The organism is Enterobacter huaxiensis, assembly GCF_003594935.2.
In the GTDB taxonomy this organism is placed as follows: Bacteria; Pseudomonadota; Gammaproteobacteria; order Enterobacterales; family Enterobacteriaceae; genus Enterobacter; species Enterobacter huaxiensis.
Window position 1 is genome coordinate 2,975,834 of record NZ_CP043342.1, and the last position, 230,686, is coordinate 3,206,519.

A 230,686-nucleotide genomic window follows, 5' to 3' on the forward strand; every position below is an offset into this window, starting at 1 on the left:
TATCTTTATGTTCCTGCATCATCTCAACCGCTTTCGGCAGCTGCTCGCGGAAGGTGTCTGCCGGGATTTCCATCGCGTTCTCGAAGTGCCCCACTTCGTATTCGTAGTGGTTACGCATGTCGATGAACACCGCATCAGGGTCGTCAAGCATGGCGTTCACTTCGGCGGCTTTGAGGTATTCCCCCACGTCGCCCGCATTAAAGCTCGGATCGTCAATCCCGTCGGCCACGATGCGCTCGCGCACCTTCATGCGCAGCACCCAGAATGATTTCCCGTCATCGTCGAGGGCGATATTCAGGCGCACATCGTTAAGTGCCGGATCGAAACCGTAGAGAAAATCGCGAAATGCGCTGACGTTGCTTTCCGGGACGCTAATCTGGGCATTAATGCCCTCACGCGCGAGATACACGCGGCCAAAGACATTCAGGGCTGTGAAGGCCTGGTAAAGCGCATCACGGGTCGCCTGCGGATCGTTAATCGTGAAGTATTTATAGAATGAGATTGTCGTGCGCGGTTCGGTTTCAGCTAACATACGCGCTTTCAACATCTCATTCGATACGCGGTTGTGTAACACTGGCATGGTGTACAAGTCCTGCAATCAAGTGAGAGAAACAAAAAACGGTCGGCATCATATAGCAAACAAAGCTAATTTACATCCACACATTTTACGCTACATTTCACACTGCCTGATTTAGCAGGCTTAACATTTGCTGTATTCGTGCACGTTTCGATGACAGACATTTTGGCTACGACTCAAAAAATGAGACAATAGCCATTCAGGACGTTAGAACACAGGACAGACATGACCCAGTTACCGAAATTTACTGCCGCCCTCTTGCACCCCCGCTATTGGTTAACCTGGACAGGTGTTGGTTTTTTGTGGCTTCTCGTACAGCTCCCCTATCCTGTTTTGTTCCGCCTGGGAAAAGCCCTGGGGCGTATCGCTCTGCAGTTAATGAAACGCCGCGCTAAGATTGCTTACCGCAATCTTGAGCTCTGCTTTCCTCATATGAGCGAGCCAGAACGTCGCGATATGGTGGTAAAGAATTTCGAATCCGTTGGCATGGGGCTGATTGAGACGGGGATGGCATGGTTCTGGTCAAATAAGCGCATGACGCGCTGGACGGAAGTGGCGGGAACGGGCATGGAGCCTGTCCACACGCTTCAGGCGAATAAGACCGGCGTACTGCTGATTGGCATCCATTTCCTCACGCTTGAAATCGGCGCGCGTATGTTCGGCATGCAGGCACCGGGCATTGGTGTCTATCGCCCGAATGATAACCCGGTGATTGATTTGCTGCAGACCTGGGGCCGCATGCGCTCCAATAAGAGCATGATCGATCGAAAAGATTTAAAGGGCATGATCCGCGCCCTGAAATCAGGCGAAGTCATTTGGTATGCCCCGGACCACGATTACGGCCGACAGGCCAGCGTATTTGTGCCTTTCTTTGCGGTTGACGAGGCGGCAACCACCTCGGGCACCTGGATGCTGGCACGGATGTCCAAAGCCGCCATCGTGCCTTTTGTTCCGCGCCGCAAACCGGACGGTTCGGGCTATCAGCTGATTATGCTCGAACCCGAAATGACGCCACCGCTCGATGACGCAGAAACCACCGCGCGCTGGATGAACGGGGTTGTCGAGAAATGCATTATGCTCGCACCAGAACAGTACATGTGGCTGCACCGTCGCTTTAAAACCCGGCCTGAAGGCGTCCCTTCTCGCTACTGATCCTCATGCGGCCCGGCGGGCCGCATGCTGTTTTAGCTTTAAAAGCTCCCCCTCATTGCGGCAATCATAACCCAGGCGCATAATTAGCAGGCTTATTACCTCACGAATTCTGGTGCCCTGCGCCACATGATGCGGAATGTTATGTCACCCTCAGATGCCCCCATAAACTGGAAGCGTAACCTCGCGGTTGCCTGGCTCGGCTGTTTTCTCACCGGCGCCGCTTTTAGCCTGGTTATGCCTTTTCTGCCCCTCTACATTGAACAGCTGGGGGTCACGGGCCACAGTGAACTGAATATGTGGTCCGGGCTGGTGTTCAGTATCACCTTTCTTTTTTCTGCCATTGCATCGCCGTTCTGGGGTGGGCTCGCCGATCGGAAAGGTCGCAAAATCATGCTGCTGCGATCGGCGCTCGGGATGTCCATCATCATGCTGCTCATGGGGATGGCGCAAAACGTCTGGCAATTCCTGATCCTGCGCGCGCTGCTCGGGCTGCTGGGCGGCTTTATTCCCAATGCTAATGCGCTGATTGCCACGCAGATGCCGCGTCATAAAAGCGGCTGGGCGCTGGGTACCCTCTCAACGGGCGGCGTCAGCGGCGCCCTGCTGGGGCCGCTGGCGGGTGGGCTGCTGGCCGACAGCTACGGCCTGCGTCCGGTCTTTTTCATCACCGCCAGCGTGCTGTTCCTCTGTTTCATCGTGACGCTTATCTGCATCCGGGAGAACTTCACGCCTGTGGCAAAAAAAGAGATGCTGCACGCCAGAGAGGTGCTTGCCTCGTTGAAAAACCCCAGGCTGGTGCTGAGCCTGTTCGTCACCACCATGATTATTCAGGTCGCGACCGGTTCCATTGCCCCCATCCTGACGCTGTACGTGCGCGAGCTGGCCGAAAACGTCAGCAATATTGCCTTCATCAGCGGGCTTATTGCGTCCGTTCCCGGCGTGGCCGCGTTGCTGAGCGCGCCCCGGCTCGGAAAGCTGGGCGATCGGGTTGGCCCGGAGAAGATCCTGATCTTTGCACTTGCGGTCTCGGTCCTGCTGTTGATTCCGATGTCGATGGTGCAAACGCCGTGGCAGCTGGGCCTGCTGCGCTTTTTGCTGGGAGCTGCGGACGGCGCACTGCTTCCGGCGGTGCAAACGCTGCTGGTGTACAACTCCACCAACCAGATTGCCGGGCGTATCTTCAGCTACAACCAGTCGTTCCGCGATATTGGCAACGTGACGGGGCCGCTCGTCGGAGCAGGTATTTCCGCCAGCTTTGGTTTCCGCGCGGTCTTTATCGTCACCGCTGGCGTGGTCCTGTTTAACGCCATCTACTCCTGGGTGAGTTTATCCCGAACATTACGCACCGCGACGGATAAGACGAACGCCTGACGGCTTATTTCCGCATTCATACTTGCAATACCGGAGAATCAGCTATTCTTTCCCTGAATACCTTATCGAAAAACAGGGAGACACCGATGACCATGTACGCCACGCTGGAAGAAGCGATTAATGCCGCTCGCGAAGAGTTCCTCGCCGATAATCCGGGCATTGAGGAAGAAGATGCTGACGTGCAGCAGCTCAATATCCAAAAGTATGTCCTGCAGGACGGGGATATTATGTGGCAGGCCGAATTCTTTGCCGACGACGGTGAAGACGGGGAGTGTCTGCCGATATTGAGCGGTGAAGGTGCGCAGGCCGTCTTCGACGGCGATTATGATGAAATTGAGCTACGTCAGGAATGGCAGGAAGAGAATACCCTGCACGAGTGGGATGAGGGGGAATTTCAGCTTGAACCGCCGCTGGATACGGAAGAAGGCCAGACCGCAGCGGACGAGTGGGACGAGCGTTAAGCCCCCCTACTCGTAAGGGCCGTGACTGGCGTCGACAGGCAGTAAAAGCGTGTCGAAGATCAGCGAGAATGGCAGGTCGAGCACGGTCAGGTAGCGCCACGCAGAATCACGGACGTCCCACTTCACGCCGGGATAGTACTGATTTCCGTGGCCCTGCCCGGGAATAGTGCGGCTGATGATGCTGCCGCAGCCGCTCAGTAAACATGCCATCATTACAATGATGATTATTCTCATGAGTAACCTCAAAAAAATACCGGCCTTTCAGCCGGTATTTTAGTTGGCGGGTCGCGCTGCGCTTACCCGCCCTACGTCGATTGCAGACTACATGCTTATTTCGCCTTAAGCGCCAGCGGATTAAGCGTAATATCTTTATAGTAATTCACCCACGAAGAGTATTTCTCCGGCGCAGACCACACGCGGTAGTGAAGTCGTGACAGGGTTACCGGGTCGCTCAACAGAACCAGACGACGGTCGCGGTTCAGTTTTTCCGGCGTCTCGTTCAGCGCCTGCTCAACGTGACGATCGCGAGCAATCTCCAGAACCTGGCTTGCGCGGTGACGTGCGGTTGCCATCGCCGTTGCCAGAGCGTTGAATGACGGGTTGAACACCGCGTGCATAAAGCCATCATCCAGCGAGCGCTCGCGGTTCTGCTGTAAATACCTGTCGGTATCGACCAGCACCTGAGGCGGGGAATACTCTTCCGGGATCAGGAACAGCTTCCAGCGTTTTGTGCGCAGCCCCACCGTTGAACGACTTGAGATGACGGACACAAACGGCGACAGGATAAGCGAGAACACAATCGGCGCCAGCCAGAACAGGAACCGCAGATCCAGCCACGCCATGCCGGCAGCCCACACCAGGCCCAGCAGCAGCTGAGAGCCGTGACGCATGAAGGCTTCACTCCACGGGGTAGAGTCATCATCGCGCTGCGGCGAGTTCCAGACCACTTCCCAGCCCAGGAATGCGCTCACCACAAACACGGTGTGGAACAGCATACGCACCGGTGCCAGCAGCACGGAGAACAGCACTTCCAGCAGCAGAGAAAGCGTTACGCGCCAGAAGCCACCAAACTCTTTCGACCCTTTGCACCAGATCAGGATGATGCTGAGCAGCTTCGGCAGGAACAGCAGCACCATGGTGGACGCAAACAGCGCAATCGCCAGCTCCGGACGCCACTGCGGCCACACCGGGAACAGCTGGCGCGGCTGCAGGAAGTATTGCGGCTCCGTCAGAGCGTGGACAACCTGCAAGGCCGTCGACAGCGCCAGGAACATAAACCACAGCGGTGCGGAAAGATAGGACATCACGCCCGTCAGGAACACCGCACGGTGAACCGGGTGCATCCCTTTTACCAGGAACAGACGGAAGTTCATCAGGTTACCGTGGCACCAGCGGCGGTCACGCTTGAGTTCATCCAGCAGGTTCGGCGGCAGTTCTTCGTATGAGCCCGGCAGGTCGTAGGCGATCCAGACGCCCCACCCTGCACGACGCATCAGTGCGGCTTCCACAAAGTCATGGGATAAAATTGACCCGGCAAACGAGCCTTCACCCGGCAGCGGCGCAAGCGCACAGTGCTCAATAAACGGCTTCACGCGGATAATGGCGTTGTGGCCCCAATAGTGGGATTCACCCAGTTGCCAGAAGTGCAGGCCGGCGGTAAACAGCGGGCCATAAACGCGGGTCGCAAACTGCTGGCAGCGCGCGTACAGCGTGTCCATGCCGGAGGCTTTTGGCGAAGACTGAATGATACCGGCGTTCGGGTTGGCTTCCATCAGGCGGACCAGGCCGCTCAGACAGTCACCGCTCATGACCGAGTCGGCATCCAGCACCACCATGTAACTGTACTGATTACCCCAGCGACGGCAGAAATCATCGATGTTGCCGCTTTTACGCTTCACGCGGCGGCGACGGCGGCGGTAGAAGATTTGCCCTTCGCCCTGCACTTCGGCAATCAGCTCCATCCAGGCTTTTTGCTCGGCAACGCAGATATCCGGGTTATAGCTGTCGCTCAGGATATAGACGTCAAAATGCGCGGCGTTACCGGTAGCCTTAACGGACTCCCAGGTTGCGCGCAGCCCCGCAAATACGCGGTCAACGTCTTCGTTACAGATAGGCATAATCAACGCGGTACGGTGCTCAGGATTGAGGGGTTCATCCCCGACCGTCGACGCAGAAATGCTGTATTTGTCACGCCCCATCAGCAGCTGCAGGAAGCCCATCAGCGCCGTCCAGAAACCGGCGGATACCCAGCAGAACAGCACCGCAAACAGCAGAAGGATGCCGCTCTGAAGAATATACGGCAGCAGCTGCATGAAGGAGACCCAGATATCCTGGCCAAACATGTCTGCCGGGTTGATCAGCGCCCACCCCTGGTACGGCAGAATGGTTTTCATGTACCAGGTTGCAACTACGGTTTGAGCCAGCGTCAGCAGCAGCAGAGTGTAGCGACGGATCGTTCCCACGGTACGCCATTTCTGCTCGGAGGCCTGCTCTTCTTTCGTCAGGCGGGAGAGATAGCGCGGCGTAACGTCACGTCCGCGCAGGCGGTCCCAGAAGCGACCCACCGGGTTGGTGCGCCAGGGATCCGGGAACATGGAGGAGCGCGTCGCTTTAGGCATGGCCTGAAGCTGGGTGCGTCCTTCATCATCTTTGATCAGCTGCCCTTGTGCCAGCGAGTCTGGCCATGCCTGCTCCAGACGCGCCTTTACTGACCCCAGCGGCGTATCATCATCACGCGTAAACTGATGATGTTCACCATCCAGCGCGGTTTGCACCGCGCGGATGTCGCTCTTAGGCAGTGCCGCTTTCTCAATGTCCGTCAGCGGCATGGCATCAATGTATTCAGTTGTATTATTCATTGGCAGGTAGCTGATAGCTCCAGGTTTCACTCAGCGGCTGATCGTCGCTAACCAGCGCAGCGCGCATTTCAGTGGTCTGTTTCGGATCTTTCACTTTCACGCGCAGGGTTAAACGCCACCCTTTGGTTACCGGGTTGTAGCGCACGGCGTTCTCAACGATTTCACCGTTGTCACCGATGCTGGCCTGCGCGGTAACAGCCGTATCCGGGGCCAGTTTTTTCATGTCCTGGCCTGCGAAGTCCACCACAAAGGCGACGGTACCGTCCGGCTGACGGATCAAGTTAGACTGCTTCACGTCACCGGTAGAACGACGCGTCTGCATCACGTACGCATTGTCCGGCGCGTGCAGTTTGTCTTCGTCACGGCTGAAGGTGATAGCGTATTTGAAGTTCATCTCTTTACCGGCTTCCGGAAGCTGGTCCGGCGTCCAGTAGGCGACGATGTTGTCGTTGGTTTCATCGTTGGTCGGGATTTCAACCAGCTCAACCTTACCTTTGCCCCAGTCACCTTTTGGCGTTACCCAGGCGCTTGGGCGCTGGTCATAACGATCGTCAAGATCCTCAAAGCGAGAGAACTGACGGCCGCGCTGCAGCAGACCAAAGCCCTGCGGGTTTTCCATCGCGAAGCTGCTGACGGCCAGATGTTTCGGGTTGTTCAGCGGACGCCAGATCCACTCACCGTTACCGGCATGGATAGAGAGGCCGTTGGAATCATGCAGTTCCGGACGATAGTTGGTTGCCGGAGACGGCTGGTTAGGCCCGAACAGGAACATACTGGTCAGCGGCGCGACGCCGAGCTTGCCCACTTTATCGCGCAAGTAAACTTTAGACTGCACGTCAACGACCGTGTCACGTCCTGGCATAATCACGAAGCGATATGCGCCTGTTGCGCGAGGGGAATCCAGCAGGGCATAAATGGTCAGACGTTTATCGGTTGGTTTTGGACGTTCAATCCAGAACTCACGGAAACGCGGGAATTCTTCACCTGATGGCAGCGCGGTATCAATAGCCAGACCGCGCGCGGAAAGCCCGTACACCTGCCCTGCGCCAATCACGCGGAAATAGCTGGCGCCAAGCATGCTGACGATTTCGTCGTTTTTATCTTTGCTGTTAATAGGGTAAAGCACCTTGAAGCCTGCGAAGCCCAGGTCTTTAACGGTGTCTTTATCGTGCTGCACATCGCCAAAATTGAAATAATCAGGGCTGTACTTAATTTTCCGTACCGCGGTTGCCGTCACTTCGTTGATGGCAACAGGCGTGTCGAAGTACATACCCTGATGATAAAACTCAAGCTTGAACGGGGTTTTAATATTGTTCCAGTACGCTTTGTCGTGATTGAACTGGATCTGCTGATAGTCCGCGTACTTCATGTCACGGAAAACGGAGGGCAGGTTACTTTTCGGCGCTTCGTAGCTCTTTCCAGCCATCGACTTTGCCTGTTTTGCGACGTCATCGATGGTAAAGGACCATGCCGATGAGGTATACAGGGACAACAAGACTGCCGCACCCAACCAACGCATTTTCAACATCTGTGGTTTATGTTTCATAATAAGTAAGCACTTCCCCCTTTGTGTGCTTAATTCGATCCGATCCATTTTAATGGAAACTCAGGCAATCCGACAACATTATCACTGCTTTGTTCAGCTCGCTGGCTCATGGATTAAGCAAATGAAAGAACCCGCTTTTCACTTTGCGTGCTTATCCTGGAGACAGGGTGTCGGTCTTGGTGTAGGGTTGGCTTCGAATGTAACCATTATGCGTCTTAGGGATAAGGCGATTAGTCTGAGAATGTACTGAGTTATATGAGCACAACACCCGTACAACGTGAATATTTCCTCGACTCGATCCGGGCATGGCTGATGCTGTTGGGGATCCCCTTTCACATTTCATTGATTTACTCCAGCCACACCTGGCACGTTAACAGCCTTGAACCCTCCTGGTGGCTTACGCTATTTAATGACTTCATCCACGCCTTTCGTATGCAGGTGTTTTTCGTCATTTCCGGCTATTTCTCTTATATGCTGTTTTTACGCTATCCCATGAAGCGCTGGTGGAAAGTGCGCGTGGAGCGCGTTGGTATCCCAATGCTGACCGCAATCCCGCTGTTGACCCTGCCGCAGTTCATCATGCTGCAGTACGTAAAAGGCAAAGCGGAGGACTGGCCGAATCTGTCGGCGTATGAGAAATACAATACGCTGGTCTGGGAGCTGGTTTCACACCTCTGGTTCCTGCTGGTGCTGGTCGTGCTTACAACGGTCAGCCTGCTGATTTTCAGCCGATTGCGCCGTCATTTGAGTACGGCCTCCGACGCCTTCTTCGCCAACGTTACCCTTGGCAAACTGTCGCTGCTCTTTTTGATCCTGGGGGTTGCCTATGGGGCCATCAGACGCACTCTGTTTATCGTCTACCCTCCGATTCTGAGCGATGGGCTGTTTAATTTCGTGGTGATGCAATCCCTGTTTTACATCCCGTTCTTCCTGATCGGCGCGCTGGCGTTTGTCTATCCCCAGCTAAAATCGCTGTTTACCACCCCATCCCCCTGGTGTGCTGGCGGTGCAGCTCTGGCTTTTGCGGCTTACCTTTTAAACCAGCGCTACGGCAGCGGTGATGGGTGGATGTACGAGACGGAGAGCGTGATAACCATGCTTCTTGGGCTGTGGATGGTAAACGTGGTGTTCGCGTTAGGCCATCGCCTGCTGAACTTTAAATCCAGCCGCGTAACCTACTTCGTTAACGCATCGCTGTTCATTTATCTGGTGCATCACCCGTTGACGCTTTTCTTCGGGGCCTACATCACGCCGCACATTGCCTCCAACACGCTGGGGTTCTTTACCGGGCTGGTGTTCGTGATTGGCATCGCTATCCTGCTCTACGAGATCCACCTGCGGATACCGCTGCTGCGTTTTCTCTTCTCGGGAAAACCCCAAACGAAAGCCTCATAACAAACGCGGCGCACAGTATGCGCCGCGTTGCTTATGTCTCCAGATCCTGACCGCGCTGGGTCAGAAGCCGTTGATAAAGGTGAGCGGTTTCCTCGTCGTAACAGACAAAGGTGACTTTTTCCGGCATCGGCTTAAGGGAGAGATAGTGGTAAACGGTGTTCACGGCAATCGTCGCTGCCGCCGCCTTTGGATAACCGTACACGCCGGTGCTGATGGCCGGGAATGCCATGGTCTTATAGCCATTGTCGGCCGCGAGCCGCAGACAGTTGCGGTAAGCCTCTTCCAGAATGCTCGCCTCATGCCTGTCGCCACCGTGCCACACCGGCCCGACGGCATGGATTACGGCCCTTGCGGGAAGGTCGCCAGCCAGCGTGATCACAGCATGCCCCGGCGGGCACTCCCCCTGCTGCTGGCGCACCACCTTACAGGCTTCAAGAAGCTGGGGCCCGGCAGCCCGATGAATGGCACCGTCAACCCCGCCTCCCCCCATTAATGATGGATTTGCTGCATTGACAATCACATCGACGTGCATCGTCGTGATATCGCCATGAATAACGTCGATTTGCGGTCTCATAAACACCCTCTGCAACCCGCCTTTTTCTTAAGTGTATCGCAGAGGGATGAAGGAGAAAAAACTATCGTGTAAAAGAGGGTTAACGATAATCAACCTGAACAACAGCAAGCGTCTTTTCAGGGTTGAGGTACTTCATGCTGATATTCGTCAGGCTGGGGAAAGCGTTATGGCCATTAAGTGCATCCTCATAACTGACCCTGTGCGTCTGCATACGGTTGTTATCGGGGCATGACACGGACAGCTGCCCCTGTTGAGGCGAAATTTCACAAGGATCGGCCACGATAGCGCCGCGAAAATGGATGACACCCCCATCTACAACGGTTGCAGCAAAAGCCGGGGTGATAAAACCAGAGGCAATCAGGCCTAAACCTGAAATGAGTAGAGCGGTATATTTGGTCACAAGATGCACTCCTCAATAATAAATCATCCTTGAGGGGTAAATGCGCTCCATTATGACAACGCAGTTGCAGGCAACTGAACAGCACGCGTCGTTCAGCACCTGTTAACATCATAGTTACATCCTTCCATTCCCGCCACACGCGCAAATCATTGATTTTATGAATGATTAAAGCGACGACTCAGAAGGCGACCACTGCTGCGATAAATGAAGCGATTTTCCATCAGAGACGGTGACAATAATTTTCACCGTATCCCCTGTGCCTATATTTAAACTCAGCCGCATCAAATCAATCGTCTGATTAGCGGGTATAGAAAGGGTATTTTGCTGTCGCGAAGTGCTTTGACCGCCCTGCCCTTGCCGAACAGACAAAATCTTAACCTGGCAATCACAAGGTTCCGACAGGGTAACCTGAGGAATAATGGTGGTCATATCGCCCTGCTGCGATGTTTTAAACGTAATCTGACTGGAAAGCGCGGCGAGGAGTATTAGCGTATTCATGATGAACTCCCGAAAAAAAACAGGGCATTTGCCCTGTTTTTTTGTAGCACAGATTTGGAATTAGTACTGATGCGCAGTCGCGTTGTTGCCGAAGCCGACCTGGTGAACAGTCACAGTTGACCCGGACGCTGTCTGGTCCACTGCCGCGCCGTTGCCGCCGCCGAACTGTTTTACATTGATTGTGGAGTCTTTGCTGTTCCACTGGTCGATGGTGGCGCTGTTACCGAAGCCTTTCTGCAGCAGATCGATGGTGCTGTCGTCAGAGCCCTGGCCCACGTCAGCGCCGTTGCCGCCACCGTGCTGGGTGATAGTCAGATCAGAGTTTTTTGCACTAGTCTGCAAGGCAACGGCTGAGTTGCCGCCACCGTACTGGTAAATGCTCAGCGTTGAGTTAGGGCCGCTATTACCGCCACCCCAGCCGCCACCGCCGCCGCCAAATTGAGGTACCGCACCTGCGAAAGCACTGCCAGAAACTACGATTGCTGCGATTGCTGCCACTTTGAAAAGTTTCATGGTAAACCCCCATCGGATTGATTAAGTCGCCACAAAGCGCTAGCGTTGAATAACGCGAATAGCCATTTGTGACTGTCTCTGTACTACAACTGCTGTTTTCTGCGTACCATACTGCGTAATATTCGCTCTGTTACCCGACCCTTTCTGGATAATCACAGCGGTATTACCAAAAGCCTCCTGCTTAATACTCGCATCGTTTCCGCTGCCAGCCTGATCGATATAAGCAAGATTGTAAGTCCCTGACTGGTCAACTTTCGCTCTATTGCCTCCACCATCCTGTGAGACAACGGACAGTAATTTCGACCCGCCCTGACGAACGTCAGTATTATTACCCGAGCCCTGCTGTCCAATAATGGCTGCCTGATTATATGAAGACTTGCTTAATTCATTAACCGCAAAGTTATATTCAGAACCTGCTAAATCTGAATTCCCTGCGATTACAAATCCAGGCGCACCCAGTAATGTAAACACCATAAATAACGTTCTGTTTTTCATGTTGTCACCCTGGACCTGGCTATACACGTAAATTAACGTTCTTCTCTGTGTTAACGCGTCTCGTTTTTTGTTAACGTCGCGTTACGGTGAAGAGTATGTCTGCCGAAACAATTTAAATATCTCACCCGCGCGGCTTATTTTTATTAATGGGTTCACCTCAAAGTATTAAATCGGTAAAAAATACGTTGGGATCAGCGTGGGTTAGTAAAGATAAAAAAGTCTGTACCTACAGAGGTTGTACAAGCCGGAAGGGGTTTGTCCAGCCTTGCCCGCGCGGGCGTTACAATCCGCCGGCGTGATTTTTTGAACACCACGTGACACGGAGCGTGTTTTCTTAAGAAGGATCCAACTCATGAGAAAGGGCTTAGTTTTTTTACATGACTCATACCTTTTACCGAACGGTAAAACATTTAATATAGATATCTAATTCAATAACCTATAATAATTTGTATGATTTTTAAAATCTGTGCATCGTTATTACTCTGTACAACTTTTCTATTAAATAAAAACTAATTAACCACCGCAAATACACAATTAAATATCGATTTTTACATCTTGTTACACGATTAACACTTGCTTTAAAGTTCGTAATAGCTAGATTGAAAACAGTAGTAAGTTACTTTGTTTTATTTCCCTCCTCCTCTGGAGGAATGGTTGGATTCTACACACAGCAGTGCCACATCTGTCAGTACTTCTGGTGTCCCTTACCTATTAACAAGGGGCAGCTGCCAGGTGCCATAAATAAAGTGGGGTTTCATCATGTTTAATGAAGTCCATAGTTTACATGGTCATACATTATTGTTGATCACCAAACCTTCTTTACAAGCGACAGCATTATTGCAGCACTTAAAACAATCGCTCTCATTGAACGGAAAATTGCATAACATTCAACGTTCTTTTGATGACATTGTGCCTGGCAGTATCATTCTTCTCGATATGATGGAAGCTGATAAGAAGCTTATCCATTACTGGCAGGATACTTTAAGCAGGAAAAACAATAATATCCGCGTGTTATTATTGAACACCCCTGATGAGTATCCTTTTAGAGATATCGAAAGCTGGCCGCATATCAATGGCGTGTTCTACGTCACTGAAGAAGAAAATCGCGTAGTGGAAGGGCTTCAGGGGATATTGCGAGGGGAATGTTATTTCTCGCAAAAGCTTGCCAGCTACCTCATTACGCACTCCGGTAATTATCGCTATAACAGTTCAGAGTCTGCACTGCTGACGCATCGTGAGAAAGAGATCCTGAACAAGCTGCGCATTGGTGCTTCAAATATTGAAATCGCCCGTTCGTTATTTATCAGCGAAAATACGGTTAAGACTCACCTTTATAATCTTTTCAAGAAGATAGCTGTTAAAAACCGAACTCAGGCAGTTTCATGGGCCAACGATAACCTCAGGCGTTAATCACATGAAGCGCACGTTGAGTTGGATTGCCGCAGCAGGCTTCCTGCTTGCTGCCGGGAACCTCCAAGCTATAGAGGTTGAAGTTCCCGGATTGTTAACCGACCACACGGTCACATCTATCGGACACGATTTCTACCGTGCCTTCAGCGATAAATGGGAAAGTGACTACACCGGTAATATAACAATCAACGAACGGCCCAGTGCACGATGGGGAAGCTGGATAAAAATAACCGCCAACCAGGATGTTATTTACCAGACTTTTTTATTCCCAACGAAAAGAGACTTCGATCAGAACGTCGATTTCGCGCTGGCACAATCAGAAGAGGCTATTAATCGTCTGCAGCTAGATAAAGCGCTATTGAGCACGGGCGATTTAGCAAAAGATGAGTTCTAGCAACGATATTTATTTCGGAGGCTGTAATGCGTCTCGCACACACGGTAATTTCGTTAATGCTCATTGCGCCGCTAAGCTGGGCCGGGAATATGACCTTCCAGTTCCGCAACCCTAACTTTGGCGGCAACCCGAACAACGGGGCATTCATGCTTAACGAAGCCCAGGCACAAAACTCTTACAAAGACCCCAGCTATAAAGACGACTTCGGTATCGAAACCCCGTCAGCGCTGGATAACTTTACGCAGGCCATCCAGTCGCAAATATTAGGTGGCTTATTAACCAATATTAATACCGGTAAACCCGGCCGCATGGTGACGAACGATTTTATCGTTGATATCGCCAATAAAGATGGGCAGCTTCAGCTGAACGTGACAGACCGTAAAACCGGGAAAACATCGACAATCCAGGTTTCGGGTTTGCAGTCTGACTCAACTGATTTTTAAACAACCACGAAATAAGGACAATCATCATGCAGCGCTTTTTGATCATTGTTGCAGTGTGCTTATTGAGCGGTTGTTTAACTGCTCCGCCTAAAGAAGCCGCTAAGCCAACATTAATGCCTCGGGCACAAAGCTATCGCGATTTAACCCATCTGCCGGTACCAACCGGTAAGATATTCGTCTCTGTTTATAACATTCAGGATGAAACCGGGCAGTTTAAACCGTACCCGGCAAGTAACTTCTCCACGGCCGTGCCGCAGAGTGCCACCGCCATGCTGGTTACGGCGCTGAAGGATTCACGCTGGTTTATCCCTCTGGAACGACAAGGGCTACAAAATCTGCTGAATGAACGAAAAATTATTCGCGCCGCGCAGGAAAACGGAACCGTTGGCGTGAATAACCGTATGCCGCTTCAGTCACTCACCGCAGCCAATATCATGGTGGAAGGCTCGATTATCGGCTACGAAAGTAACGTGAAATCAGGGGGAGCTGGAGCACGCTACTTTGGCATCGGGGCAGACACGCAGTATCAACTCGACCAGATTGCCGTCAACCTGCGCGTGGTTAACGTGAGCACGGGTGAGATCTTATCTTCCGTGAACACCAGTAAAACCATCCTCTCTTATGAGGTGCAGGCCGGGGTATTCCGCTTCATTGACTACCAGCGTTTGCTGGAGGGAGAGATCGGGTATACCTCTAACGAGCCGGTGATGCTGTGTCTGATGTCGGCCATTGAAACCGGGGTTATCTTCCTGATTAACGATGGTATCGATCGCGGACTGTGGGATTTGCAGAATAAAAATGAAGTGAAAAATGAGGTTCTGGTGAAATACCGTGAGATGTCGGTTCCTCCGGAATCCTGATCGGAAGCGCGTAAAAAAGGCGAGATCATCATCTCGCCTTTTTTTATTCACTCACCGCGGTGACGTTTTGCGCCCTGCCCCGCCGGGCTGCCAGCCACAGGCCGCTGTTCTTCATGGCATAGCCAAACAGCAGCCCCAGCGCCAGCGACGGCACCACCAGCTTCCAGTCGCCCTGTCCGGCAAAGGTTGCACAGGCGCCGATAAAGGTTCCGGGAACGAACGACAGCAGCAGATGCTTCGCCTGCACACACATCAGGAAAGCCACAATCCCGGTCATGACATAGCCGAGGATCTCCAGATGCGGCGCCAGCGCGCTGCCTTTCATAATCACCAGCGCCCAGATAACACCGCTCATCATGGTGCAGCCAGAGATAAACAACCCTTTTACGCCACCCTGCGGGCAGGCAAAATAGGCCGTGCAGCCGAGGAACCCGGCCCAGCTCAGCAATCCGAGAGACACCGCCACCCATCCCCAGAGTCCTGAGAGAATGCCCGTTGTAAGTGCAATGCAAAGTAAGATGTTCATGGTGCGCATCTTAGCAGATGCGCACCAGAGAAATGCGATCGGAAGCACATTACGTGCAAGTTGAAATGTATGCTTGCAGAAATTTTGTGATTTACATCACTCTTCGTTCTCTTCTTCCAGCTCGTCCCACATCGCGGCAATCGCGTCTCGCGTCAGCGGCGCCAGCGTTCTCCAGAATGGTGAGGTTGCGTGGGCTTCGACTTTGCCAAGGAACGTCCCGACCCACGGCAACAAATAGGTTTCGAACAGGGTTTGGATGGCTTCGTTTTCATCATCGCCCGCGTTATCTTCAATCCACGACGCCGCCAGCAGCAGCGTACCGATGTGATCGGCCGGGGTGTCGGTCAGCGGCATACCGCGCTCTGAGAGAAACGCGCGCACTTCCGCTTCCGTTGTCCCTTCCTGCCACGCTGAGCGATACGGTGAGACGCGGCACTCGTCGCCCACAAAAAGCGCGTTGTAATCCGTGGAGATCTGCTGCATATCACAGCTTTTCTGCAACCGTTCCAGCAGTTCATCCTGTTCCAGCGGCCAGTTCTGCGCCAGCTTTCCTTCTCGGATCAGGGTAAAAAGCGGAACCAGCAGCGGGTCCTGCGGCTGGCGATAGTAAAGCGTACCCAGCACGCGGCAGAGGATGGAGAACTCATTCATTTTTTTATTCCATTACACAATTAAAGATCGGCAAATTCGTCAATCGGCGCCATGCCGCGCGACTCGAGGAAATCGAGCATCCGGCGCGGCGTCACGTTCAGGATCCGCTCTTCCGGGAAATCCACGTCGTTAAGCACCTTCAGGCACTCGCTGAAATCACCCAGCGTAAACGCGGTATGTGAATCAGAACCGAGCGCCACCATTCCACCCGCATCACGCACGGCGGCAGCGACTTCGCGACAGTTGGCTTCACTGCCCTTTCGCGAATGCACGAAGGAAGAATTATTTATTTCCAGCGCCACGCGGTGTTTCGCCGCCGCCCGAGCGACAGCCTGAATATCAATCGGATACTTAGGATTACCCGGATGGCTAATAATATGCACATTGCCGCTGGCAATGGTGGCAATCATCGCCGCCGTGTTGGTTTCTTTATCCTGCGGCGCGAAGACCGGTTCGTGGAAACCGGCGAGGATCAGGTCTAACGAGGTCAGCATCGGACCGGTGCAGTCGATTTCACCGTCGGTATTTTTGATGTTCGCTTCGATGCCCCGAAGTATCCCGACGCCGTCCACAAGGCGTGGCCAGATACGCATGTTCACAAAATGCCAGTAGTGCGGCGCATCCGCCATATCCGGGCCATGATCGGTAATCGCAAACAGCGTGATGCCTTTACGCTTTGCCTGGGCGATATAATCATGGAGGTTACTGTACGCGTGGGTACTGGCGACGGTGTGCATATGCAGGTCAACGGGATACATCTTTTTCTCCTCTGCGTTTTTTCCAAAGGATAGCAGTTATCGGCATCGAATATTAGCAAAAACCCGGCAATCGCCGGGTTTCTCTCAGTAGCCTCGCTGTCTGTTGACCTGCCCGGTGACCGCGTTACCCTTTTCCATCTCGCTGATAGTATTAGAGATGTAGGCTACCGCCTCTGCCGGACGCGTCACGGCGGCCACGTGCGGCGTCATCGCCACGCGCGGGTGTGCCCACAGCGGGCTTTCCGCTGGCAGCGGCTCGCGGCTATACACATCCAGCATCGCGCCTTTTAGCTTTCCGCTGTCGAGGGCCTTCAGCAAATCACCCTCTACCAGATGCACGCCGCGCGCGAGATTCATTAAATAGCTCCCGTCGGCCAGCTGATTCAGGAGCGTAGTGTTAATGATGCCCACCGTTTCTGCCGTGTTTGGCAACAGGTTAATCAGCACGCGGGTGCCTTTCAGGAATGCCGGGAGTTCATCGGTTCCGGCAAAACTCTCGACGCCGGGGTAGTCCTTGCGGCTGCGGCTCCAGCAGCGCAGCGGGAATCCCCACGGCGCAAGCGCTTCAGCCACTTTTGAGCCCAGCACGCCCGCACCGAGAATGCCAATAGTAAACTCGTCGCGCTGATAGTCCGGAAGCGGCTCCCAGCGGGATTGCTGTTTAAAGGCCTGATAATCATCAAAGCGGCGGAACCAGTGCAGCACCTGGCTCACGGCGTATTCCTGCATCTGCTGGCCCATTCCCGTATCTTCAAGGCGGAACAGCGGGATCTCTTCAGGCAACATTTCAGGGTGGGCTTTCAGTTTACTCAGAATTGAATCAACGCCCGCCCCCAGGGCGAAAACCGCTTTCAGCCTGCGCCCCTGAAGCATTTCAACCGGCGGATGCCAGACCAGCGCATAGTCTGCATGTTCGTTATCGCCGCGCTTCCACTCGCGTACGCGTGCGCCGGGCAGCGCTGCCGAAAGCGCGTCAATCCAGTAAGCGGTATCAAACGTAGGGTGATAGAAGATAATATCCATAGTCATTCCTGCCTTTTATTGCGCCGTTTTGTTTTCATTTTCAAGTGGATTGCCAGCATAACAAATTTATTGGGAAACCGCGTTGCTGATAAAAGAGGCGCTTTGTGCACATTTAGGAATCAGGTTGCCTGAAGTTTGTCTAAACGCGCTAAATTACTGAAAAAGTGAGTTGACGGCGGTTCGGGTTTTCCTTACATTAGCGCCCGTCCCGGCAACAACGGGATGACAATATGGTGAGGTGTCCGAGTGGCTGAAGGAGCACGCCTGGAAAGTGTGTATACGGCAACGTATCGGGGGTTCGAATCCCCCCCTCACCGCCATATTTGAAGAAGAGCCCGCATGAAAATGCGGGCTTTTTTTTCGCATATTGCATTTATGCAGGGTGGGATTCGAACTTTGAGACTTCCTGCGCTCTTTATGTCGGGTGGCGCTGCGCTTACCCGACCTACAAAGAATTATTCTTCTACCATCCGCGCATACTCTTCGATAAGAAAATCAACCAGCGTCCTGACCGACGGCAGAAGACCGCGCCGCGAAGGATAAACCGCGTGAATCACTTCCCGTCGGGGTTCCCACGCGTCCAGCACCCGTACCAGTTCCCCTGACGCAAGCTGATCCTTCACCATCAAAATCGGCAACTGCACAACGCCTACGCCCGCTATCGCCGCTTCCCGCAGTGCCAGCATGTCGGTGGTAATAAAGCGCGGTGCGTAGTGGATCTCCGCTTTCGCCCCCTCTGGACCACTGAGTTCCCATTTATGCACCTGCTTCCCGGCCCCCATGCTCAAACCGGGCCATTCACTGAGTTCAGAAGGCATGCGAGGTTTACCCATACGTTCAACTAGCTGCGGCCCCGCCACCAGGCAGTGTCCCCTGTCAGCCAGCACTCTTAACACCAGATCGCTGTCGTCAAAGGGCCGCGGGCGCACGCGGATCGCCACATCAACCCCTTCACCGACCAAATCAACGCGTCGGTTAGTGGCCTCAAGCTGAAGGTTAATCCCCGGGTAGCGCGCCATAAACCTCGCCAGCATCGGCCCCACGTGAACGTGCAGCAGCGTCACCGGGCAGGTGATCCTCACGATGCCGCGCGGCTCGGCCTGCAGTGCCGCCACGGCCTCCTCCGCGGCTTCCGCTTCCACCAGCATCGCTTTACAGTGCTGATAGAACGTCTGCCCCACCTCCGTCACCGTGAACTGCCTCGTGGTCCGGTGTATTAACCGCACGCCAAGCCGCTCTTCCAGCTGTGCAATACGTCGGCTCAGCTTGGACTTGGGCTGATCGAGCGCCCTCCCCGCCGCCGCAAAGCCACCGTGCTCGACCACCTTCACAAACCACACGAAGTCATTGAGATCCTGCATAAACCCTCATCGTTCCATATTCAGAACAGTGAATGTCATTTTCACTGTCTACCGGAATATTAACCCTGAATATAAGCTAATTACATCAACAGAACATCAGGAGTTAATCATGAAAAACGTAACAGGTGTTTATACCGCCCCCCGCCAGCACTGGGTCGGAGACGGCTTCCCGGTGCGTTCGATGTTTTCTTATCAGACACAAGGCGAATCCCTCAGCCCTTTCCTGCTGCTGGACTACGCGGGCCCGCACGCCTTCCCGACGGACGGTGCGAAACGCGGCGTCGGGCAACATCCGCATCGCGGTTTTGAAACGGTCACCATCGTCTACGCCGGCGAGGTGGAGCATCGTGACTCAACGGGCAAAGGCGGCGTGATTGGCCCCGGCGACGTGCAGTGGATGACGGCTGGCGCGGGCATTCTTCACGAAGAGTTCCACTCCCGCGCGTTCTCCGAGAAAGGGGGCGAGCTGAAAATGATGCAGCTGTGGGTCAACCTGCCCGCCAAAGACAAAATGGCCGCACCCGGCTACCAGAGCATTACAAAAGGGGACATCCCGACGGTAGCACTGCCGGACAACGGAGGAACGCTGCGGGTTATTGCGGGTCGCTACGACGACGCAACCGGCCCTGCTCACACCTTCTCGCCGCTGAACGTCTGGGACATGACGCTGAACCAGGGAAGCCATCTCACGCTCAATCAGCCCGACGGCTGGAGCACGGCGCTGGTTGTGCTGGAAGGCAACATCACGGTGAACGGGACGGCTAAGGCGGGAGAAGCACAGATGGTCGTGCTGAGCCAGGCAGGCAGCAAACTGCATCTGGAGGCCAGCAGCGATGCCAAAGTGCTGCTGATGGCCGGCGAGCCGCTGAATGAACCCATCGTGGGCTATGGCCCATTTGTGATGAACAGTAAAAGCGAAATCAACGAAGCCATTCGTGATTTCAACTCCGGCCGCTTCGGCCAGATCTGAGCATAGTAAAGGAGAAGAAGATGTCTACACCTGCGAATTTTAACGGCGCGCGTCCGGTCATTGATGTAAACGATGCGGTGATGCTGCTTATTGACCACCAGAGCGGGCTGTTCCAGACCGTCGGTGATATGCCAATGCCGGAACTGCGGGCTCGCGCTGCGGCGCTGGCCAAAATCGCTACCCTGGCAAAGATCCCGGTGATTACCACCGCGTCCGTTCCGCAAGGGCCAAACGGACCGCTGATCCCCGAGATCCACGCGAATGCGCCCCACGCGCAGTATGTTGCCCGTAAAGGCGAAATCAACGCCTGGGATAATCCGGAATTCGTTGCGGCGGTTAAGGCTACCGGACGGAAAACGCTGATTATTGCAGGCACTATCACCAGCGTTTGCATGGCGTTTCCCTCGATTAGTGCGGTAGCTGATGGCTACAAAGTGTTTGCAGTAATCGATGCCTCCGGCACCTACAGCAAAATGGCGCAGGAGGTCACCCTGGCACGCGTGGTGCAGGCCGGCGTGGTACCGATGGACACCGCGGCCGTCGCCTCTGAAATTCAGCGGACATGGAACCGTGAGGACGCGGCTGAGTGGGCTGAGGTGTACACCCACATCTTCCCTGCTTATCAGCTGCTGATCGAAAGCTACGGCAAAGCGCAGGAGGTGGTAAAAAACAGCGAAGCGCTCGATTCACAGCGTTAATCATGCATTGTGCGGCATTAGCTGATTAAGGCTTAACCGAACAGGCACGAATGCTGAAAATCTGCTTGACCGTTTTAGCGCAACTCCCTATAGTAGCGCCCCGTTGCCCCCCAAGCGGTCAGGCAGCAAAAAAAACGGTGAGGTGTCCGAGTGGCTGAAGGAGCACGCCTGGAAAGTGTGTATACGGCAACGTATCGAGGGTTCGAACCCCTCTCTCACCGCCACATTATAAAGAAGAGCTCGCATGAAAATGCGGGCTTTTTTTTTGCTATATGCCACTCGATGTGGCCTGAGCCCCTCACCCCAACCCTCTCCCCAAGGGAGAGGGAATAAAATGCACAAAAAACAAAGCCCGGTTTCCCGGGCCTTGGACGCAACATCACATTTAGTAGTACGCTTGCAGCGTGCGCTGGCAGAGCGCCGAACGCACGCAGTCGTCTTTGGTGAAGCGGACTACCCCAATCATCTCATCTTCCTCAAAACGTGACATCGCGTCGCTCAACCCGGATTTGACGCCGGACGGCAGGTCACACTGGGTAATATCGCCGTTAACGATAACCGTCACGTTCTCCCCGAGGCGCGTTAAAAACATCTTCATTTGCGCAGCGGTCACGTTCTGAGCCTCGTCAAGAATGACGACCGCATTTTCAAATGTACGTCCGCGCATATAGGCGAACGGCGCGATTTCCACCTTGCCAATCTCTGGCCGCAGGCAGTACTGCATAAAGGATGCACCCAGTCGCTTCACCAGCACGTCATAGACGGGCCGGAAGTACGGGGCAAACTTCTCCGAAATGTCTCCGGGCAAGAAGCCGAGATCTTCATCAGCTTGCAGTACCGGACGGGTGACGATAATTCTCTCCACGTCCTTATGGATCAGCGCCTCTGCTGCTTTAGCTGCGCTGATCCAGGTTTTCCCGCAGCCGGCTTCACCGGTCGCAAAGATTAGCTGTTTACTCTCGATAGCATTCAGGTAGTGCGCCTGAGCTTCATTGCGGGCCACAATTGGAGATGCATCACGGCTGTCCCGCGCCATGCCAATTGATTCAACGCCACTCATCTGCACAAGCGAGGTGACCGATTCTTCTTCACGCTGTTTATGGCTGCGTGAATCCCGTCTCAGCACACGTTTTGCTTCGCGACGAGCTTTGATCACTGCTTTTTGTCTTCCCATGGATAGCACCTTGAGTTGTTGGTATTCATCACACGCGCCGGCTTCGGCACGATTATGCGCACGAACATCAGAGGGTTGGCTTCCTTGTAAGCCATTGCTTGCTTTTCCGGATGACGATACAGAACAGCTACGCGCACCGTTTTGCACGTCGGTAGAATGCGATTCTTGAGGAGAGGGGGTGGATTTTGTGGTGAGGAAATCGCTGCCGGAGTCAGAGCCTCCGCGCCGGGTGCTGCGGTTGTTATGTTTACCATGTCCAGTACAGGACGCAACCATTCGCGATCTCCATAGTGATTCAGCATCACTGCCGGGTACTACCGCTGTCTTATCTTAAGTACATCAGGAGTTATCATAAATGCAACATTTATTTTACCTGAATGCAACTTTTAAGACTGCACCTGCAGTGGATTCAGTCTTCTATAGAAATATTACAGAAATATAACAACAAGATAGTCATATGAAAAAATAATGTCCCCGCGACCTCTCGCAGGGACAATTATCAGGCCTCAATAAGACCTTGAGCGAGGTACGCGTTGTGTTCGCGCACGCCCGGCAGGGCAAAGAAATAGCCGCCGCCGATGGGCTTAATATACTCTTCCAGCGCCTCACCGTTTAAGCGTTTCTGCACGGTCAGAAAACCCTTCTCCAGATCGTGCTGATAGCAAACAAACAGCAGCCCCATATCCAGCTGGCCCGAGTTAGTCACGCCCAGCGAGTAGCTGTAGCCCCGGCGCATCATCAGGCTCGACTGCGTCTCTTTGGTACGCGGGTTTGCGAGACGGATATGGCTATCCAGCGCGATGGTGTCGCCATCGGGATCGCGCGCGTAGTCAGGCTCATCGTGCTCGTGCAGCATGCCGAGCGGCGCCCCGCTCTGCTTGTCGCGACCAAATATGGTCTGCTGCTCTTTGAGCGGCGTGCGGTCCCAGAACTCCACGTGGAACTGAATAATGCGTATTGCCTGGTAGCTGCCGCCGACGGCCCATGTCGGCTCGCCCTGATTGGCCGTTACCCACACCACGTCTTTCATCAGCGCCGCGTCGCTGCTGTCCGGGTTAGCCGTGCCGTCCTTAAAGCCCAGCAGGTTAACGGGCGTCTCCTTCCCTTTGCTGCGGGCAGCGTGGTCAGAGATGAACCCTTCCCGCTTCCAGCGCACGCTCAGCAGATCCGGCGTGTGCTTAATGATATCGCGCAGCGCGTGGATCACCGTGTCCTGGGTATTGGCGCAAATTTGCAGGAGCAGGTCGCCGTGACACAGCGTCGCGTCCAGGGAATCATTCGGAAAACGCGTCATTTTCTGCAGCGCCTTTGGCTTCTGTTTTTCCAGACCGTAGCGTGCGTCAAACAACGACTCACCGAGCGACACGGTAATGGTCAGGTTATCCGGGGCGATAAACGCCCCGAGAATACCGGAGTCCATCGGCGGCAGGCGCGGGTTCGGGGTTTCCGGCGCCGGACCGCCTGCGGTCAGAAACGCGATGCGCTTCGTCAGCAGGCGGAACAGGCGCTCGAGATCGGCTTTATCACTCGCCAGCGAATCAAAGGCCACCAGCATCATGGAGGCCTGCTGCGGCGTCAGGATGCCCGACTGGTGCTCCCCATAAAACGGCTGCGTCTCCATGCGGGCATCCGGCGACAGCGTGCCGGGGGCGCTCTGCGGTTTTGCCGCATGCGCTACCGGGCAACCTCCCGCAAGGGCAAGTGCGCCCCCCAGCGCTCCTACCCCTTTTAACAGCCGACGTCGCGAAGGCTCCGCCACGTCGTATTCGTCATGCTTGTTCATCGTGCTTAGTCCAGACCCAGAACGCCGCGCAGCTGAGCCAGATCTTCCGCCAGCGTGGTAATCGGGCCTTTCAGCGCGTTACGGTCAGCGTCGGTCAGTTTGTCGTAGGTTTCATATCCGTCTTTGGTACGGTACTTCGCCAGAATGGTGTCGACTTTCTTGAAGTTGGCATCCACTTTGGCCAGCAGCTCGCCGTTCTCTTTCTGCAGCTGAGGGCGCAGCAGGTCGACAATTTTCTGCGCGCCGTCAACGTTCGCCTGGAAGTCCCACAGGTCGGTGTGGCTGTAACGGTCTTCTTCACCGCTGATTTTGCTCGCGGCCACTTCTTCAATCAGGCCGGCCGCACCGCCCACCACTTTTGACGGCGGGAAGGCCAATTCGCTGATGCGCTTTTGCAGGTCCAGCACGTCGGCGTTCAGCTGCTCAGCGTATTTCTCCATCCCTTTGGTGGAGTTGTCGCCAAACAGGGCTTTTTCCAGACGGTGGAAACCGGTGAATTTCGGATCGGCGGCCTTCTGCTCGTAGTCATCTTCACGGGCATCAATGCTGCCGTCCAGGTCAGAGAACAGCTCGGCAATCGGCTCAATACGCTCGTAGTGCTGACGGGTTGGCGCGTACAGGGATTTCGCTTTTTCGATATCCCCCGCTTTCACCGCATCGGTGAAGGCTTTGGTACCCGCCACCAGGTCTGCCGTCTCTTTCGTGACGTAGGCTTTATAGGCGGTGATGGCCTCGCCCAGGCTCAGCAGCGCTTCACCCTTCGCGGCATCCTTCGTGGCTTCGCCCTTAACGATCAGCTTGCCTTTTGGGTTGGTCAGCAGGCCGCAGGTCATGTCATATTCACCGGGCTGCAGGTTGGCCGTCATCTTCTGGCTGAAGCCAGGGGCGATGTTTTCACGCTCTTCCACCACCATCACGCCTTTCAGAATTTCCCACTCCAGCGCCTTTTGACTGTGGTTCTGAATGATAAACTGGGTTTTACCGCTGTTAACCGTAATGGTCATCGGCTCACACTGTTTATCATTGACGGTGACTTTCACCTGCGGGATATCCGCAGCCTGCGCGGCAAAAGCAGACGCAATCAGCGCTGCCACGCCAGCCTGTAACGCACTACGACGAAATTGAATTGCCATGAGCCTTCCCTTTTAAAAGTATGTTGTAACTACACTGAACGCTTCAGGGCGCAGTACGCGACGGCTGAGCGCTGGGGCGCGATGGCATAAAGAACAGCACCAGCGCCGGAATAAGATAAATAAAGTACATCGCCACTTCGCTGACGCTCGGCGTTTCCTGATAGCCGAAGATGCCTTCGAGCAGGGTACCGGTCAGTGAGTGGGTGGAGAGAACGTTGCTGAGGTCAAAGGCTACGTCCTGGAAGTGGTTCCACAGGCCCGCCTCGTGGAAGGCGCGGATTGCGCCCGCCGCCAGCCCTGCCGCCACCAGCAGAATAAACAGGCTGGTCCACCTGAAGAACGCGCCCAGGTTAAGACGAATGCCGCCCCAGTAGAGAAGGAAGCCTAGCACCACGGCGGTTGCCAGCCCGAGCATCGCGCCCACCGGCGGCCAGATGCCCACGTCCTGCTGGAACGCGGCCAGCAGGAAGAAGACCGACTCCAGCCCCTCGCGCGCCACGGCGAAAAAGACCATCAGGATCAGCGCCCAGCCGTGGTTGTTGCCTTTTTGCAGAGCGTTATCGACAGCCTGCTCCAGCTGCACCTTCACGTTGCGGGAGACTTTACGCATCCAGAACACCATCCAGGTCAGGATCACTACCGCAATCACAGCAACAATGCCTTCAAACAGCTCTTGTTCTTTCTGCGGGAATTCCCCGGTGGTTTCATTGATAAGAATGCCTAAGCCCAGACAGAGCGCCGCGGCGAGGAAAACCCCGACCCACATCACGCCTATCCAGCGTCCACGCTGGGTTCGCTTCAGATAGCTGGCAATAAGGCTGACAATCAGGGCCGCTTCAAGGCCTTCACGTAACATAATGAGAAATGGAACAAACATGCCGACACCTTAAATGTTTAACGCGGTCAACTGATGCAAAGAAAGGTAAATTCTTGTGATAGTGATTATCATTACGGCAGAGAGAAAAACAAGCGAAATGTGCGGTGTTTTGATGACGAGATGTAAACGCATCGCCGGTTAATAGTTACTACCGTAACGGTTAAGTTTATAAGTTATAACGAAAATGCCCATTTACGGTTAAACGACGCTGTGGCTAAATACCTGCCTCAAACACCAACTGAAAACAAACCATGTATAACATTGTCCATTTCCTGCTGGCGCTGGTGATTATTCTTGCGCTCGCCTGGCTGGTGAGCTTCGACCGCCGAAAAATTCGCATTCGCTTTATTCTCCAGCTGATTGTTATTGAGATTGCGCTGGCGTTCTTTTTCCTGCACGCGGAAAGCGGCCTGTTCATTATTAAATACGTGTCGGGTTTCTTTGAGTCGCTGCTTAAATTTGCCGCCGAAGGGACGAACTTTGTCTTTGGCGGAATGGGGGAAAAAGGGCTGGCGTTCATATTCCTCGGCGTGCTCTGCCCCATTGTGTTTATTTCCGCGCTGATTGGTATTCTTCAGCACTGGCGTATTCTGCCGATCTTTATTCGGGTGATCGGCACGCTGCTGTCAAAACTGAACGGCATGGGCAAGCTGGAATCCTTTAACGCCGTCAGCTCGCTGATCCTCGGACAGTCTGAAAACTTCATTGCGTACAAAGGCGTGCTGGGCGATCTCTCGTCTCGTCGCCTGTTCACGATGGCTGCGACGGCCATGTCCACCGTTTCCCTGTCGATTGTCGGGGCCTATATGACGATGCTGGACGCCAAATTCGTCGTCGCGGCGCTGATCCTGAACATGTTTAGCACGTTCATTATTCTCTCCGTCATCAACCCGACGCGCCCGGAAGCGGAGCCGGATATCAGGCTCGAAAAACTGCACGAGTCCCAGAGCTTCTTTGAAATGCTGGGCGAATATATTCTGGCCGGCTTTAAGGTGGCGATGATTATTCTGGCAATGCTGATTGGCTTTATCGCCCTTATTAGCGCCGTGAACGCCCTTTTCTCCAGCGTATTTGGCATGAGCTTCCAGCAGATCCTCGGCTATGTGTTTTATCCGCTGGCGTGGCTGGTGGGAATTCCGCTGAGCGATGCCTTAAATGCCGGCAGTATTATGGCAACCAAGCTGGTGGCAAATGAATTTGTGGCCATGATTGAGCTGCAAAAAATTGCCCATCAGATGACGCCGCGCGGGCTGGGGATTTTATCCATCTTCCTGGTGTCGTTCGCTAACTTTGCCTCCATCGGTATCGTAGCCGGGGCGATAAAGGGCCTGAACGAGCAGCAGGGTAACGTGGTTTCGCGGTTTGGTCTGCGTCTGGTGTACGGCGCGACGCTGGTGAGCCTGCTGTCGGCGAGCTTTGCGGGGTTGGTGCTGTAAGTTTTGTGCCGTTTGTGCCCGGCGGCGCTTCGCTTGCACGGGCCTACGATATAACAACGGCGGGTTATCCCGCCGTTTTCATTAAAACTGCACGCACACCGGCTGATCGACCCGCATCACCGACTCCTGTGCGAAGCGCGATTTATAAATCCCACGCAACGCTTCGATATTCTTCTCGCTCTGCGCATCTTTTCCGTGGATCAGCATCAATGCTTTGCTGGGTTCACGCGCCACTTTCCCATCGTTCCCCAGCCACTGCCCGCGCGCGTCAAACACCGTTAAGCCATCGCGGAAGCGCGGCGTCACGTCCTGGTCAACAAACTGCTGCCACTCGCTGCCGCTGATCTGCGCCCCGGCTGGTCGGTTTAAACCGAAATAGAGCGTGGTTTGCTGCATCTGGTTATCCGCTTTGCAGGTTTCCACCGCCGCGCGTTGTGATGGTGCGTTACAGCCCGCCAGCATCAATAATGCCACGGCCATCAACCCTGTTTTGATTGTCATTGTTCGCTATCCTCATTGTTATAAGTGCAGCGATATCAACGTAAATCTTGAAAATTTGCAAGAAAAAGCCGGGTGGCGCTTGCGCTTACCCGGCCTACAGTAGAGGACGTGTGATTACTCAGGCTGCAGCTTAGACGGCGGCGCTGAGTGATAGTGCGCGTCCGCTTCAGCAAAGCGTTTCTGCATCGCGGCAGACGGGGCCTTGCCCAGCAGGCTGAATACCACAATCCCGATGCTGCCGAAGATGAAGCCCGGAATGATTTCGTACAGGCCCAGCCACGCGAACTGTTTCCAGACGATGACGGTCACCGCGCCGATGATCATCCCCGCCAGCGCGCCGTTGCGGGTCATGCGCGACCACAGCACGGAGAACAACACCACGGGACCAAACGCGGCACCGAAGCCTGCCCACGCGTAGCTTACCAGCCCCAGCACGCGGTTTTCAGGGTTTGCCGCCAGCGCAATGGACACCAGCGCCACCACCAGCACCATGAAACGACCTACCCACACCAGCTCTTTCTGGCTCGCGCCTTTACGCAGGAAGGCCTTATACAGGTCTTCCGTGATGGCGCTGGAGCAGACCAGCAGCTGGCAGCTCAGGGTGGACATGACGGCAGCAAGAATGGCGGAGAGCAGAATCCCGGCAATCCACGGGTTAAAGAGGATCTGCGCCAGCTCGATGAACACGCGCTCGGCGTTCTGGTTCACCGCGCCCGCCTGCGCCGGGTTATTGTTGAAGTAGGCGATGCCGAAGAAGCCGACCGCACACGCCCCCGCCAGACACAGGATCATCCACGTCATACTGATGCGACGCGCATGCACGATGGTGTGGTGAGAGTCGGCAGCCATAAAGCGCGCCAGAATGTGCGGCTGACCGAAGTAGCCCAGGCCCCAGCCCATCAGGGAGACGATGGCAACGAAGTTCAGCCCTTTCAGCATGTCGACGTTTTCAATGCTCTTCTGCTTGATCACTTCCAGCGAATCCGCAAAGCCGCCAACGGTGAAAATCACAATCACCGGCGTCAGGATCAGGGCGAAGATCATCAGGCTCGCCTGTACGGTATCCGTCCAGCTTACGGCCAGGAACCCGCCTACGAAGGTATAGAGGATGGTTGCCGCCGCACCGGCCCACAGCGCCGTTTCATAGCTCATGCCGAAGGTGCTTTCGAACAGGCGCGCGCCGGCCACGATGCCGGAGGCACAGTAGATGGTGAAGAACAGCAGAATCACCACCGCGGAGATAATGCGCAGGATGCGGCTGTTATCTTCAAAGCGGCCGGTGAAGTAGTCGGGCAGCGTCAGGGCGTTGTTGTTGGCTTCGGTGTGCACGCGCAGACGACCGGCGACCAGCTTCCAGTTAACCCATGCGCCAACGGTCAGGCCAATGGCGATCCAGCTTTCTGAGATACCTGAGATGAAAATCGCGCCCGGCAGGCCCATCAGCAGCCAGCCGCTCATGTCGGATGCGCCCGCAGAGAGCGCGGTGACCATCGGGCCCAGGCTGCGGCCACCCAAAATGTAGTCGTCAAAGTTTTTTGTCGATCGCCAGGCGAGAAAGCCTATCAGGATCATACCAAAAATATAAACGAGAAATGTCACCAGCATCGGTGTGCTAATTGCCATTTAAAGACTCCAATAATAATGATCGACAACCTTCCCGGCTGCCTGTTATTACATCACCGGAACGGGGTGATATTCATGTATGTTTCTGTTGGCCGCGCGTATCCTGCCGTAAGCCGTCACCGCGCACAAACGATTTAACACTGCATTTACATCAAATTCATCCCTGGTTTTATACGTCTTTCCTATAGGTTGCACTCGCTCACGCTTTTGCGGGTTGCACCTTTTAAAAGTGTTAAGTCCCGCATAAAAACAGGCTTCACATGCAGAAGGTCGCGCCTTTTTCCAGCTAACCGTCCATTAACAATCCATTCATTTTGCAGCTTGCAAACCAGGTCACATTTAACACGGTTGCACAAAGTTGCAACATGGTGGATATTTCACGCTATCGATAGAAAACAATGAAAGAACAACAGGAGCTTTGGCATGGGTATGACCACCATGGGGGTTAAGCTGGATGACGCCACGCGCGAACGGATTAAGTCCGCAGCCACCCGAATTGACCGCACACCGCACTGGCTCATTAAGCAGGCCATTTTTAACTATCTGGAGAGGCTAGAAAGCGAAGAGGGTCTGCCAGAGCTGCCTGCCCTGCTGGCGGGTGCCGCCAATGAAAGCGAAGAGGCCGCCGCCGCTGTCGAAGAGAACCATCAGCCGTTCCTGGAGTTCGCCGAGCAGATCCTGCCGCAGTCCGTCAGCCGCGCCGCCATTACCGCTGCCTACCGCCGTGCCGAAACCGACGCCGTGCCGATGCTGCTGGAGCAGGCGCGCCTGCCGGAAGCCATTGCTACACAGGCGCACAGCCTGGCGTATCAGCTTGCCGACAAGCTGCGTAACCAGAAAACTGCAACCGGCCGCGCCGGGATGGTTCAGGGGCTGCTGCAGGAGTTCTCCCTCTCCTCACAGGAAGGCGTGGCGCTGATGTGCCTGGCGGAAGCGCTGCTGCGTATTCCCGACAAAGCCACCCGCGACGCGCTGATCCGCGATAAGATCAGCAACGGCAACTGGCATTCCCACATCGGCCGCAGCCCGTCGCTGTTCGTTAACGCCGCTACCTGGGGCCTGCTGTTTACCGGCAGGCTGGTCTCCACCCACAACGAAGCCAACCTCTCCCGCTCCCTGAACCGCATCATCGGCAAGAGCGGCGAGCCGCTGATCCGCAAAGGCGTGGACATGGCGATGCGCCTGATGGGCGAGCAGTTCGTCACCGGGGAAACCATTGCCGAAGCGCTGGCGAACGCCCGCAAGCTGGAAGACAAAGGCTTCCGCTACTCCTACGACATGCTGGGCGAAGCGGCGCTGACCGCCGCCGACGCGCAGGCCTACATGGTCTCTTACCAGCAGGCGATCCACGCCATCGGTAAAGCCTCCAACGGCCGCGGCATTTATGAAGGCCCGGGCATCTCCATTAAGCTCTCCGCCCTGCACCCGCGCTACAGCCGCGCGCAGTACGACCGGGTGATGGAAGAGCTCTACCCGCGCCTGAAGTCCCTGACCCTGCTGGCGCGCCAGTACGACATCGGCATCAACATCGATGCTGAAGAGGCAGACCGTCTGGAGATATCCCTCGATCTGCTGGAAAAACTGTGCTTCGAGCCGGAGCTGGCGGGCTGGAACGGAATTGGCTTCGTTATTCAGGCCTACCAGAAGCGCTGTCCGTTCGTGATTGATTACCTGATTGACCTCGCAAGCCGCAGCCGCCGTCGCCTGATGATCCGTCTGGTGAAGGGCGCCTACTGGGACAGCGAGATCAAACGCGCCCAGATGGAAGGGCTGGAAGGCTATCCGGTCTACACCCGCAAGGTTTACACCGACGTATCCTACCTCGCCTGTGCGAAAAAGCTGCTCGGCGTGCCGAACCTGATCTACCCGCAGTTCGCTACCCACAACGCCCATACGCTGGCGGCGATTTACAGCCTGGCCGGGCAGAACTACTATCCGGGCCAGTACGAATTCCAGTGCCTGCACGGCATGGGCGAACCGCTGTACGAACAGGTCACCGGTAAAGTGGCCGACGGCAAGCTGAACCGTCCGTGCCGTATCTATGCTCCGGTCGGTACTCACGAAACCCTGCTGGCGTACCTGGTGCGTCGTCTGCTGGAAAACGGCGCGAATACCTCCTTCGTTAACCGCATTGCCGACACCACGCTGCCGCTGGACGAGCTGGTGGCCGATCCGGTGCAGGCCGTTGAGAAGATGGCGGCGCAGGAAGGTCAACTCGGCCTGCCGCATCCGAAAATTGCCCTGCCGCGCGAGCTGTACGGCGCAGGCCGCGTCAACTCTGCGGGTCTGGATCTCGTCAACGAACACCGCCTGGCATCCCTCTCTTCTGCCCTGCTTAACAGCGCATTGCAGAAATGGCAGGCCAAACCGATCCTCGAACACGCCGTTCAAGACGGAGAAATGCAGCCGGTGATCAACCCGGCAGAGCCAAAAGATATCGTCGGCTACGTGCGTGAAGCCACGGAAGCCGAAGTTGACCTGGCGCTGGATAACGCGGTGAATAACGCGCCTATCTGGTTCGCGACCCCGCCGCAGGAGCGCGCCGCCATTCTGGAACGCGCGGCGGTGCTGATGGAAGATCAGATGCAGCAGCTCATCGGCATTCTGGTGCGCGAAGCGGGTAAAACCTTCAGCAACGCCATCGCCGAAGTGCGCGAGGCCGTTGACTTCCTGCACTACTACGCGGGCCAGGTTCGCGATGATTTCGACAACGAAACGCACCGTCCGCTCGGCCCGGTCGTCTGTATCAGCCCGTGGAACTTCCCGCTGGCGATCTTCAGCGGCCAGATTGCCGCCGCGCTTGCCGCAGGCAACAGCGTGCTGGCAAAACCGGCAGAGCAAACCCCGCTGATAGCCGCACAGGGGATTAACATCCTGCTGGAAGCCGGCGTGCCTGCGGGGGTGATTCAGCTGCTGCCGGGCCGCGGTGAAACGGTGGGGGCAAAACTGACCTCCGACAACCGCGTGCGCGGCGTGATGTTTACCGGCTCCACCGAAGTGGCCTCTCTGCTGCAGCGCAATATCGCTACCCGTCTGGATGCACAGGGTCGCCCTACCCCGCTCATCGCGGAAACCGGCGGCATGAACGCCATGATCGTTGACTCCTCCGCGCTCACCGAGCAGGTGGTGATTGACGTGCTGGCCTCGGCGTTCGACAGCGCCGGTCAGCGCTGCTCCGCCCTGCGCGTGCTGTGCCTGCAGGACGACGTGGCTGACCACACCCTGAAAATGCTGCGCGGCGCCATGGGCGAATGCCGCATGGGCAACCCGGGCCGTCTCACCACCGACATCGGGCCGGTGATCGACGCGGAAGCCAAAGCGAATATTGAAAACCACATTCAGACCATGCGCGCCAAGGGCCGTCCGGTGTTCCAGGCGGTGCGTGAGAACAGCGAAGACGCCCGCGAATGGCAGTCCGGCACCTTTGTACCGCCAACGCTGATTGAGCTGGCGAGCTTTGACGAGCTGAAAAAAGAGGTCTTCGGCCCGGTGCTGCACGTGGTGCGCTATAACCGTAATAACCTGAACGAGCTGATTGAGCAGATCAACGCCTCCGGCTACGGCCTGACGCTCGGCGTGCATACCCGCATCGACGAAACCATTGCACACGTGACCGGTAGCGCCAAAGTGGGCAACCTGTACGTCAACCGCAACATGGTCGGCGCCGTGGTTGGCGTGCAGCCGTTCGGCGGCGAAGGCCTCTCCGGCACCGGTCCGAAGGCGGGCGGCCCGCTCTACCTGTACCGCCTGCTGGCGAACCGTCCGGAGAACGCCCTGGGCGTCACGCTGGCGCGTCAGGATGCGGAATATTCGGTGGATGCGCAGCTGAAAGCCCTGCTAACGCAGCCGCTGGAGGCGCTCATCGCGTGGGCCGACAAACGCCCGGAACTGCGTACCCTTGCTCAGCAGTACGGCGAACTGGCGCAGGCCGGTACGCAGCGCCTGCTGCCGGGTCCAACCGGCGAGCGCAACACCTGGACGCTGATGCCGCGCGAACGCGTGCTGTGCCTGGCGGACAACGAGCAGGACGCGCTGGTTCAGCTGGCTGCCGCAGCCGCAACGGGCTGTGAGGTCCTGTGGCCGGAAGACGGTCTGCATCGCGATCTGGCGAAACAGCTGCCGAAAGCGGTCTCTGCCCGCATTCACTTTGCGAAAACGGATGCCCTGATGGCGCAGCCGTTCGATGCGGTGATCTACCACGGTGATTCCGACCAGCTGCGCGAACTGTGCGAGCAGGTGGCGGCCCGCAGCGGCCCGATCGTTTCTGTGCAGGGCTTTGCGCGCGGAGAAACCAACCTGCTGCTGGAGCGTCTGTACGTGGAGCGCTCGCTCAGCGTCAACACCGCGGCGGCAGGCGGTAACGCCAGCCTGATGACAATCGGCTAATCGTGTAAAATCTCCCCGGTGGCGCTACGCTTACCGGGGCTACAAAACAACCGTAGGCCGGATAAGCGCAGCGCATCCGGCTTTTTTACATGGAGGGGATGATGAAACGATATTTGATCGCAGGCGCAGCACTGCTCCTGAGCGCCAGCGCGCTGGCCGACGAGTGCGACAACGCCAACACCCAGCTTGAGCTGAATACCTGCAGCGCGCAGCAGTACCAGACAGCGGATAAAAAGCTTAACCAGACGTATCAGGCCACCATCAAACGCGCGGCGGCACCTCAGCGCGATCTGCTGAAAAAGGCGCAGCAGGCGTGGATTACCCTGCGCGATGCGGACTGTGCGTTTATTGGTTCCGGTACGGAAGGCGGCAGCGTTCAGCCGATGATTGTGAACCAGTGCCTGGCGGAAAAAACCGTGGAGCGCGAAGCGTTTCTGGCCTCGCTGATGCAGTGCGAAGAGGGTGATTTAAGCTGCCCTCTCCCGCCTGGCTGAGGAGAATAATGTCTGCACAGACGGCCCTCTCCCTTAAGGGAGAGGGCTGGAGTGAGGGGGAACTAGCGCACGCGGATCCCTTCAATTATCATCCGCTGCACGTTTTCCAGCGTACTCTGGAAAAAATCCTCGTCCTGCAATGTTTTACCGGTCACCGCTTCAACCTGGGCCGCAAAGTCAGCGTAATGCTGCGTTGAGGCCCAAATCATGAAGATCAGATGATGCGGGTCGACGGGCGCCAGTTTTCCGCTGGCGACCCATTCCGCAATAATGGCAGATTTATCCTCCACCAGCTGTTTCAGATCTCCCGTCAGCTCGGCTTTCAGCAGCGGCGCGCCCTGCAGCATTTCCAGACAGAAAAGACGGGACGCATGCGGATAGTCGCGGGAGACCTCCAGCTTGAGGCGGATGTACTCTTTAATCGCCACCAGCGGCGTGAACTCCTGGCGAAACGCCTTCAGCGGGGCCAGCCAGATATCGAGGATCTGCTGCATGACCGCCACATAGAGCGCCTCTTTCGACGGGTAGTAGTAGAGCAGATTAGTTTTGGACACCCCGGCCTGCTCTGCCACCTGCTCAACACGCGTGCCGTGAATGCCAAACTGGGAAAAAGTCTCCAGCGCGGCGCTGAGGATCGCCTGCTTTTTGGCACTCACCGCCTGCGAACGTTTACCTGGTGTTTTCACTGCGCCTTGTGTCATTCCCGCTCTCCTTATTGGTTTGCCATAGCATAGCAAAAGCCCCGCTTTCTCTCGACATTTTGGGGGACGGGGGCTGTGCAAAGTCGAAAAAGGAAAGCGGTTGTGGGAGGTCAGGTGCGAACGTTGCTAGCCCTTAATTATTGCTGAGCCTGCGGCCCTTTAAACGGTCCGCTTCGTGCCAGGAGTAGACGTTGCCAGATTTGTACCGCTATTCCCGATAGCACGGCTCCGGTGCTACACTCCTTGCAAGTCTCATCTCTCGAACGAATACTTTTATGAACTCTGGTGATTTCAAACGCCCAAAACTGGAACTGCCGAACGGCGCAGACAAACTGCTACTGCACTCGTGCTGCGCTCCCTGTTCCGGTGAGGTAATGGAGGCGATCCAGGCCTCGGGAATCGACTACACCATCTTCTTCTACAACCCGAATATTCATCCGCAGAAAGAGTATCTGATTCGTAAGGATGAAAATATTCGTTTTGCCGAACAGCACGGTGTACCGTTTATCGACGCGGATTACGACACGGATAACTGGTTTGAGCGTGCTAAAGGCATGGAATGGGAGCCCGAACGCGGCATTCGCTGCACCATGTGTTTTGACATGCGCTTTGAGCGGACGGCGCTGTACGCTGCTGAAAATGGCTTCAACGCGATCAGCAGCTCGCTGGGCATTTCGCGCTGGAAGAATATGCAGCAAATCAACGACTGCGGACAGAGAGCCGCCGCGCACTATCCAGGCATGGTGTACTGGGACTATAACTGGCGTAAGCAGGGCGGTTCGTCGCGTATGATTGAAATCAGCAAGCGCGAGCAGTTCTACCAGCAGGAATACTGCGGCTGTGTTTATTCACTGCGTGACAGCAACCTGCACCGCAAATCCCAGGGCCGTCCTCTCATTCAGCTCGGTAAGCTCTACTACGGCAAAGAAGACGAGCAGGCCTGATTTTATGTTACGCCCTCTGCGGCGTAACAGCCTTCCACTGCTTTCCTTAAATAATGCCTGCGCCAACCGGCAAGGAGCAGAAGTTCATATGACCAAGCAACCCCATATGCCCGGTCATCTACACTAGGGTTATCTTGACGTCAGATATTCTTATTTTTATGCCCATGCTTCTGATATTTCAGTTGAACGGGTAACAATGGCGTGTTGAGGCAGGATTTTGTCAAGTAAAAACAAATTGGTGTCATGATCTGGATCGGCGCAACAATCACCCGCAACCACCAGTCGGTAATCCAGGTCAAAAGCTTGCCCGACTGTAGAAAGCACCACGCCACTGGTGGTCACGCCGGTAAGGATTAGAGTTTCAATGCCTTGGGCGCGAAGAATCATCTCAAGTTCGGTAAATGAGAAAGCGCCGACTCTGCGTTTAACAATGACGGCCTCATTCTCTGCGGGAGCGACTTCAGGATGAATAGCCGTGCTCTCATTGTCAGCCATAAACATTCCATTCTCTTTAATCGAAGAGAAGATAGTGTTGTTTTTGCTGACCTCTGGATACCCTTTGCGGAATCCGACACTGATATAAATGACCGGTACGGCTGCTGTGCGCGCAGCGGTTATCAGTGATGCGGTATTGCGGATAACGTTTCCAGCGATTTCTTGCGGGAGGAAATTGTTAAGGATGATCGTCTGAAAATCCATAACCAGCAGAGCGCTGTTTTCACTGATATTACTGAGTTGATTTGACATAAAATTTCCGTAATTTGTAGATGAAGGCTAATGAAGTGAGTCAGCGCGTTGCTGACTGGCGATGTATTTTAAAGTTCCAGGCAGCACCGGCTAGCAGGATGCAGCTGGTTGCCAGAAAGACGGCTCGCATCCCGATATGCCCGCCGACAAAGCCGCCAATCAGCGGCCCGATGAACTGGCCGGCGAACTGCGCGGCGACGGAATAGCCAAGGATGCTGCCCACCATGCTTTCTGGTACGCGGTGACGTATGACTGCCGCAATACAAGGTAACAAGCCGCCAAGCGCCAGCCCCATGAGGAAACGTAGGGCAATCAGTTGCCACCCGGAGGTGACAAAAGCCTGCGGGATGAGCAACAAACCGGCCGTAGTCAGCGCCAGCGTGATAATGCGTAAATGTCCTATTCTGTCTGCCAGTTTTCCAAGCCAGGAAGCTGAGATGATGCTGCCCAGGGCCGCGGCTGCCATCGCATATCCCGCCACTTTCGTTATCTGAGAAGCGTCGCTGACGAGAGTACGCACATAGACCGTGATAATGGGTTCTATTGACATATTGGCCAGCATCAGCAGCAGACCGGTACAAAGCATACAGACAATCACAGAGCGGGCAGGCAATTGGGGCCAGCTCACCCGCGTTTTTACCGCAGCATCCTCGGGCTTTTGTACCGCTTCGCGGATGAGAGTCAGGGTCATAATAAAGGCCAGAAAAATCAGTGCGCCTGCACAGAAAAATGTGGACCGAATACCAATCAGCCCCGGTAGCCATCCCCCGGCAAGGGGGCCGACAAGATTGCCAGCCATGACACCGGATGAAACGATTCCCAGCGCCCATGCGGCACGTTCTCTGGGAGCCTGTACAGCGATAAGAATTGTTGCCCCGGATGAGTAGCCTCCAGCCAGCCCAACTAGCAACCGCAGACCGACAAGTTGCCAGATATTCGTCACCAGCCCCATAAGCGAAACCGTAATAGCCATGCCAAGGCTGGCTCTCACGAGCATCGACTTACGTCCATATCTGTCACCAAGTCGTCCCCAGACGGGGGCAATCAACCCGGCAGTAATAAACGTTGCGCTGAATGCCACACCAGACCATTGAACAACCGCTGCATGCCCGTGAACACCAAGCTCCTCGACATATAAAGGCAGAAACGGCAGCATCAGGGTCATTGCAAACACGGTTGAGAACGAGCCAATGAAGCAAACGATCAGGTTTCGCTGCCAAAAGCTGTTATAAAATTGGGTCATAAAAACACCCTTTCTTGGTATACCATTTTGGTATACCATATCGATTATGCATTTTACTGTCAATTCGCAGGAGAACATTGCCGTCATGAGCCAGGCATCTGAGGTTGAAAACCACTTAAGAAAATTGATACTCAGCATGGAGCTGGGTCCGGGAGAACGACTGACCGAGCGCTGGGCTGAAGCAACGTTTAACGCCTCCCGGACGCCTGTTCGAGCCGCATTACAGAAGCTGGAGTCAGAGGGGCTGGTATGTCGTGACGGGTTACGCTGGCTGGTGGCACCGATCGATGTCGCTGAAGTTGAACAGCTGTGTATTTACCGGGAAATACTGGAAGTGGCGGCATTAAAACTGTCAGCCAGCCAAATGACGGAAGAACAACTCAACGGTCTGGAAATCCTGCTTAAAGAGAAGACTGCTGTTGCGTCTGACGGGATGCTGGACGATGCCGGAACACGATTCCATCTGCATCTGGCCCGCCTTTGTCAGAATGCGTTTATCATCGAAGGGATAAGTGATGCACTGCTACGGCTTTCACGGGCAAGATGGCTTGATAAAGCGCCGTCGAACCCCGCCTGGGAAGAGCATCGCGAAATATTTGCTGCGCTTCGCTCGCAGGACATTGAGAAAGCAGCAGAGTTACTCGCCGCTCATCTTAGGGAAAGCCGAATCCGCCTTCTCGACGCGATCAATTCAAGCAAACGTAGCCTGAGGGCGAGAGGGATTGTTATATCCTGACCATATGGCGAGTTTCACGACAGAATAACAAAGGTCGGCTTCTCGCTCTCAGCGGACCTTCAGCTCAGTTACCTAGTCCGCTTAGTGCGAGAAGCTGACGTTAGCAACAATATATAGCGCCAGTTTTCATGTACACTTTAGAGGAATTTTACCTTTTATCATCAAAGAGAATGACATGTCAGTTTCCGCTCGTAATCAGCTGCACGGCAAAGTTTCTGCGATACACTCCGGTTCCGTGAATGATGAAATTGAAGTCTCACTCACAGCGGGAGGAAAACTGGTTTCCGTTGTAACCAGTAGCAGTAGAATAAGGCTGGCTCTGGAGCAGGGTAAAGAGGTTATGGCATTGATCAAAGCCCCTTGGATTATCCTTGCTTCCGAAGATGATGGAATGCTCTTTTCCGCTCGTAATCAGTTTCCTGGTGTCATCACTTCGCTGGAAAAGGGGGCGGTAAACGCAACTGTTCATCTTCAGACCGACGAAGGTACAACTCTAACTGCTGTCATTACAAACGAAAGCGTGACGGAGATGGATCTCAGCGAAGGAAAAAGGATTGTTGCACTTATTAAAGCATCATCTGTGCTGCTTGCAGTAAAACAGCCAGACGCAATAGCGTAAATATTTTATGAACAGGACGCCATCAGACTCGAGGGGCATCCTGAGATACTAAAAGCAGGCCAGTTTCATCCTGAAGCGGTGCGTCTCTTTTTGCAGTTTCATGCTCCTATCGGTAAATATCCCTGCCACTCTGGAAGATCGCGACGCCCTGTATCGCAGGGTGTCAGATGAATAAACAACCCTCCAACCTTTTCAAGCAACAGGCAATCGTCAACCTCTTTTAAATTATCCTTATGTTGCTGATCGACACCGCAGAGTAGCGTTAGTAATGCTTTCTCCTTAGCCTGCCGTGCATTTTCGGCGACGAACAGATCATATTCGTGCAGTTCTGCAAGCGTATCCGGCCTGTAACCACCCGCATTGACGAAAAATAATCTCTTCGTAGTCCGTGGAGGCTTCGGGGAAAGCGTGACAGAATATCCGTCGGCCCACGTGATACGGCTATAGCCGTCTATATGAATTTTATCTCTATCGCCAAACCATGCCTCACGCAGTGCAGGCCAGGCATCATTGGGCTCACGGGCCGCCACAAACTGGATGTCGTGTACTTCAATATTGGATTTACCGGCATTCCCGCCAACATAAAACATATACAAATTCATACAACCCTCTGAAGTTATCTCAATCGCTATATATTTAACTATATAGCGATTTGAGCCACAACTGTGCAAAAGGCATAGATGACAATAAGTTTACGATTATTGTATGCAAAGCCACCGGGAGTTTACGTAGCATGTTTAATGAATAATCGCCCACATTTGGATAACAATATCCTGCGTAATTAATCTTCCCCATCAAAACAGGTCGACCATGAACCCCCTGCCTGACTTATCGCTTTGTTCAACCTTGAATCAACGGAGCGCTCGCGGAGGTTGTCATTGCGGGAATTTTTCGGGAAAATTCGTTATGTAAAACAATATATAACGAGAGGGTGTTCATGATTAAAAAACGAATGCAGGTTGCGCTGGGGGCGGTTGCGTTGCTGCAAATGTCGTCCATGGCGCTGGCTAAGGATATCAGGGTGACTTATGCTGGCTCCATGGGCAAGGTCATGGATGAGGGGTTAGGCCCGGCCTTTTCCAGAGCAAATAACAACGGCTATCAGGGGCAGGGTCAGGGTGCATACGGGATGGCACGTCTGCTGGCAAGCCACAAAATTGAGGCCGATGTATTCGTCTCCATCACCCCGGGACCGATGCAGATCCTCAAAAATGCCGGGCTGATAGATGAGGCGGTACCGGTCGCCAGCACCAGCATGGTGGTCGCTTACAGCCCTAAGGGGAAACATGCGGCGCAGTTTGAACAGGCCAGCAGAAAGAAAGACGGCTCGTGGCTGACTCTGCTGGCGCAGAAAGAGGTCTCATTCGGCCGCACCGATCCTTATGTCGATCCAAAAGGCCAGAATATTGTCTTCAGCCTAATGCTGGCTGAAAAGTATTACAACATGCCGGGTATCACAGATAAGATTTTAGGCTCGCTGCAGAACCCACAGCAGACTCATCAGGAAGGAGGTCTGCTGGCCCGTCTGGAAAGCGGTCAGGTGGACGCAGCAGCAGGATACGAGAGTGAAGTTCGCTCAGCCCATTTGCCGTATGTCGCGCTGCCGGATGAAATAAACCTCAGCAACCCGGCGATGACGAAACAGTGGTATGACACTGTCAGTTTCACCATTAAAGACAGCAAAGGCCAGGATCAGATCCTGCACACTCAACCAATGGTGTTCTATGCGGCGGTGTTGAAAAACGCGCCGAATGGTGTGGAACAGGGACAAAAGTTCGTATCGTTCATGCAAAGCATCGAGGGGCAGAAATTGTTCAAAGCGTTTGGCTACGCTGAACCTAAAGGAGACAACTTATACGCCCGCTAAGAAAACCGGGCTGGGTGGCGGGGTGGTTATCTCTGCCCGCTATCCTGCTGTTAAGCATCCCCTTTATCACGCTGATTGGCGTAACACCCTGGCATCATCTGCAGCTGGCCTGGCGCGACGACAGCGCCATTGTCGTCTCAATGGGACTTGGGGTGCTGGCGCTCGGAATTATCATTCTTATCGGCATGCCGGTGGCATGGTGGCTGTCACAAGCAACGGGTCGAAAACGATTGATCTGTGAACTGCTGGTGATGATCCCTCTGCTGACGCCACCGCTGGCAATGGGGATTTTGCTGGTTTCGGCTTTCGGGCCTTACGGCGTGTTTGGCCGCTGGCTTTCACTGTTGGGAGCTACGCTGGTAAATAATCCGGCGGCGTTTGTGCTGGCTCAGGTTTACGGTGCCCTGCCTTATTTTATCGTGGTGGCGCGTTCGGCGTTTGCAACTGTTCCCAAAAATATTCTTGAAGCTGGGCAAACGTTGGGAGCCTCCCCCTGGAATCGCTTTCGCTTTCTCACATTACCTCTGGCATTGCCTGGGCTGGCTTCTGCCGTGACGCTCGCCTGGGTTCGCGCGGTAGGCGAGTTCGGGATCGTGATGATCTTTGCGTATTTCCCGCAGGGTATGCCGGTAAAGCTGTATACCAATCTGCAAAATGACGGGGTGGACGCGGTATATACCTTACTGTGGATGCTGCTGTTAGTGACGCTTCCCCTGCCTATGGTCTGCTTTGCTCTTGGCAAACGAATGGCAAGGAAATGAACCCCCCTTAGAGCGTCCGCTTGTCGCTCTCAGCGGCCCATCAGCTCAGTTCGCTCATCCGCTTCGTGCCAGGAGCGGACATGACTAATGTGGGACAGAGAGACGAGTCCAAGAAGTTAGCAAAACATCCTGCTCTTCAGATAAGTGATTGCATATAATTAGATGATTTTTCGGGTGAACTGCTGTTCAGTAATGCTACTACCCCATTGATCGCCTTCCCATTCTTTCGACAATTCAAATCCGAATGATTCGTACAATCGTCTTGCTGCGCTAAGCTTATTAAACGTCCATAATTGTATAGAAGTGAACTTCTGCTCATCACAAAATCTCATAGCCTCAGCAATGAGTTTTCTGCCTATTCCACTGCCACGACACCCATCGTCAAGGATAAACCAGCGCAAATGCGCTTCGTTGTTTCCCAGATCCTCACCGTCGATTGCAACTGAGCCCACCAGGCGTTCATTCACCATTGCCAGCCAAATCTGATTACATGGCTTATTCAGTCGGGCAGAGAAATCAGCAAGACCTGCAGCAACCTTCGCTTCAAAAAAACTACCGAAACTATGCTCTCTGGCGTAATAGGCGCCATGCATTTCAGTAATGCGGCCAATCATTCCGGCATGATAGCCCGACACTATTTTGAAGCTGTTTTCCACATTTCCAGCGGTATTTTCGCGACAAGCTTTCAACGCGCTGGCATATGAAGAAAGGCTTTTAGATACAGCCTTCTGGGTAAACGAATCAAGCTTATTGAGTGCCGCTGCTACTCGTTGGTCAGCGTAAGTATTGATATTCTGCACTGTCTCACGGCCCTTCACTGTGAGACTTACTAGCTTCGTCCTCGCATCTTCAGTGGAAGGGTTTTCTTCAAGTTCACCGGCCTCGACGAGTTTTGCGAGCATGCGACTGACGCTGGATTTCTCGAGGCCCAAAATCTGCACCAGTTGAGCGGCGGTCATTGACCCATGACCTTCAATTTCGAGCATAGAGTGAACTGCTGAGGGAGGATAATCAGTTGCGGCTAGATTTTGGTTCATGAAACCCAGTTCTCGCACCATTAAACGTGATGCCTCACGTATATTTTTTATATTCATTAATTCTGAAGTCATTAACATTACCCCGCAAAATAGTTGTACTATACAACCATTAATCTTGAGGATCTGTCAATGTCTTACTAAGGTCAGCTTTTTGCTCAGAGCGGACCTCCGCCCCCTCCTCGCCCGTCCGCCACTTCCCGGGGCGGCTCGAATTCGTCGCTATTGCGCGATCATATCCATAAGCAATCAACCATCAAAAACTGCACGTCACCTTCAAACTCCCCGTAGCGACGTTTTGCGTTGAAAAACAGGACTATCACCCGCATCCCTCGTCAGCTCATTTTTGGTGATGTATAGAGCGGACTGGGGCTTGCCATCGTTAAAGCAGTGGCGCAGCAGCGTAAACCTGATTACTTCCGCAGGCGCTGGCCTGATGGTGACGGTTGACTTGCCGAACCGCACGTTTGGCTAAACCGGAACAGGGTGTTCGATCGCAAATGCCGCAGATTGCTTCAAAAAAATTACCGTATTTGTTATATTGTTGTTTATTGCTTACTCACTCTGCGGTGCCAAAAAGAACAAGATTCACCGCAACCCAGGATACAAAAATGTTAGATTACCGCTTCCCGACAGCTTTGCAGATGGTTCTCAGCGTAGCAATGGCGGAGCAATTGGGTGAACGTTCGACGAGTGCGATTCTGGCCTACGGCCTGGAAGCAAACCCGAGCTTCATCCGCAAACTGATGGTTCCTCTCACGCGTGACGGTATTATCGTCTCCACGCTTGGCCGTAACGGCTCTATTCACCTTGGACGCCCGGCGGAAGAAATCACCCTGCGCGATATCTACCTTTCCGTCATCGAAGATAAAAAGCTGTGGGCATCACGCCCTGACGTACCGGCCCGCTGCGTGGTCAGCGCCAACGCATGCTGGTACTTCAAGTCTATCTCCGAGGAAGCGGAGCAGGCTTCGTTACAGGTACTGGCGCGCCACACCGTGGCGAGCGCGCTGGAAGAAGTGAAAAAAGCCGATACCAGCGGCTGCGATCCGGTGCCTGAACTTATCGCCAAGTATAAAGAAGCCCTTTAACTTTCCTTGAGTGCAAAAAAAACCGCCTTGCTATGGAGGCGGTTTTTTATTATCTGCAACATCCCTACGCGGGCAGAACGTCCCTTTCCGCTTTTTTGCCGCGCGTCACGAACTTACGCAGCGTCACGTAGAACACCGGCGTCAGGAACAGACCAAACAGCGTCACCCCCAGCATCCCGGAGAAGACCGTGATCCCGGTAACGCCGCGCACTTCTGCGCCCGCGCCGTGGCCGAGGATCAGCGGAATGGTCCCGGCAATAAAGGCGATGGAGGTCATCACAATCGGGCGTAAACGCAGGCGGCACGCCTCCAGCGCGGCTTCCATAATGCCTTTGCCCTGAATTTCCAGCTCGCGGGCAAATTCCACGATGAGAATCGCGTTTTTACACGCCAGCCCCATCAGCACCACCAGCCCTACCTGCACGAACACGTTGTTATCGCCACCGGTCAGCCAGACGCCAAACAGCGCGGAGAGCATGGTCATCGGCACGATGAGGATCACCGCCAGCGGCAGCGTCCAGCTTTCATACAGCGCCGCCAGCACCAGGAATGCCAGCAGCACCGCAACCGGGAAGACGATCAGCGCCGTGTTGCCCTGCGTGGCCTGCTGGAAGCTCAGGTCCGTCCATTCAATGTTCATCCCGTTCGGCAGGATCTGCCTGGACATTCCGTCCAGCTGCGCCATCGCCTGCGAGGACGAGAGCACGCGCGGGTCGGCATCGCCAATCAGATCCGCCGCCGGGTAACCGTTGTAGCGAATCACCGGGTCCGGGCCGTAGGTGGTCGTGATATTCACCATACTGCCAATCGGCACCATTTCACCCTGGCTATTACGGGTGCGTAAATTCGCAATATCTTCCACGCTGTCGCGGAACTGCCCGTCGGCCTGCGCCATTACGCGCCAGGTGCGCCCAAACTGGTTGAAGTCATTCACGTACGACGAGCCCAGATAGGTTTGCAGCGTACCGAAAAGATCGGTCAGCGACACGCCCTGCGCTTTCGCCTTGTCGCGGTCAACCTGCACGTCCAGCTGCGGAACGTTAGCCTGGTAGGTTGAGATCGGGAAGTGCATTCCCGGCGTCTGCATAATCGCACCGGACATGGTGTTTACCGCGTTTTGCAGCGCGCCATAGCCCAGACCGCCGCGATCCTGAATGTACAGGGAATACCCCGACCCCTGACCCAGCCCTAAAATCGGCGGCGGCAGGATGGAGAAGCCAAAGCCCTGCTGGATTTGCGCAATTTTCGCGTTGATCTCCGCGTTAATTTCCGCCGCAGTATGTTTACGCTGGTCGAACGGCTTCAGGCCGAAGAAGACCGTCCCCGTATTCGGCGTGTTGGTGAACTGCAGCGCGTTCAGCCCCGGGAACGCGACCGCGTAGTCCACGCCTTCGGTATTCATCCCGATTTCGCTCATTTTGCGGATCACCGCATCGGTCCGCGCCAGCGACGAGCCTTCCGGCATCTTCACGCCGCCAATCAGGTACAGCTTATCCTGCGTTGGAATAAACCCGCCGGGTACCGCTTTAAACATCACGCCTGCGGCACAGAGCAGCAGCAGATAAACGACAAACACCGCCCCGCGTCGGCCGAGCGTTTTGCCCACCAGCCCCTGATAGCCGTTCGAGCTGCGGTGGAAAAAGCGGTTAAACGGACGGAAAATCCAGCCGAACAGACGATCGATAAGCCGGGTCGGGAAATCTTTCGGCGCGCCGTGCGGTTTTAACAGCAGTGCCGCCAGCGCCGGGGAGAGCGTCAGCGAGTTAATTGCGGAGATGACCGTGGAAATCGCAATCGTCACCGCAAACTGCTTGTAGAACTGCCCGGTAACGCCCGAGAGAAACGCCATCGGCACAAACACCGCGCACAGCACCAGCGCGATGGCGATAATCGGCCCGGACACTTCGCGCATCGCCTGATGCGCCGCCGCGAGCGGAGCAAGCCCCTCTTCGATGTTTCGCTCGACGTTTTCCACCACCACGATGGCGTCGTCCACCACGATACCGATGGCCAGCACCAGCCCGAACAAGCTCAGGGTATTCAGCGAGAAGCCCAGCAGGTAGAGAATGCTGAAGGTCCCCACTACCGACACCGGCACCGCGATCAGCGGAATGATTGACGCGCGCCAGGTTTGCAGAAACAGGATCACCACCAGCACTACCAGCACCACCGCTTCCAGCAGCGTTTGCACGACCGCACGAATGGAGTCACGCACGAAAACGGTCGGATCGTAAGGTGCCGCCCACTTCATATCTTCCGGGAAACGGGTCGACAGTTCGTCCATTTTCGCGCGCACCGCGTTAGACAGATCGATGGCGTTCGCCCCCGGAGACTGGAAGATACCAATCCCGACCGCGTCTTTGTTGTTCAACTGGGAACGCAGCGCATAGCTGCCGGACCCCATTTCGATACGCGCCACGTCGCGCAGGCGCACGACCGTACCGTCCTGCGTCGTTTTCAGGACAATATTGCCGAACTCTTCTTCGGTATGCAGACGGCCCTGGGCGTTAATGGAGATCAGGAAATCGCTCTCTTTCGGCAGCGGCTCGGCGCCAAGCTGCCCGGCGGATACCTGCACGTTCTGCTCCTGCATCGCCGTGACCACATCCGAAGCGGTCAGCCCGCGGGCCGCCACCTTGTTGGGATCCAGCCATACGCGCATCGCGTATTCACCCGAGCCGAAAATCTGGATCTGGCCGACGCCGGGCAGGCGCGCCAGCTCGTCCTTCACCTTCAGCGTGGCGTAGTTACGCATATACAGGGAGTCGTACTTACCGTTGGGCGAAAACAGATGCACCACCAGCGTCAGCGTCGGGGACTGTTTCTGGGTGGTAATACCCAAACGCCGCACGTCTTCCGGCAGGCGCGCTTCGGCCTGCGCGACGCGGTTTTGCACCTGCACCTGCGCCTGATCCGGGTCGGTTCCCGGACGGAAGGTGACGGTGGTCACGAGCACGCCGTCGGAGCCCGCGACGGACTTCATGTACATCATGTTCTCAACGCCGTTGATCGCCTCTTCCAGCGGCGTCGCCACGGTCTCGGCAATCACTTTCGGGTTGGCCCCCGGGTACTCCGCGCGCACCTGCACGCTTGGCGGCACGACGTCAGGATATTCGCTCACCGGCAGCAGCGGGATGGCGATTAACCCTGTGATAAAAATCAGAATCGACAGCACCGCGGCAAAAATCGGCCTGTCGATAAAAAAGCGGGAAAAGTCCATGGGTCGAATTCTCAGGTAGGGGATCAGTTGAGGGCGGCGCTGGCGGTCATGGCAACGGTTTTCGCGTTAACCGGCATTCCCGGTACAAACACTTTTTGTAAACCGTCGACGATCACTTTATCGCCAGGGTTCAGCCCCTGCCGCACGATGCGTAGACCGTCTGCCAGACGTCCCGGCGTGATATCGCGACGCTGTGCTTTGCCCTCTTTATCAACCACGTAAACATACTTGCGATCCTGATCGGTCAGCACCGCCTTGTCGTCGACAAGCGTAGCTTTGAATTCCGCGCTGCCCGGCAGGCGTACGCGGGCAAAGAGTCCCGGCGTGAACTGACGCTGCGCGTTATCCAGCAGCGCGCGCATGCGGATGGTGCCGGTACTCGGCGTTAGCTGATTATCCAGAAAATCCACTTTGCCCTGATGGGGATACCCCTCCTCGCCCGTCAGGCCAATCTCAACCGGTAGCGCCGTGTGATTGCTGGACGCCCCCTGCCCGCTGCGGGCCAGACTTTGATAGTGAAGGTAGGTCGACTCATCCACGTCAAAGTAGACATAAACCGTCTTCTGCGAGACCAGCGTGGTGAGGACGCTGGCGCTGTCACCGGCGGTGACAAGATTACCGCTGGTGATCAACGCGCGGCTGGCGCGGCCATCGATAGGCGCGGTGACTTTGGTGAAATCGAGGTTAAGTTGCGCGGCATCAACCGCCGCCTGTGCCGCGCGAATGTCGGCCTGCGCCTGGGTGGCGGCCGAACGACGCTGCTCCCACTCTTCGCGAGATACCACGTTGGTATTGACTAATTTATCGGTACGGTTCGCTTCACTACGCGCCAGGCTGGCCTGCGTTTTGGCTCTCGCCAGCGTGGCCTGCGCCTGTTCCAGTGCGGCGCGATAGGTTCTGTCATCGATAGTGAACAGCACCTCGCCCTTTTTCACTTCCTGGCCGTCGGTGTAATTCACTTTATCAATGTACCCGGAAACGCGCGGGCGTAGCTGAACGCTCTCCACCGCTTCGATCCGGCCGTTAAAGCTATCCCACTGGCTGATGGATTTCACGACCACGTTAGCTGCACTGACAGCGGGCGCTTGTGGCGCAGCGTTTTGCGCGACGCTGTCATCGCACCCGACGAGCAGCACGGAGGCGAACATCGCCCCCAGCGCGCTCAGATGAAAGTTACCCCAGGTTTTTTGCAGGCTCATTATTTTTATTCCGGTAATTGTAGCCGCCGGGCAAGACGCAGCGGGAGGCGCTGCGCCACGTCCTTTGTCCGGTGGCTGGCTTAGGGCCATTTGTGTCGTTCATCGCCACAAAACTGTAACAGTTGCGAATACACTATTCCCGGCGATTGTAGGAAGGCGCTTATTTAAGTGCAAGAATAATTGTTGCACTTTATGTGCTATTTGAGTCGATGTTAAAACACCCGTTTCGCTCAGGGGTTTAAATGCAACAATAAAACTTGCAATTAACGGAAAAACGCGCCACCTTTAAATGCAATAGTTAAAGATACCTTTATACAGACAGCGTGGGAATAACCAGATGAACACTGGCGCATTTATTCATGATTTACTCGACTGGATCGACAATAACCTGGATAGCCGTCTGGATATTGAGTCGGTTGCCAGGCGTTCCGGCTACTCAAAATGGCATCTCCAGCGTCTGTTTAAGGAACATACTGGCTATCCCCTCGCTGGGTACATTCGCGCGCAAAAGCTGCAAAAATCGGTTGAGCGCTTAACCCGCAGCGACGAGCCGATTTTGAACGTGGCGATCGCGCTGGGCTTTGACTCCCAGCAGTCCTTCAACCGCAGCTTTAAGCGTCAGTATGGTCAGGCGCCTGGGGCATGGCGGCGGAGCATGGGTGGCCCGGAAACGCAGCAGCTACGACAGTAATGCATATGTTACTGCAACGTCGATCTGTAGCCGCAACACGGTGTATAAATACAGTTCAGCGAGGTGCACGATGGCTGTTGCAAAGCAGAATGCAGATGGATGAAACGCAGGCTGAATAACAGGACGCTCTCCTAACAGAGAACTGTATTAGCATAGCCGACTCTGCGCCCGTAAGCCTGCTTCATATCGCGCATTATGCTGCCTCCGCCGTTTCTCTGACGTTGCCGCTTGCAGCGGTAATTTTGTTCCTGGTGCGGTCCGCTTTGTGCCAGGAGCGGAATTTTTAAGACAGCATTCAATCTTTCAGCGAGCTCAATTCTTCAGAGAGCCACTGTCTTAAAATGCTTATTTTAAATGAATCCTGATCATCCGAACGGTAGACCAAATCGTATCCCCGCTCAGCCTTAAGTTTGTACTGTGGAAAAGGAATAACCAGCCTTCCAGCAGCTACATCATCTGCAATCAGAACGCTGCGTCCCAGAGCAATACCTTCGCCACGTATAGCAGCCTCAATCGCCATGCTGCCAAGAGTCCATAAAGGTCCCTGCTGGCAGCGATAATTTTTCTCTCCGGCCATCTCAAACCATCTCTTCCAGTTCGCCAGCATTCTGTACTCATGAAGAAGAACGCAGTTTAAAAGTCCGTTAATCTCTGTCAGACCATTATGTTTCAAAAGAAAATCTGGGCTACAGACAGGGGTGACGGTTTCATCGAACATACGTTCAGACGAAAGATCTCGATAATTGCCAGCGCCGTAACGAATTGCAGCATCAACCTGACCGTCATTAAGATCCACATTAGTGTCAGTAACATCCAGCTCAATATCAAATTCAGGATATTTCTGCCTGAACCGGCTGAGACGCGGTGCTAACCACTTACTGGCAAATGAAACCGTTGTACTTATACGTAAACTCTTTATCAGGTTTCTTCCACGCAGACGCTCAGATTCGCGCATCAAATCACCCAAAAGACGGGTAACCACATGGTGAAACTCAACCCCATGCTCCGTCAGAATTATCTGCCGCGTCAGCCTGAAAAATAGCTTTAACCCCAGATGCTCTTCGAGCTTTCGGATTTGCCGGCTTATCGCGCCATGCGTAACGTGCAACTCCGCTGCCGCCAGCGTCATGCTTGAGAGGCGGGCAGTGGCTTCAAAAGCGCGCAGAGTCTGCAATGGGGGGAGGCGGTCGAATATCATACGCGTGATAATAATTCACGCGTATTGTGAGAACAAATGATTTGTCAGGCCAGAGTCCGAAAATCAAAATTAACATAAAGAGCATCACTACTTTCATAGGGATACTGGAGGAATAATGGAAAGTTTGTTTGTTTACGGGACGCTCGGTCCTGGCCGGCCTAATGCTCATATTCTTGAAAATATCGGGGGAACCTGGCAGGAGGGCCACGTTGGGGGTTCTTTATTAGAGAAGGGCTGGGGTGCAGAGATGGGTTATCCGGGAATTGTGCTGGATGACTCTGGTAACCGTGTACAGGGGTTTCTTTTCACGTCCGAGATTTTACACAATCACTGGCACATACTCGATGAGTTCGAAGGTTCTGAATATGAACGGGTTCCGGTAGAGGTAACCCTATTTACCGGTCAGACAGCGCAGTCATGTATCTACAGGTTAAAGCATAAATAATGTGGCCCCCGGCGGGCGGATTACACAATGGCCATCAGTGCATATTAAATAAATCGGCTACAGCCAGGGTTTATTTCAGGATCGATGCTAATCCTGAGCGGTATAAGTATTGTTGGCGGCTGGTCCTGGTTCAGGTCGAGATATTTAACTGGGTCAGTTAACAAATAAACATGACTGTCGCCTGTTACAGGTAATATGACGATGTCAGCGATCCCGGTCAGCACCGGGATCGCTGCGGCATTACCTCACCGCCCCTGCACCGCCATCGCGCACCGTTGCCTGCTTTGTGTGCATTTCTTTTGACCATTTAGTCCACTTTGTTTACACCCAATTCATCAACCCCTCATTAACACGTTAATAACAAAGCAATTTTAAAAACTGGCATCCCCTTTGCAAATCCCTTTTCACGAGGCTGAACAGGATATGCAGGATGCAGCGCCACGTCTGACTTTCACCCACACAGAGATGAAGAGAGGTTCGTGATGAAAATTGGCGTATTTGTACCCATCGGCAACAACGGCTGGCTTATCTCGACCGCGGCACCGCAATACATGCCGACCTTTGAGCTGAACAAAGCCATCGTGCAGAAAGCGGAGCACTACCATTTCGACTTTGCGCTCTCGATGATCAAGCTGCGCGGCTTCGGCGGGAAAACCGAATTCTGGGACCATAACCTGGAGTCCTTTACCCTGATGGCCGGGCTGGCGGCGGTAACGTCCCGCATTCAGATCTACGCCACCGCGGCTACCCTCACCCTGCCTCCGGCGATCGTGGCGCGCATGGCCTCGACTATCGACTCCATCTCCGGCGGACGCTTTGGCGTTAACCTGGTCACCGGCTGGCAAAAACCCGAGTACGAGCAGATGGGGCTCTGGCCGGGGGACGATTACTTCTCTCGTCGCTACGACTACCTGACCGAATACGTGCAGGTCCTGCGCGACCTGTGGGGGACCGGCAAAAGCGACTTTAAAGGCGACTTCTTCACCATGAACGACTGCCGCGTCAGCCCGCAGCCTTCGGTCCCCATGAAGGTGATCTGCGCCGGGCAGAGCGACGCGGGAATGGAGTTCTCGGCTAAATACGCCGACTTCAACTTCTGCTTCGGTAAAGGCGTTAACACCCCTGCCGCCTTCGCCCCGACCGCCGCGCGGATGAAAGAGGCCGCGGAGAAAACCGGGCGCGACGTGGGCTCCTACGTGCTGTTTATGGTGATTGCCGACGAAACCGACGAGGCCGCGCGCGCCAAATGGGAACGTTACAAGGAGGGAGCAGACGACGAAGCGCTGAGCTGGCTCACCGAGCAGAGCCAGAAGGATACCCGCTCCGGCTCTGACACCAACGTCCGCCAGATGGCCGACCCGACCTCCGCCGTCAACATCAACATGGGCACGCTGGTGGGCTCGTACGCCAGCGTCGCCAGGATGCTTGACGACGTGGCCAGCGTACCGGGCGCGGAAGGCGTCCTGCTGACCTTTGATGATTTCCTCACCGGCGTGGAAACCTTCGGCGAGCGCATTCAGCCGCTGATGCAGTGCCGCGCGCACATTCCTGCCGTTACGAAGGAGGTGGCGTAATGACGACCCTTAACGCCCGCCCGGAAGCCATCACCTTTGCGCCTCAGCAGAGCGCGCTGATCGTGGTGGATATGCAAAACGCCTACGCCAGCAAGGGCGGCTATCTGGATCTGGCCGGGTTCGACGTCTCCGCCACCCGGCCGGTGATTGAGAACATCAAAACCGCCGTCGCCGCCGCCCGCGCCGCGGGCATGCTGATTATCTGGTTCCAGAACGGCTGGGACGATCGGTACGTTGAGGCCGGCGGCCCCGGCTCCCCCAACTTCCACAAGTCAAACGCCCTGAAAACCATGCGTAAACGGCCCGAACTGCAGGGCACGCTGCTGGCGAAAGGCGGCTGGGACTATCAGCTGGTGGATGAACTGGTACCGCAGGCGGGCGATATCGTCCTGCCCAAACCGCGCTACAGCGGCTTTTTCAACACCCCGCTCGACAGCCTGCTGCGCAGCCGCGGTATTCGCCACCTGGTGTTCACCGGCATCGCCACTAACGTCTGCGTGGAATCCACCCTGCGGGACGGTTTTTTCCTGGAATATTTCGGCGTGGTGCTGGAAGACGCTACCCATCAGGCGGGGCCGGATTTCGCGCAGAAAGCCGCCCTGTTCAATATCGAAACCTTCTTTGGCTGGGTGAGTAACGTTGCCGACTTCTGCGACGCCCTGAATCCGCCTTTAGCCCGTATCGCCTGAGGAGAGCCGCTATGCCGAAATCCGTGATTATTCCGCCGGGCACCAGTACCCCGATTGCCCCGTTTGTGCCCGGTACGCTTGCCGACGGCGTGGTGTATGTCTCCGGCACGCTGCCGTTTGATAAAGACAACAACGTGGTGTTTATCAACGACCCAAAGGCGCAAACCCGCCACGTGCTGGAGACGATCAAAACCGTGATCGAAACCGCGGGTGGCACGATGGAGGACGTGACCTTCAACAGCATCTTTATCACCGACTGGAAAAACTACGCCGCGATTAACGAGATCTACGCCGAGTTTTTCCCCGGCGATAAGCCCGCGCGGTTCTGCATTCAGTGCGGGCTGGTGAAGCCCGAGGCGCTGGTCGAGATCGCCACCGTTGCGCACATCGCGAAGTGAGGCTGCCATGAAGCTTTCCGTCTCACCGCCGCCGTACGAGGGCGCGCCCGTCGTGGTGCTGATTGCCGGGCTCGGGGGAGCGGGCAGCTACTGGCTGCCACAGCTGGCCGTACTTGAGCAGGAGTACCAGGTGGTGTGCTATGACCAGCGGGGAACAGGAAATAACCCCGATGCGCTGCCGGAAGCGTACAGCCTGGCGCATATGGCCGACGAGCTGTCGCAGGCGCTGGCCGCCGCCGGGATCGCCCGCTACTGCGTGGTCGGCCACGCGCTGGGGGCGCTCATTGGCCTGCAGCTGGCGATCGACAAACCCGACGCGGTTTCTGCGCTGGTGTGCATTAACGGCTGGCTCACCCTGAATGCCCATACCCGCCGCTGCTTTGACGTTCGCGAACGTCTGCTACATGCAGGCGGCGCGCAGGCCTGGGTCGAGGCGCAGCCGCTGTTTCTCTACCCGGCAGACTGGATGGCCGCCCGCGCGCCGCGCATGGAGGCCGAAGAGGCGCTGGCACTCGCGCATTTTCAGGGCAAAACCACGCTGCTGCGCAGGCTGGCCGCGCTGAAGAAAGCCGACTTCAGACGCCTTGCCGCGCGCATCCGCTGCCCGGTGCAGACAATCTGTTCCGCCGACGATCTGCTTGTCCCTGCCGTCTGTTCCACCGAGCTGCAGGCGGCGATCCCGCACAGCCAGAACGTCGTGATGCGCCAGGGCGGGCATGCCTGCAACGTCACCGAGCCGGACACCTTTAACACCCTGCTGCTGAACGGGCTTGCCGGCCTGCTGCACAGCCCCGAACCCGTTTTATAAGGAGCTTTAATGAGCGAAGCCATTACGCCCGCCGCGCTGGAAACGCTGTTCACCGGCGCCCGCACCCACAACGGCTGGCAGGATATTCCTGTCAGCGACGAAACGCTGCACGAGATCTACGACCTGATGAAATGGGGCCCAACGTCCGCCAACTGCTCCCCGGCGCGCATTGTGTTTGTGCGAAGCGCGGAGGGAAAAGAGAAGCTGCGCCCGTCGCTCTCCAGCGGCAACCTGGCGAAAACGCTCACCGCACCGGTCACGGCAATTGTCGCCTGGGACGGTGAATTCTACGAGCGCCTGCCCGAGCTGTTCCCGCACGGCGATGCAAAGAGCTGGTTCACCTCCAGCCCGGCGCATGCGGAAGAGACCGCCTTTCGTAACAGCTCGATGCAGGCCGCGTACCTGATTTTCGCCTGTCGCGCCCTGGGGCTGGATACCGGCCCGATGTCCGGCTTTGACCGGCAAAAAGTCGACGAGGCGTTTTTCACCGGCACAACGCTTAAAAGCAACCTGCTGATCAATATCGGCTACGGCGATACCAGCAAACTTTACGGGCGCCTGCCGCGTCTGACCTTCGACGATGCCTGCGGGCTGGCGTAAGGAGCCACCATGACGACACCGGATAAACACACCTTTCGCGACGCCATGGCCTGCGTCGGCGCGGCGGTCAATATCATCACCACCGACGGCCCGGCCGGGATGGCAGGGTTTACCGCCAGCGCGGTCTGCAGCGTCACCGACTCACCGCCCACCCTGCTGGTGTGCCTGAACCGCGGGGCGTCGGTCTGGCCGACGTTCGATGAAAACCGCACGCTGTGCGTGAATACCCTGAGCGCCGGACAGGAGCCTTTATCAAACCTGTTTGGCGGGAAAACGCCGATGGAGGAACGCTTTGCCGCCGCCCGCTGGCGGACGGGCGATACGGGCTGCCCGCGGCTGGAGGAGGCGCTGGCGTCGTTCGACTGCCGCATCAGCCAGGTCGTCAGCGTCGGTACCCACGACATTCTGTTTTGCGACATTGTTTCGATTATCCGCCACCCCGCGCCGCAAGGGCTGGTGTGGTTTGACCGCGGCTACCACGCGCTTATGCGACCCGCCTGTTAACCCGCCTTAAGGAGACAGACCATGTTCGGATTTCCCCACTGGCAGTTGAAATCGACCTCCACAGACGCAGGCGTGGTCGCGCCGGATGAACGCCTCCCGCTCGGGCAGACGATGGTGATGGGCGTCCAGCACGCGGTCGCCATGTTTGGCGCCACGGTGCTGATGCCGATGCTGATGGGGCTCGACCCCAACCTCTCTATTTTGATGTCGGGTATCGGCACCCTGCTGTTCTTTTTTGTGACCGGCGGGCGCGTGCCCAGCTATCTCGGCTCCAGCGCCGCCTTTGTAGGCGTGGTGATCGCGACAACCGGATTTAACGGTCAGGGGATCAACCCCAACCTGAGCGTGGCTCTCGGCGGGATTATCGCCTGCGGTCTGGTGTACACCCTGATTGGTCTGGTGGTGATGAAAATCGGGACCCGCTGGATAGAGCGGATGATGCCGCCCGTCGTAACCGGAGCGGTGGTGATGGCGATTGGCCTGAACCTTGCGCCGATTGCCGTTCGAAGCGTCTCCGGCTCGCCGTTTGACAGCTGGATGGCGGTGATCACGGTGCTCTGCATTGGCGTGGTGGCGGTCTTTACGCGCGGCATGATCCAGCGGCTGCTGATCCTGGTCGGTTTGATAGTGGCCTGCCTGGTCTACGCCCTGCTGGCCAACGTTTTTGGCCTGGGCAAACCGGTTGATTTTACCCTGCTGCATCAGGCCGCCTGGTTCGGACTGCCGCAGGTGACCTCCCCCACGTTTAGCGGGCAGGCGATGATGCTCATTGCGCCGGTGGCGGTGATTCTGGTGGCGGAAAACCTGGGCCACCTGAAGGCGGTCGCGGGCATGACCGGGCGCAATATGGACCCGTACATGGGGCGCGCGTTCGTGGGTGACGGCCTGGCGACCATGCTCTCCGGCTCCGTGGGCGGCAGCGGCGTGACAACCTATGCCGAAAACATCGGCGTGATGGCGGTGACTAAAGTCTACTCCACGCTGGTCTTCGTCGCAGCGGCGGTGATGGCGATGCTGCTTGGGTTCTCGCCGAAATTTGGCGCGCTGATCCACACCATTCCGTCACCGGTCATCGGCGGGGCATCCATTGTGGTGTTTGGGCTGATTGCCGTCGCCGGGGCGCGTATCTGGGTGCAGCATCACGTTGACCTCAGCCAGAACGGCAACCTGATTATGGTGGCCGTGACGCTGGTGCTGGGCGCGGGGGATTTTGCCCTGACGCTGGGCGGGTTTACGATTGGCGGGATTGGCACGGCGACCTTCGGTGCCATACTGCTCAACGCCCTGCTAAGCCGCCGGAAAGGGGATGAAGCGCAAGCGGAAGCCATCACCCCCTGAACCTGAAATAGCCGGGTGACGCTACGCTTACCCGGCCTACATGCCAATTGTAGGCCCGTGCAAGCGAAGCGCCGCCGGGCAAAACGGGCAGCCTGCGCGTTGTTAGCTATCTGCCCCTTGTTCAGTGCCCATCCCGGCAATCGACTTACGTCGTTTTTTTAACTTTAACTCACTCACCAGCACCCCGGCGACAATAAACGCCGCGCCCAGCAGGGCCAGCAGCGGCAAACGTTCCCCGGCGAGCCGCCCGAAAATCCCCGCCCAGACCGGTTCGCCGGTGTAGATAACCGTCGCCCGGGTTGGCGACACGCTGCGCTGCGCCCAGTTCATGGTGATCTGAATAATGGCGCTGAAAATCCCCAGCCCAAGCGCGACCACCACCAGCCCGGTGGACATGGGCGGCACAGATTCTCCGGCCGGAATCATCGTCGCAAAGGCCACCAGCGAGGCCGTCGCCAGCTGCACGACCGTGACGCGCTTGACGTCCACCTTCCCCGCCCAGGCGCTAATCAGAATAATTTCAGCCGCAATGGCGATGGCCCCCACCAGGGTGATTATCTCACCCGGTCCCAGCGCCAGCAGGTTATTTTCCGGCCCGGCCAGCAGGATCAGGCCAATAAAGGCCAGCACAATGCCGATGCAGGACATCAGACCGGGCATCCTTCCCAGACACAGCCACTGCAAAAGCGGCACCAGCGGCACGTACATGGCGGTAATAAACGCGGATTTACTGCTGGGGATAGTTTGTAAGCCCCACGTCTGCAGGCTGTAGCCCATCGCAATAGCAACGCCAATCGCTACCCCAGCCTTCAGCTCTTTGAGCGTTAACCCGCGCAGGGTTTTCAGGGAGATGAGCGCGACGGCAATCGCCGCCGTCGCGAAGCGCAGGCCGACAAAGAAGAAAGGATCGCTCAGGGTGACCGCATACTGGACGGCAAGAAAGGTCCCACCCCAGAACATGGTGATCAGAATGAGGATCGCTTCCTGCGGTTTGACGGAGAATTTAAAACGGGAGAGAGACATGAGACACCAGCACCAGGTAACAATCCGCTAGTGTGCGATGCCTTTGGTTACAGTTCAATGTTGCACAAATAAAAAAACCGCCGGGAAACCCGGCGGCAGGGGATGATTTCAACCCTCACGCTGAAATCAGGTACTACAACCCGGCGCTAGGACTTATTGCTGCCATGGCTGTTTTTACCCCCTTTTTTACCAGCCTCTGATGCGCGCTGAGGGTCATTTTTAAAGTTCCCCCCGCTAGACTGGCCACCTTTACGACCTGCTTCTGATGCTCTTTCACGGTCTTCAGCGAAATTACCTGAACCACCACGATGGTTTGCCATCTCTAACCTCCAGAGTGTGAAACATTAGACATCATATTGCATTCAGTAAAAGAGGTTTCTTTCACCTCGCGGCTCAAGGGTAGTGCCTTTATCTGTGCCGCGTAAAACTAAGCTTAGTGGAGCGCGGCTATCCGGCAAGCGACAGGTAATATCCTGCAACATCATCTCAGCCTTTTGCATGAGGTGACGCGGCGGCGAACCATAAGCCTTTCTTATCATTCCAGAAATGTGCGCCCAAAAAGTTGTTTCATTTTACTTCAGCGCCTTTTTGTAGCCATATTGTTATAAATCAAAGAAATGCCGTTCATTTTTGCAGTCTGGCCATGATGTCATATCTTTAAATGAAGGCAGCGATCCGCTGTCAAAAACACAAACGAGGAGTGATGCAAAATGGCAAAAGTTCTGGTGCTCTATTATTCCATGTATGGACACATTGAAACCATGGCTCACGCAGTTGCAGAAGGCGCAAACCGGGTGGATGGCGTTGAGGTTGTGGTGAAGCGCGTACCGGAAACCATGAATGCCGAGGCGTTCTTAAAAGCGGGCGGTAAAACGCAAAACGCGCCGCAGGCTACCCCGCAGGAACTGGCCGACTATGATGCCATCATCTTCGGCACCCCTACCCGCTTTGGCAACATGTCAGGGCAGATGCGCACCTTCCTCGATCAGACGGGCGGACTCTGGGCATCGGGCGCCTTGTACGGCAAGCTCGCCAGCGTGTTCAGCTCCACCGGCACCGGCGGCGGCCAGGAGCAGACGATTACCTCAACCTGGACTACCCTTGCTCATCATGGGATGGTGATTGTGCCAATTGGCTACGGCGCGCAGGAACTGTTTGATGTTTCTCAGGTGCGCGGCGGGACACCGTACGGCGCAACCACCATTGCCGGTGGCGATGGTTCACGCCAGCCAAGTGAAGAAGAACTGGCTATCGCCCGCTATCAGGGCGAGCACGTCGCGGGTCTGGCTAAAAAACTGGCCGGCTAACCCCCAACAGGAGGACAACTATGCCAACTCAAGAATCCAAAGCTCACCGCGTGGGCGAATGGGCAAGTTTACGCAATACCTCGCCGGAAATTGCCGAGGCTATCTTTGAAGTCGCGAAATATGACGAAAAGCTGGCAGAGCAGATTTGGGAAGAAGGCAGCGATGAGGTGCTGATCCGCGCCTTTGAAAAAACGGATAAAGACTCGCTCTTCTGGGGTGAGCAAACCATCGAACGTAAAAACGTCTAAACGTTGCCCCCCGCCGAAGCGGGGGGTACTTTTCTACTTCGCCGCGTCGTTCATTACCGCATTGAATTTATCGATTGGGCAGAAGCCGTTAGCATCAATCGGACATCCCTTCAGCTCCAGCGTCACGCGCTGTGCCGGAGAAGCCAGCGACAGCACGCTGGCGTTACGCAGCTGCTCCGAGCTCTGGTAAACGTATTCAATCTTCATCAGCTCGCGGCTGGCGTTTTTATCATGCCAGCGCTGGAAGACGATCTTGCCGCCAATCGGGGTGCGCTCCTGCTGGTCATGCAGCTGGTAAGGTTTGAAATCGAGCGCGGTGAGCAGCGAGGCGATGTTAGAGTCATGCCCGGCCAGCAGCGTGATTTTTGGCGCTTTCGCCTGCTCGGTCACCAGCGCTTTGTCGATATACTTCACCAGCGGTTTGGCGACGTTTTGCGCCACGTCGGTGGAGGTGAACAGCGAGTCCTGATAGCCGTTTTTCAGCTTCGACAGCACGCGCCACTGCTGATCGGTTTTGATTTCACCCCAGGCCACCTGGTCCGCCGGGAAGCCTTCGTAATACTGCAGGGTAAAGGCATCCACCAGCGAGTTACCCACCTTCAGCGGCCCGGATACGCCAGGCTCTTTTTCATAGTCAGCGCTGAAGGTGTCTTTCGCCTCCGTCAGGGAGCAGACTTTTTTCTCCTTACATGACGGGGACTCGGCGTAATTCGTCAGCTGTTCCAGCAGCCTGTAGCTCTCGTCCAGCTGCATTTTCTGCCGTTCTGCCTCCATCGCCTTCAGCGCTTTATCGCGGAATTCCGGCGAATTGTCGGTGATCACCGGGTTGAAGGTGGGGTCCATGGTGCCCATTTTTTCCTGGTGATGGACGGGAATATCGCACCCCGGGAACGCGCCGGTGATAAAGAACTGCGCGGTGGCGACGGTACGCTGCAGGCTATTGGCGTAGGCGTAGACGCTGTCCGCTGGCGGGCATTCGCCGGTGGTCACCATTCCCTGCTGCGCCAGCCACTCGCGCATATAGTGGCCCATATAGACCTCCAGCACGCCGCCTTTGGTCGTGAGCTGACCACCCGGCACCTCCCACTCCGGCCACTGCTTCGGCGTGGACTGCTCCAGCACGCTGCCGTTGTTGGCGAGCGGCGCGCGCAGGTTATGTCGGCTCATGATCAAGACCTGTTCCAGCTGATACCCGTCCGGGGTATCCTGCGCCTGTGCGCCAAACGTCAGTGAAAGGCTGCCGGCCACTGCAACAGCAAGTAGTGCTTTTCTCATCCCTTTATCCTCATGCGTTTTTTTGATGTCGCAATGAGTGTGACAGATTCGTGACAGTTTTCCGGGAAGCATTTCTCAAACTGATGATTAACTCGCTTACGGATGGCGTAAAACAGTTTTATAATTAAACCATACCCCCGCCGGAGACCGTATTGTGAAACGCACCCGCCTTGAAGAGAGCACCTGCCCCGTCGCCCGTTCGCTGGATATCGTGGGGGACTGGTGGTCATTGCTCATTGTTCGCGACGCGCTGCGCGGCATTAAACGCTTCGGCGAGTTTCAAAAAAGCCTCGGTATCGCCAAAAACATGCTGACCACGCGCCTGAAGCTGCTGGTGGATGAAGGCATCCTCACGCTCCGGCCTGCGTCCGACGGCAGCGCATGGCAGGAGTATGTCCTGACCGACAAAGGCCGCGCCCTGCAAACGGTGCTGGTCGCCCTGTCGCAGTGGGGCAATGAATTTTTGTTTGCCGACAGCGAATGCGGCACCGTGCTGGTTGATACCCAACAGCGCAAACCCCTGCGTAAACTGGCGCTTATCGCCGACGATGGCCGCCAGCTTTCGCCAGAAGAGATCGTGCCTAAGCTCCCCTCCTGATCGCCCCCCGCCCGGCAAAAGCAAAAAATTGCGCACAATATGGTTGCATTATAAAACCAAATGGCAGAGAGTAAATTCAGTTTCATGTTGAAACCAAATCACTCCTTTGCCTTGAGGTAACGCACGATGACTACGCAACTGACTACCGCCCTGATCACGGGCGCCTCTTCCGGAATCGGTGCCGTTTATGCCGATCGCCTTGCCGCGCGCGGCGTTAATCTGGTGCTGGTCGCCCGTCGTGAGGAAAGGCTACGGGCGCTGGCCGCCGATCTCCGCGCACGCTATGGCGTATCGGTAGAGATTCTGGTCGCCGATCTTACCGATGAAGCCGGGATCCGCGCCGTCGAACAGGAGCTGCGCAGCAATAGCGCCATTGATACGCTCATCAACAACGCCGGTACCGCGCAGATGGCCCCGTTCCTCGCGGGGGATGTTGCGCAGCATCAGGCCATTAACACCCTGAACACCACGGCGCTGATGCGGTTGACCTTCGCCATCCTGCCGCGCCTGGCGCAGAACAACCGCGGCACGCTGATCAATATCGCGTCGGTGCTTGCCCTGCACGTGCGGGCGGGCAGCGCGCTCTACAGCGCCACCAAAGCATGGGTATTGAGCTTTACCCGTGGATTACAGGAAGAGTTTGCCGACAGCAAGGTGCGCATTCAGGCCGTGCTGCCCGCCGCCACGGCGACCGAAATCTGGGGGCATTCTGGCGTGACGGTGAACGATCTGCCGGAAGGATCGGTGATGACCACCGACGATATGGTCGACGCGTCCCTGGCGGGTCTGGATCAGGGCGAGCTCATCACCATCCCGCCGATGCACGACGCCAGCCTGTGGGATCGCTACGAAGCGGCGCGCCTTGAGCTGTTTGGCAGCGCGCGCACCGGTATTCCGGCACCGCGCTACGTAAAACGGTAGCCTAACGCTCCAGCTGGTCGCCATATTCGCTCACCCAGGCGGCCAGCGGGGAGAGCGCACCCTGAAGGGTTAGCCCCAGGCCGGTTATCTGATACTCCACGCGCGGCGGGATCTCCGGATAGACCGTTCGCGTCACCAGCCCGCGCTGTTCAAACAGGCGAAGCTGTTTGGTCAACTCTTTTTGGGTGATGGGCGCGGCCGCCCTCAGCAGCTCGCCAAACCGCACGGGCGTATTGAGGATAATCAGGCGATAGAGGATCGGGATCGCCCATTTACCGGAAATCAGGTTCACAAACTGCGTCATGGGGCAGGTGTAAACCTCGGAATTTTTTTCGCATGACACGTCCAGCATTTCTGCCATAGCACACCTCTTGCCGCGTTAGTATCTATTTGGTACCTGGTTTCCTTTCGATACTAACGTTTCTATAGTGCTTTCTCCAGTGACATTTCAGGAGAACAACATGGGTCGTTTAACAGAGAAATATACGCTGATTACCGGCGGCACCAGCGGCATCGGCCTCGCTACCGCGCAGGCGTTTATAGCCGAAGGCGCGCGCGTTGCCGTTACCGGGCGTAATCCGAATACCCTTGCCGAAGCACAGCGCATTCTGGGCGATAAGGCCTGGGCGATCCCGACCGATGCGGGAGATATCACGTCGCAAAAAGCGCTGGCGGAAACTCTCGCCGCCCGCTGGCCGCGCCTGGACGCGGTGTTTCTCAACGCGGGCGACGTGACGCACGCGCCGCTGGAAGCCTGGCAGGAGGATGCCTGGAACCGCCTGATGGACATCAACCTGAAGGGACCGTTCTTTTTAATTCAGGCGCTGCTGCCGCTGCTGAATAACCCGTCGTCGGTGATCCTCTGTGGCTCCGTGAGCGCCCGCATCGGCCTGCCCACCAGCAGCGTGTATGCCGCGAGCAAGGCCGCCCTGCTGTCGCTGGCGCGCACGCTGTCGGCGGAGCTGCTGCCGCGCGGGATCCGCGTCAACGGCCTGAGCCCCGGTCCGGTGGAAACTCCGGCGTTTACGAAAACGGGATTAAGCGACGAGGCGCTTAAGGCGATGATGGCAGAGGTCATCAAGCTGGTGCCGCTCGGCAGAATGGGTTCGACGACGGAGCTGGCAAAAGCCGCGCTCTATCTGGCGTCCGACGAGTCGAGCTACACGGTAGGAACGGAGCTGCTGGTCGACGGCGGCATGGGAAGTCTGTAGTTCAAAAGGCGCTGATGCCGGTGACGATGCCGACATACAGCGCCGCCCATACGCAGGCTGAAAGCAGGCTGACGGCGTAGACCTTTGCTGCGTTCAGCCTGAGCATCCCCGCCGCCAGCGGCACGACGTAACGCAACACCGCCAGAAAGCGCGACGTAAACAGCACGAGTACGCCGTTTCTTTGCAGCTGATGCTGTACCCGTAAGAACTTATCGGCGTGCTTCGACGTGAAACGCGTGACCAGCCGGGTGTGCCCCATCAGCTGGCCGATATGGTAATTCAGCACCGAACCCGCCGTTGCCCCCATCACCACGGCAAGCCACGCCAGCGCAGGATGCATGCTCGTCTGGCTGACGGTAATGCCCGCCAGCAGCATCACCGAGGCGGGAGGCAGCACGGATGAGACAAGCACCGTGGATTTACTCAGCGCCATCACGAATAACAGCGCGAAAAGATGTGCCGGATAGAGGGCAAAATGATTCAGCAGATTATCAAGCCACGCCATTTTCCTCTCCTCCACTGATTATTTAATCCTTCATTAGAAATGAATCACCTTAAATAAACCCTCAACGCTTTATTAATAAGATTCTTCTAAACCGTTCTTAAACATTATTTAATTTTCTGAGCGGCAATATAAAATAAGCGTATTATCCCTCTCGTTTTACAACGATCTCGTTATGGCGAGGCTCCTGTACAAATACACGTTATCGCTCTGGTGGGTTCGAGAGAACCGGCACAGGGTAAAACAGGCACTGTCGAATCAAGGCTTTGTCAGTATAACTTCCCTTACGGGATACGGTGTACAGTGCTGAACCCAGGACGTGGGGATCTCCTCTTCGACATGCCCTGTCTTGCTCGCCCCTGAGAGATTTTATTATTCAAAGGGAATTCACTATGTCTTACGCTATTCACAACCAAAATCTGGCATTCAATGACAGCGCGATCGCGCAATATATGAATACCGACTTTATCGTCCTTGATATTTCATTATGCGTGGCCCTCGCGCGTGAGCAGTTTTTTGAAAAATTAAAAGACGACGATATTCCGTCGCATATTTTTATTGAAGACAATGGCCGTCTCGCGGGCATGATTGCCGTGCGCAAACTCTTGCAGACCACCGATACGCTGCAGTCCGTTAAGGCGCTGATGATTTCGGAATTTATTCAGGTTAAACCCGAAGATGAACGTGCGGACGTGGCAGGCGTGCTGGCGCACGCCGGGGCGGATGTGGTTCCCGTGGTCACGCACGGCAAGCTGGTCGGCTGCCTGACCGAGCGCGAAATCGCCCATCTGCTGGAAGATGACGTCACCGAAGATGCCCAGCTTCAGGGGGCGACGCTACCGCTGGAAAAGCCGTATCTGGAAACCAGCCCGTATAGCCTGTGGAAGAAACGCTCCGTCTGGCTGCTGCTGCTGTTTGTCGCGGAGGCTTACACCAGCTCGGTGATCCAGCATTTCGAAGAGGCGCTGGAGTCCGCCATTGCGCTGGCGTTCTTTATTCCGCTGCTGATTGGCACGGGCGGCAACAGCGGGACGCAGATCACCTCCACGCTGGTGCGCGCGATGGCGCTCGGGGAAGTCCACCTGCGCGACGTCGGGCGCGTGCTGCGCAAAGAGATGACCACCTCGCTGATGATTGCAGCCACGCTCGGAATTGCCGGGTGTATTCGCGCCTGGATGATGGGTATCGGGCTGGAAATCACGCTTATCGTCAGCCTGACGCTGGTGTGCATTACGCTGTGGAGTGCGATTGTGTCGTCCGTGATCCCGATGGTACTCAAGCGCTGCCGGATCGACCCTGCCGTGGTGTCCGCACCCTTTATCGCCACGCTGATTGACGGGACCGGGCTGATTATCTACTTCAAAATTGCCCAGTACACCCTGGGGCTGGAGTAGGCCTGCAAGCACCTCATTCACGTGATTGAGGTGCTCACTTCGCTACGCATCGCCGAGCTGATGCGCGATCTCACGCAGCTGCTGGGCAAGCGCCTGCAGGTTTTTCCCCTTCTCCCCTTTTGGCCCGGTGGACTGACGCACCACCAGACGGGCAGGTAAAATCGAGGACATGCGCTGGGCATTCTCTTCACCGCTGTCGAGAATACGGCGCACCGCCTCTTTACCCTGCAGATCTAAGTCCAGCGATACCGTCGTCAGCGCCGGGTAGAAGAACGAGCTTTCATAGGTGTCATCGTAGCCAATCACCGACTTCTCGCCCGGAATTGAAATCTGCTGCTGATGGAACGCGCTCAGCACGCCGAGCGCCATCTGGTCGTTAGCCACCAGCACGGCGGTAAACTGAGCCGTTTCCCGCAGCATTTGCAACGCTCCCGAATAACCGCTTTGCGCATCCCAGTTGCCGCGAATGATCGATGCCGGCTCCAGGCCGTAGCCCTTCAGGGTCTCGATCCAGCTTTTCAGCCTCAGCTGCGCCGACACGGAAGACGCCGGCCCCGCCAACAGGGCAATGTCGCGATGCCCCAGTTCGTAAAGATATTTGACGCTGGCGCGTGTACCGTCCGCCGGGTTAAACGAAACGTTAAACACGGAACTGTACGGGTCCACGTCGAGGAACAGGCAGACAATGTCATCGTTGTCGGTAGCTATTTTCTGCGCCGCTTCAGCCTCCAGCGGCACGTTGATGATCACTTTGCTCACCAGCTGGGATTTTAGCTCGTTGATAGAATCCTGGATGCTGTGGTTGACGTTCTCATCAATCATTGAGATCAGTACCTGGTAGCCTTCCACATTGGCATAGCGTTTCACCGCCGCCGCAACCTGCGAAGGCGCGTGCAGCGCCAGCGAAATCGTCACTAGCCCAACGGTCTGGCTCTGCTTGCCGACCAGCTGCTGAGCCAGTCGGTTGGGTACATACCGCAATAACTCTATGGATTTCTCCACCTTGCTGCGCGTGGCGTCGGATACATTGGCGGATTTATTCAGTACCCTGGACACGGTCTGATAGGAGACGCCCGCATGGCGTGCCACGTCCTCTAACGTTGCGCTTTTCGACTTCATGGTCCGGTTCCTTATGTTGTTATGCGCTGATTGTAACAGGGGTGCTGAAAAAAAACGCTTATCACCCTCTCGCCGCGGACATAACGCCATCAAAAAGTATGACGCTCACAATGCCATAATTTGTGTCAGATCTCATCACTCGTAACAAAATTGTCTATTTTATTTGCAGTTAATCACACATTTCGGATCGTGCAATTGCCAGTTAACGGGTTTAGGCATTTTATGACAGCGGATTTGTGAACGTATTACAAAACAATAAGAGGGTTACAATGAACACGACGATCCGCTCTGTATCCGTTGCGTTGGCTGCCGTGCTGGCATCTCCTTCGCTGTTTGCAGCGTCTTCAGTACCGATTGATTTTCATGGATATCTTCGCTCCGGCGTGGGCGTCTCACGGGATGGTGGGATGGAGGAGTGGCAAAAGAACAAAATTGGCCGTCTGGGTAACGAGGCCGACACCTACGGCGAGCTGGAGCTAGGCTCGGAGGTATACAAAAAGAACGACGTCAGTTTCTATCTCGACAGCATGGTGAGCATGGTCTCAGACGGCTCCAACGACAATGAAACCACCTTAGACGACGATGCCCAGTTCGGCCTGCGCCAGCTTAACCTGCAGATCAAGGGGCTGATCCCCGGGGATCCCAATGCGGTGATTTGGGGCGGTAAGCGCTACTACCAGCGCCATGACCTGCACATCATTGATACCAAATACTGGAATATTTCCGGCTCCGGTGCGGGTATCGAGAACTACACGCTTGGCCCGGGCGCAGTCTCCGTTGCGTGGATCCGCGGCGATGCCAACGACGTGGACTACCGCGTGGATGGCGACAGCGACGTTAATATCAACTACATCGACCTTCGCTATGCGGGCTGGAAGCCGTGGGCGGGCGCGTGGACGGAAGTGGGTATTGACTACGCCATGCCAAACCCGACCAACAAGCAGAAAGAGTACGGCGGGCTGTACGAAGCCGATAACGGCGTGATGGTCACCGGTGAGATCAGCCAGGATATGTTTGGCGGCTATAACAAGCTGGTGCTGCAGTACGCCAATAAAGGTCTGGCCCAGAACATGGTGTCTCAGGGTGGCGGCTGGTACGACATGTGGAACTACGTCAACGACGCCACCGGCTACCGCGTGATTAACACCGGCTTAATTCCGATTACCGACAAGTTCTCCTTCAACCACGTGTTGACCTGGGGCTCGGCGGACGACACCACGCAGTACACGGACAAATCACGCCTGGTGTCGCTGGTGGGCCGCGCGCAGTATCAGTTCACCGAATACGTGCGCTTGATTGGTGAAGTCGGCGGTTTCTACCAGCAAGATACCTACACCGACGGCTCTAAGTACAAGCAGAGCGGCGAGAAGTACACCATCGCGCTGGGGCTGGCAGACGGTCCTGATTTTATGTCGCGTCCTGAACTGCGCGTCTTTGCCTCTTACCTGAATGATTCCGAAAAAGGGCAATCCTTCGAAGATGGCACCGCGAATAATACCTGGAACTTTGGCGTGCAGGTCGAGGCCTGGTGGTAAGCTTTCATTCATAATTTGCGTTAATCGTTATTGTATCTCCAACCACTGGCAGTCTATTTTACTGCTTTGGGATAGCCATTCCTTTGGCTATCCCTTTTTTATATTTACTGATTGAAATGTTCGTCTAATAATTTCCGTAATGTATCAGACTGCCTGCCGAATATAGCGTGCACCTGCTGGCCGATAATAATCACCCCCAGCGCCCCCTCATTCTGTAACGCCTGTGAATCGACCTTATTTAAATCTTTTACCGTCACGCGCAGGCGGGTAATACAGGCTTCGACGTGCTCGATATTATCGTCGCCGCCAAATGCCGGAATTAAACGCTGGGTAATTTGACTGTCCATAATACGCCTCTCTGTTATGCAGATAAAAAAATGCCCGCTCGTAGAGCAGGCGTTTTGTGCCTTGTTACCGGGACGGTGCGGTCTGATGCCCTCACCCCACCCCTCTCCCACAGGGAGAGGGAGAAAATCAACTACGCTTTGCGCTTAAGCACCCGACAGTCCCACGCCAGCAGCACGGTATCGCCCGCCGCGGCGGCGTCGGTCATGCAGTCGGTATACCCCTGCGGCAGCGTGATGAGCTGCTGCTGGGCCGTGTAGTTCTGCACAAACACCCAGGCGGTTTCGCCATCCGTGCGCGCCGTCGCGACCACGCCCGGAGGGAAATCCCCTTCGACTGCGCGCGGCAGCGCCAGCTCGTCGATAATCCCGGCGAAGAAATCGCGCTGGAACGGCAGGTCGTTGCGCGACGCCACGTGCCACGCCTTGCCTTTGCCGAAGCGGTTGACCGTCACCGCAGGGCGACCGGCGTAGAAATCATCCCGGTAGGTTGCCAGCGCCTGCGCGGATTCAGTATGGATCAGCTCGCACAGATGCCTGACCTGATACGGCCCCTGCAGGCCCGCCGCATTGCCCGCCAGCCCCTGAACCAGGTTTCGCTCCCCCTCGCCCAGGCAGTCAATCTCTTCCGCCCAGATGCCCACAAGCTTGCGCAGCGGGCCCGGGAAACCGCCGAGGTGGCAGAGGTCGGTCTCATCAACTACCCCGCTCCAGTAGGTCGTCACCAGATGCCCGCCCGCGGCCACAAAGTCTTCCGCCCGCTCGGCGAAACCTTCGCGCACCATGTAGAGCATGGGAGCAATCACCAGCGCGTAGCGGCTCAGATCGCCGTCAGCGTCGATGACGTCGACCGCGATGCCCTTTTCCCAGAACGGACGATAGTGTTCGTTGACGGTTTTTTCGTACTCCAGCCCCATGTTGCGCGGGCCTTCGGCATCGTCCAGCGCCCAGCGGTTTTGCTGATCGAAGATAATGGCCACGCGCGCGTCGGTGCGGCACCCCACCACATCAGGCACACGCGCCAGCATCTCCCCCAGACGCGTCACTTCGCGCCCGACGCGGGTATCAAGATGCCCCACGTGATCGATAATCGCACCGTGGAATTTCTCCACCGACCCGCGACTCTTACGCCACTGGAAGTACTGCACAGAATCCGCACCGTGCGCCACCGCCTGAATAGAGGAGAGAATATGCATCCCCGGCTTTTTCAGCTTGCTGGTCGGCTGCCAGTTGGTGGTGCTCGGCGTAGACTCCATTAGCACAAAGGGTTTGCCGCCCTTCAGGCTGCGCATCATGTCGTGGTACATGGCGGTATAGCAGGCCAGCTGCGTTTCGTCTTTCTCCTTGTGCCACATCGGGTAGCTGTCCCATGAGATGAAGTCGATCGCTTTCGCCAGCTGCCAGTAGTCGTAATCGTAGAAATACTCCATGAAGTTGGTCGTCACCGGCAGTTCGGCATTGGCGGCCTTCAGCGGCGCCACCTCATGCCGGCAAAAATCGGTGACCTGCGCGGTATTGAAGCGGCGCCAGTCGAGATTCAGGCCGTGAATCGACACTTCCCCCTGCGGCGCGGGGGATTCAATCTGCGACCAGTCGGTGTAGGTGTGGCTCCAGAAGGTGCTCCACCACGCATGGTTCAGCGCGTCGAGGGTTTTGTAGCGCGCCTTAAGCCAGTCGCGGAAGCGTTCCTGGCACAGGCTGCAGTGGCATTCGCCGCCGTACTCATTGGAGATATGCCAGCCCAGCACCGCCGGATGATGCGAATAGCGCGCCGCCAGCAGGCTATTAATTTTCATCGTCTTTTCGCGATAGACCGGAGACGACATGCAGTGGTTATGGCGCCCGCCGTGCAGCGCGGGGACGCGGTTGCGCCCGACGCGCAGCACTTGCGGATATTTTTGCGACATCCATGCCGGACGCGCGCCGCTCGGCGTAGCGAGAAATATATGAATGCCCGCTGCATAGAGTTTTTCAATAATGCTGTCCAGCCAGGCAAAATCATATTCCCCTTCCTGCGGCTCCAGTTTCGCCCAGCTAAATATCCCCACCGACATGACATTACATTTCGCCTGCTGCATCATGGCGATATCTTTTTCAATAATACCGGGGTAATTCTCCCATTGCTCCGGGTTATAGTCGGCGCCATGCAATAACGCCGCGACCTTTGGACTTAAAGGCGCAAATTTATTCATATTAAAAACGTCCTGAATGGAGATAAAAACTAGTTAAATACCGTTATTGACGGCAGCACTTTACCCTGACAATCAAATAACGCCTGATTCTCGCGGGCATTACCCTCTTTCCACTCGTCATGGATATATTTCATGCCGGTTTTGGTGGCCCACGTGGTGCCCGGAACGGCTATCCAGGTCGGCTCCCAATAAAAGATGCCCTTGCCGCGACGGTCAGGCACATCAATAACGGACTGCATTAAATCGTGAATATAATCGTACTGACCCTGAACGGTGCCGGGATAGCCGCCGTCCTTTTCTTCTTTGGCCTGGAAGCTGTTCTCGGCGTTATCGCAGTTCTCCAGCGTATAGCCATAGGCCGCTTCCACCACAATCACGTCTTTGTTGTAGCGCCTGCTGATGTCATCCATGTTGGTCTTCAGCGCGCTAATCGGGCCGTTCCAGTAGGTGTACATCGACAGGCCGATGATATCGAAAGGCACGTCGCGCTTCGTGATTTCATCAAACCACCAGCGGAAGGTGTCATTTTTGGTGCCTTCGGCCAGATGAAGCATAATTTTTACCTGCTCGCCGTCGGTCAGGTTCTCTTTTAACCCGCCAATCGCGGCGTTAAGCAGCCCGGCCAGGCGGTCAAATTCGCCGCCGCCCTGCCCCCAGCTTTTCCCTTCCGGCCAGAGCAAACCGCCGTTAATTTCGTTGCCTATCTGCACCATGTCCGGCAATACGCCCTCTTTCTTAAAACGGGCAATCGTGTCGCGGGTGTAGTCATGAATGGCCGTTTTCAGCTGCGGGTAGTCCATCTTCTCCCAGGCTTTTGGCTTGAACTGTTTGCCCGGATCGGTCCAGAAATCGCTGTAGTGGAAGTCGAGCAGCAGCTTCAGGCCCTGCGCCTTCACGCGCTTCGCCAGCGCAACCGTGTTTTCGAGGCTGTTACTGCCGCCGCCGTAGGTATTGCCGCTCGCATCCTGCGGGTCTACCCACAGGCGCAGGCGCACGGTGTTCACGCCGTTAGCTTTGAGGATAGCAATAGCGTCCTGCTGCTGGCCGTTCTGGTTATAGAATTTCGCGCCGTGTTGTTCTGCTTCCAGCAGTGTCGAAATATCCGCGCCCTTGATAAAGTCCGCGGGCATGGCGTTAAAAGGACGCGTTTTCACCGCCTCCGCAGCAAATGCGCTCGCGGCAAGGCCACATGAGAGGCAAACGGCAAGTAAAGCAGGTTTGAGTCTTTTCATGATTATCCTTTGGTACTTCCGGAGGTCAGGCCGGAGACGAAGTATTTTTGTAATGCCAGATAGAGGATCGCTACCGGCACCGCAATCAACACCGCGCCTGCCGCGTAGGTGGTGTAGCTGGCACCCATTTTTTGCGCCACCAGGTTATAGAGCCCGATGGGTAAGGTGTATTTGTCCGGGGTGCGCAAAATAGTGCTGGAGAGGATGAAATCCCCCAGCGGCCCGGTGAAGGAGAACAGCGCCACCACCGCCACAATCGGCTTCGAAAGCGGCATGATAATTTCGATGAAAATCCGGAAATTACTGGCCCCGTCCATGCGCGCGGATTCATCCAGATCTTTCGGGATAGCGTCGAGGTAGCCTTTCATCAGGTAGGTATTCATCGGGATCATGCCGCCTACGTAGATCAGCACCAGCGCCAGATGGCTGTTGATGAGGCCCAAAAGCTGCGACAGCACGAAGATGGCAATCAGCGCCGAGAACTGGGGGATCATCTGCAGGAGCAGGAACAGCATCAGCCCGTTCTGGCGTCCCTTAAAGCGAAAGCGCGAAAAGGCATAGGCGGTAAAGCTGACGCTAATTAAGGTCAACACCATGGTCAGGAAGCTGATTTTCATCGAGTTCCAGTACCAAGTCATGTAGTTCACCTGGCCGTTAAACAGGTCGGCGTAGTGCTGCACCGAAAAGTTCTCAGGAATAATTGAGGAGCTGAGCAGGCTATTACCCGCGTTAAACGAGGCGCCGACCGTCCACACCAGCGGGTAAATGATAATCGTCGACACCAGCACGATAACCAGCCACGAGAGCGAGAGGCGTACCCACTTCTCACGTTTAATACTTTGTGATTGAGCCATTGTTACGTCCCTTACGCCATGTCGTCGTTTTTGAAAGATTTGGTGGCGCGGAACTGCCACAGCGCCAGGCCGACGACAAAGATCGACAGCAGGATAGTGATGGTCGCCGCAATCGCGTACTGCGACGACGACATGGTGAGCTTGTAGATCCACGACACCAGGATATCTGTCCCACCCGCATTGGACCCCACCACCGCCGGCCCGCCGTTGTTGAACAGGTAGATGATGTTGAAGTTATTGAAGTTGAAGGTGTATTGGGTAATCAGTATCGGCGCAATGGAATAAAGTACCAGCGGCAGCGTGATGGTGCGCAGCCTGGTCGCGCTGCTGGCCCCGTCCATCTTGGCGGCTTCGTACAAATCGTCAGGGATCGCCTGCAGCACGCCGGTGGTCATGGCGAAAACAAACGGGAAGCCGAGCCAGGTCTGCATCAGGATCAGCGCCGTTTTGGTCCAGAACGGATCGGTCATCCAGGCTTTTGGCGCAATGCCGAAGAAGGCCAGAATGGCGTTGTTAATCACACCGAAGGAGTCATTGAACATTCCGGCAAACACCAGAATGGTGACAAAGCCCGGCACCGCCCACGGCAGAATGAAGATGGTGCGGATAAGCGGCTTAAAGCGCAGATCTTTCTGGTTCACCAGGATAGCCAGCAGCACGCCCACGGTGCACTGCAGCGTGGTGGCGAGCAGCGTCCAGACCACCGTCCACTGCAGGACGTCAAAGAAGGTTGAGCGCCAGATGGAGAGTGTGAAAATATTGATGAAGTTCTTAAACCCAACCCAGTCCACCAGCTTAGCCGGCGGCGTGTGGTAAAGATTGTAGTTAGTAAAGGCGATGGCAAAACCAAAGAGGATCGGGAAAACCACCACAAACACCAGCAGAATAAAGCCCGGCGTGATCATCAGATACGGAAAGCCGTCGCTCAGCAGCATCTGATACTGTTTACGCACGCTGTTTAGCCCCAGCCCTTCATCGCGTTTTCGACCGTTAACCCAGGCATCGCGCATCGACAGGTAATACACCATTACGCCAAATGCGGCGATCAGTACGCTAATGATCCCTTCTGCCAGCAGGAAGATGGAGTTATCCCGCGGCACTTCCTCCCCCAGCGTCACCAGCCCCCACAGCCCTTCGCGCAGGAAATCGGCAAAAACGCCGATAAAACTGGCCAGCAGCACCAGGAAGATAACGCCCTTCAGCCACTGGCGATGATAGAACTGGCCGAAGCCGGGGATGACCGCCAGCAGCAGGCCGGTCCAGGCGTGACGCCCGGCCCCGTGCGATCTGGCAAAATTTTCCGGGATGATACTCACAGACAACTCCTTTCAATAAAACGGGAGAGTGACCTCCCGTTCTGCGACGTCAGAAAATTACTGGTTGCTGGCCTGCATGGCTTCGATTTGCATCTGGACCTGTTTCTCTGCGCTGTCCAGCGCGGCTTTGGGATCCTGTTTGCCGGTCAGGCTCAGCTCCAGCGCGGCGTTGGCCGGTCCCCAGACTTCGCCCATTTCAGGGATGCCCGGCATGGCGGTGGCTCGCGCGGCCTGCACCGCAACGGCGCTCGCCTTCTCATCGTTCTTGATAACCGGGTCGTCGATCATTGCGGTCAGCGGCGGGATCTCCCGCGTGGCCACGTAGCGGGTTTTCACGTACTGCGGCTGGTTGATGAATTCAATAAATTTCTGCGCCAGCGCTTTGTCCTTGCTCCAGGTGGAAACAACGTAGCCTTTCACGCCGAGGAAGGAGCTCATTGGCTTGCCGTCCGGCAGCGTGGGCAGCGGCGCCACGCCGTAGTTGATGCCTGCCGCTTCATACGGCTGGAACGCCCACGGGCCGTTGATGACGGCTGCCGCTTTCTTCTCGGTAAACAGGGAGTCGATAGCGTTCAAGCCGTTGTCACCGACTATCCCGGCCGGGAAAATATCGTCAGCGTAGAATTTTTTCAGGTACGTCACGGCTTCTACCGCGCCCGGCTTGTTCAGGCCGACGTCGCTGGCGTTATAGCCGCCTTTGCCGTTTTGACCGAAGATGTAGCCTCCCATCGGGGAGATCGCGCCCCAGCTGTAATAAATCTGATCGAACTTGGCGAGCAGGCCGTACTGGTTTTTTGCGCGCTGCTGTTTAGAAAAGTCATACCAGTCCTGCAGCGAGCTGAGCGGCTTGTCGATGAGATCTTTGTTGTAGATCAGCACCAGCGTCTCAACCGCTTTCGGCACGCCGTAGAGGGCGTTATCCATTTTGAAGGCGTTAATCGAGGCCGGGGTGTACTGTTCGGTCTGCTTAGCCTCCAGATTCAGGGGGGTCAATAACCCTTGCACGACGGCGCCGCCCAGCTGATCGTTAGGAATGACCAGCACGTCCGGGCCAATGCCTGCCGGGCCGTCCAGGCGCAGTTTTTCCAGCTGCTGTGCGTAAGGGGTTTCCTGCACGTTGACCTTAACGTCGTACTGTTTTTCAAAGTCCGCGACCGCATCTTTAATACCGGACGACTTCTTGATGTCTTCCCAGACGTTAAGCTGCGCGGTGGCGTGAGCCTGTACCGCGAGCGTAGTGAGGATCAGAGCAGCGAGTATGTTCTTTTTCATTATCAACCTCATGTGAAGGTATAACAATTTTATGGTTGTTATTGCATCTGACGCCCTACAAACCCCGCTATACATCCTGATAAAACTGGCGCTGTACGTCTGACATCAAATACCTTTGGTTTGTTATACGCTACCCTTCACATCATGATAACTCTACATAAAACTGTAAGTTGTGTGATCGTCATAACATTAATGGAATATCTGTATAGGGTGCATGAATGCTGGAAGTTATAGTCAGGGCAGACAAATTGCACCGTCCGGCCACGTTGAACATAATTGTTATACGTAAAACATATTCGGCGGTTTACCTGGGGAACACAGATGTCGAACATACAATTGAGGAATGTCACCAAGCGCTTTGGCGACACCGTCACGCTCCACAACGTTAATCTTGATATTGAGGACGGTGAGTTTGCCGTATTCGTCGGGCCTTCCGGCTGCGGCAAATCCACTATGCTGCGCATGATTGCCGGGCTGGAGGAGATAAGCGAGGGTGAAGTGCTGATCGGTAACGAGGTGATGAACGACATCGCCCCTTCCCATCGGGGTGTGGCGATGGTCTTTCAATCCTACGCGCTCTATCCGCATATGACGGTGGCCGAAAACATGGGCTACGGGCTGAAGGTGAATAAAGTGCCGAAAGATCAGATCCGCCATCAGGTCGAGATGGTCGCCAAAACGCTGCAGCTTTCTCACCTGCTGGACCGCAAACCCAAACAGCTCTCCGGCGGCCAGCGTCAGCGCGTCGCGATTGGCCGCGCCATCGTGCGTAATCCGCGCGTCTTTATGTTCGATGAGCCGCTTTCCAACCTGGATGCCGAGCTGCGCGTGGAGATGCGCCTGCACCTCGCCCGTCTGCACCAGGAGCTGAAAACCACCATGGTGTATGTCACCCACGATCAGATTGAGGCCATGACGCTGGCCGATAAAATTGTGGTGATGAACTACGGCAAAGTGGAGCAGATGGGCGCGCCGATGGATCTCTACTACAAGCCTGTGAACAGGTTCGTGGCCGGTTTTATCGGCTCGCCGAAGATGAACTTCATGCCGGCCACGGTTGAAGCATGGCAGCCGGACGCGTTGACGGTGAGATTGTCGCAGCAGAAATCACTGACGCTCGCCGTGACCACCACGCCGCTGCAGCCGGGCAGTCAGGTCACGCTGGGCATCCGTCCGGAACATTTAACCACTGACCTTCGCCTGGGCACGCCGCTGGAGTTTCACTGCGAAGTGGTTGAACGACTCGGGAACAACACCTACCTGTTTGGCCAGTGCTACGGCCACGACAACGTCAAGATCTTGCTGCCGGGCGACGTTAAGTTCGCCCCGTGGCAGAAGATAGACGTGGCCTTCGACGATCGCCACTGCATGGTCTTTGACGAGCAGGATGTCCGGGTGAGCGCGGATATCGAAGATGCGGTGCGTTCGGTGGCTTAACGCGCGCCACCGTCAGCCAGCTTTCTCACCGCCAGCCCAAACGCCTCAATCGCCAGGGCAACATCGTCAGCCATCACCGATTCTGCCGGATGGTGGCTGACGCCTCCTTTGCAGCGCACAAACAGCATGCCGACCGGCCAGCGTTCTGCCAGCGCGATGGTGTCATGTCCGGCACCGCTCGGCAGCGATAACGAACGCCCCTGCACCGACGTAACGGCGTCCCCCAGCAGATGTTGCAGGCGCGCTTCGCACGGCGTGGCGGCGATCCGGTAAAACTCCTCGGCGCCGAAGCTCAGGCCGCGACGAGCGGCGATGGTTTGCGCCTGCGCCAGCAGTTCAGCAAGCAGCGCGTCAAGCGGGGCATCCTGCGGACCGCGAATATCCAGCGAGAGCGCAACCTCGCCCGGGATCACGTTGACCGCACCGGGCAGGCAGCGCAGTTCACCGACCGTCGCCACCTGATTACCGCCCCGCTGTCGGGTGGTGTTTTCGATCAGCACCATCCACTCGGCGGCGGCGGCCAGGGCGTCCTTGCGGTGATTCATCGGCACGGTGCCCGCGTGTCCGGCCTCCCCGGTAAAGCGGCAGCTGAGGCGGCGCGCGCCGTTAATGGCTTCCACTACGCCCAGCGCCAGCCCTGCCTGCTCCAGACACGGCCCCTGTTCGATGTGCAGTTCAAGACAGGCGCTGAAATCGTCCTGATGGCGTGCCGCGAGCGCCACGCGGGCGGGATCGAGCCCCGCCTGCACCATCGCCTGCGCCACGCTGACGCCGTGGGCATCGCACGTCTCCAGCCAGCCCTGCGGCCAGGTGCCCGTAATGCCCCGGCTGCCTAACAGGGTGATCCCAAAACGGGTCCCCTCTTCGTCGCCAAACCCGACAACTTCGATAGCCTGGGCCAGATGCAGCCCCTGCTGGTGGAGGCTGTCCACCACCTCAATGGCGGTGAGCACGCCGAGCATGCCGTCGTAGCGCCCCGCGTTACGCACGGTATCCAGATGCGAACCGAGCAGTACCGCCTGCGCCCCCTCCTGCGCGCCCTCATAGCGTCCACAGATATTGCCCACGCCGTCCTGCCAGACGGTCATTCCCGCCTGCCGCATCCACTCCCCGACCTGCTGGTTGGCCTGCAGATGCTGCGGTGAGAGATAGACCCTTGTCAGCGCATCCGGGGTTTCGCTGATGGCGGCCAGCGCGTCGGCGCGCACCATCACCCGTTCTGCCGCCGGGCTCATTGCGGCGTCTCGCGGCGATAGTGTTCCCACGCGGCCTGCATGGCGGCACCCTGCGTGGTCGTGAACTTCAGGTAGTTCAGCACTGACTCCAGCGCGCTCAGGGTGGTCATCACGCAGTCTTTGCGCGCGTTGTAGCCCATGGTGCCAATGCGCCACACTTTGCCGTGCAGCGGGCCAAACGAGGTGCCGATTTCAATCCCGAAATCCTCCAGCATCAGTTTGCGCACCTGGTCGCCGTTGACGCCCTGCGGGATCGCCACGCCCAGCACGTTGTTCATCTTGTGTTTCAGGTCGCCGAAGGTCTCCAGCCCCATCGCCTGAATGCCCTTCAGCAGCGCATCGCCGTGCAGCTTATGACGCGCGATGCCGTTATCCAGCCCTTCCTGCAGGATCAGCCGCGCGCATTCGCGGGCGCCAAACAGCGCGGTCGTGGCTTCGGTGTGGTGGTTCAGCCGCTCGGGGCCCCAGTAGTCCATCACCATGCCGAGATCGAAGTAGTTGGAGTAGATCATCTCCTCGTCGCCGTCGCGGTGGGCGTCGGTGCGAATGCCTTCCTCAACGCATTTGCGGCGGCGGATCGCCTCCTCCATGCGCGCGCTCAGGGTGATCGGCGACGTGCCCGACGGGCCGCCGAGGCACTTCTGCATCCCGGCCGACACCGCATCCAGCCCCCAGGCGTCGGTCTCCAGTGCGTTACCGCCGAGCGAGGCCGTGGCATCGGTATAAAACAGCACGTCGTAGCGGCGGCAGATGGCGCCAAGCTCGGCGAGCGGCTGCAGCATGGTGGTGGAGGTGTCGCCCTGCACGGTCAGCAGCAGGCGCGGACGAATACGCTTAATGGCATCCTCCACCTGATCCGGGGTAAACACCTCGCCCCACGGCACCTCGATGGTGTGCACCTCCGCGCGGCAGCGGCGGGCAATTTCGCACAGCAGATGACCAAAGCGGCCAAAGACCGGCACCAGCACCTTATCTCCCGGGCGAATGGCGGAGACCAGAACCGCTTCAATTCCCGCGCGGGAGGTGCCGTCCACCAGCATCGTCCAGCGGTTCTCGGTGCGGAACACCCCGCGATAGAGCGCCATCACCTCGTTCATGTAGTGGGTCATGGCCGGATCGTACTGGCCGATCAGCTGGCTCGACATGGCGCGCAGCACGCGCGGGTCGGCGTTGATCGGGCCCGGCCCCATCAGCAGGCGAGGGGGCGGGTTGATTTGCGAAAAGCGTGCGATATCCATTGTTAAGTCCTTATCAGTTAAGGCCGCGCACGGAGGAGATGAACTGCTTCAGTTCCGTGGTCTGCGGGTTGGCGAACAGCGTTTTGCTGTCGCCCTGCTCCCAGACTTTCCCCTGGTGCATAAACACCACGCGGTCGCCCACTTCGCGGGCAAAATTCATTTCATGGGTCACGAGGATCAGCGTCATCCCCTCGGCCGCCAGCTGCTCCAGCACCCTGAGCACTTCGCCCACCAGCTCCGGGTCGAGCGCGGAGGTGATCTCGTCACAGAGTAAAACTTTAGGCGACATGGCCAGCGCCCGGGCAATGGCCACGCGCTGCTGCTGGCCGCCGGAGAGGCTCGACGGGTAGTAATCCAGACGGTCACCGAGGCCGACTTTTTCCAGCATGCGCTGCGCAAGCTCGCGGCATTCGGCGGCGCTTTTCTTCAGCACCCGACGCGGGGCGAGCATCACGTTTTCCAGCGCCGTCATGTGCGGGAACAGGTTGAAGCTCTGGAACACCATCCCGACCGAGCGGCTGATTTCACGCGCCTGGGAGTCCCGGTCGGTAATGGTCATGCCGCCCAGCTTGATGCTGCCGTCTTGATACCCTTCCAGCCCGTTGATGCAGCGCAGCAGCGTGCTTTTGCCCGACCCGCTGCGCCCGATAATGGAGATCACCTGGCCCATGTCGATATCCAGATCGACGCCCTTGAGCACGTGGTTATCGCCGTAGTACTTCTGCACCTGATTAATGGTGATGAGAGGCATTGAATTTCGTCTCCAGATAGCGGCTGTAGCGCGACAGCGGATAACACAGAATAAAGTAGCCGAGCGCCACCAGCGCAAAGACCTTAAACGGCTGATACGTCACGTTGGTCAGCATGGTCCCGGCCTTGGTCAGCTCGATAAAGCCGATAATCGACGCCAGCGCGGTGCCCTTGATCACCTGCACCGCAAAGCCGACCGTCGGGGCGATGCCGATGCGCAGCGCCTGCGGGGCGACCACGCGAAACAGGGTCTGGCCAAAGGTCAGCCCCAGGCAGCGCGAGGCTTCCCACTGCCCTTTCGGCAGCGCGCGAATGCTGCCGTACCAGATATCGAGCAGAAACGCGCTGGTGTAGAAGGTGAGCGCCAGCGAGGCGGCGGTCCACGGCGAAACGTCGATGCCGAACAGCGCCACGCCGAAGAAGGCCAGGAACAGCTGCATCAGCAGCGGCGTGCCCTGGAACAGCTCAATGTAGCCGCGGATAATGCGCTTCACCGTGCGTGCGCCCGTCAGGCGCAGCAGCAGGAGCGGCAGCGTCACCGCCGCCCCGCCGACAAACGCTACCAGCGACAGCAGCACCGTCCAGCGTCCGGCCAGCAGCAGGTTGCGAATAATGTCCCAGTCGGTAAAGGTGGTCATCATGCCTGCACCCCCAGCCATTTGCGTCCTGCCGCCATCATCAGCTGGCGCAGGGTCATCGACAGCGCTAAGTAAATGCCGGTTATCACCAGATAGACCTCAAAGCTCAAAAAGGTTCTGGACTGGATCAGGTTGGCGGCGAAGGTCAGCTCTTCATACGAGACTTGCGACACCACCGACGAGCCGAGCATCACGATGATGCACTGGCTCACCAGCGCCGGGTAAATGCGCTGCAGCGCGGGCGGCAGCACCACGCGGACAAAGGTCTGCAGACGGGTCAACCCCAGCACGCGTCCGGCTTCCCACTGCCCTTTCGGCGTGACCTGAATGCCCGCGCGGATAATCTCGGTGCTGTACGCGCCGAGGTTCACAATCATGGCCAGCAGCGCCGCTTCCCCCGCCGTCATCTTCAGCCCCAGGTTCGGCAGGCCGAAGACGATGAAAAACAGCTGCACCACAAACGGCGTGTTGCGGACGATCTCCACGTAGGCGCCCCAGATCCGGCTAAACCAGGTTGTGCGGCCGCTGCGGATCGCCGCCCCGACAATCCCTGTTGCCAGCCCGCCGACGGTCGCCATCACCGTCAGCTGAAGGGTGACCCACAGCCCCGCCAGCAGCTCCGGCCAGTACGGCCAGAGCGCTGCAAAATCGAGTTGTTCCGCCATAGCCTTAAGCGCCGATGCTTGCCGGCAGCGGGGCCTTCAGCCATTGCTCAGACAGGCCGTTCAGGGTTCCGTCCTTGATGCCCTGCTCAATCAGAGCGTCCACTTTCGCCTTCAGGGCCGGTTCGTTTTTCTTCAGGCCAATAAAGCACGGCGAATCTTTTAGCATAAAGCTCGGCACCGGGGCTTTATCCGCGTTCTGGCGCGAAATGGCCGCCACCACCAGGTTGCCGGTTGCTACGTACTGCACCTGCCCGGAGAGGTAGGCGGAGAGCGTGGTGTTGTTGTCTTCGTAGCGCTTCACGGCCGCATCTTTCGGCGCCAGGCCGGTCAGCACCATGTCTTCCACCGCCCCGCGCGTCACGCCGATGGTTTTTCCGCTCAGCGCGGCGGCGTCCTTCAGCTCGGCGCCTTTCGGGCCAAACACGCCGAGGAAGAACGGCGCATAGGCGCGGCTGAAGTCGATCACCTTCTCGCGCTCCGGGTTTTTACCGAGGCTGGAAATAACCAGATCCACCTTGTCGGTTTGCAGGTACGGCACGCGGTTGGCGCTGGTCACCGGCACCAGCTGTAGCCTGAGCTTCATCTGTTTGGCCAGATAGCGCGCCATGTCGATGTCATAGCCCTGCGGCTGCAGATCGGTCCCCACCGAGCCAAACGGCGGGAAGTCCTGCGGCACGGCAATGCGAATCGTGCCGCGCTTCTCAATATCCTGAAGCTGGTCAGCCTTTGCCGGCAGCTGTGTGAAGAGGCATGCGGCCCCGACCAGTGCAATCAACAGTTTTTTCATGGTGCTTCCCCGTAACGTTAGCATGAAACAAAAGATTCGTTTAAATGGATTTTGCAACTAATGTGCCAGATAAGGCGAAGCGGGAAATATTGTTGTGAGGCCTGATAAAAAGCGGACGGGGCGAAAACATTCTCCATTTTCACCCCGCCCTATCGCACCATTTTAATGCAAAAGCACCAGCCTGATGCCCCATTATCGCTGTTCGAGTTCGTCCAGCTGCTGGTAGAGGGAGGCAATCTCGTGAATGCGCGGACGGCCTTTATCGAGAATTTCATGCAGGAAGGCGTTAGCCAGCAGGTTAATCAGGCTGTTGACCGAGGAATAGCTGTCATACGCGGAGACGCTGTCCAGCGGGGCGCAGAGCTGCCAGTTCGCCAGCGGAAACAGGCTGTGCGCCTGCGGCTCGCACATCAGCAGCACCGGAATGCCGCTGCTCTGAAGCTGCTGCATCAGCGGGCGGATAATGCGCGGGCGGCGGCGAAAGGCCATCATGACCACCAGATCGTCCGGCGTTAAATCCACCAGTTCTTCGCCCAGGCTCTGCCCGGGCTGCGGCAGGACCAGCACCTGACCGCGCGCCTGGAGCAGCTGCTGGCGCAGGTGCAGCGCCGCCGGATAGGCGTTACGCATGCCGATAATGACGATGCGCCGCGCCTTCACCATGCAGGCCATGGCGTCGGCAAACTGCTGCGCGTCGAGGGCATTGACCCACTGGGTCAGGTTCACCATCTCCTGCTTATAGTGGCGCGCCAGCAGCGTATTGCCCTGCACCGCGTCGCGGTTATCGGTGAGCGGCATCCCGCTCTGGCGCAGGGTGCGCAGCTCGTCGCGCATGTCCTTATATTTCTCATATCCCAGACGCTTAAACAGACGGCTGACCGTGGCTTTCGACACCCCGCTCAGCTGCGCCAGCTCGGCGCTGTTGTAGCTAATCAGATCGTCAAAATGGTCGAAAATAAAATCCGCCACCCGCTGCTCCTGCGGCGACAGCGACGGGTACTGTGCTTTCAGACGTTCATCTAACTGTTCCATAGCGCCTCTGTAACTTTTGTTTCATTACATTGTACCTTTTATTCTGCGTATTCATTATACGTGCCAGTTTACTGAAACTTTTCTTTCAGAACTGGAACAGCTTTTGCAGCACCTTGTGACTTTCAGGGTTACGAGGACGCTTCATGCAAAGTAATGTCTCCACGCACGGCATGGCCGTTGCGCCCCACCATCTTGCCAGCCAGAGCGCGCTGGCGGTGCTGCGCGAAGGCGGCAGCGCGATAGAGGCGATGGTCGCCGCGGCGGCCACCATTGCCGTGGTTTATCCGCACATGAACGGGCTGGGCGGCGATGGCTTCTGGCTCATCGTGCCGCCGGAAGGCGAACCTGTCGCCATTGATGCCAGCGGCGCGGCGGGATCGCGCGCAACGCTCGCCGCCTACGACGGTCTGGCGCATATCCCCCACCGCGGCCCCCGCGCGGCGCTGACCGTCGCCGGCACGGTGAGCGGCTGGGACGAGGCGCTGAAGGTCTCGCGCGAGATGACCGGCAAGGCGCTGCCGCTGGCTCGCCTGCTGGCCGACGCCATTGACTATGCGCAGAACGGCACGCCGGTCACGGCCTCTCAGGCCCACGCCACGGCCAGTAAATTCGACGAGCTGAAGGATATCCCCGGCTTCGCGGAAACCTGGCTGGTAGACGGCAAGCCGCCGCAGGTCGGCAGCCGCTTTTATCAGCCGGCCATGGCCGCGACGTTGACGCGCCTGGTGGAAGACGGTCTGGATAGCTTTTACCGAGGCCCGCTGGCGGACGTGCTGGCGCGCGGCATGGAGACGCTGGGCCTGCCCGTGACGCTGGCCGATCTTAACGCACACGCTGCCCGACGCACCGCGCCGCTGAAGCTGCAGCATCAGCAGGGGGAGATCTTTAACCACGCCCCGCCGACGCAGGGGCTGGTCTCGCTGGCGATACTCGGCATCACCGACCGCCTGAACATGGCGAAGGCCGACGACGCGCAAACCATTCACCGCATCGTTGAAGCCACCAAGCTGGCCTTTGGCCTGCGCGATGCCCACATCACCGACCCGCGCGAGCTGAAAACCGATATTCAGGGTCTGCTGGACCCCGCCGCCCTTCAGGCGCTTGCCGACAGGGTTGACGATAGCCGCGCCGCGCCGTGGGGCACCGGAAAAGGCCCCGGCGACACGGTGTGGATGGGTGTAATGGACAGCAGCGGGCTCGCCGTGTCGTTTATCCAGAGTCTTTATCACGAGTTCGGCAGCGGCGTGGTGCTGCCCGACACCGGCATCGTCTGGCAGAACCGGGGCGCATCGTTCAGCCTCGATCCGAATCATCTTCTGGCCCTCGCGCCGGGCAAGCAGCCCTTCCATACCCTGAACCCGGCGGCGGCGCGTCTTAATGACGGGCGCGTAATGGTCTACGGATCGATGGGCGGCGACGGCCAGCCGCAAACCCAGGCTGCGCTCTTTACCCGCTACGCGATTCAGGGCGTGCCATTACAGGAAAGCATTTCCCGCCCGCGCTGGCTGCTCGGTCGCACCTGGGGACAAACCTCTGACACGCTAAAACTTGAAGGTCGCTTTAGCGCTGAGACGGTCTCACGGCTTCAGGCGCTCGGACATGAGGTGGAAATATTCCCTGACTTCAGCGAAGCGATGGGCCACGCGGGCGCGATTGTCCGCCACCCCAACGGGGTGTTCGAAGGGGCATTTGACCCGCGCAGCAACGGCGCGGCCGCCGGATTCTGAGGAGAGAATAATGAACAACGTACAACCCGACTGGCAGGCGTATCTTGCGCAGATGGAGACCGTGCTCGGCGTGACGCTGGACGACGCCCGCCGCGCCGAGCTGCAGCTGCAGTTCAGCCGCATTGCCGCCCTGGCCGCGCCGCTGATGGCGCTGCCGCTCGACGACCGTCTGGAGATCGCAGGAGTGTATAAAGCATGAGGCTACACGAGATGAGTATCAGCGCGATCCAGCATGCGCTGAGCGCAGGCGAGCTGAGCGCTTGCGAGATTGCCCGCCAGACGCTGGAGGCGATTGCGCGGGTTAACCCGCAGATCGGCGCCTGGACCGCCGTGACGGAAGAACGCATGCTCGCCGAGGCCGGGAACATCGACACCCTGCGCCGCGAGAAGCGCCCCCTGCCGCCGCTGGCGGGCGTGCCCTACGCGGTAAAAAACCTGTTCGACGTTGCCGGTCACACCACCCTCGCCGGGGCAGAGCTGTTCAGCCAGCGACCCGCCGCGGCCGCCGACAGCTTCGCGGTGCGCCAGCTGCGCAGCGCGGGCGGGCTGCTGACCGGGATGGTGAATATGGACGCCTACGCCTACGGCTTCACAACCGAAAACAGCCACTACGGCACGACGCGTAACCCGCACGATCTGGCGCGCATTGCGGGCGGGTCATCCGGCGGTTCAGCGGCCGCCGTGGCCGCCGGGCTGGTGCACTTTTCGCTAGGCACCGACACCAACGGCTCGATTCGCGTTCCGGCCTCCCTCTGCGGCATCTATGGCCTGAAGCCCACCTTTGGCCGCCTGTCGCGATCCGGCAGCCATCCGTTTGTCGCGAGCCTGGATCATATCGGCCCCTTTGCCCGCCGCGTGTGCGACCTGGCGTCCGTGTACGACGCGCTGCAGGGGCGGGACGGCAGCGACGGTTTTCAGGCAGAGAGCTCGCGCGAGCAGACGCGCCCCCTGCTTGAGCGCGGGCTTGACGGCCTGCGCTGCGCGGTGCTCGGCGGCTACTTCACCACCTGGTGCGACGCGGATGCCAGAGACGCCGTGGCGCGGGTGGCGAAGGCGCTCGACGTGCAGGATGAGCTGCAGTTTCCGGACGCCGAGCTGGCGCGCTCCGCGGCGTTTATCATCAGTGCCGCCGAAGGGGGAAACCAGTACCTGCCCGCGCTTCGCCGCGAGCCCGAGCGTTTTGAGCCGCATTCCCGCGAAAGGCTGCTGGCCGGGGCGATGATCCCCTCCGCCTGGTACATTCAGGCCCAGCGGTTTCGCGCGCACGCCCGGCAGGCGTTTAAAACCCTGTTCGCGCAGGCCGACGTGCTGATCGCCCCGGCAACGCCGCGCAGCGCGACGCTTGCGGGTGAGCAGACCATGGAGATTAACGGCCAGCCGCTCCCCGTCCGCGCCAGCATGGGGATGCTGACCCAGCCGATATCATTTTTGGGCTTGCCCGTGACCACCGTTCCGCTGCGCACCGCCCAGGGCGCGCCGATTGGCCTGCAGCTAATTGCCGCGCCGTTTAACGAGCAGGCGTGCCTGCGCGTTGCGCGCGTGCTGGAAGAGAGTGGAATTACCGATGCCCGCCCGGCGGAGGTGGCCGCATGATGAATCATGATGACATTAACCTGCCGTGGGTGGTTGCCGAGGTGACCGCCGCGTTTTACCGCTATGAAGACGCGCTGGTCAGCAACAACGTTGCGGTGCTGGACGAGCTGTTCTGGCACGACAAAAACACGGTGCGTCTGGGGGCGGGTGAAAACCTGTACGGGATTGATGAAATCCGCGCCTTTCGCGCGGCGCGCCCGTCCGCCGGTTTACAGCGGACGCTGCGCCACACCGTCATCACCACCTTCGGTAAGGATTACGCGGTGTGCAGCACCGAGTTTACCCGCGAGGGGACGGAACGCATTGGCCGCCAGCAGCAGACGTGGGTGCGGTTTGCCTGCGGCTGGCGGATCGTGGCGGCGCAGGTGAGTTTGATGGTGTAGCGTTGAAAAACCTGCCCGGTGGCGCTGCGCTTACCGGGCCTACGATGTCCCGTATACCCTGTGGGTCCTGTAGCCCGGGTAAGGCGCAGCCGCCACCCGGCAAAACGTCGCACTCTTACTTCTGAAACGGATGTACCTCCCGCCAGTGGTCGGCAATCTGCTGGCGGGTACAGACCCACACCCGCTCATGTTGCTGAATATAATCCAGGAACCGCTGCAGCGCGCGAAAACGCCCAGGCCGCCCCAGCAGGCGGCAGTGCATGCCGATGGACATCATCTTCGGCGCGCGTTCCCCCTCTTCGTACAGCACGTCAAAACTGTCCTTCAGATAGGTGTAAAACTGCTCGGCGGTGTTAAACCCCTGCGCGGTCGCGAAGCGCATGTCGTTCGCATCCAGCGTATAGGGCACAACCAGGTGCGGCTTTTGGGTGCCGTCGCCGCAGGCCACTTCCGTCCAGAAGGGCAGATCGTCGCCGTAGTAGTCGCTGTCGTAGTCGAAGCCGCCGTGCTCCACCACCAGCTGGCGGGTATTAGGACTGTCGCGCCCGGTGTACCAGCCCGTAGGGGGCTTGCCGAACAGGTCGGTCAGCACGTGCACCGCCTTGTGCAGGTGTTCGCGCTCCTGTTGGATATCCATGTGCTGATAGTGGATCCAGCGCCAGCCGTGGCTGACCACGTCGTAATCCGCGCCCTTGATTGCCTCGACGATCTCCGGATGCCGCGCCAGCGCCATCGCCACGCCAAAGACCGTCAGCGGCAGGCCGCGCTTTTGAAATTCATTGTGGATCCGCCAGAACCCGGCGCGGCTGCCGTATTCGTAGAGGGAGTCCATCGACATGTGTTTATCCGGGTAGCTGGCCGCGCCGATGATGTCCGACAGGAACTGCTCGGAGCCGGCATCGCCGTGCAGAACGTGGTTTTCCGCCCCTTCCTCATAGTTGAGCACAAACTGCACGGCGATACGCGCCTGATTTGGCCACCGCGCGTGCGGCGGGTTGCCCGCGTAGCCGCGCAGATCCCGCGGGTAATTCTGTTCAAAAAGCCCCATTGCCACCCCCAAAAATTAAAATGGATTCAGTGCCTGAAACTGTCCGCTTAACGCTTTTTTCTCCGGGAAGGCCAGATCCCCGTGCTTGCTGGTCGACAGCCCCAGCGCCACCAGCGATTCCACCATCTTCACCGCCGCGCTGACGCCGTCGATGACCGGCACGCGCAGCTCGCGGGTCAGCTCCTGCGCCAGCGTCGCCATGCCGCCGCAGCCGAGCACAATGGCGCCGCAGCCGTCCTCTTTCAGCGCCTGTATACAGCGCGCGCGCACCTTCTCCTGCGCCAGGCCGCTGCCGTCTTCCAGCGCCAGCACCGGCAGATCGATAGCGTGCAGCGCCGCGCAGCGATCGTGAAAGCCATACTGGTGCAGCAGATGACGGGCAATAATCAGCGTGCGCGGCAGCGTGGTAACCACCGAAAAGCGCGTCGCCACCAGCGTGGCCATATGCATGGCGGCTTCCGCAATGCCCACCACCGGCCCCTGCGCCAGCTCGCGCGCCGCCAGCAGACCCGGATCGCCAAAGCAGGCGATGACGTGACCGTCCACGCCCTGCTCTCTGCCGAGTTTGACCTGTTCGAGAACCCCCACGGCGGCGATGGCCTCGTCAAAGTGGCCCTCGATAGACGGCACGCCCGCGCTCGGGCAGACCGCGAGGATCTCCGTCCCCGGCGCCGCCACCGCGCGGGCCGCCGCGCCGATGGTTTCCGTCATCGCGAGGCTGGTGTTGGGGTTGATTACTTGTATTCGGACAGAGGACATTACGACTCCTTGTGGCCGGCAAACAGCCGGGCAAAATCAGGCAGGCACTCGCCCGCCCGCTCGAAGCAGAGGCTGGCGACGATATGTTCAAAATGATGCATGAGGGCATCGCTTAGCGGCTGGATCGCCTTCTGGCGCAGCAGATCCACAAGCTGTTCGTGATCGTTGCAGCGGCAGCCCTGACGCCACGGCGCGCCCCAGGTGGCAATCACCAGCGAGGAGCGCTGGCTCAGGCCGGTCACCATCTCCGTCAGCACCTGGTTGCCGGAGATAGCCTGCAGCTGAATGTGAAAATTGGCGGAGTGGCGAATGGCCGCCGGGCCGTCATACGCCTCGTGCGCCTGCTGCTCCTGGCGAATAATGGCCTCCAGCGCGGCAAGATGCGGCGGCTGGCAGTGCGCCAGCACGTCCGGCAGGTTGGCAACCTCCAGCAGCGCGCGGGTGCGGAAGATGTGCTGCGCCTCTTCCACCGTCGGGCTGGCGACGTGTGCACCACGCTTGGGCGTTAAGGTGACCATTTGCACAGCGGCGAGTCGCTGCAGCACCTTACGGATGCCCGTGCGGCTCACGCCAAACACCTCTGCCAGCGCCTCTTCCGGCAGTTTGCTCCCCGGCAGCAGCTGATGTTCAACAATTGCGGTCATCAGCGCCTGAAAGATCGATTCATCTTTGTCATGCAGGTCTGGCGCGGTCTGCAGGGCGTTTATGTTGTTCATTCACCACTCCGTTTTTACTTTTCGTTATCGAATCGTATACATAAAAATAAAATATTGCATACAAGATTTATTATTTTGGCCTGGATCCTGCAACACCGTCTGTACTCCCACTCAACGGGTTTTCATTAACAGGAGCAGGATTCATGCCAAACAGTCATAACGCGCACCAGGGTACGGCCGCTGATTCCGGAGCGGTTTATAGCCCACGTCTTTGCAATGAGGATCTGGCGCCGACGCGTGACCAGAACTGGAGCTGGTACAACATCTTTTCGTTCTGGATGTCGGACGTCCACAGCATGGGAGGCTACGTTGTCGCCGCGAGCTTCTTCACGCTCGGGCTGGCAAGCTGGCAGGTATTACTTTGCCTGCTGGTGGGGATTTGCATCGTGCAGCTGTGCGCCAACCTGGTGGCAAAGCCGAGCCAGATGGCGGGCGTGCCCTACGCGGTAATCTGCCGTCAGGCGTTTGGCGTCTTCGGCGCCAATATTCCGGCAATGATCCGCGGGCTGATCGCCTTTGCGTGGTACGGCATTCAGACCTGGCTGGCCGCCAACGCCCTGATGCTGGTGGCGCTGAAGTTTTGGCCTTCTCTCGCAGGCCTTACCACCGGCGCGTTTCTGGGCCTGTCGCCGCTGGGCTGGATCTGCTTTGCCATCATGTGGGTACTTCAGGCCATGGTTTTCTGGCACGGCATGAGCGCCATCAAGCGGTTTATTGATATCGCCGGTCCGGCGGTATACGTGGTCATGCTGTCCCTCGCAGGCTGGATTGTATACAAGACCGGTTTTGACGGCATTTCCTTTACCCTTGCCAGCAAATCCCTGAGCGCGGGCGAGCAGACCTGGCAGATGATCACCGCGACCGCGCTGGTGGTCTCCTACTTCTCGGGCCCGCTGCTCAACTTTGGCGACTTCTCCCGCTACGGCAAAAGCATGGGCGAGATCCGCCGCGGCAACCGCTGGGGGCTGCCGTTCAACTTCCTGCTGTTCTCCATCGTCACCGTGGTGATTGTCTCCGGCACCCAGTCGCTGTTTGGCCGCATGATCACTGACCCGATTGAGACCGTCAGCCGCGTGGGCAACGATCTGGCCGTGGCGATTGGCCTGCTGACGATGATCACCGCCACCATCGGGATCAACATCGTGGCGAACTTCGTCTCCCCGGCGTTTGATTTCTCTAACTGCTCGCCGCAGAAGATCAGCTTCCGCACCGGGGGGATGATTGCCGCCGTCGGCTCGATCCTGCTCACCCCGTGGAACCTGTTCAACTCGCCGGAGCTTATCCACTACACCCTGGACGTGCTCGGGGCGTTTATCGGCCCGCTGTTCGGCATTCTGATTGCCGACTTCTACCTGATTAAGCGCGGCAAGGTGTCGGTCGACGATCTGTTCGACGACACGCCAAAAGGCAAATACTGGTACCGCAACGGCTTTAATCCCAAAGCCATTGGCGCGCTGATCCCGTCCGTGGCCGTGGGCCTGGTGATTAGCTTTATCCCGGCCCTGCACGAGGTGGCGAACTTCAGCTGGTTCATCGGCGTCTTCCTCGGCGGCGTGACCTACCGCTGGCTGGCGCGGGAAGAGCGCGAGACGGCGGGCGCAGCGTCGTTCAGCCCACGCGTGGCAGCGCAAAAAGAGTAACCCCCTCCTTCCGGCCGCAGCGTATCTGCGGCCCGTTCATTCTGGCACCGTTCTTGCTGCGCCTTATCACACCCGCTATGTAAACACTAAGGCAGGAACCATGATGGATTACCAGACAGCGATCCGCGGTGCATTTTTTGATATTGCCCAGGTCTGCGACAGCGCTGACGCGATTGCCCAACACGCGCGCTACCTTGAGGACGGGCTGCTGTTTATACAGAGCGGGAAAATTCTGGCGCACATGGCGTGGCAGGAGGGCGAGCGGTATCTTGACCCTCATAAAGGCTACACCGACCTGCGCGGCAGGCTGCTGCTGCCCGGTTTTGTCGACGCCCACGTCCATTATCCGCAAACGGAGATGATCGGCGCCTTTGGCGAGCAGCTGCTGGAGTGGCTGACCACCTATACCTTCCCGGTGGAGAGCCAGTTTGCCGATGAAGCCTACGCGAAAGAGATCGCCGAATTTTTCATTCAGCAGCTGGTGAGCAACGGTACCACCACCGCGCTGGTGTTTTGCACGCTGCATCCGGAATCGGTCGAGGCGCTGTTTACCGAGGCCCTGCGCCTCAACATGCGCCTTATCGCCGGTAAGGTAATGATGGACAGACACGCGCCGGACTACCTGAGCGAAGACGCAAGGCAGAGCTACCGGCAGACGCGGGCGCTGATCCAGCGCTGGCATCACCGGGGACGCCTGGGCTATGCCATTACCCCGCGCTTTGCCCCGACGTCATCTCCCGAGCTGCTCGCCGCGGTCAGCCTGCTCAGAGAGGAGTTCCCGGATACCTGGCTGCAGACCCACCTGAGCGAAAACCCCAACGAAGTGGCCTGGGTGAGCGACCTCTGGCCGGAGCACGAGCGCTATCTGGACGTGTATCACCACTACGGCCTGACCGGCGAGCGCAGCGTGTTTGCCCACACGATTCATCTTCACCACAGCGAGTGGCAGTGCCTGCATGACACCGGTTCGGCGGTGGCGTTTTGCCCCACCTCTAACCTGTTCCTCGGCAGCGGGCTGTTTCGCCTGCCCGCCTGCTGGCAGCACAAGGTGCGGATGGGCATCGGCACCGACGTTGGCGCGGGCACCACCTTCAGCATGCTGCGCACCCTGGGGGAAGCCTACAAGGTCGGCCAGCTCCAGAGCTACCGCCTGCGCGCCAGCGAGGCCTTTTACCACGCCACGCTGGGCGGCGCGCACGCCCTCAGGCTGGACGATAAGATTGGCAGCTTCGCGCCCGGCAAAGAGGCGGATTTCGTGGTTATCGACCCTGACGTAACGCCGCTGCAGCGCCTGCGCAACCGCCGCTGCAAGGATATCTACGAGCAGCTTTTTGTGCTGATGACTCTGGGCGACGAGCGCAACATCAGCGAGACCTGGGTCAACGGCGAGCGGGTATGGTCAACTGCCCCGGTAGGTTGACCATCCGCCGGGCGCAATCACAAACGGCAGGTGGAAATGCTCGCCTCCCGTTTCTCCCGTCACAAAATCAATTTGCGCGCAGGGGTAGAGCGTGTCGCGTCCGGTTTCGCTAAACCACGCGCCGATCTCCGCCACCAGCCGATAGCGGCCTTTTGGCAGAAAAGGGACAAATTCGGTGATGCGACCATTTACGTTGGTCACGCCCGTCGCCATGATTTCGCCCTCCCGTTCGAGATGAACCCTCACGCCCGCTGCGGGTTTGCCCGTCGAGATATCCAGAATATGGGTGCTGAGTGTGCTCATTCGCTAATGACTCCTTCCAGCCGTAGCAGCGTAATTTCCCGCAGCTGTTCCAGCGCGGCACGGATTTCCTGCACGTCGCTGTTCTCCAGCCGCGCGTGCAGCACCTGTAAAATGTCCTCGCCGCTGCGGCCCTTCGCGCGGATCAGAAAGACGCGTCCGAAGCGGGCCTCGTAGCGGGCATTGCCCTCGCGCAGCGCCTGCGCAAGGTCTGCATTGCCTTCATCTACCGCGCACTGCTCCTGACGCGACAGCGCCGCCTCCGCCTGCGGGCCCGCGGGCTTTTCCCCGATGCGCGGATGGGCGCTCAATGCTTGCGCTAATGCCGCGTCGTCCCAGGCTAGCGTCAACGCATTTGCCGTGCTGAACAATTCGTCCCGGCTGGCGTACGGCCGCCCGCGAGCCAGCGCCTCGGCCCAGCCGGGGATCGCCACGCAGGGGTGAATCAGCGCTAGCGCCTTTTCGTGGGGAAGATGATTGAACTCGTGCAGTGCGCTCATAGCGTCTCCTTTATTATCTTCATCCGGGTTCTTGCACAAACCACGCCACTCTGAGCGCAGGCGTGAAACAGTCGATTCCATATAGCTCAACTGGAAATTTTTGATTCAAAAAAAGGCACGCTCACCGCGCTTGCGCACCTTAGCAGTGCAAAGTCACCCCTCACAACGCCGTTTTCGCCACTCTGCAGCCTGGTACGCAAATTGCTGAATGCCTTTACACCCTGCAAAAGGAGAGAAGCATGAGAGCAATCGTCATTGGCGCGGGTATTGGCGGCCTGAGCGCCGCCGTCGCGCTGAAGAAAGCGGGTATCGACTGTACCGTATTTGAAGCCGTAAAGGAGATCAGGCCCGTCGGGGCGGCCATCTCCATCTGGCCTAACGGCGTAAAGTGCATGCAGCACCTCGGCATGGGCGACATCATCGAGACCTACGGTGGGCCGATGCGTTTTATGGCCTACAAGGATTGCCGGCGCGGCGAAACCCTGACCCGCTTTAGCCTTGCCCCGCTGGTTGAACGTACCGGAGGGCGTCCCTGCCCCGTCTCGCGCGCTGAACTCCAGCGCGAAATGCTGGACTTCTGGGGTCGCGACAGGGTGCAGTTCGGCAAGCGCGTCGAACGCGTAAGTGAAGACGACGCGGGCGTGAGCGTGACCTTCACCGACGGCACCACGGCAGCCGGCGATTTTCTGATTGCCGCCGACGGTAGCCACTCTGCGGTTCGCCCGTACGTGCTGGGCTATACGCCGGAGCGCCGCTACGCCGGGTACGTGAACTGGAACGGGCTGGTGAAGATTGACGAAGAGATTGCCCCGGCGCACCAGTGGACCACCTTCGTTGGCGAAGGCAAACGCGTGTCGCTGATGCCCGTCTCCGGCGGCCGTTTCTATTTCTTTTTTGACGTGCCGCTGCCCGCGGGCCTGGCGGAGGATCGCACTACCCTGCGCGCCGATCTCACGGGCTACTTCCGCGGCTGGGCGCCGCCGGTGCAGAAGCTTATCGCAGCGCTGGATCCTGAGACCACCAACCGCATTGAGATCCACGACATCGAGCCGTTCGACAGCCTGGTGCGCGGCAGCGTCGCGCTGCTCGGTGATGCTGCGCACAGCACCACGCCGGATATCGGCCAGGGCGGCTGTGCGGCGATGGAAGACGCCGTGGTGCTGGGAGAGTGCCTGCGTGAAAACCACAGCATTACGCTGGCGCTGCGGCAGTACGAAGCGCTGCGCTGCGACCGGGTGCGCGACCTGGTGCTGAAGGCGCGTAAACGCTGCGACGTCACCCACGGGAAAGACATGGCGTTGACGCAGGCCTGGTATCAGGAGCTCAAAGAGGAGACCGGCGAGCGCATCATCAACGGTCTGTGCGAGACCATTCAGGGCGGCCCGTTAGGCTGAACGCAAGAGGGACAACGATGAAAAGAGAACCGACTCCACCCGCCCACTGCACGTTTGAGCCAGAGGACTGGCTGCGCCTGGCGAAATGCTGGCATCCGGTCGCGCGGGCCTGCGACATCGGCCCGGCGCCGGTCAAAGCGACCCTGCTGGATGAACAGCTGGTGATTTACCGGATCCACGACCAGGTCGTGGTTGCCCGTGACGTCTGCCCGCACCGCGGCGTGCCGCTGACGCTCGGCTTTCACGACGAGCACGGCATTATCTGCCCCTATCATGGCTTACGCTTTGGGGAGGACGGGCGCTGCAACCGTATTCCGTCCAGCCCCGACCAGCCCGTTCCGGCGAAGCTGAACCTGATTAACTATGCCGTGGAGGAGCGCTTCGGCCTGATCTGGACCTGCCTGGCCTTTGACCCGGACAATCCTGCGCCGCTGCCCACCATGCCGCACTGGGATGACGCAGGCTTTCAGCAGATCAACTGCCCGGCGTTTGAGGTGAATGGCTTCGCCGGGCGACAGGTGGAGGGGTTTCTGGACGTGGCGCACTTTGCGTGGATCCATACCGATACCTTTGCCGATCCCAATAATCAGCTTGTGCCCGCCTATCAGCCGCAGGAGACGCCGTTCGGCTTCGTGGCGGATTACTGGAGCTCCGTGAGCAACTATCCCGCCGGTTCACCCGTGCAGGTGCCAGAAGGGTTCCAGTGGCTGCGCCATTTTGAAATGCATCTGCCGTTTACCGCCACTCTGACGATTCATTTTCCGGGAGAGTCGAGACTGGTGATCATGAACGCCGCGTCGCCCGTGTCATCGCGCGTGACCCGCATGTTCGCCCCTATTGCGCGCAACCTTGACCTGCATATTCCGGTGGAAGACGTGCATGCCTTTAACCTGCGCATCTTCGAAGAAGATCGCCTGATGGTGGAAACCCAGCGCCCGGAAAGCCTGCCGCTGGACCTGACGCTGGAAGCCCATATTCCCGCTGACAAAAGCTCAATTGCCTACCGTCGGGGACTGAAAAAAATGGGCTTTGGCGAATTTTTCCTCGTATGACGGAGGCCGATATGCTGAGCGTAATTGTTGACGGGCTGTGGCGCGAGGGCGACAAAAGCCTCGCCGTCAGGCTGGTGGCTGAAGACGGCGAAGCGCTGCCGCCGTGGCAGCCCGGCGCGCACATTGATGTCCACCTGCCCTGCGGCGTGGTGCGCCAGTATTCCCTGACCGGGTTATGTCAGGATGAGAGCTATCTTATCTGCGTGGGTCGGGAAACGGCCTCGCGCGGCGGTTCGCGCTACGTTCACGAGACGCTGCGCCCCGGACAGACGCTGGCCATCTCTGCCCCGCGCAATCTGTTTCCGCTTGGTCAGGCTGAGCGGGTTTTGCTCCTGGCGGCGGGCATTGGCATTACGCCGCTGTATGCGATGGCCCTGCAGCTGAAGGCGGCTGGAACGCCGTTTACGCTGCACTATTACGTCAGAAACCGCGAAAGCGCGGCATTTGCGCGCGAACTCTCGCAGTGCGGTGAGTGCATCATTCATACCGCCAGCCCGCGCACAGCGCTCGCAGAACATATCCCCGTGCCTGAGGCGGGTTTGCGCGCCTGGGTGTGCGGACCAGCAGGGTTTATGGAAAAAGTGCGTGAGGTGGCCACGGCCAGGGGATGGGATGACGCCCATCTTCACAGCGAGGCGTTTCAGCCCGCGCCCCCTGCCACAGGCGGCATCGCGGGCGAGATCTTTACGGTCAAACTGGCCTCCACCGGCGAGCGCTGGCCGGTGCCTGCGGATAAGTCCATCGCCCAGGTGCTGCAGGAAAACGGCGTGGACGTACCGCTGTCCTGCGAGATGGGAATTTGCGGCGCGTGCCTGACGCCGGTGATTGACGGCGTGGCCGATCACCGGGATAGCGTGCAGTCGGAGGAAGAGAAATGCGCGGCTAAGCAGCAGGTAGCGCTGTGCTGTTCGCGGAGCCATACGGGGGAGCTGGTGATTGCGTTGTAAAACGAAAAAACCCTGCGATATTGCTATCGCAGGGTTTTCGAATTTGGCGGAAGCGTAGAGATTCGAACTCTAGAACCCTTTCGGGTCGCCGGTTTTCAAGACCGGTGCCTTCAACCGCTCGGCCACGCTTCCAGAGTGAGGCGCACTATAAACACCTATTAGCGCCTTGTAAAGCAGGAATTTTTCGATTTCTACGCGTCTGCGCAAAACTCATTCAGCCAGGGTGTAAAACGCAAGGCCTGTTCCTCCGCAGCCAGCGTGCGTATGGCAGCCTTTAACGATAATGAAACCTTCTACTTCTGTTATTTCTCCTACACTTTAAAGGTTCTACCGGTACGGTGAACGTGAAAAAGCCGGATTATTCAGGGCGATGAGGGTTCGAGCCTTTCAGCCTGCGATCATTTTGCCTGTAACTGAGGAGTTTGCGGTATGGCATTCGTAAAAACGAAAGACGGCGTCAACATTTTCTACAAAGACTGGGGTCCGAAAGAGGCGCAACCCATTGTTTTCCACCACGGCTGGCCTTTGAGTGCCGATGACTGGGATAACCAGATGCTCTTCTTCCTCGCAGAAGGCTATCGCGTTATCGCTATCGACCGTCGCGGTCATGGGCGTTCGGACCAGGTGAGTGAAGGCCACGATATGGATCATTATGCCTCCGATGCGTCGGCCGTAGTTGAAAGCCTGGACCTGCGCAACGCCGTGCACGTCGGCCACTCCACCGGCGGCGGCCAGGTCGCCCGCTATGTTGCGCAGTACGGACAGCCGCAGGGGCGCGTCGCCAAAGCGGTGCTCGTCAGCGCCGTGCCGCCGCTGATGGTAAAAACGGACGCTAACCCCGGCGGGACGCCCATCGAAGTCTTCGACGGCTTCCGCAAGGCGCTGGCGGCTAACCGCGCCCAGTTTTACCTCGACGTCGCCAGCGGTCCGTTTTACGGCTTTAATCGGGATGGGGCCGACGTTTCACAGGGCACCATTCAGAACTGGTGGCGCCAGGGAATGATCGGAAGCGCAAAGGGGCACTATGAGGGTATTAAGGCGTTTTCAGAGACCGACCAGACCGATGATTTAAAAGCCATCACGGTTCCCGTACTGGTGCTGCAGGGCGACGACGATCAGGTCGTGCCGTATAAAAATGCGTCCCTTTTGCAGGACAAGCTGCTGGCGAACAGCGTACTGAAAATTTATCCGGGCTTCCCGCACGGGATGCATACCACCCATGCGGATACCATCAACGCGGACATTCTGGCCTTTATTCGCTCTTAAATGTCACCTTTCTTCCGGTGACGCAGCGTTTACCCCGTCTACGTAGGCCCGTGCAAGCGTAGCGCCGCCGGGCGACATTCACACTGTAAGTCGGATGGGTCAATCCAAAAGAAAAACCCCAGGTTAACGAGTAACCTGGGGTTTATATTTGGCGGAAGCGTAGAGATTCGAACTCTAGAACCCTTTCGGGTCGCCGGTTTTCAAGACCGGTGCCTTCAACCGCTCGGCCACGCTTCCTAAGTGAGGCGAACTATAAACACCTCACTGCGTGCTGTAAAGTCTGATTGCATTCGTTCGCTTTAAAAATAGCCAAAATGCGTTTAGTCGGTTGAATAGACAACATATTGGCCATTTTCTCAGCATAAAATAGAGCGTTCAGCCTCAGTGCTTTTTGATGTACATATCTTTGGTGTAGTAGTAGCCGAGCTTATCAGGCGTGAATCCCCCCACCCACGGCTTCACCAGGTGCGTGCGAACATAGTGATAAACCGGAATGGCGGGCACATCGCGCCCGAGCAGATCTTCCGCCTGCTGGTAGAACTTACCGCGCTCTTCCGGAGTTTTCGCTTTGGCAGCCTCCACCAGCGCCTTGTCGTAGTCCGGGTTGCTGTACTGGCTGGTGTTTTCGCTGTCGCCGGTGCGGAAGTTATTCAGGAAGGTTGCCGCGTCGTCGTAATCGGCGATCCAGGCGTAGCGCACCGCGTCAAAGTTGTGGGTATGCATGGTATCCAGCATCGTTTTCCACTCCTGATTTTGCAGCTTCGCCTCCACGCCGAGGTTTTTCTTCCACATGGAGCTGGCGGCGATGGCGATACGCTGGTGTGATTCGGAGGTGTTATAGAGCAGGTTGAAGCTGAGCGGATGGTCGGCGTTAAATCCGGCCTCGGCCAGCAGCTTTTTCGCCTCGGCAATGCGTTTGTCCATCGGCCAGCTGGCGTAGTCCGGGTTCTGTAGCTTCACGCCGCCGATGTCCGGCTGGCTTATCAGCCACGCCGGACGCTGCCCCTGCCCTAAGACTTTCTCAGCGATGATGTCCTTATCCAGCGCCATGTTCAGCGCCTTGCGCACGCGGACGTCGTTAAACGGCGGTCGGGTGGTGTTGAACTCATAGTAGTAAGTCGCAAGCTGCGGGGAGACATCCAGCTCGCTGCCGAGAGTTTTCTTGAGCTGGGCAAACTGGTTGATCGGCACCGTGTAAACAATGTCGATTTCGCCCGCCTTATAGCGATTCACGTCCGACGCTTCGGACGTAACGGGCAGATAGGTGACCTTGTTGATAACGGTATGTTCGTTATCCCAGTAGCGCGGGTTGCGCTCCGCCACAATGCGCTCGTTAACTACCCACTGCGACAGCTTATACGCGCCGCTGCTGACAAAATGCTCCGGCTTGGTCCACTTATCACCAAAACGACCGATCAGGACTTTATCTACCGGCACCAGCGACGGGTGCGCCAGCATCGCCAGGAAGGCCGCGTTCGGCTGCGTGAGCGTGACTTCCAGCGTGGTGTCGTTGACGGCTTTAACGCCGAGCGTATCGGGGGCTTTTTTGCCCTGGGCAATATCCGCGCCATTCACAATATGCATATTGCCGGGATAGCTGGCGTACGGAGACGCCGTTTTAGGGTCGACCAGACGCTGCCAGCTCCAGACGATATCCTCGGCGGTAATCGCGGTGCCGTCGCTCCAGGCGATCCCCGGACGCAGATGGAACGTCCAGACGGTGTTGTCTTTGTTCTCCCATTTCTCCGCCAGGCGTGGCTGAATGTCGCCCTGCGGAGAGACGCTCACCAGCCCCTCGAATAAATCGCTGATAATATTGAATTCGACATCGCTTTCAACTTTATGCGGATCGAGCGATGACGGTTCGCTGCCGTTATTCCTGACCAGCTCCTGTTTATCTGCCAGCGTTGTTCCTGCCGGCACGTTAGCCGCCCAGCCTGCCGTGCTGGCGCACAGAATGGCTGCGGTTAACAAAGAGAGTGTAAAGTTAGTGCGTGTTTGTGGTTTCATTTCCTTCGCCTTATTGTCTGTTTTATGACGATCCGGAAATAACTCTTAGCGCTCGAAGTGAAATAAGGCAATATTTTTCAGTAACCTATAAGAGGTTGATCTGAATAAAATTCTCAAACCGCTGTTCATACTGAAGGAAGTCAGTTTTGCAGAAGAAACAACCAGCATCGGCGCTAACGTGCTGAGTAAAGATGGGTAAAACCACTTTGAGACTGGCGCGCCGTTTCCTATTCTTGCCGTTAATTACATCTGTCATAAGAGAGTGACTCATGGATCGTATAATTACATCTTCACGCGACCGCGCATCGCTACTCAGCACCCATAAGGTGCTGCGCAATACCTATTTTATGCTCAGCCTGACGCTGGCGTTTTCAGCAATTACCGCAACCGCCAGCACCGTGCTGATGCTGCCGTCTCCGGGGCTTATCCTGACGCTGGTCGGTATGTACGGGCTGATGTTCCTGACCTACAAAACGGCTGACAAACCGGTCGGTATTTTGTCCGCGTTCGCCTTCACCGGCTTCCTGGGCTATATCCTGGGGCCAATGCTGAACGCCTATCTGTCTGCCGGAATGGGTGACCTTATCGGGATGGCGCTGGGCGGCACCGCGCTGGTGTTCTTCTGCTGCTCGGCCTACGTGCTGACCACCCGCAAGGATATGTCCTTCCTCGGCGGCATGCTGATGGCCGGTATCGTGGTGGTGCTGGTGGGTATGGTGGCAAACATCTTCCTGCAGCTGCCTGCCCTGCACCTGGCAATCAGCGCCGTGTTTATTCTGATTTCTTCAGGCGCTATCCTGTTTGAAACCAGCAACATCATTCGCGGCGGTGAAACCAACTACATCCGCGCGACGGTAAGCCTGTATGTGTCGCTGTACAACATCTTCGTCAGCCTGCTGAGCATCCTGGGCTTCGCAAGCCGCGATTAATCAGCACGGATACGAAAAAGGAGAATGCCTCGGGCATTCTCCTTTTTTTATGCCTTAATCACCCCGGCAAATATAGGTGGGGTAACGCCGGTCCTGAATCAGCCACACCGAGGGCGAAAGCTCAGAGATGGTGATGTAATAGCGTGCAGATGAACTGGCGAAGCTCCCCCACTGCGCATCGGGCGTGTTGTCATTGTGTCGACGCCAGGTTTTGGTGTAGCTCAGGACGATAACCTTATCGTCGTCCCGGCGTTCCCACGTAAAGTCCACGTCGCGGTCGACGATCAGGTTCCGGCCTTCCGCCCTTGCTGCCCCCTTATACGTGGTCAGTCCGGTCCCGTTACGATGAAAATAGAACTGGGCAACGGTATTAACCTTCACTTCATTTGGCTTTCCTTCATTGCGCGTAAAATTAAACTCGGTGCTGCAGGCCAGCGCATCGCGTTTGTAGGCTCCACCCGTATAGATAAAGAGCGCAACCGCCCCTCCGACAATCGCCCCACCCAAACCGAACAGAAGTTTAATTTTCATTCTTCCGCCCCGCTTTTGTAGCGAATCGTTTTACACAGGCTGTTTTCACTGACCGGGCAGGCGCCAATGAACACCTCATCGGCGGCGGCAAGCGAAAAACGGGCGCTGAAATAGTAAATGTTGTACTCCTCACGCTCGCACGCCACGTTGTTTTGCTTAAGCAGCTCGGCCATTCTCGATAGCACCAGCGGTCGGCCATGATCGTTCACCAGCCAGAGGCGGCACCCGGCTATTTTTTCCTTAACGGGCTTTAGCGTCGCGGGCACGGTTATCTCAAGCTGTCGGCTAAAATAGAGGCTAACCCCAATAGCCGACGTGGTTAATACGCCCAAAACCAGCCACCACTTTTTGGATAAACGCTTGTACCCTGACGGCTGTTCGACTAATGGCTTAAGCGCTGGCTGCGGAACGTCCGGGGCAGCACTCTCCACGGGCTGAAAAATGACGTCGGCGTTAAAGCGGAACCCAAACCGGGGCACGGTCACGATAAACTCGTGGCTGTCACCCAGCGCGTGGAAGCTTTTGCGTAATTCGCTTACCGCTTTATTGAGATTATTTCCCGACGGCGTAAAGCCATACTCCTGCCACACCCGGGTAATCAACTCCTCACGGCTCAGGTCTCGCCCTTTATGGCGAATAAACTCCTGTAAAAGGCGTACGGCTGGCGCCGAAAGCGTTAATACAGACTCGGGTTGCCCGACAAGACTTATTGCGTGTGCCTCAGGATCAAATAACAACGAATTATTGCATATAAAAAACATCATTTGTTCTCGGCTGTTACCGCATGCTTTTTAATCCCTGATACATCGACAAGAAAACCCCACCCTGAACTGATTGTTTTTTCATCAGAAGGAATTTTCTCCCCATCCCGGGTCGCGGTATTTTCGCTTAACTATACAACCTTAAAGCCAGGAAAGCAGGATAAAAAACTGTATATAACGAGTTAATTAATACAAATTTTCACAAACCGCTGTTCTGGTTAAAGTTTCCCTGCCCTGAAGCAATGTGAAAGCAGAGGGTGTCCTGGTGTTAATGCGCCGAGAGTGAACTCAGAGCAGGCGGACCGAAAGTGAAACAAAAAAATAATGTGAATAAGAGAACTGCCTTTTATATCGCCGCGCTGTCGTTGTCATTTTTCTCAGAAATGACAATGGCCAATATGAGCGTATATCCCATGGAACTTAACGTTGACAGTTCCGGTGCGGCACAAATAAAAGTCGCCTCTAAAACGGATGATATTCAGTTCATTCGGGTGAGGCAAAAGAAAATTCTTAATCCGGGAACGCCTCAGGAAAAAGAGATCGACGTTGCCTCGTGGAAAGAAGGCGGCGTGGTGGTCACGCCCGAAAAATTCGCCCTCTCAGCAGGCGCAATGCGCGTGGTTCGCCTGGTATCGCTTACGCCACCGGCGAAGGAGACAACCTGGCGGGTCTATTTTGAAGGCGTAAAACAGCCGGACAGTATTATTGCCGGGCGTTCAGAAGAATCCGGTGCGACGGCAACATTAGGGGTCAACGTAATTTGGGGCGCGCTCGTGCACCTCGCTCCGGAAAAAAGCGTGGTTTCACTCTCAATCGACCCTGCTCGCGGGATGATTAAAAACAGCGGCACGCTGCGGGTGCCCCTCAGGGAGATCGGTATTTGTCAGACAGATGAAACCTGTAAATGGGTGAAAGAAGACGCCACGATTTACCCGGATACCGAGCGGAAATTAAAAACGCTCGCACAGGTTCGTGGCCAGAAATATAAATTCCGCTACTTCAACTGGGTGAAAAAAACCGCTGAAGAAGCAGACTTACCCGTCGTGCAATAACACGACATCACTGTAAAAAAACCACGTGTGGTTTGTTTAAAGAGCCAAGGTGCTCATTTGTAAATATGGAGATATCAATGCGTAAATTAATTAAGCCTCTGATGATTGCTGCCGCGATGACCACGTCCGTTAGCGTTCTGGCGATCCAAAAAGATATTACCGTCAACGCCAGCGTTGATTCGCAGCTCGATCTGACCCAGGCCGATAATACGCCGCTGCCTGCCAGCATCGATATGCAGTATCTGCCGGGCCGCGGGCTGGAAAGCTACCGTGTGAATACCAAGGTATGGTCAAACTCGGCCACCAGCAACGTCAAAGTGCGTCTGGTCAGCGCCGCGCAGCTGAGCAATACGGAAGGCGATCAGGCCGTACCGATGACCGTGAAGCTGGGTGATAAAACCCTGACCACCGCCGATGTCGAATTTACCGGAACCGAGCTGTTCCCGGGCAGCATTGAGAATGGTTCTGCGGTACTGCCGCTGACCATCTCCCAGACCACGAAAGGCATTCTGAAAACTGGCCAGTACAGCGGCGTTGTCAGCCTGATGCTGACTCAGGCGACCACCGCGGAAGGCGGTGCATAACCCCCAGCACCTAAAGGAATAACGTCAGAGGGTACTCACCCTCTGACGTCAGGATGATGTCGAGGCTTGTTCATGGCGTTTCACAGAAATACTCTCCTCCTTGTTGCTTTGTTACCCGCATCTATCCAACTCGCCTGCGCTGAGATGGCCGTTCCGGCAGGGTTCGAAGACCTCGCGAAAACGCAGCGTCTGTGGACAGAAGTCAGCCTGTACGGCGAGTCGCTTGGCCTGTTTGAAACGGATATCAATCTTGAAACGGTGAGCTTTGTCGCGCCGGAAACCGTGGTCGCGGCCATCAAACGCCAGTTTAATGACGCCCCCGCCCTGATTGCCACCGTCTCTGCCGCTCTGGCCGTTCCGCTGGCCCGCAACGGCAACCTGGCGTGCAGCAGCAACGGCTCGGCACCGGGATGTGATTATATTGATACCCCGCGTGCGGCCATTATTTACGACGAAAACAACGCCCGTATAAGCCTGTTTTTGGACAAAAAATTTCTCCCTAAACCGACAGCGGAAAACCAGTGGTATCAGCCGACGCAGGGCACCGAAAACGCCCTGATTCATCAGCAAAATATCAACTTTGTTGCCGACCGGGATTACCAGTCTGCCACCGTTCAAGGCAACGGCGCGCTGGCCGTCACCGAGGATGGCTATCTGAATCTGGACTGGACCTGGCTTGGCCAGCGTTCACGCCACCAGCAGCAGCAGGAAATGACCGTGAATAACGCCTGGTTTCGCCAGGATTTCCTGCATCAATATTATGTGCAGTTGGGGGCGATGGATACCCGCGACCTGTTCAGCAATGCCGGGGGAAACATTATGCTCAGCCAGCTTCCGCTGGGCAAAATTCGCGGCCTGCGTACGGGCTCAACGCGGGCATGGATCAATCCGGTTCAGCAGTCGAAGGGTACCCCCATCACCGTGCTGCTCTCCCACGACGCGCGTATCGACGCACGACGGGGCAACGAGCTGCTGGCCAGCTTTTATCTGAACGCCGGGGCGCAAAATCTGGATACCCGCTCGTTCCCGGACGGAAGCTACACCGTGACGCTGTCCGTCTATGAAAACAACCGGCTGACGCGCACCGAGCAGGTGCCCTTTACCCGAACGGGCATTACGCCCTTCGACCGCGTCGAGTGGTTCGTACAGGCGGGCGAAACGGACAATAACGATTCAGGCGAACAGCGTCGCGCGGTGGCGCAGGCGGGCGTGCGCGTGTCCGTCACGTCGACGCTGGCACTGACCAGCGGTGCAACGGTGAAGAACAACCAGCGCTTTGTTGAAAACGCCCTCGACTGGAGCCGCGGCTTCAATGCCGGCCCCATCGACGGCGTATTGAGCACCCGGTTCAGCTACCTCTACGGCAGCGAAGGCCAGCGCGGCAATATTCAACAGGTCAGCTACAGCGACGGTTTTTCCCTGAGCGTCTATCGCAACGCGCTATCGGCGGACAACTGCAACACCCGGAGCGCGGGATTCGACGCGGTAAACGGCTGCTATCGTAGCCTCTCGGTGATGTTTTCGGTCCCCGTCGGTGCCTGGTACGCCAGCCTGGGGTATTCGGATAACCGCAACGAAGGGCGTTACGTCCCCCGCCGGGAGCTGGCGAACAATGACGATCGCCACGACGCAGGCCTGCCGTGGGAGTCAGTCTACATGACCCGCTCGCGCACGCAGGCCTGGCAGGGCGGCCTGAGCAACGCGTTCAGCGCGCGCGGCCTGAATATCAACAGCAGCATCAACCTGTTTATGCGTCAGGATGATGCCCGCGAAGGCAAGGATAAGGGCGGCTACCTGAGCGTGAGCCTGTCGATGGCGCACAGCCGTCAGGGCGACGCCTCAGGCTATACCTCTCTCGGCGCGACCTGGCAGCACCAGCAGCGCGAAAAAAATCAGCTGAGCTACAACGTGGCGCACAACTGGTATGAAGACGCGCGCGGCGAGAATGAGTATGGCCTGAGCGCCTCGGGCATCAACAGCGATTCGCTCAATACCTCGGCCTATACGCGCCAGGGCGGGCGATACGGCAACGGAAGCCTGACGGTGAGCGACGCCTGGGATCGTCAGGAGCAGCGACATACCCTGAGCAGCAGCGGCAACTACAGCTCTACCCTTGCCCTGTCGCGTTCGGGCCTGTGGCTGGGCCGCTGGAGTGACGGACGCCCTGCGTCTGCCGTCGCGGTGAACGTCGCTACGCCCGAAGATTCACAGGATCCCCGCGTCGCCGTGTCGCTGGACAACGGCGGCAGCGCGGACGTTCCGGCGAACAGCCGGGCCCTCTTCGCGGTGCCGGGCTATCAGCAGACCACGCTGACGGTTAACGAATCGCTGGACGTTTCTCAGGGGGTCAGCAGCGAAATCACCCGGGGCTCAGGCAGCAGAACGCTGTTTATGGTGCCGGGCAAAATGCTGCGTCGGGATGTTCAAACTACCGCAAGCTATACCTGGCTCGGCCAGCTGACCGACGAGCGTCATTCGCCGTTTATCGGCGGCGTGCCGCTGAACGTGAACGGCTGGAGCGACCTGGGCAACGGCGGGTTTAGCGCCCACAGCGACGCCCTGCTGCATAACCTCTACCTGGTGCGCCAGCAGCAGTTTTATCAGTGCGAGCTAAATGTGAAAAGCCTGCGCGACGTGGTGCGTTACGTCGGGTCGATCCCCTGCCGGGAACTCACCTTCTCTGCCCTGCCGGATGCGGTCCAGCAGCAGGCGCAGCTGATGCTTGCCGGACGCTCGCTGCCGACGGGCCCAACCGCAATGAACGCAGAGAACCTCACCAAAGGGAAATGATGTGAAAAAGTGCCTCTTTATTTTACTGGTCTTTATCCTGTGGGCGGGCCAGACGCTGGCGGGCGCCCCTGCCGGAAGAAACACCAGCGCAGGGATTAGCTACGATCGTTCGGCGCCACCGGCACGCTTTGATATCTGGGTACATGAGCCGAGCGGCTACGACACCGCCGATCCGCAAAAGTGGGGGAGAAATACCCTGACCTGCTTATCCCGCACCGACCCTACGAACGGTGCCTGCATGACTGCCCCGGTCTGGTTTTCGGCGAACCCGGCTGCGCCTTATCCCATTACGCTTCGCTTTACGCATGCGCTCACTAAAAAAACCGTGGATATCAAGGTGTACGCCGAGCACCACATGTTCATCAACAGTAAAGTCTTTACCTTCGCCAGCTTTGTGACGGGCGGGACGGGCGATCTCGCCGCCTGGAACAGAGAACCCTACTTTGATTATTACATCGTGAAAAGCGAGCTGGACAAGCTCGCCCTGCCCGGCATCTGGACCGCCACGCTAAAGCAGAACCTGCGTGAGTGGGGAAGCGCCGACTGCGGCGGGAACTTTAATGACGTGAATGTCGGATGCCCGGGCTATCTCAGCATCGCCAGCTGGCAGGCGACGGTACGCATTGAGGTAGTCGATCCGGGCAATCAGCAGATTTATCTGCCGGCATTTCCGCACTCGACGCCCATTGTAAACCTCAACCTGACCAATTTCCCGGGGCGTCCCCGCGGGAGCGAGATCCAGGGTGAAAGCACGCTGGACATGTGCCTGTATGACGGCAACAACAGCACCAGCACCCGCGCCTACCTGCGGTTTGAGGACGACGGCCTCACCGCAGCAGGGCGAACCGAGGGGGAATTTTCAATCCGGCGTCGCGGTGGAAGCCAGACAGACGCGCGGGATCGTCTTGACTATCAGGTGCTGGTGACCAATCCGATCACCGGCGCAACAGAAACCGCCGCAAACGGCAAAACGCTGGTGTGGCAAGGCACGAACGACCCGCAATATTTGCGCCAGGTTGTGCTGCCCGGCGGTCGTGAAAGCGTCCTTTGCATCCCTGCGCCGATCGTCCTGAAGACGCCTGCGTTTGCCGCCAGCGGCAAAAATGCGGGCGACTACACCGGCACGCTGCGCGTTATCTATACCCCCAGCACGTTATAACGAGGTCACCGTGAGTTACGCCATTCTCGACAATAACCGATTTTATGCCGAAGGACTGCGCTACGCGCTGCTGCGCCGCGGCGTTCAGCGTCAGGTTCAGTGCGACACCGTACAGTGGCAGCCGGCCCTGCTCGCCAGACGCGTCCTCGCTATTCGCTGTCGTTTTTCCGTTGCGGCAACGCACCAGGCGTTGATTACTATCTTGCTCAGGCTGGAAGCCGCCCGCTGGCAGGGCTGTCTTTATCTGGTCTGTAATGAAAAAGGCTGGGCGCTGGCCACGCACCTGCGCAAACGCTTCGGCACGCTGCTGATTTACATCATTGATGACCGGATCGCCGTTGCGGATGCGGCGTATTTGCTGGCAAAAGAGCCTCGCCGCCTCCGCAGCCTTGACTGCTGCCTGACGGGTATCGAATTCAACGTGCTGGATTTAATGCTCACCGGGCTCCCGGTGCGCCATATTGCCATTGCGACGCAGATGTCCGAAAAGCAGGTTTCAACGCACAAGTGCAACGCCCTGAAGAAGCTTAATGCCAACAACCTGCTGCAGCTGCTTCTGTAAGGCCGCGGTTTATCCCGACGGGCCTTATTTGCTACACTGTCCCCGATTTTTTTCACATGACAGAAGACTATGTTCATTTTTGCAGGTCAGGAAATTGAGACGGATAGCGACGGTTATCTGAAGGATACTACGCTGTGGAGCGAACCGCTGGCGGAGAAAATAGCGGAAAACGAAGGCATCATCCTTTCCCCTGAACACTGGGAAGTGGTGCGTTTTGTGCGTGAATTCTACCTCGAATTCAATACCTCCCCGGCCATCCGCATGCTGGTGAAAGCGATGGCAAACGCATTTGGCGAAGAGAAAGGCAACAGCCGCTATCTGTACCGTCTCTTCCCAAAAGGTCCGGCAAAACAGGCGACCAAAATCGCCGGGCTGCCAAAGCCGGTGAAGTGTATTTAGTATCGAATACCGAAGTTAGCGTATTCCTTGCCGGGTTGATGAGGTTCCGTTAAGACCTTATCAACCCGCGCGCTGCGCGGCCCTCCCGCTTTCAGCCACGCCACCAGCTTCTCAACCTGTTGCGCCTCCCCGCACGCTAATACCTCGACGCTGCCATCATCCATGTTCCGCGCGTATCCCGTAAGCCCCAGCTGAAGGGCTTCGCGCTGCGTGCTGTAGCGGAAGCCGACTCCCTGTACGAGCCCGTGAACCCAACATATCACACAGTAGCCTTTCTCTTTTTCCATAGTCCCCTCTCTGTCTGGACGCTTAACTCAGTTTAGCCCTCAACTGCGCCGTTGAATAGATTGCGGAGTGGCAGTGAAGAACGCTCTAAACCTGCCGATAACAGTCTTTATTATCAAAAAGGATTTACTGTGTCTGATAAGGCCGATGCGATAACCGTCAGAAGTATCATGGATCAATTCATCAAGAGTGAGAGCGTCAAGTCTCGCTTAAAAATGATCCGCGAGCGTGACAGAAATGATTGGGAAAAGTGGTTACAGGTTGAACTTGAATACTTTATTAGTCAAACCGATGGGATTTATGTTGACCGAGAAATAGAGGCCTTTCCCGACAACCGAAAATTGCGTGAGAGATATAACATGTATATCGATCTTGCGATCAGGAAGAAACGAACGCGTTTAAACGCCTATATTTTTCTTGAGTTGAAGTGTACACGTAACGTACAGACTCTCATTAATGGATTTGAAAGCGATATCCATAAAATCAATGCCATCAAAAAGTGTAGCGTAGATGCACGATCGTTCTGGTGTGTGGGATTTCATCTCAACTGCTCCGAGCGCAGCTTAACGAAGATTAAAAATTACGTCGCCGAATGGGATTATGGCTATCACGAAGTGATTAAACTGTGCGACTGTGGCGATGATTTAGCATGTGGTTGCACGAATAACACCATTGGCTTTGCCGTTATATAACGCCGAATCAGGGGAGTGGTTTTTGCCATCGCCCCTCTCCTAATTTGTCTGGCGCATTGCATTTCCTCAGCGAACTCGGGAAAATGGCGGCCATTTCATTGGAATCGACAGAATAGCAAATTATGAGTGTACGTTTAGTGTTAGCCAAAGGGCGCGAGAAGTCATTGCTGCGCCGTCATCCCTGGGTCTTTTCCGGCGCGGTTGCCCGCATGGAAGGCAAAGCCAGCCTCGGTGAAACCATCGACATCGTTGACCACCAGGGGAAATGGTTAGCGCGCGGCGCATACTCGCCAGCGTCCCAGATCCGCGCGCGCGTCTGGACGTTTGATAAAGATGAAAGCGTAGACATCGATTTCTTCGTCCGCCGCCTGCAGCAGGCTCAGCAATGGCGCGAGTGGCTCGCAAAACGTGACGGGCTGGACAGCTACCGCCTGATTGCCGGTGAATCCGACGGTATGCCGGGCGTAACGATTGACCGCTTCGGCAACTTCCTGGTGCTGCAGCTGTTGAGCGCCGGGGCCGAATACCAGCGTGCCGCCCTGCTCAGTGCCTTACAGACTCAGTTCCCGGAATGCGCCATTTACGACCGCAGCGACGTGGCCGTGCGTAAAAAAGAGGGTCTGGAGCTGACGCAAGGCCCGGTCACCGGCGAACTGCCGCCGGCCCTGCTGCCGATTGAAGAGCACGGGATGAAGCTGCTGGTGGATATCCAGGGCGGCCATAAAACCGGTTACTATCTCGACCAGCGCGACAGCCGCCTGGCGACGCGTCAGTACGTTGCGGACAAGCGCGTGCTGAACTGCTTCTCCTATACAGGTGGATTTGCGGTGTCTGCGCTGATGGGCGGATGTGCCCAGGTAGTGAGCGTGGATACCTCGCAGGAAGCGCTGGATGTAGCAAAACAGAACGTTGAGCTCAACAAGCTGGACCTGAGCAAAGCAGAGTTTGTCCGTGACGACGTGTTTAAGCTGCTGCGTAAATACCGCGACCAGGGTGAGAAATTCGATGTAATCGTCATGGACCCGCCGAAGTTCGTGGAGAACAAAAGCCAGCTGATGGGCGCGTGCCGTGGGTATAAAGACATCAACATGCTGGCGATCCAGCTGCTGAACCCGGGCGGCGTGCTGCTCACCTTCTCCTGCTCAGGCCTGATGACCACCGATTTATTCCAAAAAATCATTGCAGATGCCGCAATAGATGCGGGTCGTGATGTACAATTTATAGAGCAGTTCCGTCAGGCGGCCGACCATCCAGTGATCGCTACCTACCCGGAAGGGCTGTATCTGAAAGGGTTTGCCTGTCGCGTCATGTAACTTGAAAAGAGAAATATTGCCCGCACATAGAGTGTAAGTAATGTTTCCCGGGAGGTGACAATGATTGCCAGCAAATTTGGTATCGGCCAGCAGGTCCGCCACACCTTGCTTGGGTATTTGGGTGTGGTCGTGGATATCGACCCGGAGTATTCCCTTGATGAACCGTCAGCAGACGAACTGGCGGTTGACGCAGAGCTTCGCGCCGCGCCCTGGTACCATGTGGTGATGGAAGGTGACGATGGACAGCCGGTTCACACCTATCTTGCCGAAGCGCAGCTGAGTAGTGAGCTGCAGGATGAACATCCGGAACAACCCACTATGGACGAGCTTGCTCAGACCATCCGCAAACAGCTACAGGCTCCTCGCCTGAGGAATTAAGCGTGTAAAAAAAGCCCGATAATCGGGCTTTTTTTTCGTCATTTCGCCAGACCCAGCCGCGGGATATCGATCGCAGGACAGCGATCCATAACAACGTTTAATCCTGCATCGCGCGCCAGCACGGCGGCCTGCTCGTTGATAACGCCCAGCTGCATCCAGAGCGTTTTCGCCCCAATGGCAATCGCGTCCTGCGCGACGCCCCACGCAGCCTCAGAGTTACGGAAGACATCGACCATATCGATTTTTTCCGGCACCTCAGCCAGCGTGGCATATCCCTGCTGGCCCAGCAACGTTTTCCCTGCCACCTTGGGCGACACTGGGATCACGTGGTAGCCCTGATCGAGAAGGTATTTCATGACCCGGTAGCTTGGGCGATCGGGTTTATCGCTCGCGCCGACCAGCGCAATGGTGCGCGTGGACGTTAAAATCTCGGCAATATCATTCTCTTTCATGGTCTTCCTCCTGACTTTTTTAAAAGTGTACGCCAAAGCACGCGTCTCAACCATTCATCCCATACAGATGTATGAGGGCAAAACGGCAGAATATGTCTATATGTTAGTAAACGTGATTATCGAAAAATTTAGATACATTATTACGACGAAAGTATTTTCAACAGGAGCGCCCTATGAAAGCCGGCATTGCCTCTGCTGTGATTGCGTTAGTGATGCCGGTTTGCGTCTATGCAACTACGCTCCGGCTCTCTACCGACATCGATCTGCTGGTGCTGGACGGGAAAAAAGTCTCCAGTTCGTTGCTGCGCGGGGCAGACAGCATTGAACTCGATAACGGTCCCCATCAGCTTGTATTTCGGGTGGAGAAAACCATTCGTCTCGCCAGCCATGAACAGCGTATGTACATCTCTCCCCCGCTGGTCGTCAGCTTTAATACTCAGCGAATCAGCCAGGTGAATTTTAACCTGCCGCGGCTCGAAACCGAAAAAGAGTCCGTAGCGTTTGATGCCTCCCCGCATATTGAGCTGCTGGATGGTGATTCCATGCCGATCCCGGTGAAGCTGGATATCCTTGCCTTAACCATAACGCCGAAAGGGACAGATTATGAAGCCGATACGGAAATCTATAACAAAGCCAGTAAGCGAGCCTCTTTACCGCAGTTCGCCACCATGATGGCGGACGACAGTACGCTCCTGTCCGGGGTATCGGAGCTTGATGTCATTCCGCCCCAGTCACAAACGCTGACCGAGCAGCGCCTGAAATTCTGGTTCCAGCAGGCCGACCCCGATACGCGGGCTCGCTTTCTGCAATGGGCGAAGCAGCAACCTTCGTCGTAACCCACATTTTTTTGTCCTTTCTCTTGCAGCATCAGGCCGTTCCCGTCATCGTGTAGCCAGGTAACCTCACGGACAAGATTATGGAACTGACAACACGCACGCTTCCTGCACGCAAACACATTGCGCTGGTCGCGCACGATCACTGTAAACAAATGCTCCTGAACTGGGTGCGCCGCCACCAGCCGCTGCTGCAGAATCATACCCTTTCTGCCACGGGTACAACCGGCAACCTGATCCACCGTGAAACCGGTCTGGACGTGAACGCCATGCTGAGCGGCCCAATGGGGGGCGATCAGCAGGTGGGCGCGAAGATTTCGGAAGGGAAAATTGATGTGCTGATTTTCTTCTGGGATCCGCTGAACGCCGTACCGCACGACCCGGACGTTAAGGCGCTGCTGCGTCTTGCCACTGTCTGGAATATTCCCGTGGCGACAAACCTTTCGACGGCGGATTTCATCATTGAGTCCCCGCAGTTTAGCTCGCCGGTTGAGATCCTTATCCCGGACTATCAGCGTTATCTTTCCGAGAGACTGAAGTAGCTTTTTCGCCGGGTGGCGGCTACGCCTTACCCGGCCTGTAAAAACGCGCCTGACATCGTTATGGCTTTCTCGCCACCGGCACACCAATACTCTTCAGGATATCGACAAACGTGGACGGCTCGTCTCTATTGAACAGCAGCCACACGCGATGACGCGCGCGGGTTAACGCCACATACAGCAATCGCCGCTCCTCGGCATCAGGGAAGTCTTCCGGCACGGGCAGCAAGGCCTGTTCCATAACCGACTCCCGGGCCGGAGCAGGGAAACCGTCGCTCCCCTCTTTTAGCCCCAACACTATCACGTAGTCCGCCTGCTGCCCTTTACTGGCATGGATGGTCATAAACTCAAGCTTCAGCTTCGGCCAGCGGGTCGCCGCCTTTTCCAGCGCGGCGGGTTTAAGATAGTGGTAACGTGCCAATACCAGAATACGTTCGTCTGATTTTGCATAACCGCTCAGCTTATCCAGCAGCGGCTCAAGCTGATCGTCTGCCAGCAGCGTAACGGCTTTTTTATCCCCCTGAGTCAGGCTGTTGAGCGGTTTTGCCAGCTGGTGCGGGTTTTGCTGAATAAAGCAGTTGGCAATTTCACCAATCCGCGAGTTGAAGCGATAGGTCGTATCCAGATCGCTACGATCGCCTTCGCCAAAGTAGTGGTGGAACGCGGTCGTCAGTTCGAGCTGTGCCCCGCTGAAGCGGTAAATCGCCTGCCAGTCATCGCCCACGGCAAACAGCGAGGTATGTTTGTTCTGCGACCGTAACGCCGACAGCAACGCGGCGCGCTGCGGCGAGATATCCTGGAACTCATCAACAAGAATGTGCTTCCACGGACTCACAAAGCGCCCTTTTTCCAGAATGATAATGGCCTGGTGGATGAGCCCGGAGAAATCGACGGCATTCTCCTCCTTCAGCGCCGTTTTCCAGGCTTTAAGCATCGGCGCCATCAGTTTGACCCGTTTTGAAAACAGGGCGCGGATCTCCTCCGGTGCGCTTTCAATCATTTCCGCCTGGCTGCCGCCGTGCATGCGCATCAGGCTTACCCAGCGGTCGAGACGAGATCCCAGCCGACGCGCCAGTTTTTCATCCTGCCAGAAGCTGCCTTCCGGCACCGCCCAGTCCAACTCCTCCTCCAGCCACTGACGCCACCCTTTTGCTTGCGCCTTCTTCTCGCTGCACTGCTGCTGCCACGTCTTCACAAACAGCGCCTGACGGGCCGGGGTATCATTCTCGAGCCTGCTGATTGCCGGGACCTTTTTACTACCCTGCTGGATAATATGCAGGGCAAGAGCATGGAAGGTGCGAGCCGTAATGTCCTGCGTATGCAGCCGTTCCTGAATTCGCTCGTCCATCTCCTGTGCGGCCTTCCGGCCAAACGCCAGCAGCAAAATCTGGTCAGCCACGGCTTCACCGGTGGTCAGAAGCCATCCCGCACGCGCCACCAGCACCGATGTTTTACCGCTTCCGGCCCCCGCCAGCACCAGCAGAGACGGTTCACCGTTGACCACAGCGCGCGCCTGGGCTGGGTTGAGGGGTGAGGATTCAACCGTGTTGAAAAAATCAGCGTACCGCACGAGCATCGCATCGGTCCACGCCTGGTTATGGGCCAGCCGGCTTTTATCCACATCGCCAAGCCACGCCTGGCACGCCCGCCATGCGTCACGACAGTTTTCAAACTCATCCAGTCGCGCTACCGGTAACGGTAAGGCCGTAAGGGCCTGTCTGATTTTTTGCTGCAATTCTGTCGTTTGCTGGCGCGTCAGCCATTTTTGTTGCGCACTGCTCTGGGCAATATCGTCTAACACCTGCTGCAACACCTGGGCTGCAATTACGCTCATATCATGGCTCCACTGCAGCCAGAGCGTGTTCAGATGATGGTGAAAGCGCTGTGTTTCTGCCCACTCCGTACCGTGAAGACGGACGACTTTATCGGCAGGCAGCACGAACTCCAGCTCGCCCCACACCAGGCCGCGTCTGCAGTGAATAGCAAGAAGCTGATTAAACGGAATGAGATATTCGTGGCGTTCGCCGGAGACTTTCACGCCAGCATTGAGGAGGACAACCTTGTCATAAGGGTGTTGCGCCAGGCGTTTGCCCATTGAAGTTGCTTTCAGTTCCATATCCAGCCGGATCCACGAGGAGATAATTTGTCTGATAGTTTAACTGCCAGTTTTAAGGTGCTCCAGCCTAAAAAAACGTTACAATCATTCAGCGTTAATCATATCGAAAGGAAATGAGGGTTTATGCGTACCGTTCTGAATGTTTTAAATTTTGTCCTTGGCGGTTTTGCCACCACCCTTTCCTGGCTTTTTGCCACGCTGGTGAGCATCGTGCTCATCTTCACGTTACCGCTGACGCGCTCCTGCTGGGAAATTACCAAACTGTCGTTCGTTCCTTATGGTAATGAAGCCGTCCACGTTGACGAGCTGAATCCGACTGGCAAAAACGCGCTGATGAATACCGGCGGCACGGTATTAAACATTCTGTGGCTGATTTTCTTTGGCTGGTGGCTCTGCCTGATGCACATCTTCGCCGGTATCGCCCAGTGCATCACTATCATTGGTATTCCGGTTGGGATCGCCAACTTTAAAATTGCCGTTATCGCGCTGTGGCCGGTTGGGCGCAGAGTCGTCCCGGTTGAAGTAGCGCAAGCTGCGCGCGAAGCCAACGCTCGCCGTCGTTTTCAGTAAATAAGGACTGGCCGCGCTTATGCTAAGCCCACTGCTTCGCCGCTACACCTGGAACAGTAACTGGCTTTATAACGTCAGGATATTTATTGCCCTCTGCGGCACCGTCGCCCTGCCGTGGTGGCTGAGCGACGTGAAGCTCACCATACCACTGACGCTTGGCGTGGTCGCTGGCGCACTTGCGGATCTAGACGATCGTCTTGCCGGGCGCTTGCGTAACCTCGTCATCACCCTGGTCTGTTTCTTTATTGCTTCTGCATCCGTAGAGCTGCTGTTTCCCTGGCCGTGGCTGTTTGCGCTGGGGCTGACGATTTCCACCAGCGGCTTTATTCTCCTCGGTGGGCTTGGGCAACGCTATGCCACCATCGCGTTTGGCGCCCTGCTGATTGCCATCTATACCATGCTTGGGGTCTCTTTATACGACCAGTGGTATCAGCAGCCCGTTCTGCTGCTGCTGGGGGCGATCTGGTATAACCTTCTGACCTTAACCGGGCATCTGATTTTTCCGGTCCGCGCGCTGCAGGACAACCTTGCGCGTAGCTACGAACAGCTTGCCCATTATCTGGAGCTGAAGTCACGCCTGTTTGACCCGGACATTGAAGAGGAAAGCCAGGCGCCGCTTTACGATCTGGCGCTGGCAAACGGCCAGCTGGTGGCCACGCTAAACCAGACAAAAGCGTCTCTCCTGACCCGCCTGCGTGGCGATCGCGGCCAGCGCGGTACCCGAAGAACGCTTCATTACTATTTTGTTGCTCAGGATATACACGAGCGCGCCAGCTCGTCGCACGTGCAATACGGCGCCCTGCGCGAGAAGTTCCGCTACAGCGACGTGATGTTCCGTTTCCAGCGCCTGCTGTCGATGCAGTCTCAGGCCTGCCAGCAGCTCGCGCGTTCGATACTGCTGCGCACGCCATATCAGCATGACCCGCGTTTTGAGCGCGCCTTCAGCCACCTCGATGCCGCCCTCGATCGCGTGCAGGCAAGTGGAACGTCCCCGGAACAGATTAAGGCACTGGGTTTTTTACTCAATAACCTGCGCGCCATTGATGCCCAGCTGGCCACCATTGAGTCTGAGCAGGCGATGGCGCTGCCGGGTAATGATGTTGAAAACCAGCTTGCGGACGACAGTGTGAATGGTTTCAGCGATATGTGGCTGCGCCTGAGCCGTAACTTTACGCCGGAGTCAGCCCTCTTTCGCCATGCGGTGAGGATGTCGCTGGTCCTGTGCGTGGGCTACGCCTTTATTCAAATTACGGGCTTACACCATGGCTACTGGATCCTGTTGACCAGCCTGTTCGTTTGTCAGCCCAACTATAACGCTACTCGCCACCGCCTCGCGCTGCGTATTGTCGGCACGCTGGTGGGCGTTGCTATCGGGCTGCCGGTTCTCTATTTTGTGCCCTCTATTGAAGGACAGCTGATCCTCATCGTGATCACCGGCGTTTTATTCTTTGCGTTTCGTAACGTGCAGTACGCGCACGCCACGATGTTTATTACCCTGCTGGTATTGCTGTGCTTTAACCTGCTGGGCGAAGGGTTTGAAGTCGCCCTTCCCCGCGTGATCGATACGCTAATCGGCTGTGCTATCGCCTGGGCTGCGGTGAGTTTTATCTGGCCCGACTGGCGTTTCCGCAATTTACCGCGCGTACTCGACAGGGCAATGAATGCAAACTGTCGCTATCTGGACGCGATCCTTGAGCAGTACCACCAGGGCCGCGATAACCGTCTCGCCTATCGAATCGCGCGCCGCGATGCGCATAACAGCGACGCTGAGCTGGCATCGGTGGTTTCGAATATGTCCACAGAGCCGCGTGCGACAGCGCAAATCCGGGAAACGGCTTTCCGTCTGTTGTGCCTTAACCATACCTTCACCAGCTATATCTCAACGTTGGGGGCCCATCGAGAGAAGCTCACGAACCCGGGGATCCTGAACCTGCTGGATGACGCGGTTTGCTACGTCGATGATGCGCTACACCATCTGCCAGCCGATGAGCCCCGCGTTCAGCAGGCACTGGATGAACTCGCGCAGCGTATTGCGCATCTTGACCCAGGCACCGACAGCAAAGCTCCGCTGGTTTTGCAGCAAATAGGCCTGCTTATCGCCCTGCTGCCGGAAATTTGCCGGTTACAACAGCAAATTGCTACCTTGAGGAATGATGCTCCGGTATCGCAGGTAGCGCATTAAACCACTCTGTCAGCTCCCGGCGAATGTCGGCCGGGAGCGCCGCTTCGTGCAGCCCTTCTATCGCGCCCTGGAGCGCAAACAGCACCTTGACGCTCAATCCTCTGTTTCTCGCGCGCATTTTTAACCAACTCGTTTTTGCCCCCAGCTCCCGCAGCGTTTCTTCATTGGTGATACCCACTTCGTACAGCAAGACCTCGATCTGAAACGTCAGGTTTGGCAGATCTTTCAGCCTGTTACGCTGATGCCGCTCGGAACGCTCTTTCCTGGCAGCATTAAGGGCAAAGGAAGAAAGCTGAAGCAACTTCTCCTTGTCCTGCCACAGTCCATCATCCACGCGGTAATAGTTAAGAAGGACAGGCCGCCCCCGCTTCATCAATGTCAGAAAAGAAGAGGCATGCTTTACACAGTATTTTGCACTCTCTTCGCAGGCGCGAAGGTACAGCTCGCCATCAGAAACCATGGCAAATACCGCATCCTCCACTGCGAGGGTATAACCGCCAAAGAGTGCGCGATGATGAATGTCGCCCAGCGAGGAAAGGTATTCCTGTGATTTATAAATCCGATCATAAGATATCTTTTTCATGATATTTCCCTTGTAAATCATAAAGTAACAGCAGCATTTCTTACTAGCGGATCCGTTAGCAGGAAAATAGGCAACTTATTGCCGTTGAGCAAGATGATTTTTCCAGGCAGGCCAAGAATGAACGAATTTTGCGAGTCGCTTTCCGAAAATGAGGTTGATCTTTATGCATACAGGGGTTACTGTATATCCATACAGTAACTACAGGGCTGGAATGAATATGTACACTTCAGGCTATGCAAATCGCTCTACCTCTCTTTCTTCTTCCGCTGGCAATGGCGCGCAGAATTCCGTCGGGCGTGTTTCGACAGGGCTTATCAGTGAAGTGGTTTACCGTGAAGACCAGCCTCTGTTGACTCAACTCTTATTGCTGCCGTTATTACAGCAGCTTGGCCAGCAGTCTCGCTGGCAGCTCTGGCTGACGCCACAGCAAAAATTGAGCCGCGAATGGGTTCAGTCTGCCGGCCTCCCGCTGACAAAAGTGATGCAGATTAGCCAGCTGCCGCCTTGCGATACGGTAGAGTCAATGATCCGCGCCTTACGCACGGGGAATTACAGCGTGGTGATTGGTTGGTTGTCTGACGAATTGACGGAAGAAGAACACTTCAGGCTGACTGAAGCAGCGGAAGAAGGTAATGCTATTGGATTTATCATGCGACCAGTAAGTGCCGATCCTCATCGCAAAGGACAACTTTCTGGGGTAAAAATTCACTCGAATTTGTACCATTGAGTAAATTTAAGACTTTTCCTGGAATTTTTTTTGACAGCAAGATGCAGAAATAGTTCAAGGCGCCAAATCTTCGGCAAGGCTTGTGTGGTGCGGTTCTCTTTAATTTTACTGCACAAATTTCGTTCAAAAAATGTTAAATAATAGGTATACGGAACTTTTTTTTTCATATGCCTGACGGAGTTCACACTTGTAAGTTTCTAGCTACGTTGTAGACTTTACATCGCCAGGGGTGCTCGGCCTAAGCCGAAGATATCGGTAGATTTATATTTGACCACGCCCCCCGGTGAAGGATTTAACCGTGATTTCTCTGCAGAGATTTTCATGGCAAATTTTGGATGATAACGAGGCGCAAAAAATGAAAAAGACAGCTATCGCGATTGCAGTGGCACTGGCTGGCTTCGCTACCGTAGCGCAGGCCGCTCCGAAAGATAATACCTGGTATGCAGGTGGTAAACTGGGCTGGTCTCAGTTCCATGACACCGGCTGGTACAACAGCAGCCTGAACAACGATGGCCCGACTCACGAGAGCCAGCTGGGTGCAGGCGCGTTCGGTGGCTATCAGGTTAACCCGTATGTTGGTTTTGAAATGGGTTACGACTGGTTAGGTCGTATGCCATACAAAGGCGACAACGTAAACGGCGCTTTTAAAGCTCAAGGCGTTCAGCTGACCGCTAAACTGGGTTACCCAATCACTGACGATCTGGACGTGTACACCCGTCTGGGCGGCATGGTATGGCGTGCAGACTCCAGCAACAGCGAAATTGGCGACAACCATGACACCGGTGTTTCCCCAGTATTCGCTGGTGGCGTTGAGTGGGCAATGACCCGTGATATCGCTACCCGTCTGGAATACCAGTGGGTTAACAACATCGGCGACGGCAACACCGTTGGTGTTCGTCCTGACAACGGCATGCTGAGCGTAGGTGTTTCCTATCGTTTCGGTCAGCAGGAAGATGCAGCTCCAATCGTAGCTCCAGCTCCGGCTCCAGCTCCAGAAGTACAGACCAAGCACTTCACTCTGAAGTCTGACGTTCTGTTTAACTTCAACAAATCTACCCTGAAACCAGAAGGTCAGCAGGCACTGGATCAGCTGTACACCCAGCTGAGCAACCTGGATCCTAAAGACGGTTCAGTAGTGGTTCTGGGCTTCACCGACCGTATCGGTTCTGACGCTTACAACCAGCAGCTGTCTGAAAAACGTGCTCAGTCTGTTGTTGATTACCTGGTATCTAAAGGTATCCCGGCTAACAAGATCTCCCCACGTGGTATGGGCGAATCTAACCCAGTTACCGGTTCTACCTGTGACAACGTGAAAGCTCGCGCTGCACTGATCGACTGCCTGGCACCAGATCGTCGCGTTGAGATCGAAGTTAAAGGTATCAAAGACGTTGTAACTCAGCCTGCGGCATAAGTTATCGTCTTAAAAAAAACCCCGCGATGCGGGGTTTTTTATTGCCTGAAGAAAAGTTAGACATCACTTTTTGCCGAGCAGTGCCTGTAGATCGTTTTTCAGGTTCGACATTTGGCTGGCATACTTCTCTTTATGTTCTGCGTCTTCAATTAGCTGTACGACCGTTTCCGATAGCGTTTTCCCGCGCCGTTGCGCAAGCCCAGCCAACCGCTGCCAGACGATAAACTCGAGGTCGATAGACTTTTTGCGGGTATGCTGGTGCTCAGCATTAAAGTGCCGCTTACGCCGCGCACGAATAGTTTGCTTCATTCGGTTCAACAGTGCCGGATTGATATGCTTAGCAATCCAGCTGTTAACCAGAACCGGTTCGTTTTCGAGGGTCAGCAACATATCCACGGCTTCTTGCGCCGCGCTGGCTTCGAGGTAGCAGGTGATCGGCTCGCCTTCGCGATGCTTTTTGACCAGGTACTTCCATTTCCAGCCGCTTTCGAGGTTTTCCAGTTGTTGATATTTCATTGCGATCTCAGTGTTACCACGTAACTCTGTTCAGAATATCAGTTTTTTAGCAATCTGCTGAAAAGAAATCATATCCTGTGAAACATCACAGGAGAATCACGCGCCGAAATCCCCAATCCCCCTTGGGAAGAGGCCGCCGCTTACGGTATACTCCACGGTTTTACATCTGACTAAAAAACATCAACTTTGACGATTACGAAACTTGCATGGCGTGACCTGGTTCCTGATACCGAAAGCTATCAGGCGCTATTTGCACAGCCCGATCTCACGAAAGAACACGAATTCATACTTAGCGATACACAACCGCGTTTGCATTACGCGCTGGAGCAGGTGTTAAGCCCATGGGCTACATCTCCCTTCATGCTGCTCAAAGCCCCGGAAGAAGCCGAGTATTTGTCGCTTCTGGGTGATGCCATGCGCCAGTTGAAACCAGAGACGGATGCCGTCTTTGGTGGTCAGTATCGTATTACGGGCCATGATATCGCCTTCGTACCCGCAGATAGCGCTGACGATCGCTTCGCCGCTACCGGTGAAGTGGTTAGTGCGAATTGGGTCGAAGCCGAACAGCTCTTCGGGTGCCTGCGCCAGTTTAACGGTGAACTATCGCTGCAGCCGGGGCTGGTTCACCGCGCAAACGGCGGCGTTCTGATTATCTCCCTGCGCACCCTGCTCGCCCAGCCCCTTCTGTGGATGCGGCTCAAAACGATTGTGAGCCAGCAGCGCTTCGACTGGGTCGGTTACGACGAATCACGTCCTCTACCCGTGTCTGTGCCCTCGATGCCGCTCTCTTTGACCGTCGTATTAACGGGCGATCGCGAGTCTCTGGCTGATTTCCAGGAGATGGAGCCGGAACTGGCTGAACAGGCTATTTACAGCGAATACGAAGACAATATCCAGATTGCAGATGCCGATGATATGGCGCTGTGGTGCCAATGGGTATTGGCTGTTGCTGAGCGTTTTGGTCTGCCTGTGCCTGCGGCGGACGCGTGGTCAGGATTAATTCGTGAAGCCACACGCTACACCGGCGATCGGGAAACCCTGCCCCTTTGTCCGCTCTGGATCGGTAAACAGCTGCGTGAAGTCGGTGTAATCAGCGGTGAAGGCACATTTACCGGCGAACAGATGGCACAGATGCTGGCTCAGCGCGAGTGGCGTGAAGGTTATCTTGCCGACCGTATGCAGGATGAAATTCTGCTGGAGCAAATTCTGGTCGAAACCGAAGGCGAGCGCATCGGACAGATCAACGCCCTGTCAGTGATTGAGTTCCCTGGGCATCCGCGCGCGTTCGGCGAACCTTCCCGCATCAGCTGTGTAGTTCATGTGGGCGACGGCGAATTTATTGATATCGAACGTAAAGCGGAGCTGGGCGGAAACATTCATGCTAAGGGCATGATGATCATGCAGGCATTTCTGATGTCTGAGCTGCAGCTTGAACAGCAGATCCCCTTCTCGGCCTCGCTGACGTTCGAGCAGTCCTACAGTGAAGTCGATGGCGATAGCGCCTCAATGGCAGAGCTGTGCGCACTGATCAGCGCCCTGGCAGAAGTACCGATTAGCCAGAACATCGCGATTACGGGTTCTGTGGATCAGTTTGGCCGCGCACAGCCTGTGGGTGGTCTGAATGAGAAAATCGAAGGCTTTTTCTCAATCTGTCAGCAGCGCGGTTTGAACGGCAAACAGGGCGTTATCATCCCGGCACCCAACGTGCGCCATCTGAGTCTGAGCCAGGAGCTTCTTGATGCGGTGGAACAGGAACAATTCACCCTGTGGGCCATCGAAGGTATTGAGGATGCGCTACCCTTACTGACAAACCTGGTATGGGACGGCGAAGGTCAGACGACGCTGATGCAAACCATTCAGGAACGCATTGCTCAGGCGACGCAGCAGGATGCTCGTCATCGATATCCATGGCCGTTACGCTGGCTGAGTTGGTTTAGTCCGAACTGATCGGACTTGTTCAGCGTACACGTGTTAGCTATCCTGCGTCCTTCACTAAAATAAGGCTTACTGAGAACATGGTAGATAAACGCGAATCCTATACAAAAGAAGACCTTCTTGCCTCTGGTCGCGGTGAACTGTTTGGCGCTAAAGGCCCACAGTTACCGGCACCAAGCATGCTGATGATGGACCGTGTCGTGAAAATGACCGAAACCGGCGGCAATTATGATAAGGGCTACGTAGAAGCGGAACTCGATATCAACCCGGACCTGTGGTTCTTCGGTTGCCACTTTATTGGCGATCCGGTAATGCCTGGCTGCCTGGGCCTTGATGCAATGTGGCAGCTGGTTGGCTTCTATCTGGGCTGGCTCGGTGGCGAAGGCAAGGGCCGCGCACTGGGTGTTGGCGAAGTGAAATTTACCGGACAGGTTCTGCCTACCGCGAAAAAAGTCACCTACCGTATTCACTTCAAGCGCATCGTTAACCGTCGTCTGATTATGGGCCTGGCGGATGGCGAAGTGCTGGTCGATGGTCGTCTGATCTATTCTGCGAGCGATTTGAAAGTCGGTCTGTTCCAGGATACCTCTGCTTTCTAAGCCCTGCTTTCAGGTCCTTCAGAAAGGCGAAACCTCCGCAGCGCGGAGGTTTCTTTTTTAAAGAGACGCTATCAAGCAAGTACTGCCCTGTCTCCGATGGCTTCTCGCCAGCCCCCTAACCATTGCGACCTCTGATTGATGGTCTGATAGGGACACATTTCTTTAGAACGTCCGGCGATGCCAGCCTGATAACCACGTTGATGAGCCCTTTCCAGGCGATCTCGTTTCTGTCTCTTCATGCCTCGTTTCCCTCATTCTTTTGTCTGGTGGAAAGAAAACAGTGATTGCAAAGTGTGCAAGCACAGTTAACGAATACCCCGAATCAGCCTCATCGTCAACGTTCAAAATTCATACGGGTGTCATATTTGTGAGCTAGACAGAAGATCATTTGTACAAAAAATGTGACGCGGCACAAGTAACAACCTGAAGTCAAAACGAAAAAAAACCCACACTCAGCGAGTCGCTGAGTGTGGGTTTGGATCATGAATTTTACTTATGGAAGCCGGGAGATCTCTCTGGCAATGCTGGCTGATTCCTGAGCCCACCCTTGAGCCAGAACCTTGACCATCTCATCATATCCATCTTGCTGCTGCTTCATTTCCAGATGGAAAGGACGTTTAATCAGCTGTCCCTGATGATTCAGCAGCCACTCACCGCTGATGACCACCACGCCGTCATAGCGACCGTGGAACCCCGTCACGGTCACATTAAGCGTATCCTGGTCGCTACCCAGCGGCTGAGAGGCGACAACCCAACCAGGAAGCTGGCTGCTCAGATTTGCCACCAGCGTATTGCGGAGCTGCTGATCCAGCGGGCTGGCCCACAGGTTGTTATTGGCAATGACGTACTGAACATCGCTGGTCTGATACACCACGCCGTTTCCTGCGAGATAATCAGGCACCGCAACCTGCTCTACCCATAACAGGCGGTTACCCTGAGACGCGCTGCTTTGCGCCCCAGCCTGCGCGGTCAGCGGCAGCTGATAGTAGCTCTTATTTTCACTGCCCGAGCTACATGCGGTTAAAACCAGAGCGCCTGCAATCGCTAGCCATTTTTTCATTGTTTCGCCCTCTTCGGCTCAGGATCCTTTTTATCTTTCGCTTCGAACACCAGCGCATTGCTCTTCTCATTGAGCGTTTTCAGCACCGGCTGCAGTTCACGTAATACCTGATCGAGACGCTGCATATCTGCCACCATCTTATTGTACGCCGCTGAACCCGGCTGGAAGCCCTGCATACTGCGGTTTAGTTCACGCAGCGTTTTCTGCATATCCTGCGGCAGCTGCTGCATGGACTGGCTTGCCGTGATCTTATTGATGTTATCGAGCGTGGTTTGCAGACGGCGCATTGTCGCCTGGCTTTCGCTCAGCGAGTTTGTCGCCGCTTCAAGCATTGGATTCAGCGGCAGATTGTTAATCTTATCCAGTGTTTCCATCAAACGCTGCTGGATCTGCGCCAGGCCACTGCTCACCGTTGGGATAATGGTGTAACCGCCGAATTCGCGAACACCGGTAATGGCAGGCGCTTTCGGATAGAAGTCCATGTCCACGTACAGCGCGCCGGTCACCAGGTTGCCGGTTTTCAGTGAGCCACGTAAACCGCGGTTCATCAATTCGGTAATATGCGCGCCGATATCCTGATTTTCGCCGATCTGGTTGATCAAACGTTCCGGCTCAATGCGGATCAGAACCGGAATGCGATAATCATCATCCAGCATCTGCTTGAGCCCCGGCACGAAGTAAGGTACTTGCCCTACCGTCCCCAGGCGGATCCCGCGGAATTCAACCGGCGCTCCCGGCTGCAGGCCGCGAACAGAATCCTTGAAGAACATCAGATAGTCGATGTGATCGGTATAGAGCGCGTCCTGAATGCTTTTTTGATCGTCAAAGAGTCTGAACGCCGTTTTTTCAGCAACCGGCTGCCCCAGATCCTGCCCTTCAGGCACATCAAAACTGACGCCGCCGCCAAACAGCGTGGTCAGGGAACCCATTTCTACGCGCATACCTGCAGAAGTAAGATCCACGGCGATCCCGCTGTCTTTCCAGAAACGAACGTTGCTGGTCACCAGGCGATCGTTTGGCGCATTAATGAAGAGCTGGTAGCTAATGGTACGTTTTTGCGCATCGAACGTGCTGGTCTCAACCGACCCCACGCGGTACCCGCGGAACAGCACAGGATCGCCTGGCGAGAGTTGGCCCGCCTTTTTACTGTCCAGAATCACGCGAATACCTTTTGCATCCGGTGGCGCAAGCGGCGGAGAGTCGAGTAGCTGGTATTGTCCCGGCTGGCTACCTTTCTTACCTGGCTGCAGCTCAATATAGGCACCGGACAGCAGCGTGCCCAGACCGCTGATCCCTTCCCGCCCGACCTGAGGCTTAACGACCCAGAAGACCGAATCCTCATGAAGCAGTTTTTCCATCCCGGCGTTCAGGCGTGCCTTAATTTCCACATGCGTCAGATCATCGGTCAGGGTTGCGCTTTCAACGACCCCCACGTCTACGCTGCGGCTTTTGATGGTGGTCTTACCGCCCTCAATACCTTCTGCATTGGTGGTGATTAATGTGACTTCCGGCCCCTGATGGCTGTAATGATAAAACAGTATCCATGCACCAATCAGCGCAGTCACGATGGGGAAAATCCACACCGGCGACCAGTTTCTGACCTTCTGCACTTTAGCCTCTCCACTCTTATTTTCCATGCTCTTACTCTTCCTCATGGCTTGACTCGGGCTCACGATCCCACGATAGACGAGGGTCGAAGGTCATGGCCGCAAACATGGTCATAATAACGACCAATGCAAACATCAGCGCACCCATAGCGGGATAAATACTCATCAGCCCTCCCATGCGCACCAGCGCAGAAAGAACCGCAATCACAAACACGTCAATCATTGACCAGCGGCCTACAAACTCGACGACTTCATAAATCAAATGCATGCGTTCACTGTCACGCTTGCCATGCCCTTTCGCATCCCAGCAGAGCCAGGCGATGGCGATCATTTTTAGCGTTGGTACCATAATACTGGCGATAAAAATCACCCCGGCCACCGGATAGGATCCTTCCCCCCAGAGCAACACTACCCCGGCGAGTATGGTCGACGGCATTTTGTCACCGAGGAGATCGGTGATCATAATGGGCAGTATATTGGCCGGCAGATAAAGCATGATAGAGGTGACCAGCAGCGCCATTGTCCACTGGAGGCTGTTTTTACGACGCGCATGGCCTTTGGTTTCGCAGCGCGGACACACCTCAAGATCGGCGGGCAGCACGGCCGTGCAGCACGAGCAGGAGCGCAGCCCCTGTCGGATCCCCGGTACGCCTGCTTTTACCGTCTGAGTCAGCGCGGGTGCAGGGGCAATGTCGTCCCATGCCCAGCGCCTGTCTACGCACTGGAATGCGCGTAGCTGCAGTACGCAGTAGAGGCACCAGGGAATAAAGCTGCTGCCAATCCCAACGTCGCCATAGGCCATGAGCTTCACGAAGCTGACCAGAATTCCCGCCAGAAAAATTTCTGCCATTCCCCAGCTTTTAAGCTGGAACAGAACGCGCGCGAGTTTAATTTTAAGCCGGGTGGGCATCCGCACACGATTGACCAGCAGCAGGATCACCACCAGGCAAAACGCAGGAACGATCTGTACAAACAGCAGGAAAAAGGTGCCGAGGCTGGCGTAATCCTCAGAGAACATTACGCCCGGGATCTCAAGTAAATCCACCTGGCTGGTCATCCCTCCCACCTTCATGTAGATGAAGGGGAAGAGATTGGAAAGCAGCAGCATGAACAAGGCTGCCAGCGCGTAAGCCGTGGGACGCTGCCTTGGCGCATCCCACTCGGTTGTCAGCGTGGCTCCGCAGCGCGGACAGGTTGCCTTATGTCCGTGACCAAGCTCTGGCAACGCCACGAGCATATCGCATTGCGAGCATAATATATGCCTGTCGGCGTGGTGCTGGTCACACATATGTTATCCCTGTTTATGCGCCGTTTTTCAGAGACTCAAGGTACTCCCAGCGCTCAAATGCTTCTTCCAGGGCTTTTTCAGCCGCGGACAGTTCAGCCAATATTTTCTGAGTATAGTCGTGCGACTGCGTAAAGAATGACGCATCAGCGACCTGAATTTGCAGTGCTTCCAGTGCAGCTTCCAGCTCTTCCAGACGCTGCGGCAACCCTTCAAGTTCGCGCTGCAGGTTATAGCTCATTTTAGCAGGTGACTTTTTAACAGTTTCTGCTTTTGCGACAACAGGTTCCGGTGCATTTTTGGATTTTACCTGTTTTTGCAGCAGGTACTGTGCCTGCTGGCCGCGAGCATCATGATAACCGCCCACATATTGACCAATCCGGCCTTCACCTTCGAAGATCCAGCATTCGGTCACGGTGTTGTCCACGAACTGACGATCGTGGCTTACCAGCATCACGGTACCCTGATAACCGTCAATCAACTCTTCGAGCAGTTCCAGCGTTTCGACATCCAGGTCGTTTGTTGGTTCATCGAGAATCAATAAGTTACTTGGCTTCAGGAACAGGCGCGCCAGCAGCAGACGGTTACGCTCACCGCCTGACAGCGCACGCACCGGCGTCATGGCACGTTTTGGATGGAACAGGAAGTCCTGCAGGTAGCCCAGCACGTGGCGCGGCTTACCGTTGACCATCACCTCTTGTTTTCCTTCAGCGAGGTTGTCCATCACCGTTCTGTCCGGGTCCAGCTCGGCGCGGTGCTGGTCGAAGTAGGCCACTTCCAGCTTTGTTCCGCAGTGGACGCGGCCGCTGTCAGCCTGAAGCTGGCCGAGCATCAGCTTGAGCAGCGTGGTTTTACCACAGCCGTTCGGGCCAATCAGGGCAATTTTATCCCCACGCTGTACCTGCGCGGAGAAGTCTTTCACCAGCACTTTGCCGTCTACCTGGTAATTCACGTCTTCCATCTCAAAGACGATTTTACCGGAGCGGGATGCTTCTTCGACCTGCATCTTCGCGCTGCCCATGACCTCACGGCGAGCGCTACGCTCGTTACGCATCGCTTTTAACGCACGCACGCGGCCCTCGTTACGGGTACGACGCGCTTTGATGCCCTGACGGATCCAGACCTCTTCCTGCGCCAGCTTGCGGTCAAACTCCGCATTTTGCAGCTCTTCAACGCGCAGATTTTCTTCTTTTTCCAGCAGATAGGTATCGTAATCGCCAGGGTAGGTCACCAGCTTGCCGCGATCGAGGTCAACAATACGGGTAGCCATATTGCGGATAAACGAACGGTCGTGCGAGATGAAAATAATGGTGCCGTTAAAAGTCTTCAGGAACCCTTCCAGCCAGTCGATGGCTTCAATGTCCAGGTGGTTGGTCGGCTCGTCCAGCAGCAGCACTTTCGGGCCGCTCACCAGCGCACGTCCCAGCGCGGCTTTACGCAGCCAGCCGCCGGAGAGAGACGCCAGCTCCATGTCTGCATCCAGGCCTAACTGATCCAGCACTTCGGTGATACGGCTTTCAAGCTGCCACAGACCGTGATGATCCAGCAGCTCCTGCAGGCGCGCCATCTCATTCAGATTTTTTTCGCTCGGGTCGGTCATCACCAGATGGGAAATGTCGTGATAACCCTTCAGGTATTCGGCCTGTTCAGAGATCCCTTCCGCAACAAAATCATAAACGGTCCCCGCCACGTTACGCGGTGGGTCCTGCTGCAGGCGGGAAACTATCAGGTCCTGTTCGTAAACGATGCGTCCGTCATCCAGGCCCTGCTCGCGGTTGAGGATCTTCATTAGCGTGGATTTACCCGCGCCGTTACGGCCTACCAGACAGACACGTTCGTTATCTTCGATGTGCAGTTCAGTATCATCAAGAAGTGGCGCATCGCTGAAGGACAGCCAGGCGCCGTGCATGCTAATTAGTGACATTTATTTTTCCTTTCAGACCGCTGAGATTAACCAGCAGTTATGGATCTGACGGTTACGGGCAAAGTCCTGAGACAGCGTTTTCTGGCTGATTTCTTGCGCTTTCAGTCCCAGCGTGGCTAAGCCTTCATGATCCATGCGGAATCCGCGTTTGTTGTTCGAGAACATAATGGTGCCGCCTTTACGCAGCAGGCGTTTCAGGTCGGTCATCAGGCGCAGGTGGTCGCGTTGAACGTCAAAGCTATCCTCCATGCGCTTGGAGTTGGAGAAGGTTGGCGGATCGATGAAGATCAGATCGAACTGCTCATCGGTATCACGCAGCCAGCCCAGCACGTCGGCCTGCATCAGGCGATGCTGGCGACCGGTCAGTCCGTTCAGGCGCAGGTTGCGCTCTGCCCACTCCAGGTAGGTGCGGGACATATCCACGGTAGTGGTGCTGCGCGCGCCGCCGAGACCGGCGTGAACGCTCGCGCTGCCGGTGTAGGAGAACAGGTTGAGGAAGTCTTTACCCTTGCTCATCTGGCCCAGCATACGGCGCGCGATGCGGTGGTCAAGGAACAGGCCGGTATCAAGATAGTCGGTCAGGTTTACCCACAGGCGGGCGTTGTACTCGCCCACTTCGATAAAGTCGCCCTTCTCATTCATCTTCTGGTACTGGTTTTTACCTTTCTGGCGCTCACGGGTTTTCAGCACCAGCTTGTTCGGGGTAATGCCCAGCACGGCGATGGTCGCCGCGATCACATCCAGCATACGCTGACGCGCTTTTTGCGCATCAATGGTTTTCGGCGGGGCATATTCCTGAATGACAACCCAGTCAGCGTAGCGGTCAACCGCCACGTTGTATTCCGGGAGGTCGGCGTCATACAGGCGGTAGCATTCAATGCCTTCCTGCTTCGCCCACTTTTCATATTTCTTCAGATTCTTGCGCAGACGGTTGGCATAGTCTTCCGCTACGCCGGATGGCTTGCTGTCTGCAGCCTTCTCTGCCAGATGGTAGTTTTTCTGCACGCAGTCCAGCGGGCCGTTTTTGGCCTTGAACTGACGATCCGCGCGCAGCTGCAGGCAGCTCAGCAGCTCCGGTGAGGCGCTGAACAGAGAGAGATTCCAGCCGCCGAAGTAGTCTTTCATGTTGCGGCCCAGCAGGCTGTGCAGGGCGATCAGGGCAGGTTCGCTGTCAAGGCGCTCGCCGTAAGGCGGGTTGCTGATAACGGTGCCGTACGGGCCTTTTGGCAGCGGATTGGTCAGGTTCGCCACGTCTTTCACCTCGAAGGTGACCAGCTCGCCGATTCCCGCACGGCGGGCGTTGCTCCGGGCGCGCTCAATCACGCGCGCGTCGCTATCCGAACCGTAGAAATGGGAGGTGTACTCTGCCAGCCCCTTACGTGCGCGGGTCTGGGCTTCCGCTTTCACCTCTTTCCAGATCTCTTCATCGTGCTGGGCCCAACCTTTAAAGCCCCAGTGGCCGCGATGCAGCCCCGGCGCGCGGTCGGTTGCCAGCATGGCGGCTTCAATCAGCAGCGTACCGGAACCGCACATCGGGTCGAGCAGCGGCGTACCTGGCTGCCAGCCGGAGCGCATGACAATCGCGGCGGCCAGCGTTTCTTTGATGGGCGCCATGCCGGTACGATCGCGGTAACCACGCAGATGCAGGCCCGCCCCGCTCAGATCGAGCGAGATGCTGGCGGTGTCGCCGTTGAGCCAGACGTTGATACGCAGATCGGGGTTTTCGCGATCGACGTTCGGACGTTCTTTGTTTTTACGCGTAAAGCAGTCAACGATGGCGTCTTTTACGCGCAGAGCGCCGTACTGGCTGTTGCGGATCTCATCGTTCACGCCGTTGAAGTGCACGGCAAAGGTGGCGTCCGGGGTGAAGATCTCTGTCCAGTCGATCATCTGTACCCCGGTGTAGAGGTCAAGATCGCTGTAGACCTTGCACTCTTTCATCGGCAGCATGATGCGCGACGCCAGGCGGCTCCACATCAGGCTCTGGTAAATAAGCCGCGTGTCGCCCTCAAAATGGACACCACCCTGAACTACCTGGCACTCTTGCGCGCCCAGGGCTTCCAGTTCAGTTTTTAACAGCTCTTCCAGCCCACGGGCCGTACTGGCAAACAGAGAATTCATATCGTCACTTTTACTCTTAGAAAATTGTCGCGCATTATAGCTAATATGGCGTGTATGTCATAAAGTTGAAGGCTTATTTTCATTTATGGGAGTGTGCAGTGGCGACGTTATCCAGGCTTTTTATTCATCCGGTGAAATCCATGCGCGGTATCGGCGTTTCTCACGCACTCGCTGACATGAGCGGATTTGCCTTCGATCGTATTTTTATGGTCACCGAGCCTGACGGTACGTTCATTACCGCACGCCAGTTCCCGCAAATGGTTCGCTTTACCCCTTCCCCGCTTCATGACGGTTTGCACCTTACCGCACCGGACGGTTCAAGCGCGGTCGTTCGCTTTGCTGATTTTGCGCCTGTCGACGCGCCAACGGAAGTGTGGGGTAACCACTTTACCGCACGTATTGCCCCCGTTGACGTTAATACCTGGCTGAGCGGCTTTTTCTCCCGTGAGGTTCAGCTGCGCTGGGTTGGGCCTGAGCTGACGCGACGCGTCAAACGCCATGATGCCGTTCCGCTCTCCTTCGCCGATGGCTTCCCTTTCCTGCTAACCAACGAAGCCTCGCTGCGTGATTTGCAGAACCGCTGTAAAGCCAGCGTTCAGATGGAACAGTTCCGCCCAAACCTGGTCGTAACCGGCGCAGAAGCCTGGGAAGAGGATACCTGGAAAACGATCCGCATCGGCAGCGTCATTTTCGACGTGGTGAAGCCGTGCAGTCGCTGTATTTTTACCACCGTGAGTCCGGAGAAAGGTCAGAAACACCCTTCTGGCGAACCGCTAAAAACCCTGCAGTCGTTCCGTACCGCGCAGGACAACGGCGATGTGGATTTCGGTCAGAACCTCATTCCCCGCTCAAGCGGCACGATCCGCGTGGGTGACGAGGTGGAAATTCTCGCCCGTGGTCCAGCGCGCGTTTACGGCGCAGGTCAGGAAGAAGAGTTCGTCGACGTTGAGACAGCGGTCAGTTCGGCAGTGGACATTCACTGGCAGGGTAAACTCATTCGTGGAAACAATCAGCAGGTTTTACTGGAACAGCTTGAACAGGCGGGGATCCGCGTGCCGTATTCCTGTCGTGCAGGGATCTGCGGCTGCTGTCGGATAAAACTGGTTGAAGGCGAAGTCAGTGCGCTGAAGAAATCAGCCATTGGCGAGGACGGAACGATTCTGTGCTGCAGCTGTATTCCAAAAACCTCGGTACAGCTGGAGGCTTAAACGGCCTGCTCAAGGCTGAATGAATCCACGCGAAGCTGCGGCTTCAGCCTGTCGTTCATCACTTTAATCGCATCACCCAGCTGCATCATCCGCCCGGCAATCGTCACGCCGGGCTGTGCCAGCAAACAGAGCGCCGCGTTTTCGCCAGGCTCAACCACCAGCAGACTAACCTCTTCGGCCGTGTCGCTCAGATTCACGCTCGCCGCGTCACCCGTGACCGGGTTCCAGTTCATCCCGTGCGCCAGGAAGTGCCAGCTTTTCGGCATTTGGGGTTTCAGAAAACGGACGGCTACCAGCGCATTGAGCACCAGTTCGGCGCGCTGTTCTTTTGAAAGCACCAGGTCGCGGCACTTTTCTTCAAAGGAGAAATAAAGCGCGGCATCGTCAACGCAAAAGCCTGACGGAGAGAAGGCATCCGGAGTCAGCATTCGACGCGCAAAACGAGAACGAAACAACATGCCATTGGCTAAATCGAGCATCATTCGATCGTGCTCGTCGCAAAAATACCAGCGCCAGTTATCGTCAGGTTTAATTCGCATGTGTCTCTCCCGTCCCCAAACACCCTGTTCTAAAATTGTCCTGTTTGCCGCCTCGTTTATAACAACATTAATAAAAGACCATAATGTCTAAATAAGCAACAATGACGGAATATAAAACAACCAGGGCTGGAAATAAAGCCCTGGTTGCGTGTTTAGGAGAAAAGATTAGATATGAGTAACGATTTCTTTAATCAACGGCGGGCCTTTAAAAATAAAGCCGGAATAAATTTGCACCAGCGATGCGCCCGCCGCCATCTTCTCGCGGGCGGCGATAACGGAGTCGATACCGCCCACGCCAATAATGGGTAAACGCCCCTTTAATTCGGCAGACAGGGCGCGAATAATTTCCGTACTTTTTAATTGTACCGGACGGCCGCTTAACCCACCCATTTCGTCACAGTTTTTCATTCCCTGAACGAGAGAACGATCGAGTGTCGTATTGGTCGCAATCACACCATCAATATTATGGCGCACTAAACTGTCGGCAACCTGGATCAATTCTTCAACAGAAAGATCTGGTGCGATCTTAACCGCCACAGGAACATATTTATGGTGGATCGCCTGCAGTTCAGTTTGTTTATTTTTAATGGCTGTAAGGAGATCGTCCAGCGCTTCACCATATTGCAGTGAACGCAAACCCGGGGTATTGGGCGATGAAATGTTCACCGCAATATAACCGGCATAGGCATAGACTTTTTCCATACAAATCAGATAGTCATCTTTACCCTGCTCTACCGGCGTGTCTTTATTTTTACCAATATTGATGCCCAACACGCCATCAAAATGGGATTTTTTAACGTTCTCAACCAGATGATCAACGCCGAGGTTATTGAAGCCCATGCGGTTGATTAACCCTTCAGCTTCAACCAGACGGAACAGACGCGGCTTGTCGTTGCCCGACTGCGGACGCGGGGTAACGGTGCCGATTTCGATGGAGCCAAACCCCATCGCGCCAAGCGCATCAATACACTCGCCGTTTTTATCCAGACCGGCCGCCAGGCCAAGCGGATTCTTGAAGGTGAGGCCCATGCACTGCACAGGTTTTTCCGGTACGTTTTGACGCACCAGTGCGGCCAGAGGCGTACCGGTAATGCGACGCAACTGCTGGAATGTAAATTCATGAGCGCGCTCAGGATCGAGCTGAAAAAGGGCTTTACGAACGAAGGGGTAGTACATGAACTCTCCTGGATTCCCGGTGTGCAAACCGGGAGGGGATTATGTGCGATCCTGCGGGGAAAAGGAATTGACCTGCGGCAAAAAAAACACGTTAAACGCAATCGTTTACCTCGCAGCGCAGTTCTTATGCACTTTTTCGCATTTAAATTGCAGATAAATCATTTAGTGGAATAAACCCACGATGTCACACTCCTTAAAATTGTTATGAATGTTAGATAAAAGCAAACAATTAGTTATAAGGAGCAAACATGCGCGTCATCACTCTGGCCGGAAGTCCACGGTTCCCTTCACGTTCCAGCGCGCTGCTGGAATACGCTCGCGAAAAGCTCACCGCTCTGGATGTGGAAGTGTGCCACTGGAATCTGCATAACTTCGAACCTGAAGATTTGCTCTATGCCCGTTTCGACAGCCCCGCGCTTAACACCCTGACCGAACAGCTCAAAGGGGCTGATGGTTTAATTGTGGCTACGCCCATTTATAAAGCCTCTTTTTCTGGCGCACTGAAAACCCTGCTGGACCTGCTTCCCGAGCGCGCGCTGGACGGCAAAGTCGTGTTGCCGCTGGCGACAGGCGGCACGGTTGCCCATTTACTGGCGGTGGATTACGCCCTGAAACCGGTGCTGAACGCCCTGAAAGCACAAGAGATCCTGCACGGCGTTTTTGCAGATGATTCACAGGTCATCGACTATCAACACAAACCCCACTTTACGCCGAACCTGCAAACCCGCCTCGATAGCGCGCTGGAAACCTTCTGGCACGCGCTGCATCGCCGGGATATCCAGGCGCCCGCATTTGGTCAACCCCAAGGAGTTGCGCATGTTTAAAACATTAACCCGTATCGGTCTGGCAGGACTGATGGCCCTTTCCTCCCTGGCGCACGCCGCCGAAACGGCCCCGGAAAGCCTGCGCATCGGCTATCAGAAAGGCAGCGTCAGTATGGTGCTGGCGAAAAGCCACCAGCTTCTGGAAAAACGCTTCCCGGACACCAAATTCTCATGGGTGGAGTTCCCGGCAGGGCCACAGATGCTGGAAGCATTGAACGTCGGCAGTATCGATTTAGGCAGCACGGGCGACATTCCTCCTATTTTTGCTCAGGCAGCCGGGGCGGACCTGGTTTACGTCGGGGTTGAGCCCGCAAAGCCGAAGGCCGAGGTGATTCTGGTACCTGAAAATAGCGACATTAAAAGCGTCGCCGATCTGAAAGGCCATAAGGTGGCGTTCCAGAAGGGTTCCAGCTCGCACAACCTGCTGCTGCGCGCGCTGCAAGAGGCCGGGCTTAGGTTCACCGACATTCAGCCTATATACCTTACGCCAGCCGACGCGCGCGCCGCCTTCCAGCAGAAGAACGTTGATGCCTGGGCAATCTGGGATCCGTACTACTCCGCCGCGTTACTGCAGGGTGGCGTACGGGTGCTGAAAGACGGCACCACCCTGAAACAGACCGGTTCATTCTACCTGGCCGCACGACCGTATGCGGAAAAGAACGGTGAATTCATTCAGGGCGTGCTTGATACCTTCACTCAGGCCGATGCGCTGACGCAAAGCCAGCGTCAGGAGAGCATTTCCCTGCTGGCAAAAACCATGGGCTTACCTGAGCCGGTTATCGCGAGCTACCTCGACCATCGTCCGCCGACCACCATTAAGCCCGTTGACGCGCACGTCGCTGCCCTTCAGCAACAAACCGCTGACCTTTTCTATCAAAATCGTCTGGTGCCCAAAAAGGTCGATATTCGCGACCGTATCTGGCAGCCCGCTGGCAAAGAAGGAACAAAATCATGAGTCTGAATCTTTTCTGGTTTTTACCCACCCACGGTGATGGACACTATCTTGGCACAGAAGAGGGTTCGCGCCCGGTTGACCACGGCTACCTGCAGCAGATTGCGCAGGCTGCAGACCGAATTGGCTTTACCGGCGTGCTGATCCCCACCGGACGCTCTTGCGAAGATGCCTGGCTGGTTGCCGCTTCAATGATTCCCGTCACCCAGCGCCTGAAATTCCTGGTTGCCCTGCGTCCGAGCGTGGTCTCGCCTACCGTCGCTGCGCGCCAGGCGGCGACGCTGGACCGGCTTTCCAACGGACGCGCGCTGTTTAATCTGGTCACAGGCAGCGATCCGCAGGAGCTGGCGGGCGACGGCGTGTTCCTCGACCACGCCGAACGCTATGAAGCCTCAGCCGAGTTCACCCGCGTCTGGCGTCGTCTTCTTGAAGGGGAAACCGTGACCTTTGAAGGCAAACATATTCACGTTCGCGATGCGAAGCTCTATTTCCCGCCGGTTCAGCAGCCGCGCCCGCCTCTCTATTTCGGCGGTTCGTCGGACGTGGCGCAGGATCTCGCCGCCGAGCAGGTTGACCTCTATCTGACCTGGGGCGAGCCGCCGGAACTGGTCAAGGAGAAGATTGAGCAGGTGCGCGCCAAAGCCGCGGCGCACGGGCGTAAGGTACGCTTCGGCATTCGCCTGCACGTGATTGTGCGCGAAACCAATGAAGAAGCCTGGCAGGCCGCTGACCGCCTGATCTCACATCTTGATGATGACACCATCGCGAAAGCGCAGGCCGCGTTTGCGAAAACCGACTCCGTTGGGCAGCACCGGATGGCGTCACTGCATAACGGCAAGCGTGAAAACCTGGAAATTAGCCCCAATCTCTGGGCGGGCGTAGGCCTGGTACGCGGCGGCGCGGGCACGGCGCTGGTGGGCGATGGCCCAACCGTCGCGGCGCGTATTAATGAATACGCGGACCTGGGCATCGACAGTTTTATTCTCTCCGGGTATCCGCATCTGGAAGAGGCCTACAAGGTGGGCGAGCTGCTGTTCCCGCACCTGGATGTCGCCATCCCGGAAATTCCGCAGCCGCAGCAGCTCCAGCTTCAGGGCGAAGCCGTGGCCAACGAATTTATCCCGCGCAAAGCCGCACAAAGTTAAGGAGTCGCCATGTCCGCCACCTCGCAAAAATGGCTGCTGCGTGCTGCCCCCTGGTTTTTGCCCATCGGCATTATTGCCGTCTGGCAACTCGCATCGTCAACCGGCTGGCTGTCCAGCCGCATTCTGCCCTCTCCGGAGGGCGTAGTAGAAGCATTCTGGTCGCTGAGCGCGAGCGGCGAGCTGTGGCAGCACCTGGCGATCAGCTCCTGGCGTGCGGCGATCGGCTTTTCGATAGGTGGAAGTATTGGGCTGGTCCTGGGGCTTATCAGCGGCCTTTCCCGCTGGGGCGAGCGGCTGCTGGACACCTCTATTCAGATGCTGAGAAACGTGCCGCATCTGGCGCTGATCCCGCTGGTCATTTTGTGGTTTGGCATTGATGAAAGCGCCAAGATTTTCCTCGTGGCGCTGGGGACGCTGTTCCCGATTTACATCAATACCTGGCACGGTATCCGCAACATCGACCGGGGCCTGGTGGAGATGGCGCGCAGCTATGGATTATCCGGTTTTGCACTCTTCACCCACGTCATCCTGCCGGGCGCCCTGCCCTCCATTATGGTGGGCATTCGCTTCGCGCTCGGCCTGATGTGGCTGACGCTGATTGTGGCGGAAACCATTTCGGCTAACTCGGGTATTGGCTACCTGGCCATGAACGCCCGCGAATTTCTGCAAACGGACGTGGTGGTGGTTGCCATTATTCTTTATGCCCTGCTCGGCAAACTCGCCGACGTGAGCGCCCAGCTGCTTGAACGCAGCTGGCTGCGCTGGAACCCGGCCTACACCACTCAGGAGGCTAAAGCATGAATACCGCCCGACTGAACCAGGGTACACCGTTGCTTCTGAACGGTATCACCAAACGCTACGGCGAAAACACCATCCTTAATGCGCTGGATTTGCACATTCCCGCCGGGCAGTTTGTTGCCGTTGTCGGGCGCAGCGGCGGAGGCAAGAGTACCTTGCTGCGTCTTCTTGCCGGTCTGGAAGCCCCTAACGGCGGAGACATTCTGGCAGGTAATACCCCGCTTGCGAATATTCAGGATGATACACGCATGATGTTTCAGGACGCGCGCCTGCTGCCGTGGAAAACGGTTATCGACAACGTCGGGTTGGGGCTAAAAGGAAACTGGCGGGATAACGCACGTCAGGCACTGGCAGCTGTAGGCCTGGAAAATCGTGCCGGGGAGTGGCCTGCGGCGCTCTCCGGGGGGCAGAAGCAGCGCGTGGCGCTGGCGCGGGCGCTGATACACCGCCCTGGCCTGCTGCTGCTCGATGAGCCGCTCGGCGCGCTCGATGCCCTGACGCGAATAGAGATGCAGGATTTAATTGCCTCGCTATGGCAGGAACACGGGTTTACGGTGCTATTGGTGACGCATGACGTCAGCGAAGCCGTGGCGATGGCCGACCGCGTGCTGTTAATAGAAGAAGGCAAAATTGGTTTGGATCTTACCGTAGATATTCCGCGCCCTCGCCGCGTGGGGTCGGCAAGACTGGCGGAGCTGGAGGCGGAAGTGTTGGATCGGGTGATGAAGCGCGGGGTGAATGAGCGGGCGTTGATTACGGCTAATGCCTGATGCCCTCACCCCGGCCCTCTCCCACGGGGAGAGGGAGAAAAAACTAAAAACGGCAACCGAGGTTGCCGTTTTGCTTTTACCTGCCCACCGGGCACTTTTTCGTATTACGCTAAGGCTTTAGCAATCTTCTCGTACAGATCGCCAGACAGATTTTCCAGCCCTTTCAGCTGCTCAAGCGCGGCGCGCATTTTCGCCTGACGCTTCGCATCGTAGCGTTTCAGGCGGATCAGCGGCTCTATCAGACGAGACGCCACCTGCGGGTTGCGGCTGTTCAGCTCGGTCAGCATTTCCACCATGAACTGATAGCCGCTGCCGTCTTCCGCGTGGAACGCGGCCGGGTTGCTGCTGGCAAACGCGCCTATCAGTGAACGCACGCGGTTCGGGTTGCTCATGGTGAACGAGCGGTGTTTCAGCAGGCTACGCACGGTGCTCAGTACGTTAGCTGACGGGCTGGTGGACTGCAGAATGAACCATTTGTCCATCACCAGGCCATCCTGGTGCCACTTGTCATCATACTCCTGCATCAGCGCATCGCGGCACGGCAGCTCTGCGGCAACGCTTGCGGCCAGGGCAGCCAGGGCATCCGTCATGTTGTCGGCGTCATGGTACTGCTTGCTGACCAGCGTGTTTGCCAGCTCCCCTTCACCGAAGGCCAGATAGCGCAGGCAGGTATTGCGCAGGGAACGCTTACCAATATCAGCGTGCTCCACGCGGTACTCGTTCAGCCTGTTGGCGTTGTAAATCGCGAGGAACTCATCCGCCAGCTCGGTGGCCAGCGTGCGGGTCAGCGCTTCACGCACCGCCACAATGGCGATCGGATCGATGATGTCAAACAGCTCGGCGATTTCGCTGGCTGATGGCAACGTCAGAATTTCCGCCGCCAGCGCCGGGTCAATCTTCTCGTCCAGCAGGATGGCGCGGAACGCATCGGCCACGTGGACAGGCAGCGACAGCGGCTGGCCCTGCTGATGGCGGTTAACGTTAAGCTTGATGTAGGTTGCCAGCAGGCTTTGCGCGGCGTCCCAGCGGGAGAAATCGTTGCGCGCGTGACGCATCAGGAACGTCAGCTGCTGATCGCTCCACTTGTACTCCAGCTTCACCGGCGCGGAAAACTCGCACAGCAGGGCGGGAACCGGCTGGAAGTAGACGTTATCGAAGATAAAGGTCTGCTCTGCCTGGGTCACGTTCAGCACGTGGTGAACCGGGTGGCCGCCCTTCTGCAGCGGGATGACTTTGCCTTCGTTATCGTACAGCTCGATGCTGAACGGAATGTGCAGCGGATGTTTCTCTTCCTGTTCGGCCGTAGGCGGCGTGCGCTGGCTGATGGTCAGCGTGTACTGCTCGGTTTCCGGGTTGTAGTCGTCTTTAACGGTCACAATCGGCGTACCGGCCTGGCTGTACCAGCGGCGGAAGTGGGAGAGATCGACGTTGGACGCGTCTTCCATTGCCTGCACAAAGTCGTCGCAGGTGGCCGCGCTGCCGTCGTGACGCTCGAAGTAAAGCTGCATCCCTTTCTGGAAGTTCTCTTCGCCCAGCAGGGTGTGGATCATGCGGATAATCTCTGAACCCTTCTCATACACCGTCAGGGTGTAGAAGTTGTTCATCTCGATGACTTTATCCGGACGGATCGGGTGCGCCATCGGGCTGGCATCTTCTGCAAACTGCAGGCCGCGCATGGTACGCACGTTGTTGATGCGGTTAACCGCGCGTGAACCCAAATCGGAGCTGAACTCCTGATCGCGGAAGACGGTCAGACCCTCTTTCAGGCTCAGCTGGAACCAGTCGCGGCAGGTAACGCGGTTACCGGTCCAGTTGTGGAAATACTCGTGGCCAATCACGCGTTCGATATCGAGGTAGTCTTTATCGGTCGCGGTATCGGTACGCGCCAGCACGTATTTGGAGTTAAAGACGTTAAGGCCTTTGTTCTCCATCGCGCCCATATTGAAGAAGTCGACGGCGACGATCATATAGATGTCGAGGTCATACTCCAGGCCGAAGCGCTCTTCGTCCCACTTCATGGAGTTAATCAGCGAGGTCATCGCCCACGGCGCGCGGTCAAGATTGCCGCGGTCAACAAACAGCTCCAGCGCCACGTCGCGACCTGAGCGAGTTTTATAGGTGTCGCGCAGCACGTCGAAATCACCCGCCACCAGCGCAAACAGGTAGCACGGTTTCGGGAACGGATCCTGCCACTGCACCCAGTGACGACCATTTTCCAGCTCGCCTTCACCGACGCGGTTACCGTTGGAGAGCAGGAACGGGTACAGGGTTTTATCGGCGATAATTTTGGTGGTAAAGCGTGCCAGCACGTCCGGACGGTCGAGATACCATGTGATGTGGCGGAAACCTTCGGCTTCACACTGCGTGCACAGCGCCACGCCCGACTGGTAAAGCCCTTCCAGCGCGGTGTTGGCGGACGGGCTGATTTCATTCACGATGCGCAGCGTAAAGCGTTCCGGCAGGTTGTTAATGACCAGCTGGCCGCCTTCTTCTTTATAGTCGGTCCAGGCTTTATCATTAATATGCAGTGAAACCAGCGTCAGGTCTTCGCCGTCAAGACGCAGCGGGACTGCGGTCGCGCTCTGGCGCGCCACCTGGCTTACCGCCGTCACAACGGTTTTCGCGGCATCCAGGTCAAAAGTCAGATCGATATCGCTAATCAGGTATTCCGGCGCACGGTAGTCGTGGCGGTATTTAGCTTGTGGCTGTTGTGTCATAGAAAACCTTATGCATCGTTTGTCGAGTAACGTTTCAATATATTCCTGTTGTGTAAAACGCGCTATGCAGAATGTTCATCTTTTCAGGTACAAACACCTTTTTCGCTACATTTGTATAACACGGGGCACAAAATGCCCTCGACCCTAAAGACAGCTTATGTTGTGATCGGGGTTCAATAAATCACTAAAACAGGTATACTCCGGAGTTGTTTATTGTACTAAACGCTCCCGTGAGAGGATGCTACTGCGCACCTATGACTCAATTCGCTTCTCCTGTTCTGCATACGTTGCTGGATACCGACGCGTATAAACTGCATATGCAGCAAGCCGTTTTTCACCATTACCATGACGTCCATGTTGCGGCTGAGTTTCGCTGCCGGGGCGACGACTTGCTGGGTATCTACGCAGATTCCATTCGTGAACAGGTCGATGCTATGCAGCATCTGGCGCTGCAGGACGACGAATATCAGTGGCTTTCGGGCCTGCCCTTCTTCAAAGCCGACTATCTCAACTGGCTGCGCGACTTCCGCTACAACCCGCAGCAGGTCACCGTGACCAATGATAACGGCAAGCTGAATATCCGCCTTGAAGGTCCGTGGCGTGAAGTGATTATGTGGGAAGTTCCGCTGCTGGCCGTCATCAGCGAGCTGGCCCACCGCTACCGCTCCCCGGAAACCGGCGTCGAGCAGGCGGTTGCCTCCCTCGAAAATAAACTCGTTGAATTCTCCCAGCTGACCGAAGGCCTGGATATGTCCCGCTTCCGCCTGATGGACTTCGGCACGCGCCGCCGCTTCTCTCGCGAAGTTCAGCAGGCGATTGTTGAACGCTTGCAGCAGGAAACGTGGTTTGTGGGCACCAGCAACTACGATCTGGCGCGCCGGCTGAACCTGACGCCAATGGGTACCCAGGCGCACGAATGGTTCCAGGCGCATCAGCAAATCAGCCCTGACCTTGCCAATAGTCAGCGCGCCGCGCTGGCCGCCTGGCTGGAGGAGTACCCTGACCAGCTGGGGATCGCGCTCACCGACTGCATCACGATGGATGCATTCCTGCGTGATTTTGGTCCTGAGTTCGCCGAGCGCTATCAAGGATTACGCCATGATTCCGGGGATCCGGTCGAATGGGGTGAAAAGGCTATCGCCCATTACGAGAAGCTGGGTATCGACCCCATGAGCAAGGTGCTGGTCTTCTCTGATAACCTCGACCTGGCCAAAGCCGTCGACCTGTATCGTCACTTCTCTTCAAGGGTGAATCTGAGCTTTGGCATTGGCACCCGTTTATCCTGTGATATTCCTCAGGTTAAACCTCTGAACATCGTCATTAAGCTGGTGGAATGTAACGGCAAGCCGGTGGCAAAACTTTCCGACAGCCCGGGCAAAACGATCTGTCACGACAAAGCCTTCGTTCGCGCATTACGCAAAGCCTTCGATCTTCCTCAGGTCAAAAAAGCCAGCTAACGGCTTGCGGGAGCCTTTAAGGCTCCCTTTCTTCTTATTTATTTCTTATTTCTTCTCTTTTGACTGCGAAATCTGCTTGTCTGATGGCAGATGCCAGGTAACATAGATATCCCCCCTATGTGGGCGGACAAGTGGTTATTTTTTCCGACTATTAACAGAGAGAATATTTATGAGCGTTGTGCCTGTAGCCGACGTACTCCAGGGCCGCGTCGCCGTTGACCAAGAAGTCACCGTGCGCGGATGGGTGCGTACTCGTCGAGATTCTAAAGCTGGTATCTCCTTCCTTGCCGTCTATGACGGTTCCTGCTTTGATCCAGTACAGGCCGTCATTAATAATTCTCTGCCCAATTACAATGATGACGTTCTGCACCTGACAACGGGTTGTTCCGTTATCGTTACCGGTGTTGTCGTGGCATCACCGGGCCAGGGCCAGAGTTTCGAAATTCAGGCATCGGCTATCGAAGTGACCGGCTGGGTTGAAGATCCGGATACTTACCCAATGGCGGCAAAACGTCACAGTATCGAATACCTGCGTGAAGTCGCTCACCTGCGCCCGCGCACCAACCTGATTGGTGCAGTTGCCCGCGTGCGTCATACGCTGGCGCAGGCGCTGCATCGTTTCTTTGACGAGCAGGGTTACTTCTGGGTCTCTACCCCGCTGATCACCGCGTCCGATACCGAAGGTGCTGGTGAAATGTTCCGCGTTTCGACGCTGGATATGGAAAACCTGCCGCGTACGCCGGAAGGCAAAGTGGACTACGACAAAGACTTCTTTGGTAAAGAGGCCTTCCTGACGGTGTCCGGCCAGCTCAACGGCGAAACCTATGCCTGTGCGCTGTCTAAGATCTATACCTTCGGCCCAACCTTCCGTGCTGAAAACTCTAACACCAGCCGTCACCTGGCGGAATTCTGGATGCTGGAGCCGGAAGTGGCGTTTGCGGACCTCAATGATGTTGCCGGCCTGGCAGAAGCGATGCTGAAGTACGTGTTTAATGCCGTTCTTGAAGAACGCGCTGACGACATGAAATTCTTCGCTGAGCGCGTAGACAGCGACGCCGTTGCCCGCCTTGAGCGCTTTGTTTCGGCTGACTTTGCGCAGGTGGATTACACCGATGCGGTCGCTATCCTTGAGAAATGCGGCGAAACCTTCGAGAACCCGGTTTACTGGGGTGTGGACCTCTCCTCCGAGCACGAACGTTACCTCGCCGAGAAACACTTCAAAGCGCCGGTTGTCGTGAAAAACTATCCGAAAGACATTAAGGCCTTCTACATGCGCCTTAACGAAGACGGTAAAACCGTCGCGGCGATGGACGTGCTGGCGCCGGGTATCGGTGAAATTATCGGTGGTTCCCAGCGTGAAGAGCGTCTGGACGTTCTGGATGCGCGTATGGAAGAGATGGGGCTGAACCCGGCTGACTACAGCTGGTATCGCGACCTGCGCCGTTACGGTACCGTACCGCACTCGGGCTTTGGCCTGGGCTTCGAACGCCTGATCGCCTACGTCACGGGTGTTCAGAACGTGCGCGACGTGATTCCGTTCCCTCGTACTCCGCGTAACGCAAGCTTCTAAGCTACACAATTCCTCATGGCCAGCCGATGCTGGCCATTATTTTATCCTGCATTGTCAGTTAGTGTCAGTTGAAAGTCAGCATCTTTAAACTACAACCCCGTCATTCCCTCTACCTGTTACGTTTTGTTTCCACGAAATATCTGCGAACAAAAAATAAACCCCATTCTTATTGCGCTTAATACATTCCTTACGCATTAGCACAAATTTAAACCGATTTCACAGCCATCCAGAAGTCTCTTTCCGGCCATAAGAAAAATCGGGACGTTTAGCTTCTGTTGATACGATTTGCCTTTAGCCAAATTAAATATAAGCAATTCATATATATAGGAATGAAGGAGCTGTTTAATTCGCCAGGTTGGTCTGAAATTTGAGGTGCTTCACAAAGTTCCTCAAAATACACATTCAGTTACATATAATTGCTTTTTGTTACTGAATCTTGAGGATTGTAGCACTTTCACTGTAGCGAAACGCTTCTATGAATGGAAAGATGCCTGTCAGATACATAAAGACACCAAACTCTCATCAATAGTTCCGGAAATATTTATTGACAGAATTTATTGACGGCGGTGGCGAGTGTCATAAAAAAAAACCAATGAGGGTAATAAATAATGATGAAGCGCAATATCCTGGCAGTGGTAATCCCTGCCCTGCTGGTAGCCGGTGCAGCTAACGCTGCAGAAATCTATAACAAAAACGGCAACAAATTAGATCTGTACGGAAAAGTGGTTGGTGAGCACGACTTCGTTACCTCTGGTGACAACACCTCCAACGGCGACGCGACCTATGCGCAGATCGGTTTCAAAGGCGAAACTCAAATCAATGACCAGCTGACCGGTTACGGCCAGTGGGAATACCGTGCTCTGGCAAGCCAGGCAGAAAGCAACCAGACTCAGCGTACCCGTCTGGCGTTCGCAGGCCTGAAAGCCGGTGATGCAGGTTCTATCGACTACGGCCGTAACTACGGTATCGTATACGATGTTGAATCCTACACCGATATGGCGCCATCTTTCTCCGGCATGACCTGGGCTAACTACTCTGATAACTTCATGACCGGCCGTAGCACCGGCCTGCTGACCTACCGCAACTCTGACTTCTTCGGTCTGGTTGACGGTCTGAGCCTGGGCCTGCAGTACCAGGGTAAAAACGAGCGTGACGATGTTAAAACCTCTAACGGTGACGGCGTCGGTACCTCCCTGGGTTATGAATTCGGTGAAGGTTTCGGCCTGATCGGCGCATACAGCAACTCTGACCGTACTAACGCTCAGGAAGCTGATGGCAAAGGCGAGAAAGCTGAAGCATGGGCTGTTGGTGCTAAATACGATGCGAACAACATCTACCTGGCAACCACCTATGCAGAAACCCGCAACATGACTCGCGAAGGCGACGGCACATTTGCGAACAAAACGCAGAACTTTGAAGTTATCGCTCAGTACCAGTTCGACTTCGGCCTGCGTCCATCCGTTGCTTACGTACAGTCTAAAGGTAAAAACCTTGAGCAGCGCGGCACCTTCGCTGGCGGCGATGCTGACCTGCAGAAATTCGTTGAAATCGGTGCAACTTACTACTTCAACAAAAACCTCAACATCTATGTTGACTACCAGCTGAACCTGATCGACGACACCGACTACTCTCGTAGCGTGGGTATCGTGAACGGTAAAGACGACCAGGTTGCAATGGCTGTTACCTACCAGTTCTAATCAGTACACCACGTTGTTATATGCTTAATGAACAGGGCTTCGGCCCTGTTTTTTTATGTCTGATAGAAAAAAATGGCGACTTTTGAAAAGCCGCACGCTTTTCGTCGCAAACGGTTGGCATTTTGTAAATCTACCGTTAACCTGATAGCGGATTTCACTTCTGTAATCACAATGGAACTTCGTCATGTTTGAGAACATTACCGCCGCTCCTGCCGACCCAATTCTGGGCCTGGCCGATCTGTTTCGTGCCGACGACCGCCCAGGCAAAATCAACCTGGGTATTGGTGTATATAAAGATGAAACCGGCAAAACCCCGGTTCTGACCAGCGTCAAAAAGGCAGAGCAGTACCTGCTGGAAAATGAAACCACCAAAAACTACCTCGGTATTGATGGTATCCCCGAGTTTGGTCGTTGCACTCAGGAACTGCTGTTCGGTAAAGGCAGCGCGATTGTAAGCAGCAAACGCGCTCGTACGGCGCAAACCCCTGGCGGTACCGGTGCTCTGCGCGTCGCGGCGGATTTCCTTGCGAAAAATACCTCAGCTAAGCGCGTGTGGGTGAGCAATCCAAGCTGGCCAAACCACAAGAGCGTCTTTAACTCTGCGGGTCTGGAAGTGTGTGAATATGCGTACTATGACGCAGCAAATCATTCTCTGGATTTTGACGGCTTGCTGGCCAGCCTGAATGAAGCGCAGGCGGGTGATGTGGTGCTGTTCCACGGCTGCTGCCATAACCCAACGGGTATTGACCCGACGCTGGAGCAGTGGGAGCAACTGGCTAAGCTGTCCGTTGAAAAAGGCTGGCTGCCGCTGTTCGACTTCGCCTATCAGGGCTTTGCCCGCGGTCTGGAAGAAGATGCAGAAGGCCTGCGCGCGTTCGCCGCCGTGCATCAGGAACTGATCGTTGCGAGCTCTTATTCCAAGAACTTTGGCCTGTACAATGAGCGTGTAGGCGCCTGTACGCTGGTTGCCGCCGACGAGCAAACCGTTGACCGCGCATTCAGCCAGATGAAGTCCGTGATCCGTGCTAACTACTCTAACCCACCGGCACACGGTGCCTCAGTTGTTGCCACTATCCTGAGCAACGACGCGCTGCGCGCAATCTGGGAACAAGAGCTGAACGACATGCGTCAGCGCATTCAGCGTATGCGTCTGCTGTTCGTGAGCACGCTGGCCGAAAAAGGTGCCGATCGTGACTTTAGCTTCATCATCAAGCAGAACGGCATGTTCTCCTTTAGCGGCCTGACCAAAGAGCAGGTACTGCGTCTGCGCGAAGAGTTCGGCGTTTACGCCGTGGCCTCTGGCCGCGTGAACGTTGCGGGCATGACGCCGGACAACATGTCGCCGCTGTGCGAAGCCATTGTCGCCGTACTCTAATCTGCGCCCACAAAAAAGCCTGCATCGCGCAGGCTTTTTTATTTAATTCGATTTACCAGACAGGCATTTCATCCTGAAGGAACGGGTTGTGCAGCCGTTCGTAGCCCAATGTCGACATCGGACCGTGGCCGGCAATAAACGTCACATCATCGCCCAACGGCAATAACTTCTGTTTAATCGACTGAATCAGCTGACCGTGATCGCCACGCGGGAAGTCGCTGCGCCCTACGCCGCCTTTGAAAATCACATCGCCGGAAATCAGCAGACGCGACTGGTCATCAAAGAAGACGATGTGGCCCGGCGTATGCCCAGGGCAATGCAACACCTGTAAAGTCACATTCCCTACGCTAACGCGCTCTCCTTCGTTTAGCCAGCGATCGGGCGTCAATGGCAGACACTCATCAAGGCCAAACATGCGGCTTTGGGCAGGTAACCCCTGCAGCCAGAACTCATCTTCTTTTTCCGGGCCGATAACCGGCACACCGTAGTATTCAGCCAGTTCAGCCGCAGCACCCACATGGTCAAGATGACCATGCGTGAGGAGGATCTGCATCAGCGTTACGCCGCTTGCAGCGACCTCCTGCTTGATTTTCTCAGCGTCACCGCCGGGATCGACAAGCGCGGCCAGTTTGGTTTGTTCACACCAGATCAATGAACAGTTCTGGGAGAACGCGGTAACCGGAATAATACGATAGTTCATACTGCTCCTGTGTTTCGTTATTACCAGTGCCGAACCGGCCCGGTATCAATATGCACAAAGTTGCTACGTGGGTAATATCCTACACCACCTGCGCGCATAGATAACGCAGCTTTGCGTATATTGGCTAACGAAACGCCTTCAATATGGAAATCCATCGCCTGCCCTTTCGTGTGATAGCTTTTCTTCGCTACCCCACGGCTGTGGGCGCGCAGTTCATTGTTGGTATCGAGGGAACGGTATCCAGAAATGAGCTGCACCGGCTTGCGGGTACCCAGCATCCCCTGAAGGCGGAATAGCTGATCGAATAATCCTGGGTCGATGGCTTTGATTTTATTCGCGCGGAAGTCACGGAAAAAATGGTTTAGTCTTGCTAATTCATCCTGAATATAGCCTCTGCCATCGAAAAACTCCGCCTTAAGCGACTCACCAGTATGGAGATTGTTGAGCGTTAAGATACGCGGACGTGGTGTCGAGAGGGTGGCAAATGCTGGCGTCGGAAGGATGGCCGCTGCGCCGAGCGCAACACCACCTAACGCCAGCAGTCTGCGGCGATTAGCGTCAAATTTGTCCATGATAATCAGGTCTACAGGTCAATGTTATCGTAAATATGCTTAGCGCACGAAGGGCACCTTAACTGGCAATACAGCCCGCGTCAAGGCGCCCAATCCCAGTAAATACGCGGCCTACAGCCAGATCGGCCCGTATTCACCATAACTTACGACAATCATTTTTCCCGAACTACTTCATTTACCTGATTAATTGTTCAGCTTTTGGCAAAATTTGTGCGCCGGATCGCGCCGTGAGATCGTAATTGTAAATATCTGTACGGTACTGGGTGCGCCCGTCTTCGCCAACAAACGCCGTCAGATAGTAAAGATTGACCGGAATGTTGTGTCGAATATTCACGTAGCGCGTATCGCCTTGTTTAAGCGCATCCGAAATGCGCGTATCGTTCCAGCCCGCATCCTGTAACAGCATATTGGCCAGGTCAGAGGCCTTATTCACACGAACACACCCCGAGCTGAGCGCACGCGCGTCTTTCTGGAACAGGTTGTGATTCGGCGTATCGTGCAAATAAATTGCATCCGAACTTGGCATGTTGAACTTATAGCGACCCAGCGAGTTGTGCGCACCGGGTGCCTGCTGGAACCGGAACGGCAAGTTAGAGGCCGTAATGGTAGACCAGTCGACCATATAGGGATCGATCGCCTCTTTACTATTCCAGCCGCGCATCACCGTATAGTTATGACGCTCAAGATACCCCGGATCGTTCCACAGTTTAGGCAGAATATCCTTACGCGCCAGGGTCGGCGGCACGTTCCACGGCGGGTTTACCACCACGTTATTGAGCGCACTGCTCATCATCGGAGTTTTACGATCCGGACGACCCACGATGACGCGAGACGCCAGCTTTTCGTTGCCGTCCTGATAATAGACCAGAGAATAGGCGGGAATATTAACCATAATTCCGGTAGAAAGCGTGCCCGGCAGCAAACGTAAGCGCTGAATATTCAGGGCCAGCACCCCTGCCCGCTGCGCCGGAGAGACGTTCAGCCAGTCGCGGGTTGACTGACCAATAACGCCATCAGCGCCCAGCCCCTGTGCGGCCTGGAATTGTTTCACCGCAGCGACGAGCTCACGATCGTAGGCTGCCGGCTTATTGCTCAATGCAACGGCTTTCTTCTCGCTCACCGGTGCCGATGGGCTAACGACGGCGCCTTGCGGATCGTCGCCGGGAAGCGCAATTTTAGGGCCCCCGTCCAGGATACCAGCGCGTTTTAAAATCTCACGGATCGTCGGGACATCGCTACTCCACTGCCCAGGACGAAGCGTGGACGTGGCGCGCAGCTGCGGCCACGGTCGCGAGTCCGACACCAGCTCAAGCAACGACTGATGCATCGTGGCATATTGCGGATGCGCAGGCGTCAGGCTTGCGATAAAGCGCGGCAATTCGCCATTGTCCAGCGACAGCTGCCACTGGTTAATTACCGAGAGTGCAGGCGTGGCCAGTTTGTAAGGTTTATCGCTGTACAGCCAACGATTGCCGTTGACCGGAATACCCGCAACAAACTGAAGATAGCCCATCATGGCATCAGACAGCACGACGTCACGCGCCTGGCCGGTCACGGCAGGATTGGTCAGCAGTTCAACCCACGCCGTAAACTGCGGCTGGAAGCCCGCAATGGCGACCTCCGCCAGCTGCTGCTGGAAAGCGCGTACCGCATCGCGATTATCCCACATAGGTTTCATATCGCGTGCCGCATACAGCAGCGTTAACTGATTAATGTAGGCGGGCGTATACCCGGAAGGCAGCCCTGCTAAAAGCTGCTGGCGGAGTGATTCGATGTCGATGCCTTCCGGCAGCGGCCTGATCCCGGCCATAATGGCCGTCGCCGGAGACTGGTCCAGCGGCATTGTCAGCGACGTCGGCTGCGCGCCCATTGTCGCGGAGCTGTCTGTCGGTACGATTTCAGGCTCGTCGGCCTGAGCGGTGAACAGTGGAGCAAACATCACTGACAGGCATAAGCTTAGCGCTGACAGCTGACGACCACGTATTTTCTTTAGCAACATCCCTTGCCCCCTGTTTTCTTACGACATGCCCATCACGCTGGGGCTTTCCTTCAGTATAGAAAGGCATACACGCTGTTGCCTTGCCTTATGTAAAGAAGTTTAAAGATAACGCAGCCCTGAGCACAAGTTAAGTGAATAAAAAAAGCGGCGCTAATGCGCCGCTCTTTGTAACAAAACGCGCTATGACGCGTCAGCCGTCCCCGGCAACGACTCCGGCGGCTGCGGAGCAAAGCCGCGCAGGCCCACAACGTGTACGTGTTCGCTGTTCTGGAACACTTTACGCACCAGCTTATAGGTCGTGCCTTTTTCAGGGCTGATGTTCTCCGGTGCCGCGATGATAAGCTGCATATCGAGGCGATCGCAAAGCTCAAACAGCGTAGCGATGGAGCGGGCATCGAGACGCGCGGCTTCATCAAGGAACAGCAGACGGCATGGAGAGATGTCTTTGCCGCGCAGGCGGCGCGCTTCATCTTCCCAGCTCTGAACCACCATCACCAGTATCGACATACCGGTACCGATAGCTTCACCGGTAGAAAGCGCGCCGGACTCTGCACGCAGCCAGCCGTCGGAGCCACGGTTAACCTCAACTTCCATTTCCAGGTAGTTACGGTAGTCCAGCAGCTCCTCACCGATCGTTTGCGGCGTACGTTGGCCCATATCGATCTGCGGATTCAGGCGCTGATACAGTTTCGCCAGCGCTTCGGAGAAGGTCAGACGGTTACTGTTGAACAGATCCTGATGCTGTTCGTGCTGCTCAGACAATACATCCAGCAGGGTGGAATGCGCCTCACGCACGTTCACGTTCAGACGTACGCTGTTCACCTGGCCAAACGACACGCTCTGCAGGCCCTGGTTCAGCTGACGGATACGGTTCTGTTCACGCTGAATGGTTTTGCGAATGATGTTCGCCACGCTGCGTGAGCTGATCGCCAGCTTCTGCTCGCGCGAGGTCAGCTCTTCCGTCAGGCGACCCAGCTCAATTTCCATCTGTTCGATGGCTTCAACCGGATCGTCGGTACGGATGATGTCCTGACGAATACGTTCGCGCAGGTGCTGGTAAACGGCCACAAAGAACTGGATCTTACGTTCCGGACGCTTTGGATCTTCGGACATACGCAGCACGTCGCGCAGGTGTTCGTTATCCGCTACCGCCAGACGCAGGGCGCCCAACGCTTTATCCGACATGGAACGCAGTTCGTCCCCGGAAAGATAGGCCAGCTCGCGACGGTGCAGACGACGTTCAACATTGTTGTCTTTCACCATACGCATCACCGCGCACCAGCCCGCCTTGGCGGTCACGACCTGCTCGCGCATTTCGTGATAGTCGCGCTCCAGCTTGCGCAGGCGACGGGTCAGGTTATCCATTTCCGCTTCACAGAAGGTCAGCGCTTTTTCCAGCTGATTACGCCGCGCACGGTTGTTACTGAGCTGGCTATGCAGTTCGTCACGACGAATACGCGCCCGTTCTTCGGCGCCGCTGTCAGCGCGAACGCCGATGTCCTGCAGCTCTTTTTGCAGATCGTTTAACAGCTCTTTCTTGGTGTCGAAGGAGCTTTTCAGCGAGGCCATGACCTGGCTGTACTGGCTCAGCTGTGCGGCGTGCGTTCGCATTGCTTCGCGAGCACGGGTACGTTCAGCTTCCGCCTGCTCAAGACGCTGGCGCAGCTTCTCATTCAGGTCGCTGTTACCGCTCAGCATTTCGGCTGAATCAGAGTAGCCAAAGTGGGCACGACGCTGTACCACTTCCGTCAGGGCAAACGCCTGCTGACGCGCGTCACGCTGCACCTGCTGCGACCAGGCATAATCTTCTTTTAACTGCTCGAACTGCTCCGGGTCGCTCTGAAGCACGGAGACAACCGGCTCCAGCTTCGCCAGCTGATTGCCGTGCTGCTGCACGAAACGCGCCGCTTCCTGAGCTTCATCCAGACGTTCCTGAATTTCATCCACGCGGTCAGCCAGCGTCTCATCTGCCAGCAGGTTCAGGCGCGGCAGAATGCGGTTAAGGGCAGCAACGCCCTCTTTCGCCTGCTCGAACTGGACGCGGCTCTGCTGGTTATCATTTTCATGATTGGCAATGGCGCGTTCCAGCTCACCGCGGCGGGTGGTGAGCTTGCGAATTTCCGCTTCCGGGTCAGCGTCAAAGGCGACGGCAAGATGGCTGCCGATAAAGCGGCTGAACGCCTGGTGCAGGCGCTGGGTTTTCTGTACGTCAAATGACAGCGTCGCGAAACGTTCGGACAGCGTTTCACGCTCGGCGTGCAGGCTTTCGATACGGTTTTCACGCGCGGCGCGGCCAAACAGCGGCAGTTCAGGGAAGCGAGAATAACGCCACTGACGATCGGCGATTTTCACCACCACCGCTTTTTCCAGCTCGTCGACGCTGAAGACGCTGTCGTCGAATGACTGCGGATCGCCTTCGATCAGATAGAGATCTTCAGGACAGTCTTCCAGCCCGGCAAGCTGCTCGGAAATCAGCGACAGATCCGGAACCACAATCGCGTTACGCGACGGTCCATACAGCGCAGAGAAGTACGGAGCATCATCCAGGCCAACATCGTCATAAATTTCGGACAGCAGTACGCCGCCGAAACGCTCCGCCAGGGTGTTCAGGCGGGCATCGTCTGCACCGCCCGGCTGGCTCAGGCGTTCAATTTCTTCGTCGACGTCACGTTTACGTGCGCCCACTTCGTCGCGCTCAACAATCACTTCGCGCTCGCGCTCAAGCAGCTGCTGCAGGTATTCCGTCACTTCCTGGCTGGACTCGAACTCTTCGCCACACTGCTCGCTGAGCTGGCTCAGGCTGCTTTGGGCTGCCAGCCAGACCGGCGCACGCTGCAATAACTTCTGCGAGCGGGACTGAAGCTGCTCCATCTCCTGACGCAGCGTCATACGCTGCTCGCTGGCGTTGGATACGGAATCAGACAGCGCGGCAATACGCGCTTCAAGCTCCTGATGCAGCGCCTCAAGCTCGTCGAAATCGTAATTTTTACCCTGACGCTTGCAGAATTCCGCCAGCAGACGCTCGGCTTCCTGCTGCTCGCGCAGGCGCTGCTCCAGCTCGTTGAGACGCATACGCAGCGGCTGAACCTGCTCGGCCAGATGACGCTGGTTCACACCGTCGCGCAGCAGCTCACGGGCAACGTTCCACGCTTCATTTCGCGCCAGCGGGCCATTGATCGCCACCACCAGCTGGTATGCCTGCTCAAACTGGCTGTGCGCCGTTTGCGCGACGCTCATTTTCTGTTCGAGCGACAGGAGTTTTTCGGTGGCTTCCTGCTCTTTGGCCTGGAAGGTATCCAGCCATTCGTCTGCGCTGTCCGGCGTTAAATCAGGAAGATGGCACAGCTCTTTGGCGCGCTGTAGCGCCTGCAGTGCCTGGGTATATTGAATCGCACGGGTCTGCTGCACGTCCAGCGCCTGCTGGTAGTCGGCAAGCTGGCTTTTCAGCTCATCCACTTCAAGCTCGGCGGCTTCGGCCCGGGCTTCGTTCTCTTCCTGCATGTCGGCGGCTTCAGCCACCACTTCATTTTGCTCTTCGAGACGAATTTGCAGCTCATCGAGGTCCGCTTCGTAGCGTTCGATTTTTTCCTGCTGACGCAGTGCGGTTTGCACAAGATTCAGGTGATCGCTCGCCGCCTGGTAATCGGCTTCCAGATCGCCCTCAGCGCCGTTGTGTTCGCCCAGCTCGCGGGCCATTTCAACGTGTTTATACTGCTCGGCCACCAGCTGCTTACGCGAGGTAAACAGCTCGCGACGATACTCTAACGCCTGATCGAGGTGGATGCGGCGCTCGTTGGCGTGGCGCATATAGTCCGCGGCCACGTAGTTGGTTGCTTCGCTGATCAGGTGTTTAAACAGGTCACGGTCAGACTGGGTAACGCGAATGGCTTCCAGCGTCATGCGGTTTTCACGCAGTGCCGCTTCCATATCCTGGAAGGCCTTACGCACGCCGCTATTTTCTGGCAACAGGTAGTCACGCAGCGAGCGGGTAATGGCGCTGGAGATACCGCCGTACAGGGACGCTTCAATCAGACGGTAGTATTTACTGCGGTCAGAGGCGCTACGCAGGCGACGTGCCACCACGCCCAGATCGAACATCAGGGAGTGGTAATCGGTAATCGAGTTAAACTGCTTGAACTGCACGCCTTCGATGGCTTCGAGCTTGTCTTTCAGCTCCTGAAGAGAGAGCACGCGCGCCTGACGGTCGTTCAGCGTTTCTGTCAGCAGGGATGTTGGCTGCACGGACGTTGGTAGCCCCTGGATTGCGAAGGGTTTGATATCCACTTTACGATCGCGACCGGCAACCTGCTGCAGACGCACACCCACTACCACACGCTGGTGACGTGAGTTGATCACGTCCAGCACCGAATAACAGACGCCGGCTTTGAGTTTACCGTGCAGGCCTTTATCGCGTGAGCCGCTTGTCGCGCCCGCCTCGGTAGTGTTTCGGAAGTGCAGCAGCGTCAGATCGGGGATTAACGCCGTGACAAATGCCGCCATGGTGGTGGATTTACCCGCACCGTTACCACCGGAGAGCGTCGTAACCAGCTCATCCAGATCGAAGGTTCGGGCAAAGAAACCGTTCCAGTTAATCAGCGTTAGTGAGCGAAATTTACCGCGTTCAATCATTACTCTTCCTCCCCGCTATCCGGCTGATTCTCGTCATGCTCATCATTGAGCAGCAAATGGTTTTCCACCGGCATCGCTTCACCGTCACGGATCATACGCAGCTGCGCTTCACGGGCGTCATCGCCCGCGCGCACGTCTGCGCCGAAGCGGAAAACGGATTCCGTAATACGGAATTTGCTGCTGTCGTGGCCCATAAACCAGACCATACCCAGGCGACGCAGGCGCGTCAGGGAAGAGCGAACTTTTTCCTGTAACTTCTGACGGTCCAGGTCGGAACCCGTCGAACGGTTATTTACCAGCTTCAGCAGTTTGCTTTCATCTGCCAGCGACAGCAGCTCATCGTAGAGCTCCTGCTGAGTGAAAATACCTTCGTTCGCCAGACGTTCCGGGCTGAGGTAGAGGTAGCAGAGAATTTTACCCACCATCATATCCAGCTCCGAGAGTACGGAACGCGGGATGAGCGTGGTGGAACGCGGACGCAGGTAGAAAAACCCTTCCGGGGCACGAATAAGCTCAACGTTATAGCGCGCGTAGAACTCTTCCAGGTACTCCTGGAAGTCCATCAAAAAGGCGTGATTATCCAGCTCGTCAAGGCCAATGTGACGACCGGCACGCAGCTGGCTGTCCAGCGCCGGAAATAACGGATTTGCCAGCGCCTGTGCCAGCTTAAGTGGCATCACTTGTTCAATATTTGTCAATGACATGCGCCTGTACCTTGGCTCCGTAATCGTTAATCGGCTGCCACTTCGGCGGCAACCCGGTGAAATCGCCTTGTGCGACACCCAGGCGTACCGCCTGGTCGACAACAATGCGGGCGATGTCGAAATGGCGCGCACGCGGATATTGCGCCAGATAGTCGCGCACCACGAGGCCAAGATCCAGCGGCACTTGTCTGGTTTTGTAGACAGCGAGCTGTTCTTCGATCATCGCCGCAAGTTGCTCGCGAATTTCGTTAAATTCTTCATATTCCAGATCCGGCGGCAGTTCACCGGTCACCTCTTCGTCGCGCAGCGCCATCTCTTCATCGCGCATATCCAGCAGACGATCGGCACTGGCATACGTCAGCGCCCACGGGGCATCGAAATAGGTTTGTACTGACTGACGCAAACGCTGGGCAAACACGCGGTTTTTATCCATATCGATCGCGGTACGGATAAATTTATGCACGTGGCGGTCGTAGCCTATCCACAGGTCGATCGACTGCTGGCCCCAGCTGATAATGCGATCGAGCTTGCTCTGCAGGTCAAATACCAGGCGGTCAACAAAGTGCAGGTCGTCATGCGCCAGCGTTGCGTCCTGGATGCGCAGCAGGTTAGCCTGCAGCTTATCCCCCGCCGCCTCCAGCGTATCCTGCAGTTCACGCAGGGTGCCGGACGTTTCTGACAGTAACAGCTCACAGCTGGAGATGGCCGCGCGCCAGTCTTTATTCAGCAGCTGGGCGATATCGTCTTTTACCTGCTGCTGCTGTTCGTCCATCAGGCGCTGAGTCAGATCGATGCTGTCGAAGATCTCCGCCACCGAGTACTTCAGCGGCGCGTAGACGTTGCGGTGCCAGTGGAATTCGTCACCGTTTTCATCTGCCGCGTCGGCGGCGCGCTTAAGCTCACCCGCCACGATCGAGAGCTGCATCGACAGGCGCAGGGTCGAAAACTCGCGCTGACGAATGTAGTAGTCAGTAATGCCGATGCCCAGCGGCGTCAGGCGATAGATGGCGTTTCCTTCCGCCTGCTCGCTGGTAAAGCGGTTCAGCAGACGTTGACGCACCATATCGTTGATTGCGTTGTTGGCACGCACGCTAATGGTTTCGCTGGTTTGCTCAAACGCATCACTGACGTGGCGGAACGCATCCACCAGTTCACCCTCGCTCATTTCACCATCCAGCCTTTCGCCGTTCAGCGTGGCAACCGCCAGCAGGAAGGAGAGTCTGTCTACCGGCAGCGAGATGGAGAAATCGTTTTTCCTGGCCCAGGCAACCAGTTCGGGGACTGTCTGGGAAAATTCACTCATAGATTATCCTTGCATCTGCGGCTTGCGCGCGGTGACGTGAATATAGCGGCCAAGGCTCAGATAGGGCTCCTGGCGACAATACCGCGTTTCTATTTCTGTTAAGGCGTCTAAACAGTCATGCTGTTTTTGTTTATCACGCAGATAATCATGAAACACCCTCACGCCGGTTTTACCGGTGATTTCCCAGCCAATCTCCTCCAGCCAGCCGTAAACCTGCTGGGGCTCACGTGGGAAATCAGGCGACAGCGTGCGCCGTTTCTTCTTATACATTCCCTGCTGCACATAGCCAAAATTGCCCACCAGCACGTTACGCATCAGCAGACCGTTCGCATTGTAGAACATCAGCGATAGCGCACCGCCCGGCCGCAGCATAGACCACAGCGTTTTTAACATGGCCTGTGGTTCGGCTACCCATTCGAGCACAGCATGGAACAATATCAGATCAACCTGAGATTCCAAATGCTGCGGAATGTCCTGAGCGGCGCAATGTATAAAATGCATGTTGTCGCTCACACCTTTCTCTTCTGCCGCACGCTGCGCGCGCGCAACCATTTCCGCTGACAGATCGCATAAGGTCACGTGATGACCGCGCTGCGCCATGAGGATAGCGGTCTGCCCTTCTCCGCCCCCGGCATCAAGCACACGCAACGTCTGGCCCGCGTAGTCGGCAAGAAGCCTGTCCAGATCCTGCCAGAGGATCCTCTGACGGAGCTGGCCTTTCGTGGTGCCATAAATGTTGCGCGAAAACTTTTCCGCGATGTCATCAAAATTGCGATCCCGCATTGGGAGAGTTCCACTCGCTAACAGCAAAACCGCTATTTTGTCACACCCGAGCGGAGAATGAACCTGTCTGGTGTAATATCACTGGCAATCCCCTGCTGTATGGTTAAAAAAGGAACCAAAAAGGATGCTTTTTACCCTGAAGAAATACATTGGCGGCATGATGCTTCCCCTTCCCCTGCTGCTGTTGCTGATTGCGCTGGGCCTGGCGCTGGTATGGTTTAGCCGTTTTCAGAAAAGTGGCAAAACGCTCATCACGCTGGGTTGGCTTACGCTGCTGTTGCTGAGCCTGCAGCCGGTCGCTGATGGCCTGTTACGTCCGATTGAAAATACCTACCCGACGTGGCAGGGAAATCAAAAAGTTGCGTACGTAGTGGTGCTGGGCGGTGGCTATACGTGGGATCCGAACTGGGCGCCCAGCTCAAACCTGATCAACAACAGTTTGCCGCGTCTGAACGAAGGCGTGCGCCTGTGGCTCGCCAACCCGGGTTCGAAAATGATTTTCACCGGCGCCGCGGCAAGAACAAACCCGGTCAGCACGGCTGAAGCGGGCGCGAGAGTGGCTGAATCGCTCGGGGTTCCGCGTTCCGCCATCATCACGCTGGACAGCCCAAAAGACACCGAAGAAGAAGCGGCGGCAGTTAAGCAGGCTATTGGGGATGTCCCGTTTTTACTGGTGACCTCCGCCTCCCATCTGCCGAGGGCGATGATCTTCTTCGAGAAGCAAGGGCTGCATCCGCTGCCCGCCCCTGCTAACCAGATGGCGATCGATGCCCCGCTCAACCCGTGGGAACGGGCAATTCCGTCCCCGATGTGGCTGATGCATAGCGATCGCGTGGGTTACGAGACGCTCGGGCGCATCTGGCAGTGGGTCAAAGGGTCGTCAGGCGAGCCAGGGAACGAGTGATTTAGCCGCGAGATCGAAATTGGCGCGGCTGAAGCGTCCTGTATTCACCAGCTGCGCCACTTCATCCCAGAGCAAATAGAGCCAGCGCCGCCAGAGGAAGGCTTCGGCCACGGGCGCGCGCTGGAGGTAGTGCCACAATAGACCTTCCGCCGACCCGCTGTCGCTAAGCCTGAACAATTCATACTCACGCGGCGCCCAGAGCATGATGCCTGGCCCGACCATCGCCAGCAGCTGGTCGCTTCGGGAGTCCTTCAACATGCTGCGTAACGTGAAATTGCCGTGAATCAACACGCAGTTGTCGTTAAATCCCTCGAAAAGCGCAGGCAGGCATTCGCGGGTACGGAACAGAATGCGTTTATCCTGCATCGTTAACCCGGTGTTGGTGAACTGGTTGAGGGTTCCCCACAGGACCTCAACCCGCTGGCGATACCAGAGCGGCCACAGGTTTTCCTGGGTACTGTCGACCGCACCCACCAGGCCGCGGCTATCCTGCCGATGCCAGGCCAGGAGCGCCTCCACAATCTGGTCTTTCAGCTGTTCCCAGCGCTCCGGCGATCGCGTCGGGGCTTCTACAGAGACGCCGCGCAGTCGTTCAATCAGCAGAACATCCGGCCCGGGATGTTCTTCATGCGTCATCACGCCATAAACCGTTGGCATGCGGACTGTCCCTTCCCGTGCCAGCATGGACATCTTCCAGGCAAGCTGCCTGGCAACGCCCGGCGAGGTAAAGCTCCTGGCCATCAGCGGCATAGGGTTTCCCTGACTGTCGTACAACGACCAGAGCGCGGAATCTGCCTTTTCATTTACACACTCAACCCGGCTTAATTTCTCTCCAAGCAGATGGCTAAGTTCGGCGCGCAGCTGTTCCATATGGATTACCCCTATTAAGGCTACTGCTTTTATAATGAGCGCGTGGACAGCAGATGTCACCCGATTGAGATCAATTATCGAGTAGAAAAGAGAAAAGCGTCAGACGGGAGAACATCCCCCCGAGCGGGGGGATGACGGGAAAATTAGCGCATCTCGGCGCGGACGCGCTCAAGATCTTCTGGCGTATCGACGCCCGTTCCAGGCACTTCCTCAGCGACCGCAACGTGGATCTTTTCACCGTACCAGAGCACGCGAAGCTGCTCGAGCATCTCGATGTGTTCCAGCGGGCTGGGCGCCCAGGTCACGTAGCGGCGAATAAAGCCCGCACGGTAGCCGTAGATCCCCAGATGACGCAGGAAGGTATCGCCAATCGCCTCTTTTGACGCGGCAAAGCGATCGCGGTCCCATGGGATCGTGGCTCGGGAGAAATAAAGCGCATAGCCCTCTGCGTCCAGCACTACTTTCACCGCATTCGGGTTGAAAGCCTCTTCAGCATGGTGAATGGGCACAGCCAGCGTGGCCATACCGACCGTGCGCTGAGCCAGGTTGTCGGCTACCTGACGGATAATGACTGCCGGGATCATGGGCTCGTCACCCTGCACGTTAACAATGACCGTGTCGTCACTGAAGCCGCATTTTTCAACCACTTCAGCCAGACGTTCAGTACCCGACTGATGATCGGCACGCGTCATACAGACTTCACCGCCCGCCGCCTCAACCGCGCGAGCAACATCCGGATGATCGGTGGCAACGATCACGCGTTCAGCCCCGGATTCACGCGCGCGCTCCAGAACGTGCACGATCATCGGCTTGCCGTTGATATCCACCAGCGGTTTACCCGGCAGGCGCGTTGAGGCATAGCGAGCCGGAATAATGACAACAAAACTCATAATTTGCTCTCTTCCGCCACCAGGGATCGGGCTTCATTTTCCAGCAGAACCGGAATGCCGTCACGCAGGGGGAAAGCCAGGCTGTCCGGCTTACAAATCAGCTCTTGTTTATCCTGGCTGTAGTAGAGTTTTCCGTTGCACACCGGGCAGGCAATAATTTCAAGTAAACGGTGATCCATAGTTCCTCCGTATGGGTAATCGCTCAAGCTTATCACATTCCTTTTTCAGGATGTGCCTATTTCCCAGCCGCTTCGACAGGCGCTGAATAACCCTTCCGCAATATGCACAAGCGCCACCTCACGCGCGCCTTGCCAGGCCGCAAAGTCGCTGATGGCGGCCGTTAACCCTTTCTCCAGCGTCGCTGTCACTTTCACCCCGTCCTCAAGATAAAGCGCAATGATTTCAAGGATCCAGGTTTTGCGGTGCATTTTTGCATCCATGCGCCCAACCAGCTGCCCTTTGTGAAGCAAAGGCAAAACAAAGTAGCCATACTGACGCTTCGGGGCGGGGGTATAACACTCCAGCCGATAGCTGAAATCAAAGAGCTGCTCGGCCCGCTTTCTGTCCCAAACTACCGGGTCAAACGGTGAGAGCACCGCGCTGTGGGTGGCCTGCAGCTTCCCCTCTTCGGCCTGGGGCAACAGGGGCAGTAATGTATTGTGTAACCACATTTCACCCAGTTTCTCGACGCATACGGGCGTGACGATCCGTTCGTGTTGCCATCTTTCCAGCACTGGCTTCAGCATGGGCTGACGCAGACGATAGTAGTCCGCCAGCCACTGCGGACGAAAAATCCCCAAACTGCGTGCGCTGTTCTCCAACATTACCGTTTCGGCCGCCTCCTGGGTGAGCAGGTCACGCTGGTCATCCCAGTGCGGCATCACGCGGTGCGTCAGATCGTAGACGCGCTGAAAGTTACGGCGCTCCACCACCATTACTTTGCCGGAGGTAAACAGCCCCTCAAGATGACGCTTGTGCGGTTTCCACTCCCACCAGCCGCTCGCCCCCTTTCGCGGATGTTCAAAGTCAGCCGAACGCACCGGGCCGTTTTCATGAATATGCGCGATAAGCCGCTCAATTTCAGCGGCGTGTTCGTTCATCCATTCCTGACGATATTTCCAGCCCATTTTGTCCGGAGAGAGCATACGGTGACGAACCAGCGCGAAATCACTGCGCGGCAGAAAACAGGCTTCATGTGCCCAGTACTCCATCAGCTCGCCCTGGCTGAGTGCATTATCGAGCCACTGCGGCTGATAATTCCCGAGCCGGCTAAACAGCACCAGGTAAGGGCTACGCGCCACAATGTTGATCGTATCGATTTGCAGCAACGACATGCGTTGCACGGTAGAGAGGATATCGGCAGGTTGAGCGCGACGACGGGGCTTTTTCAATAACCCCTGTGCCGCAAGATGCAGATTGCGTGCGGCTGAAAGCGAGAGTTGCGGTAAAGACATGCGTTTTCCTGTGAGTCAAATCGCCGCCGGAACCGCGTATGCTGTTAATGCGCCAGCGCGATCAGTTCCTTGAGCAAATATTCCGGCTGCTCACCGCTGAGTTCAGCGTCAACCGGCAGGTACCACCAGTTTTCTTTCGCAAAGGCGCGGCATTTTACCGCATCTTTTTCCGTCATGATTAAGGTCTGCCCCGGCTCGGCCAGCGCATCAACCTGCTCCGCAGTTAACGCCTGGTGATCGGCAAGCGGGACACGTTTTTCAAGACGCGCACCGCACTGCTCAAGCGTCGCGAAAAAGCGCGGCGGATGGCCAATACCCGCCATCGCCACCAGCGCAGGCAGTTCAGCTACGGCCATACGCTCTCCGGTTAATAAATTAACCGCCTTGCCCGGATGGAGTTGCATAGGGATTTCTCCCTGCAGTGCGACGCCACCGTTAACAATGACGGCGTCAACGCTCCTCAGGCGAGAGGCCCGCTCGCGCATTGGCCCGGCGGGCAACCACCAGCCGTTGCCAAAACGACGCACGCCGTCAATGACCACAATCTCTTTGTCACGCGCCAGGGCGTAATGTTGCAGACCATCGTCGGTGATGATGATTTGCACCTCATTCTCAGCAAGAAGTGCCTTCACGGCATCACTGCGCACGGGAGAGACAGCAACCGGCGCGCCGGTTCGCTGATAAATTAATACCGGCTCATCGCCGGCTTCGGCCGTTGTCGTTTCAGGCGTCAGCAGGAGAGGATACTGCGCCGCTTTGCCACCGTAACCGCGCGATACGACACCGGGCCGAATACCGCGCTTCTGTAATTGTTCCACCAGCCAGATCACCACCGGCGTTTTGCCGTTACCGCCCGCGGTCAGGTTCCCTACTACCACAACAGGAACCGGCGCACGCCAGGCGCGCTTCACGCCCAGACGGTAAAGTAAGCGAATCACGCCGCTCGCCAGGCCATAAAGCCAGGAGAGCGGCAAAAGCAGACGCCACAGAGGGGATTCACCCGACCAGATGCGTGCAATCATTGTTGGCCGAACTGCATCTTGTGAAGCTGTGCGTACACGCCACGATGTGCCAGCAGGTCAGCGTGGCTGCCGCGCTCAACGATGATGCCGTCTTCAACCACGACGATTTCGTCAGCCTGTTCGATAGTCGACAGACGGTGTGCAATCACCAGCGACGTACGGTTCTTTTGCAGCTCATCCAGCGCGGACTGGATCGCACGTTCAGATTCGGTATCCAGCGCGGACGTTGCTTCATCAAGGATCAGGATTGGGCTATCGCGCAGCAGCGCTCGGGCAATGGCGATGCGCTGACGCTGGCCGCCAGAGAGCAGGACTCCGTTTTCACCAATGACCGTGTCCAGGCCATTATCCATCTTATTGATAAAGTCCATGGCGTAGGCCATACGTGCCGCATTCTCAATCTGCTCGCGGCTGTACTCTTCGGTACGCGCATACGCAATGTTGTTCGCTACCGTATCGTTAAACAGGTGCACGTTTTGCGATACCAGTGCAACCTGGTTACGCAGCGACTGAAGGGTATAGTCCCGCAGGTCGTGGCCGTCTAACAGGATTTCGCCTTCATCGATGTCGTAGAAGCGCGTAATCAGGCTGGCGATAGTTGATTTACCTGAACCGGAACGGCCGACCAGCGCAACCGTTTTACCTGCCGGGATATCCAGGCTGATATTACGCAGCGCTGGCGCTTCACGACCAGGATAGGTAAAGGTCACGTTGCGGAATTCAAGGTCTCCCCTGGCACGCTCAATCACGCGCTTGCCTTCATCTTTTTCCTGTTCGGAATCCAGGATGCTGAACAAGGTCTGACAGGCTGCCATCCCGCGCTGGAACTGCGCGTTAACGTTTGTCAGGGATTTAAGCGGGCGCATCAGCGCAATCATGGATGAGAAGACCACGGTGATCGTACCCGCCGTCAGGGTTTCCATGACGCTTGGGAAGCTCGCGGCATAAAGAACGAATGCCAGTGCCAGAGAGGCAATCAGCTGGATGATCGGATCGGAGATGGACGAGGCCGAAACCATTTTCATCCCCTGCAGGCGCATCTTGTTGCTGACCTTGTCAAAGCGTTTGGTTTCAACGCCCTGACCACCAAAAATCAGCACTTCTTTATGGCCTTTCAGCATCTGCTCGGCGCTGGTTGTCACCTGCCCCATCGTATTCTGCATATTCTTACTGATATTACGGAAACGCTTGGACACCACACGAATAGCGATGGAAACAATCGGTGCCAGAACGATCAGGATGATCGACAGCTGCCAGCTGTAATAGAACATCATGATAAACAGGCCAATGATCGATGCACCTTCTCGCACAACGGTAATCAGCGCGCTGGAAGACGATGAGGCCACCTGCTCAGAATCATACGTAATGCGTGACAGCAGCGTACCGGTAGACTGCTTGTCGAAAAACGCGACTGGCATGCCCATCATATGGCCGAACAGACGACGGCGCATGGTCATAACCACTTTCCCGGATACCCAGGAGATGCAGTAGCTGGAAATATAGCTGGTGATACCGCGTAAGATCATCAGTCCGATAACCACCAGAGGCATCCATAGCAACACTGAGCGATCCGTTTTACCAAAACCGTCGTCCAGTAACGGTTTGAGGAGCGATAACATAAAAGTATCGCTGGCTGCGTTGAGGATTAACGCTACGCCCGCCACGATCAAGCCTGTTTTGAAAGGTGCAATCATCGGCCAGAGTCGGCGGAACGTTTGCCACGTGGAGAGATCTTTGTCGTTATGCATTCATAAAACCAGCATTTGTTGAAATAGCCGCATATTCTACCCGTTATCTACGGGCGCGCCAAACCACTGATGATACCAGCGTGGTAAATAGTGATCGCGTAAGCGGCGAATTTGCCTGTTATGTTGCGAAAACGTCACCGAAATTTGTCCAGAATGAGGCGTATCAAGCCAGGTATACCCCTCCCTCTGGTATCGTCGGACGACTTTCGCAGACGGAAACCGCCACGCGTTATAGCGGGCCGCCGAGGCCAGCGCTATTTCCCCTTCTGCACGCTGCACCAGCGGCAGAGACGAAGAGGTGTTGCTGCCGTGGTGCGGCACCTGAATCAGTGTAGACCGAAGATAGCGCCAGCGATGGCTAAGCATTGCCTGTTCCGCCTGAGCTTCGATATCGCCCGTCAGCAAAACGCTCTGCTCGCCATCATCGATTTTAACCACGCACGAGCGGTTATTGCCTTTGGCGATGTCTTCTTCACGCGGCCAGTGCACGGCAAAGGTTAACCCCTGCCATTGCCATTTTTGTCCGCGAAAACAGGGGAGATGTCCGGCCCAGCGCAGCGGGCTTCTTACCCACATTTCTGGCCACGCTTTTTGCAGCGATGGCAGGCCGCCCGCGTGATCGAGGTGTTCGTGGCTCACTATCACCCCTTCCGGCCTCAGATGATGCCAGCGCAGCCAGGGAACGATCAGCTGTTGCGCGCTATCCCCACCCGGCCAGGCAAGCCCGGTGTCGTATAAAACCGCTTTTCCCTGACGCTCAATCACCATTGCCAGCCCCTGCCCGACGTCCAGCATATGCAGCGTCCAGCCGTCCGTTTTCACCGTCCTCCATAGAGGAAATGTCAGCATGATACTCAGGGTCAGGCAAACGGCAGGCAGGACCTTCCACGCCCGGAAACGCCAGCCAATAATGGCAAGCCACGGCAGCAGCGTCATATATTGCCACCGCTCGTCCACATTCTGCCAACCGTCCGGCAGGCGTGCCAGCAGCAAGAACAGCCCTGCCAGAGACTTATCTGCCGCAAACCAGAGGGCGTGCTCCAGCGTGTGCAGAGGGAAAAGGTGTAAAAACATACCGAGCAGTATCAACGGAACGGAAATAAACGTCACCAGAGGCACGGCGAACAGATTTGCCACCAGTGAGGAGAGCGTAAAGCCATGGAAAATCAGAACCTGTAACGGTAGCAACAGAAGCAGCATTCCCACCTGCAAATAGAAAAGATTAGCCAGTGGGCGCCACTTGCGCACCCAGTGCCAGTGCGGGAGAGGTAGCCATTGGTACCAGAAGATTAATGCAGCAACCGCAAACGCCGACAAGGCGAGGCTTTGCGACAGCGCGGCCATGGGGTCGAGAACCAGGATTGCAGCCACGCAGGTCGTCCACATTTGCCAGGGTGACCATTGACGGCCGCTTATCCGCAACGCGGCCACCACCGCCAGCGAGATGATAGTGCGCAATGCCGGCGGCTGTAGCCCCGTTAGCCACGCGTAAAATGCTGCAGACAGAAGGCCTGCCAGCAAGGGGGTTTGCCAGCGGATCCAGCGGCACGGCAAGAAAAACTGGAACCCTCTCATCAGTAACCAAACCACGGAGGCCGCCAGCGCGATGTGCAAACCTGAAATCGCCATCAGGTGTAACGTGCCGGTTTCTCGCATCAGGTCTTTTATTTCCCGCGAAACATTCAGGCGCTCCCCCATTCCCAGCCCGAGCATCACGGGTGCCCACTGAAATGAAGAGAGCGAAGCCTGCAGTGACGACAGGTACTGCGAGCGAAGGCTGCAGCGGCCATCGATGACCTCAGCCTGCGTAAATCGCCCGGTCAGCGTTTGATGCCGGGCAAACGCATTTTGCTGGGTATCATACCCACCGTCGTTTAACTCACCGTGTACGGCCCTGAGGCGCAGCGTCATGGCCCAGCGCTGGCCCGCGCAGACCTTTTGCGGCAGGTAGTTGCCGTACAGCGTTATGCCCGTTGCGGCATGCCATCGCTTTCCGTTAAGCCTGACAATGTTTACCTGGTGCACCGTTGCCCCGTCGGTAGCGCCGATCGTGACTTCAGCCTGCTGCGGCCCGGTCGTCAGGTGATTCATCGGCCACACGCTCTCCTGCGCCGCCAGTATGCCCCAGCAAAAAAAGAGCAAAGCAATGCCGGTAAACATTCCCCATTTTTTCTGCTGCAGGGCGAATGCTGTCCCGACGATAATCATCGTCCAGACGCTCTGCATCCCCGGCAGCACGGGTAACCAGTAAAGCGGAATAATGGCCAGAATGGCGCAAACGCTGATGACGGGTATTCCCATTTTTACCTCCCTGTTCAGGGCAGTATGCAGGGAGCGCTTTCCAGCGTCAGGCAAGAAAAACGTGTGTTACGGCGGGCGCTGCAAGGTTTTTATGGGTTTGCAGTAAAAGCAAAGAGGAAGTGCGGCACGCGTTCAGAAGTGCGGGCGAGGCATACAAAAAAAGCACCCAAAGGTGCTTTCTTTTAAACCCAGTTTAACCCTGATGGCTAAACTCAGTTACCGTAAATATTGGCGCGATCGCGCAGTTCTTTACCCGGCTTAAAGTGTGGAACGTACTTACCTTCCAGCTCGACTTTGTCGCCAGTCTTCGGGTTACGCCCGGTACGTGGAGCACGATAGTGCAAAGAAAAACTACCGAAACCGCGGATTTCAATGCGCTCGCCCTGGGCAAGAGTGGTGGCCATATGCTCCAGCATCTCTTTAACAGCATCTTCCACAGCCTTAGCCGGGACATGCGGTTGCTGACTGGCAAGTCTTTCAATCAATTCTGACTTGGTCATGATTCCTCCGGTTCCTTTCAAACCAATTAGCTGAACAGCTCATTAAACAAGGGCGGCCGTAGCCGCCCTTTGTTATTGATTACAGGACGAATCCTGCAATCTGTCAAGTCTGCTCCTCATCCTTCTCGCTGTAAATGCGTTACAGCTCAAATGATGGTGAGAACTTGATATTACTCGCCTTTAGCTGCTTTGAAAGCTTCAGCCATTGCGTTGTTAGAGAAGTTTGCATCTTCCTGTTTGTTAACAGTTGCGATTGCATCTTTCTCATCAGCTTCGTCTTTAGCACGAACAGACAGGCTGATTGCACGGTTCTTACGGTCAACACCGGTGAACTTAGCTTCAACGTCGTCGCCAACGCTCAGAACCAGAGTTGCATCTTCAACGCGGTCACGTGAAGCTTCGGAAGCGCGCAGGTAACCTTCAACGCCGTCAGCCAGTTCTACGGTTGCGCCTTTAGCGTCAACTGCAGTCACTTTACCGTTTACGATTGCGCCTTTCTTGTTCAGTGCAACCCAGTTGTTGAACGGATCTTCTGCGAGCTGTTTAACGCCCAGGGAGATACGCTCACGCTCTGCGTCAACCTGCAGAACAACTGCAGCGATTTCGTCGCCTTTTTTGTATTCACGTACTGCTTCTTCGCCTGCAACGTTCCAGGAGATGTCAGACAGGTGAACCAGGCCATCGATGCCGCCGTCCAGGCCGATGAAGATACCGAAGTCAGTGATAGACTTGATTTTACCTTCAACACGGTCGCCCTTGTTGTGGGTTTCCGCGAACTGCTGCCATGGGTTGTTTTTGCACTGCTTCAGGCCCAGGGAGATACGACGACGTTCTTCGTCGATATCCAGAACCATCACTTCCACTACATCACCAACGTTAACAACTTTGGATGGGTGGATGTTTTTGTTGGTCCAGTCCATTTCGGAAACGTGCACCAGGCCTTCAACGCCTTCTTCGATTTCAACGAAGCAGCCGTAGTCAGTCAGGTTGGTAACGCGACCAGTCAGTTTAGTACCTTCTGGGTAACGCTTAGCGATAGCTACCCATGGATCTTCGCCCAGCTGTTTCAGGCCGAGGGATACACGAGTACGTTCGCGGTCGAACTTCAGCACTTTAACAGTGATTTCGTCGCCAACGTTCACGATTTCGCTTGGGTGCTTAACGCGTTTCCACGCCATGTCGGTGATGTGCAGCAGGCCATCAACGCCGCCCAGGTCAACGAATGCGCCGTAGTCAGTGAGGTTCTTAACGATACCTTTGACTTCCATGCCTTCCTGCAGGTTTTCCAGCAGCTGATCGCGTTCTGCGCTGTTTTCGGATTCGATAACGGCACGACGGGATACAACAACGTTGTTACGCTTCTGGTCCAGCTTGATTACTTTGAACTCAAGCTCTTTGCCTTCAAGGTGCAGGGTGTCACGGACTGGACGAACGTCTACCAGTGAACCTGGCAGGAACGCACGAATACCATTCAGCTCAACAGTGAAGCCGCCTTTAACTTTGCCGTTGATAACACCGACTACAGTTTCAGCTTCTTCGTAAGCTTTTTCCAGCGTGATCCAAGCTTCGTGACGCTTAGCTTTCTCACGGGACAGCAGGGTTTCACCGAAGCCGTCTTCCACTGCATCCAGAGCAACGTCAACTTCGTCACCAACCTGGATTTCCAGCTCGCCCTGGGCGTTTTTGAACTGCTCTGCCGGAATGGCGGACTCAGATTTCAGACCGGCGTCAACCAGTACTACGTCTTTGTCGATAGCAACAACAACACCACGAACGATGGAACCCGGACGGGTTTCGATTGTTTTTAAGGATTCTTCAAATAGTTGAGCAAAAGATTCAGTCATGTTTAATCTTCAGGTTAATATAACGTCCACCTGGCTCCGTGCCGGATGGGGTTGTTTCACATACCCGCCGTCAATCCATTGCAGCGGGGGTACTACTAAATCGGTCGCGATTACGCGAGTGCCAGTTTCTGGCGCGCATATTGTAGCGCTTTTTCAATCACTTGCTCAATAGTTAAACTGGTCGAATCCAGAACTAATGCATCTTCTGCAGGAACAAGTGGTGCGACGGCGCGGTTACGATCGCGGTCATCGCGCTCTTTTATCTCGGATAAAAGGCGATCAAAGTTAACACTAAACCCCTTTTCCTGCAACTGAAGCATGCGGCGTTGAGCACGTTCTTCCGAAGAGGCGTCAAGGAAAATTTTCACAGGTGCATCAGGGAATACCACCGTGCCCATATCACGGCCGTCAGCGATCAGGCCAGGTGCTTCCCGGAACCCACGCTGGCGGCGTAACAACGCTTCACGAACGCGCGGGAATGCCGCTACCTGAGAGGCTGCGTTAGCCACGTCCTGCGTGCGGATCTCGCCGCTCACGTCTTCCCCTTCCAGGATCACTTCAAGGTTGCCGTCAGTGGAGACGAAACGCACATCCAGATGCGCAGCCAGCGGTACCAGCGCCTCTTCAGACGCCACATCCACATGGTGGTGCAGCGCAGCCAGAGCCAGAACGCGATAGATTGCTCCCGAGTCTAAAAGATGCCATTGCAATGCTTCTGCCATCGCTTTACACAGGGTACCTTTCCCTGCGCCACTAGGCCCATCAATGGTGATTACCGGGGCAACTGCCGTCATCTTTTTCTCCTTAATTAAGGCATACCGTTAACATGAACGCCGCGCATTATACGCATCAACGTACGCAACTGTTACCTTTGCGTGCAAATTACGAAATGATTGAAGCAGAGTGTAGAAGAAATGGGCGGGAATGATCGTCAGGAAGCGTAAGGAAATGCCGCACCCGATGATGCGGCATGATGTTATCAGGCCGGCGTGCTAATGCGCGCCAGCTGCTCGAAGTAGTCCGGGAAGGTTTTCGCCGTACATTTCGGGTCAAGAATGGTTACAGGCGTATCCGACAGCGCCACCAGCGAGAAGCACATTGCCATACGGTGATCGTTGTAGGTTCCGATTTCCGCAAACTGCAGTTTTGCCGGCGGAGTCACGCGAATATAATCTTCGCCCTCTTCTACCTCTGCACCCACTTTGCGCAGCTCGGTCGCCATTGCGAACAGACGGTCCGTCTCTTTCACGCGCCAGTTGTAGATATTACGCAGCGTGGTGGTGCCTTTAGCAAACAGCGCCGCCGTGGCGATGGTCATCGCCGCATCCGGGATATGGTTCATGTCCATATCAATGGCATTCAGCTCACCGTGCGTACAGGAGATGAAGTCATCGCCCCAGGTCACAACCGCGCCCATTTTTTCCAGCACGTCCGCAAAACGGATGTCGCCCTGCACGCTGTTACGGCCAATACCGGTCACTTTTACCGTGCCGCCTTTAATCGCCCCTGCGGCCAGAAAGTAGGATGCGGATGACGCATCACCTTCAACCAGGTAGCTGCCCGGAGACTGGTACTGCTGCGCCCCGCGCACCACGAAGCGCTGATAAGACTGGTTTTCCACCTCAACGCCGAAGGTTTTCATCAGGTGCAGCGTGATATCAATGTACGGTTTGGAAACCAGATCGCCCTTGATGCTGATAACCGTATCCTGCGGTGCCAGCGGTGCGGTCATCAGCAGTGCGGTCAGGAACTGACTGGAGACGCTGCCGTCAACCTCAACGCTGCCGCCGGTAAAGCCGCCGCGCAGACGCAGCGGCGGATAGTTTTCCTGCTCCAGATAGTCAATCTGCGCGCCGCCCTGACGAAGGGCGTCCACCAGATGACCAATCGGGCGCTCTTTCATACGCGGTTCGCCGGTCAGCACGATGTTATTGCTTCCCAGGCACAGGGCCGCCGCCAGCGGACGCATCGCGGTACCCGCGTTGCCCAGGAACAGCTCAAGCGCTTCTGCGCACTGTAATGCACCGCCGTTGCCGATCACTTCACAACGGGTACGGTCAGCAGACAGCGTGTAGTGAACTCCCAACGCTTTCAGCGCATTGAGCATATGGCGAACGTCATCGCTGTCCAGCAGGTTTGTGAGGACGGTGGTGCCGTTTGCCAGAGCTGCCAGCAGCAGAGCGCGGTTCGAGACACTTTTTGAACCAGGCAGATTAATGGTGCCATCTACCCGCGCGATAGGTTGTAACGTCAGGGATTCCATGAAAACTAAACTCTCAACTCAACATAATAAAAACCCCGCAGCAGCGGCTGCGGGGGTGAAAAACAGCGCGATTAACCGTGGCGACGTTCGAAGTCGATCATGAAATCGGTCAACATCTTAACGCCTTCAAGCGGCATGGCGTTATAGATGGAAGCACGCATGCCCCCCACCACGCGGTGGCCTTTCAGCGCGTGCAGGCCAGCGGCGAACGACGCTTCCAGGAAGACTTTATCCAGGCTGCTGTCTGCCAGCTGGAACGGCACGTTCATGCGCGAACGGTTAGCTTTCGCTACGTCGTTGCGGTAGAAATCACTCTTATCAATTACGCCGTACAGCAGGTCCGCTTTTTGCTGATTGACCTTGTCCATCTGCGCCACACCGCCGTTTTGTTTCAGCCACTTGAACACCAGGCCGGAAAGATACCAGGCAAACGTCGGCGGGGTGTTAAACATAGAGTCGTTATCGTTAAGTACCGTGTAATCAAGGATTGACGGGCAAGACTTATGGGCTTTACCCAACAGATCTTCGCGCACAATGACGATAGTCAGGCCAGCCGGGCCGATATTTTTCTGCGCACCGGCGTAGATTACGCCGTAACGGCTGACGTCCAGCGGCGTGGACAGAATGGTAGACGAGAGATCCGCCGTCACAACGACGTTCTCGCCAAAACCTGGCTCTTCGTGAATGGCGATACCGTCGATAGTTTCGTTCGGGCAGTAGTGGAGATACGCGGCGTTATCAGAAAGCTGCCACTCGCTCATCGGCTTCACGGCACGCAGACCGTCAACGGTCACTTTGGCGTCGATAACGTTTGGTGAGCAATATTTATGTGCTTCTTTAACCGCGCTGGCAGCCCAGTAGCCCGCATCAACGTAGTCAGCGGTGGTTTTATCACCGAGCAGGTTCAACGGGATACCGGCGAACTGACCGCGCCCCCCGCCGTGGCAGAACAATACTTTGTAGTTCGAGGGAATGTTCAGCAGATCGCGAAAATCCTTTTCTGCCTCTTCCGCCACCTGAATAAATTCTTTACCACGGTGGCTGATTTCCATCACCGACGTACCCAGACCGTTCCAGTCACACAGCTCCTGCTGAGCCTGTTTGAGTACATCTGCCGGTAACATTGCCGGACCTGAACTGAAATTAAAGACTTGAGCCATTTCCCCTCACCACGCTAAAAGCCATAAGTTATAACTGTGGATATCGGTTTTATCATTCAGTGACACGCGCCGCAATGTCTAAAACTTATGGCCGGCAAAATGTGTCCGTCGTCACACAAAACAATCTGCCATCTCGCTGTCTCAAAACCGACAAAATGGCTGTCAGGTAATACGTTTGGCCCGGCTTACCTTCGTCCATTCTGGATTCTTACAGCGAGGGCATAATTGATGATCGCCCGCATGCATCCCCACGACATGGCTGCATTTTATACAGGCATACTCCCCGGTTTCCGGTACGACCCGAAACCGCTCAATCAACATATCCGGCAGGATACACAGTCCTGGCTTAACATCGTCGTCAGCGTAGTAATAGACGCTGATTTGCCCATTGGTTTCCATAATCGCCAGCCGCACCTGCCCCAGCTGTTCCACGCTGCTCAGGCGCAGCTCCATAAAGAACTCAAACTCGGTCATGTTGGCACTTTTTACATTCTGCCAGGCAAGCTGTCCGTCCTCCACGATCACCACCGGCTTCCCTTCAAGAAGATCTTCCAGTTTTTCGCTTTTCGACATTAGCCACATCACCAGCCGGTACAGCAATGCCAGTGAGACAAAAACGATAAACACCGGCACCATCGGCACATCATCGTAAAACGCAACGTCCCCCGCCGCCGACCCCAGCGTCAGGATGATCAACACTTCGAAAAGCGACATCTGCCGAACGCCACGGCGCCCGGTAATTTTGAGGAAAAGGAAGACCAAAACGAAGGTATACAGGCTACGCAACGCCACTTCGCCTAAAAATTCAGGGGGGACTTTATCAAACGCCATCCGTTGGAGATCAAATGCTTTCATTTTTCTATGCCTTAACAGTCAGTTACTGCCACTAAGCATAGCCCAGCCATTTATTTTCGCCGAAGATAGCACCCGTCACGCAAAACCCGTATCATTGCGCGCTTTACGTACGATAAAAGTGAACGCCATGACACAAACGTTTATCCCCGGCAAAGACGCCGCTCTGGAAGATTCCATCGCTCGCTTCCAGCAGAAACTGACCGACCTGGGCTTTAATATCGAAGAAGCCTCCTGGCTGAACCCGGTGCCTCACGTCTGGTCCGTGCATATTCGCGATAAAGACTGTGCGCTTTGCTTTACCAACGGTAAAGGCGCAACCAAAAAAGCGGCACTGGCCTCTGCGCTGGGTGAGTACTTTGAACGTCTGTCGACCAACTATTTCTTCGCCGACTTCTGGCTGGGTGAAACCATTGCTAATGGCCCATTCGTTCACTATCCGAATGAGAAATGGTTCCCGCTGACCGAAGACGACGAACTGCCGGAAGGCATTCTGGATCCGCGCCTGCGTGCGTTCTACGATCCGGAAAATGAACTGACCGCCAGCATGCTGATCGACCTGCAGTCTGGCAACGAAGACCGCGGGATCTGCGCCCTGCCGTTTACCCGTCAGTCCGATGAGCAGACCGTTTATATTCCGATGAACATCGTCGGTAACCTGTATGTGTCAAACGGTATGTCTGCTGGCAACACCCGCAACGAAGCGCGCGTGCAGGGTCTGTCTGAAGTATTCGAACGCCACATTAAAAACCGCATCATTGCCGAGTCTATCAGCCTGCCTGAAATTCCGGCCGACGTGCTGGCGCGCTACCCGGGCGTAGTGGAATCCATTGCTAAACTGGAAGCAGAAGGTTTCCCTATCTTCGCTTATGACGGCTCTCTGGGCGGTAAGTATCCGGTTATTTGCGTGGTGCTCTTCAACCCGGCTAACGGAACCTGCTTCGCCTCCTTTGGCGCGCATCCTGACTTCGGCGTGGCGCTGGAGCGTACCGTCACCGAGCTGCTGCAAGGCCGTAGCCTGAAAGATCTGGACGTGTTTACCCCACCAACGTTTGATGACGAAGAAGTGGCTGAACACACCAACCTCGAAACACATTTCATCGATTCCAGCGGTTCCATCTCCTGGGATATGTTCAAGCAGGATGCGGACTATCCGTTCGTGGACTGGAGCTTCTCAGGCACCACTGAAGAAGAGTTCGCCACGCTGATGGCTATCTTCAAAGCGGAAGATCGCGAAGTCTATATTGCTGACTATGAGCACCTGAGCGTCTACGCATGCCGCATTATCGTTCCTGGCATGTCCGACATCTATCCGGCAGAAGATCTGTGGCTGGCGAACAACAGCATGGGTGCACATCTGCGTGAAACCCTGCTGGCTCTGCCGGGCAGCGAGTGGGAGAAAGAAGATTATCTTAACCTGATCGCCCAGCTGGACGAAGAAGGCCACGATGATTTCACCCGCGTACGTGAACTGCTTGGCCTGGCGACAGGTAAAGACAACGGCTGGTACACCCTGCGTATTGGTGAGCTGAAAGCGATGCTGGCCCTCGCGGGTGGCGATCTCGATCAGGCTCTGGCCTGGACGGAGTGGACCATGGAGTTCAACCAGTCCGTCTTCTCCGCCGAGCGCACCAACTATTACCGCTGCCTGCAAACCCTGCTGCTGCTCGCGCAGGAAGACGAACGCGAACCGCTTCAGTACCTGAATGCGTTTGTACGCATGTATGGCGCCGACGCCGTAGAAGCAGCCAGCGCGGCACTGAGCGGTGAAGAGCCGTTCTATGGCCTGCAGGCTGTTGATAGCGATCTGAAGGCCTTCCCGGCACATCAGTCGCTGCTGAATGCGTATGAAAAATTGCAGAAGGCCAAAGCGGCTTACTGGTCAAAATAACCGCATATAACATTATCAGCTGTAGGCGTATTCAATCACCTGAGCTATATTACGGGGCAATTTTATTGCCCCTTTTTTTATTTTTTTCGGCAATAACGCTCGATTGTAATAATTAAGTTAAATACGGGTAAATATAAAAATACTTACCTGCGCTTTAGTGTTACTTATTATGGTAAATACTCCATTTTAATTAACTGTTTTAAAGGAGGCCCTAAGAAATAATTCAACTCTTTTAATAACTTTTAAAATTTATTTTTATACGGATAATCAAATACTTACTCCGCAATCGCTGTAAAACCATACATGTTGCGGGCCTATAAGCCAGGCGAGATATGATCTACATCAATTTCTCTTCTATAATGCTTTGTTAGTATCTCGTCGCCGACTTAATAAAGAGAGAGTTAGTGTGAAAGCTGACAACCCTTTTGATCTATTACTCCCCGCTGCGATGGCTAAAGTTGCCGAAGAAGCAGGTGTCTACAAAGCAACGAAACACCCGATGACGACGTTCTTTCTGGCCATCACGGCTGGGGTGTTCATCTCCATCGCTTTCGTCTTCTACATCACTGCCACGACAGGCACTGCCGGGATGCCTTTCGGCATCGCGAAACTGATTGGCGGCGTTTGCTTCTCACTGGGTCTGATTCTTTGCGTCATTTGCGGCGCCGACCTCTTCACGTCAACAGTGTTGATTGTTGTGGCGAAAGCCAGCGGGAGAATTACCTGGGGCCAACTGGCACGCAACTGGCTTAACGTCTATGTTGGTAACCTGATTGGCTGTCTGCTCTTTGTTTTGTTAATGTGGCTCTCTGGCGAGTATATGACCGCCAACGGCGGATGGGGGCTTAACGTCCTGCAAACCGCTGACCACAAAATGCACCATACATTTATCGAAGCCGTTGCTCTTGGCATCCTCGCGAACCTGATGGTCTGCCTGGCGGTCTGGATGAGCTACTCTGGTCGTAGCCTGATGGACAAAGCCATGATTATGGTTCTGCCGGTTGCGATGTTTGTGGCCAGCGGCTTCGAGCACAGTATCGCGAATATGTTTATGATCCCGATGGGGATTGTTATCCGCAACTTTGCGAGCCCGGAGTTCTGGACTGCGGTTGGTTCAACCCCGGAAAGTTTCTCTCACCTGACTATCATGAATTTCATTACTGATAACCTGATCCCCGTCACTATCGGGAACATTATCGGTGGGGGTCTGTTAGTTGGGTTGACATACTGGGTCATTTACCTGCGTGGCGACAACCATCATTAATGGTCGTCTCAGGCAGTAAATAAAAAATCCACTTAAGAAGGTAGGTGTTACATGTCCGAGCTTAATGAAAAGTTAGCCACAGCCTGGGAAGGTTTTACGAAAGGTGACTGGCAGAATGAAGTAAACGTACGTGACTTCATTCAGAAAAACTATACCCCGTATGAAGGTGACGAATCCTTCCTGGCTGGCGCAACTGACGCGACCACCAAGCTGTGGGACAACGTAATGGAAGGCGTTAAACTGGAAAACCGCACTCACGCGCCAGTTGATTTTGACACCTCCGTTGCGTCCACTATCACTTCTCATGATGCTGGCTACATCAACAAAGCCCTTGAGAAAATCGTTGGTCTGCAGACTGAAGCACCACTGAAACGTGCAATCATCCCGTTCGGTGGCATCAAAATGGTAGAAGGCTCCTGCAAAGCGTATAACCGCGAGCTGGACCCAATGCTGAAAAAAATCTTCACCGAATACCGCAAAACCCACAACCAGGGCGTATTCGATGTTTACACCAAAGACATTCTGAACTGCCGTAAGTCTGGCGTTCTCACCGGTCTGCCAGATGCGTATGGCCGTGGCCGTATCATCGGTGACTACCGTCGTGTTGCACTGTACGGTATCGACTACCTGCTGAAAGACAAATACGCACAGTTCGTTTCCCTGCAGTCTGACCTGGAAAACGGCGTAAACCTGGAAGCTACCATCCGTCTGCGTGAAGAGATTGCTGAACAGCACCGTGCGCTGGGTCAGATCAAAGAGATGGCTGCTAAATATGGCTGCGATATCTCTGGTCCTGCGACCAACGCTCAGGAAGCTATCCAGTGGACCTACTTCGGCTACCTGGCCGCTGTTAAGTCTCAGAATGGTGCAGCAATGTCCTTCGGTCGCGTATCCACCTTCCTGGATGCGTACATTGAACGTGACATCAAAGCAGGCAAAATCACCGAGCAAGACGCTCAGGAAATGATTGACCACCTGGTCATGAAGCTGCGTATGGTTCGCTTCCTGCGTACGCCTGAGTATGATGAACTGTTCTCTGGTGACCCAATCTGGGCAACTGAATCTATCGGTGGTATGGGCGTTGATGGCCGTACTCTGGTAACCAAAAACAGCTTCCGCTTCCTGAACACCCTGTACACCATGGGTCCTTCTCCGGAGCCGAACATCACCGTTCTGTGGTCAGAAAAACTGCCTCTGAACTTCAAGAAATTCGCCGCTAAAGTGTCCATCGATACCTCTTCTCTGCAGTATGAGAACGATGACCTGATGCGTCCGGACTTCAACAACGACGACTACGCTATCGCATGCTGCGTAAGCCCAATGATCGTTGGTAAACAAATGCAGTTCTTCGGTGCGCGTGCAAACCTGGCGAAAACCATGCTGTACGCAATCAACGGCGGCGTTGATGAAAAACTGAAAATGCAGGTTGGTCCTAAATCTGAGCCGATCAAAGGCGACGTTCTGAACTTCGACGAAGTCATGGACCGCATGGATCACTTCATGGACTGGCTGGCTAAACAGTACGTGACTGCACTGAACGTTATCCACTACATGCATGACAAGTACAGCTACGAAGCTTCTCTGATGGCGCTGCACGACCGTGACGTGGTTCGCACCATGGCATGTGGTATCGCAGGTCTGTCCGTTGCTGCTGACTCCCTGTCTGCCATCAAATATGCGAAAGTTAAACCTATTCGTGACGAAGACGGCCTGGCTGTAGACTTCGAAATCGAAGGTGAATATCCGCAGTTTGGTAACAACGACTCTCGCGTTGATGACATGGCGGTTGACCTGGTAGAACGTTTCATGAAGAAAATTCAGAAACTCACTACCTACCGTAACGCTATCCCGACTCAGTCTGTTCTGACCATCACCTCTAACGTTGTGTATGGTAAGAAAACCGGTAACACCCCAGACGGTCGTCGTGCTGGCGCGCCATTCGGCCCAGGTGCTAACCCAATGCACGGTCGTGACCAGAAAGGTGCTGTAGCCTCTCTGACCTCCGTTGCTAAACTGCCGTTTGCTTACGCTAAAGATGGTATCTCTTACACCTTCTCTATCGTGCCAAACGCGCTGGGTAAAGACGACGAAGTGCGTAAAACTAACCTCGCGGGTCTGATGGATGGTTACTTCCACCACGAAGCGTCCATCGAAGGTGGTCAGCACCTGAACGTGAACGTTATGAACCGTGAAATGCTGCTTGATGCGATGGAACATCCTGAGAAATATCCTCAGCTGACCATCCGCGTATCTGGCTACGCAGTACGCTTTAACTCCCTGACTAAAGAACAGCAGCAGGACGTTATCACCCGTACTTTCACTCAGTCCATCTAACTGGAATTGACTGAAATCACGCGTTAAAAAGCGTACAATAAAGGCTCCACGCAAGTGGGGCCTTTTTAACACCCTCGCCTTATCAGTCTCTTTTGTCCGCTATCTATACTTAATGGATAACAGCCAAAACAGACTCGACATAGCCTTTGAGCTGTGCACCATCACAGGCCCCCGGATGGGCCAAATTCGGAGATATCACCGCAATGTCAATTATTGGTCGCATTCACTCCTTTGAATCCTGTGGCACCGTCGATGGCCCGGGGATCCGTTTTATTACCTTCTTCCAGGGCTGCCTGATGCGCTGCCTGTACTGCCACAACCGTGACACATGGGATACCCACGGCGGTAAAGAAGTGGCCGTTGAAGACCTCATGAAAGAGGTGGTGACCTATCGCCACTTTATGAACGCATCCGGCGGTGGCGTAACCGCGTCAGGCGGTGAGGCCATTCTTCAGGCTGAGTTTGTGCGCGACTGGTTCCGCGCCTGCCGCAAGGAAGGTATTCATACCTGTCTCGACACCAACGGCTTTGTGCGTCGCTACGATCCGGTCATCGACGAACTGCTTGAGGTAACCGACCTGGTGATGCTCGATCTCAAACAGATGAACGATGAGATCCACCAGAATCTGGTCGGTGTTTCCAACCACCGTACGCTGGAATTTGCCAAATACATTGCCGACAAAGGCATCAAAACCTGGATCCGCTATGTGGTTGTGCCGGGCTGGTCTGATGACGACGACTCCGCACACCGTCTTGGCGAATTTACCCGAGACATGGGCAACGTCGAGAAAATTGAGCTTCTGCCCTACCACGAGCTGGGTAAGCATAAATGGGTGGCGATGGGCGAAGAGTACAAGCTTGATGGCGTGAAGCCGCCGAAGAAAGAGACGATGGAGCGCGTAAAAGGCATTCTCGAACAGTACGGCCACAAGGTCATGTATTAATAAAAAGCCCGGTGATGACACCGGGCTTTTTTTATTCTATTTGAAAACGCCGTTAATAATGGTGGTGACTATCGCAGTGCTAAGCGCAATTAAGACCAGATCGTCGCCGACGACCCGCCATTCATAGCCGGGGTAGGAAGGTAGCTGGCCTAACATGGATGCCGGTACGGTTTTTTTGGCAATGCCCGGAGGGAGCGGTTTACCGCGAGCGAGGTTTTTTGCAATGCCCGGCGGCAGTGAGTTATATCCCGTTAACCCGTAATTTAACGCCAGGTGGCGGGCGTGGTCAAAACTCACGCGCGCATCAACGTCATCCTTCACGCTTTTATGCGGTTTACCGGGGCTGGAATTCCCATTGTTTTGCTTATTACCGTGGTTGCCGGAATTTCCGTTCCCATGGCTGCCGTTATTGCCCTGTCCGCCACCGTTACCTGGGTTAGCCATGGCCGGCGCGGTTGCAAACGTTAAAGACAACACTACTGCCAGCGCGGTAGTGGGAAAACGACGTAATAACATGATGGCTGCCTTTTGATGATAGAACTCAATTGAATTATCACCTTGGGCAATAAACAAACAATAAGTAAAACTCTTAGATGTGATAGGGACAAAAAAGCCTGTCATCGACAGGCTCTTATTTAATTAGGCGTGAGCCACAGGCGTAGGGTGTTCCCCTGCTTTGCGCAGCAGCATCAACAGATAAATAAACGACACGCTGGCGATCATAATAAACAGCAGGTTGTCGGAATAGTTCTGCATTAACACGGAGGTAAACGTCGGCCCCAGCAGGCTGCCGATGGTATAACTCAGCAGCAGCGCCTGGTTCATCGCCACCAGCTGATGGTGCTCCACTTTCTCACAGGCCCAGGCCATGGCAACGGGATAGAGCGTAAAGCCCGCCGCACCCAGAATAAACAGGGCTGGTGCCATGGCGGCATTGCTGAGCATCGCAAGACACCCCATGATGACCACGAAAACCTGAACGCGCAGCACCAGCAGGCGACCAAAACGATCCGCCAGGCGGCCAATCGGCCACTGACCAACGATCCCGGCGCTAACCATCACCGCCATCCAGAAGCCAATCCCGGAATCGCTCACGCCCTGATGGTTCAGGTAGAGCGGCATCAGGCCATACAGCGAGCCCAGCACAATGCCGGAAATGATGCAGCCATTCACCCCCAGCCGCGCCTGACGCAGCCTCAGCATCGGCCAGACGTGCGTCGCTTCCTGATGTTCACTGTTTTGATTCACGATGCGCGTAAAGAGCAGCGGCAGAATTGCGGCCAGTACCATCCCCGTTACCCACGGCAGCACGCTCATCAGGTCGGTCGGAAGTTTACTGACCATCAGCTGCCCAAGCACGGTACCGACGTAATAAACCATCATATACGCGGCCAGCAGGCGTCCACGGTTTCGCGAGGTGCCGCTGCACATCAGGGCGCTTTCGACCACCACCCAGATCATCGCGCAGCCTATGCCCGCAATAAAGCGCCAGACCATCCAGCTCCAGAAACCGACCATCAGGCCAAGTCCTGCACACCCAACGGCAAAAATAAGCGACGCCAGATAATAGCTACGGTTAAAGCCAAAGCGTTTAATAAGGCTGCCCGTTAATAATGTGCCCAGAAGGTTGCCCGTAAAAAAGGATGAGCTAACCATACCCACCTGCCAGGTCGGTAAGTTTTCATGGGCGAGCCACAGCGGAACGAGCGTGTTTAACACGGCGATCGCCAGGGTCAGCAGAAGCAGGCCACAGAGCAACAGGAGCACTGGCCGGGTATAGGTGGTCATGGATTAAAAACCGTGAGGAAGTTCAGATTTCGTGCGCATCATGCCACTGGCAAAAACAAAGTCAATCCACCGATTCAGGCAACGCGCACAATAGGACCCTTATCGATTTAAAAAACTCATCCTGCTAATGCAATGCCTGCTATCGATAATAATCATGTGATTGTTTTTATTTATTAATGCTTAAAATCAAAGCCAGACGACAGTCGAAAAATTTCATGATTCAAAAATGAAAAGCCGGGCGCTAAGGCCCGGCTTTATATAACGAAAAAAAGTTTTAGCTGGCGATAGCCATACCAACAGTCATATGCAAACCGTAAAACACGCCACGACCGATTAATTCCCCTGCCAGCACCAGCACAAAGGCCAGTGACAGTAACGGCAGCGCAGGCTGATAGCCTTTAACCTGAGGCGCTATCCAGAATACCAGCGCCGCCGCCAGCAGAACGATACGCCAGGCCATAAGCGAGCCGTAGTTCGGCACCAGGGCAGACGCCTGCTGAATTGAGCTATGGATAGTTGCCAGTTCAGCGCCCTGCATCAGGGCAACTATCGCGCTTACCACCAGCGCCAGCAGAGAGACGGCTGGCAGCAGACGCATCGCCCAGCCATCAACGCCGCCCGCGCGCAGCAGCAGGTAACCCAGCAGCGGCCCACCGATGAACATCGTCAGGAAGAAGCTGACTGGCGTCCAGACGCTGTACCAGGTTGGAACGGTATCGATGGTGTTATAGACGCGCACCATCATCCACACGAACACTACGCCCAGCACCATGGTCACAATCAGCCACAGGCTCCGTACAGATGCAGGCAATTTCTTCAGCGCAGCCAGCAGCCAACCCAGCCCACCGATGGCAAAGAAAATCGCCCCGCTGGCAATCTCATTACTGAGTGAGGATGCGCCCACGCGGTTGAGAGAGTTAAACGCACGCATAGGCGAACCGAGATGCAGCGTAGACGCCACAAAGCCAATCCCCATCAGCACCCACAGGCCAAACATGCTCAACACGACACGCTGCTGCTGTTCGGCATTCAGATTCCCTTTTAACAACGCCAGCGCGAGCACGATAAAACCACCCGCAACGCACTGCCCAAAGACCGTGAAGATCATCAGCGGCCATTCATGCCATCCACTTCCCATCTCACACCTCCTTCGGGTTTGCCAGATAGCCGGTGGTATCCCCTGTCGGGCGGCTATTAGCGTTAGGTTTAATCACAATGCTCGGCTTCGTGAAGTGCGCGGACGGCAGCGGCGCAACCGCCGCAAGCTGACCGTGTTTTTTACGCAGCTCATCAATCGGCCCGAAGTCCAGCGCGCGCAGCGGGCAGGACTCAACGCAGATTGGTTTTTTGCCGTCAGCGACGCGGCTGTGGCAGCCGTCGCACTTGGTCATATGGCCTTTGGCTTCGTTGTACTGCGGCGCGCCGTACGGGCAGGCCATATGGCAGTATCGACAGCCGATGCAGACGTCTTCGTCCACCACCACAAAACCGTCTTCGCGCTTGTGCATCGCCCCGCTCGGGCAGACCTTGGTACAGGCCGGGTCTTCGCAGTGGTTACAGGCAATTGACAGGTAATAGGCAAAGACGTTTTGATGCCAGACACCGTTGTCTTCCTGCCAGTCGCCTCCCGCGTATTCGTAAATACGACGGAAGCTGACGTCCGGCGTTAAGTCTTTATAGTCCTTGCAGGCCAGCTCGCAGGTTTTACACCCGGTGCAACGGCTGGAGTCAATAAAAAATCCATATTGAGTTGTCATCGGTTACTCCTTACACCTTTTCAACCTGAACGAGGTTCGTGTGGGACGGGTTGCCTTTCGCCAGAGGCGACGGGCGCTGCGTGGTCAGTACGTTGATACTGCCTGCCTGGTCGATGCGGTTTGCATCCGGGTTATACCAGGCCCCTTCCCCCAGCGCGACAACGCCAGGCATCATGCGCGGTGTAACTTTAGCTTCGATATGCACCTCACCACGACCGTTGAAGATACGAACGCGGTCACCGTTGCTGATGCCACGCGCTTTTGCATCCATCGGGTTAATCCACATCTCCTGGCGGCACGCCGCTTTCAGTACGTCAACGTTGCCGTAGGTCGAGTGCACGCGCGCTTTATAGTGGAAACCAGTCAGCTGCAGCGGGAATTTCGCCGTCAGCGGATCGTTATAGTTTTCGAAACCAGGCGTATAGATTGGCAGCGGATCGATAACGTCCCCTTCCGGCAGCTCCCACATCGAAGCGATTTTCGCCAGCTCTTCGGAGTAGATCTCAATCTTGCCCGACGGCGTGGTTAGCGGGTTGGCCTGCGGATCTTCACGGAACGATTTGTATGCCACGTGATGGCCTTCCGGATCGCGCTGTTTGTACATGCCCTGCTTGCGGAAGGTGTCGAAGTCCGGCAGGTCCGGAACCGCTTTGCGGGAGAGTTCATGCAGATGGCGCATCCATCCTTCCTGAGTCCGCCCCTCGGTAAACTGCTGCTCGACGCCAAGGCGTTTCGCCAGCTCAGAGGTCATCTCATAGATAGTTTTGCACTCAAAGCGCGGCTTAATGGCCTGGTCGGTAAAGATCACGTAGGACATATTCCCGCAGGAAGCGTCCAGCGCGAAATCCATCTGCTCAGACGCGGTGCAGTCCGGCAGCAGGATATCGGCATATTTCGCCGACGAGGTCATGTGGCAGTCGATGACCACAATCATCTCGCACTTCTTGTCATCCTGCAGGATCTCATGGGTGCGGTTGATTTCGGAGTGCTGGTTGATAAGACAGTTACCGGCATAGTTCCAGATCATCTTGATCGGCACGTCCAGCCTGTCTTTGCCGCGCACGCCGTCGCGCAGCGCGGTCATTTCCGGGCCGCGCTCAATCGCATCCGTCCACATAAACATGGAGATGCTGGTTTGAACCGGGTTATCCAGCGTCGGCATACGTTCAAACGGCACTTCATACGAGCCTTCGCGCGCGCCGGAGTTGCCGCCGTGAACACCAACGTTGCCGGTGAGGATGGAGAGCATTGAGATAGCACGGGTCGCAATCTCGCCATTCGCGTGACGCTGCGGTCCCCAGCCCTGGCTGATATAGGCCGGTTTCGCCAAGCCGATTTCGCGCGCCAGCTGGACAATACGCTCAACCGGAATGCCGGTGATAGTCGATGCCCACTCCGGCGTTTTGGCCACGCCGTCGCTGCCCTGACCGAGAATATAGGCTTTATAGTGACCGTTCGCCGGCGCGCTGGCCGGCAGGGTTTTCTCGTCATAGCCGACGCAGTATTTATCGAGGAACGGCTGATCGACGAGGTTCTCGGTGATCATTACCCACGCCAGAGCGCTGACGAGCGCCGCGTCCGTACCTGGACGGATTGGGATCCACTCATCTTCACGCCCTGCACCAGTATCGGTATAGCGCGGATCGACGATGATCATGCGGGCGTTGGATGTGGCGCGAGCCTGTTCGAGGTAGTAGGTTACCCCGCCGCCGCTCATGCGCGTTTCGCCAGGGTTATTACCGAACAGCACCACCAGCTTACTGTTTTCGATGTCGGACGGGCTGTTGCCGTCTGCCCAGCCGCCGTAGGTATAATTCAGGCCCGCGGCAATCTGTGCGGAAGAGTAGTCACCGTAGTGATTGAGATAGCCGCCGCAGCAGTTCATCAGGCGCGCAACCAGCGTTTTTCCCGGCGGCCATGAGCGCGTCAGGGTACCGCCAAGCGTCCCGGTGCCGTAGTTCAGGTAGATGGATTCGTTGCCGTAGTCTTTTATCAGGCGCTGCATATTGGTGGCGATAATATCGTAGGCCTCGTCCCAGCTGATGCGCTCGAACTTCCCTTCCCCACGCTTACCCACGCGCTTCATCGGATACTTCAGACGGTCCGGGTTATAGACGCGGCGGCGCATTGAGCGCCCGCGCAGGCAGGCGCGAACCTGATGTAACCCTTCGTAGTTATCGTCCCCGGTGTTGTCGGTTTCAACATATTTGATTTCCCCATCCACCACATGCATGCGCAGTGGACAACGGCTACCGCAGTTAACGGTACAGGCACTCCAGACCACTTTTTCCGGGGCCGTAGCCGGAGACAGTGCATCTGCCGCCGACGCCAGCCGGGAAAAAGGGAGCGTGAAGGCGCTGCCGGCAACAGCCAGGCCGCCAATAGCCGTGGTTTTCATCAACCCACGGCGAGTGACCTCGGCAGCCATTAACGCATCAGGCGCTTTGATTTTCATAGAGACTCACTTTGGTTGCTCACAAAGAAATAAAGGGCGGCATAGACCGCTATATAGTTTTATGTATAACGATATTTTTGGTTATCAGTGTTTTATGCTGACTTTCGTTCGGAGGAGTATTACTACTTTAGAGGGAGGGGTTATTGCTTCGTATCAAATCAGAGGCATAAAAAAAGCGCCCTGAGGCGCTTTTTTGTCTTAGAGCAAATAATTAGCCGATGAACTGCTGGCCTTTCATGTAAGGGCGCAGCACTTCCGGGATCTCAATGCGCCCGTCAGCCTGCTGGTAGTTTTCCAGCACGGCAACCAGCGTACGGCCAACAGCCAGACCAGAACCGTTCAGGGTATGAACCAGACGGGTCTTCTTGTCAGATTTGCTGCGGCAACGCGCCTGCATACGACGCGCCTGGAAATCCCAGACGTTGGAGCAGGAGGAGATTTCACGGTAGGTGTTCTGCGCAGGCACCCAGACTTCAAGGTCGAAGGTTTTGCAGGCACCGAAGCCCATGTCGCCGGTGCACAGCGCCATACGGCGGTACGGCAGGCCCAGCAGCTCCAGCACTTTCTCAGCATGACCGGTCATCTCTTCCAGCGCGTCCATAGACTCTTCAGGACGAACGATCTGCACCATCTCTACCTTGTCGAACTGGTGCATACGGATCAGACCACGGGTGTCACGACCGTAAGAACCGGCTTCAGAACGGAAGCACGGAGAGTGTGCAGTCAGTTTGATTGGCAGGTCGTCTTCGTCGATGATCTCATCACGCACGAGGTTGGTCAGCGGCACTTCCGCGGTTGGGATCAGCGCGTAGTTGCTGCTGTCTGCTTCCTCGTCCAGCGGACGGGTGTGGAACAGATCGCCGGCAAACTTCGGCAGCTGGCCGGTACCGTACAGCGTATCGTGGTTAACCAGATACGGAACGTAGGTTTCGCTGTAGTCGTGCTGCTCGGTGTGCAGATCCAGCATGAACTGCGCCAGAGCGCGGTGCAGATGGGCAATTTGACCCTTCATCACCACAAAGCGAGAACCCGTCAGCTTAACCGCCGCCGCAAAGTCCAGGCCCGCGTGCATTTCGCCCAGGGTCACATGATCGCGAACCTCGAAGTCGAATTCGCGAGGCGTGCCCCAGCGTTTCACTTCAACGTTGTCGTTTTCATCTTTACCAACAGGCACGCTGTCGTCAGGAATGTTCGGGATAGCCAGGGCGATATCACGAATTTCGGTCTGAAGAACGTCCAGTTCAGCTTTCGCCTGATCCAGCTCTTCACCCAGTTTATTCACTTCCAGGCGTAATGGCTCAATATCTTCCCCGCGCGCTTTCGCCTGGCCGATGGATTTCGATCGAGAATTACGCTCTGCCTGCAGATTTTCAGTTTGTACCTGCAGAACTTTACGACGCTCTTCAAGAGCGCGCAGCTTATCTACATCCAGCTTAAAGCCCCGGCGTGCCAGTTTTTCAGCGACTGCGTCTGGCTCATTACGCAGCAGATTGGGATCGAGCATGCTTATCCTGTGCTTATCGAATTAAAATAGGAAAAAGTGACCACAGCCTGCGATCACAGGGATACAACGCCAACATTACCGCAACGATAGCGCTAACGGTAGCGTTTTATAGGGCTATTTTGATCCTGTCCGGCAAGCCAGGCGAGCTTTTCGCCAATCTTACCCTCAAGACCTCTGTTTGTGGGGTGATAATAGCGGGTTTGTGCCATCTCCTGCGGGAAATATTCCTCCCCGGCGGCGTAGGCGTTGGGCTCGTCGTGGGCGTAGCGGTACTCCTGCCCATAGCCCATCTCTTTCATCAGTTTGGTTGGCGCGTTGCGCAGGTGTACCGGGACATCATAATCCGGACGTTCACGCGCGTCGGACATTGCCGCTTTGAAGGCGGTATACACCGCATTACTTTTCGGCGCGCAGGCCAGGTAGACGATTGCCTGCGCAATGGCGCGCTCGCCCTCAGCGGGCCCGACGCGGGTAAAGCAGTCCCAGGCGGAGATAGCCACCTGCATGGCGCGCGGGTCAGCATTACCCACATCTTCTGACGCAATCGCCAGACAGCGACGCGCGACGTATAAAGGATCGCCACCCGCCGTGATGATGCGTGCGTACCAGTAAAGCGCGGCATCCGGCGAGCTGCCGCGAACGGATTTGTGCAGCGCCGAAATCAGGTCGTAAAAACGATCGCCTTTATTATCAAAACGGGCGCTGCGCTCGCCGGCTATTTCGGTGAGCAGTTCAGGCTTCAGCACTCGCTTGCCGGAAGCATCCATTTCGGCCATGTCGGCCATCATTTCCAGCGTATTCAGAGCCCGGCGCGCATCGCCGTTGACCAGTTGAGCAATGGCGAGACGCGTCTCGTCCGGCAGAACGATATCCTGTCCACCGTATCCACGAGCTTTATCGTCCATCGCCTGGGTGAGGACCTTTTCGATATCCTCTGTCGTCAGCGACTTAAGCAGGTAAACGCGCGCGCGGGAGAGCAGCGCCGAGTTCAGTTCAAATGACGGATTTTCAGTGGTGGCGCCGATGAAGAAAATCGTGCCGTCTTCGATATGCGGCAGGAAGGCATCCTGCTGGCTCTTGTTGAAGCGGTGGACTTCGTCCACAAAGAGGATCGTGCGGCGCCCGGCGTTACGGTTTTGCCGCGCACGCTCGATGGCTTCGCGGATCTCCTTTACACCCGACGTGACTGCAGAAATACGTTCAACATCAGCGTTTGCATAGCGGGCGATCACTTCGGCCAGGGTGGTTTTACCGGTTCCCGGCGGCCCCCAGAGGATCATCGAATGCAGATGCCCGGCTTCAATAGCGCGCGGCAACGGTTTTCCCGCAGCCAGCAGGTGCTGCTGGCCGATGTACTGCGCTAAATTTTCTGGCCGCATACGGGCGGCCAGTGGTTGAAACGCATTATCTGAAAAATCGAGCGACAGGTTGCCCACTCATGCCTCTTACTTATTACGTTGGTCATCCACCGTTACGCCCTGCGGCGGGGTAAAGGTGAATTTCGATGCATCGACAGAACCGTTTTGCTGCGTTTTCAGCTGGTAGCTGCTGCGCTGGTCGTCCTGCTCAACCGCACCGAATTGATTGATCGTACCGTTGCTGCTCACGTTAATGGTGAACTGCTTCAGGTTGCCGTTGCTGCCTTTCGGCGTCAGGACAAATTCATCACCGTTCTGCTTGATGTTGTACTGCTGCCAGTCGCTGGACTGGTTGCGGGCAATCAGCATAAACGGCGTGTTGCTGGTCGCATCTTTCAGCCAGGTGGCCGTGGCCTGCTCAACAAACGGGTTGAAGAACCACAGGGTTTTACCGTCAGACACCAGAATGCTTTCATCCGGCTGGGTCATGTGCCAGTTAAACAGGTTCGGGCGTTTTACCCATAAATCACCCTGGCCTTCCTGCACGGCATTGCCGCTGCCGTCCGTCACTTTTTGCGTAAAGCTAGCGTGGAAGCTGCTGACCTTATCCAGGCGGCTTTTAAGGTCGCTGGCCGCATCAGCCCAGACGCTGCTGGCGACAAAACTGGAGAGTAATGCACAGGCGATGGCGATTTTTTTCATTGTTATTCCTTAAAATACGTCTTCCCGTTATGGGGGTTCCGTCTTCTATTCTGGACCTGCCCGCAGGCAGGCGACAGAAGAAAATGCTTAATTTTGGCTGATTTACCCATCTTTGCAATCGCTGAAAGGTCATTCGAACGGCGGCGGCGCCAGCACCTCACGATTGCCGTTATGCCCCTGCTCGCTCACGATGCCCTGGGCTTCCATCTGTTCGATGATGCGCGCCGCTCGGTTATAGCCGATACGGAACTGACGCTGTACGCCAGAGATGGACGCTTTACGTTTTTCAGTAACGAAGTTAACCGCCTGGTCGAACAGCGGATCTAGCTCTTCGCCGCCGTCAAAGCCACCGCCGCCACCTTCGCTTTCGGTGTCATTGGTAATACCGTCAACGTACTGCGGCCGGCCGCGTGCTTTCCAGTCCTGCACCACCGCGTGAACTTCCTCATCGCGAACGAACGCGCCGTGGACACGCACCGGCGAGGTCGAGTTCGGGCCGGAGTACAGCATATCGCCCATCCCCAACAGCGACTCAGCGCCGCCCTGGTCAAGAATGGTACGGGAGTCAATTTTGCTTGATACGGTAAACGCGATGCGGGTCGGGATGTTGGCCTTGATCAGACCGGTGATCACATCCACGGACGGTCGCTGGGTTGCCAGTACAAGGTGAATACCCGCCGCACGCGCTTTCTGTGCCAGACGAGCAATCAGCTCTTCGACTTTTTTACCGACGGTCATCATCAGGTCAGCGAACTCATCCACCAGCACGACGATATAAGGTAGTTTTTCCAGCACCGGATGCTGGGCATCCATGCTGTCACCCGGCTTCCAGTATGGGTCCGGAATCGGACGTCCCATACGCTTCGCCTCAGCGATTTTCTCGTTATAACCGGCCAGGTTACGCACGCCCAATGCGGACATCAGCTTGTAGCGGCGTTCCATCTCGTTAACGCTCCAGCGCAGGGCGTTGGCGGCATCTTTCATATCCGTCACCACTTCGGTGAGCAGATGCGGAATGCCTTCATAGACCGACAGCTCGAGCATTTTCGGGTCGATCATGATGAAACGCACGTCCTCGGGCTGCGCTTTGTAGAGCATGCTGAGGATCATGGCGTTCACGCCGACCGACTTACCAGAGCCGGTCGTACCCGCGACCAGCAGGTGTGGCATTTTCGAGAGGTCTGCGACCACCGGATCGCCGGCGATATCTTTACCCAACACCACGGTTAGCGGAGAGGGGTTATCACGGAACTTGGTGTTATCCAGCACTTCACGCAGGTAGACGGTCTGACGTTTCTTGTTCGGCAGCTCAAGACCAACGTACGGCTTGCCTGGAATGACTTCCACCACGCGCACCGCCACGGTCGACAGAGAGCGCGCCAGGTCACGGGAGAGGTTAGAAATACGTGCCGCTTTGACGCCCGGCGCCAGGTTCAGCTCGAAGCGGGTGATCACCGGGCCAGGAGAGTAGTTCACGACATCCGCCTTGATGCGGAAGTCTGCCAGACGAGCCTCAACCAGACGGGCCATTTGTTCAAGCGCGAAGGTATCAACCGGCTCTACTTCAGACGGTGGAGGCGTCAACAGATCCAGTGACGGCAGCGGCGTGCTCGGGCGCTGAAGTGGACGACTGTCACCGTTACGCATCAGCAGCGGGTGAATCAGGCTCTCCTGCGGCTGAGGCGCTGGCTGCTGGAACTGCGGTGCCTGCTGTGCGGGTTGCTGCGGCTGCGCATAGGCCTGAGGAGCTGGCTGCTGCTGCGGTTGCGCATACGCCTGCGGAGCAGGTTGCTGTTGCGGCTGCGCATAAGCCTGCGGCGCTGGCTGCTGTCGCACCGGCTCAGCTTCCGGCATCACGCTCGGGGTGAATAGCGGTTCGCTTGGGCCATCATCCACCAGATCTTTCATCGGTGAGAATTCAAAATCCGTCAGCGAGAACGGATTCGCGCCTGTTGGCTGTTCACCGGAATAGCGCTGCTGCTGCGTGGCGGCGAACTGGCGCGCGAGTTCTGCTTCCGCAGCGTCATCTTCGTCTTCCTGAACGCGTTCGTCGTGCTGATACTCTTCACCGTAGCGCTGGTGCTGCGTCGCGGCGAACTGACGGGCCAGTTCATCCTGCTGTAGTTCATCAGCATCGTCTTCGTAATCGGATTCACGCGCTTTTTCCTCAGCCATACGCTGAGAAGGCAGCTTGATGCCATAGGATGCAAGCTCACGGCGCGTTGGCACACGTACGCGGTTAGGGCGCGGCAGCTGTGGACCAATGCCCTCTTTCACCTGCGGACGCGGTGCACCGCCCGTAGCAAGGCTAAACACAGGTGCAGCAGCGGCGGCTGCGGCAGTGGCTTGCTTCACGCTTTCAGCCACGGGGGCCACTGAGGCAATGGGATCGACAGGCGGTACGGAAACAGAAGGCGTTCTGGCCGCAGGCTCCTGCGCCGGTTCAGGCACGGGCTGGTACCAGGCCGCCAGCTGCTCGCGCTCGCGGGCACGGCGCTCTTCTACTTCTTCAAAATAGTACATCGGCGGACGAGACGGTTTCACCTCCTCCACCACTTCAGGCTCAGGCTCTACGTATGGCTGCGCGGGTTCTACCGGTTCAGGCACATACTCCTGATACGGCTGCGCGACCGGCTGCTCATAGTGCGGGTATCCCTGTGGTTCATACACAGGCTCCGGCTGATACGGCTGCTGCCACTGCTCTTCCTGAACGGGGATATAGCTTTCCGGCTCCGGTGCAATCACCGGCTCCGGCGTGTGAACGCCCGGCGCCGTCTGCCAGTCAACCTGAGGCTGCTGGATAACGGATTCTGGGGCAGGAACCGGCGCAGATGGCGTTACCGCTTCAACAGGCGCAGCATAAGCCTGCGCTGCCGTGGTTGCGGCAGCGGCGGCGGCAACCGGTTCGGTAACAGAATGGCCGTTTAACAACGGATCGTACTCGTCAAAATCACCCGGCATCGCGCGGTTGCCGGAGAAGAGAACGTCGTCAGGATCGACGGCGTTACCCGCCGCGCTGTATTCAACCTGCTCGTCTTCATCCATGCGTTTTCCGGAGAAGAGCGCCGCATCGGTTTTACGACCAAGCGGATTGGCAAATTTCTCGGCGACGCGCTGACGACGTGCCAGCGCGCCACGCATAATTCGTGCACGACGAGATTCACGGCGCTGCACCGGGGCATCGTCGTCTTCTTCATACTCGTCTTCGTATTCGTCTTCATCGACCCACGTATCGTCACGACGGGTACGATTGCTGGCAAACGTCAGAACAGTGAGAATAAAGCTGCCGATCTTCTCGGCAATACTGACCCACGACCAGCCGGTAAACAGCGTCAGGCCCGCCGCCCAGATACAGAGCAACGTCAGCGTACCGCCGCTGCTGTGAAGCATCGGCTGCAGGGCAGAACTCAGCAGGCTACCGATTACGCCGCCGGAGGCGAAGTACCAGATATCATCGGCGTTGATGGCCGCCAGCCCGCATGAGGTCAGGATCAGGGCCAGCGCGCCAATCAGGCGAAGCGAAACCGCGAAATAATCGATGTAGTCATCATTCTGGCGATGGCGCCAGGCAAACCAGCATCCGCCAATGATAATGACGGGTATGGTGTAGGCCATCACACCGAATATGAAAAAGAGAGTGTCCGCAAGCCAGGCGCCGGGAACGCCGCCTAAGTTATGGATAGGCTCATGCCACGCGGTTTGTGACCAGCTGGGATCTGAAGGGTTAAAACTGAGTAAGGCGACCATCAGCCAAACGGCAAAAAGGGCAATAACAATCAGTAACGCCTCAAGGAGACGACGTCCGCTGCTTAGCTTCGATAATGTGACTTCTTTGTCTTCGGTATATTCCTGGCTCAAGAAAGGCTCTCCAGGTATCAGGCATGTCCTGCCTGTTTGCTAAAACGGACAACAGTGCCGGGGCTCCCCGGCACTGTTGCTGTATGGATTAACAGGAGTGTAATCAAACTACACTGATTTTGCACCTGTTCCGTGTTAGCGCGTCTTAATAACCAGACGATTGCTCTGTTTGACCTCTTCCATCACCACATAGGTACGGGTGTCATTCACGCCTGGCAGACGCAGCAAGGTTTCACCCAGCAGCTTACGGTAGGCGGACATGTCCGGCACGCGGGTTTTCAACAGGTAGTCGAAATCACCGGAAACCAGATGACACTCTTGAATTTCTTCAAGTTTTTGTACAGCGGAGTTGAATTGTTCAAACACATCCGGCGCACCACGATTCAGAGTAATCTCAACAAATACCAGAAGTGAGGCATCCAGATAATGCGGGTTAAGCAGAGCCGTGTAGCCCTGAATAAAACCCTGTCTTTCCAGTCGGCGCACGCGCTCAAGGCACGGCGTCGGGGAAAGTCCCACACGTTTTGAAAGCTCGACGTTGGAAATACGCCCATCCTTTTGCAATTCATTAAGAATGTTACGATCGATACGGTCGAGATCTTTGCCAGGGCGCTTCTTGCTATCTACCATTATTATTGTCTCTCTGTATTCCTTCCCTACTCCTGCCTGGACCCTGTGCACATCACTGTTCAGAGCCTGTACCCGTTATTCATCACATCGCCTGGTTATGTGTTAGACGCAATGTGGATTCGGGTTCTGTTTGTTAAGAAGACCGTTGCCTTAAGGCAGTCACCGACATCACGTATGGCGTCTGTCCACGCCATGCGTAGATTTCACTGACCCGGTAAAAATGGCATTTACGTGCATGCCTATGCGGCACACGAGTAATGCGGTTTTTTTTCTTCCTTGAATGTTTTCGCAAAAGCGCAGGGGATTGTCAAAGCAAAACATCGATTTTTAGTACAACATGCCGGATATTCATTACGCTAGGGTATTAATCATCATTTTATTGCCTTATAAACAACCGGATTTCAGTAGAAAGCGTTATGTTATAGCGCTCAATTTATCGTCCGTACCTATCGCACATATCGATATCAAAATTTCTGCGCTCTTTTTTTACGGCAACAAATTCCCTACAATCCAGCCAAATGTCTGCCAACAACAATGGGGATCTCATGGGCACGGCTAAACACAGTAAGCTGCTAATCCTTGGTTCTGGACCTGCGGGATATACCGCAGCGGTCTATGCTGCACGCGCTAACCTGCACCCGGTACTCATCACCGGCATGGAAAAAGGCGGTCAGCTGACCACCACCACCGAAGTCGAAAACTGGCCAGGCGACCCGAATGACCTGACCGGGCCGCTGCTGATGGAACGCATGCACGAGCATGCCGCCAAATTCGAAACCGAAATTCTGTTCGACCACATTAACAAGGTCGATCTGCAGAACCGTCCGTTCCGTCTGACGGGCGACAGCGGCGAATACACCTGTGACGCGTTGATTATCGCCACCGGCGCATCGGCCCGTTATCTTGGTCTGCCGTCAGAAGAAGCGTTTAAAGGCCGCGGCGTGTCTGCCTGCGCCACCTGCGACGGTTTCTTCTATCGCAACCAGAAAGTCGCGGTGATCGGCGGCGGCAACACCGCGGTGGAAGAAGCGCTTTATCTGGCGAACATCGCCTCCGAAGTGCACCTGATCCACCGTCGCGACACCTTCCGCGCAGAAAAAATTCTGATCAAACGTCTGATGGATAAAGTGGCGAGCGGCAACATCGTGCTGCACACCCACCGTACGCTGGAAGAAGTTACCGGCGATCAGATGGGCGTTGCCGGCCTGCGCCTGCGCGACACACAGAACACCGACAACGTGGAGTCGCTGGAAGTGGCAGGCCTGTTCGTGGCAATCGGTCACAGCCCGAACACCGCAATCTTCGACGGTCAGCTTGAGCTGGAAAACGGCTACATCAAAGTGCAGTCCGGTATTCACGGCAATGCGACCCAGACCAGCATCCCCGGCGTATTCGCAGCAGGCGACGTGATGGACCATATTTATCGTCAGGCGATCACCTCTGCGGGCACCGGCTGTATGGCCGCGCTGGATGCGGAGCGCTACCTGGACGGGCTGGCTGAAACAGGTAAATAATCTTTACAAGTCAGTAACAAACGTAAATAAAGGCGGCCACTGGTCGCCTTTATTTTTCCCCGCGTGTAACATGCAGTTGTCTAATTTCTTATAACGTCACCTGCAAAGTACGCAATGGAAAAAACCCGTCAACAAGAGTTAACACGCTGGCTAAAACAGCAAAGCGTTATTTCCCGCCGCTGGCTTATGATTTCCCGTCTTTTGGGGTTTATCAGCGGTTTGTTGATTGTTGCCCAGGCATGGCTGCTGGCCCGCATTCTTAACCATATGATCATGGAGAACATCCCGCGCGAGGCGCTTCTGCTGCCTTTTGTCGTTTTGGTTCTGATCTTTGTCCTGCGCGCCTGGGTGGTCTGGCTGCGTGAACGCGTCGGTTTTCACGCCGGACAGCATATTCGCTATGAGATCCGTCGACAGGTTCTGGACCGTCTTCAGGACGCCGGTCCCGCATGGATCCAGGGCAAGCCTGCCGGTAGCTGGGCAACGCTAATTCTTGAACAGATTGACGACATGCACGACTACTATGCCCGCTACCTGCCGCAGATGGCGCTGGCCGTTTTCGTACCGCTGCTGATTGTGATCGTCATTTTTCCGATCAACTGGGTTGCCGCGCTGATCTTGCTCGGCACCGCCCCGCTGATCCCGCTGTTTATGGCGATGGTAGGAATGGGCGCAGCGGATGCCAACCGGCGTAACTTCCTGGCGCTGGGCCGCCTGAGCGGCCATTTCCTTGACCGACTGCGCGGGATGGAAACCCTGCGTATATTTGGCCGCGGTGAAGCAGAGACTGAAAACATTCGTCATGCGTCGCAGGACTTCCGTCAGCGCACCATGGAAGTGCTGCGTCTGGCGTTCCTGTCGTCCGGCGTGCTTGAATTCTTTACGTCGTTGTCGATTGCGCTGGTAGCCGTCTACTTTGGCTTCTCCTATCTCGGTGCGCTGGATTTCGGCCACTACGGGACAGCGGTAACGCTTTCCGCTGGCTTCCTGGCGCTGATCCTGGCCCCGGAATTTTTCCAGCCGCTTCGCGATCTCGGCACCTTTTATCATGCCAAAGCGCAGGCCATTGGTGCCGCCGACAGCCTGAAAACCTTCCTGGAAACGCCGCTGGCGCACCCGGAGCGTGGTGAAGCCACGCTGAATGCGAAAGAGCCGGTGACCCTTGAAGCGCAGGATTTTTCTATCCTGTCGCCCGAAGGCAAAGTGCTGGCAGGCCCGCTGAACTTTACCCTGCCAGCCGGACAACGCGTGGTGCTGGTCGGCACCAGCGGATCGGGGAAAAGTTCTCTGCTGAATGCGCTCTCCGGCTTTATGGCCTATACCGGTTCGCTGCGGGTTAATAAAACCGAACTGCGCGATCTTGACCCTGACGCCTGGCGTAAACAGCTGAGCTGGGTTGGGCAAAACCCACAGCTTCCGGCATCTACGCTGCGCGAGAATGTGCTGCTGGCGCGTCCGGATGCGCGTGAAGATGAGCTCCAGTCCGTGCTCGATCGCGCCTGGGTCAGCGAGTTTCTGCCGCTGCTTCAACAGGGCGTCGATACGGTCGTCGGCGACCAGTCTGCCGGGCTCTCCGTCGGGCAGGCTCAGCGCGTTGCCGTTGCGCGCGCGCTGCTTAACCCGTGCCAGCTTATGCTGCTTGATGAGCCCGCGGCCAGCCTGGACGCACACAGCGAGCAGCGCGTGATGGAGGCGCTTAACGCCGCCTCACGGCAGCAGACCACGCTGATGGTTACCCATCAGCTGGAAGGCATAGCCGACTGGGATCAAATCTGGGTGATGGAAAACGGTCACATCGTTGAGCACGGCGATTACGCCTCACTCGTTGCCGCGAAGGGGCCATTTGCCTCTCTGCTGGCGAATCGTCAGGAGGACATCTGATGCGCGCCCTGCTCCCCTATCTTGCGCTCTATAAACGCCACAAATGGATGCTGACGCTAGGCATCGTGCTGGCAATTATTACCCTGCTGGCAAGCATCGGCCTGCTTACGCTCTCTGGCTGGTTCCTGTCGGCCTCTGCCGCGGCTGGCTTCGCGGGGCTCTATAGCTTCAACTATATGCTGCCCGCCGCGGGCGTGCGTGGCACGGCCATCACCCGCACTGCCGGGCGCTACTTCGAGCGCCTGGTCAGCCACGATGCAACCTTCCGCGTGCTGCAGCACCTGCGTATATACACCTTCAGCAGGCTGCTGCCCCTCTCCCCTGCCGGGCTGGCGCGCTTTCGCCAGGGGGAATTGCTCAACCGCGTCGTGGCGGATGTCGATACGCTGGACCACCTCTATCTGCGCGTAATATCGCCGATTGTCGGCGCCTTCGTGGTGATTGTCGTGGTGACGCTGGGGCTGTGCGTTCTGGATGTCCCAATCGCGCTGACGCTCGGCGGCATTATGCTGCTAACGTTGATTTTCCTGCCGCCGCTGTTCTATCGAGCGGGTAAATCCACCGGCGAAAACCTCACGCGCCTGCGCGGGGAATATCGTCAACAGCTGACCTCCTGGCTGCAGGGGCAGGCAGAGCTGACTATCTTTGGCGCCAGCAGGCGCTACCGCGCACGGATGGAAAGTACAGAGCTAAACTGGCACGAGGCGCAGCGCCGACAGTCTGAACTGACGGCCTTCTCTCAGGCGCTGATGATGCTCATCGGTGGCGTGGCTGTTATCGCGATGCTGTGGATGGCCTCCGGCGGCGTGGGCGCTAACCTGCAGCCAGGCCCGCTGATTGCACTCTTTGTTTTCTGCGCGCTGGCGGCCTTCGAAGCGCTTGCACCCGTGACGGGGGCCTTCCAGCATCTTGGACAGGTTATCGCCTCTGCCCTGCGCATCACGGAAATTGCCGAGCAGGAACCCGAGGTGACGTTCACCGCTAGCCAGACATCGGTACCAGCGCAGGTTGCATTGACGCTGAACGACGTCACGTTTGCCTACGACAAGCAGGGGCAGAACGCGCTGGAAGGGATCACCCTTTCGGTAAGCGCGGGTCAGCGAATTGCGATCCTGGGCCGTACCGGCTGCGGTAAGTCAACGCTTCTGCAGCTTTTGACGCGCGCCTGGGATCCGCAGCAAGGACAGATCCAGTTTAACGATGTAAAGCTGGCTGATTTCGGCGAGCAGGCCTTACGTAAAACCGTCAGCGTGGTGCCACAGCGGGTGCATCTGTTTAGCGCTACACTGCGCGATAACCTGCTGCTGGCGGCACCCGATGCCTCTGACGACGCACTGTGCACGACGCTCGAACAAGTCGGTCTGCACAAGCTGCTTGAGGACGACGGGTTAAACGGCTGGCTGGGTGAAGGCGGTCGTCAGCTCTCTGGCGGCGAACTGCGCCGACTGGCGATTGCGCGCGCGCTGCTACACGATGCGCCCCTGATGCTGCTCGACGAGCCAACAGAAGGGCTGGACGCCACAACCGAAAGCCAAATTCTGGATTTACTGGCTACCGTCATGGCTGGCAAAACGGTGCTGATGGTCACGCACCGCCTGCGCGGGCTGGCGAGTTTCGATCGGATAATTGTGATGGACAACGGACACATTATTGAGCAAGGTAATCACGCAGAATTGTTGGCAAAACAGGGTCGCTACTACCAGTTTAAACAGCGTCTGTAGGCTATATTAGTACCGATCCTCACTCGCGTATTGGAGTTCTGTTGTCATGCGCCTGGTCCAGCTGTCTCGTCATAATATTGCGTTCCCTTCCCCGGAGGGGGCGCTGCGTGAACCAAATGGGTTGCTGGCGCTCGGCGGCGATCTCAGCCCGGCTCGTCTGTTGATGGCCTACCAGCGTGGGATCTTTCCCTGGTTTTCACCCGGCGACCCGATTTTATGGTGGTCGCCCGACCCGCGCGCCGTGCTGTGGCCAGCACAATTTCATGTCAGCCGCAGCATGAAGCGTTTCCATGCAAAATCACCCTACCGCGTGACGCTGAACCACGCCTTTGGTCAGGTCATTGAAGGCTGCGCTGAAGACCGTCACGAAGGAACATGGATCACCCGCGATATCATCACCGCCTACCACCAGCTGCACGAGCTTGGCTACGCGCATTCCATTGAAGTATGGGACGGCGGCGAACTTGTCGGCGGTATGTACGGCGTGGCGCAAGGAACGCTGTTTTGCGGGGAGTCGATGTTCTCCCGCGCCGCTAACGCCTCAAAAAGTGCGCTGCTGGTCTTTTGCCAGGAGTTTGCGCATCGCGGCGGACAGCTGATGGACTGCCAGGTGCTCAATGAGCACACTGCCTCCCTCGGCGCCGTCGAAATTTCCCGTCGCCACTACATTGAGCACCTCGATAATTGCCGCCAGGAGAAGCTCCCGCGCGACTTCTGGGTGCCGCGTACGCTCTTTCTGCCTAATGCCTAAATGTTTTCCGCATATTTTTTATGAGGGTGTTATAATTACGCCGCAGAGTAGCTTCTGCCTGTTGCCCCGCCGCCGTTTGGGACCCCCGCTTCAGATAACGTCCTGACGTTTATCCTGTTGTCTCCCCTTTACGAATGCGCTTCCTGTTCGGTTGTACCGTGACGCTTGGGCAATGCGCTGAAACTGTTTTGCTGCGTTTTAATCGCGCAATTCTTTACTTAATTGATGAATTTCGGCATTATCTTGCCGGTTCAAAACTTGGTAGTGATACCCCAGAGGATTAGATGGCCAAAGAAGACAATATTGAAATGCAGGGTACCGTACTTGATACGTTGCCTAATACCATGTTTCGCGTAGAGCTGGAAAACGGTCACGTGGTAACTGCGCACATCTCCGGTAAAATGCGCAAAAACTACATCCGCATTTTAACGGGCGACAAAGTGACTGTTGAACTGACCCCGTACGACCTGAGCAAAGGCCGCATTGTCTTCCGTAGTCGCTAATTGTTTTCGCCTGTAATGGCAGATGAATATTTAAAAGGTCGGGATTATCCCGGCCTTTTTTATTTATGGCTTTAGCGCTGCTGCGTTGGAAGATGTATTGTCATCCAGGGTTGTACAGGCGCGATTAAATCCCCCGCCATTGAATGAGCCATGTCGTGGAGTAATCCCGTCAGGTGCGGCAGCATATTGCGGTCAAAATGCGATACCAGCAGTACGTGGTTTAACGCCCGGCAGTAGTCGCATTTCGTTTCTGTATCCTCCAGCAGCCACTCTTTTGGTCGCGGTTGTTCCGCTTCATCCTCAAACTCCACCACCTGAAAATCACGCATTGATTCTGTGAGGCCGGTTTTCACCTCTTCCAGCCAGGCCCCAAGACAGCGGCAAACGGGCTGCGTTTGCGGGAGTGATTTGCAGTCGAGAAGGATTTCGGTGAGCAGCTTGCAGCGCTCGGCCAGGGTTGTGAGATCGGGGTTGAGGGAGAGTTCGGTGTAGAGCTGGGAGAAGCTATTAATATTAGTCATATGTAATCCTTTATGCACGCAAGATTGTCTGTGCACACACTTTCAGGACGCCAATCCCGGCACCTGATTTTGCAGGTGCGTCGCCATTTTATTACTGTAGATTTATCCAGCAACTGACTTCGAAAGAAACTGGAAAGCGCCTCGCAAAATTCCTCTGCGGCCTGATGCCCTCACCCCGGCCCTCTCCCACAGGGAGAGGGAGTAAACAAAAAAAACGGCAACCGAAGTTGCCGTTTTGCTTGTACCTTTCAACTCAGTGAGCCGCTTCCGGCTTGTGCTTCGCCGCACTCTGGAAATCGTACGTCAGTTCGTTCTTCGCCTGATCCAGCGCCACGGTCACCTGGCCGCCGTCCACCAGCGAGCCAAACAGCAGCTCGTTCGCCAGCGGTTTCTTCAGGTTGTCCTGAATCACGCGCGCCATCGGACGGGCACCCATCGCACGGTCGTAGCCTTTCTCAGCCAGCCAGTTGCGGGCCTCCTGACTGACTTCCAGCGATACGCCTTTCTGATCCAGCTGAACCTGCAGCTCGACGATGAACTTGTCCACCACCTGATGGATCACCTCGGTAGACAGGTGATCGAACCAGATAATGTTGTCCAGACGGTTGCGGAACTCCGGCGTGAAGATCTTCTTGATCTCCTCCATCGCATCGGTGCTGTTATCCTGGTGGATCAGGCCGATAGATTTACGCTCGGTTTCACGTACCCCGGCGTTGGTGGTCATCACCAGCACCACGTTGCGGAAGTCCGCCTTGCGCCCGTTGTTGTCGGTCAGCGTCCCGTTGTCCATCACCTGCAGCAGGATGTTAAACACGTCCGGGTGCGCCTTCTCGATTTCATCGAGCAGCAGGACCGCGTGCGGATGCTTGATCACCGCGTCGGTGAGCAGGCCGCCCTGATCAAAGCCCACGTATCCCGGAGGCGCACCAATCAAACGGCTGACGGTGTGACGCTCCATGTACTCGGACATATCAAAGCGCAGCAGCTCAATGCCCAGCGCTTTCGAGAGCTGAACCGTCACCTCGGTTTTCCCCACGCCGGTCGGGCCGGCGAACAGGAAGGAACCGACAGGCTTGTGGTCATGCCCCAGCCCGGCGCGGGCCATCTTGATCGCTTCGGTTAAGGCCTCAATGGCTTTATCCTGACCAAAGACCAGCATTTTCAGGCGATTGCCGAGGGTGCGCAGCGTGTCGCGGTCGCTCTGAGAAACGCTCTTCTCAGGGATACGCGCGATGCGGGCCACCACGGACTCAATATCCGCCACGTTAACGGTTTTCTTACGCTTGCTGGCCGGCATCAGGCGCGCACGCGCGCCCGCTTCATCAATCACGTCAATCGCCTTGTCCGGCAGATGACGGTCGTTGATGTATTTCACCGCCAGCTCCACCGCCGCACGTACCGCTTTCGCAGTGTATCGCACGTCGTGGTGTGCTTCGTACTTGGTTTTCAGGCCGTTGATGATCTGCACCGTTTCGTCAACGGACGGCTCGGTTACGTCAATTTTCTGGAAGCGACGCGCCAGCGCGCGGTCTTTCTCGAAAATGTTGCTGAACTCCTGGTAGGTCGTGGAGCCCATCACGCGGATCTTGCCGCTGGAGAGCAGCGGTTTGATCAGGTTAGCGGCATCCACCTGGCCACCGGAGGCCGCGCCCGCGCCGATGATGGTGTGGATCTCATCGATAAACAGGATGCTGCTGGTGTCCTGCTCCAGCTGTTTTAACAGCGCCTTGAAGCGTTTTTCAAAATCACCGCGGTATTTGGTGCCCGCCAGCAGCGAGCCGATGTCCAGCGAGTAGATGGTGCAGTCGGCAATCACTTCCGGCACGTCGCCCTGCACAATACGCCAGGCAAGGCCTTCGGCAATCGCGGTTTTACCCACGCCAGACTCACCCACCAGCAGCGGGTTGTTCTTGCGGCGACGGCACAGCACCTGGATTGCGCGCTCCAGCTCTTTATCGCGGCCAATCAGCGGGTCGATACCGCCAACGCGAGCAAGCTGGTTAAGGTTGGTGGTGAAGTTTTCCATACGATCCTCCCCGCCTGCTTGCTCTTCATTGTTGTTGACCTGACTGCTGGGATCGGACGGCTGGTTAGGCTCGTCTTTGCGCGTTCCGTGAGAGATAAAGTTAACCACGTCGAGTCGGCTGACTTCGTGTTTACGCAGCAGGTAGGCAGCCTGTGACTCCTGCTCGCTAAAGATGGCAACAAGGACGTTTGCGCCAGTCACTTCACTACGTCCTGAAGACTGGACGTGGAAGACCGCGCGCTGCAGCACGCGCTGGAAGCTGAGCGTCGGCTGCGTGTCGCGCTCTTCTTCACTGGCTGGCAGCACCGGTGTGGTTTGTTCGATGAAGGCTTCGAGTTCCTGACGTAGCGCCACCAGATCCACGGAGCATGCTTCCAGCGCTTCGCGGGCAGATGGGTTGCTAAGCAGTGCGAGCAGTAAGTGCTCGACGGTCATAAACTCATGTCGGTGCTCACGCGCTCTGGCGAAAGCCATGTTTAAACTGAGTTCCAGTTCTTGATTGAGCATAGGCACCTCCCCCAATTTTATGCCTTTTCAGGCCTTTTCCAGCGTACACAGCAACGGATGCTCGTTCTCCCTTGCATAGTCGTTCACCATCGCCACTTTGGATTCTGCGACTTCGGCAGTAAAGATGCCGCAGATCGCTTTGCCTCGATAATGAACGGTAAGCATCAGTTGCGTTGCACGTTCTACATCATAAGAAAAGAACTTTTGTAGCACGTCAATAACAAATTCCATCGGCGTGTAATCATCGTTCATTAACATAACTTTATACATAGATGGCGGTTTTAGCGCGTCGCGCACTTTTTCTTCCGCCAGCTGGTCAAAATCCAGCCAGTCGTTACTCTTACCCATTTTGCATAATCACTATGAATCTACCTCAGATGTTAGATAACAATCATCTATTACTGTCATCCGCGATGTCTGTCACAAACTATTGCAATAGCGTTAACTGCTTCAAATTTTGGTTGATTATTGTCCCAACTCCGGTGCCAAACGCTTGACGGCTTCTTTCGTTTATCTAAATTGTACAAGCGTGAGTTGGCGAGGTTTTGAACAGCCCCCACTCCACCACCGGTTCATTCCATCTTAATTTATAAGATTTACGAAGGATGTCGAAGCATGGAAATGGGTACTGTTAAGTGGTTCAACAACGCCAAAGGGTTTGGCTTCATCTGCCCTGAAGGCGGCGGCGAGGATATCTTCGCTCACTATTCCACCATTCAGATGGATGGTTACAGGACGCTCAAAGCCGGGCAATCCGTCCGGTTCGATGTACACCAGGGGCCAAAAGGCAATCACGCCAGTCTAATCGTCCCCGTTGAAGCAGAAGCGGTTGCATAGCTCTCTGATTCATTGTGTACACCCCGCAGGCAAAATGCCAGCCCGATCGGCTGGCATTTTTATTTTCAGCCTATTCGCGCGCCAGCGCATCCACCGGATCCAGCCGCGCCGCATTGCGTGCCGGCAACCAGCCAAACAAAATGCCGGTGAAGGTCGAACACAGGAATGCCGTGAGGATCGCCACCGGCGAGAAGCCGATCTCCCAGCCCGGTAAAAAGAGCTGAAGCGCAAAGGCGATCATCATGGAGAGCGCAATGCCCATCGCTCCGCCCACCAGACACACTAGCACCGCCTCAATCAGAAACTGCTGCAGCACATCGCTGGCTCTGGCGCCGACAGCCATGCGGATGCCGATCTCTCGCGTGCGCTCCGTGACCGACACCAGCATGATATTCATCACCCCGATGCCGCCGACGACCAGCGAAATCACCGCCACCAGCGTCAGGAACATCTGAAGAGTACGTGTGGTCTTTTCCGCCGTTTTCAAGAGGCCGTCCATGTTCCAGGTGAAGAAATCCTTCTTCCCGTGGCGCAGCGTTAACAGCCGCTCGAGCTGCTGTTCGGCCATGGCGCTGTCGTAGCCCTCTTTTACGCGTACGGTGATAGAGTTGAGCCAGGATTGCCCCATGATCCGCCCGGAGATGGTGGTATAGGGCAGCCAGACGCGCAGGACCTTGCTGCTGCCAAACATCGACTGCTTCTCTTCCGCTACGCCGATTACGGTAGCAGGCATGTTGCCTACGAGGATCACTTCGCCGACCACGTTCGTTTTATTCGGGAAGAGCTGCCTGCGCGAGTTGTCATCCAATACCACGACCTGCGCTCTGCCCGCCAGCTGCTCTGCGTTAAAGGTAGAGCCCTGGCTAAAGGTCATACCGTAGACGTTGAAGTAATCACCGCTTACGCCGTTAGCGCTGGCCGCCACGTCAATATTGCCGTAGCGCAGGCGCAGGTTTTGCGACACCGCTGGCGTGGCCGAGTTGACCCACGGCTGCTTCTGGATCGCCGCCAGATCGTCGTATTTCAGCGCCTGCTGGTTCTGCGGCTCATCGTCACCAAAGTCTTTCCCGGGATAGACGTCAATGGTGTTGGTACCAATGGCGCGAATATCCGCCAGCACCAGCTGTTTCGCGGCATCGCCCACCACCACAATCGACACCACCGAGGCAATACCGATGATGATGCCGAGCATGGTCAGCAGGGTGCGCATTTTATTGGCGGCCATCGCCAGCCAGGCCATGGTCAGCGCTTCACGAAAGCCGCTGGAGAATTGACCCCAGCCGGTCGGCGCGGGCAACGCCTCTTTCGGTGCCGCCGCTCTGGACTGGCGCGGCGGCGGGTTGCTGACCAGCTCCCCGTCGTGGATCTCGATAATGCGCTCGGCCTGCGCCGCTACCTGCGGGTCGTGGGTGACGATAATCACCGTATGCCCCTGGTCGCGAAGCTGGTGAAGGATTGCCATTACCTCTTCGCCGGAATGGCTGTCGAGCGCTCCGGTCGGTTCGTCCGCGAGGATAACCTGCCCGCCGTTCATCAGCGCGCGGGCAATACTCACGCGCTGCTGCTGGCCACCGGAAAGCTGCGACGGCTGATAGTCCACCCGCTCCGCCAGCCCAAGACGCGTTAGCAGCGCCTTCGCGCGTTCGAGCCGCTTTTTCCGCTCCACGCCCGCATAGACCGCGGGCACTTCCACGTTTTGCGCCGCGCTCAGGTGCGAGAGAAGATGATAACGCTGGAAGATAAAGCCGAAGTGTTCACGGCGCAGCTTCGCCAGCGCGTCGCTGTCCAGCGTCGAAATGTCCGTTCCCGCCACCCGATAGGTGCCGCTGGTGGGTTTATCCAGACAGCCCAGAATATTCATCAGCGTCGATTTACCTGAGCCTGAGGCCCCGACAATCGCCACCATCTCGCCGGCTTCCACGCGCAGGGAGATGCCCTTCAGCACCTCCACCGGGCCGTCACCCGACGGATAGCTGCGACGAATATCATTCAGCTCCAGCAGGGCGGTCATTTAGCGGCTCCGGGCAGGCTTTCGCTGGTGACAACCTCCTCCCCCTCTTCCAGCCCTTTCACCACCACCACGTCGGTGTCGTTGCGCGCGCCAATCACCACTTCACGCTCGCGCGTTTCGCCGTTGCGCAGCACTTTGACCTTATAGCGGCTGTCGCCAGCGGACTCACCCAGCGCGGAGAGCGGTACGGTCAGCACGTTTTTCACGCCGGTCAGCTGAATGTGCACCTGCGCGGTCATGTCCAGACGCAGCACGCCCTGCGGGTTGGGTACTTCGAAGCGGGCATAGTAGAAAATGGCATCGTTCACTTTTTCCGGCGTCGGCAGAATATCTTTCAGCACGCCTTCATAGCGGGTCTGCGGATCGCCGAGTACGGTAAACCAGGCGTTCTGCCCCGGCTTGAGGTGAATGACATCCGCCTCTGAGACCTGCGCTTTCACCAGCATGGTGCTCATGTCTGCCAGCGTCAGGATATTCGGTGCCTGCTGCGCGGCTATCACCGTCTGGCCCTGCAGCGTAGTAATCTGGGTCACTTCCCCTGCCATCGGCGCAACGATTTTTGTGTAGTCGAGGTTGGTTTTAGCCGTATCGAGCGAGGCCTGGTTACGCTTGATTTGCGCGTCGATGGTGCCGATCTGCGCCTGTTTTACCGCCAGCTCCGTTGTGGCGGTATCCAGATCCTGCTTCGAAATTGCCTGGGTTTTGGCCAGCGCCTGCTGACGCGTCAGCGTCACCTGAGCAAGATTACGCTCCGCCTGCGCCTGCGCGCGCTGGGCGCGCAGCTCCATGAGCGTTGCCTCCACTTCGCGGATCTGGTTTTCAGCCTGTTCAGGATCGATAACCCCGAGGAGCTGGCCTTTTTTGACCTTGTCGCCAATCTCGACCGACAGCGTTTTCAGCTGGCCGCTCACCTGCGCACCCACGTCCACCTTGCGCAGGGCATCGAGTTTGCCCGTTGCCAGCACGTTTTGCTGGAGCTCGCCGGGGCGAACGATCAGCGTTTGATACTGTGGCACGGGCGCGTTAAGCACCTGCCATAGCCAGTAACCGCCGACTAATACGACCACCGCCAGCAGCAGAAACAGCTTTCTGCGTTTTCCCTTAAGGTTCATAAATATTCCAAATAAATGTTCTGGCAATCATAAGTGTTGATTCTATCTAAACCACTCCTCAACGAAACCCCTGATTTCTGGAATAGCCCCTCTTTATTTACATGACGTTGACATTACGCCTGCTGAAATGACGATCTTCCAAAAGGAGCAGGATCTAACATGTCTTCTATCGTCGATACACCTTATTCGCAACTACCGCTGCCTAAATCCGGCTGGCAGCTTTTTAAAAGCCTGGCATCCGGTGCCATCACGCCCGGGCTGGCGTGGCAAAACCCCGCCTATCGACGTAAGTTCATGTTACGCTCGCTGGCCGCACCGGTGAGCACAGCGCGCCTGCTCGCAGGCCTGGCAAAACAACCACGCCTGATGCAAATGCTGCAGGTACAGCCGGGTTTACCGTGCCGCCTGCACCGACCATGGCTGACGGTGAATATGTCCCGCCAGAGTGCACTGGAATCACTTGACTGCCATTATCAAACGCTGAGTCGCAAACTTCCTGCCGCGCTGCTGAACGGTTATCTGTCAAAACAAGGCATGACGCTGCTGACCTTAACCGGCAAAGATGAACAGCAATTTACCGTTCGCCTGTGTGCTGATGCGTTTATGGATAAAGAAGGTGAAGCGACCCTCGTCTTCTGCGATCGCCAGGGCACGGCGCTGGCTGAAATGACCTTCACGCTGTGCACGTTCGAAGGCAAGCTCACCCTTTTTATCGGCGGGTTACAGGGCGCGAAAGCGCATGTCCCCCATGAGCTCATTCAGGGCGCGACCAAAGCGTGCCACGGCCTGTTTCCGAAACGTCTGCTGGTGGAGGCCGCGATGACGCTGGGCGCCGCATTCCCGGTCGAACAGATCCTCGCGGTGAGTAACGCTACCCATATCTACCGCAGCTGGCGTTACCGCAAGAAAAAAGAAGGGACGCTGCTGGCGGATTACGACAGCTTCTGGCTCTCGATTGGCGGGCAAAAGCAGGATAACGGCAACTTCGCGCTGCCGTTGGTCATGCCGCGCAAACCGATGGAAGAGATTGCGAGTAAAAAACGCGCCGAATACCGCCGCCGCTACGTGCTGCTGGACAGCCTGATTGAACAGGTTTCTCTGGCAACCCGAAGCTAATCGGCTCTCCCGCGCGCCAGCCAGAGCACGCGGGAGAACATTTTGCGCAGCAGCCCCGGCACTGACTCAACGCCTCGCCTTCCCGCTTCCGTCGCCACTTCGATGGCGAGATCCGGTTTTGACGAACGATGAATGGCTTTGGCGATCACCCGGCGCATGTTCATGGGCACATCAACCGGGATCATCGCCACGCGATGAAAGACATCATCAAAGCCCTGACGATACATAAAGTGTTCCATGTCCATGGCAGGCAGTATTGTCAGGTGCTCGCGCTCCTCTTCCCGATCATTGTTAATTAAGCTGCGTACGGTCGCGGCATACTTTTTCCCCGCATCATCGCCATCCACCAGCACATGCCATTGAATCCCCATTCTGCGGGCGAATTTGATCAGCGGCTTCAAGCCCGACTGGGCAAACTCAATAACCTTAATGCCTTCCGCATCAAAGTGATGACCACACTGGCGCGCCAGCTCGTTGATTACCCATGTCTCGGTTTCCCCTTCTACCAGCAGCCAGCAGCGGGCAAACAGCGACGAGGCGCGGTTAAAGCGAATATGAAACGCGATGCGGCGGCTGTCTTCCGCATTCAGCCCGCCCGGCCCGAGCCGGTAAGCCGATACGCGCGAGGATTCACGCACCAGACGGCAGACGTATTCCACCGGCGTGAGCGATAACAGCTCGCCTGAATTGGTGGTTGTGATGCGCTGGAGCGGCAGAAGATTGAGCAGCTGCCACGCCACAGAGAGCATGATCGGGTGCAGGCGCGTTTCAGGGTCTTCCACCAGCAGCAGCGGCCGCGCATCGCGATCCAGCCGGACGGTGCCTTTGGCCTGCAGTAGCGTTGAGAACAACCCAAGCAGTATCACCCGATGGGTACGTCCACCGGGGCGGTCGATCATGCGGTTAATGATATCGAGGTAGCGCCAGCTTCGCTGTTCATCGTGAGAACGGCGGCGCATCAGGCGATGACGTGACTGCCCCGTGCCCTGCTCGGAAAAGTAGTGTTCCAGCAGCTGTACCATGGCAGACAGCCCCTGACGGATCTGCCCGTCCGTCAGGTTCTGCGGGCGTGACACCAGTTCGCGCGCAAGGAAATCCAGCTCGCGGGCGGTGACTTCGACGTCAGGCATATTCGGTACGGTGCCGTTGCGGATCCGGCGCATAAAGCGCGCATCGCGCAAGCGCAGAACGGGCGACAGGCGAATCAAATGACGAGCCAGTTCGTCAATATTATCCAGCGAGAGAGGATTACCTTTCTCGTCAAGGAACTCACGCAGGGTGAGCACCCCATCATTCTCTGCCATCTCACCTTCGAGGCGGTAGAAAATACGGTGATAATCATCATCACAAGGCACCCAGCAGGGTGACATTGGGCGGAACCGGCGCACGCGGTGGCGGCCTGGTTCGGACTCCCGGAAAGTCAAAATAATGTGCAGATGTTTTTCACGCCCGGCAACGTCGCCCGGCGGAAACCAGAAGTCATCATGAACGAAGTGGTACAAATCATCTTCAGGGGAAAGCAGCAGGGTCAGCGCATCCAGCAGGCTGGATTTACCCCATGCGTTTTCCCCGATCAGAACGTTATTTTGCTCCAGCTGCAGCGACAGGCGGTTGATACCGCGAAACCCGACAATTTCCACACGTTCGAGAAGCATACAACCCCCGCGAAATGATCACTTTTTCCTTCAAGTTATCAGCAGTATAGCGGCAGGAAGCCTGGCTGGACACCCTAACAGACGGTGATTATTTTGAGGATGAGCAATAAATTCAGAATTTACCCGTAAACTTTCATTTGAAATATTGCTACCGGCACAAGATACTAGCGCCCGCAAATTGGACTATGCTCTATTTACCTCCAGTTTGAACAAGGAATAACATCACATTGCCTTAAATCAAATTAATCGAATTTATTTAAGTGGCGAAGGGGTGTTGAAAGTTTCAAAATAATGGCTCTTTGAGTCGTCATCCCTTTATGGCGATATACCCGTGCGCGGGAAAACGTGCGGAAGTTTATTACTGAGGTGGTTATGTTTAGAAAATTAGCGGCAGAATGTTTCGGTACATTTTGGCTGGTGTTTGGCGGCTGCGGTAGCGCAGTTCTGGCCGCAGCGTTCCCAGAATTAGGGATCGGTTTCGTCGGCGTCGCACTGGCTTTCGGTTTAACCGTATTAACCATGGCATTCGCTGTGGGTCATATTTCCGGCGGTCATTTTAACCCGGCGGTAACCCTGGGATTATGGGCCGGCGGTCGTTTCCCGGTAAAAGACGTGCTGGGCTACATTATTGCGCAGGTTATAGGCGGCATTATTGCAGCGGCCGTACTGTACGTTATTGCCAGCGGCAAAGCCGGCTTTGACGCCGCGGCCAGCGGATTTGCTTCTAACGGTTTCGGTGAACACTCACCGGGCGGCTACTCCATGCTGTCTGCTATCGTCATTGAAATCGTGCTGACCGCAGGCTTCCTTCTGGTGATCCACGGCGCGACCGACAAACACGCACCGGCAGGTTTCGCCCCTATTGCCATTGGTCTGGCGCTGACGCTGATTCACCTGATCTCTATCCCGGTAACTAACACCTCCGTTAACCCGGCGCGCAGCACCGCGGTGGCTATCTTCCAGGGCGGCTGGGCGCTTGAGCAGCTGTGGTTGTTCTGGGTAATGCCAATTATCGGCGGTATTCTGGGTGGCGTGCTGTATCGCACCCTGCTGGAAAAACGCGATTAATCTTTCCCTCCCTCTCCCCATGGGAGAGGGCCAGGGTGAGGGCAACAGGCCGCACATACAGGCCGGGTAAGGCGTAGCCGCCTCCCGGCTTTGTTTTGCCCCTTTACTGAACAGCCTTTATTGGGTAGTGTCACTGGCGCTTAACAGATACTCAAAAGGACCGGCTGTTCATGTTTTCAGGACTCCTCATCATTCTGCTGCCCCTGATCGTGGGCTACCTCATTCCGCTGCACCGTGAATCCGCATTAAGACTTATTAATCATTTTCTCAGCTGGATTGTTTACGTCATTCTTTTCTTTATGGGGATTAGCCTGGCATTCCTTGATAACCTGGCGGCGAATTTATTATCGATACTGCATTATTCTGCCGTCACCATCGTGGTTATTATGCTGTGCAATATTGCGGCCCTCTTCTGGCTTGAGCGCACTATTCCCTGGAAAAATAAGCACCATCAGGAAAAACTGCCTTCCCGTATTGCAATGGCGCTGGAATCATTAAAACTGTGCGGCGTCGTGGTACTCGGTTTTCTTCTTGGCCTGACCGGTTTTTCATTTTTACAGCACGCGACCGAAGCCAGTGAATATACCCTGATATTCCTGCTGTTCCTGATTGGTATCCAGCTGCGAAATAACGGCATGACCCTGAAACAGATTGTCCTCAACCGTCGCGGAATGATGGTAGCGGTTGTGGTGATCGCCAGCTCAATGGTCGCGGGGGTCATTAACGCCTTTATTCTCGACCTGCCGCTGAAAACCGGCCTGGCGATGGCCTCCGGCTTCGGCTGGTATTCCCTCTCCGGGATCCTGCTGACCGAGTCCTTCGGCCCGGTGATTGGCAGCGCCGCTTTCTTTAACGATCTGGCGCGCGAGCTGATTGCCATCATGCTGATCCCGGGGCTGGTGCGCCGTAGCCGCTCCACCGCGCTGGGCTTATGTGGTGCCACCTCGATGGACTTTACCCTGCCGGTATTGCAACGCTCCGGCGGCATTGAGCTGGTGCCCGCCGCCATCGTACACGGCTTTATTTTGAGCCTGCTGGTTCCCATCCTGATGGCCTTATTCTCTGCCTGATACTCCTCTGGCGGTAGCAACCCTGCCGCCAAAATTGCGCTAAATCAATATCCCTCTATTTTGTAGAAGAAAGACCTTTTCTCCGTTCCGGCACAGGCATAACCTTAAACATGTATATCAAATATAACTTTAACAGGTGTGATTATGTTTTGTGTGCAATGTGAACAAACCATCCGTACTCCGGCAGGCAATGGCTGCTCTTACGCGCAGGGTATGTGCGGCAAAACCGCAGAAACGTCAGACCTGCAGGATCTGCTGATTGCGGCCCTGCAGGGGCTATCCGCATGGGCATTTAAGGCCCGCGAATACGGCATTGTTGACCACTACGTAGACAGCTTCGCCCCCCGCGCATTTTTCTCTACGCTGACCAACGTTAACTTCGACTCTCCTCGCATTGTCGGCTACGCGCGCGAAGCGATTGCCCTGCGTGAAGCGCTGAAAGCACAGTGCCTGAATGCCGATGCGAACGCCCGCGTTGAGAATCCTATGTCGGAACTCCAGCTGGTGAGCGACGACCTGGGTGACCTGCAGCGCCAGGCGGCAGAATTTACCCCGAATAAAGACAAAGCGGCGATTGGCGAGAACATTCTCGGCCTGCGTCTGCTGTGCCTGTACGGCCTGAAAGGTGCCGCGGCCTATATGGAACACGCGCACGTTCTCGGTCAGTACGACAACGATATCTACGCTCAGTACCACAAAATCATGGCATGGCTGGGCACATGGCCTTCCGATATGAACGCGCTGCTGGAGTGTTCAATGGAGATCGGCCAGATGAACTTCCGCGTGATGAGCATTCTGGATGCCGGTGAAACCAGCACCTACGGCCACCCGACGCCGACTCAGGTGAACGTGAAAGCGACCGAAGGCAAGTGCATCCTGATTTCCGGTCACGATCTTAAAGATCTCTACAACCTGTTGAAGCAGACCGAAGGGACCGGCGTTAACGTCTATACCCACGGTGAAATGCTGCCCGCGCACGGCTACCCGGAGCTGCGTAAATTTAAGCATCTGGTCGGTAACTACGGCAGCGGCTGGCAGAACCAGCAGGTTGAATTCGCCCGCTTCCCTGGCCCAATCGTGATGACCTCCAACTGCATCATCGACCCAACCGTAGGCGCGTATGACGACCGCATCTGGACGCGCAGCATTGTCGGCTGGCCGGGCGTCAGCCACCTCGAAGGTGACGACTTCGGTCCGGTAATCGCCCAGGCGCAGCAGATGGCGGGCTTCCCGTACAGCGAAATTGAACACCTGATCACCGTCGGCTTTGGTCGCGAAACCCTGCTGGGCGCCGCCGATTCCCTGATTGACCTGGTAAGCCGCGAAAAACTGCGCCACATCTTCCTGATCGGCGGCTGTGACGGCGCGCGCGGTGAGCGTAACTACTTCACCGATTTCGCCACCAGCGTACCGGAAGACTGCCTGATCCTGACCCTGGCCTGCGGGAAATACCGTTTCAACAAGCTGGACTTCGGCAACATCGAAGGCCTGCCGCGCCTGGTGGATGCGGGTCAGTGTAACGATGCGTACTCTGCCATTATTCTGGCGGTCACGCTGGCGGAGAAGCTGGGCTGCGGCGTGAACGATCTGCCGCTGTCGCTGGTGCTCTCCTGGTTTGAACAAAAAGCGATTGTCATCCTGCTGACCCTGCTCTCTCTCGGCGTCACCAACATCGTGACCGGCCCGACCGCGCCAGGCTTCCTGACGCCAGACCTGCTGGCGGTGCTGAACGAGAAATTCGGTCTGCGTTCAGTAACGAATGTAGAAGACGATATGAAGCAGCTGCTGAGCGCGTAAGGAGAGATTCATGACCATGCCAACCTCACAATGCCCGTGGCGGATGCAGGTTCATCACATCCATCAGGAGACGCCGGATGTGTGGACGCTGTCGCTGCTGTGCCACGACTACTATCCGTACCGTGCAGGTCAGTATGCGCTGGTCAGCGTCCGCAATTCTGCGGACACCCTGCGCGCCTACACGATCTCCTCAACGCCGGGCGTGAGCGAGTACATTACGCTGACCATCCGCCGCATTGATGACGGCGCGGGCTCTCAGTGGCTGACCCGCGACGTGAAGCGCGGAGACTACATCTGGCTGTCCGACGCGCAGGGTGAATTCACCTGTGACGACAAGGCAGAGGATAAATTCCTGCTGCTGGCGGCGGGCTGTGGCGTCACGCCGGTGATGTCGATGCGCCGCTGGCTGGCAAAAAACCGTCCGCAGGCTGACGTGCAGGTGATTTTCAGCGTACGTTCACCCGAGGATGTGATTTTTGCCGATGAGTGGCGCAATTATCCGGTAACGCTGGTGGCGGAAAACAACGCAACGCACGGCTTTGTTGCCGGTCGTCTGAGCCCCGAGCTGCTGCAAAGCGTGCCGGATATTGCGAACCGCACCGTAATGACCTGCGGCCCGGCGCCGTACATGGATATCGTGGAGAAGGAAGTGAAGGCGCTGGGCGTAACCCGCTTCTTCAAAGAGCAGTTCTTCACGCCCGTGGCGGAAGCGGCAACCAGCGGGATTCAGTTCACTAAGCTGCAGCCCGCACAGACCTTCTTTGGCCGCGTAGGTACCACGCTGCTGGAGGCGATGGAAAGCAACAAGGTGCCGGTGGTGGCTGCGTGTCGTGCCGGCGTGTGCGGCTGCTGCAAGACGAAGGTGGTCTCAGGGGAGTACAGCGTCACCAGCACCATGACGCTGTCCGAGGCGGAAATTGCCGAGGGCTATGTGCTGGCATGTTCCTGTCATCCGCAGGGGGATCTGGTCCTCGCATAAGCGTTAAACGTTCGATCGTAGGCCCGGTAAGCGTCAGCGCCACCGGGCTTTTTGTCGGGTGGCACTACGTTTACCCGACCTACAACAACTTTTGTTATCCTCAGCGCCACGCCGGATCTTTTCCTACCGCAAACCGCCCTGCTCCTAAAAATGCGACAGCCAGCGCGCCGATGAAGAAATACACCAGGCTTTCAATCGCCCATGCGCCCACGGCATCGAGCGCAAAGGTTTTGCCCGTCCCGACCATCAGCCATGCCACAATCATCGTAAAGGCCAGCACCAGCGCGGCCGGACGCGTAAAGAGCCCGATAACAATCAGGATCGGCGCGACCACTTCACCAATCAGCACGCCATAGGCGATAAACCCCGGCAGTCCCTTTTCCACCAGCATGCCGCTGATAAACCCCACCCCGCCAAATAACTTATGCAAACCGTGAAAAAGCATCAGCCCGCCAACGGCAAGTCGTAACAAGAGTTTGCCAAGATCGTCGCACGTTAGCTTTTCATTAACAGCAATTAACAATGATTTAACCATTTGAAATGATTCCTGTTTTCACCCGAGGTATCACCAGATTATGCCGAATAATTGCGCGTGAAAAGCACCTTTTAATTGGGGGTATTTGGCGGGCAATACGCAGACTTTCTTCTAAGCTTGTAAGCGATATCACATAAAGGAGAAGGACACCCATGAAACAAACCGTGGCTGCATACATAGCAAAAACCCTCGAACAGGCTGGCGTAAAACGTATCTGGGGCGTCACGGGCGACTCGCTGAATGGACTGAGCGATAGCCTTAACAAGATGAAAACCATCGAGTGGATGCCCACCCGCCATGAAGAAGTCGCCGCGTTCGCCGCGGGTGCCGAAGCGCAGCTCACGGGCGAGCTGGCCGTTTGCGCCGGCTCCTGCGGGCCGGGAAACCTGCATTTAATTAACGGTCTGTTCGACTGTCACCGTAACCACGTCCCCGTGCTGGCCATCGCGGCGCACATTCCCTCGTCAGAAATCGGCAGCGGCTATTTTCAGGAGACGCATCCGCAGGAGCTGTTCCGTGAATGCAGCCACTACTGCGAGCTGGTTTCATCCCCTGAGCAGATCCCGCAGGTGCTGGCGATTGCCATGCGCAAAGCCGTGCTGAACCGCGGGGTCTCGGTTGTCGTTATCCCCGGCGACGTCGCGCTTAAGGCGGCGCCTGAAGGGGCCAGCACCCACTGGTACCACGCCCCTCAGCCGGTCGTTACGCCTGCGGAAGAGGAGCTGAAAAAGCTGGCGCAGCTGCTGCGTTACTCAAGCAATATCGCCCTGATGTGCGGCAGCGGCTGCGCGGGGGCACACAAAGAGCTGGTCGAATTTGCGGGCAAGCTAAAAGCGCCGATCGTCCACGCCCTGCGCGGCAAAGAGCACGTGGAGTACGACAACCCGTACGACGTGGGCATGACCGGGCTGATCGGTTTTTCTTCCGGCTTCCACACCATGATGAACGCCGACACGCTGATCCTGCTCGGCACCCAGTTCCCATACCGTGCCTTCTACCCGTCGGATGCCAAAATCATCCAGATCGACATTAATCCCGGCAGCATCGGCGCGCACAGCAAAGTCGATATGGCGCTGATCGGCGATATCAAATCGACACTCGCCGCCCTGCTGCCGCTGCTGGAAGAGAAAACGGACCGCAAGTTCCTTGATAAGGCGTTGAGCGACTATCGCGACGCGCGCAAGGGGCTGGACGACCTTGCCAAACCGAGCGACAAAGCCATTCACCCGCAGTACCTGGCGCAGCAAATCAGCCACTTTGCCGACGACGACGCCATCTTCACCTGCGACGTCGGCACGCCAACCGTCTGGGCGGCGCGCTACCTCAAGATGAACGGCAAACGACGACTGCTCGGCTCGTTCAACCACGGATCGATGGCGAACGCCATGCCGCAGGCGCTGGGCGCGAAAGCGACCGCACCGGAGCGTCAGGTGGTGGCGATGTGCGGCGACGGCGGCTTCAGCATGCTGATGGGGGATTTTCTGTCGGTGGTGCAGATGAAGCTCCCGCTGAAAATCGTGGTCTTTAACAACAGCGTGCTGGGCTTCGTGGCGATGGAGATGAAGGCCGGCGGCTACCTGACCGACGGCACCGAGCTGCACGACACCAACTTCGCGCGCATCGCCGAGGCCTGCGGCATCACCGGCATTCGCGTGGAGAAAGCCTCAGAGGTGGATGAAGCCCTGCAGCGCGCCTTCTCCATCGACGGTCCGGTGCTGGTGGATGTGGTGGTTGCCAAAGAGGAGCTGGCGATCCCGCCGCAGATCAAGCTGGAGCAGGCTAAAGGCTTTAGCCTGTATATGCTGCGCGCCATCATCAGCGGGCGCGGTGACGAAGTGATCGAACTGGCAAAAACCAACTGGCTCAGGTAAAACATCTGGCATCGCCTTTTTAATAATAAGGACATGCCATGATCGATTTACGTAGTGATACCGTAACCCGCCCGAGCCGCGCCATGCTCGAAGAGATGATGGCCGCCCCGGTCGGGGACGACGTCTACGGCGATGACCCGACGGTCAACGAACTGCAGCGCTATGCGGCAGAGCTGAGCGGCAAGGAGGCCGCGCTGTTCCTGCCGACCGGCACGCAGGCCAACCTGGTCGCGCTGCTTAGCCACTGCGAGCGCGGTGAAGAGTACATTGTCGGCCAGGGCGCGCATAACTATCTGTATGAAGCGGGCGGCGCAGCGGTGCTCGGCAGCATTCAGCCGCAGCCCATTGACGCGGCTCCTGACGGCTCGCTGCCGCTCGATAAAGTGGCTGCAAAAATCAAGGCCGACGATATTCATTTCGCCCGCACTAAGCTGCTCAGCCTCGAAAACACCCATAACGGCAAAGTGCTGCCGCGTGAATACCTGAAAGCCGCGTGGGACTTTACCCGCGAGCGCAGGCTCGGCCTGCACGTTGACGGCGCACGCATTTTCAACGCCGTGGTGGAGTACGGCTGCGAGCTGAAAGAGATCGCGCAGTACTGCGACTCGTTCACCATCTGCCTCTCAAAAGGGCTGGGCACGCCTGTAGGTTCCCTGCTGGTGGGCAATGCGGACTACATAAAGCGTGCTAACCGCTGGCGCAAGATGACCGGCGGCGGCATGCGTCAGGCGGGTATTCTGGCGGCGGCGGGGCTGTATGCCCTGAAAAACAACGTAGCGCGCCTCAAGGACGACCACGAAAACGCCGCGTGGATGGCGGCGCAGCTGCGCGAAATCGGCGCAGACGTGATGCGTCACGACACCAATATGCTGTTCGTGCGCGTGGGCGACGAGCGCGCCGCCGCGCTGGGTGACTTTATGAAAGCACATGGCGTGCTGATCAACGCCTCTCCCGTCGTGCGTCTGGTCATGCATCTTGACGTAAGCCGCGAGCAGCTGGCAGAAGTTGTGAAACACTGGCAGGCGTTTTTACAGCGTTAAGGAGTATAACGTGCCGCAACGAATTCTGGTGCTCGGCGCCAGCGGGTATATCGGTCAGCATCTCACCGCTGCTCTCAGCCAGCAGGGGCACCGGGTGCTGGCAGCGGCACGCAGCACGGAACGCCTGCAAAAGCAAAATTTGCCCGGCGTGACCTGCCACAGTGTCGATCTCAACTGGCCTAAAGAGCTGCCCGCGCTGCTGGAAGGGGTCGACACGCTTTACTACCTGGTGCACAGCATGGGCGAAGGCGGGGATTTTATCGCCCACGAGCGTCAGGTGGCGATGAACGTTCGCGATGCCCTGCTGCAAACGCCGGTGAAACAGGTGATTTTTTTAAGCTCCCTGCAGGCACCCGAAAGCGAGCAGTCCGATCACCTGCGCGCCCGCCAGCTGACGGCGGAGACCCTGCGCGGCGCAAATGTTCCTCTCACCGAACTGCGCGCCGGGATCATCGTCGGCGCCGGTTCTGCCGCCTTCGAAGTGATGCGCGATATGGTCTACAACCTGCCGGTGCTTACCCCGCCGCGCTGGGTGCGATCGCGCACAACGCCGATTGCGCTGGAGAATTTACTCCACTATCTGGTGGCGCTGCTGGATCACCCTACCGACCAGCACCGCGTGCTGGAAGCCGCTGGCCCGGACGTGCTGAGCTATCAGGAGCAGTTTGAACATTTTATGCGCGTGAGCGGCCGGAGACGCTGGCTGGTGCCCATCCCCTTTCCAACCCGCTGGATCTCGGTGTGGTTTTTAAATGTCATTACGTCAGTCCCGCCGACCACCGCGAAAGCGCTGATCCAGGGGTTGAAGCACGATCTGCTGGCGGACGATCGCGCGCTGCGTGCGCTGATCCCGCAAGAGTTGATCCGCTTCGACGACGCGGTTCGCAATACGCTGAAAGAAGAAGAGAAGCTGGTGAACTCCAGCGACTGGGGCTACGACGCGCAGGCCTTTGCCCGCTGGCGGCCCGAGTATGGCTACTATCCGAAACAGGCAGGCTGCACGGTGAAAACCTCCGCCAGCCTTGCGGATCTGTGGGAGGTTGTGAATCAGATCGGCGGCAAAGATGGCTATTTCTTCGGCAACATTCTCTGGCAAACGCGCGGCGCAATGGATCTGCTAGTAGGACATCGTCTGGCAAAAGGTCGCCCTGCCGCTCCGTATCTGAACGTGGGCGATACGGTCGACAGCTGGAAGGTGATCATCGTTGAGCCAGAGAAACAGCTGGCACTGCTGTTCGGCATGAAAGCGCCGGGGCTGGGTCGGCTTTGCTTCACTCTCAAGGACAAAGGCGACCACCGGGAACTGGACGTGCGTGCCTGGTGGCATCCGCACGGAATGCCCGGTCTGTTCTACTGGCTGTTGATGATCCCCGCGCACCTGTTTATCTTCCGCGGAATGGCAAAACGTATTGCGCAACGGGCAGAACAAAAGACGGAAAATATCTAAATAAAACTCTTATTCTTTCACCTTTCCCATTGCATAGCGCCGTAATTCACGAAAGAATGCGCACGAAATTCTTTTTCAACACAGTGGATTGATATGAAGGTACTGGTTACCGGGGCGACCAGCGGCTTAGGCCGAAATGCGGTCGAGTTTCTGCGCAACAAAGGCATCAGCGTCAGGGCCACCGGTCGCAACGAGGCGATGGGTAAGCTGCTGCAAAAAATGGGCGCAGAGTTCATCCATGCTGACCTGACGGAGCTGGTCTCTTCTCAGGCTAAGGTGATGCTCGCCGGTATCGATACGCTGTGGCACTGCTCCAGCTTTACCTCTCCGTGGGGAACCCAGGAAGCCTTTGACCTCGCCAACGTGCGCGCCACGCGCCGTCTGGGCGAATGGGCGGTTGCCTGGGGCGTGCGTAACTTTGTTCATATCTCCTCCCCGTCACTCTATTTCGACTATCACCACCACCGCGACGTTAGGGAAGATTTTCGTCCCGCGCGCTTCGCCTGCGAGTTTGCCCGCAGCAAGGCGGCCAGCGAAGAGGTGATTGACCTGCTGGCGCAGTCCAACCCGCACACGCGATTTACCGTTTTACGCCCTCAGGGGCTGTTCGGTGCACATGACAAAGTGTTTATTCCACGCCTGGCGCAGATGATGCACCACTATGGCAGCGTCCTGCTGCCGCGCGGCGGTGATGCAATGGTGGATATGACGTACTACGAGAACGCCGTGCATGCGATGTGGCTGGCGAGCCAGCCGGACTGCGACAAGCTCATTTCCGGTCGCGCCTACAACATCACCAACGGCGAACCCTGCCGGCTTCGCAGCATTGTGCAGCGCTTAATTGACGAACTGCAGATCGACTGCCGCATCCGTTCAGTCCCGTACCCAATGCTGGATATGATCGCCCGCAGCATGGAGCGCTTTGGCAGTAAGTCCGCCAAAGAGCCCGCGCTGACCCACTACGGCGTGTCGAAGCTTAACTTTGATTTCACGCTGGATATTTCGCGGGCGGAGAACGAGCTTGGATATAAGCCGGTTGTGACGCTGGATGAAGGGATTGTGCGCACGGCGGCGTGGCTGCGGGATCACGGGAAGCTTCATCGCTAGCCTTTTTGCCCGGTGGCGGCTTCGCCTTACCGGGCCTACAACTGCACCTACCGTTCCCTCACCCCTTTAGCAGCGCCACCCGGCAAAAGACAGGGAGTGCGGCCTGATGCCCTCACCCCGGCCCTCTCCCACGGAGAGAGGGTGCAAACACTAAAACGGCAACCTTTCGGTTGCCGTTTGCTGTTTATAATGCCGTCCAGGCATCAGCCCATGCCAGGCCTGCGCCCGGTTCATAGTATGCCGGGGCGTTGTTACACCAGCCGCTGTACGGGAACGGTTTGCACTGGAAGAGTTTACCGTGGTTGTTCACGATATCTCCTGCGCTGTACTTGCCGTTCGCGCTCCACGCCGCGTAAGAGGCGTCGCTGTCAGATGGCGTAGCCGCTTTCGCCTTCACGTTCAGCAGGTATGAAGTGGTGCTGCTCAGCTCGCCGTCGCTGACGGTCAGGCTGACTTCAACCTGCTGCGCCGTTGCAGACTCTGGTGCCGTGAAGGTCACAACCGCTTTGTCTTCGCCGGTCACCGTCTGGCCATCCTGTGAACGCCACGTGTAGGTCAGTTTGTTGCCGTCTGCATCAGTGGAGCCTTCAGCGCTCAGGGAGACCAGCGCACCCGCATCCACGGCACCGATTGGGCCAGCAATGTGCGCCACCGGCGCGTGGTTCACGACCGCTGGCTCAGCCGGCGTTTCATCTTCGGCTGGGATCGGCGCTGGCGTTACCGGGGTTTCCTCCGGAGTGGTCGCAGAGCCTTCATCGTCAACAACGTTAACGTTAAAGAACTTCTGCACGCACCTGCCGTAGTCACCCTCTTTGAACGCGCTGAACGGCGTCTGGTAGCCCACCAGCTGGCAAGAGTAGGTCTTACCGTCTGGCGTATCGGCGCTCCATCCCCAGTCCTGTTCCCAGTAGATCTTCAGCGCTCCCGCGCCGCCTTCGTCGAACTGCTTCATGTTGGCACAGCCCAGCACTTCATTCGCCGGAACGGGCACTTTCAGGTAGTTGGCGAACTCTTTGTAGTATTTGATACGGTTCTGCGACTGCGCAATTTCAGTCGGGCCGCCGCACTCAACGCCGCCGTTGATGATCTGGGTCGTCACGCCAAAGCCCGGCACCAGGCCGTTGGCTTTGTCACGCTCGTTCGGCTGCCACGTACCGTCGATAACCTGCAGCATGCTTGGTTTTGGCGGCTGCGGGTAGGCGAAGAAGAAGATGGCGCTCGCCAGGTTCAGCCAGGTATCCGCCACCAGCTCCGGTTTGTTGAGCAGCGTACGCACGTCGCCGTACATCGCTTCAGAGAACGGGCCGTAGTTATAGTTGTAGGACAACTGCTTGGCGCCGCGGCCGAAGTAGCTCAGGAAATCGCCGTCCTTGTCCTTGCCGCATGGCCAGGTCTGACCCTGCCAGACGTCCGGGTTACATTCGCCGTTGTAGCCGCCCTTCTGGCCTTCGCTCCAGCCCATTTCACGGACGTGAACCAGCGCCTGACGCCACTCCCCTTCCGGACGCCAGCTTTCGTGGCCGCCGGTTTCCTGCGCGAAGTGGGCAAACATTGTCGCCAGCTCTTTACGGCATATAGCGTCGCTGTCGCGTCCGTCGCCGTAGGTCTTACACAGCGCCGGGAATTTGCCGATCGCTTTCAGGAAGTTGCTGTAGGTGTACGCCTGCGCGCGCAGCGGGAAAAGATACTCCCAGTCGCTGGCCTTCACGATCCCTTCCACGCGCTTCACGTTGTCCGGGTTCGCCGCGCGGCCTGGCTCAATCATTTCAACCTGAGCATTGTCCAGCGTCTGAATGGTCTCTTTCACCGAGGCCATCAGCGGGAAGCTGGTCAGTTCCTTCTCTTTCTTCGCCAGATCGCTGGCCTTCATGGTGTACGGTTCGCTGGCGGTCGCCTGCAGCGACGCAGCCTGTGCCATAAAGGGGGCTACGCACGCGCCGGCAAAGAGTCCACTCAATAACGTCCTTTTGTTCATTTCAGTATCCTGTTTAGTGAAGTTTAAATTTAGAATCCCGGCTTATGTATTAATCCATTAATAAATAAACCACAGACAGCTGTTTTCTTTTTTCGAAGAACACCCTCGGGAATTCTTCAAAAATAAAAAACCTTAATAACGTGCGGCTACTTTTAACTGCTGATATTTTTTCCAGACCTTATGGGCGTATATCATACGCTGCGGATAATTCTCTTTTTTCAACCCGGCGTTATATGCGCCGACGGCCTCCCAGTTATAGCCATAGGCTTTAATCATTCCCGAGAGGATTGAAGCGCCGACCATGATGGAGGTACACGGCTCGGTCATCAGTCGATATTCGTCGATACCTCTGCTTTCAAGCTCGCTAAAATGCGAGCTGTTGATTTGCATCAGCCCAACATCACGCGTGCCATCGTGGTTTTGCCCTACCGCATAGGGGTCCATGCCGGATTCAACGTTAGCAATGGCATACAATAAATAGGGGTCGACATGATAATAGTGCCCGGCGTTATCCCAACAGTTTGCCAGAGCGCTTTGGCTTATTACCAATAACAGCAACATTAATTTTTTCATTTTGACCTGCTGACGGTTTCGGTTATTTCTCCTCGCCCACATCCTGTAAAATGAATACTGAATGACTCCCCCCAAATGGAGGGAGTATTCAACGGATGAGATTATTTGCAGTCTGCTGCTGCGCCTTCTTTCACCCACACGTCGCTGTTGGCCGGGTTATCACCGCGGGTCCACCATTTCGCGCGGTAAACGTTACCCTGGTATGTGGTGGTTTCGCCGCCGTTATAGACCACGTCTGAACGCCAGTTGAATTTCACCTGGCTGACCAGCGCCCATGCCTCTGCGCTAAAGCCTGGCTGGTTGCCCTGCGTCCAGTACTTCGCTTTCCAGACCAGGTGGTCGAAGCTCACGGTGTCGCCACCGTTGTAGATTTTGCTGGGATCCCACGCGGCATATTTGCTGGCGTTAGCATCGACAGGCGCGTCGCAGCTGCCGGTTGCCGTGCCTTCGTCAGATGGCGGTGTAACTTCGTCAGACGGAGGAGTCACTTCATCAGATGGTGGGGTCACCTCATCTGCAGGCGGTGTTACGTCTGCTGGTTTAGGATTTACCGTTACCTGCACGTTAGACTGCACGCTAGTTTTGCCGTCGGTTACGACAACGCTCAGGGTGTAGGAAGAGGCATTGTTCACCGCTGGAGCAGTGATGCGAACGTTAGCCGTATCCGTACCCGTTGCGTTCATATCTGCCGGTACGCTCCAGCTATAGGTCAGCGCATCGCCGTCGGGGTCGGTTGCCTGTGCATGCAGGGCGATCGTTTCACCGGATTCAACAGTCACGGCTTCCATTGCATTGATCGCCGGAGCCTGGTTGGCTTTAGGCGCTTTGTTAACAACCTGAACGTCGATGGCGTTGCTCAGACCTTTTGCGTCGGTCACCGTCAGGCGGAACACCAGGTTCTGGTCGCTGGTCACAGCCGGCACGCTGAAGCTGGCCTTCGCTTTGGTGCTGTTCGCCAGAGTCACGCTCGCACCGGAAACCTGCGTCCATTTGTAGGTCAGTGCATCGCCGTCCTGGTCAGAAGACGCAGAGCCATCCAGGGAGACGGTCGCCGGGCCGGTTACCATCAGATCGCTGGCAGAGGCCACCGGCACATGGTTGGTCACAACCGGTTCAACTGGCGTTGAGCTACCGCCCAGCAGGCTTTCGTTCATCGCATTCAGAATATCGCCGTTATCAGACTCGATAGACCACGCGAACAGGCCACCGAGGTTTTTGTTCTGTACGTATTTGCCTTTGGCCATTACGGAACGGGCGTTGTCGTACGTCACCAGCTCGCCGGTGGACTTGTTAAACAGGTACGGTGCTTCCGCCGCTTCGTCGTATTTGTATTCCCAGCCCGGTTTGCCCAGCATCTGGTTCACAATCTGACGGTAGTCAACAATACCGCTTTCCCAGGTCCCCGGGATTGGGCCCGTTGCCGTACCGGTGAACGGGTTATCGCCGGTGTAACCGTGAACCCCCGTCCAGCCGCGACCGTACATACCTGCACCCACCACGATCTTGCCAGGCTGTACGCCCTGCTCCAGCATCGCTTTCACCGCGTTATCGGTGGTGTAGTTGGTATCAGGCTTCCAGGATGCACCGTACAGCGCGGTCTGGTGGCCGAGCTCGGTATTGCTCCACGCGCCGTAGAAGTCGTAGCTCATCAGGAAGATATGGTCGATGTACTGCTGCGCGGTGCTGTAGTCCACGTCTTCGATCTTATCTTTACCCGCACCGATGGCGGTGGTCAGCTCGTAGGTACGGCCGGTTTCTGCAGACAGCTCATTCAGCATCTGACGCAGGTCGTGCATCAGCGCGGTGTAGGTGGCTTTATCGGTCTGAGGGTTGCCGAGCCTGGTATTTTCACCGCCGCCGCCAGGGAATTCCCAGTCGATATCCACGCCGTCGAACACTTTCCAGGTGGTCAGGAAGTCTTTCACGGAGGCCACGAAGCGATCGCGCAGCACTTTATTATCCATCTGATAGAACGGATCAGACAGCGTCCAGCCGCCTACGGATGGCAGAATTTTCAGGTCAGGATGGGCTTTTTTCATTGCCATCAGCTGGCCATAGTTGCCTTTGTACGGGTCGTCCCAGCCGGTCACACCCTGCTGTGGTTTCTGCAGCGCAGCCCACGGATCGTGGATGGCAACGGTGTAGTCCGGACGGCCCTGGCAGGCACGCTTCAGGGATTCCAGCGCGCCGGAAGATTTGGCGCTGTCGTTAATGCCGTCGCCGCCACAGATTGGGATGAAGCCGTACAGCAGGTGGTTGATATTCGCAACCGGGATCTTATCCGCAGAGAAGTTACGGTCATATACGCCCCACTCTGGGAAGTAAGCACCTACGACTTTGTCAGTGTGCTGCGCGAAGGCTTTGTTGTTCTCCAGCAGCGGCGTACTCAGCGGCAGCAGATGGCTACCGTCGGTGTCCGCAACGATGATCAGCTTGCTGGCGCTTTTGGTGCAGCCGCTGTCATTACAGAGTTCCACCTGCTCCTGATAACGGCCACCTTTTTTCACCTTAAAGGTCGCTGAGCCTGCAGCGCTGCCAGCACCGGTCCAGACGGTCTGGCCGTCCAGAAGCACTTTGGCAGACGTCGGCGCATCGCCGCTCCAGACGTTCCACTCAACCTTCACATCAACGCCATCTTTGTGCACTTTAATAAGGTTGTTATAGTCCTGCGCTGCCTGATCCACTTCCACCAGCGCAAATTTATCATTGCCCGACGTAATAGAAGGCGTGCCCGGCGCCGCTGCAAATACTGAGCTTGTTGCAGCCGCAACAAAAAGCGCCAGATATTTAGGCTTCATAAATTTCATTTTTATTTCCTGATAAATTTATTCGTAACGTTAATAACCCATGTCTTCCATGAGAACATGGCGTCTTTTCGCGTAATGCGTATTTAACCAACCTGAAAACCGTGACCAAAAAACTTCTCGCCGCGTTGTACTCCTCCATAAAAAGATACCAGCTTAAATTCCGTGTAGCTTATATTCCTTACGATACACTGAGCGCAAAGAGGCGTCCCTCTCTTCCACCGCCGAAATGATTTATAAAAAAACTTGACCCACACATTTAAAATGTGAAAGCAAACTGCTGCCCAATAAACACCGCTATTCCAGCAAATGAGAGATAAGGTCCGAAAGAAAGAGTGAGGTTATTTTTATTTAAATTATTTAGCGCGAAATAGCCGATAATACCGCTTAGCGCGGCGGCTAATTCAATCGTGGGCAACGCGTGCCAGCCGCACCAGGCGCCTAAGGCCGCCAGCAGTTTGAAATCGCCATATCCCAGTCCTTCCCGTCCGGTGGTCAGGCGAAACGCCCAGTACAGCAGCCAGAGCGAGAGATAGCCCGCCACGGCGCCGAAGAGTGCATCACACAGCGGCAGCGTATGGTCAAAGGCATGGAGCAATAATCCCGCCCACAGCAGGGGCTGGGTCAGGCAGTCAGGCAGCAGCTGGTGCCGCCAGTCGATCATGGCAAGGGGCAATAAAAACGCCGCCAGCAGCCACAGAGAGAACAAAGCCTGGACGTCGGGCATGCTCCAGGCGGTGACCCCAAAAAACAGGGCGGAAAAAAGTTCGATTAAAAATATCCGCAGCGGGATCGCCGTGCCGCACTGGCTACAGCGTCCGCGTAATAATAGCCAGCTGAGCAGCGGAATATTCTCCCACACGGCGAGCGAGTGCTGGCAGACCGGGCAGCGGGAGGCCGGGAAGAGCAAATTGCCGCAGCCTTCTTCCTCCATCACCATGCCCGGCACGCGCTCGACGACAACCCCGAGAAAACTGCCGACAATGCCGCCCAGTATCGCACTCATCACCGGAAACCCCACCGGGTAGACCTCCCGCATCAGCGCGAAGATGTTCATGCGCTTTTGCTCCAGGCGAGCTGCACTTCGGCTTTTACGTCATTAAGACGATCGACCGGGGTGAGGTTCATTTTCTGCAGCCGTACGCCTGTAGTCTGGTTAATTTCCCGCAGCCAGCTTTTTAATTCGTAAATATTAACGCGACTGACGACAAACGATAAATTTTGTCCATCCTGACGCACATCCGTCAGGGGCAGATTAATTTCCTGCGCGCTGCTCTCTACCACCGTGCGCGGGTTATCCGTTTTGACCCGTTGAACCTGGAGATGATTTTTATCTATTTCACTGCGCATCCAGTTCAGCGTCTCTTTTTGTCTGCTCAGCGTGGCTTTACTGTTTTGAATCATATTATCCAGCGGGATCACGCCTGCGTAATAAATGGCCGCCCCCACCAGGGCCGCGGCACCTATTTTTATAATGATTTTTTCCCTGGTGCTGTAATTCTGATAACGAGACTGAAGCTGCGCGATTCGCTCTTTCATTTATATTTCCCTGCGATCATGGCGGTATAAGGAGCAGCGGTGGAAACAGGCTGCAGGGTGAAATCAAAATTCTCCCCGGCCTGATTCACAAACGCCTGCAACGCGGTTTGGTTTTGCGCACTGACGCTCAGCGTCAGCGTGTTCTGTTGGGCGTCGTATTCCAGCAGATCGATTCCCATTGCCGGCACGGTCTGCCTGGCTTTCTCCAGCGCGTCAAGCTGTAAAAACAGCCCTTTAGGCTGCTTCTTCATATTTTGTCCGAAGTGGTATTTAAGGTTGGTCTGCTGGCGCATGCTGGGGAAATGGTGCTGATAAACCTCAAGGATCTCCTGCTGAACCTGGTTTTCCTGCTGCACCAGCATCCAGGCCATCGCGACGCGCGGGCCCAGCAACAGGCCGAGAGAGAGCAGGCCCGCCGCGGCTATTGCCGCTTTGATGCCCTTAGACGCTTTACCCGAGCCCGCTTTCGCGCTGAATTCGCCGTGCAGGAGCGTGACGCGGTAGGCGTGCCACTGGGGCTGGATCAGGACCAGCGGATGCTGCCAGGGGTGCCCGACATCGACGTTGACGCCAGCGGGCGCGTCCCCGTAGCAGCACACGTCCCCCTCTCCGGCTTTCTGCATCAGCAGCGGCAGCAGGCTGGCCTCCATCTGTCCGGCGGTATGAGGCGACAGGCGCAGCCAGTAGGTTTCATCCTGAGCGACAAGCGTGCTCCCGCCCGCCGTTACCGGCAGCAGCCATGCATCCGGCAGGGCCTGAATCACCTTTAACCCGGCCTCCTTAAAGCGGCTTAGCCATCCGCGCAGCAGATCGGCATCGACGGCCACCGCGTCAACCTCAGCGCCCTTTTTGCTGAGCACCGTCCAGTGGAGGTTATCCACCTCGCCAATCAGCGTCTCTTCCGCCATCCACGAGAACGCCGTCGCCTGAGAGACCACTTTCTTCGGTAAGGTAAAATGGCGGAAGATCATGCTGCTGGCGGGCAGCAGCAGGCAAACGCGGGCGGCCAGGGGATGGTTCGCCAGCGCGTCCAGGCTCTCCAGTACCTCCACCTGCTCGCTGTCGGAGACACACCACGTTATTTTCCCGCCCTCGCGGCTGTCGGGACGAACAAAAAGGACCTGTTTCATAGCGTTCTACTTTTCTTATTCAATCATTCGGTAACGACGTTGCCACGTCACGATCTCACCGGCTTCGTTATTGACCTGAAGCTGGCTGACCGCGCGAAGCGTTAATTCATCGGTATTGCCGGTATAGTTCACGCGGAAATACCGGCTATTAATGGAGAGATAGTCGGCCACCTGCGGCAGGTCGTCCTTTAACTGAGGGAAGGTCTGCTCCAGCGCTTTGCTGAAGGTTTCCATATTTTCCCAGCCGTTTTCAGGACGCGATTCAATCAGGCGTAGGGCATCATCTTCACTGAGTTTTCCGGGGAACAGGGCGGCCAGTAGGGCGGCCTGCTCCGGCTGAAGGGTGTTCACATCCACCCTGCTGGCGGTATCGGGTAATGCGCACAGCAGCTTGCTCGCCTTCGAATAAGCGGCGGCCGGGAACGCAGGCAGCAGCTTGATCTCGCCAACCGTGCGCATCATCTGGTTTGCCGGCTGGCGGGGGGGCACCACGCCTGCCCAGGCATCGGTCTCTGCGCCCTCTTTGGCCGTCGTCGCGTCACCATCGAGATAGTCCACCAGTTGCAAATACACCTCTTCCGCGTTGCTCTGGCTCAGGCCGCTCTGCGTCAGAATCTGTTCAACAATCTGCTCTCTGCGGGGCTTTTCCGGCACCGCCGGGGCGTTTTGCCCCTGCGCAATTTTTTCCACCGCCAGCAGGTTGTTGACGTTAAAGCAGTCCTGCGCGTCCTCAACCTGGCTGACCACCGTGTAGTCTTCGCCGCGGGTTTCCAGCGGCTGATGCCAGTCGCCGTCGAGGGAGAGCGGTTTGCTTTCCCCGCTGGCGTCGGCCTGCAGCCTGTCTTTCACCACCTTTTCCTGC

General features: G+C 56.2%; 206 protein-coding genes, 4 tRNA genes, 1 pseudogene and 1 riboswitch (2 of these 212 cut by a window edge). Of the genes and pseudogenes, 96 read left to right on the forward strand and 115 right to left on the reverse strand.

The window, feature by feature from the left end:
• On the reverse strand, positions 1 to 580 hold the 5' portion of the coding sequence (trhO, locus tag D5067_RS14270) for an oxygen-dependent tRNA uridine(34) hydroxylase TrhO (protein WP_119934704.1). 470 nt of this gene lie to the left of the window's left edge; 580 of the gene's 1,050 nt are visible here — the first part of the coding sequence; it begins with the start codon at positions 578 to 580; its stop codon lies off the left edge, out of view.
• A 222-nt stretch (positions 581 to 802) separates the two neighbouring features.
• Between trhO and D5067_RS14275 the strand changes: the two genes are divergently transcribed.
• The 3 genes from D5067_RS14275 to D5067_RS14285 all read left to right on the forward strand — a co-directional run bounded on the left by D5067_RS14275 (position 803) and on the right by D5067_RS14285 (position 3,561).
• Entirely contained in the window at positions 803 to 1,729 is a 927-nt protein-coding gene (locus tag D5067_RS14275; RefSeq protein WP_119934705.1) for a Kdo(2)-lipid IV(A) acyltransferase, read from the forward strand.
• A gap of 141 nt (positions 1,730 to 1,870) precedes the next feature.
• Positions 1,871 to 3,100, forward strand: a complete 1,230-nt coding sequence (gene mdtG / locus D5067_RS14280; RefSeq protein WP_119934706.1) for a multidrug efflux MFS transporter MdtG — start codon at positions 1,871 to 1,873, stop codon at positions 3,098 to 3,100.
• 86 nt (positions 3,101 to 3,186) lie between these two features.
• On the forward strand, positions 3,187 to 3,561 hold the full coding sequence (locus D5067_RS14285; RefSeq protein WP_119934707.1) for a MysB family protein: 375 nt from the start codon (positions 3,187 to 3,189) through the stop codon (positions 3,559 to 3,561).
• Between the two features lie 6 nt (positions 3,562 to 3,567).
• On the opposite strand, the gene D5067_RS14290 is transcribed toward D5067_RS14285, so the two are convergent.
• From D5067_RS14290 to mdoG, 3 genes are all read right to left on the reverse strand, one after another.
• Positions 3,568 to 3,795: a YceK/YidQ family lipoprotein gene (locus D5067_RS14290; RefSeq protein WP_119934708.1), complete on the reverse strand. Its 228-nt coding sequence runs from the start codon at positions 3,793 to 3,795 to the stop codon at positions 3,568 to 3,570.
• A gap of 95 nt (positions 3,796 to 3,890) precedes the next feature.
• Positions 3,891 to 6,419, reverse strand: coding sequence for a glucans biosynthesis glucosyltransferase MdoH (gene mdoH, locus D5067_RS14295; protein WP_119934709.1), 2,529 nt, complete (start codon positions 6,417 to 6,419; stop codon positions 3,891 to 3,893).
• On the reverse strand, positions 6,412 to 7,947 hold the full coding sequence (mdoG, locus tag D5067_RS14300) for a glucans biosynthesis protein MdoG (protein WP_133302816.1): 1,536 nt from the start codon (positions 7,945 to 7,947) through the stop codon (positions 6,412 to 6,414). Before mdoG ends, mdoH begins: the two co-directional genes overlap by 8 nt.
• A 273-nt stretch (positions 7,948 to 8,220) precedes the next feature.
• Here mdoG and mdoC point away from each other — a divergent pair, with 273 nt between their 5' ends.
• Positions 8,221 to 9,360 carry a glucans biosynthesis protein MdoC gene (gene mdoC / locus D5067_RS14305; protein ID WP_119934712.1) on the forward strand — a complete coding sequence of 380 codons (1,140 nt, stop codon included), beginning with the start codon at positions 8,221 to 8,223 and terminating at the stop codon, positions 9,358 to 9,360.
• Positions 9,361 to 9,391: 31 nt separating this feature from the next.
• On the opposite strand, the gene ymdB is transcribed toward mdoC, so the two are convergent.
• From ymdB to csgB, 5 genes are all read right to left on the reverse strand, one after another.
• Positions 9,392 to 9,934 (reverse strand): O-acetyl-ADP-ribose deacetylase, encoded by a 543-nt coding sequence (gene ymdB, locus D5067_RS14310; RefSeq protein WP_119934713.1) that lies wholly within the window; start codon positions 9,932 to 9,934, stop codon positions 9,392 to 9,394.
• A 79-nt stretch (positions 9,935 to 10,013) separates the two neighbouring features.
• Positions 10,014 to 10,334: a YmdA family protein gene (locus tag D5067_RS14315; RefSeq protein WP_119934714.1), complete on the reverse strand. Its 321-nt coding sequence runs from the start codon at positions 10,332 to 10,334 to the stop codon at positions 10,014 to 10,016.
• Between the two features lie 165 nt (positions 10,335 to 10,499).
• Entirely contained in the window at positions 10,500 to 10,832 is a 333-nt protein-coding gene (csgC, locus tag D5067_RS14320) for a curli assembly chaperone CsgC (protein ID WP_119934715.1), read from the reverse strand.
• Positions 10,833 to 10,892: 60 nt separating this feature from the next.
• Entirely contained in the window at positions 10,893 to 11,345 is a 453-nt protein-coding gene (gene csgA, locus D5067_RS14325) for a curli major subunit CsgA (protein WP_119934716.1), read from the reverse strand.
• A 39-nt stretch (positions 11,346 to 11,384) separates the two neighbouring features.
• Entirely contained in the window at positions 11,385 to 11,840 is a 456-nt protein-coding gene (csgB, locus tag D5067_RS14330) for a curli minor subunit CsgB (protein WP_119934717.1), read from the reverse strand.
• A gap of 759 nt (positions 11,841 to 12,599) precedes the next feature.
• Between csgB and csgD the strand changes: the two genes are divergently transcribed.
• Genes csgD through csgG form a run of 4 tightly spaced genes read left to right on the forward strand, consistent with a single transcriptional unit; the run spans position 12,600 to position 14,947 of the window.
• A complete protein-coding gene (gene csgD / locus D5067_RS14335) occupies positions 12,600 to 13,250 on the forward strand; it encodes a biofilm master transcriptional regulator CsgD (protein WP_119934718.1) in 651 nt (216 codons plus the stop codon).
• A 4-nt stretch (positions 13,251 to 13,254) separates the two neighbouring features.
• Positions 13,255 to 13,644: a curli production assembly/transport protein CsgE gene (csgE, locus tag D5067_RS14340; protein WP_119934719.1), complete on the forward strand. Its 390-nt coding sequence runs from the start codon at positions 13,255 to 13,257 to the stop codon at positions 13,642 to 13,644.
• A gap of 26 nt (positions 13,645 to 13,670) precedes the next feature.
• Positions 13,671 to 14,087, forward strand: coding sequence for a curli production assembly/transport protein CsgF (gene csgF, locus D5067_RS14345; protein ID WP_119934720.1), 417 nt, complete (start codon positions 13,671 to 13,673; stop codon positions 14,085 to 14,087).
• A 26-nt stretch (positions 14,088 to 14,113) separates the two neighbouring features.
• Positions 14,114 to 14,947 (forward strand): curli production assembly/transport protein CsgG, encoded by an 834-nt coding sequence (gene csgG, locus D5067_RS14350; protein ID WP_119934721.1) that lies wholly within the window; start codon positions 14,114 to 14,116, stop codon positions 14,945 to 14,947.
• A 43-nt stretch (positions 14,948 to 14,990) separates the two neighbouring features.
• Here the strand turns inward: csgG and D5067_RS14355 are convergent, their stop codons facing one another.
• From D5067_RS14355 to ghrA, 4 genes are all read right to left on the reverse strand, one after another.
• Positions 14,991 to 15,473, reverse strand: a complete 483-nt coding sequence (locus tag D5067_RS14355) for a DUF1097 domain-containing protein (RefSeq protein ID WP_125914067.1) — start codon at positions 15,471 to 15,473, stop codon at positions 14,991 to 14,993.
• 96 nt (positions 15,474 to 15,569) lie between these two features.
• On the reverse strand, positions 15,570 to 16,124 hold the full coding sequence (locus D5067_RS14360; protein WP_119934723.1) for a TorD/DmsD family molecular chaperone: 555 nt from the start codon (positions 16,122 to 16,124) through the stop codon (positions 15,570 to 15,572).
• Between the two features lie 20 nt (positions 16,125 to 16,144).
• Positions 16,145 to 16,882 carry a phosphatase gene (locus tag D5067_RS14365; RefSeq protein ID WP_119934724.1) on the reverse strand — a complete coding sequence of 246 codons (738 nt, stop codon included), beginning with the start codon at positions 16,880 to 16,882 and terminating at the stop codon, positions 16,145 to 16,147.
• An 84-nt stretch (positions 16,883 to 16,966) separates the two neighbouring features.
• Positions 16,967 to 17,905, reverse strand: a complete 939-nt coding sequence (gene ghrA, locus D5067_RS14370) for a glyoxylate/hydroxypyruvate reductase GhrA (RefSeq protein WP_119934725.1) — start codon at positions 17,903 to 17,905, stop codon at positions 16,967 to 16,969.
• 232 nt (positions 17,906 to 18,137) lie between these two features.
• Here ghrA and D5067_RS14375 point away from each other — a divergent pair.
• Positions 18,138 to 18,225, forward strand: a tRNA-Ser gene (locus D5067_RS14375).
• Between the two features lie 135 nt (positions 18,226 to 18,360).
• On the opposite strand, the gene D5067_RS14380 is transcribed toward D5067_RS14375, so the two are convergent.
• Positions 18,361 to 19,266 (reverse strand): LysR family transcriptional regulator, encoded by a 906-nt coding sequence (locus D5067_RS14380; RefSeq protein WP_119934726.1) that lies wholly within the window; start codon positions 19,264 to 19,266, stop codon positions 18,361 to 18,363.
• Between the two features lie 109 nt (positions 19,267 to 19,375).
• On the opposite strand from D5067_RS14380, the gene D5067_RS14385 reads away from it, so the two are divergent.
• From D5067_RS14385 to D5067_RS14395, 3 genes are all read left to right on the forward strand, one after another.
• The gene (locus tag D5067_RS14385; RefSeq protein WP_119934727.1) at positions 19,376 to 20,236 is read left to right on the forward strand and encodes a pirin family protein; all 861 of its coding nucleotides are present in this window, start codon (positions 19,376 to 19,378) and stop codon (positions 20,234 to 20,236) included.
• Between the two features lie 20 nt (positions 20,237 to 20,256).
• Positions 20,257 to 20,934 carry an isochorismatase family protein gene (locus D5067_RS14390; RefSeq protein ID WP_119934728.1) on the forward strand — a complete coding sequence of 226 codons (678 nt, stop codon included), beginning with the start codon at positions 20,257 to 20,259 and terminating at the stop codon, positions 20,932 to 20,934.
• Between the two features lie 136 nt (positions 20,935 to 21,070).
• A tRNA-Ser gene (locus D5067_RS14395) sits at positions 21,071 to 21,158 on the forward strand.
• 161 nt (positions 21,159 to 21,319) lie between these two features.
• On the opposite strand, the gene phoH is transcribed toward D5067_RS14395, so the two are convergent.
• The 4 genes from phoH to efeU form a co-directional block, all read right to left on the reverse strand.
• The gene (phoH, locus tag D5067_RS14400) at positions 21,320 to 22,108 is read right to left on the reverse strand and encodes a phosphate starvation-inducible protein PhoH (RefSeq protein ID WP_047052678.1); all 789 of its coding nucleotides are present in this window, start codon (positions 22,106 to 22,108) and stop codon (positions 21,320 to 21,322) included.
• Between the two features lie 499 nt (positions 22,109 to 22,607).
• Complete coding sequence (gene efeB, locus D5067_RS14405; RefSeq protein ID WP_119934730.1) at positions 22,608 to 23,891, reverse strand: iron uptake transporter deferrochelatase/peroxidase subunit; 1,284 nt, start codon at positions 23,889 to 23,891, stop codon at positions 22,608 to 22,610.
• A 5-nt stretch (positions 23,892 to 23,896) separates the two neighbouring features.
• Positions 23,897 to 25,024 carry an iron uptake system protein EfeO gene (efeO, locus tag D5067_RS14410; protein ID WP_119934731.1) on the reverse strand — a complete coding sequence of 376 codons (1,128 nt, stop codon included), beginning with the start codon at positions 25,022 to 25,024 and terminating at the stop codon, positions 23,897 to 23,899.
• Positions 25,025 to 25,067: 43 nt separating this feature from the next.
• Entirely contained in the window at positions 25,068 to 25,901 is an 834-nt protein-coding gene (efeU, locus tag D5067_RS14415) for an iron uptake transporter permease EfeU (protein WP_119934732.1), read from the reverse strand.
• Positions 25,902 to 26,152: 251 nt separating this feature from the next.
• Here efeU and D5067_RS14420 point away from each other — a divergent pair, with 251 nt between their 5' ends.
• Positions 26,153 to 27,337 (forward strand): NupC/NupG family nucleoside CNT transporter, encoded by a 1,185-nt coding sequence (locus D5067_RS14420; RefSeq protein WP_119934733.1) that lies wholly within the window; start codon positions 26,153 to 26,155, stop codon positions 27,335 to 27,337.
• A gap of 81 nt (positions 27,338 to 27,418) precedes the next feature.
• Here D5067_RS14420 and D5067_RS14425 read toward each other — a convergent pair whose 3' ends face one another.
• Both D5067_RS14425 and putP read right to left on the reverse strand, forming a co-directional pair.
• Complete coding sequence (locus D5067_RS14425) at positions 27,419 to 27,838, reverse strand: DUF3574 domain-containing protein (RefSeq protein ID WP_119934734.1); 420 nt, start codon at positions 27,836 to 27,838, stop codon at positions 27,419 to 27,421.
• A 114-nt stretch (positions 27,839 to 27,952) separates the two neighbouring features.
• Positions 27,953 to 29,461, reverse strand: coding sequence for a sodium/proline symporter PutP (putP, locus tag D5067_RS14430; protein ID WP_119934735.1), 1,509 nt, complete (start codon positions 29,459 to 29,461; stop codon positions 27,953 to 27,955).
• A gap of 423 nt (positions 29,462 to 29,884) precedes the next feature.
• On the opposite strand from putP, the gene putA reads away from it, so the two are divergent.
• Both putA and D5067_RS14440 read left to right on the forward strand, forming a co-directional pair.
• Positions 29,885 to 33,847 carry a trifunctional transcriptional regulator/proline dehydrogenase/L-glutamate gamma-semialdehyde dehydrogenase gene (gene putA, locus D5067_RS14435; RefSeq protein WP_119934737.1) on the forward strand — a complete coding sequence of 1,321 codons (3,963 nt, stop codon included), beginning with the start codon at positions 29,885 to 29,887 and terminating at the stop codon, positions 33,845 to 33,847.
• 101 nt (positions 33,848 to 33,948) lie between these two features.
• Positions 33,949 to 34,341 (forward strand): lysozyme inhibitor LprI family protein, encoded by a 393-nt coding sequence (locus D5067_RS14440; RefSeq protein WP_119934738.1) that lies wholly within the window; start codon positions 33,949 to 33,951, stop codon positions 34,339 to 34,341.
• Positions 34,342 to 34,403: 62 nt separating this feature from the next.
• On the opposite strand, the gene rutR is transcribed toward D5067_RS14440, so the two are convergent.
• Positions 34,404 to 35,042, reverse strand: a complete 639-nt coding sequence (rutR, locus tag D5067_RS14445; protein WP_119934739.1) for an HTH-type transcriptional regulator RutR — start codon at positions 35,040 to 35,042, stop codon at positions 34,404 to 34,406.
• Positions 35,043 to 35,317: 275 nt separating this feature from the next.
• On the opposite strand from rutR, the gene D5067_RS14450 reads away from it, so the two are divergent.
• Positions 35,318 to 35,986, forward strand: coding sequence for an epoxyqueuosine reductase QueH (locus D5067_RS14450; protein ID WP_119934740.1), 669 nt, complete (start codon positions 35,318 to 35,320; stop codon positions 35,984 to 35,986).
• Between the two features lie 140 nt (positions 35,987 to 36,126).
• Here the strand turns inward: D5067_RS14450 and D5067_RS14455 are convergent.
• Positions 36,127 to 36,685: pseudogene (locus D5067_RS14455) on the reverse strand (cysteine hydrolase family protein).
• A gap of 88 nt (positions 36,686 to 36,773) precedes the next feature.
• The gene (locus D5067_RS14460) at positions 36,774 to 37,976 is read right to left on the reverse strand and encodes an MFS transporter (protein WP_119935446.1); all 1,203 of its coding nucleotides are present in this window, start codon (positions 37,974 to 37,976) and stop codon (positions 36,774 to 36,776) included.
• 85 nt (positions 37,977 to 38,061) lie between these two features.
• Here D5067_RS14460 and D5067_RS14465 point away from each other — a divergent pair, with 85 nt between their 5' ends.
• Both D5067_RS14465 and D5067_RS14470 read left to right on the forward strand, forming a co-directional pair.
• Entirely contained in the window at positions 38,062 to 38,712 is a 651-nt protein-coding gene (locus D5067_RS14465; protein ID WP_119934742.1) for a GntR family transcriptional regulator, read from the forward strand.
• A 175-nt stretch (positions 38,713 to 38,887) separates the two neighbouring features.
• Positions 38,888 to 39,331 (forward strand): TOBE domain-containing protein, encoded by a 444-nt coding sequence (locus D5067_RS14470; protein WP_119934743.1) that lies wholly within the window; start codon positions 38,888 to 38,890, stop codon positions 39,329 to 39,331.
• Positions 39,332 to 39,429: 98 nt separating this feature from the next.
• On the opposite strand, the gene D5067_RS14475 is transcribed toward D5067_RS14470, so the two are convergent.
• Positions 39,430 to 39,933 (reverse strand): DUF1543 domain-containing protein, encoded by a 504-nt coding sequence (locus D5067_RS14475; RefSeq protein WP_119934744.1) that lies wholly within the window; start codon positions 39,931 to 39,933, stop codon positions 39,430 to 39,432.
• 350 nt (positions 39,934 to 40,283) lie between these two features.
• Here D5067_RS14475 and D5067_RS14480 point away from each other — a divergent pair, with 350 nt between their 5' ends.
• Together D5067_RS14480 and D5067_RS14485 are read left to right on the forward strand one after the other, a co-directional pair.
• Entirely contained in the window at positions 40,284 to 41,198 is a 915-nt protein-coding gene (locus D5067_RS14480) for an extracellular solute-binding protein (protein ID WP_119935447.1), read from the forward strand.
• A 14-nt stretch (positions 41,199 to 41,212) separates the two neighbouring features.
• Entirely contained in the window at positions 41,213 to 41,959 is a 747-nt protein-coding gene (locus D5067_RS14485; RefSeq protein ID WP_119934745.1) for a molybdate ABC transporter permease subunit, read from the forward strand.
• A gap of 158 nt (positions 41,960 to 42,117) precedes the next feature.
• Here the strand turns inward: D5067_RS14485 and D5067_RS14490 are convergent, their stop codons facing one another.
• The gene (locus tag D5067_RS14490) at positions 42,118 to 43,068 is read right to left on the reverse strand and encodes a bifunctional helix-turn-helix transcriptional regulator/GNAT family N-acetyltransferase (RefSeq protein WP_119934746.1); all 951 of its coding nucleotides are present in this window, start codon (positions 43,066 to 43,068) and stop codon (positions 42,118 to 42,120) included.
• Between the two features lie 536 nt (positions 43,069 to 43,604).
• On the opposite strand from D5067_RS14490, the gene oqxR reads away from it, so the two are divergent.
• Entirely contained in the window at positions 43,605 to 44,084 is a 480-nt protein-coding gene (gene oqxR, locus D5067_RS14495; RefSeq protein WP_010430601.1) for an efflux pump transcriptional repressor OqxR, read from the forward strand.
• A 64-nt stretch (positions 44,085 to 44,148) separates the two neighbouring features.
• Here the strand turns inward: oqxR and oqxB are convergent, their stop codons facing one another.
• Positions 44,149 to 47,304, reverse strand: coding sequence for a multidrug efflux RND transporter permease subunit OqxB (gene oqxB / locus D5067_RS14500; protein WP_119934747.1), 3,156 nt, complete (start codon positions 47,302 to 47,304; stop codon positions 44,149 to 44,151).
• 23 nt (positions 47,305 to 47,327) lie between these two features.
• Positions 47,328 to 48,503, reverse strand: coding sequence for a multidrug efflux RND transporter periplasmic adaptor subunit OqxA (oqxA, locus tag D5067_RS14505; RefSeq protein WP_119934748.1), 1,176 nt, complete (start codon positions 48,501 to 48,503; stop codon positions 47,328 to 47,330).
• 337 nt (positions 48,504 to 48,840) lie between these two features.
• Here oqxA and D5067_RS14510 point away from each other — a divergent pair, with 337 nt between their 5' ends.
• Complete coding sequence (locus D5067_RS14510) at positions 48,841 to 49,194, forward strand: helix-turn-helix domain-containing protein (RefSeq protein WP_119934749.1); 354 nt, start codon at positions 48,841 to 48,843, stop codon at positions 49,192 to 49,194.
• Positions 49,195 to 49,489: 295 nt separating this feature from the next.
• Here D5067_RS14510 and D5067_RS14515 read toward each other — a convergent pair whose 3' ends face one another.
• Complete coding sequence (locus D5067_RS14515) at positions 49,490 to 50,323, reverse strand: LysR substrate-binding domain-containing protein (protein WP_235843209.1); 834 nt, start codon at positions 50,321 to 50,323, stop codon at positions 49,490 to 49,492.
• Between the two features lie 184 nt (positions 50,324 to 50,507).
• Here D5067_RS14515 and D5067_RS14520 point away from each other — a divergent pair, with 184 nt between their 5' ends.
• The 8 genes from D5067_RS14520 to rutG all read left to right on the forward strand — a co-directional run bounded on the left by D5067_RS14520 (position 50,508) and on the right by rutG (position 56,748).
• Positions 50,508 to 50,837, forward strand: coding sequence for a gamma-glutamylcyclotransferase family protein (locus D5067_RS14520; RefSeq protein ID WP_119934750.1), 330 nt, complete (start codon positions 50,508 to 50,510; stop codon positions 50,835 to 50,837).
• A gap of 482 nt (positions 50,838 to 51,319) precedes the next feature.
• A complete protein-coding gene (gene rutA, locus D5067_RS14525; protein ID WP_119935449.1) occupies positions 51,320 to 52,411 on the forward strand; it encodes a pyrimidine utilization protein A in 1,092 nt (363 codons plus the stop codon).
• Entirely contained in the window at positions 52,411 to 53,100 is a 690-nt protein-coding gene (rutB, locus tag D5067_RS14530) for a pyrimidine utilization protein B (protein WP_119934751.1), read from the forward strand. The genes rutA and rutB overlap by 1 nt, the downstream gene beginning before the upstream one ends.
• Before the next feature lie 11 nt (positions 53,101 to 53,111).
• Positions 53,112 to 53,498 carry a pyrimidine utilization protein C gene (gene rutC, locus D5067_RS14535; protein ID WP_010429508.1) on the forward strand — a complete coding sequence of 129 codons (387 nt, stop codon included), beginning with the start codon at positions 53,112 to 53,114 and terminating at the stop codon, positions 53,496 to 53,498.
• A 7-nt stretch (positions 53,499 to 53,505) separates the two neighbouring features.
• Entirely contained in the window at positions 53,506 to 54,306 is an 801-nt protein-coding gene (gene rutD / locus D5067_RS14540; RefSeq protein WP_119934752.1) for a pyrimidine utilization protein D, read from the forward strand.
• A 9-nt stretch (positions 54,307 to 54,315) separates the two neighbouring features.
• The gene (locus tag D5067_RS14545) at positions 54,316 to 54,906 is read left to right on the forward strand and encodes a malonic semialdehyde reductase (RefSeq protein ID WP_119934753.1); all 591 of its coding nucleotides are present in this window, start codon (positions 54,316 to 54,318) and stop codon (positions 54,904 to 54,906) included.
• A gap of 9 nt (positions 54,907 to 54,915) precedes the next feature.
• On the forward strand, positions 54,916 to 55,410 hold the full coding sequence (gene rutF / locus D5067_RS14550; RefSeq protein WP_119934754.1) for an NADH-dependent FMN reductase RutF: 495 nt from the start codon (positions 54,916 to 54,918) through the stop codon (positions 55,408 to 55,410).
• Between the two features lie 21 nt (positions 55,411 to 55,431).
• Positions 55,432 to 56,748, forward strand: a complete 1,317-nt coding sequence (rutG, locus tag D5067_RS14555; RefSeq protein ID WP_119934755.1) for a pyrimidine utilization transport protein G — start codon at positions 55,432 to 55,434, stop codon at positions 56,746 to 56,748.
• A 102-nt stretch (positions 56,749 to 56,850) separates the two neighbouring features.
• On the opposite strand, the gene D5067_RS14560 is transcribed toward rutG, so the two are convergent.
• On the reverse strand, positions 56,851 to 57,771 hold the full coding sequence (locus tag D5067_RS14560; RefSeq protein WP_119934756.1) for a DMT family transporter: 921 nt from the start codon (positions 57,769 to 57,771) through the stop codon (positions 56,851 to 56,853).
• Positions 57,772 to 57,917: 146 nt separating this feature from the next.
• A complete protein-coding gene (locus tag D5067_RS14565; RefSeq protein ID WP_119934757.1) occupies positions 57,918 to 58,091 on the reverse strand; it encodes a con-10 family general stress protein in 174 nt (57 codons plus the stop codon).
• 390 nt (positions 58,092 to 58,481) lie between these two features.
• Here D5067_RS14565 and wrbA point away from each other — a divergent pair, with 390 nt between their 5' ends.
• Positions 58,482 to 59,078 (forward strand): NAD(P)H:quinone oxidoreductase, encoded by a 597-nt coding sequence (gene wrbA / locus D5067_RS14570; RefSeq protein WP_119934758.1) that lies wholly within the window; start codon positions 58,482 to 58,484, stop codon positions 59,076 to 59,078.
• A gap of 20 nt (positions 59,079 to 59,098) precedes the next feature.
• Positions 59,099 to 59,326, forward strand: a complete 228-nt coding sequence (locus tag D5067_RS14575) for a YccJ family protein (protein WP_119934759.1) — start codon at positions 59,099 to 59,101, stop codon at positions 59,324 to 59,326.
• Between the two features lie 33 nt (positions 59,327 to 59,359).
• Here D5067_RS14575 and agp read toward each other — a convergent pair whose 3' ends face one another.
• A complete protein-coding gene (agp, locus tag D5067_RS14580; protein ID WP_119934760.1) occupies positions 59,360 to 60,601 on the reverse strand; it encodes a bifunctional glucose-1-phosphatase/inositol phosphatase in 1,242 nt (413 codons plus the stop codon).
• A gap of 154 nt (positions 60,602 to 60,755) precedes the next feature.
• On the opposite strand from agp, the gene D5067_RS14585 reads away from it, so the two are divergent.
• Entirely contained in the window at positions 60,756 to 61,199 is a 444-nt protein-coding gene (locus D5067_RS14585) for a winged helix-turn-helix transcriptional regulator (RefSeq protein WP_119934761.1), read from the forward strand.
• Positions 61,200 to 61,325: 126 nt separating this feature from the next.
• Complete coding sequence (locus D5067_RS14590; protein ID WP_119934762.1) at positions 61,326 to 62,120, forward strand: SDR family NAD(P)-dependent oxidoreductase; 795 nt, start codon at positions 61,326 to 61,328, stop codon at positions 62,118 to 62,120.
• 1 nt (position 62,121) lies between these two features.
• Here the strand turns inward: D5067_RS14590 and D5067_RS14595 are convergent, their stop codons facing one another.
• A complete protein-coding gene (locus tag D5067_RS14595; protein WP_119934763.1) occupies positions 62,122 to 62,481 on the reverse strand; it encodes a winged helix-turn-helix transcriptional regulator in 360 nt (119 codons plus the stop codon).
• Between the two features lie 100 nt (positions 62,482 to 62,581).
• Here D5067_RS14595 and D5067_RS14600 point away from each other — a divergent pair, with 100 nt between their 5' ends.
• Positions 62,582 to 63,331: an SDR family oxidoreductase gene (locus D5067_RS14600; RefSeq protein WP_119934764.1), complete on the forward strand. Its 750-nt coding sequence runs from the start codon at positions 62,582 to 62,584 to the stop codon at positions 63,329 to 63,331.
• Between the two features lies 1 nt (position 63,332).
• On the opposite strand, the gene D5067_RS14605 is transcribed toward D5067_RS14600, so the two are convergent.
• Positions 63,333 to 63,836: a DedA family protein gene (locus D5067_RS14605; RefSeq protein WP_119934765.1), complete on the reverse strand. Its 504-nt coding sequence runs from the start codon at positions 63,834 to 63,836 to the stop codon at positions 63,333 to 63,335.
• Positions 63,837 to 63,995: 159 nt separating this feature from the next.
• A riboswitch (M-box (ykoK) riboswitch) is annotated at positions 63,996 to 64,165 on the forward strand.
• Between the two features lie 60 nt (positions 64,166 to 64,225).
• Between D5067_RS14605 and D5067_RS14610 the strand changes: the two genes are divergently transcribed.
• Positions 64,226 to 65,227, forward strand: a complete 1,002-nt coding sequence (locus D5067_RS14610) for a magnesium transporter (protein ID WP_108416058.1) — start codon at positions 64,226 to 64,228, stop codon at positions 65,225 to 65,227.
• A 42-nt stretch (positions 65,228 to 65,269) separates the two neighbouring features.
• Here D5067_RS14610 and D5067_RS14615 read toward each other — a convergent pair whose 3' ends face one another.
• A complete protein-coding gene (locus D5067_RS14615; RefSeq protein ID WP_119934766.1) occupies positions 65,270 to 66,346 on the reverse strand; it encodes a LacI family DNA-binding transcriptional regulator in 1,077 nt (358 codons plus the stop codon).
• Between the two features lie 269 nt (positions 66,347 to 66,615).
• Between D5067_RS14615 and D5067_RS14620 the strand changes: the two genes are divergently transcribed.
• On the forward strand, positions 66,616 to 67,881 hold the full coding sequence (locus D5067_RS14620) for a maltoporin (protein ID WP_119934767.1): 1,266 nt from the start codon (positions 66,616 to 66,618) through the stop codon (positions 67,879 to 67,881).
• A gap of 104 nt (positions 67,882 to 67,985) precedes the next feature.
• Here the strand turns inward: D5067_RS14620 and D5067_RS14625 are convergent, their stop codons facing one another.
• From D5067_RS14625 to D5067_RS14650, 6 genes are all read right to left on the reverse strand, one after another.
• A complete protein-coding gene (locus D5067_RS14625; RefSeq protein ID WP_072250618.1) occupies positions 67,986 to 68,228 on the reverse strand; it encodes a PTS sugar transporter subunit IIB in 243 nt (80 codons plus the stop codon).
• A 131-nt stretch (positions 68,229 to 68,359) separates the two neighbouring features.
• A complete protein-coding gene (locus tag D5067_RS14630; protein ID WP_119934768.1) occupies positions 68,360 to 70,417 on the reverse strand; it encodes a beta-galactosidase in 2,058 nt (685 codons plus the stop codon).
• A gap of 29 nt (positions 70,418 to 70,446) precedes the next feature.
• Positions 70,447 to 71,649, reverse strand: coding sequence for a glycoside hydrolase family 53 protein (locus tag D5067_RS14635; protein ID WP_119934769.1), 1,203 nt, complete (start codon positions 71,647 to 71,649; stop codon positions 70,447 to 70,449).
• Between the two features lie 2 nt (positions 71,650 to 71,651).
• Entirely contained in the window at positions 71,652 to 72,503 is an 852-nt protein-coding gene (locus tag D5067_RS14640) for a sugar ABC transporter permease (RefSeq protein ID WP_042715482.1), read from the reverse strand.
• 11 nt (positions 72,504 to 72,514) lie between these two features.
• On the reverse strand, positions 72,515 to 73,819 hold the full coding sequence (locus tag D5067_RS14645) for a carbohydrate ABC transporter permease (protein ID WP_119934770.1): 1,305 nt from the start codon (positions 73,817 to 73,819) through the stop codon (positions 72,515 to 72,517).
• Between the two features lie 57 nt (positions 73,820 to 73,876).
• Positions 73,877 to 75,091, reverse strand: coding sequence for an extracellular solute-binding protein (locus D5067_RS14650; protein WP_119934771.1), 1,215 nt, complete (start codon positions 75,089 to 75,091; stop codon positions 73,877 to 73,879).
• 321 nt (positions 75,092 to 75,412) lie between these two features.
• Here D5067_RS14650 and D5067_RS14655 point away from each other — a divergent pair, with 321 nt between their 5' ends.
• Positions 75,413 to 76,528 (forward strand): ABC transporter ATP-binding protein, encoded by a 1,116-nt coding sequence (locus tag D5067_RS14655; RefSeq protein WP_119934772.1) that lies wholly within the window; start codon positions 75,413 to 75,415, stop codon positions 76,526 to 76,528.
• Here D5067_RS14655 and hpxK read toward each other — a convergent pair.
• The 7 genes from hpxK to hpxU all read right to left on the reverse strand — a co-directional run bounded on the left by hpxK (position 76,525) and on the right by hpxU (position 82,873).
• Complete coding sequence (gene hpxK / locus D5067_RS14660; protein ID WP_119934773.1) at positions 76,525 to 77,763, reverse strand: allantoate amidohydrolase; 1,239 nt, start codon at positions 77,761 to 77,763, stop codon at positions 76,525 to 76,527. The genes D5067_RS14655 and hpxK overlap by 4 nt on opposite strands.
• On the reverse strand, positions 77,760 to 79,001 hold the full coding sequence (pucG, locus tag D5067_RS14665; RefSeq protein WP_119934774.1) for a pyridoxal-phosphate-dependent aminotransferase family protein: 1,242 nt from the start codon (positions 78,999 to 79,001) through the stop codon (positions 77,760 to 77,762). The genes hpxK and pucG overlap by 4 nt, the downstream gene beginning before the upstream one ends.
• A 13-nt stretch (positions 79,002 to 79,014) precedes the next feature.
• Positions 79,015 to 79,752 carry an amino acid ABC transporter ATP-binding protein gene (locus D5067_RS14670; protein ID WP_119934775.1) on the reverse strand — a complete coding sequence of 246 codons (738 nt, stop codon included), beginning with the start codon at positions 79,750 to 79,752 and terminating at the stop codon, positions 79,015 to 79,017.
• Positions 79,733 to 80,389: an amino acid ABC transporter permease gene (locus tag D5067_RS14675; RefSeq protein ID WP_162497933.1), complete on the reverse strand. Its 657-nt coding sequence runs from the start codon at positions 80,387 to 80,389 to the stop codon at positions 79,733 to 79,735. The genes D5067_RS14670 and D5067_RS14675 overlap by 20 nt, the downstream gene beginning before the upstream one ends.
• Entirely contained in the window at positions 80,389 to 81,054 is a 666-nt protein-coding gene (locus D5067_RS14680) for an amino acid ABC transporter permease (RefSeq protein ID WP_119934777.1), read from the reverse strand. Before D5067_RS14680 ends, D5067_RS14675 begins: the two co-directional genes overlap by 1 nt.
• Before the next feature lie 4 nt (positions 81,055 to 81,058).
• Positions 81,059 to 81,841, reverse strand: a complete 783-nt coding sequence (locus D5067_RS14685; RefSeq protein ID WP_119934778.1) for a transporter substrate-binding domain-containing protein — start codon at positions 81,839 to 81,841, stop codon at positions 81,059 to 81,061.
• 192 nt (positions 81,842 to 82,033) lie between these two features.
• On the reverse strand, positions 82,034 to 82,873 hold the full coding sequence (gene hpxU, locus D5067_RS14690; protein ID WP_119934779.1) for a MurR/RpiR family transcriptional regulator HpxU: 840 nt from the start codon (positions 82,871 to 82,873) through the stop codon (positions 82,034 to 82,036).
• A 143-nt stretch (positions 82,874 to 83,016) separates the two neighbouring features.
• Between hpxU and hpxW the strand changes: the two genes are divergently transcribed.
• From hpxW to hpxZ, 4 genes are read left to right on the forward strand one after another with little or no spacing between them, the layout of a single operon-like run.
• Positions 83,017 to 84,600, forward strand: a complete 1,584-nt coding sequence (gene hpxW / locus D5067_RS14695; RefSeq protein WP_119934780.1) for an oxamate amidohydrolase — start codon at positions 83,017 to 83,019, stop codon at positions 84,598 to 84,600.
• A 10-nt stretch (positions 84,601 to 84,610) separates the two neighbouring features.
• Positions 84,611 to 84,799 (forward strand): oxalurate catabolism protein HpxX, encoded by a 189-nt coding sequence (hpxX, locus tag D5067_RS14700; protein WP_119934781.1) that lies wholly within the window; start codon positions 84,611 to 84,613, stop codon positions 84,797 to 84,799.
• Positions 84,796 to 86,193 carry an AtzE family amidohydrolase gene (locus D5067_RS14705; RefSeq protein WP_119934782.1) on the forward strand — a complete coding sequence of 466 codons (1,398 nt, stop codon included), beginning with the start codon at positions 84,796 to 84,798 and terminating at the stop codon, positions 86,191 to 86,193. The genes hpxX and D5067_RS14705 overlap by 4 nt, the downstream gene beginning before the upstream one ends.
• Entirely contained in the window at positions 86,190 to 86,576 is a 387-nt protein-coding gene (gene hpxZ / locus D5067_RS14710) for an oxalurate catabolism protein HpxZ (RefSeq protein ID WP_119934783.1), read from the forward strand. Before D5067_RS14705 ends, hpxZ begins: the two co-directional genes overlap by 4 nt.
• 115 nt (positions 86,577 to 86,691) lie before the next feature.
• Here hpxZ and puuE read toward each other — a convergent pair whose 3' ends face one another.
• Genes puuE through D5067_RS14725 form a run of 3 tightly spaced genes read right to left on the reverse strand, consistent with a single transcriptional unit; the run spans position 86,692 to position 89,099 of the window.
• Positions 86,692 to 87,624 (reverse strand): allantoinase PuuE, encoded by a 933-nt coding sequence (puuE, locus tag D5067_RS14715; protein ID WP_119934784.1) that lies wholly within the window; start codon positions 87,622 to 87,624, stop codon positions 86,692 to 86,694.
• A gap of 15 nt (positions 87,625 to 87,639) precedes the next feature.
• Positions 87,640 to 88,383, reverse strand: coding sequence for an allantoin racemase (hpxA, locus tag D5067_RS14720; RefSeq protein ID WP_119934785.1), 744 nt, complete (start codon positions 88,381 to 88,383; stop codon positions 87,640 to 87,642).
• Positions 88,383 to 89,099 carry a GntR family transcriptional regulator gene (locus D5067_RS14725; protein WP_119934786.1) on the reverse strand — a complete coding sequence of 239 codons (717 nt, stop codon included), beginning with the start codon at positions 89,097 to 89,099 and terminating at the stop codon, positions 88,383 to 88,385. The genes hpxA and D5067_RS14725 overlap by 1 nt, the downstream gene beginning before the upstream one ends.
• A gap of 143 nt (positions 89,100 to 89,242) precedes the next feature.
• On the opposite strand from D5067_RS14725, the gene D5067_RS14730 reads away from it, so the two are divergent.
• Positions 89,243 to 90,739, forward strand: coding sequence for an NCS1 family nucleobase:cation symporter-1 (locus D5067_RS14730; protein ID WP_119934787.1), 1,497 nt, complete (start codon positions 89,243 to 89,245; stop codon positions 90,737 to 90,739).
• Positions 90,740 to 90,842: 103 nt separating this feature from the next.
• Positions 90,843 to 92,159, forward strand: a complete 1,317-nt coding sequence (guaD, locus tag D5067_RS14735) for a guanine deaminase (RefSeq protein WP_119934788.1) — start codon at positions 90,843 to 90,845, stop codon at positions 92,157 to 92,159.
• On the opposite strand, the gene uraH is transcribed toward guaD, so the two are convergent.
• Together uraH and uraD are read right to left on the reverse strand one after the other, a co-directional pair.
• Positions 92,139 to 92,462 carry a hydroxyisourate hydrolase gene (gene uraH / locus D5067_RS14740; protein ID WP_119934789.1) on the reverse strand — a complete coding sequence of 108 codons (324 nt, stop codon included), beginning with the start codon at positions 92,460 to 92,462 and terminating at the stop codon, positions 92,139 to 92,141. The genes guaD and uraH overlap by 21 nt on opposite strands.
• On the reverse strand, positions 92,459 to 92,959 hold the full coding sequence (gene uraD / locus D5067_RS14745; protein ID WP_119934790.1) for a 2-oxo-4-hydroxy-4-carboxy-5-ureidoimidazoline decarboxylase: 501 nt from the start codon (positions 92,957 to 92,959) through the stop codon (positions 92,459 to 92,461). The genes uraH and uraD overlap by 4 nt, the downstream gene beginning before the upstream one ends.
• A gap of 239 nt (positions 92,960 to 93,198) precedes the next feature.
• On the opposite strand from uraD, the gene hpxO reads away from it, so the two are divergent.
• From hpxO to D5067_RS14760, 3 genes are read left to right on the forward strand one after another with little or no spacing between them, the layout of a single operon-like run.
• Positions 93,199 to 94,353: an FAD-dependent urate hydroxylase HpxO gene (hpxO, locus tag D5067_RS14750; RefSeq protein ID WP_119934791.1), complete on the forward strand. Its 1,155-nt coding sequence runs from the start codon at positions 93,199 to 93,201 to the stop codon at positions 94,351 to 94,353.
• 17 nt (positions 94,354 to 94,370) lie between these two features.
• Positions 94,371 to 95,405, forward strand: coding sequence for a molybdenum cofactor-independent xanthine hydroxylase subunit HpxD (hpxD, locus tag D5067_RS14755; RefSeq protein ID WP_119934792.1), 1,035 nt, complete (start codon positions 94,371 to 94,373; stop codon positions 95,403 to 95,405).
• Between the two features lie 11 nt (positions 95,406 to 95,416).
• On the forward strand, positions 95,417 to 96,352 hold the full coding sequence (locus tag D5067_RS14760; RefSeq protein ID WP_119934793.1) for a PDR/VanB family oxidoreductase: 936 nt from the start codon (positions 95,417 to 95,419) through the stop codon (positions 96,350 to 96,352).
• 44 nt (positions 96,353 to 96,396) lie between these two features.
• Here the strand turns inward: D5067_RS14760 and D5067_RS14765 are convergent.
• Positions 96,397 to 96,484: transfer RNA gene (locus tag D5067_RS14765), tRNA-Ser, on the reverse strand.
• Positions 96,485 to 96,781: 297 nt separating this feature from the next.
• Between D5067_RS14765 and D5067_RS14770 the strand changes: the two genes are divergently transcribed.
• Positions 96,782 to 97,618: an alpha/beta fold hydrolase gene (locus D5067_RS14770; protein ID WP_119934794.1), complete on the forward strand. Its 837-nt coding sequence runs from the start codon at positions 96,782 to 96,784 to the stop codon at positions 97,616 to 97,618.
• A gap of 149 nt (positions 97,619 to 97,767) precedes the next feature.
• Here D5067_RS14770 and D5067_RS14775 read toward each other — a convergent pair.
• Positions 97,768 to 97,855, reverse strand: a tRNA-Ser gene (locus D5067_RS14775).
• Positions 97,856 to 97,999: 144 nt separating this feature from the next.
• Positions 98,000 to 99,628, reverse strand: a complete 1,629-nt coding sequence (locus D5067_RS14780; RefSeq protein ID WP_119934795.1) for an ABC transporter substrate-binding protein — start codon at positions 99,626 to 99,628, stop codon at positions 98,000 to 98,002.
• Between the two features lie 269 nt (positions 99,629 to 99,897).
• On the opposite strand from D5067_RS14780, the gene yccA reads away from it, so the two are divergent.
• Positions 99,898 to 100,557, forward strand: coding sequence for an FtsH protease modulator YccA (gene yccA / locus D5067_RS14785; RefSeq protein ID WP_119934797.1), 660 nt, complete (start codon positions 99,898 to 99,900; stop codon positions 100,555 to 100,557).
• Between the two features lie 54 nt (positions 100,558 to 100,611).
• Here the strand turns inward: yccA and D5067_RS14790 are convergent, their stop codons facing one another.
• Positions 100,612 to 101,088, reverse strand: a complete 477-nt coding sequence (locus D5067_RS14790) for a hypothetical protein (RefSeq protein WP_119934798.1) — start codon at positions 101,086 to 101,088, stop codon at positions 100,612 to 100,614.
• Positions 101,085 to 101,825 carry a winged helix-turn-helix domain-containing protein gene (locus tag D5067_RS14795; RefSeq protein WP_235843211.1) on the reverse strand — a complete coding sequence of 247 codons (741 nt, stop codon included), beginning with the start codon at positions 101,823 to 101,825 and terminating at the stop codon, positions 101,085 to 101,087. The genes D5067_RS14790 and D5067_RS14795 overlap by 4 nt, the downstream gene beginning before the upstream one ends.
• A 332-nt stretch (positions 101,826 to 102,157) precedes the next feature.
• Here D5067_RS14795 and D5067_RS14800 point away from each other — a divergent pair, with 332 nt between their 5' ends.
• The 6 genes from D5067_RS14800 (at position 102,158) to tusE (ending at position 108,395) form a co-directional block, all read left to right on the forward strand.
• A complete protein-coding gene (locus tag D5067_RS14800; RefSeq protein WP_119934799.1) occupies positions 102,158 to 102,901 on the forward strand; it encodes a fimbrial protein in 744 nt (247 codons plus the stop codon).
• A gap of 77 nt (positions 102,902 to 102,978) precedes the next feature.
• A complete protein-coding gene (locus D5067_RS14805) occupies positions 102,979 to 103,485 on the forward strand; it encodes a CS1 type fimbrial major subunit (protein ID WP_119934800.1) in 507 nt (168 codons plus the stop codon).
• 72 nt (positions 103,486 to 103,557) lie between these two features.
• Positions 103,558 to 106,275, forward strand: a complete 2,718-nt coding sequence (locus D5067_RS14810; protein ID WP_119934801.1) for a TcfC E-set like domain-containing protein — start codon at positions 103,558 to 103,560, stop codon at positions 106,273 to 106,275.
• 1 nt (position 106,276) lies between these two features.
• Entirely contained in the window at positions 106,277 to 107,434 is a 1,158-nt protein-coding gene (locus D5067_RS14815) for a CblD like pilus biogenesis initiator family protein (protein WP_119934802.1), read from the forward strand.
• 10 nt (positions 107,435 to 107,444) lie between these two features.
• A complete protein-coding gene (locus D5067_RS14820; RefSeq protein ID WP_119934803.1) occupies positions 107,445 to 107,996 on the forward strand; it encodes a LuxR C-terminal-related transcriptional regulator in 552 nt (183 codons plus the stop codon).
• A gap of 69 nt (positions 107,997 to 108,065) precedes the next feature.
• Positions 108,066 to 108,395: a sulfurtransferase TusE gene (tusE, locus tag D5067_RS14825; protein WP_119934804.1), complete on the forward strand. Its 330-nt coding sequence runs from the start codon at positions 108,066 to 108,068 to the stop codon at positions 108,393 to 108,395.
• Here tusE and yccX read toward each other — a convergent pair.
• Positions 108,392 to 108,682 (reverse strand): acylphosphatase, encoded by a 291-nt coding sequence (gene yccX, locus D5067_RS14830; protein ID WP_119934805.1) that lies wholly within the window; start codon positions 108,680 to 108,682, stop codon positions 108,392 to 108,394. The genes tusE and yccX overlap by 4 nt on opposite strands.
• A 129-nt stretch (positions 108,683 to 108,811) precedes the next feature.
• On the opposite strand from yccX, the gene D5067_RS14835 reads away from it, so the two are divergent.
• The 3 genes from D5067_RS14835 to hspQ all read left to right on the forward strand — a co-directional run bounded on the left by D5067_RS14835 (position 108,812) and on the right by hspQ (position 111,063).
• The gene (locus D5067_RS14835; protein WP_119934806.1) at positions 108,812 to 109,372 is read left to right on the forward strand and encodes a hypothetical protein; all 561 of its coding nucleotides are present in this window, start codon (positions 108,812 to 108,814) and stop codon (positions 109,370 to 109,372) included.
• Positions 109,373 to 109,494: 122 nt separating this feature from the next.
• Positions 109,495 to 110,685, forward strand: a complete 1,191-nt coding sequence (gene rlmI / locus D5067_RS14840) for a 23S rRNA (cytosine(1962)-C(5))-methyltransferase RlmI (protein ID WP_119934807.1) — start codon at positions 109,495 to 109,497, stop codon at positions 110,683 to 110,685.
• Positions 110,686 to 110,745: 60 nt separating this feature from the next.
• Complete coding sequence (gene hspQ, locus D5067_RS14845; RefSeq protein ID WP_010429359.1) at positions 110,746 to 111,063, forward strand: heat shock protein HspQ; 318 nt, start codon at positions 110,746 to 110,748, stop codon at positions 111,061 to 111,063.
• A 38-nt stretch (positions 111,064 to 111,101) separates the two neighbouring features.
• On the opposite strand, the gene D5067_RS14850 is transcribed toward hspQ, so the two are convergent.
• Positions 111,102 to 111,515 carry a CoA-binding protein gene (locus tag D5067_RS14850; protein WP_119934808.1) on the reverse strand — a complete coding sequence of 138 codons (414 nt, stop codon included), beginning with the start codon at positions 111,513 to 111,515 and terminating at the stop codon, positions 111,102 to 111,104.
• Between the two features lie 173 nt (positions 111,516 to 111,688).
• Between D5067_RS14850 and csgI the strand changes: the two genes are divergently transcribed.
• Positions 111,689 to 112,351: a curli synthesis inhibitor gene (gene csgI, locus D5067_RS14855; protein ID WP_119934809.1), complete on the forward strand. Its 663-nt coding sequence runs from the start codon at positions 111,689 to 111,691 to the stop codon at positions 112,349 to 112,351.
• 80 nt (positions 112,352 to 112,431) lie between these two features.
• Positions 112,432 to 112,890 (forward strand): methylglyoxal synthase, encoded by a 459-nt coding sequence (mgsA, locus tag D5067_RS14860; RefSeq protein ID WP_119934810.1) that lies wholly within the window; start codon positions 112,432 to 112,434, stop codon positions 112,888 to 112,890.
• 58 nt (positions 112,891 to 112,948) lie between these two features.
• On the opposite strand, the gene helD is transcribed toward mgsA, so the two are convergent.
• Positions 112,949 to 115,003: a DNA helicase IV gene (helD, locus tag D5067_RS14865; protein ID WP_119934811.1), complete on the reverse strand. Its 2,055-nt coding sequence runs from the start codon at positions 115,001 to 115,003 to the stop codon at positions 112,949 to 112,951.
• Positions 115,004 to 115,126: 123 nt separating this feature from the next.
• Between helD and D5067_RS14870 the strand changes: the two genes are divergently transcribed.
• Positions 115,127 to 115,573: a YccF domain-containing protein gene (locus D5067_RS14870; protein WP_119934812.1), complete on the forward strand. Its 447-nt coding sequence runs from the start codon at positions 115,127 to 115,129 to the stop codon at positions 115,571 to 115,573.
• 19 nt (positions 115,574 to 115,592) lie between these two features.
• Entirely contained in the window at positions 115,593 to 117,755 is a 2,163-nt protein-coding gene (gene yccS, locus D5067_RS14875) for a YccS family putative transporter (protein WP_119934813.1), read from the forward strand.
• On the opposite strand, the gene D5067_RS14880 is transcribed toward yccS, so the two are convergent.
• On the reverse strand, positions 117,712 to 118,338 hold the full coding sequence (locus D5067_RS14880; protein WP_119934814.1) for a TfoX/Sxy family DNA transformation protein: 627 nt from the start codon (positions 118,336 to 118,338) through the stop codon (positions 117,712 to 117,714). The genes yccS and D5067_RS14880 overlap by 44 nt on opposite strands.
• Before the next feature lie 217 nt (positions 118,339 to 118,555).
• Here D5067_RS14880 and sulA point away from each other — a divergent pair, with 217 nt between their 5' ends.
• Positions 118,556 to 119,065, forward strand: coding sequence for an SOS-induced cell division inhibitor SulA (gene sulA / locus D5067_RS14885; RefSeq protein ID WP_119934815.1), 510 nt, complete (start codon positions 118,556 to 118,558; stop codon positions 119,063 to 119,065).
• A gap of 355 nt (positions 119,066 to 119,420) precedes the next feature.
• Positions 119,421 to 120,476, forward strand: coding sequence for a porin OmpA (gene ompA / locus D5067_RS14890; RefSeq protein WP_119934816.1), 1,056 nt, complete (start codon positions 119,421 to 119,423; stop codon positions 120,474 to 120,476).
• Between the two features lie 63 nt (positions 120,477 to 120,539).
• Here ompA and matP read toward each other — a convergent pair whose 3' ends face one another.
• Positions 120,540 to 120,992, reverse strand: a complete 453-nt coding sequence (gene matP, locus D5067_RS14895; protein ID WP_119934817.1) for a macrodomain Ter protein MatP — start codon at positions 120,990 to 120,992, stop codon at positions 120,540 to 120,542.
• A 186-nt stretch (positions 120,993 to 121,178) separates the two neighbouring features.
• Between matP and D5067_RS14900 the strand changes: the two genes are divergently transcribed.
• Entirely contained in the window at positions 121,179 to 122,939 is a 1,761-nt protein-coding gene (locus tag D5067_RS14900) for an AAA family ATPase (protein ID WP_119934818.1), read from the forward strand.
• A 68-nt stretch (positions 122,940 to 123,007) separates the two neighbouring features.
• Positions 123,008 to 123,526, forward strand: coding sequence for a 3-hydroxyacyl-[acyl-carrier-protein] dehydratase FabA (fabA, locus tag D5067_RS14905; RefSeq protein ID WP_119934819.1), 519 nt, complete (start codon positions 123,008 to 123,010; stop codon positions 123,524 to 123,526).
• Positions 123,527 to 123,597: 71 nt separating this feature from the next.
• Here the strand turns inward: fabA and rmf are convergent, their stop codons facing one another.
• From rmf to rlmKL, 6 genes are all read right to left on the reverse strand, one after another.
• The gene (rmf, locus tag D5067_RS14910) at positions 123,598 to 123,765 is read right to left on the reverse strand and encodes a ribosome modulation factor (protein ID WP_032617397.1); all 168 of its coding nucleotides are present in this window, start codon (positions 123,763 to 123,765) and stop codon (positions 123,598 to 123,600) included.
• A gap of 254 nt (positions 123,766 to 124,019) precedes the next feature.
• Positions 124,020 to 124,586, reverse strand: a complete 567-nt coding sequence (gene pqiC, locus D5067_RS14915; protein WP_119934820.1) for a membrane integrity-associated transporter subunit PqiC — start codon at positions 124,584 to 124,586, stop codon at positions 124,020 to 124,022.
• Positions 124,583 to 126,223, reverse strand: coding sequence for an intermembrane transport protein PqiB (gene pqiB / locus D5067_RS14920; RefSeq protein WP_119934821.1), 1,641 nt, complete (start codon positions 126,221 to 126,223; stop codon positions 124,583 to 124,585). Before pqiB ends, pqiC begins: the two co-directional genes overlap by 4 nt.
• A 4-nt stretch (positions 126,224 to 126,227) precedes the next feature.
• The gene (gene pqiA / locus D5067_RS14925; protein WP_119934822.1) at positions 126,228 to 127,481 is read right to left on the reverse strand and encodes a membrane integrity-associated transporter subunit PqiA; all 1,254 of its coding nucleotides are present in this window, start codon (positions 127,479 to 127,481) and stop codon (positions 126,228 to 126,230) included.
• A gap of 13 nt (positions 127,482 to 127,494) precedes the next feature.
• Positions 127,495 to 129,402: an ABC transporter ATP-binding protein gene (locus D5067_RS14930; RefSeq protein ID WP_119934823.1), complete on the reverse strand. Its 1,908-nt coding sequence runs from the start codon at positions 129,400 to 129,402 to the stop codon at positions 127,495 to 127,497.
• Positions 129,403 to 129,414: 12 nt separating this feature from the next.
• Positions 129,415 to 131,523 carry a bifunctional 23S rRNA (guanine(2069)-N(7))-methyltransferase RlmK/23S rRNA (guanine(2445)-N(2))-methyltransferase RlmL gene (gene rlmKL, locus D5067_RS14935; RefSeq protein ID WP_119934824.1) on the reverse strand — a complete coding sequence of 703 codons (2,109 nt, stop codon included), beginning with the start codon at positions 131,521 to 131,523 and terminating at the stop codon, positions 129,415 to 129,417.
• A 98-nt stretch (positions 131,524 to 131,621) separates the two neighbouring features.
• Between rlmKL and D5067_RS14940 the strand changes: the two genes are divergently transcribed.
• Complete coding sequence (locus D5067_RS14940; RefSeq protein WP_119934825.1) at positions 131,622 to 132,731, forward strand: YcbX family protein; 1,110 nt, start codon at positions 131,622 to 131,624, stop codon at positions 132,729 to 132,731.
• On the opposite strand, the gene zapC is transcribed toward D5067_RS14940, so the two are convergent.
• Entirely contained in the window at positions 132,728 to 133,270 is a 543-nt protein-coding gene (zapC, locus tag D5067_RS14945) for a cell division protein ZapC (RefSeq protein WP_119934826.1), read from the reverse strand. The two genes, D5067_RS14940 and zapC, sit on opposite strands and share 4 nt — an antisense overlap.
• A gap of 165 nt (positions 133,271 to 133,435) precedes the next feature.
• Positions 133,436 to 134,446: a quinone-dependent dihydroorotate dehydrogenase gene (gene pyrD / locus D5067_RS14950; protein WP_119934827.1), complete on the reverse strand. Its 1,011-nt coding sequence runs from the start codon at positions 134,444 to 134,446 to the stop codon at positions 133,436 to 133,438.
• A gap of 248 nt (positions 134,447 to 134,694) precedes the next feature.
• On the opposite strand from pyrD, the gene ssuE reads away from it, so the two are divergent.
• Genes ssuE through ssuB form a run of 5 tightly spaced genes read left to right on the forward strand, consistent with a single transcriptional unit; the run spans position 134,695 to position 138,935 of the window.
• Entirely contained in the window at positions 134,695 to 135,270 is a 576-nt protein-coding gene (gene ssuE / locus D5067_RS14955; protein ID WP_119934828.1) for an NADPH-dependent FMN reductase, read from the forward strand.
• Complete coding sequence (locus D5067_RS14960; RefSeq protein WP_119934829.1) at positions 135,263 to 136,225, forward strand: sulfonate ABC transporter substrate-binding protein; 963 nt, start codon at positions 135,263 to 135,265, stop codon at positions 136,223 to 136,225. Before ssuE ends, D5067_RS14960 begins: the two co-directional genes overlap by 8 nt.
• Complete coding sequence (ssuD, locus tag D5067_RS14965; RefSeq protein WP_119934830.1) at positions 136,222 to 137,367, forward strand: FMNH2-dependent alkanesulfonate monooxygenase; 1,146 nt, start codon at positions 136,222 to 136,224, stop codon at positions 137,365 to 137,367. Before D5067_RS14960 ends, ssuD begins: the two co-directional genes overlap by 4 nt.
• 9 nt (positions 137,368 to 137,376) lie before the next feature.
• Positions 137,377 to 138,168, forward strand: a complete 792-nt coding sequence (gene ssuC, locus D5067_RS14970) for an aliphatic sulfonate ABC transporter permease SsuC (RefSeq protein WP_119934831.1) — start codon at positions 137,377 to 137,379, stop codon at positions 138,166 to 138,168.
• On the forward strand, positions 138,165 to 138,935 hold the full coding sequence (ssuB, locus tag D5067_RS14975) for an aliphatic sulfonates ABC transporter ATP-binding protein (RefSeq protein ID WP_119934832.1): 771 nt from the start codon (positions 138,165 to 138,167) through the stop codon (positions 138,933 to 138,935). Before ssuC ends, ssuB begins: the two co-directional genes overlap by 4 nt.
• Before the next feature lie 104 nt (positions 138,936 to 139,039).
• Here the strand turns inward: ssuB and pepN are convergent, their stop codons facing one another.
• Complete coding sequence (gene pepN, locus D5067_RS14980; protein ID WP_119934833.1) at positions 139,040 to 141,652, reverse strand: aminopeptidase N; 2,613 nt, start codon at positions 141,650 to 141,652, stop codon at positions 139,040 to 139,042.
• Between the two features lie 254 nt (positions 141,653 to 141,906).
• On the opposite strand from pepN, the gene pncB reads away from it, so the two are divergent.
• From pncB to D5067_RS15000, 4 genes are all read left to right on the forward strand, one after another.
• Positions 141,907 to 143,109 carry a nicotinate phosphoribosyltransferase gene (pncB, locus tag D5067_RS14985; protein ID WP_119934834.1) on the forward strand — a complete coding sequence of 401 codons (1,203 nt, stop codon included), beginning with the start codon at positions 141,907 to 141,909 and terminating at the stop codon, positions 143,107 to 143,109.
• A 169-nt stretch (positions 143,110 to 143,278) separates the two neighbouring features.
• The gene (gene asnS, locus D5067_RS14990; protein ID WP_119934835.1) at positions 143,279 to 144,679 is read left to right on the forward strand and encodes an asparagine--tRNA ligase; all 1,401 of its coding nucleotides are present in this window, start codon (positions 143,279 to 143,281) and stop codon (positions 144,677 to 144,679) included.
• 608 nt (positions 144,680 to 145,287) lie between these two features.
• Positions 145,288 to 146,376 carry a porin gene (locus D5067_RS14995; protein WP_279400996.1) on the forward strand — a complete coding sequence of 363 codons (1,089 nt, stop codon included), beginning with the start codon at positions 145,288 to 145,290 and terminating at the stop codon, positions 146,374 to 146,376.
• A 184-nt stretch (positions 146,377 to 146,560) separates the two neighbouring features.
• Positions 146,561 to 147,751: an amino acid aminotransferase gene (locus D5067_RS15000; protein ID WP_119934837.1), complete on the forward strand. Its 1,191-nt coding sequence runs from the start codon at positions 146,561 to 146,563 to the stop codon at positions 147,749 to 147,751.
• 52 nt (positions 147,752 to 147,803) lie between these two features.
• On the opposite strand, the gene D5067_RS15005 is transcribed toward D5067_RS15000, so the two are convergent.
• The 7 genes from D5067_RS15005 to cmoM form a co-directional block, all read right to left on the reverse strand.
• Positions 147,804 to 148,451: an MBL fold metallo-hydrolase gene (locus D5067_RS15005; RefSeq protein ID WP_119934838.1), complete on the reverse strand. Its 648-nt coding sequence runs from the start codon at positions 148,449 to 148,451 to the stop codon at positions 147,804 to 147,806.
• Positions 148,452 to 148,471: 20 nt separating this feature from the next.
• On the reverse strand, positions 148,472 to 149,023 hold the full coding sequence (mepK, locus tag D5067_RS15010; protein ID WP_167456764.1) for a peptidoglycan L,D-endopeptidase MepK: 552 nt from the start codon (positions 149,021 to 149,023) through the stop codon (positions 148,472 to 148,474).
• 175 nt (positions 149,024 to 149,198) lie between these two features.
• Positions 149,199 to 151,022: a L,D-transpeptidase gene (ldtD, locus tag D5067_RS15015; protein WP_119934840.1), complete on the reverse strand. Its 1,824-nt coding sequence runs from the start codon at positions 151,020 to 151,022 to the stop codon at positions 149,199 to 149,201.
• Positions 151,023 to 151,202: 180 nt separating this feature from the next.
• Positions 151,203 to 155,651: a chromosome partition protein MukB gene (gene mukB, locus D5067_RS15020; RefSeq protein ID WP_119934841.1), complete on the reverse strand. Its 4,449-nt coding sequence runs from the start codon at positions 155,649 to 155,651 to the stop codon at positions 151,203 to 151,205.
• Positions 155,651 to 156,355, reverse strand: a complete 705-nt coding sequence (gene mukE, locus D5067_RS15025) for a chromosome partition protein MukE (RefSeq protein ID WP_119934842.1) — start codon at positions 156,353 to 156,355, stop codon at positions 155,651 to 155,653. The genes mukB and mukE overlap by 1 nt, the downstream gene beginning before the upstream one ends.
• Positions 156,336 to 157,658 carry a chromosome partition protein MukF gene (gene mukF / locus D5067_RS15030; RefSeq protein ID WP_119934843.1) on the reverse strand — a complete coding sequence of 441 codons (1,323 nt, stop codon included), beginning with the start codon at positions 157,656 to 157,658 and terminating at the stop codon, positions 156,336 to 156,338. Before mukF ends, mukE begins: the two co-directional genes overlap by 20 nt.
• 3 nt (positions 157,659 to 157,661) lie before the next feature.
• Positions 157,662 to 158,441, reverse strand: coding sequence for a tRNA uridine 5-oxyacetic acid(34) methyltransferase CmoM (gene cmoM / locus D5067_RS15035; RefSeq protein WP_119934844.1), 780 nt, complete (start codon positions 158,439 to 158,441; stop codon positions 157,662 to 157,664).
• Positions 158,442 to 158,565: 124 nt separating this feature from the next.
• On the opposite strand from cmoM, the gene elyC reads away from it, so the two are divergent.
• Positions 158,566 to 159,345: an envelope biogenesis factor ElyC gene (gene elyC / locus D5067_RS15040; protein WP_119934845.1), complete on the forward strand. Its 780-nt coding sequence runs from the start codon at positions 158,566 to 158,568 to the stop codon at positions 159,343 to 159,345.
• On the opposite strand, the gene D5067_RS15045 is transcribed toward elyC, so the two are convergent.
• From D5067_RS15045 to D5067_RS15105, 13 genes are all read right to left on the reverse strand, one after another.
• On the reverse strand, positions 159,322 to 160,215 hold the full coding sequence (locus D5067_RS15045) for a YcbJ family phosphotransferase (protein ID WP_119934846.1): 894 nt from the start codon (positions 160,213 to 160,215) through the stop codon (positions 159,322 to 159,324). The genes elyC and D5067_RS15045 overlap by 24 nt on opposite strands.
• Positions 160,216 to 160,358: 143 nt before the next feature.
• On the reverse strand, positions 160,359 to 161,105 hold the full coding sequence (kdsB, locus tag D5067_RS15050) for a 3-deoxy-manno-octulosonate cytidylyltransferase (protein ID WP_119934847.1): 747 nt from the start codon (positions 161,103 to 161,105) through the stop codon (positions 160,359 to 160,361).
• Entirely contained in the window at positions 161,102 to 161,284 is a 183-nt protein-coding gene (ycaR, locus tag D5067_RS15055) for a protein YcaR (RefSeq protein WP_119934848.1), read from the reverse strand. The genes kdsB and ycaR overlap by 4 nt, the downstream gene beginning before the upstream one ends.
• Before the next feature lie 45 nt (positions 161,285 to 161,329).
• The gene (locus D5067_RS15060) at positions 161,330 to 162,559 is read right to left on the reverse strand and encodes a winged helix-turn-helix domain-containing protein (protein WP_119934849.1); all 1,230 of its coding nucleotides are present in this window, start codon (positions 162,557 to 162,559) and stop codon (positions 161,330 to 161,332) included.
• Between the two features lie 44 nt (positions 162,560 to 162,603).
• Positions 162,604 to 163,581 carry a tetraacyldisaccharide 4'-kinase gene (gene lpxK, locus D5067_RS15065; protein ID WP_119934850.1) on the reverse strand — a complete coding sequence of 326 codons (978 nt, stop codon included), beginning with the start codon at positions 163,579 to 163,581 and terminating at the stop codon, positions 162,604 to 162,606.
• Positions 163,578 to 165,329, reverse strand: coding sequence for a lipid A ABC transporter ATP-binding protein/permease MsbA (gene msbA / locus D5067_RS15070; protein ID WP_119934851.1), 1,752 nt, complete (start codon positions 165,327 to 165,329; stop codon positions 163,578 to 163,580). Before msbA ends, lpxK begins: the two co-directional genes overlap by 4 nt.
• Before the next feature lie 36 nt (positions 165,330 to 165,365).
• Positions 165,366 to 167,630: a ComEC family protein gene (locus D5067_RS15075; protein ID WP_119934852.1), complete on the reverse strand. Its 2,265-nt coding sequence runs from the start codon at positions 167,628 to 167,630 to the stop codon at positions 165,366 to 165,368.
• Positions 167,631 to 167,842: 212 nt separating this feature from the next.
• The gene (gene ihfB / locus D5067_RS15080) at positions 167,843 to 168,130 is read right to left on the reverse strand and encodes an integration host factor subunit beta (RefSeq protein ID WP_014069584.1); all 288 of its coding nucleotides are present in this window, start codon (positions 168,128 to 168,130) and stop codon (positions 167,843 to 167,845) included.
• Positions 168,131 to 168,300: 170 nt separating this feature from the next.
• Complete coding sequence (rpsA, locus tag D5067_RS15085) at positions 168,301 to 169,974, reverse strand: 30S ribosomal protein S1 (protein ID WP_010429251.1); 1,674 nt, start codon at positions 169,972 to 169,974, stop codon at positions 168,301 to 168,303.
• A gap of 110 nt (positions 169,975 to 170,084) precedes the next feature.
• Entirely contained in the window at positions 170,085 to 170,768 is a 684-nt protein-coding gene (gene cmk / locus D5067_RS15090; RefSeq protein WP_119934853.1) for a (d)CMP kinase, read from the reverse strand.
• 185 nt (positions 170,769 to 170,953) lie between these two features.
• The gene (gene aroA / locus D5067_RS15095; protein ID WP_119934854.1) at positions 170,954 to 172,237 is read right to left on the reverse strand and encodes a 3-phosphoshikimate 1-carboxyvinyltransferase; all 1,284 of its coding nucleotides are present in this window, start codon (positions 172,235 to 172,237) and stop codon (positions 170,954 to 170,956) included.
• Between the two features lie 71 nt (positions 172,238 to 172,308).
• Positions 172,309 to 173,397: a 3-phosphoserine/phosphohydroxythreonine transaminase gene (gene serC / locus D5067_RS15100; RefSeq protein WP_119934855.1), complete on the reverse strand. Its 1,089-nt coding sequence runs from the start codon at positions 173,395 to 173,397 to the stop codon at positions 172,309 to 172,311.
• Between the two features lie 162 nt (positions 173,398 to 173,559).
• Positions 173,560 to 174,252 (reverse strand): DUF421 domain-containing protein, encoded by a 693-nt coding sequence (locus D5067_RS15105; RefSeq protein WP_119934856.1) that lies wholly within the window; start codon positions 174,250 to 174,252, stop codon positions 173,560 to 173,562.
• A gap of 127 nt (positions 174,253 to 174,379) precedes the next feature.
• Between D5067_RS15105 and ycaO the strand changes: the two genes are divergently transcribed.
• From ycaO to pflA, 4 genes are all read left to right on the forward strand, one after another.
• Positions 174,380 to 176,140 (forward strand): 30S ribosomal protein S12 methylthiotransferase accessory factor YcaO, encoded by a 1,761-nt coding sequence (gene ycaO / locus D5067_RS15110; protein WP_119934857.1) that lies wholly within the window; start codon positions 174,380 to 174,382, stop codon positions 176,138 to 176,140.
• Positions 176,141 to 176,546: 406 nt separating this feature from the next.
• Complete coding sequence (gene focA, locus D5067_RS15115) at positions 176,547 to 177,404, forward strand: formate transporter FocA (protein ID WP_119934858.1); 858 nt, start codon at positions 176,547 to 176,549, stop codon at positions 177,402 to 177,404.
• A 51-nt stretch (positions 177,405 to 177,455) separates the two neighbouring features.
• Entirely contained in the window at positions 177,456 to 179,738 is a 2,283-nt protein-coding gene (gene pflB, locus D5067_RS15120) for a formate C-acetyltransferase (RefSeq protein ID WP_119934859.1), read from the forward strand.
• 203 nt (positions 179,739 to 179,941) lie between these two features.
• Positions 179,942 to 180,682 carry a pyruvate formate lyase 1-activating protein gene (gene pflA, locus D5067_RS15125; protein WP_119934860.1) on the forward strand — a complete coding sequence of 247 codons (741 nt, stop codon included), beginning with the start codon at positions 179,942 to 179,944 and terminating at the stop codon, positions 180,680 to 180,682.
• A 36-nt stretch (positions 180,683 to 180,718) separates the two neighbouring features.
• Here pflA and D5067_RS15130 read toward each other — a convergent pair whose 3' ends face one another.
• From D5067_RS15130 to lrp, 10 genes are all read right to left on the reverse strand, one after another.
• Entirely contained in the window at positions 180,719 to 181,198 is a 480-nt protein-coding gene (locus D5067_RS15130) for an anti-virulence regulator CigR family protein (protein ID WP_119934861.1), read from the reverse strand.
• A 123-nt stretch (positions 181,199 to 181,321) separates the two neighbouring features.
• Entirely contained in the window at positions 181,322 to 182,470 is a 1,149-nt protein-coding gene (locus D5067_RS15135; protein ID WP_119934862.1) for an MFS transporter, read from the reverse strand.
• 274 nt (positions 182,471 to 182,744) lie between these two features.
• Positions 182,745 to 183,608: a dimethyl sulfoxide reductase anchor subunit family protein gene (locus tag D5067_RS15140; protein ID WP_119934863.1), complete on the reverse strand. Its 864-nt coding sequence runs from the start codon at positions 183,606 to 183,608 to the stop codon at positions 182,745 to 182,747.
• A 1-nt stretch (position 183,609) separates the two neighbouring features.
• Positions 183,610 to 184,227, reverse strand: coding sequence for a dimethylsulfoxide reductase iron-sulfur subunit DmsB (gene dmsB, locus D5067_RS15145; protein ID WP_119934864.1), 618 nt, complete (start codon positions 184,225 to 184,227; stop codon positions 183,610 to 183,612).
• 10 nt (positions 184,228 to 184,237) lie between these two features.
• The gene (gene dmsA, locus D5067_RS15150) at positions 184,238 to 186,682 is read right to left on the reverse strand and encodes a dimethylsulfoxide reductase subunit A (RefSeq protein ID WP_119934865.1); all 2,445 of its coding nucleotides are present in this window, start codon (positions 186,680 to 186,682) and stop codon (positions 184,238 to 184,240) included.
• A 211-nt stretch (positions 186,683 to 186,893) separates the two neighbouring features.
• Positions 186,894 to 188,186 carry a serine--tRNA ligase gene (gene serS, locus D5067_RS15155; protein WP_119934866.1) on the reverse strand — a complete coding sequence of 431 codons (1,293 nt, stop codon included), beginning with the start codon at positions 188,184 to 188,186 and terminating at the stop codon, positions 186,894 to 186,896.
• Positions 188,187 to 188,278: 92 nt separating this feature from the next.
• Positions 188,279 to 189,622 carry a replication-associated recombination protein RarA gene (gene rarA / locus D5067_RS15160; protein ID WP_119934867.1) on the reverse strand — a complete coding sequence of 448 codons (1,344 nt, stop codon included), beginning with the start codon at positions 189,620 to 189,622 and terminating at the stop codon, positions 188,279 to 188,281.
• A gap of 9 nt (positions 189,623 to 189,631) precedes the next feature.
• On the reverse strand, positions 189,632 to 190,246 hold the full coding sequence (gene lolA / locus D5067_RS15165) for an outer membrane lipoprotein periplasmic chaperone LolA (protein WP_119934868.1): 615 nt from the start codon (positions 190,244 to 190,246) through the stop codon (positions 189,632 to 189,634).
• A 129-nt stretch (positions 190,247 to 190,375) separates the two neighbouring features.
• Positions 190,376 to 194,104, reverse strand: coding sequence for a DNA translocase FtsK (ftsK, locus tag D5067_RS15170; RefSeq protein WP_119934869.1), 3,729 nt, complete (start codon positions 194,102 to 194,104; stop codon positions 190,376 to 190,378).
• Between the two features lie 135 nt (positions 194,105 to 194,239).
• Positions 194,240 to 194,734, reverse strand: a complete 495-nt coding sequence (lrp, locus tag D5067_RS15175) for a leucine-responsive transcriptional regulator Lrp (protein ID WP_002439523.1) — start codon at positions 194,732 to 194,734, stop codon at positions 194,240 to 194,242.
• Between the two features lie 545 nt (positions 194,735 to 195,279).
• On the opposite strand from lrp, the gene trxB reads away from it, so the two are divergent.
• From trxB to infA, 5 genes are all read left to right on the forward strand, one after another.
• Positions 195,280 to 196,248 (forward strand): thioredoxin-disulfide reductase, encoded by a 969-nt coding sequence (gene trxB / locus D5067_RS15180; RefSeq protein ID WP_119934871.1) that lies wholly within the window; start codon positions 195,280 to 195,282, stop codon positions 196,246 to 196,248.
• Positions 196,249 to 196,362: 114 nt separating this feature from the next.
• On the forward strand, positions 196,363 to 198,129 hold the full coding sequence (gene cydD, locus D5067_RS15185; protein ID WP_119934872.1) for a heme ABC transporter permease/ATP-binding protein CydD: 1,767 nt from the start codon (positions 196,363 to 196,365) through the stop codon (positions 198,127 to 198,129).
• Positions 198,129 to 199,850, forward strand: a complete 1,722-nt coding sequence (gene cydC / locus D5067_RS15190; protein WP_119934873.1) for a heme ABC transporter ATP-binding protein/permease CydC — start codon at positions 198,129 to 198,131, stop codon at positions 199,848 to 199,850. The genes cydD and cydC overlap by 1 nt, the downstream gene beginning before the upstream one ends.
• 46 nt (positions 199,851 to 199,896) lie before the next feature.
• The gene (gene aat / locus D5067_RS15195) at positions 199,897 to 200,601 is read left to right on the forward strand and encodes a leucyl/phenylalanyl-tRNA--protein transferase (RefSeq protein WP_119934874.1); all 705 of its coding nucleotides are present in this window, start codon (positions 199,897 to 199,899) and stop codon (positions 200,599 to 200,601) included.
• Between the two features lie 284 nt (positions 200,602 to 200,885).
• On the forward strand, positions 200,886 to 201,104 hold the full coding sequence (gene infA, locus D5067_RS15200; protein WP_002211347.1) for a translation initiation factor IF-1: 219 nt from the start codon (positions 200,886 to 200,888) through the stop codon (positions 201,102 to 201,104).
• A 71-nt stretch (positions 201,105 to 201,175) separates the two neighbouring features.
• Here the strand turns inward: infA and D5067_RS15205 are convergent, their stop codons facing one another.
• The 3 genes from D5067_RS15205 to clpS all read right to left on the reverse strand — a co-directional run bounded on the left by D5067_RS15205 (position 201,176) and on the right by clpS (position 204,506).
• Positions 201,176 to 201,625, reverse strand: coding sequence for a hypothetical protein (locus D5067_RS15205; protein WP_119934875.1), 450 nt, complete (start codon positions 201,623 to 201,625; stop codon positions 201,176 to 201,178).
• Between the two features lie 253 nt (positions 201,626 to 201,878).
• The gene (gene clpA, locus D5067_RS15210) at positions 201,879 to 204,158 is read right to left on the reverse strand and encodes an ATP-dependent Clp protease ATP-binding subunit ClpA (RefSeq protein WP_119934876.1); all 2,280 of its coding nucleotides are present in this window, start codon (positions 204,156 to 204,158) and stop codon (positions 201,879 to 201,881) included.
• A 27-nt stretch (positions 204,159 to 204,185) separates the two neighbouring features.
• Complete coding sequence (gene clpS / locus D5067_RS15215) at positions 204,186 to 204,506, reverse strand: ATP-dependent Clp protease adapter ClpS (protein ID WP_119934877.1); 321 nt, start codon at positions 204,504 to 204,506, stop codon at positions 204,186 to 204,188.
• A 267-nt stretch (positions 204,507 to 204,773) separates the two neighbouring features.
• Here clpS and cspD point away from each other — a divergent pair, with 267 nt between their 5' ends.
• On the forward strand, positions 204,774 to 204,995 hold the full coding sequence (gene cspD / locus D5067_RS15220; RefSeq protein WP_006174390.1) for a cold shock-like protein CspD: 222 nt from the start codon (positions 204,774 to 204,776) through the stop codon (positions 204,993 to 204,995).
• 70 nt (positions 204,996 to 205,065) lie between these two features.
• On the opposite strand, the gene macB is transcribed toward cspD, so the two are convergent.
• A complete protein-coding gene (macB, locus tag D5067_RS15225; protein ID WP_119934878.1) occupies positions 205,066 to 207,006 on the reverse strand; it encodes a macrolide ABC transporter ATP-binding protein/permease MacB in 1,941 nt (646 codons plus the stop codon).
• Complete coding sequence (macA, locus tag D5067_RS15230; RefSeq protein ID WP_119934879.1) at positions 207,003 to 208,118, reverse strand: macrolide transporter subunit MacA; 1,116 nt, start codon at positions 208,116 to 208,118, stop codon at positions 207,003 to 207,005. The genes macB and macA overlap by 4 nt, the downstream gene beginning before the upstream one ends.
• A 159-nt stretch (positions 208,119 to 208,277) precedes the next feature.
• Here macA and D5067_RS15235 point away from each other — a divergent pair, with 159 nt between their 5' ends.
• Positions 208,278 to 209,234: a VirK/YbjX family protein gene (locus tag D5067_RS15235; RefSeq protein ID WP_119934880.1), complete on the forward strand. Its 957-nt coding sequence runs from the start codon at positions 208,278 to 208,280 to the stop codon at positions 209,232 to 209,234.
• Here the strand turns inward: D5067_RS15235 and D5067_RS15240 are convergent.
• Complete coding sequence (locus D5067_RS15240; protein ID WP_119934881.1) at positions 209,231 to 210,889, reverse strand: ATP-dependent endonuclease; 1,659 nt, start codon at positions 210,887 to 210,889, stop codon at positions 209,231 to 209,233. The genes D5067_RS15235 and D5067_RS15240 overlap by 4 nt on opposite strands.
• Before the next feature lie 372 nt (positions 210,890 to 211,261).
• Here D5067_RS15240 and aqpZ point away from each other — a divergent pair, with 372 nt between their 5' ends.
• The 4 genes from aqpZ (at position 211,262) to hcr (ending at position 215,803) form a co-directional block, all read left to right on the forward strand.
• Positions 211,262 to 211,957 (forward strand): aquaporin Z, encoded by a 696-nt coding sequence (gene aqpZ / locus D5067_RS15245; RefSeq protein WP_119934882.1) that lies wholly within the window; start codon positions 211,262 to 211,264, stop codon positions 211,955 to 211,957.
• Between the two features lie 170 nt (positions 211,958 to 212,127).
• Complete coding sequence (locus D5067_RS15250; RefSeq protein ID WP_119934883.1) at positions 212,128 to 213,027, forward strand: LysO family transporter; 900 nt, start codon at positions 212,128 to 212,130, stop codon at positions 213,025 to 213,027.
• Between the two features lie 144 nt (positions 213,028 to 213,171).
• Positions 213,172 to 214,824, forward strand: a complete 1,653-nt coding sequence (hcp, locus tag D5067_RS15255; RefSeq protein WP_119934884.1) for a hydroxylamine reductase — start codon at positions 213,172 to 213,174, stop codon at positions 214,822 to 214,824.
• A 10-nt stretch (positions 214,825 to 214,834) separates the two neighbouring features.
• Positions 214,835 to 215,803 (forward strand): NADH oxidoreductase, encoded by a 969-nt coding sequence (gene hcr / locus D5067_RS15260; protein WP_119934885.1) that lies wholly within the window; start codon positions 214,835 to 214,837, stop codon positions 215,801 to 215,803.
• A 100-nt stretch (positions 215,804 to 215,903) separates the two neighbouring features.
• Here hcr and D5067_RS15265 read toward each other — a convergent pair whose 3' ends face one another.
• Complete coding sequence (locus D5067_RS15265; RefSeq protein ID WP_119934886.1) at positions 215,904 to 216,338, reverse strand: DoxX family protein; 435 nt, start codon at positions 216,336 to 216,338, stop codon at positions 215,904 to 215,906.
• Between the two features lie 152 nt (positions 216,339 to 216,490).
• Here D5067_RS15265 and poxB point away from each other — a divergent pair, with 152 nt between their 5' ends.
• The 4 genes from poxB to D5067_RS15285 all read left to right on the forward strand — a co-directional run bounded on the left by poxB (position 216,491) and on the right by D5067_RS15285 (position 221,803).
• Entirely contained in the window at positions 216,491 to 218,209 is a 1,719-nt protein-coding gene (gene poxB / locus D5067_RS15270; protein WP_119934887.1) for a ubiquinone-dependent pyruvate dehydrogenase, read from the forward strand.
• A 38-nt stretch (positions 218,210 to 218,247) separates the two neighbouring features.
• Complete coding sequence (gene ltaE, locus D5067_RS15275; RefSeq protein ID WP_119934888.1) at positions 218,248 to 219,249, forward strand: low-specificity L-threonine aldolase; 1,002 nt, start codon at positions 218,248 to 218,250, stop codon at positions 219,247 to 219,249.
• A gap of 10 nt (positions 219,250 to 219,259) precedes the next feature.
• The gene (locus D5067_RS15280) at positions 219,260 to 220,696 is read left to right on the forward strand and encodes an SDR family oxidoreductase (RefSeq protein WP_119934889.1); all 1,437 of its coding nucleotides are present in this window, start codon (positions 219,260 to 219,262) and stop codon (positions 220,694 to 220,696) included.
• Positions 220,697 to 220,789: 93 nt separating this feature from the next.
• Complete coding sequence (locus D5067_RS15285) at positions 220,790 to 221,803, forward strand: 3-beta-hydroxysteroid dehydrogenase (RefSeq protein WP_119934890.1); 1,014 nt, start codon at positions 220,790 to 220,792, stop codon at positions 221,801 to 221,803.
• A 184-nt stretch (positions 221,804 to 221,987) separates the two neighbouring features.
• Here the strand turns inward: D5067_RS15285 and D5067_RS15290 are convergent, their stop codons facing one another.
• From D5067_RS15290 to gspK, 7 genes are all read right to left on the reverse strand, one after another.
• Entirely contained in the window at positions 221,988 to 223,778 is a 1,791-nt protein-coding gene (locus D5067_RS15290) for a glycoside hydrolase family 19 protein (protein ID WP_119934891.1), read from the reverse strand.
• A 132-nt stretch (positions 223,779 to 223,910) separates the two neighbouring features.
• Positions 223,911 to 224,351, reverse strand: a complete 441-nt coding sequence (gene iagB / locus D5067_RS15295; RefSeq protein ID WP_119934892.1) for a type III secretion system invasion protein IagB — start codon at positions 224,349 to 224,351, stop codon at positions 223,911 to 223,913.
• A gap of 101 nt (positions 224,352 to 224,452) precedes the next feature.
• Complete coding sequence (locus D5067_RS15300) at positions 224,453 to 227,158, reverse strand: glycosyl hydrolase family 18 protein (protein WP_119934893.1); 2,706 nt, start codon at positions 227,156 to 227,158, stop codon at positions 224,453 to 224,455.
• 256 nt (positions 227,159 to 227,414) lie between these two features.
• Positions 227,415 to 228,212: a prepilin peptidase gene (locus tag D5067_RS15305; protein WP_119934894.1), complete on the reverse strand. Its 798-nt coding sequence runs from the start codon at positions 228,210 to 228,212 to the stop codon at positions 227,415 to 227,417.
• The gene (locus tag D5067_RS15310) at positions 228,209 to 228,694 is read right to left on the reverse strand and encodes a type II secretion system protein M (RefSeq protein ID WP_119934895.1); all 486 of its coding nucleotides are present in this window, start codon (positions 228,692 to 228,694) and stop codon (positions 228,209 to 228,211) included. The genes D5067_RS15305 and D5067_RS15310 overlap by 4 nt, the downstream gene beginning before the upstream one ends.
• Positions 228,691 to 229,824: a type II secretion system protein GspL gene (gspL, locus tag D5067_RS15315; RefSeq protein ID WP_119934896.1), complete on the reverse strand. Its 1,134-nt coding sequence runs from the start codon at positions 229,822 to 229,824 to the stop codon at positions 228,691 to 228,693. Before gspL ends, D5067_RS15310 begins: the two co-directional genes overlap by 4 nt.
• A gap of 15 nt (positions 229,825 to 229,839) precedes the next feature.
• Positions 229,840 to 230,686, reverse strand: the 3' portion of a protein-coding gene (gene gspK / locus D5067_RS15320) for a type II secretion system minor pseudopilin GspK (RefSeq protein ID WP_119934897.1). 164 nt of this gene lie beyond the right edge of the window; the window shows 847 of its 1,011 coding nt (coding positions 165-1,011); the start codon falls outside the window, past its right edge; the stop codon is at positions 229,840 to 229,842.

Bases quoted from the DNA above. Each gene is read 5' to 3' on its own strand.
- uraH (WP_119934789.1), bottom strand. From the start codon at position 92,462: ATGAGCACACTCAGCACCCATATTCTGGATATCTCGACGGGCAAACCC.
- D5067_RS14480 (WP_119935447.1), top strand. From the start codon at position 40,284: ATGCAGGTTGCGCTGGGGGCGGTTGCGTTGCTGCAAATGTCGTCCATG.
- D5067_RS14360 (WP_119934723.1), bottom strand. From the start codon at position 16,124: ATGAATGAGTTCTCCATCCTCTGCCGCGTGCTGGGTACGCTTTACTAT.
- infA (WP_002211347.1), top strand. From the start codon at position 200,886: ATGGCCAAAGAAGACAATATTGAAATGCAGGGTACCGTACTTGATACG.
- hpxX (WP_119934781.1), top strand. From the start codon at position 84,611: ATGAACAACGTACAACCCGACTGGCAGGCGTATCTTGCGCAGATGGAG.
- D5067_RS14470 (WP_119934743.1), top strand. From the start codon at position 38,888: ATGTCAGTTTCCGCTCGTAATCAGCTGCACGGCAAAGTTTCTGCGATA.
- D5067_RS14960 (WP_119934829.1), top strand. From the start codon at position 135,263: ATGTTTAAAACATTAACCCGTATCGGTCTGGCAGGACTGATGGCCCTT.
- D5067_RS14565 (WP_119934757.1), bottom strand. From the start codon at position 58,091: ATGGCAAACCATCGTGGTGGTTCAGGTAATTTCGCTGAAGACCGTGAA.
- ssuC (WP_119934831.1), top strand. From the start codon at position 137,377: ATGTCCGCCACCTCGCAAAAATGGCTGCTGCGTGCTGCCCCCTGGTTT.
- yccS (WP_119934813.1), top strand. From the start codon at position 115,593: ATGCTAAGCCCACTGCTTCGCCGCTACACCTGGAACAGTAACTGGCTT.
- hpxK (WP_119934773.1), bottom strand. From the start codon at position 77,763: ATGAGCCCGGCGGCAGAACGGGTGATGGTGCGCGCCGACGCGCTGGCC.
- agp (WP_119934760.1), bottom strand. From the start codon at position 60,601: ATGAGAAAAGCACTACTTGCTGTTGCAGTGGCCGGCAGCCTTTCACTG.
- mdoC (WP_119934712.1), top strand. From the start codon at position 8,221: ATGAGCACAACACCCGTACAACGTGAATATTTCCTCGACTCGATCCGG.
- D5067_RS14635 (WP_119934769.1), bottom strand. From the start codon at position 71,649: ATGAAAAGACTCAAACCTGCTTTACTTGCCGTTTGCCTCTCATGTGGC.
- dmsA (WP_119934865.1), bottom strand. From the start codon at position 186,682: ATGAAAATCAAAGCGCCTGATGCGTTAATGGCTGCCGAGGTCACTCGC.
- D5067_RS15285 (WP_119934890.1), top strand. From the start codon at position 220,790: ATGAAGGTACTGGTTACCGGGGCGACCAGCGGCTTAGGCCGAAATGCG.
- csgB (WP_119934717.1), bottom strand. From the start codon at position 11,840: ATGAAAAACAGAACGTTATTTATGGTGTTTACATTACTGGGTGCGCCT.
- oqxA (WP_119934748.1), bottom strand. From the start codon at position 48,503: ATGAGCCTGCAAAAAACCTGGGGTAACTTTCATCTGAGCGCGCTGGGG.
- oqxR (WP_010430601.1), top strand. From the start codon at position 43,605: ATGTTAGATTACCGCTTCCCGACAGCTTTGCAGATGGTTCTCAGCGTA.
- rmf (WP_032617397.1), bottom strand. From the start codon at position 123,765: ATGAAGAGACAGAAACGAGATCGCCTGGAAAGGGCTCATCAACGTGGT.
- D5067_RS14675 (WP_162497933.1), bottom strand. From the start codon at position 80,389: ATGACCACCTTTACCGACTGGGACATTATTCGCAACCTGCTGCTGGCC.
- rutR (WP_119934739.1), bottom strand. From the start codon at position 35,042: ATGACACAAGGCGCAGTGAAAACACCAGGTAAACGTTCGCAGGCGGTG.
- D5067_RS14440 (WP_119934738.1), top strand. From the start codon at position 33,949: ATGAAACGATATTTGATCGCAGGCGCAGCACTGCTCCTGAGCGCCAGC.
- rutD (WP_119934752.1), top strand. From the start codon at position 53,506: ATGAAGCTTTCCGTCTCACCGCCGCCGTACGAGGGCGCGCCCGTCGTG.
- D5067_RS14850 (WP_119934808.1), bottom strand. From the start codon at position 111,515: ATGAAAGAGAATGATATTGCCGAGATTTTAACGTCCACGCGCACCATT.
- fabA (WP_119934819.1), top strand. From the start codon at position 123,008: ATGGTAGATAAACGCGAATCCTATACAAAAGAAGACCTTCTTGCCTCT.
- D5067_RS14275 (WP_119934705.1), top strand. From the start codon at position 803: ATGACCCAGTTACCGAAATTTACTGCCGCCCTCTTGCACCCCCGCTAT.
- hspQ (WP_010429359.1), top strand. From the start codon at position 110,746: ATGATTGCCAGCAAATTTGGTATCGGCCAGCAGGTCCGCCACACCTTG.
- D5067_RS15305 (WP_119934894.1), bottom strand. From the start codon at position 228,212: ATGAACATCTTCGCGCTGATGCGGGAGGTCTACCCGGTGGGGTTTCCG.
- D5067_RS14385 (WP_119934727.1), top strand. From the start codon at position 19,376: ATGAAAAACGTAACAGGTGTTTATACCGCCCCCCGCCAGCACTGGGTC.
- sulA (WP_119934815.1), top strand. From the start codon at position 118,556: ATGTACACTTCAGGCTATGCAAATCGCTCTACCTCTCTTTCTTCTTCC.
- D5067_RS14640 (WP_042715482.1), bottom strand. From the start codon at position 72,503: ATGGCTCAATCACAAAGTATTAAACGTGAGAAGTGGGTACGCCTCTCG.
- D5067_RS14365 (WP_119934724.1), bottom strand. From the start codon at position 16,882: ATGTATCCCGTTGACCTGCATATGCACACCGTCGCCAGTACCCACGCG.
- rpsA (WP_010429251.1), bottom strand. From the start codon at position 169,974: ATGACTGAATCTTTTGCTCAACTATTTGAAGAATCCTTAAAAACAATC.
- D5067_RS14605 (WP_119934765.1), bottom strand. From the start codon at position 63,836: ATGGCGTGGCTTGATAATCTGCTGAATCATTTTGCCCTCTATCCGGCA.
- D5067_RS15140 (WP_119934863.1), bottom strand. From the start codon at position 183,608: ATGGGAAGTGGATGGCATGAATGGCCGCTGATGATCTTCACGGTCTTT.
- D5067_RS14590 (WP_119934762.1), top strand. From the start codon at position 61,326: ATGACTACGCAACTGACTACCGCCCTGATCACGGGCGCCTCTTCCGGA.
- cmoM (WP_119934844.1), bottom strand. From the start codon at position 158,441: ATGCGGGATCGCAATTTTGATGACATCGCGGAAAAGTTTTCGCGCAAC.
- D5067_RS15005 (WP_119934838.1), bottom strand. From the start codon at position 148,451: ATGAACTATCGTATTATTCCGGTTACCGCGTTCTCCCAGAACTGTTCA.
- lolA (WP_119934868.1), bottom strand. From the start codon at position 190,246: ATGAAAAAAATCGCCATCGCCTGTGCATTACTCTCCAGTTTTGTCGCC.
- cydD (WP_119934872.1), top strand. From the start codon at position 196,363: ATGGAAAAAACCCGTCAACAAGAGTTAACACGCTGGCTAAAACAGCAA.
- pflB (WP_119934859.1), top strand. From the start codon at position 177,456: ATGTCCGAGCTTAATGAAAAGTTAGCCACAGCCTGGGAAGGTTTTACG.
- csgI (WP_119934809.1), top strand. From the start codon at position 111,689: ATGAAAGCCGGCATTGCCTCTGCTGTGATTGCGTTAGTGATGCCGGTT.
- D5067_RS14520 (WP_119934750.1), top strand. From the start codon at position 50,508: ATGGAAAGTTTGTTTGTTTACGGGACGCTCGGTCCTGGCCGGCCTAAT.
- D5067_RS14810 (WP_119934801.1), top strand. From the start codon at position 103,558: ATGGCGTTTCACAGAAATACTCTCCTCCTTGTTGCTTTGTTACCCGCA.
- aqpZ (WP_119934882.1), top strand. From the start codon at position 211,262: ATGTTTAGAAAATTAGCGGCAGAATGTTTCGGTACATTTTGGCTGGTG.
- ltaE (WP_119934888.1), top strand. From the start codon at position 218,248: ATGATCGATTTACGTAGTGATACCGTAACCCGCCCGAGCCGCGCCATG.
- hpxW (WP_119934780.1), top strand. From the start codon at position 83,017: ATGCAAAGTAATGTCTCCACGCACGGCATGGCCGTTGCGCCCCACCAT.
- csgA (WP_119934716.1), bottom strand. From the start codon at position 11,345: ATGAAACTTTTCAAAGTGGCAGCAATCGCAGCAATCGTAGTTTCTGGC.
- pucG (WP_119934774.1), bottom strand. From the start codon at position 79,001: ATGGATATCGCACGCTTTTCGCAAATCAACCCGCCCCCTCGCCTGCTG.
- D5067_RS14930 (WP_119934823.1), bottom strand. From the start codon at position 129,402: ATGTCACTAATTAGCATGCACGGCGCCTGGCTGTCCTTCAGCGATGCG.
- rutG (WP_119934755.1), top strand. From the start codon at position 55,432: ATGTTCGGATTTCCCCACTGGCAGTTGAAATCGACCTCCACAGACGCA.
- D5067_RS14770 (WP_119934794.1), top strand. From the start codon at position 96,782: ATGGCATTCGTAAAAACGAAAGACGGCGTCAACATTTTCTACAAAGAC.
- D5067_RS14655 (WP_119934772.1), top strand. From the start codon at position 75,413: ATGTCGAACATACAATTGAGGAATGTCACCAAGCGCTTTGGCGACACC.
- serS (WP_119934866.1), bottom strand. From the start codon at position 188,186: ATGCTCGATCCCAATCTGCTGCGTAATGAGCCAGACGCAGTCGCTGAA.
- matP (WP_119934817.1), bottom strand. From the start codon at position 120,992: ATGAAATATCAACAACTGGAAAACCTCGAAAGCGGCTGGAAATGGAAG.
- ompA (WP_119934816.1), top strand. From the start codon at position 119,421: ATGAAAAAGACAGCTATCGCGATTGCAGTGGCACTGGCTGGCTTCGCT.
- D5067_RS14490 (WP_119934746.1), bottom strand. From the start codon at position 43,068: ATGACTTCAGAATTAATGAATATAAAAAATATACGTGAGGCATCACGT.
- D5067_RS14625 (WP_072250618.1), bottom strand. From the start codon at position 68,228: ATGGACAGTCAAATTACCCAGCGTTTAATTCCGGCATTTGGCGGCGAC.
- rutB (WP_119934751.1), top strand. From the start codon at position 52,411: ATGACGACCCTTAACGCCCGCCCGGAAGCCATCACCTTTGCGCCTCAG.
- msbA (WP_119934851.1), bottom strand. From the start codon at position 165,329: ATGCATAACGACAAAGATCTCTCCACGTGGCAAACGTTCCGCCGACTC.
- ssuE (WP_119934828.1), top strand. From the start codon at position 134,695: ATGCGCGTCATCACTCTGGCCGGAAGTCCACGGTTCCCTTCACGTTCC.
- ycaO (WP_119934857.1), top strand. From the start codon at position 174,380: ATGACACAAACGTTTATCCCCGGCAAAGACGCCGCTCTGGAAGATTCC.
- D5067_RS15250 (WP_119934883.1), top strand. From the start codon at position 212,128: ATGTTTTCAGGACTCCTCATCATTCTGCTGCCCCTGATCGTGGGCTAC.
- aat (WP_119934874.1), top strand. From the start codon at position 199,897: ATGCGCCTGGTCCAGCTGTCTCGTCATAATATTGCGTTCCCTTCCCCG.
- rlmI (WP_119934807.1), top strand. From the start codon at position 109,495: ATGAGTGTACGTTTAGTGTTAGCCAAAGGGCGCGAGAAGTCATTGCTG.
- D5067_RS14780 (WP_119934795.1), bottom strand. From the start codon at position 99,628: ATGAAACCACAAACACGCACTAACTTTACACTCTCTTTGTTAACCGCA.
- D5067_RS14730 (WP_119934787.1), top strand. From the start codon at position 89,243: ATGCCAAACAGTCATAACGCGCACCAGGGTACGGCCGCTGATTCCGGA.
- clpA (WP_119934876.1), bottom strand. From the start codon at position 204,158: ATGCTCAATCAAGAACTGGAACTCAGTTTAAACATGGCTTTCGCCAGA.
- cmk (WP_119934853.1), bottom strand. From the start codon at position 170,768: ATGACGGCAGTTGCCCCGGTAATCACCATTGATGGGCCTAGTGGCGCA.
- ymdB (WP_119934713.1), bottom strand. From the start codon at position 9,934: ATGAGACCGCAAATCGACGTTATTCATGGCGATATCACGACGATGCAC.
- D5067_RS14285 (WP_119934707.1), top strand. From the start codon at position 3,187: ATGACCATGTACGCCACGCTGGAAGAAGCGATTAATGCCGCTCGCGAA.
- D5067_RS15000 (WP_119934837.1), top strand. From the start codon at position 146,561: ATGTTTGAGAACATTACCGCCGCTCCTGCCGACCCAATTCTGGGCCTG.
- D5067_RS14595 (WP_119934763.1), bottom strand. From the start codon at position 62,481: ATGGCAGAAATGCTGGACGTGTCATGCGAAAAAAATTCCGAGGTTTAC.
- poxB (WP_119934887.1), top strand. From the start codon at position 216,491: ATGAAACAAACCGTGGCTGCATACATAGCAAAAACCCTCGAACAGGCT.
- D5067_RS15130 (WP_119934861.1), bottom strand. From the start codon at position 181,198: ATGTTATTACGTCGTTTTCCCACTACCGCGCTGGCAGTAGTGTTGTCT.
- D5067_RS14380 (WP_119934726.1), bottom strand. From the start codon at position 19,266: ATGCAGGATCTCAATGACTTCGTGTGGTTTGTGAAGGTGGTCGAGCAC.
- mgsA (WP_119934810.1), top strand. From the start codon at position 112,432: ATGGAACTGACAACACGCACGCTTCCTGCACGCAAACACATTGCGCTG.
- D5067_RS14870 (WP_119934812.1), top strand. From the start codon at position 115,127: ATGCGTACCGTTCTGAATGTTTTAAATTTTGTCCTTGGCGGTTTTGCC.
- cspD (WP_006174390.1), top strand. From the start codon at position 204,774: ATGGAAATGGGTACTGTTAAGTGGTTCAACAACGCCAAAGGGTTTGGC.
- D5067_RS15060 (WP_119934849.1), bottom strand. From the start codon at position 162,559: ATGTCTTTACCGCAACTCTCGCTTTCAGCCGCACGCAATCTGCATCTT.
- hpxA (WP_119934785.1), bottom strand. From the start codon at position 88,383: ATGTCCTCTGTCCGAATACAAGTAATCAACCCCAACACCAGCCTCGCG.
- mukE (WP_119934842.1), bottom strand. From the start codon at position 156,355: ATGTCATTGACAAATATTGAACAAGTGATGCCACTTAAGCTGGCACAG.
- macB (WP_119934878.1), bottom strand. From the start codon at position 207,006: ATGACCGCCCTGCTGGAGCTGAATGATATTCGTCGCAGCTATCCGTCG.
- pncB (WP_119934834.1), top strand. From the start codon at position 141,907: ATGACTCAATTCGCTTCTCCTGTTCTGCATACGTTGCTGGATACCGAC.
- uraD (WP_119934790.1), bottom strand. From the start codon at position 92,959: ATGAGCGCACTGCACGAGTTCAATCATCTTCCCCACGAAAAGGCGCTA.
- hpxO (WP_119934791.1), top strand. From the start codon at position 93,199: ATGAGAGCAATCGTCATTGGCGCGGGTATTGGCGGCCTGAGCGCCGCC.
- rutF (WP_119934754.1), top strand. From the start codon at position 54,916: ATGACGACACCGGATAAACACACCTTTCGCGACGCCATGGCCTGCGTC.
- csgD (WP_119934718.1), top strand. From the start codon at position 12,600: ATGTTTAATGAAGTCCATAGTTTACATGGTCATACATTATTGTTGATC.
- D5067_RS14630 (WP_119934768.1), bottom strand. From the start codon at position 70,417: ATGAATAAATTTGCGCCTTTAAGTCCAAAGGTCGCGGCGTTATTGCAT.
- D5067_RS14515 (WP_235843209.1), bottom strand. From the start codon at position 50,323: ATGACGCTGGCGGCAGCGGAGTTGCACGTTACGCATGGCGCGATAAGC.
- trxB (WP_119934871.1), top strand. From the start codon at position 195,280: ATGGGCACGGCTAAACACAGTAAGCTGCTAATCCTTGGTTCTGGACCT.
- yccX (WP_119934805.1), bottom strand. From the start codon at position 108,682: ATGGAAAAAGAGAAAGGCTACTGTGTGATATGTTGGGTTCACGGGCTC.
- D5067_RS14610 (WP_108416058.1), top strand. From the start codon at position 64,226: ATGTCTTACGCTATTCACAACCAAAATCTGGCATTCAATGACAGCGCG.
- D5067_RS14510 (WP_119934749.1), top strand. From the start codon at position 48,841: ATGAACACTGGCGCATTTATTCATGATTTACTCGACTGGATCGACAAT.
- ghrA (WP_119934725.1), bottom strand. From the start codon at position 17,905: ATGGATATTATCTTCTATCACCCTACGTTTGATACCGCTTACTGGATT.
- D5067_RS14615 (WP_119934766.1), bottom strand. From the start codon at position 66,346: ATGAAGTCGAAAAGCGCAACGTTAGAGGACGTGGCACGCCATGCGGGC.
- kdsB (WP_119934847.1), bottom strand. From the start codon at position 161,105: ATGAGTTTTGTTGTCATTATTCCGGCTCGCTATGCCTCAACGCGCCTG.
- pyrD (WP_119934827.1), bottom strand. From the start codon at position 134,446: ATGTACTACCCCTTCGTTCGTAAAGCCCTTTTTCAGCTCGATCCTGAG.
- D5067_RS15300 (WP_119934893.1), bottom strand. From the start codon at position 227,158: ATGAAATTTATGAAGCCTAAATATCTGGCGCTTTTTGTTGCGGCTGCA.
- D5067_RS14790 (WP_119934798.1), bottom strand. From the start codon at position 101,088: ATGAAAATTAAACTTCTGTTCGGTTTGGGTGGGGCGATTGTCGGAGGG.
- D5067_RS14475 (WP_119934744.1), bottom strand. From the start codon at position 39,933: ATGAATTTGTATATGTTTTATGTTGGCGGGAATGCCGGTAAATCCAAT.
- mdtG (WP_119934706.1), top strand. From the start codon at position 1,871: ATGTCACCCTCAGATGCCCCCATAAACTGGAAGCGTAACCTCGCGGTT.
- clpS (WP_119934877.1), bottom strand. From the start codon at position 204,506: ATGGGTAAGAGTAACGACTGGCTGGATTTTGACCAGCTGGCGGAAGAA.
- mukF (WP_119934843.1), bottom strand. From the start codon at position 157,658: ATGAGTGAATTTTCCCAGACAGTCCCCGAACTGGTTGCCTGGGCCAGG.
- D5067_RS14545 (WP_119934753.1), top strand. From the start codon at position 54,316: ATGAGCGAAGCCATTACGCCCGCCGCGCTGGAAACGCTGTTCACCGGC.
- putA (WP_119934737.1), top strand. From the start codon at position 29,885: ATGGGTATGACCACCATGGGGGTTAAGCTGGATGACGCCACGCGCGAA.
- rutA (WP_119935449.1), top strand. From the start codon at position 51,320: ATGAAAATTGGCGTATTTGTACCCATCGGCAACAACGGCTGGCTTATC.
- D5067_RS14465 (WP_119934742.1), top strand. From the start codon at position 38,062: ATGAGCCAGGCATCTGAGGTTGAAAACCACTTAAGAAAATTGATACTC.
- D5067_RS14575 (WP_119934759.1), top strand. From the start codon at position 59,099: ATGCCAACTCAAGAATCCAAAGCTCACCGCGTGGGCGAATGGGCAAGT.
- ihfB (WP_014069584.1), bottom strand. From the start codon at position 168,130: ATGACCAAGTCAGAATTGATTGAAAGACTTGCCAGTCAGCAACCGCAT.
- csgE (WP_119934719.1), top strand. From the start codon at position 13,255: ATGAAGCGCACGTTGAGTTGGATTGCCGCAGCAGGCTTCCTGCTTGCT.
- csgF (WP_119934720.1), top strand. From the start codon at position 13,671: ATGCGTCTCGCACACACGGTAATTTCGTTAATGCTCATTGCGCCGCTA.
- ldtD (WP_119934840.1), bottom strand. From the start codon at position 151,022: ATGTTGCTAAAGAAAATACGTGGTCGTCAGCTGTCAGCGCTAAGCTTA.
- yccA (WP_119934797.1), top strand. From the start codon at position 99,898: ATGGATCGTATAATTACATCTTCACGCGACCGCGCATCGCTACTCAGC.
- D5067_RS14390 (WP_119934728.1), top strand. From the start codon at position 20,257: ATGTCTACACCTGCGAATTTTAACGGCGCGCGTCCGGTCATTGATGTA.
- phoH (WP_047052678.1), bottom strand. From the start codon at position 22,108: ATGGGAAGACAAAAAGCAGTGATCAAAGCTCGTCGCGAAGCAAAACGT.
- D5067_RS15290 (WP_119934891.1), bottom strand. From the start codon at position 223,778: ATGAACAAAAGGACGTTATTGAGTGGACTCTTTGCCGGCGCGTGCGTA.
- rutC (WP_010429508.1), top strand. From the start codon at position 53,112: ATGCCGAAATCCGTGATTATTCCGCCGGGCACCAGTACCCCGATTGCC.
- serC (WP_119934855.1), bottom strand. From the start codon at position 173,397: ATGGCTCAAGTCTTTAATTTCAGTTCAGGTCCGGCAATGTTACCGGCA.
- asnS (WP_119934835.1), top strand. From the start codon at position 143,279: ATGAGCGTTGTGCCTGTAGCCGACGTACTCCAGGGCCGCGTCGCCGTT.
- D5067_RS14995 (WP_279400996.1), top strand. From the start codon at position 145,288: ATGATGAAGCGCAATATCCTGGCAGTGGTAATCCCTGCCCTGCTGGTA.
- cydC (WP_119934873.1), top strand. From the start codon at position 198,129: ATGCGCGCCCTGCTCCCCTATCTTGCGCTCTATAAACGCCACAAATGG.
- csgC (WP_119934715.1), bottom strand. From the start codon at position 10,832: ATGAATACGCTAATACTCCTCGCCGCGCTTTCCAGTCAGATTACGTTT.
- hpxZ (WP_119934783.1), top strand. From the start codon at position 86,190: ATGATGAATCATGATGACATTAACCTGCCGTGGGTGGTTGCCGAGGTG.
- D5067_RS14425 (WP_119934734.1), bottom strand. From the start codon at position 27,838: ATGACAATCAAAACAGGGTTGATGGCCGTGGCATTATTGATGCTGGCG.
- tusE (WP_119934804.1), top strand. From the start codon at position 108,066: ATGTTCATTTTTGCAGGTCAGGAAATTGAGACGGATAGCGACGGTTAT.
- macA (WP_119934879.1), bottom strand. From the start codon at position 208,118: ATGAACCTTAAGGGAAAACGCAGAAAGCTGTTTCTGCTGCTGGCGGTG.
- iagB (WP_119934892.1), bottom strand. From the start codon at position 224,351: ATGAAAAAATTAATGTTGCTGTTATTGGTAATAAGCCAAAGCGCTCTG.
- helD (WP_119934811.1), bottom strand. From the start codon at position 115,003: ATGGAACTGAAAGCAACTTCAATGGGCAAACGCCTGGCGCAACACCCT.
- zapC (WP_119934826.1), bottom strand. From the start codon at position 133,270: ATGCGAATTAAACCTGACGATAACTGGCGCTGGTATTTTTGCGACGAG.
- aroA (WP_119934854.1), bottom strand. From the start codon at position 172,237: ATGGAATCCCTGACGTTACAACCTATCGCGCGGGTAGATGGCACCATT.
- hcr (WP_119934885.1), top strand. From the start codon at position 214,835: ATGACCATGCCAACCTCACAATGCCCGTGGCGGATGCAGGTTCATCAC.
- pepN (WP_119934833.1), bottom strand. From the start codon at position 141,652: ATGACACAACAGCCACAAGCTAAATACCGCCACGACTACCGTGCGCCG.
- D5067_RS14420 (WP_119934733.1), top strand. From the start codon at position 26,153: ATGTATAACATTGTCCATTTCCTGCTGGCGCTGGTGATTATTCTTGCG.
- ssuD (WP_119934830.1), top strand. From the start codon at position 136,222: ATGAGTCTGAATCTTTTCTGGTTTTTACCCACCCACGGTGATGGACAC.
- efeB (WP_119934730.1), bottom strand. From the start codon at position 23,891: ATGAACAAGCATGACGAATACGACGTGGCGGAGCCTTCGCGACGTCGG.
- gspL (WP_119934896.1), bottom strand. From the start codon at position 229,824: ATGAAACAGGTCCTTTTTGTTCGTCCCGACAGCCGCGAGGGCGGGAAA.
- pqiB (WP_119934821.1), bottom strand. From the start codon at position 126,223: ATGGAAAATAAGAGTGGAGAGGCTAAAGTGCAGAAGGTCAGAAACTGG.
- pqiA (WP_119934822.1), bottom strand. From the start codon at position 127,481: ATGTGTGACCAGCACCACGCCGACAGGCATATATTATGCTCGCAATGC.
- D5067_RS15135 (WP_119934862.1), bottom strand. From the start codon at position 182,470: ATGACCACCTATACCCGGCCAGTGCTCCTGTTGCTCTGTGGCCTGCTT.
- D5067_RS14880 (WP_119934814.1), bottom strand. From the start codon at position 118,338: ATGAAAAAGATATCTTATGATCGGATTTATAAATCACAGGAATACCTT.
- rlmKL (WP_119934824.1), bottom strand. From the start codon at position 131,523: ATGAATTCTCTGTTTGCCAGTACGGCCCGTGGGCTGGAAGAGCTGTTA.
- dmsB (WP_119934864.1), bottom strand. From the start codon at position 184,227: ATGACAACTCAATATGGATTTTTTATTGACTCCAGCCGTTGCACCGGG.
- pqiC (WP_119934820.1), bottom strand. From the start codon at position 124,586: ATGAAAAAATGGCTAGCGATTGCAGGCGCTCTGGTTTTAACCGCATGT.
- D5067_RS15075 (WP_119934852.1), bottom strand. From the start codon at position 167,630: ATGGGAATACCCGTCATCAGCGTTTGCGCCATTCTGGCCATTATTCCG.
- D5067_RS14725 (WP_119934786.1), bottom strand. From the start codon at position 89,099: ATGAACAACATAAACGCCCTGCAGACCGCGCCAGACCTGCATGACAAA.
- csgG (WP_119934721.1), top strand. From the start codon at position 14,114: ATGCAGCGCTTTTTGATCATTGTTGCAGTGTGCTTATTGAGCGGTTGT.
- D5067_RS14650 (WP_119934771.1), bottom strand. From the start codon at position 75,091: ATGAAAAAGAACATACTCGCTGCTCTGATCCTCACTACGCTCGCGGTA.
- hpxU (WP_119934779.1), bottom strand. From the start codon at position 82,873: ATGGAACAGTTAGATGAACGTCTGAAAGCACAGTACCCGTCGCTGTCG.
- pflA (WP_119934860.1), top strand. From the start codon at position 179,942: ATGTCAATTATTGGTCGCATTCACTCCTTTGAATCCTGTGGCACCGTC.
- D5067_RS14670 (WP_119934775.1), bottom strand. From the start codon at position 79,752: ATGCCTCTCATCACCATTAATCAGGTGCAGAAGTACTACGGCGATAAC.
- D5067_RS15235 (WP_119934880.1), top strand. From the start codon at position 208,278: ATGTCTTCTATCGTCGATACACCTTATTCGCAACTACCGCTGCCTAAA.
- D5067_RS14620 (WP_119934767.1), top strand. From the start codon at position 66,616: ATGAACACGACGATCCGCTCTGTATCCGTTGCGTTGGCTGCCGTGCTG.
- D5067_RS15045 (WP_119934846.1), bottom strand. From the start codon at position 160,215: ATGGAACAGCTGCGCGCCGAACTTAGCCATCTGCTTGGAGAGAAATTA.
- D5067_RS15310 (WP_119934895.1), bottom strand. From the start codon at position 228,694: ATGAAAGAGCGAATCGCGCAGCTTCAGTCTCGTTATCAGAATTACAGC.
- wrbA (WP_119934758.1), top strand. From the start codon at position 58,482: ATGGCAAAAGTTCTGGTGCTCTATTATTCCATGTATGGACACATTGAA.
- elyC (WP_119934845.1), top strand. From the start codon at position 158,566: ATGCTTTTTACCCTGAAGAAATACATTGGCGGCATGATGCTTCCCCTT.
- puuE (WP_119934784.1), bottom strand. From the start codon at position 87,624: ATGGGGCTTTTTGAACAGAATTACCCGCGGGATCTGCGCGGCTACGCG.
- mukB (WP_119934841.1), bottom strand. From the start codon at position 155,651: ATGATTGAACGCGGTAAATTTCGCTCACTAACGCTGATTAACTGGAAC.
- mdoG (WP_133302816.1), bottom strand. From the start codon at position 7,947: ATGTTGAAAATGCGTTGGTTGGGTGCGGCAGTCTTGTTGTCCCTGTAT.
- efeU (WP_119934732.1), bottom strand. From the start codon at position 25,901: ATGTTTGTTCCATTTCTCATTATGTTACGTGAAGGCCTTGAAGCGGCC.
- D5067_RS14685 (WP_119934778.1), bottom strand. From the start codon at position 81,841: ATGAAAAAACTGTTGATTGCACTGGTCGGGGCCGCATGCCTCTTCACA.
- D5067_RS14680 (WP_119934777.1), bottom strand. From the start codon at position 81,054: ATGGCGGAACAACTCGATTTTGCAGCGCTCTGGCCGTACTGGCCGGAG.
- D5067_RS14450 (WP_119934740.1), top strand. From the start codon at position 35,318: ATGAACTCTGGTGATTTCAAACGCCCAAAACTGGAACTGCCGAACGGC.
- ycaR (WP_119934848.1), bottom strand. From the start codon at position 161,284: ATGGATCACCGTTTACTTGAAATTATTGCCTGCCCGGTGTGCAACGGA.
- D5067_RS15205 (WP_119934875.1), bottom strand. From the start codon at position 201,625: ATGACTAATATTAATAGCTTCTCCCAGCTCTACACCGAACTCTCCCTC.
- D5067_RS14290 (WP_119934708.1), bottom strand. From the start codon at position 3,795: ATGAGAATAATCATCATTGTAATGATGGCATGTTTACTGAGCGGCTGC.
- D5067_RS15105 (WP_119934856.1), bottom strand. From the start codon at position 174,252: ATGAAAGCATTTGATCTCCAACGGATGGCGTTTGATAAAGTCCCCCCT.
- hpxD (WP_119934792.1), top strand. From the start codon at position 94,371: ATGAAAAGAGAACCGACTCCACCCGCCCACTGCACGTTTGAGCCAGAG.
- D5067_RS15265 (WP_119934886.1), bottom strand. From the start codon at position 216,338: ATGGTTAAATCATTGTTAATTGCTGTTAATGAAAAGCTAACGTGCGAC.
- D5067_RS15240 (WP_119934881.1), bottom strand. From the start codon at position 210,889: ATGCTTCTCGAACGTGTGGAAATTGTCGGGTTTCGCGGTATCAACCGC.
- D5067_RS14805 (WP_119934800.1), top strand. From the start codon at position 102,979: ATGCGTAAATTAATTAAGCCTCTGATGATTGCTGCCGCGATGACCACG.
- ssuB (WP_119934832.1), top strand. From the start codon at position 138,165: ATGAATACCGCCCGACTGAACCAGGGTACACCGTTGCTTCTGAACGGT.
- D5067_RS14600 (WP_119934764.1), top strand. From the start codon at position 62,582: ATGGGTCGTTTAACAGAGAAATATACGCTGATTACCGGCGGCACCAGC.
- mdoH (WP_119934709.1), bottom strand. From the start codon at position 6,419: ATGAATAATACAACTGAATACATTGATGCCATGCCGCTGACGGACATT.
- D5067_RS14560 (WP_119934756.1), bottom strand. From the start codon at position 57,771: ATGTCTCTCTCCCGTTTTAAATTCTCCGTCAAACCGCAGGAAGCGATC.
- mepK (WP_167456764.1), bottom strand. From the start codon at position 149,023: ATGGACAAATTTGACGCTAATCGCCGCAGACTGCTGGCGTTAGGTGGT.
- efeO (WP_119934731.1), bottom strand. From the start codon at position 25,024: ATGGCAATTCAATTTCGTCGTAGTGCGTTACAGGCTGGCGTGGCAGCG.
- lpxK (WP_119934850.1), bottom strand. From the start codon at position 163,581: ATGATTGCACGCATCTGGTCGGGTGAATCCCCTCTGTGGCGTCTGCTT.
- hcp (WP_119934884.1), top strand. From the start codon at position 213,172: ATGTTTTGTGTGCAATGTGAACAAACCATCCGTACTCCGGCAGGCAAT.
- D5067_RS14760 (WP_119934793.1), top strand. From the start codon at position 95,417: ATGCTGAGCGTAATTGTTGACGGGCTGTGGCGCGAGGGCGACAAAAGC.
- D5067_RS14705 (WP_119934782.1), top strand. From the start codon at position 84,796: ATGAGGCTACACGAGATGAGTATCAGCGCGATCCAGCATGCGCTGAGC.
- oqxB (WP_119934747.1), bottom strand. From the start codon at position 47,304: ATGGACTTTTCCCGCTTTTTTATCGACAGGCCGATTTTTGCCGCGGTG.
- lrp (WP_002439523.1), bottom strand. From the start codon at position 194,734: ATGGTAGATAGCAAGAAGCGCCCTGGCAAAGATCTCGACCGTATCGAT.
- putP (WP_119934735.1), bottom strand. From the start codon at position 29,461: ATGGCAATTAGCACACCGATGCTGGTGACATTTCTCGTTTATATTTTT.
- D5067_RS14355 (WP_125914067.1), bottom strand. From the start codon at position 15,473: ATGAACATCTTACTTTGCATTGCACTTACAACGGGCATTCTCTCAGGA.
- D5067_RS14460 (WP_119935446.1), bottom strand. From the start codon at position 37,976: ATGACCCAATTTTATAACAGCTTTTGGCAGCGAAACCTGATCGTTTGC.
- guaD (WP_119934788.1), top strand. From the start codon at position 90,843: ATGGATTACCAGACAGCGATCCGCGGTGCATTTTTTGATATTGCCCAG.